Origin of the sequence: Rahnella aquatilis CIP 78.65 = ATCC 33071, assembly GCF_000241955.1 — a bacterium.
Taxonomy (GTDB): Bacteria; Pseudomonadota; Gammaproteobacteria; order Enterobacterales; family Enterobacteriaceae; genus Rahnella; species Rahnella aquatilis.
The window spans coordinates 2,411,951-2,642,636 of the sequence record NC_016818.1; the positions used below are offsets into that span (position 1 = coordinate 2,411,951).

At 53.9% G+C, this 230,686-nt stretch carries 198 protein-coding genes and 1 pseudogene (2 of these 199 cut by a window edge); 109 read left to right on the forward strand and 90 right to left on the reverse strand.

The genetic code is table 11. The features are described 5' to 3' along the window. The 8 genes from RAHAQ2_RS10960 to RAHAQ2_RS10995 form a co-directional block, all read left to right on the forward strand. Positions 1-297: the end of an ABC transporter ATP-binding protein gene (locus RAHAQ2_RS10960; protein ID WP_015697291.1), read on the forward strand. The gene continues 489 nt to the left of window position 1, outside the view; 297 of the gene's 786 nt are visible here — the last part of the coding sequence; its start codon lies beyond the left edge, outside the window; it ends in the stop codon at positions 295-297. 123 nt (positions 298-420) lie between these two features. Then, complete coding sequence (hutH, locus tag RAHAQ2_RS10965; RefSeq protein WP_015697292.1) at positions 421-1,971, forward strand: histidine ammonia-lyase; 1,551 nt, start codon at positions 421-423, stop codon at positions 1,969-1,971. A 58-nt stretch (positions 1,972-2,029) separates the two neighbouring features. Further along, complete coding sequence (hutU, locus tag RAHAQ2_RS10970) at positions 2,030-3,718, forward strand: urocanate hydratase (RefSeq protein ID WP_015697293.1); 1,689 nt, start codon at positions 2,030-2,032, stop codon at positions 3,716-3,718. Between the two features lie 172 nt (positions 3,719-3,890). After that, positions 3,891-5,057: a histidinol-phosphate transaminase gene (hisC, locus tag RAHAQ2_RS10975; protein WP_015697294.1), complete on the forward strand. Its 1,167-nt coding sequence runs from the start codon at positions 3,891-3,893 to the stop codon at positions 5,055-5,057. Next, positions 5,054-6,202: an alpha-hydroxy acid oxidase gene (locus RAHAQ2_RS10980; protein WP_015697295.1), complete on the forward strand. Its 1,149-nt coding sequence runs from the start codon at positions 5,054-5,056 to the stop codon at positions 6,200-6,202. The genes hisC and RAHAQ2_RS10980 overlap by 4 nt, the downstream gene beginning before the upstream one ends. 81 nt (positions 6,203-6,283) lie before the next feature. Further along, the gene (locus RAHAQ2_RS10985; RefSeq protein WP_015697296.1) at positions 6,284-7,369 is read left to right on the forward strand and encodes an iron-containing alcohol dehydrogenase family protein; all 1,086 of its coding nucleotides are present in this window, start codon (positions 6,284-6,286) and stop codon (positions 7,367-7,369) included. A gap of 204 nt (positions 7,370-7,573) precedes the next feature. Then, positions 7,574-8,080, forward strand: a complete 507-nt coding sequence (locus RAHAQ2_RS10990) for a transposase (protein WP_015696340.1) — start codon at positions 7,574-7,576, stop codon at positions 8,078-8,080. Beyond that, on the forward strand, positions 8,080-8,907 hold the full coding sequence (locus RAHAQ2_RS10995; RefSeq protein WP_238532073.1) for an IS3 family transposase: 828 nt from the start codon (positions 8,080-8,082) through the stop codon (positions 8,905-8,907). Before RAHAQ2_RS10990 ends, RAHAQ2_RS10995 begins: the two co-directional genes overlap by 1 nt. Before the next feature lie 136 nt (positions 8,908-9,043). Here RAHAQ2_RS10995 and RAHAQ2_RS11000 read toward each other — a convergent pair whose 3' ends face one another. The 7 genes from RAHAQ2_RS11000 to RAHAQ2_RS11030 form a co-directional block, all read right to left on the reverse strand. Next, complete coding sequence (locus tag RAHAQ2_RS11000; protein ID WP_015697297.1) at positions 9,044-9,814, reverse strand: SDR family NAD(P)-dependent oxidoreductase; 771 nt, start codon at positions 9,812-9,814, stop codon at positions 9,044-9,046. Beyond that, positions 9,814-11,136: a hypothetical protein gene (locus RAHAQ2_RS11005; RefSeq protein ID WP_015697298.1), complete on the reverse strand. Its 1,323-nt coding sequence runs from the start codon at positions 11,134-11,136 to the stop codon at positions 9,814-9,816. Before RAHAQ2_RS11005 ends, RAHAQ2_RS11000 begins: the two co-directional genes overlap by 1 nt. A 2-nt stretch (positions 11,137-11,138) precedes the next feature. After that, the gene (gene hisD / locus RAHAQ2_RS11010; RefSeq protein ID WP_015697299.1) at positions 11,139-12,479 is read right to left on the reverse strand and encodes a histidinol dehydrogenase; all 1,341 of its coding nucleotides are present in this window, start codon (positions 12,477-12,479) and stop codon (positions 11,139-11,141) included. Positions 12,480-12,495: 16 nt separating this feature from the next. Next, a complete protein-coding gene (locus tag RAHAQ2_RS11015) occupies positions 12,496-13,266 on the reverse strand; it encodes an ABC transporter ATP-binding protein (protein ID WP_015697300.1) in 771 nt (256 codons plus the stop codon). Next, positions 13,266-14,075, reverse strand: a complete 810-nt coding sequence (locus RAHAQ2_RS11020) for an ABC transporter permease (RefSeq protein ID WP_015697301.1) — start codon at positions 14,073-14,075, stop codon at positions 13,266-13,268. The genes RAHAQ2_RS11015 and RAHAQ2_RS11020 overlap by 1 nt, the downstream gene beginning before the upstream one ends. After that, a complete protein-coding gene (locus tag RAHAQ2_RS11025) occupies positions 14,072-15,079 on the reverse strand; it encodes an ABC transporter substrate-binding protein (RefSeq protein ID WP_015697302.1) in 1,008 nt (335 codons plus the stop codon). Before RAHAQ2_RS11025 ends, RAHAQ2_RS11020 begins: the two co-directional genes overlap by 4 nt. 275 nt (positions 15,080-15,354) lie before the next feature. After that, positions 15,355-16,335 carry a LysR family transcriptional regulator gene (locus RAHAQ2_RS11030; RefSeq protein WP_015697303.1) on the reverse strand — a complete coding sequence of 327 codons (981 nt, stop codon included), beginning with the start codon at positions 16,333-16,335 and terminating at the stop codon, positions 15,355-15,357. 189 nt (positions 16,336-16,524) lie between these two features. Between RAHAQ2_RS11030 and argH the strand changes: the two genes are divergently transcribed. From argH to RAHAQ2_RS11075, 9 genes are all read left to right on the forward strand, one after another. Beyond that, positions 16,525-17,952: an argininosuccinate lyase gene (argH, locus tag RAHAQ2_RS11035; RefSeq protein ID WP_015697304.1), complete on the forward strand. Its 1,428-nt coding sequence runs from the start codon at positions 16,525-16,527 to the stop codon at positions 17,950-17,952. 18 nt (positions 17,953-17,970) lie between these two features. Continuing rightward, positions 17,971-18,843, forward strand: coding sequence for an amino acid ABC transporter permease (locus tag RAHAQ2_RS11040; RefSeq protein ID WP_015697305.1), 873 nt, complete (start codon positions 17,971-17,973; stop codon positions 18,841-18,843). A 13-nt stretch (positions 18,844-18,856) separates the two neighbouring features. Further along, positions 18,857-19,621, forward strand: coding sequence for an amino acid ABC transporter ATP-binding protein (locus RAHAQ2_RS11045; protein WP_015697306.1), 765 nt, complete (start codon positions 18,857-18,859; stop codon positions 19,619-19,621). Positions 19,622-19,659: 38 nt separating this feature from the next. Next, positions 19,660-20,481, forward strand: coding sequence for an ABC transporter substrate-binding protein (locus tag RAHAQ2_RS11050; RefSeq protein WP_013575490.1), 822 nt, complete (start codon positions 19,660-19,662; stop codon positions 20,479-20,481). A gap of 21 nt (positions 20,482-20,502) precedes the next feature. Then, positions 20,503-21,357 carry a polysaccharide deacetylase family protein gene (locus tag RAHAQ2_RS11055; protein WP_015697307.1) on the forward strand — a complete coding sequence of 285 codons (855 nt, stop codon included), beginning with the start codon at positions 20,503-20,505 and terminating at the stop codon, positions 21,355-21,357. Further along, the gene (locus RAHAQ2_RS11060; RefSeq protein WP_015697308.1) at positions 21,350-22,252 is read left to right on the forward strand and encodes a polysaccharide deacetylase family protein; all 903 of its coding nucleotides are present in this window, start codon (positions 21,350-21,352) and stop codon (positions 22,250-22,252) included. Before RAHAQ2_RS11055 ends, RAHAQ2_RS11060 begins: the two co-directional genes overlap by 8 nt. Beyond that, positions 22,245-23,606 carry an MmgE/PrpD family protein gene (locus tag RAHAQ2_RS11065; protein ID WP_015697309.1) on the forward strand — a complete coding sequence of 454 codons (1,362 nt, stop codon included), beginning with the start codon at positions 22,245-22,247 and terminating at the stop codon, positions 23,604-23,606. The genes RAHAQ2_RS11060 and RAHAQ2_RS11065 overlap by 8 nt, the downstream gene beginning before the upstream one ends. A 102-nt stretch (positions 23,607-23,708) precedes the next feature. Continuing rightward, on the forward strand, positions 23,709-24,755 hold the full coding sequence (locus RAHAQ2_RS11070; RefSeq protein ID WP_015697310.1) for an oxidoreductase: 1,047 nt from the start codon (positions 23,709-23,711) through the stop codon (positions 24,753-24,755). Between the two features lie 79 nt (positions 24,756-24,834). After that, the gene (locus RAHAQ2_RS11075) at positions 24,835-25,854 is read left to right on the forward strand and encodes a bile acid:sodium symporter family protein (RefSeq protein ID WP_015697311.1); all 1,020 of its coding nucleotides are present in this window, start codon (positions 24,835-24,837) and stop codon (positions 25,852-25,854) included. Between the two features lie 62 nt (positions 25,855-25,916). Here RAHAQ2_RS11075 and add read toward each other — a convergent pair whose 3' ends face one another. The 3 genes from add to malX form a co-directional block, all read right to left on the reverse strand. Further along, on the reverse strand, positions 25,917-26,915 hold the full coding sequence (gene add / locus RAHAQ2_RS11080; RefSeq protein WP_015697312.1) for an adenosine deaminase: 999 nt from the start codon (positions 26,913-26,915) through the stop codon (positions 25,917-25,919). 207 nt (positions 26,916-27,122) lie between these two features. Next, a complete protein-coding gene (locus tag RAHAQ2_RS11085) occupies positions 27,123-28,298 on the reverse strand; it encodes a MalY/PatB family protein (protein WP_015697313.1) in 1,176 nt (391 codons plus the stop codon). 58 nt (positions 28,299-28,356) lie between these two features. After that, positions 28,357-29,970, reverse strand: coding sequence for a maltose/glucose-specific PTS transporter subunit IIBC (gene malX / locus RAHAQ2_RS11090; RefSeq protein WP_015697314.1), 1,614 nt, complete (start codon positions 29,968-29,970; stop codon positions 28,357-28,359). Positions 29,971-30,224: 254 nt separating this feature from the next. On the opposite strand from malX, the gene malI reads away from it, so the two are divergent. Next, positions 30,225-31,256, forward strand: coding sequence for a Mal regulon transcriptional regulator MalI (malI, locus tag RAHAQ2_RS11095; RefSeq protein WP_015697315.1), 1,032 nt, complete (start codon positions 30,225-30,227; stop codon positions 31,254-31,256). A 50-nt stretch (positions 31,257-31,306) separates the two neighbouring features. Here malI and RAHAQ2_RS11100 read toward each other — a convergent pair whose 3' ends face one another. Continuing rightward, positions 31,307-31,600 carry a DUF1161 domain-containing protein gene (locus RAHAQ2_RS11100; RefSeq protein ID WP_015697316.1) on the reverse strand — a complete coding sequence of 98 codons (294 nt, stop codon included), beginning with the start codon at positions 31,598-31,600 and terminating at the stop codon, positions 31,307-31,309. A gap of 52 nt (positions 31,601-31,652) precedes the next feature. Beyond that, on the reverse strand, positions 31,653-32,021 hold the full coding sequence (locus RAHAQ2_RS11105; protein WP_015697317.1) for a DUF1283 family protein: 369 nt from the start codon (positions 32,019-32,021) through the stop codon (positions 31,653-31,655). A gap of 135 nt (positions 32,022-32,156) precedes the next feature. On the opposite strand from RAHAQ2_RS11105, the gene RAHAQ2_RS11110 reads away from it, so the two are divergent. Beyond that, positions 32,157-32,483 (forward strand): YnfA family protein, encoded by a 327-nt coding sequence (locus RAHAQ2_RS11110; protein ID WP_015697318.1) that lies wholly within the window; start codon positions 32,157-32,159, stop codon positions 32,481-32,483. 6 nt (positions 32,484-32,489) lie between these two features. Here RAHAQ2_RS11110 and RAHAQ2_RS11115 read toward each other — a convergent pair whose 3' ends face one another. Beyond that, a complete protein-coding gene (locus RAHAQ2_RS11115) occupies positions 32,490-33,395 on the reverse strand; it encodes a LysR family transcriptional regulator (protein ID WP_015697319.1) in 906 nt (301 codons plus the stop codon). A gap of 311 nt (positions 33,396-33,706) precedes the next feature. Here RAHAQ2_RS11115 and RAHAQ2_RS11120 point away from each other — a divergent pair, with 311 nt between their 5' ends. Next, positions 33,707-35,002, forward strand: a complete 1,296-nt coding sequence (locus tag RAHAQ2_RS11120; RefSeq protein ID WP_015697320.1) for an NCS2 family permease — start codon at positions 33,707-33,709, stop codon at positions 35,000-35,002. A 135-nt stretch (positions 35,003-35,137) separates the two neighbouring features. Here the strand turns inward: RAHAQ2_RS11120 and ydfG are convergent, their stop codons facing one another. The 7 genes from ydfG to RAHAQ2_RS11155 all read right to left on the reverse strand — a co-directional run bounded on the left by ydfG (position 35,138) and on the right by RAHAQ2_RS11155 (position 42,222). Further along, complete coding sequence (gene ydfG / locus RAHAQ2_RS11125) at positions 35,138-35,887, reverse strand: bifunctional NADP-dependent 3-hydroxy acid dehydrogenase/3-hydroxypropionate dehydrogenase YdfG (protein WP_015697322.1); 750 nt, start codon at positions 35,885-35,887, stop codon at positions 35,138-35,140. Between the two features lie 127 nt (positions 35,888-36,014). Then, positions 36,015-37,070 carry an aldo/keto reductase gene (locus RAHAQ2_RS11130; RefSeq protein ID WP_015697323.1) on the reverse strand — a complete coding sequence of 352 codons (1,056 nt, stop codon included), beginning with the start codon at positions 37,068-37,070 and terminating at the stop codon, positions 36,015-36,017. A 25-nt stretch (positions 37,071-37,095) separates the two neighbouring features. Continuing rightward, positions 37,096-38,190 carry an ABC transporter ATP-binding protein gene (locus RAHAQ2_RS11135; RefSeq protein ID WP_015697324.1) on the reverse strand — a complete coding sequence of 365 codons (1,095 nt, stop codon included), beginning with the start codon at positions 38,188-38,190 and terminating at the stop codon, positions 37,096-37,098. Next, a complete protein-coding gene (locus RAHAQ2_RS11140) occupies positions 38,191-39,144 on the reverse strand; it encodes a carbohydrate kinase family protein (RefSeq protein ID WP_015697325.1) in 954 nt (317 codons plus the stop codon). A 26-nt stretch (positions 39,145-39,170) separates the two neighbouring features. Further along, the gene (locus RAHAQ2_RS11145) at positions 39,171-40,010 is read right to left on the reverse strand and encodes a carbohydrate ABC transporter permease (protein WP_015697326.1); all 840 of its coding nucleotides are present in this window, start codon (positions 40,008-40,010) and stop codon (positions 39,171-39,173) included. Beyond that, positions 40,007-40,909, reverse strand: a complete 903-nt coding sequence (locus tag RAHAQ2_RS11150; protein ID WP_015697327.1) for a carbohydrate ABC transporter permease — start codon at positions 40,907-40,909, stop codon at positions 40,007-40,009. Before RAHAQ2_RS11150 ends, RAHAQ2_RS11145 begins: the two co-directional genes overlap by 4 nt. Positions 40,910-40,971: 62 nt before the next feature. Further along, complete coding sequence (locus tag RAHAQ2_RS11155; RefSeq protein ID WP_015697328.1) at positions 40,972-42,222, reverse strand: extracellular solute-binding protein; 1,251 nt, start codon at positions 42,220-42,222, stop codon at positions 40,972-40,974. 421 nt (positions 42,223-42,643) lie between these two features. Between RAHAQ2_RS11155 and RAHAQ2_RS11160 the strand changes: the two genes are divergently transcribed. Next, positions 42,644-43,816 carry an ROK family transcriptional regulator gene (locus tag RAHAQ2_RS11160; protein WP_193785515.1) on the forward strand — a complete coding sequence of 391 codons (1,173 nt, stop codon included), beginning with the start codon at positions 42,644-42,646 and terminating at the stop codon, positions 43,814-43,816. Here the strand turns inward: RAHAQ2_RS11160 and RAHAQ2_RS11165 are convergent. Next, on the reverse strand, positions 43,785-44,369 hold the full coding sequence (locus RAHAQ2_RS11165; RefSeq protein ID WP_015697330.1) for a YopT-type cysteine protease domain-containing protein: 585 nt from the start codon (positions 44,367-44,369) through the stop codon (positions 43,785-43,787). The two genes, RAHAQ2_RS11160 and RAHAQ2_RS11165, sit on opposite strands and share 32 nt — an antisense overlap. Before the next feature lie 229 nt (positions 44,370-44,598). Here RAHAQ2_RS11165 and guaD point away from each other — a divergent pair, with 229 nt between their 5' ends. From guaD to RAHAQ2_RS11205, 8 genes are all read left to right on the forward strand, one after another. Then, positions 44,599-45,951, forward strand: a complete 1,353-nt coding sequence (gene guaD, locus RAHAQ2_RS11170) for a guanine deaminase (protein WP_015697331.1) — start codon at positions 44,599-44,601, stop codon at positions 45,949-45,951. Then, entirely contained in the window at positions 45,948-46,619 is a 672-nt protein-coding gene (locus RAHAQ2_RS11175; RefSeq protein WP_015697332.1) for a TetR family transcriptional regulator C-terminal domain-containing protein, read from the forward strand. The genes guaD and RAHAQ2_RS11175 overlap by 4 nt, the downstream gene beginning before the upstream one ends. A gap of 11 nt (positions 46,620-46,630) precedes the next feature. Continuing rightward, positions 46,631-48,034 (forward strand): xanthine dehydrogenase small subunit, encoded by a 1,404-nt coding sequence (gene xdhA, locus RAHAQ2_RS11180; RefSeq protein ID WP_015697333.1) that lies wholly within the window; start codon positions 46,631-46,633, stop codon positions 48,032-48,034. Beyond that, positions 48,027-50,426, forward strand: a complete 2,400-nt coding sequence (gene xdhB / locus RAHAQ2_RS11185; protein WP_015697334.1) for a xanthine dehydrogenase molybdopterin binding subunit — start codon at positions 48,027-48,029, stop codon at positions 50,424-50,426. Before xdhA ends, xdhB begins: the two co-directional genes overlap by 8 nt. A gap of 10 nt (positions 50,427-50,436) precedes the next feature. After that, on the forward strand, positions 50,437-51,228 hold the full coding sequence (gene xdhC / locus RAHAQ2_RS11190) for a xanthine dehydrogenase accessory protein XdhC (protein ID WP_015697335.1): 792 nt from the start codon (positions 50,437-50,439) through the stop codon (positions 51,226-51,228). Positions 51,229-51,329: 101 nt separating this feature from the next. After that, the gene (locus RAHAQ2_RS11195; protein ID WP_015697336.1) at positions 51,330-52,397 is read left to right on the forward strand and encodes an ABC transporter ATP-binding protein; all 1,068 of its coding nucleotides are present in this window, start codon (positions 51,330-51,332) and stop codon (positions 52,395-52,397) included. Between the two features lie 24 nt (positions 52,398-52,421). Continuing rightward, entirely contained in the window at positions 52,422-53,420 is a 999-nt protein-coding gene (locus RAHAQ2_RS11200; RefSeq protein ID WP_015697337.1) for an ABC transporter substrate-binding protein, read from the forward strand. Positions 53,421-53,439: 19 nt separating this feature from the next. Continuing rightward, a complete protein-coding gene (locus RAHAQ2_RS11205) occupies positions 53,440-55,170 on the forward strand; it encodes an ABC transporter permease (protein WP_015697338.1) in 1,731 nt (576 codons plus the stop codon). A 41-nt stretch (positions 55,171-55,211) separates the two neighbouring features. Here RAHAQ2_RS11205 and RAHAQ2_RS11210 read toward each other — a convergent pair whose 3' ends face one another. After that, positions 55,212-55,820 carry a hypothetical protein gene (locus tag RAHAQ2_RS11210; protein ID WP_015697339.1) on the reverse strand — a complete coding sequence of 203 codons (609 nt, stop codon included), beginning with the start codon at positions 55,818-55,820 and terminating at the stop codon, positions 55,212-55,214. Between the two features lie 264 nt (positions 55,821-56,084). On the opposite strand from RAHAQ2_RS11210, the gene RAHAQ2_RS11215 reads away from it, so the two are divergent. Next, positions 56,085-56,780 carry a GntR family transcriptional regulator gene (locus tag RAHAQ2_RS11215; RefSeq protein WP_015697340.1) on the forward strand — a complete coding sequence of 232 codons (696 nt, stop codon included), beginning with the start codon at positions 56,085-56,087 and terminating at the stop codon, positions 56,778-56,780. Positions 56,781-56,831: 51 nt separating this feature from the next. On the opposite strand, the gene fetB is transcribed toward RAHAQ2_RS11215, so the two are convergent. The 4 genes from fetB to manA form a co-directional block, all read right to left on the reverse strand. Then, on the reverse strand, positions 56,832-57,605 hold the full coding sequence (fetB, locus tag RAHAQ2_RS11220; RefSeq protein ID WP_015697341.1) for an iron efflux ABC transporter permease subunit FetB: 774 nt from the start codon (positions 57,603-57,605) through the stop codon (positions 56,832-56,834). Next, positions 57,592-58,263 carry an iron efflux ABC transporter ATP-binding subunit FetA gene (gene fetA / locus RAHAQ2_RS11225; protein WP_015697342.1) on the reverse strand — a complete coding sequence of 224 codons (672 nt, stop codon included), beginning with the start codon at positions 58,261-58,263 and terminating at the stop codon, positions 57,592-57,594. The genes fetB and fetA overlap by 14 nt, the downstream gene beginning before the upstream one ends. 65 nt (positions 58,264-58,328) lie before the next feature. Continuing rightward, a complete protein-coding gene (locus RAHAQ2_RS11230; protein ID WP_015697343.1) occupies positions 58,329-59,870 on the reverse strand; it encodes a YdgA family protein in 1,542 nt (513 codons plus the stop codon). A 134-nt stretch (positions 59,871-60,004) separates the two neighbouring features. Then, positions 60,005-61,186 (reverse strand): mannose-6-phosphate isomerase, encoded by a 1,182-nt coding sequence (gene manA / locus RAHAQ2_RS11235; RefSeq protein WP_015697344.1) that lies wholly within the window; start codon positions 61,184-61,186, stop codon positions 60,005-60,007. 246 nt (positions 61,187-61,432) lie between these two features. Here manA and fumC point away from each other — a divergent pair, with 246 nt between their 5' ends. After that, positions 61,433-62,830, forward strand: a complete 1,398-nt coding sequence (gene fumC, locus RAHAQ2_RS11240) for a class II fumarate hydratase (protein ID WP_015697345.1) — start codon at positions 61,433-61,435, stop codon at positions 62,828-62,830. Positions 62,831-62,890: 60 nt separating this feature from the next. On the opposite strand, the gene tus is transcribed toward fumC, so the two are convergent. Next, positions 62,891-63,826 carry a DNA replication terminus site-binding protein gene (gene tus, locus RAHAQ2_RS11245; RefSeq protein ID WP_015697346.1) on the reverse strand — a complete coding sequence of 312 codons (936 nt, stop codon included), beginning with the start codon at positions 63,824-63,826 and terminating at the stop codon, positions 62,891-62,893. Positions 63,827-63,991: 165 nt separating this feature from the next. Further along, on the reverse strand, positions 63,992-64,540 hold the full coding sequence (locus tag RAHAQ2_RS11250) for a hypothetical protein (RefSeq protein WP_015697347.1): 549 nt from the start codon (positions 64,538-64,540) through the stop codon (positions 63,992-63,994). A 110-nt stretch (positions 64,541-64,650) separates the two neighbouring features. Between RAHAQ2_RS11250 and RAHAQ2_RS11255 the strand changes: the two genes are divergently transcribed. Then, complete coding sequence (locus RAHAQ2_RS11255; RefSeq protein WP_015697348.1) at positions 64,651-65,217, forward strand: DNA-3-methyladenine glycosylase I; 567 nt, start codon at positions 64,651-64,653, stop codon at positions 65,215-65,217. Between the two features lie 46 nt (positions 65,218-65,263). On the opposite strand, the gene yqfB is transcribed toward RAHAQ2_RS11255, so the two are convergent. The 4 genes and pseudogenes from yqfB to RAHAQ2_RS11270 form a co-directional block, all read right to left on the reverse strand. Continuing rightward, positions 65,264-65,569 (reverse strand): N(4)-acetylcytidine aminohydrolase, encoded by a 306-nt coding sequence (gene yqfB, locus RAHAQ2_RS25885; protein WP_169314504.1) that lies wholly within the window; start codon positions 65,567-65,569, stop codon positions 65,264-65,266. Positions 65,570-65,611: 42 nt separating this feature from the next. Beyond that, a pseudogene (locus RAHAQ2_RS11260) lies at positions 65,612-66,715 on the reverse strand (Fic family protein); the annotation flags it as partial. 92 nt (positions 66,716-66,807) lie between these two features. Continuing rightward, positions 66,808-67,347, reverse strand: a complete 540-nt coding sequence (locus RAHAQ2_RS11265; protein WP_015697350.1) for a metallophosphoesterase — start codon at positions 67,345-67,347, stop codon at positions 66,808-66,810. 280 nt (positions 67,348-67,627) lie between these two features. Continuing rightward, positions 67,628-68,233 (reverse strand): transglycosylase SLT domain-containing protein, encoded by a 606-nt coding sequence (locus RAHAQ2_RS11270; RefSeq protein WP_015697351.1) that lies wholly within the window; start codon positions 68,231-68,233, stop codon positions 67,628-67,630. A 219-nt stretch (positions 68,234-68,452) separates the two neighbouring features. Here RAHAQ2_RS11270 and RAHAQ2_RS11275 point away from each other — a divergent pair, with 219 nt between their 5' ends. Then, on the forward strand, positions 68,453-69,442 hold the full coding sequence (locus RAHAQ2_RS11275; protein WP_015697352.1) for a GlxA family transcriptional regulator: 990 nt from the start codon (positions 68,453-68,455) through the stop codon (positions 69,440-69,442). 78 nt (positions 69,443-69,520) lie between these two features. Continuing rightward, positions 69,521-70,531, forward strand: a complete 1,011-nt coding sequence (gene gap / locus RAHAQ2_RS11280; protein WP_015697353.1) for a type I glyceraldehyde-3-phosphate dehydrogenase — start codon at positions 69,521-69,523, stop codon at positions 70,529-70,531. 137 nt (positions 70,532-70,668) lie between these two features. Here gap and RAHAQ2_RS11285 read toward each other — a convergent pair whose 3' ends face one another. Beyond that, positions 70,669-71,082 (reverse strand): VOC family protein, encoded by a 414-nt coding sequence (locus RAHAQ2_RS11285; protein WP_015697354.1) that lies wholly within the window; start codon positions 71,080-71,082, stop codon positions 70,669-70,671. A gap of 175 nt (positions 71,083-71,257) precedes the next feature. On the opposite strand from RAHAQ2_RS11285, the gene RAHAQ2_RS11290 reads away from it, so the two are divergent. After that, complete coding sequence (locus RAHAQ2_RS11290; RefSeq protein WP_015697355.1) at positions 71,258-71,716, forward strand: MarR family winged helix-turn-helix transcriptional regulator; 459 nt, start codon at positions 71,258-71,260, stop codon at positions 71,714-71,716. A 154-nt stretch (positions 71,717-71,870) separates the two neighbouring features. Here the strand turns inward: RAHAQ2_RS11290 and RAHAQ2_RS11295 are convergent, their stop codons facing one another. Further along, positions 71,871-72,752: an NAD(P)-dependent oxidoreductase gene (locus tag RAHAQ2_RS11295; protein WP_015697356.1), complete on the reverse strand. Its 882-nt coding sequence runs from the start codon at positions 72,750-72,752 to the stop codon at positions 71,871-71,873. A gap of 220 nt (positions 72,753-72,972) precedes the next feature. Here RAHAQ2_RS11295 and RAHAQ2_RS11300 point away from each other — a divergent pair, with 220 nt between their 5' ends. Further along, the gene (locus RAHAQ2_RS11300) at positions 72,973-73,344 is read left to right on the forward strand and encodes a YebF family protein (protein WP_015697357.1); all 372 of its coding nucleotides are present in this window, start codon (positions 72,973-72,975) and stop codon (positions 73,342-73,344) included. 129 nt (positions 73,345-73,473) lie between these two features. Beyond that, on the forward strand, positions 73,474-73,740 hold the full coding sequence (locus RAHAQ2_RS11305) for a YjbD family protein (protein ID WP_015697358.1): 267 nt from the start codon (positions 73,474-73,476) through the stop codon (positions 73,738-73,740). Between the two features lie 44 nt (positions 73,741-73,784). On the opposite strand, the gene RAHAQ2_RS11310 is transcribed toward RAHAQ2_RS11305, so the two are convergent. Then, a complete protein-coding gene (locus RAHAQ2_RS11310) occupies positions 73,785-75,404 on the reverse strand; it encodes a rhodanese-like domain-containing protein (protein WP_015697359.1) in 1,620 nt (539 codons plus the stop codon). Next, a complete protein-coding gene (locus RAHAQ2_RS11315; protein ID WP_037039349.1) occupies positions 75,397-76,002 on the reverse strand; it encodes a cysteine dioxygenase family protein in 606 nt (201 codons plus the stop codon). Before RAHAQ2_RS11315 ends, RAHAQ2_RS11310 begins: the two co-directional genes overlap by 8 nt. 185 nt (positions 76,003-76,187) lie before the next feature. Here RAHAQ2_RS11315 and RAHAQ2_RS11320 point away from each other — a divergent pair, with 185 nt between their 5' ends. The 7 genes from RAHAQ2_RS11320 (at position 76,188) to RAHAQ2_RS11350 (ending at position 82,017) form a co-directional block, all read left to right on the forward strand. Next, positions 76,188-77,105, forward strand: a complete 918-nt coding sequence (locus tag RAHAQ2_RS11320) for a LysR family transcriptional regulator (protein WP_015697361.1) — start codon at positions 76,188-76,190, stop codon at positions 77,103-77,105. 82 nt (positions 77,106-77,187) lie between these two features. Continuing rightward, positions 77,188-77,586 (forward strand): NirD/YgiW/YdeI family stress tolerance protein, encoded by a 399-nt coding sequence (locus RAHAQ2_RS11325; protein WP_015697362.1) that lies wholly within the window; start codon positions 77,188-77,190, stop codon positions 77,584-77,586. A gap of 184 nt (positions 77,587-77,770) precedes the next feature. After that, positions 77,771-78,868 carry an LLM class flavin-dependent oxidoreductase gene (locus RAHAQ2_RS11330; RefSeq protein ID WP_015697363.1) on the forward strand — a complete coding sequence of 366 codons (1,098 nt, stop codon included), beginning with the start codon at positions 77,771-77,773 and terminating at the stop codon, positions 78,866-78,868. 9 nt (positions 78,869-78,877) lie between these two features. Further along, the gene (locus RAHAQ2_RS11335) at positions 78,878-79,816 is read left to right on the forward strand and encodes an ABC transporter substrate-binding protein (RefSeq protein WP_015697364.1); all 939 of its coding nucleotides are present in this window, start codon (positions 78,878-78,880) and stop codon (positions 79,814-79,816) included. A 144-nt stretch (positions 79,817-79,960) separates the two neighbouring features. Further along, complete coding sequence (locus tag RAHAQ2_RS11340) at positions 79,961-80,659, forward strand: DJ-1/PfpI family protein (protein WP_015697365.1); 699 nt, start codon at positions 79,961-79,963, stop codon at positions 80,657-80,659. A 131-nt stretch (positions 80,660-80,790) separates the two neighbouring features. Further along, on the forward strand, positions 80,791-81,018 hold the full coding sequence (locus tag RAHAQ2_RS11345) for a hypothetical protein (protein ID WP_015697366.1): 228 nt from the start codon (positions 80,791-80,793) through the stop codon (positions 81,016-81,018). Positions 81,019-81,153: 135 nt separating this feature from the next. Next, positions 81,154-82,017 (forward strand): pirin family protein, encoded by an 864-nt coding sequence (locus tag RAHAQ2_RS11350; RefSeq protein ID WP_015697367.1) that lies wholly within the window; start codon positions 81,154-81,156, stop codon positions 82,015-82,017. Positions 82,018-82,073: 56 nt separating this feature from the next. Here RAHAQ2_RS11350 and oxlT read toward each other — a convergent pair whose 3' ends face one another. Both oxlT and RAHAQ2_RS11360 read right to left on the reverse strand, forming a co-directional pair. Then, on the reverse strand, positions 82,074-83,336 hold the full coding sequence (gene oxlT / locus RAHAQ2_RS11355; protein WP_015697368.1) for an oxalate/formate MFS antiporter: 1,263 nt from the start codon (positions 83,334-83,336) through the stop codon (positions 82,074-82,076). 254 nt (positions 83,337-83,590) lie between these two features. Next, on the reverse strand, positions 83,591-84,760 hold the full coding sequence (locus RAHAQ2_RS11360) for a serine hydrolase (protein WP_015697369.1): 1,170 nt from the start codon (positions 84,758-84,760) through the stop codon (positions 83,591-83,593). 458 nt (positions 84,761-85,218) lie between these two features. Between RAHAQ2_RS11360 and RAHAQ2_RS11365 the strand changes: the two genes are divergently transcribed. After that, positions 85,219-87,525, forward strand: a complete 2,307-nt coding sequence (locus RAHAQ2_RS11365; RefSeq protein ID WP_015697370.1) for an FdhF/YdeP family oxidoreductase — start codon at positions 85,219-85,221, stop codon at positions 87,523-87,525. A gap of 148 nt (positions 87,526-87,673) precedes the next feature. Beyond that, the gene (locus RAHAQ2_RS11370; RefSeq protein WP_015697371.1) at positions 87,674-89,617 is read left to right on the forward strand and encodes an exoribonuclease II; all 1,944 of its coding nucleotides are present in this window, start codon (positions 87,674-87,676) and stop codon (positions 89,615-89,617) included. A gap of 717 nt (positions 89,618-90,334) precedes the next feature. On the opposite strand, the gene cbl is transcribed toward RAHAQ2_RS11370, so the two are convergent. Together cbl and RAHAQ2_RS11380 are read right to left on the reverse strand one after the other, a co-directional pair. Beyond that, on the reverse strand, positions 90,335-91,288 hold the full coding sequence (cbl, locus tag RAHAQ2_RS11375; protein ID WP_015697372.1) for an HTH-type transcriptional regulator Cbl: 954 nt from the start codon (positions 91,286-91,288) through the stop codon (positions 90,335-90,337). 192 nt (positions 91,289-91,480) lie between these two features. Continuing rightward, entirely contained in the window at positions 91,481-92,425 is a 945-nt protein-coding gene (locus RAHAQ2_RS11380; protein ID WP_015697373.1) for a 2-hydroxyacid dehydrogenase, read from the reverse strand. Positions 92,426-92,637: 212 nt separating this feature from the next. Between RAHAQ2_RS11380 and glgX the strand changes: the two genes are divergently transcribed. Then, positions 92,638-94,920 (forward strand): glycogen debranching protein GlgX, encoded by a 2,283-nt coding sequence (glgX, locus tag RAHAQ2_RS11385; RefSeq protein ID WP_015697374.1) that lies wholly within the window; start codon positions 92,638-92,640, stop codon positions 94,918-94,920. 46 nt (positions 94,921-94,966) lie between these two features. Here the strand turns inward: glgX and apbE are convergent, their stop codons facing one another. After that, entirely contained in the window at positions 94,967-96,007 is a 1,041-nt protein-coding gene (gene apbE / locus RAHAQ2_RS11390; RefSeq protein ID WP_015697375.1) for an FAD:protein FMN transferase ApbE, read from the reverse strand. 112 nt (positions 96,008-96,119) lie between these two features. Then, complete coding sequence (gene smrA, locus RAHAQ2_RS11395) at positions 96,120-96,686, reverse strand: DNA endonuclease SmrA (protein WP_015697376.1); 567 nt, start codon at positions 96,684-96,686, stop codon at positions 96,120-96,122. 214 nt (positions 96,687-96,900) lie between these two features. On the opposite strand from smrA, the gene RAHAQ2_RS11400 reads away from it, so the two are divergent. Continuing rightward, positions 96,901-97,716 (forward strand): mannosyl-3-phosphoglycerate phosphatase-related protein, encoded by an 816-nt coding sequence (locus RAHAQ2_RS11400; RefSeq protein ID WP_015697377.1) that lies wholly within the window; start codon positions 96,901-96,903, stop codon positions 97,714-97,716. Positions 97,717-97,834: 118 nt separating this feature from the next. Beyond that, on the forward strand, positions 97,835-99,055 hold the full coding sequence (locus RAHAQ2_RS11405) for a glycosyltransferase family protein (protein ID WP_015697378.1): 1,221 nt from the start codon (positions 97,835-97,837) through the stop codon (positions 99,053-99,055). Positions 99,056-99,134: 79 nt separating this feature from the next. Here the strand turns inward: RAHAQ2_RS11405 and RAHAQ2_RS11410 are convergent, their stop codons facing one another. Continuing rightward, complete coding sequence (locus tag RAHAQ2_RS11410; protein ID WP_015697379.1) at positions 99,135-100,160, reverse strand: TerC/Alx family metal homeostasis membrane protein; 1,026 nt, start codon at positions 100,158-100,160, stop codon at positions 99,135-99,137. 438 nt (positions 100,161-100,598) lie between these two features. Between RAHAQ2_RS11410 and RAHAQ2_RS11415 the strand changes: the two genes are divergently transcribed. Further along, positions 100,599-101,354, forward strand: a complete 756-nt coding sequence (locus RAHAQ2_RS11415) for an FNR family transcription factor (RefSeq protein WP_013575564.1) — start codon at positions 100,599-100,601, stop codon at positions 101,352-101,354. 135 nt (positions 101,355-101,489) lie between these two features. Next, complete coding sequence (gene uspE, locus RAHAQ2_RS11420) at positions 101,490-102,449, forward strand: universal stress protein UspE (RefSeq protein ID WP_015697380.1); 960 nt, start codon at positions 101,490-101,492, stop codon at positions 102,447-102,449. Positions 102,450-102,577: 128 nt separating this feature from the next. Here the strand turns inward: uspE and tnpA (RAHAQ2_RS11425) are convergent, their stop codons facing one another. From tnpA (RAHAQ2_RS11425) to pntA, 3 genes are all read right to left on the reverse strand, one after another. After that, entirely contained in the window at positions 102,578-103,036 is a 459-nt protein-coding gene (gene tnpA / locus RAHAQ2_RS11425) for an IS200/IS605-like element IS1541D family transposase (RefSeq protein ID WP_014333746.1), read from the reverse strand. Positions 103,037-103,225: 189 nt separating this feature from the next. After that, positions 103,226-104,617, reverse strand: coding sequence for a Re/Si-specific NAD(P)(+) transhydrogenase subunit beta (pntB, locus tag RAHAQ2_RS11430; protein WP_015697381.1), 1,392 nt, complete (start codon positions 104,615-104,617; stop codon positions 103,226-103,228). 9 nt (positions 104,618-104,626) lie between these two features. Continuing rightward, positions 104,627-106,156: a Re/Si-specific NAD(P)(+) transhydrogenase subunit alpha gene (pntA, locus tag RAHAQ2_RS11435; RefSeq protein ID WP_015697382.1), complete on the reverse strand. Its 1,530-nt coding sequence runs from the start codon at positions 106,154-106,156 to the stop codon at positions 104,627-104,629. Positions 106,157-106,693: 537 nt separating this feature from the next. Between pntA and ydgH the strand changes: the two genes are divergently transcribed. Then, complete coding sequence (gene ydgH, locus RAHAQ2_RS11440; RefSeq protein WP_015697383.1) at positions 106,694-107,647, forward strand: DUF1471 family protein YdgH; 954 nt, start codon at positions 106,694-106,696, stop codon at positions 107,645-107,647. Between the two features lie 73 nt (positions 107,648-107,720). Here ydgH and RAHAQ2_RS11445 read toward each other — a convergent pair whose 3' ends face one another. Next, positions 107,721-108,833, reverse strand: coding sequence for a dipeptidase (locus tag RAHAQ2_RS11445; protein ID WP_015697384.1), 1,113 nt, complete (start codon positions 108,831-108,833; stop codon positions 107,721-107,723). A gap of 250 nt (positions 108,834-109,083) precedes the next feature. Here RAHAQ2_RS11445 and RAHAQ2_RS11450 point away from each other — a divergent pair, with 250 nt between their 5' ends. From RAHAQ2_RS11450 to dauA, 7 genes are all read left to right on the forward strand, one after another. After that, positions 109,084-110,679, forward strand: a complete 1,596-nt coding sequence (locus RAHAQ2_RS11450; RefSeq protein ID WP_015697385.1) for an ABC transporter substrate-binding protein — start codon at positions 109,084-109,086, stop codon at positions 110,677-110,679. Then, on the forward strand, positions 110,676-111,689 hold the full coding sequence (locus RAHAQ2_RS11455; protein WP_013575571.1) for an ABC transporter permease: 1,014 nt from the start codon (positions 110,676-110,678) through the stop codon (positions 111,687-111,689). The genes RAHAQ2_RS11450 and RAHAQ2_RS11455 overlap by 4 nt, the downstream gene beginning before the upstream one ends. Beyond that, complete coding sequence (locus RAHAQ2_RS11460; protein WP_015697386.1) at positions 111,686-112,612, forward strand: ABC transporter permease; 927 nt, start codon at positions 111,686-111,688, stop codon at positions 112,610-112,612. Before RAHAQ2_RS11455 ends, RAHAQ2_RS11460 begins: the two co-directional genes overlap by 4 nt. Continuing rightward, positions 112,612-113,442 (forward strand): ABC transporter ATP-binding protein, encoded by an 831-nt coding sequence (locus tag RAHAQ2_RS11465; protein ID WP_015697387.1) that lies wholly within the window; start codon positions 112,612-112,614, stop codon positions 113,440-113,442. Before RAHAQ2_RS11460 ends, RAHAQ2_RS11465 begins: the two co-directional genes overlap by 1 nt. After that, the gene (locus tag RAHAQ2_RS11470; protein ID WP_015697388.1) at positions 113,439-114,212 is read left to right on the forward strand and encodes an ABC transporter ATP-binding protein; all 774 of its coding nucleotides are present in this window, start codon (positions 113,439-113,441) and stop codon (positions 114,210-114,212) included. Before RAHAQ2_RS11465 ends, RAHAQ2_RS11470 begins: the two co-directional genes overlap by 4 nt. An 83-nt stretch (positions 114,213-114,295) precedes the next feature. Continuing rightward, entirely contained in the window at positions 114,296-115,855 is a 1,560-nt protein-coding gene (locus RAHAQ2_RS11475; RefSeq protein WP_015697389.1) for a serine hydrolase domain-containing protein, read from the forward strand. A gap of 172 nt (positions 115,856-116,027) precedes the next feature. Then, positions 116,028-117,695 carry a C4-dicarboxylic acid transporter DauA gene (gene dauA, locus RAHAQ2_RS11480; RefSeq protein WP_015697390.1) on the forward strand — a complete coding sequence of 556 codons (1,668 nt, stop codon included), beginning with the start codon at positions 116,028-116,030 and terminating at the stop codon, positions 117,693-117,695. Between the two features lie 63 nt (positions 117,696-117,758). Here dauA and kdsA read toward each other — a convergent pair whose 3' ends face one another. The 6 genes from kdsA to hemA all read right to left on the reverse strand — a co-directional run bounded on the left by kdsA (position 117,759) and on the right by hemA (position 123,176). Continuing rightward, complete coding sequence (gene kdsA, locus RAHAQ2_RS11485) at positions 117,759-118,613, reverse strand: 3-deoxy-8-phosphooctulonate synthase (RefSeq protein WP_015697391.1); 855 nt, start codon at positions 118,611-118,613, stop codon at positions 117,759-117,761. A gap of 95 nt (positions 118,614-118,708) precedes the next feature. Further along, on the reverse strand, positions 118,709-119,518 hold the full coding sequence (sirB1, locus tag RAHAQ2_RS11490) for an invasion regulator SirB1 (RefSeq protein ID WP_015697392.1): 810 nt from the start codon (positions 119,516-119,518) through the stop codon (positions 118,709-118,711). 2 nt (positions 119,519-119,520) lie between these two features. Next, complete coding sequence (locus RAHAQ2_RS11495) at positions 119,521-119,910, reverse strand: SirB2 family protein (RefSeq protein WP_015697393.1); 390 nt, start codon at positions 119,908-119,910, stop codon at positions 119,521-119,523. Between the two features lie 46 nt (positions 119,911-119,956). After that, a complete protein-coding gene (prmC, locus tag RAHAQ2_RS11500; protein WP_015697394.1) occupies positions 119,957-120,799 on the reverse strand; it encodes a peptide chain release factor N(5)-glutamine methyltransferase in 843 nt (280 codons plus the stop codon). After that, entirely contained in the window at positions 120,799-121,881 is a 1,083-nt protein-coding gene (gene prfA, locus RAHAQ2_RS11505; RefSeq protein ID WP_015697395.1) for a peptide chain release factor 1, read from the reverse strand. The genes prmC and prfA overlap by 1 nt, the downstream gene beginning before the upstream one ends. 32 nt (positions 121,882-121,913) lie before the next feature. Then, positions 121,914-123,176 (reverse strand): glutamyl-tRNA reductase, encoded by a 1,263-nt coding sequence (hemA, locus tag RAHAQ2_RS11510; RefSeq protein WP_015697396.1) that lies wholly within the window; start codon positions 123,174-123,176, stop codon positions 121,914-121,916. 263 nt (positions 123,177-123,439) lie between these two features. On the opposite strand from hemA, the gene lolB reads away from it, so the two are divergent. From lolB to prs, 3 genes are all read left to right on the forward strand, one after another. Then, on the forward strand, positions 123,440-124,063 hold the full coding sequence (lolB, locus tag RAHAQ2_RS11515) for a lipoprotein insertase outer membrane protein LolB (protein ID WP_015697397.1): 624 nt from the start codon (positions 123,440-123,442) through the stop codon (positions 124,061-124,063). 1 nt (position 124,064) lies between these two features. Then, the gene (gene ispE / locus RAHAQ2_RS11520) at positions 124,065-124,928 is read left to right on the forward strand and encodes a 4-(cytidine 5'-diphospho)-2-C-methyl-D-erythritol kinase (RefSeq protein WP_015697398.1); all 864 of its coding nucleotides are present in this window, start codon (positions 124,065-124,067) and stop codon (positions 124,926-124,928) included. Positions 124,929-125,090: 162 nt separating this feature from the next. Beyond that, the gene (gene prs / locus RAHAQ2_RS11525) at positions 125,091-126,038 is read left to right on the forward strand and encodes a ribose-phosphate diphosphokinase (RefSeq protein ID WP_013575591.1); all 948 of its coding nucleotides are present in this window, start codon (positions 125,091-125,093) and stop codon (positions 126,036-126,038) included. A 122-nt stretch (positions 126,039-126,160) separates the two neighbouring features. On the opposite strand, the gene ychH is transcribed toward prs, so the two are convergent. Continuing rightward, positions 126,161-126,439 (reverse strand): stress-induced protein YchH, encoded by a 279-nt coding sequence (gene ychH / locus RAHAQ2_RS11530; RefSeq protein ID WP_015697399.1) that lies wholly within the window; start codon positions 126,437-126,439, stop codon positions 126,161-126,163. A gap of 293 nt (positions 126,440-126,732) precedes the next feature. Between ychH and pth the strand changes: the two genes are divergently transcribed. Then, positions 126,733-127,323 carry an aminoacyl-tRNA hydrolase gene (gene pth, locus RAHAQ2_RS11535; protein ID WP_037039389.1) on the forward strand — a complete coding sequence of 197 codons (591 nt, stop codon included), beginning with the start codon at positions 126,733-126,735 and terminating at the stop codon, positions 127,321-127,323. Between the two features lie 55 nt (positions 127,324-127,378). Here pth and RAHAQ2_RS11540 read toward each other — a convergent pair whose 3' ends face one another. The 6 genes from RAHAQ2_RS11540 to RAHAQ2_RS11565 all read right to left on the reverse strand — a co-directional run bounded on the left by RAHAQ2_RS11540 (position 127,379) and on the right by RAHAQ2_RS11565 (position 135,764). Continuing rightward, the gene (locus RAHAQ2_RS11540; protein WP_015697401.1) at positions 127,379-129,292 is read right to left on the reverse strand and encodes a heavy metal translocating P-type ATPase; all 1,914 of its coding nucleotides are present in this window, start codon (positions 129,290-129,292) and stop codon (positions 127,379-127,381) included. Positions 129,293-129,304: 12 nt separating this feature from the next. Next, positions 129,305-130,348, reverse strand: coding sequence for a protease modulator HflK (hflK, locus tag RAHAQ2_RS11545; protein ID WP_015697402.1), 1,044 nt, complete (start codon positions 130,346-130,348; stop codon positions 129,305-129,307). Continuing rightward, entirely contained in the window at positions 130,345-131,385 is a 1,041-nt protein-coding gene (hflC, locus tag RAHAQ2_RS11550) for a protease modulator HflC (RefSeq protein ID WP_015697403.1), read from the reverse strand. The genes hflK and hflC overlap by 4 nt, the downstream gene beginning before the upstream one ends. After that, positions 131,382-133,352, reverse strand: coding sequence for an SPFH domain-containing protein (locus tag RAHAQ2_RS11555; RefSeq protein ID WP_037039405.1), 1,971 nt, complete (start codon positions 133,350-133,352; stop codon positions 131,382-131,384). Before RAHAQ2_RS11555 ends, hflC begins: the two co-directional genes overlap by 4 nt. A 288-nt stretch (positions 133,353-133,640) precedes the next feature. Beyond that, complete coding sequence (gene tnpA, locus RAHAQ2_RS11560) at positions 133,641-134,099, reverse strand: IS200/IS605-like element IS1541D family transposase (protein WP_014333746.1); 459 nt, start codon at positions 134,097-134,099, stop codon at positions 133,641-133,643. Between the two features lie 183 nt (positions 134,100-134,282). Continuing rightward, positions 134,283-135,764: a SulP family inorganic anion transporter gene (locus RAHAQ2_RS11565; protein WP_015697405.1), complete on the reverse strand. Its 1,482-nt coding sequence runs from the start codon at positions 135,762-135,764 to the stop codon at positions 134,283-134,285. A gap of 218 nt (positions 135,765-135,982) precedes the next feature. Between RAHAQ2_RS11565 and ychF the strand changes: the two genes are divergently transcribed. From ychF to RAHAQ2_RS11595, 6 genes are all read left to right on the forward strand, one after another. Next, on the forward strand, positions 135,983-137,074 hold the full coding sequence (ychF, locus tag RAHAQ2_RS11570) for a redox-regulated ATPase YchF (RefSeq protein WP_015697406.1): 1,092 nt from the start codon (positions 135,983-135,985) through the stop codon (positions 137,072-137,074). A 399-nt stretch (positions 137,075-137,473) separates the two neighbouring features. Beyond that, positions 137,474-137,998: a fimbrial protein gene (locus RAHAQ2_RS11575; RefSeq protein ID WP_015697407.1), complete on the forward strand. Its 525-nt coding sequence runs from the start codon at positions 137,474-137,476 to the stop codon at positions 137,996-137,998. A 78-nt stretch (positions 137,999-138,076) separates the two neighbouring features. Continuing rightward, entirely contained in the window at positions 138,077-138,601 is a 525-nt protein-coding gene (locus RAHAQ2_RS11580; protein ID WP_015697408.1) for a fimbrial protein, read from the forward strand. A gap of 92 nt (positions 138,602-138,693) precedes the next feature. Beyond that, entirely contained in the window at positions 138,694-139,422 is a 729-nt protein-coding gene (locus tag RAHAQ2_RS11585; protein WP_015697409.1) for a fimbrial biogenesis chaperone, read from the forward strand. Positions 139,423-139,578: 156 nt separating this feature from the next. Beyond that, positions 139,579-142,128 carry a fimbria/pilus outer membrane usher protein gene (locus RAHAQ2_RS11590; protein WP_015697410.1) on the forward strand — a complete coding sequence of 850 codons (2,550 nt, stop codon included), beginning with the start codon at positions 139,579-139,581 and terminating at the stop codon, positions 142,126-142,128. A gap of 12 nt (positions 142,129-142,140) precedes the next feature. Beyond that, positions 142,141-143,118 (forward strand): fimbrial protein, encoded by a 978-nt coding sequence (locus tag RAHAQ2_RS11595; RefSeq protein ID WP_015697411.1) that lies wholly within the window; start codon positions 142,141-142,143, stop codon positions 143,116-143,118. Positions 143,119-143,174: 56 nt separating this feature from the next. Here RAHAQ2_RS11595 and RAHAQ2_RS24655 read toward each other — a convergent pair whose 3' ends face one another. After that, on the reverse strand, positions 143,175-143,813 hold the full coding sequence (locus tag RAHAQ2_RS24655) for a helix-turn-helix domain-containing protein (protein WP_015697412.1): 639 nt from the start codon (positions 143,811-143,813) through the stop codon (positions 143,175-143,177). Between the two features lie 374 nt (positions 143,814-144,187). Here RAHAQ2_RS24655 and yajD point away from each other — a divergent pair, with 374 nt between their 5' ends. Together yajD and RAHAQ2_RS11610 are read left to right on the forward strand one after the other, a co-directional pair. After that, on the forward strand, positions 144,188-144,535 hold the full coding sequence (gene yajD / locus RAHAQ2_RS11605) for an HNH nuclease YajD (protein ID WP_015697413.1): 348 nt from the start codon (positions 144,188-144,190) through the stop codon (positions 144,533-144,535). A 206-nt stretch (positions 144,536-144,741) separates the two neighbouring features. Then, a complete protein-coding gene (locus RAHAQ2_RS11610) occupies positions 144,742-146,949 on the forward strand; it encodes a TonB-dependent receptor (RefSeq protein WP_015697414.1) in 2,208 nt (735 codons plus the stop codon). A 71-nt stretch (positions 146,950-147,020) separates the two neighbouring features. On the opposite strand, the gene RAHAQ2_RS11615 is transcribed toward RAHAQ2_RS11610, so the two are convergent. The 3 genes from RAHAQ2_RS11615 to RAHAQ2_RS11625 form a co-directional block, all read right to left on the reverse strand. Then, complete coding sequence (locus RAHAQ2_RS11615) at positions 147,021-148,202, reverse strand: sensor histidine kinase (protein ID WP_015697415.1); 1,182 nt, start codon at positions 148,200-148,202, stop codon at positions 147,021-147,023. Continuing rightward, positions 148,199-148,897: a response regulator gene (locus tag RAHAQ2_RS11620; protein ID WP_015697416.1), complete on the reverse strand. Its 699-nt coding sequence runs from the start codon at positions 148,895-148,897 to the stop codon at positions 148,199-148,201. Before RAHAQ2_RS11620 ends, RAHAQ2_RS11615 begins: the two co-directional genes overlap by 4 nt. Before the next feature lie 140 nt (positions 148,898-149,037). Then, positions 149,038-157,608 carry a GH36-type glycosyl hydrolase domain-containing protein gene (locus tag RAHAQ2_RS11625; RefSeq protein WP_015697417.1) on the reverse strand — a complete coding sequence of 2,857 codons (8,571 nt, stop codon included), beginning with the start codon at positions 157,606-157,608 and terminating at the stop codon, positions 149,038-149,040. A 345-nt stretch (positions 157,609-157,953) separates the two neighbouring features. Here RAHAQ2_RS11625 and RAHAQ2_RS11630 point away from each other — a divergent pair, with 345 nt between their 5' ends. The 9 genes from RAHAQ2_RS11630 to RAHAQ2_RS11670 all read left to right on the forward strand — a co-directional run bounded on the left by RAHAQ2_RS11630 (position 157,954) and on the right by RAHAQ2_RS11670 (position 165,681). Beyond that, positions 157,954-158,592, forward strand: a complete 639-nt coding sequence (locus RAHAQ2_RS11630; protein WP_015697418.1) for an NAD(P)H-dependent oxidoreductase — start codon at positions 157,954-157,956, stop codon at positions 158,590-158,592. Between the two features lie 223 nt (positions 158,593-158,815). Further along, complete coding sequence (locus RAHAQ2_RS11635; protein ID WP_015697419.1) at positions 158,816-160,348, forward strand: putative bifunctional diguanylate cyclase/phosphodiesterase; 1,533 nt, start codon at positions 158,816-158,818, stop codon at positions 160,346-160,348. Positions 160,349-160,465: 117 nt separating this feature from the next. After that, the gene (locus RAHAQ2_RS11640; RefSeq protein ID WP_015697420.1) at positions 160,466-161,317 is read left to right on the forward strand and encodes a MurR/RpiR family transcriptional regulator; all 852 of its coding nucleotides are present in this window, start codon (positions 160,466-160,468) and stop codon (positions 161,315-161,317) included. A 250-nt stretch (positions 161,318-161,567) separates the two neighbouring features. Continuing rightward, positions 161,568-162,404 (forward strand): transporter substrate-binding domain-containing protein, encoded by an 837-nt coding sequence (locus RAHAQ2_RS11645; protein WP_015697421.1) that lies wholly within the window; start codon positions 161,568-161,570, stop codon positions 162,402-162,404. A gap of 3 nt (positions 162,405-162,407) precedes the next feature. Then, positions 162,408-163,037 (forward strand): DUF1989 domain-containing protein, encoded by a 630-nt coding sequence (locus RAHAQ2_RS11650; protein WP_015697422.1) that lies wholly within the window; start codon positions 162,408-162,410, stop codon positions 163,035-163,037. Then, positions 163,021-163,668: an urea carboxylase-associated family protein gene (locus RAHAQ2_RS11655; protein WP_015697423.1), complete on the forward strand. Its 648-nt coding sequence runs from the start codon at positions 163,021-163,023 to the stop codon at positions 163,666-163,668. The genes RAHAQ2_RS11650 and RAHAQ2_RS11655 overlap by 17 nt, the downstream gene beginning before the upstream one ends. Positions 163,669-163,671: 3 nt before the next feature. Further along, complete coding sequence (locus tag RAHAQ2_RS11660) at positions 163,672-164,325, forward strand: amino acid ABC transporter permease (protein WP_015697424.1); 654 nt, start codon at positions 163,672-163,674, stop codon at positions 164,323-164,325. Continuing rightward, the gene (locus tag RAHAQ2_RS11665; RefSeq protein ID WP_015697425.1) at positions 164,325-164,990 is read left to right on the forward strand and encodes an amino acid ABC transporter permease; all 666 of its coding nucleotides are present in this window, start codon (positions 164,325-164,327) and stop codon (positions 164,988-164,990) included. Before RAHAQ2_RS11660 ends, RAHAQ2_RS11665 begins: the two co-directional genes overlap by 1 nt. A 13-nt stretch (positions 164,991-165,003) precedes the next feature. Then, positions 165,004-165,681, forward strand: a complete 678-nt coding sequence (locus RAHAQ2_RS11670; protein WP_015697426.1) for a DUF1989 domain-containing protein — start codon at positions 165,004-165,006, stop codon at positions 165,679-165,681. A gap of 132 nt (positions 165,682-165,813) precedes the next feature. Here the strand turns inward: RAHAQ2_RS11670 and RAHAQ2_RS11675 are convergent, their stop codons facing one another. Next, the gene (locus RAHAQ2_RS11675; protein ID WP_015697427.1) at positions 165,814-166,458 is read right to left on the reverse strand and encodes an NADPH-dependent F420 reductase; all 645 of its coding nucleotides are present in this window, start codon (positions 166,456-166,458) and stop codon (positions 165,814-165,816) included. A gap of 105 nt (positions 166,459-166,563) precedes the next feature. Here RAHAQ2_RS11675 and RAHAQ2_RS11680 point away from each other — a divergent pair, with 105 nt between their 5' ends. Continuing rightward, positions 166,564-167,451 (forward strand): LysR family transcriptional regulator, encoded by an 888-nt coding sequence (locus RAHAQ2_RS11680; RefSeq protein WP_015697428.1) that lies wholly within the window; start codon positions 166,564-166,566, stop codon positions 167,449-167,451. Between the two features lie 76 nt (positions 167,452-167,527). On the opposite strand, the gene RAHAQ2_RS11685 is transcribed toward RAHAQ2_RS11680, so the two are convergent. Continuing rightward, positions 167,528-170,305, reverse strand: coding sequence for a flavocytochrome c (locus tag RAHAQ2_RS11685; protein ID WP_015697429.1), 2,778 nt, complete (start codon positions 170,303-170,305; stop codon positions 167,528-167,530). Between the two features lie 607 nt (positions 170,306-170,912). On the opposite strand from RAHAQ2_RS11685, the gene RAHAQ2_RS11690 reads away from it, so the two are divergent. Further along, positions 170,913-172,424 (forward strand): anion permease, encoded by a 1,512-nt coding sequence (locus tag RAHAQ2_RS11690; protein ID WP_015697430.1) that lies wholly within the window; start codon positions 170,913-170,915, stop codon positions 172,422-172,424. An 85-nt stretch (positions 172,425-172,509) separates the two neighbouring features. On the opposite strand, the gene RAHAQ2_RS11695 is transcribed toward RAHAQ2_RS11690, so the two are convergent. Then, positions 172,510-173,175, reverse strand: a complete 666-nt coding sequence (locus RAHAQ2_RS11695) for a GntR family transcriptional regulator (protein WP_015697431.1) — start codon at positions 173,173-173,175, stop codon at positions 172,510-172,512. A 187-nt stretch (positions 173,176-173,362) separates the two neighbouring features. On the opposite strand from RAHAQ2_RS11695, the gene RAHAQ2_RS11700 reads away from it, so the two are divergent. The 7 genes from RAHAQ2_RS11700 (at position 173,363) to RAHAQ2_RS11730 (ending at position 180,902) form a co-directional block, all read left to right on the forward strand. Then, positions 173,363-174,856 carry an ABC transporter substrate-binding protein gene (locus RAHAQ2_RS11700; RefSeq protein WP_015697432.1) on the forward strand — a complete coding sequence of 498 codons (1,494 nt, stop codon included), beginning with the start codon at positions 173,363-173,365 and terminating at the stop codon, positions 174,854-174,856. Then, a complete protein-coding gene (locus RAHAQ2_RS11705; protein ID WP_015697433.1) occupies positions 174,853-175,698 on the forward strand; it encodes an ABC transporter permease in 846 nt (281 codons plus the stop codon). The genes RAHAQ2_RS11700 and RAHAQ2_RS11705 overlap by 4 nt, the downstream gene beginning before the upstream one ends. 1 nt (position 175,699) lies before the next feature. Further along, on the forward strand, positions 175,700-176,614 hold the full coding sequence (locus RAHAQ2_RS11710; RefSeq protein WP_015697434.1) for an ABC transporter permease: 915 nt from the start codon (positions 175,700-175,702) through the stop codon (positions 176,612-176,614). Next, the gene (locus tag RAHAQ2_RS11715; RefSeq protein WP_015697435.1) at positions 176,611-177,993 is read left to right on the forward strand and encodes a M20 family metallopeptidase; all 1,383 of its coding nucleotides are present in this window, start codon (positions 176,611-176,613) and stop codon (positions 177,991-177,993) included. The genes RAHAQ2_RS11710 and RAHAQ2_RS11715 overlap by 4 nt, the downstream gene beginning before the upstream one ends. A 63-nt stretch (positions 177,994-178,056) precedes the next feature. Then, positions 178,057-179,055, forward strand: a complete 999-nt coding sequence (locus RAHAQ2_RS11720) for a 1-aminocyclopropane-1-carboxylate deaminase/D-cysteine desulfhydrase (protein ID WP_037039437.1) — start codon at positions 178,057-178,059, stop codon at positions 179,053-179,055. 1 nt (position 179,056) lies between these two features. Continuing rightward, entirely contained in the window at positions 179,057-180,055 is a 999-nt protein-coding gene (locus RAHAQ2_RS11725; protein WP_015697437.1) for an ornithine cyclodeaminase, read from the forward strand. Further along, positions 180,048-180,902, forward strand: coding sequence for a sulfurtransferase (locus RAHAQ2_RS11730; RefSeq protein ID WP_015697438.1), 855 nt, complete (start codon positions 180,048-180,050; stop codon positions 180,900-180,902). The genes RAHAQ2_RS11725 and RAHAQ2_RS11730 overlap by 8 nt, the downstream gene beginning before the upstream one ends. Here the strand turns inward: RAHAQ2_RS11730 and RAHAQ2_RS11735 are convergent. The 5 genes from RAHAQ2_RS11735 to RAHAQ2_RS11755 all read right to left on the reverse strand — a co-directional run bounded on the left by RAHAQ2_RS11735 (position 180,899) and on the right by RAHAQ2_RS11755 (position 187,702). Further along, positions 180,899-182,527: a dipeptide ABC transporter ATP-binding protein gene (locus RAHAQ2_RS11735; RefSeq protein WP_015697439.1), complete on the reverse strand. Its 1,629-nt coding sequence runs from the start codon at positions 182,525-182,527 to the stop codon at positions 180,899-180,901. The two genes, RAHAQ2_RS11730 and RAHAQ2_RS11735, sit on opposite strands and share 4 nt — an antisense overlap. 218 nt (positions 182,528-182,745) lie before the next feature. Then, on the reverse strand, positions 182,746-183,681 hold the full coding sequence (gene araC / locus RAHAQ2_RS11740) for an arabinose operon transcriptional regulator AraC (RefSeq protein WP_013575456.1): 936 nt from the start codon (positions 183,679-183,681) through the stop codon (positions 182,746-182,748). Positions 183,682-183,857: 176 nt separating this feature from the next. Further along, positions 183,858-184,862, reverse strand: coding sequence for an L-arabinose ABC transporter permease AraH (gene araH / locus RAHAQ2_RS11745; RefSeq protein WP_013575455.1), 1,005 nt, complete (start codon positions 184,860-184,862; stop codon positions 183,858-183,860). 18 nt (positions 184,863-184,880) lie between these two features. Further along, the gene (gene araG, locus RAHAQ2_RS11750) at positions 184,881-186,467 is read right to left on the reverse strand and encodes an L-arabinose ABC transporter ATP-binding protein AraG (protein WP_015697440.1); all 1,587 of its coding nucleotides are present in this window, start codon (positions 186,465-186,467) and stop codon (positions 184,881-184,883) included. 248 nt (positions 186,468-186,715) lie between these two features. Further along, positions 186,716-187,702, reverse strand: coding sequence for an arabinose ABC transporter substrate-binding protein (locus RAHAQ2_RS11755; protein ID WP_015697441.1), 987 nt, complete (start codon positions 187,700-187,702; stop codon positions 186,716-186,718). Between the two features lie 417 nt (positions 187,703-188,119). On the opposite strand from RAHAQ2_RS11755, the gene RAHAQ2_RS11760 reads away from it, so the two are divergent. Together RAHAQ2_RS11760 and araA are read left to right on the forward strand one after the other, a co-directional pair. After that, positions 188,120-189,799, forward strand: a complete 1,680-nt coding sequence (locus tag RAHAQ2_RS11760; protein ID WP_015697442.1) for a ribulokinase — start codon at positions 188,120-188,122, stop codon at positions 189,797-189,799. 36 nt (positions 189,800-189,835) lie between these two features. Beyond that, positions 189,836-191,341 carry an L-arabinose isomerase gene (gene araA, locus RAHAQ2_RS11765; protein ID WP_015697443.1) on the forward strand — a complete coding sequence of 502 codons (1,506 nt, stop codon included), beginning with the start codon at positions 189,836-189,838 and terminating at the stop codon, positions 191,339-191,341. 94 nt (positions 191,342-191,435) lie between these two features. Here the strand turns inward: araA and RAHAQ2_RS11770 are convergent, their stop codons facing one another. Further along, positions 191,436-192,374, reverse strand: a complete 939-nt coding sequence (locus RAHAQ2_RS11770) for an IS110 family RNA-guided transposase (RefSeq protein WP_014333317.1) — start codon at positions 192,372-192,374, stop codon at positions 191,436-191,438. Between the two features lie 454 nt (positions 192,375-192,828). Here RAHAQ2_RS11770 and RAHAQ2_RS11775 point away from each other — a divergent pair, with 454 nt between their 5' ends. The 3 genes from RAHAQ2_RS11775 to RAHAQ2_RS11785 are packed head-to-tail and all read left to right on the forward strand — an operon-like array spanning position 192,829 to position 196,304. Further along, positions 192,829-193,578, forward strand: a complete 750-nt coding sequence (locus RAHAQ2_RS11775; protein WP_015697444.1) for an ABC transporter ATP-binding protein — start codon at positions 192,829-192,831, stop codon at positions 193,576-193,578. Between the two features lie 17 nt (positions 193,579-193,595). Beyond that, positions 193,596-194,597 (forward strand): ABC transporter substrate-binding protein, encoded by a 1,002-nt coding sequence (locus RAHAQ2_RS11780; protein WP_015697445.1) that lies wholly within the window; start codon positions 193,596-193,598, stop codon positions 194,595-194,597. Between the two features lie 48 nt (positions 194,598-194,645). Continuing rightward, entirely contained in the window at positions 194,646-196,304 is a 1,659-nt protein-coding gene (locus RAHAQ2_RS11785; protein WP_015697446.1) for an ABC transporter permease, read from the forward strand. On the opposite strand, the gene RAHAQ2_RS11790 is transcribed toward RAHAQ2_RS11785, so the two are convergent. The 5 genes from RAHAQ2_RS11790 to RAHAQ2_RS11810 all read right to left on the reverse strand — a co-directional run bounded on the left by RAHAQ2_RS11790 (position 196,301) and on the right by RAHAQ2_RS11810 (position 201,716). Then, the gene (locus RAHAQ2_RS11790) at positions 196,301-197,794 is read right to left on the reverse strand and encodes an MDR family MFS transporter (RefSeq protein ID WP_015697447.1); all 1,494 of its coding nucleotides are present in this window, start codon (positions 197,792-197,794) and stop codon (positions 196,301-196,303) included. The two genes, RAHAQ2_RS11785 and RAHAQ2_RS11790, sit on opposite strands and share 4 nt — an antisense overlap. Positions 197,795-197,963: 169 nt before the next feature. Then, positions 197,964-198,467, reverse strand: a complete 504-nt coding sequence (locus RAHAQ2_RS11795) for a hypothetical protein (RefSeq protein WP_015697448.1) — start codon at positions 198,465-198,467, stop codon at positions 197,964-197,966. A gap of 39 nt (positions 198,468-198,506) precedes the next feature. Further along, complete coding sequence (gene bioD / locus RAHAQ2_RS11800) at positions 198,507-199,193, reverse strand: dethiobiotin synthase (RefSeq protein WP_015697449.1); 687 nt, start codon at positions 199,191-199,193, stop codon at positions 198,507-198,509. A gap of 232 nt (positions 199,194-199,425) precedes the next feature. After that, positions 199,426-200,649 carry a sugar metabolism global transcriptional regulator Mlc gene (gene mlc / locus RAHAQ2_RS11805; RefSeq protein ID WP_015697450.1) on the reverse strand — a complete coding sequence of 408 codons (1,224 nt, stop codon included), beginning with the start codon at positions 200,647-200,649 and terminating at the stop codon, positions 199,426-199,428. Positions 200,650-200,816: 167 nt separating this feature from the next. Beyond that, positions 200,817-201,716, reverse strand: coding sequence for a LysR family transcriptional regulator (locus RAHAQ2_RS11810; RefSeq protein ID WP_015697451.1), 900 nt, complete (start codon positions 201,714-201,716; stop codon positions 200,817-200,819). Positions 201,717-201,903: 187 nt separating this feature from the next. Between RAHAQ2_RS11810 and RAHAQ2_RS11815 the strand changes: the two genes are divergently transcribed. After that, entirely contained in the window at positions 201,904-203,151 is a 1,248-nt protein-coding gene (locus RAHAQ2_RS11815) for an MFS transporter (protein WP_238532083.1), read from the forward strand. Between the two features lie 45 nt (positions 203,152-203,196). Here the strand turns inward: RAHAQ2_RS11815 and RAHAQ2_RS11820 are convergent, their stop codons facing one another. The 6 genes from RAHAQ2_RS11820 to RAHAQ2_RS11845 form a co-directional block, all read right to left on the reverse strand. After that, complete coding sequence (locus RAHAQ2_RS11820; RefSeq protein WP_015697453.1) at positions 203,197-204,291, reverse strand: ABC transporter ATP-binding protein; 1,095 nt, start codon at positions 204,289-204,291, stop codon at positions 203,197-203,199. Between the two features lie 4 nt (positions 204,292-204,295). Then, positions 204,296-205,138 (reverse strand): carbohydrate ABC transporter permease, encoded by an 843-nt coding sequence (locus RAHAQ2_RS11825; protein WP_015697454.1) that lies wholly within the window; start codon positions 205,136-205,138, stop codon positions 204,296-204,298. A 10-nt stretch (positions 205,139-205,148) separates the two neighbouring features. Then, complete coding sequence (locus tag RAHAQ2_RS11830) at positions 205,149-206,072, reverse strand: carbohydrate ABC transporter permease (protein ID WP_015697455.1); 924 nt, start codon at positions 206,070-206,072, stop codon at positions 205,149-205,151. 63 nt (positions 206,073-206,135) lie between these two features. Continuing rightward, positions 206,136-207,416 carry an ABC transporter substrate-binding protein gene (locus tag RAHAQ2_RS11835; RefSeq protein WP_015697456.1) on the reverse strand — a complete coding sequence of 427 codons (1,281 nt, stop codon included), beginning with the start codon at positions 207,414-207,416 and terminating at the stop codon, positions 206,136-206,138. Positions 207,417-207,476: 60 nt separating this feature from the next. Further along, positions 207,477-208,655, reverse strand: a complete 1,179-nt coding sequence (locus RAHAQ2_RS11840; protein ID WP_015697457.1) for an aminotransferase class I/II-fold pyridoxal phosphate-dependent enzyme — start codon at positions 208,653-208,655, stop codon at positions 207,477-207,479. After that, a complete protein-coding gene (locus RAHAQ2_RS11845) occupies positions 208,642-209,355 on the reverse strand; it encodes a FadR/GntR family transcriptional regulator (protein ID WP_015697458.1) in 714 nt (237 codons plus the stop codon). The genes RAHAQ2_RS11840 and RAHAQ2_RS11845 overlap by 14 nt, the downstream gene beginning before the upstream one ends. A gap of 307 nt (positions 209,356-209,662) precedes the next feature. Here RAHAQ2_RS11845 and RAHAQ2_RS11850 point away from each other — a divergent pair, with 307 nt between their 5' ends. From RAHAQ2_RS11850 to nth, 10 genes are all read left to right on the forward strand, one after another. Next, a complete protein-coding gene (locus RAHAQ2_RS11850; protein ID WP_015697459.1) occupies positions 209,663-210,868 on the forward strand; it encodes an FAD-dependent oxidoreductase in 1,206 nt (401 codons plus the stop codon). A gap of 781 nt (positions 210,869-211,649) precedes the next feature. Then, entirely contained in the window at positions 211,650-213,017 is a 1,368-nt protein-coding gene (gene dcuC / locus RAHAQ2_RS11855; protein ID WP_015697460.1) for an anaerobic C4-dicarboxylate transporter DcuC, read from the forward strand. 159 nt (positions 213,018-213,176) lie between these two features. Further along, on the forward strand, positions 213,177-213,617 hold the full coding sequence (locus tag RAHAQ2_RS11860; protein ID WP_015697461.1) for a DUF2569 domain-containing protein: 441 nt from the start codon (positions 213,177-213,179) through the stop codon (positions 213,615-213,617). Positions 213,618-213,657: 40 nt separating this feature from the next. Continuing rightward, positions 213,658-214,239 carry an electron transport complex subunit RsxA gene (rsxA, locus tag RAHAQ2_RS11865; protein ID WP_015697462.1) on the forward strand — a complete coding sequence of 194 codons (582 nt, stop codon included), beginning with the start codon at positions 213,658-213,660 and terminating at the stop codon, positions 214,237-214,239. After that, the gene (gene rsxB, locus RAHAQ2_RS11870; RefSeq protein ID WP_015697463.1) at positions 214,239-214,805 is read left to right on the forward strand and encodes an electron transport complex subunit RsxB; all 567 of its coding nucleotides are present in this window, start codon (positions 214,239-214,241) and stop codon (positions 214,803-214,805) included. Before rsxA ends, rsxB begins: the two co-directional genes overlap by 1 nt. 1 nt (position 214,806) lies before the next feature. Next, on the forward strand, positions 214,807-216,768 hold the full coding sequence (gene rsxC / locus RAHAQ2_RS11875; RefSeq protein WP_015697464.1) for an electron transport complex subunit RsxC: 1,962 nt from the start codon (positions 214,807-214,809) through the stop codon (positions 216,766-216,768). Then, positions 216,769-217,821, forward strand: coding sequence for an electron transport complex subunit RsxD (gene rsxD, locus RAHAQ2_RS11880; RefSeq protein ID WP_015697465.1), 1,053 nt, complete (start codon positions 216,769-216,771; stop codon positions 217,819-217,821). Between the two features lie 9 nt (positions 217,822-217,830). Further along, entirely contained in the window at positions 217,831-218,463 is a 633-nt protein-coding gene (gene rsxG, locus RAHAQ2_RS11885; RefSeq protein ID WP_015697466.1) for an electron transport complex subunit RsxG, read from the forward strand. Then, complete coding sequence (locus RAHAQ2_RS11890) at positions 218,456-219,154, forward strand: electron transport complex subunit E (protein ID WP_015697467.1); 699 nt, start codon at positions 218,456-218,458, stop codon at positions 219,152-219,154. The genes rsxG and RAHAQ2_RS11890 overlap by 8 nt, the downstream gene beginning before the upstream one ends. After that, a complete protein-coding gene (gene nth, locus RAHAQ2_RS11895) occupies positions 219,147-219,785 on the forward strand; it encodes an endonuclease III (protein WP_015697468.1) in 639 nt (212 codons plus the stop codon). The genes RAHAQ2_RS11890 and nth overlap by 8 nt, the downstream gene beginning before the upstream one ends. 254 nt (positions 219,786-220,039) lie before the next feature. Here nth and RAHAQ2_RS11900 read toward each other — a convergent pair whose 3' ends face one another. From RAHAQ2_RS11900 to RAHAQ2_RS11915, 4 genes are all read right to left on the reverse strand, one after another. Beyond that, a complete protein-coding gene (locus RAHAQ2_RS11900; RefSeq protein WP_015697469.1) occupies positions 220,040-220,537 on the reverse strand; it encodes a YjjA family protein in 498 nt (165 codons plus the stop codon). 98 nt (positions 220,538-220,635) lie between these two features. Beyond that, positions 220,636-221,556 (reverse strand): LysR family transcriptional regulator, encoded by a 921-nt coding sequence (locus tag RAHAQ2_RS11905; protein ID WP_015697470.1) that lies wholly within the window; start codon positions 221,554-221,556, stop codon positions 220,636-220,638. 48 nt (positions 221,557-221,604) lie between these two features. After that, positions 221,605-222,585, reverse strand: a complete 981-nt coding sequence (locus tag RAHAQ2_RS11910) for an alpha/beta hydrolase (protein ID WP_015697471.1) — start codon at positions 222,583-222,585, stop codon at positions 221,605-221,607. A gap of 105 nt (positions 222,586-222,690) precedes the next feature. Continuing rightward, the gene (locus tag RAHAQ2_RS11915) at positions 222,691-223,578 is read right to left on the reverse strand and encodes a nickel/cobalt efflux protein RcnA (RefSeq protein WP_037039479.1); all 888 of its coding nucleotides are present in this window, start codon (positions 223,576-223,578) and stop codon (positions 222,691-222,693) included. Between the two features lie 120 nt (positions 223,579-223,698). Between RAHAQ2_RS11915 and rcnR the strand changes: the two genes are divergently transcribed. Further along, on the forward strand, positions 223,699-223,971 hold the full coding sequence (gene rcnR, locus RAHAQ2_RS11920) for a Ni(II)/Co(II)-binding transcriptional repressor RcnR (RefSeq protein ID WP_013575420.1): 273 nt from the start codon (positions 223,699-223,701) through the stop codon (positions 223,969-223,971). 73 nt (positions 223,972-224,044) lie between these two features. Here the strand turns inward: rcnR and RAHAQ2_RS11925 are convergent, their stop codons facing one another. After that, positions 224,045-225,463, reverse strand: a complete 1,419-nt coding sequence (locus RAHAQ2_RS11925) for a NarK family nitrate/nitrite MFS transporter (protein WP_015697473.1) — start codon at positions 225,461-225,463, stop codon at positions 224,045-224,047. 361 nt (positions 225,464-225,824) lie between these two features. Here RAHAQ2_RS11925 and narX point away from each other — a divergent pair, with 361 nt between their 5' ends. Further along, positions 225,825-227,615, forward strand: a complete 1,791-nt coding sequence (gene narX / locus RAHAQ2_RS11930) for a nitrate/nitrite two-component system sensor histidine kinase NarX (RefSeq protein ID WP_015697474.1) — start codon at positions 225,825-225,827, stop codon at positions 227,613-227,615. Beyond that, positions 227,612-228,262 carry a two-component system response regulator NarL gene (narL, locus tag RAHAQ2_RS11935; RefSeq protein WP_015697475.1) on the forward strand — a complete coding sequence of 217 codons (651 nt, stop codon included), beginning with the start codon at positions 227,612-227,614 and terminating at the stop codon, positions 228,260-228,262. Before narX ends, narL begins: the two co-directional genes overlap by 4 nt. A 59-nt stretch (positions 228,263-228,321) precedes the next feature. Here the strand turns inward: narL and RAHAQ2_RS11940 are convergent, their stop codons facing one another. Next, a complete protein-coding gene (locus RAHAQ2_RS11940; protein ID WP_037039494.1) occupies positions 228,322-229,830 on the reverse strand; it encodes a YchO/YchP family invasin in 1,509 nt (502 codons plus the stop codon). Positions 229,831-230,177: 347 nt separating this feature from the next. Between RAHAQ2_RS11940 and RAHAQ2_RS11945 the strand changes: the two genes are divergently transcribed. Then, a protein-coding gene (locus tag RAHAQ2_RS11945; RefSeq protein ID WP_015697477.1) for a gluconate 2-dehydrogenase subunit 3 family protein crosses the window boundary here: on the forward strand, positions 230,178-230,686 show its 5' portion. It continues 241 nt past the right edge of the window; only the first 509 of its 750 coding nucleotides appear in the window; the start codon lies at positions 230,178-230,180; its stop codon lies beyond the right edge, outside the window.

The following is a 230,686-nucleotide window of genomic DNA, read 5'->3' on the forward strand; positions in this document are numbered from 1 at the left end:
CCTTTTGGCGCCCTGGATAATCAGACCCGCGTGATGATGCAGGAACTGCTGTTATCGATTTGGGAATCCTCGCGCAAAACCGTGTTGTTCGTGACGCACGATATTGATGAAGCGATTTTCATGGCCAATAAAGTGGCGATTTTCAGTGCACGGCCGGGGCGGATCAAAACCGAAGTGGCAGTTAATTTCCCGCATCCGCGGGACTATACCCTGAAAACGTCGCCGGAATTTATGGCGCTGAAAGCGCGGGTAACTGAAGAAATTCGTACCGAAACGATGCAGGCAATGGATCACTGATTGCGCCGCAACGTATCTGTACATACCAGATTTTAGATTTGTCATGTCGTGCATAAATACCCGGCGGGCTGAGTCCTTAGCCGGGTTTACTTCCGGTTTCACTTGTCTATACAGGAATAGATTATGGCTTCTTCAACCCATGCGTTAACCCTTTGCCGCCTGCAACCGGGTCATGTTGATCTGCCGATGCTGCGTAAGATTTATCAGGGCAATGTCCGCCTTGAACTGGCTGAGGAGGCGCGCGCGGGCGTGCTGGCGTCGCAGGAAACGGTTACCCGCATTGTTGAGTCGGGGAAAGTGGTCTATGGCATCAATACCGGTTTCGGCAAGCTGGCGCAAACGCGTATTCCGGCAGAGCGTCTGGCAGAACTGCAACGCAATCTGGTGTTGTCGCACAGTGTCGGGATTGGCAAAGATCTGGCGGATAACGTGGTGCGTCTGGTGATGGCGACCAAAGTGCTGAGCCTGTCGCGCGGTCATTCCGGCATCCGCATTGAGGTTATCGATGCGCTGATTACTTTGTTTAATGCCGGTGTTTATCCGTGTATTCCTGAGAAAGGCTCGGTGGGGGCATCCGGTGACTTAGCGCCGCTGGCGCATCTTTCCCTGATGCTGATTGGTGAGGGGCAGGTCACGGCACAAGGCGAAAAAATGTCGGCGACTGAAGGACTGGCAACGGCGGGTCTGAAGCCGTTTGAACTCGGACCGAAAGAAGGGCTGGCACTGCTTAACGGCACACAGGTTTCCACCTCGCTGGCGCTGTCCGGCCTGTTTGAAGCCGAACGCGTATTTTCTGCCGGGCTGGTGGCAGGCGCGTTGTCGCTTGAAGCCATCAAAGGTTCGGTAAAACCGCTGGATGCGCGCATTCACGAAGCCCGTGGGCAGCAGGGGCAGATTGCCGTGGCGGCGGCACTGACCCAGCTCCTGTCCGGCAGTGACATTGTCACGTCGCATGCGGACTGCGGCCGCGTGCAGGATCCGTATTCCATCCGCTGTGTACCGCAGGTGATGGGGGCATGTCTGGATAACCTGCACCACGCTGCACGTATCCTGCGTATCGAAGCTAATGCCGCCTCTGATAACCCGCTGGTGTTTTCCGAAAATGGCGATGTGATTTCCGGCGGTAACTTCCATGCCGAACCGGTGGCTTTTGCTGCGGATATCATTGCACTGGCCGTCGCTGAGATCGGCGCGATTTCCGAGCGCCGTATGGCGTTACTCCTCGATACCGGGCTTTCCGGTTTGCCTGCATTTCTGGTTAATGACGGCGGTGTGAACTCCGGCTTTATGATTGCGCAGGTTACCGCAGCGGCACTGGCGTCGGAAAACAAATCGCTGGCACATCCTGGCAGCGTTGACAGCCTGCCGACCTCTGCGAATCAGGAAGATCACGTATCCATGGCCACCTACGCCGCCCGCCGTCTGGGGGATATGTGCTTTAACACCAGCGTGGTCGTGGGCATTGAAGCGATGGCCGCCGCACAAGGTATTGATTTCCATCGTCCGCTGCAAAGTTCAGCGACGCTGGAAAATGAAATGAAAACTATCCGTGAAAACGTGGCGTTTCTGGAAAAAGACCGCCTGATGGCACCGGACGTTGAAATGATGCGTCTGTGGGCTTCCCGCGAGCATTGGCCTGCGGCGATTGAAGCGCTGTTGCCAAGCTTTGCCTGATGACTTTTGTTCTGTAACGACTGATTCATAACACCCCATTTTAGAGAAGGAAACAACGATGAACGCTCCACAAAAAACGGCCGTTGCCCGCGTTGTTCGTGCACCACAGGGCACAGAACTGAGCTGTCAGAACTGGCTGATTGAAGCGGCATACCGCATGATCCAGAACAACCTCGATCCGGATGTCGCTGAGCGTCCGGAAGATCTGGTGGTTTACGGCGGTATCGGTAAAGCGGCGCGCAACTGGCCGGCGTTTGAAGGCATTCTCGACAGTTTGCGCAAGCTGCGTGAAGACGAAACGCTGCTGGTGCAATCCGGCAAGCCGGTCGGCGTTTTCCGCACCCATACCGATGCGCCGCGCGTGCTGATTGCCAATTCCAACATTGTTCCGCACTGGGCAAACTGGGATCACTTTCACGAACTGGATAAAGCTGGCCTGATGATGTACGGCCAGATGACCGCCGGTTCCTGGATTTATATTGGTGCGCAGGGCATCGTGCAGGGTACTTATGAAACCTTCGCGGAAGCGGGACGCCAGCATTACAACAGCGACCTGCGCGGTAAATGGATCCTGACTGCCGGTCTGGGCGGCATGGGCGGCGCTCAGCCACTGGCGGGCGTGCTGGCTGGTGCCTGCGTGCTGGCCATTGAATGTCAGGAGTCGCGCATCGATTTCCGTCTGCGTACCCGTTATCTCGATTACAAAGCGCACAGTATTGATGAAGCGCTGGCGATGATTGAAAAAGCCTGCGCCGAGAAGAAAGCCATTTCCGTCGGCCTGCTGGGTAACGCCGCCGAGGTAATGCCGCAACTGGTCGCCCGCGCCAAAGAAGGCGGTCTGCGCCCGGATATCGTCACCGATCAGACCTCGGCACATGACCCGCTGAACGGCTATCTGCCGGAAGGCTGGAGCCTGGAAAAATGGCAGGATGCGCGACAGTCAGATCCGCAATCGGTGGTGAAAGCGGCCCGTGCGTCGATGGCCAAACACGTTCAGGCAATGCTCGATTTTCATGCGATGGGCATTCCGACCGTCGACTATGGCAATAACATCCGTCAGGTTGCCAAAGACGAAGGCGTGGAGAATGCCTTTGATTTTCCGGGTTTTGTGCCAGCCTATATCCGTCCGCTGTTCTGCGAAGGCAAAGGGCCGTTCCGCTGGGTGGCGCTTTCCGGTGACCCGGAAGATATCTATAAAACCGACGCCAAACTTAAAGAGCTGTTCCCGGACAACGCAAACCTCATCAACTGGCTGGACATGGCGCGTGAGCGCATTGCCTTCCAGGGATTACCGGCGCGGATCTGCTGGCTGGGGCTGGGCGAGCGTCATATTGCCGGTCTGGCATTCAATGAAATGGTACGTAACGGCGAGCTGAAAGCGCCGGTCGTTATCGGCCGCGATCATCTCGACACCGGTTCTGTGGCCTCACCCAACCGTGAAACTGAAGCCATGAAAGACGGCTCTGATGCCGTTTCCGACTGGCCGCTGCTGAACGCTTTGCTTAATACGGCGGGCGGCGCAACGTGGGTCAGTCTGCATCACGGCGGTGGCGTCGGGATGGGCTTCTCGCAACACGCTGGCATGGTGATTGTGGCTGACGGTACCCGGGAAGCCGATGCCCGCCTTGAACGTGTGCTGTGGAATGACCCGGCGACAGGGGTGATGCGCCATGCAGATGCTGGCTATGAACAGGCAAAAGACTGTGCTGAGCGTCATCACCTGAATTTGCCGATGCTCGCAAAATAACAGGGGTAAGTCATTAATTCATCGCGGAATTAAACTGAACAAACCTCACGGGCAGTGGCGCAGGCCGTTGCCCGTTTTGTTTCTAAAACATGCGGAAATTGCTGCAAAAAGTGGCGTAAAAAGCCGCTGATTTACGGCATACTCGGAGCATATTAACAGCGTGAGGTAAGCAATGGCTTCAGATCTGGCAGTTCCTGATACGGTGTTTGACAACCAGCAACAGCTTCTGAAAAAACTGGCAAGGCCCGGAGCACGGTCACTGAGCGTTTATAACGCCGGACTTTCGGCCGAGGCGGTGCAAAAAAAATACGGCGTGGCCCATATTGCCAAACTGGCCAGTAATGAAAACCCGCTGGGTGCCAGCCCGCAGGTGGTGACGGCGTTAGCAGCGGATGCCTGTTTCAGTGCGATTTATTCTGATGCATCAAGTGCGGCGCTGCGTGACGCGCTGGCGGCGGATACCGGCGTGGCAGCCGAAAATATTGTCATCGGCAACGGTTCCGAAGACATTCTGCATATGCTGGCGCTGGCGTTTCTTAACCCCGGTGACCGTGTTGTGACGCTGATCCCCTCGTTTGGTTTACACGAAATCTTCCCGCGCATGATGGGGGCGGATGTCACCCTGGTCGGCGTCAATGCACGGCAGGAATTTGATGTCGAAGCCTGGGAAAATGCATTGTCCGCACCGGCCAAAATGTTGATTTTCAGCAATCCTTCCAATCCGGTGGGTTGCATGCTCAACCGGGAAGGATTTACCCGTATTGTTAATGCCGCGCCAGCGGATTGCGTGCTGGTGATTGACGAAGCCTATTTCGAATATTGTGAAAACGATCCTGAATACCCTGACAGCCTGCGCGTGCTGGCTGAGCAGCCACGACCGTGGATTGTGCTGCGGACCTTCTCGAAAGCGTACGGACTGGCCGGACTGCGGGTGGGATACGGCTTAGCCAGTCATCCCGAACTGGTTAATTTGCTGGACAGGGTGCGCACACCTTTCAACATCAACCGTTCGGCGCAGGTGGCTGCCGTGGCGGCATTGCAGGATAAACAACATGTCCGCGACAGCATTGCGCTGGTTACCGCACTGCGTGAGGAGATGGCAGCCGAACTTACGGCGCTCGGTTTTAACGTCGCCTCATCCTCTGCCAACTTCCTGTTCTTTGATTGCGGCTGCCCGGCCACAGAACTGGCACAACGCTTGCTTGCTTATGGCGTGATTATCAAGCCCTGGCGTGAAACCGGTTATGAAAACTGGATCCGCGTATCCATCGGTAATGAACAGGATAACCGGCAGTTTATCGACAGCCTGAAACGTATCCTGACGGAGAATGCGGCGTGAAACGTGTGGCGCTGAACATTGATGATTTACGCCAGCAGGCGAAATGCGCCTTGCCCCGTTTTGCGTTTAGCTACGTGGAAGGCGGGGCGGATGATGAACAAACGCTGAAAGATAACCGTGAGGTTTTCAGCCGCTGGCGCTTTATTCCACCGGTGCTGAACGATTCCAGCCAGCGCGATTTGTCCGTTACGGTTTGCGGGCAGCGGCTTTCTGCACCGTTACTGATTGCACCGACCGGCTATAACGGCATGTTGCGTTTCGGCGCGGATACCATGCTGGCCCGTACGGCGAAACACGCCGGTATCGGCTATATCCAGAGCACGGTTTCAACCGCATCGGTTGAAGAAATCGCGGCAGAAAATCTGCCTCAGCACTGGTTTCAGCTGTATGTGCTCAAAGACCGGAGCGTCACCACCAGCCTGCTGGAGCGCGCCAAAGCAGCCGGATGCACCACGCTGGTGGTCTCGGTTGATGCGGTGCATTTCGGTAACCGCGAAAAAGATAAACGTAATTACCGGCGGCCGATGAAATTATCGATGCTGAGCATGATTGATGTCGCGCTGCATCCGGGCTGGGTATGGCGAACCTTAAAACCGGCGGGAATGCCCGGTTTCGGCAATCTCAAACCTTATGTTCCGGCGGATAAACAACGCGGAGCGGGCGGGGCGAGCTACTTCTCGGAGCAGATGGATACCCGTCTGAACTGGGAAATACTGCGCTGGATCCGCAGTCAGTGGCAGGGCGCGTTGTTGATCAAAGGGATCCTCGCGCCGCAAGACGCCCGGCTCGCTTTTGCAAGCGGAGCCAATGGCATTGTGCTGTCAAACCACGGCGGGCGTCAGCTTGATGGTTCAGTGAGTGCGCTGGAAGTGCTGCCGGAAATCCGCCAGTTGTGTGGTTCGCAGGCGACGATCCTCATCGACAGCGGTTTTCGCCGTGGTACTGATGTCGTGAAAGCGCTGGCGCTCGGCGCGGATGCGGTGCTGCTCGGCAGGCCGATGTTATACGGTGTCGCGGCGGCCGGTGAGGCGGGCGCACAACGGGCGCTGGAGATTATTATGCAGGAAGTTGACCGCACGATGGCGCAGCTTGGCTGCACGTCGGTCAGCCAGTTGGGGCCGCATTTGTTGCGTTTTCAGCCATAAGAATTCTGAAGTCATCACAAAAAACATCCTCAGAGAATTTTCATCAGACCCGTCAAACACAAAAATCACGGAGAGGCAGTTATGCAGGCACAGAATATTATCTTCCCGGCGCAAATCCTGCGCGGACCCGGCGTTATCTCTCAGCTAGGCGACATTTGCGCACTGCTGGGTACCCGCGCGCTGGTGATTGGCGGCCATCAGTCACTGGCCGCCGTGGGGGATAAAATCCGCCATCAGCTTGAAGGTTCCGCTGTGGAACTGGTCGGCAGCGAATGGTTTGGCGGGGAAAGCAGCGAGGGCAATATCAGCCGTCTGGCGAAAATCGTTAAAGATAAAAAGGCCGATATCGTGATTGGTGTGGGGGGCGGCAAATCCCTTGATACCTGTAAAGCAGTGGGCGTGGAAACTAACGTGCCAGTGGTGACCATCCCGACGATTGCTGCGACCTGCGCCGCCGTTACGCCGCTGACCATCCGTTATCTCGACGACGGTCATTTCCGGGATTTATTCCCGTTAACGCAGGCACCGGCTGCGGTGATCATCGACAGCGAAATTCTGGCTGCTGCCCCGTTGCGCTGGCTGGCGGCTGGCCTTGGGGACACGCTGGCGAAATGGTATGAATTTCGCGCCATCAGCAGTCATCCCGGTCAGCTGAGCGGCGCCGCACGTTCTTCCAGCGCCAACAGCCGGATCTGCTATGACCTGATCGAATCTTATGGCCCCGCAGCCTGCGACGCTGTCCGTGCCGGTAAACCGAACACCGAACTTGATCAGGTGCTTGACGCTATTTTCATGTTTGCGGGCCTGACATCGCTGATGAGCAGCGGGGCGCACGCCGCCGCTTCCCACGCCATTTATGAAGGTTTCACGGTCTGTGATAAAACCCGTGCATTCGGCCATGGTCTGTTGGTCGGCTTCGGCAACCTGTGCCTGCTGGCGCTGGAAAACCGCAGCGATGAGGAACTGCTGGAAGCCGTCAGCCTTGCGCAAGCCTGCGCGGTGCCGCTGTGTCTGAGTGAGATAGCCGATCTTAATGAGGATGAGCTGGAAAGTATTGTGCAGGCATCACTGCACGCGCCGGATATGGCGAATATGCCGGTGCAGGTGACGGCAGGGGCGCTGTATGCCGCGATTTCGCGGGTGGAGGAAATGGCGGATCGGGTTTAAGGCGTCAGTCTGCTGCGAATAGCGTATGAAACAGAAGCCTGTGGGAACATTAACCCTTTGATTTTCCATTAATACCCCACCCCAACCCTCCCCTTCGCAGGGGAGGGAGCCGACCGAGCCGTTTGCAGGTTTGGGTTTACTCCTCCCCCTGCGATGAACTGAACCCCGAATGTTGGACGTTTTAATCCTCATTCGGAGTTTAGTATGAAGTACGATTTTCAAATCAAAATGATAGCCGTCAGGCACTATCTTGACGGCCACGATGGCTTCAAAATTACCGCCCGCAAATATCACGTTCCGGCATCCTCACTTCGTGCATGGACTGCTGCCTATCAATTTCACGGTGAGCAGGCTTTTCGTAAGGCGACTCGCATCTATTCCGAACAGTTTCGTGCTCATGTCGTCGATGTGACTCTTCGCGAACATCTTTCTATGCGTTCTGCCGCCGCCCGATTTAATATTGCTGATTATCAGACAATCAAACGCTGGATCCTGGCTGCTAAAAACTCAGCTTTTCCAGCTCTGAAAGAGAGGAATAACATGGCGCAGAAAACGCAAAAACCTGAGATAAAGCCTGAAGACATGACGCCTGCCGAGCTTCTGGAAGAGGTGCGCTATCTGCGTGCTGAACGCGCTTACAACGAAAAGCTCGACGCCCTGATGAAGTCAAAAACAGAACGGAAGAAAAAATCCACGCCATCAGGGCATTAATCGGAGAACACCGTCTCCAGGATCTGTTGAAATCTGCGAGGTTGCCACGAAGCACCTGGTACTGGTGGCAATCGCGGGAGCAAGCCGGGGATGACGTGACGTTATGTGACGCCATCGGGCAACTGGCCGTCCGCCACAAGCGGTGCTATGGCTATCGCCGCGTCACGTTAGAACTGCGCAATCAGGGCGTGCGGGTCAATCATAAAAAGGTGTTCCGCCTGATGCGGGAAATGGATGTACAGGCGCGGGTGCGGCCTAAAAAATACCGGAGTTATAAGGACGATATCGGGATGGCGCCAGCGCCCAATCTGCTGAGACGGAAATTTAACGCCTCCGGACCGGGGGTAAAGCTGGTGACGGATGTTACCGAGTTCAATGTGGGCGGGGATAAACTGTATTTATCGCCGGTCATGGATTTATACAATGCAGAAATCATCGCGATGAGTATAGGTACGCGGCCGACTTTCGAGCTGACTGAAAAGATGCTAAATGATTTACTTACATCAGGTTACGTCAGAAAAAAAGCCATTCTACATAGCGATCAGGGCTGGCAATATAGGATGCCTTCGTGGCAAAAAAGGCTCAAAGAGGCAGGGATAAGACAGAGCATGTCGCGAAAAGGCAATTGCTATGACAATGCCGCAATGGAAAGCTTTTTTGCGGTGTTGAAGACGGAGATGTTCCACGGTTATAAGTTCGAGAGCAGGGAAAAACTGGCTGAGTCGATAGAAGCGTATGTCGCTTACTATAACCACGATAGAATAAAGATGAAGTTGGGTGGAATGAGTCCAGCAGATTACCGGACTCAAATGTTCCCCCTGCACTAACCTGGTGTCCAAGTTTAGGGGTTCAGTCCAGCGAAGGGGGAGGTTGGGAGGGGGTATTGCAGACAAAACAGCGGCTTATGTAGGTGCGGGCTAAAATTCACGTTTTCATAAAGCCTGAAACGGTCAGAGCTTGACATCAGATCCCCGCCAGATATCCCCCGTCAACATATAACACCTGCCCGGTGATATACGCCGCCGCGGAACTGCTCAGAAACACCGCTGCGCCGATCAAATCATCCAGTTCACCAAATCTTCCCAGCGGGATCTTTGCCTGCATCTGCTGGCACCAGTCGGCGTTGTCATAAAACTCAGCGGTCAGGGCTGTTTTGAAATATCCCGGCCCGATGCCGTTCACGCGGATATTTTTGGCGGCCCATTCTGTCGCCAGAGTATGCGTCAGGCCGACCATCGCCGATTTCGATGCGCCATAAGCGGCGGCACCGGGCACGCCGACCTGGCTGGTCAGGGAACACAAATTCAGGATGCTGCCGCCGCCGTTTTCAGCCATCAGCCTTGCTGCGGCCTGGGCGCAGAAAAATGCGCCTTTAAGGTTGGTGGTCAGAATGCTGTCCCACAGCGCTTCGTCAACATCCATTGAGGGGCATAACTGTTCGGTACCGGCGTTGTTAACCAGTACATCCGGCGGTGCGGACAACGAGGCGAAAGCGTCGGCAAAGGTGGCGGGTTGCGTGACATCCAGCACCAGCGGGGTGGCATCCCCCCCTTGCTGGCGGATCTGCGCGCAAACGGTATTCAGTGTGGTGATATCACGCCCGCTGACAATCACACCGGCTCCGGCTTGCGCCATGCCCGTCGCCAGTGCCTGACCGATACCGCGTGAACTGCCGGTGATCAGCACCCGCCTGCCTTGCAGCGAGAAACGTTGCAGGGAGAAAGGAGAGGTCATCACGGTTTCCCCGCCGGGCTGATCCCCGCCAGCCAGTCGCTGAACTCATCGGTGTCTTCGACCGGTTCGCTCCCGAGCATGACGGCCATCGCCAGCCCGAGGGCGGAACTGGTCGGCGTATGGCCGCTGAACCCTCCGGCGCGCAAATCAAGGACCAGCGTCGGGCAGCAGAACATGGCGAGGCGGAAGATCCGCTGCCAGTGGGGCGGCAGCCAGCCGCGGCGGGCGAGTTGCGCGAGTAACGGCTGCCAGTATTCCTCACCCTTGTCGCGTAAAAATGCGGCGCGCAGCGGGGTTAACTGCCAGTTGTGATCGACATATAACGTGTCGCCGCGGCGCATCACGGTCACTTTGTAAAGTTCGCCGCAGCGGGAAGGTTCATACAACCACAGCGGATGGGCGAAAATATTGTGGAACGTGGCTTTGATTTCCGCCAGTAACGCCGGAATATTGCGCCCGGCAAACGCCGGATCGAAGCTGACCAGTTGCGCAATTTCCTCCGTGGTGTCGTACCAGACATTGGCATTGTGCGCGTCACCGTGCGCGGTAATCACGCCGTGGTCGGCCAGTGCCGCCGGTGCCAGGCGGATCCCGGCTTCGCTGAATAATTGCCGCAGGCTGTGCTGATAGGTCACGCCGTTGATCACCCAGCGCAGGTTGCTCAGTGTCTGCCATTCCAGTTCTTCATCTTCCAGCCGGAAGGATTTGCCGACATAAAAACGGGCCACGCGGCCACCAAAACCGGCAGTGATTTCCGGGTTTTCCGGTGAGATAAGCCGGTGGTAGAAAAGCTGATGGACAGGTTCAGCCGCCACCGCACTGACCGAGCCGGGTTTCAGCGTCGGCAGGGTGTGAGTCAGAATATCGCGGTCGGCACGGCGCTGCGCTTCTTCGATTTCTGCTTCCTGATCCCACGCCTGTTGTTGTTCGATATCGCGGCAGATGTCTGCCATGCGCCGGTCATGACGCAGGGTGTACATCAGGATCTGCCGCCCCGGTTCGCCGCAGGCATACACCGGTACGTCTACCCGAAAGCCGCTTTCACGCAACAGTTCCGCGTTGTAATACTCCTCAATGGTTTTATCTTCGCCTTCTTCATTGTGATATTTGAAGAACAGGGCGCGGCCATCGTCGAGGGTCACGGTGCCGTTGAGGGAGTTGAGGCTGTACTGATCGCGGTTGATGGTGAGCTGACCGGCCGCCACGCCGGTGACTTCGCCGATAAGCTGGCGCAAAACGTCCGCGGCCTGCTGCCATTCTCCCGCCTGCACTAACTGACGCGCCTGCGCGGCCAGCGGTTCACTGCCCGTCATATTGCTCATCATTACTGGCCTTTTTTGTTGAGGATCTCAGTGCGTAATGCTGATACCGCCAGCGCGTGGCCGGGGAATCCTTCATATAACGCAAAGGCATGCGCTTTATCGGCCAGCGGCTGATAGCCTTCGCGGGTGACATAACCTACGGAGATCCGTTTCATGTAATCGAACACAGACAATGGTCCGACAGTTTTGGCGGCTCCGTTGGTCGGCAGAACCGCATTCGGTCCGAGAACGAAATTCCCCAGCGTGATCGGCGTGTAATTACCGAGCAGGATTTCACCGGCATTGCGGATTTTGCCCATCACGGCCATCGGCTCTTCGGCCAGAATTTCCAGATGCTCCGGCGCGTACTGATTAACAAATTCAATGGCGGCGGCGAAATCTTCTGTCAGCACCACGCCGCCGTGGGTTCCGCATAATACGGCCTGTGAGAATCCGGCCCGTTTATCATCGAGCTGCGCCCAGTAACCGGGCAGTGCGGTGATAGCCTGTTCAGCGACCCGACGGCTGCTGGTGACCAGATACGCCGAAGAGTCCGGGCCATGTTCTGATTCGATGATCAGATCCAGCGCCGCCAGCGCGCCATCCACGGTGTCATCGGCGAGGATCAGGCTTTCGCTTGGACCGGCAGGAATGCCGGGGTCGATCAGATTCGAGAGTTGACGCTTGGCAGCCACTACCCACGGGCTGCCGGGGCCGACAATTTTCAGGCATTTCGGCACGGTTTCAGTGCCGAACGCCACGGCGGCCACGCCCTGTGCGCCGCCGCATTTGTACACTTCGGTGATGCCGACCAGACGTGCGGCCACCAGCGTGGCGTCATCGACTTTACCGTCCGGGCCGGGCGGGGTAATGACAATGGCGCGTTTTACCCCCGCGACCACCGCCGGAATGGTGGTCATCAGTAATACGCTCGGGAATGAGCCTTTACCGCGTGGCACGTAACAGGCCACGGAATCGATAGGTACATGGCGGTCACCGGCAAACGCACCCGGGCGGATTTCTTTCATCCACATGTCTTCCGGTTTTTGCGCTTCATGGAAGGCACGGACGTTTTCGACGGCGAAACGGATCGATTCCACCACCTGCGGATCGAGGCGCTCAAACGCCGTTTCGAATTCCGTATCTTCCGCCAGAATGCTCATATGCGGCGCGGTAACGCCGTCGAAATCGCGGGCAAAACGGCGCAGGGCGGCATCGCCTTCGGTACGCACCGCTTCAATGATCGGCGCAACGCGCTCAGTGAAAAACGACAAATCAGCTTCCGTGCGTTTGAACAGCTCCTCTGGCAGTTCGGAAGAACCACTCAGGTCATGAAAAGTTACGGCTTGAAAAGATGCAGACATGGTTAATCTCCGGTTATCAGGCCAGGGCCGCGCGGGGATGGCCGCTGCGGATGGTGTGCAGAACCTGGCGTTGCAGTTCGGTGAATTCAGGGCTGGCGGTCAGTTCCTCACGGCGCGGACGCGGTAACGGCACGTCGTAAGTCGCCGCAATCGTGCCGGGGCCCATCACCACAATGCGGTCAGACAGATACACCGCTTCTTCAATATCGTGTGTGACGAACATGACGGTCAGCCGGTGCTGTTCCCAGATGCCGGTCAGTAATTCCTGCATCTGGTGGCGGGTCATGGCATCCAGCGCGCCAAAGGGTTCATCCATCAGCAAGATTTTAGGGCGGTAAGACAGCGCACGGGCGATGGCGACGCGCTGTTTCATGCCGCCGGAAAGCTCCGCGGGCCAGGCATCAGCAAACGATGTCAGTTGTACCAGTTCGAGATGCTGACAGGCTTTTTCACGGCATTCTGCCCGGCTGAATCCGGCGGCTTTCAGCGCAAACTCAATGTTCTGGCGCGCCGTCAGCCAGGGCAGCAGGGTGTATGACTGAAACACCACGCCACGGTCAATGCCCGCGCCGCGAATGGTTTTGCCATCCACCTGAACGTCGCCGCTGTCGTAATCTTCAAGCCCGGCCGCAATCGACAATAAGGTGCTTTTGCCGCAACCGGACGTGCCGACCACCGAAACGAATTCGTTGTCTGCCAGCGTCAGGCTGATGTCATGCAGCACTTCGCGTGTTTGTCTGCCAACCTGAAAACTTTTGTGCAGATGGGAAATGGTTAACACCGACATCAGGCGCGCCTCTTGTTGTAGCGGAACAGTACGCGTTCGAGTGCACGCATGATCTGATCGCTGATTAAACCCAGAATGCCCAGCAGCAGGATGTAGCCGATGATGGTGTCAGTCTGGAAGAAACGTTGTGACACCACGATGCGGTAACCGAGCCCGGACGTGGAGGCCACCAGTTCGGCCAGCACCAGCCAGGTCCACGCCCAGCCGAGACTGATGCGCAGTGCGTCCCAGATCCCCGGCAGTGCGCCCGGTAAAACGATGCGGAACAAGATCTTGCGATCCGGCATGCCTAACGTGCGGCCTAAACCGACAAAATCGCCGGGTACCCGTTTCACGGCGTCGATGACCATCAGAACCTGCTGGAAGAACGTGCCAATCCAGATAATCAGGAATTTCTGCACATCGTCGGTGCCGGTCCACAGAATGGTCAGCGGCACGAATGCCACCACCGGCATGTAACGGATGAAATCCACCAGCGGTTCGGTCAGCGCTTTGAAGAAACCGTAACAGCCCGCCAGCACGCCAATCACAATCGACATCACTGAGGAGATCGCGAAGGCAATGCTGATGCGGTACAGGCTGCTTTTAATGTCGCTCCACAGCGTGCCGTCCTGCGCCAGACTGACCATTTTCAGCCAGACATCGGTCAGTTTGGGCAGAAAAATCGGCGGGATCGCGCCGCTGCGGGTTGCCAGTCCCCAGGCAAGAAACAAGATAATGAACAACGCCACGGCGATGCCGACGAACAGTTTGCGCGACGGCAGGCGGCCAATCACCATCAGATTGAGCGGTTTACGACGCGAACTCATGGCAGGCTGTTCACGAAGCTGGCGTCAATCACTTGCGCAGCCGTCACCGGTTTTGGAATAAGTCCGGCGGCAGTGGCGGCTTTTAGCACGTGTGCAAAGGTCTGGTCGGAGAAGGAATGGCTGAGTACCTGTTTGTTTTCCGCCAGCGAGTAATATTTCACGCCGTCAAACGCGGTTTCCAGATCCGCCGGTGTTGCGCCAACCGCTTTGGCGATGATGGCGCGATCCGCCGTGGTATTGGCCTGATAGTGGGTCAGGGCGGCATCCCAGCTTTTAATCAGCGCGGCGATTTGCCCCGGTTTTTCTTTCAGTACCGAATCACGCACCACCAGCACATCGCCAATCAGGCCGGGATCGGAAGAGCCGCTGTAAAGCATTTTCAGCGACGGATCCTGTTTTTTCGCGGCAGAAATATACGGCTCATAAGTTACGGCGGCCGTGACGCGTTTGGCGATCAGCGCACTGCCTGCAGAATCGGCAGGCATCGGCACCGGCGTGATATCGCTCCATTTCAGACCCGCAGCGTTAACGGCACTGTGTAACAGAATGTCGCTGGTAGTGCCTTCTTCAAAGGCTACCTGTTTGCCTTTCAGATCCTTAAGCGTGGTGATGTCTTTGCCCACCAGCAGGGCATCAGCGGTTTCACTTTGATCCAGCAACAGCACGACTTTGATGGGTAAACCGGCGGAGACCATCGCCATCGCGGTATGCGTGGCAATGTTTGCACCGTCGATCTGGCCGCTGGCTAAGGCGGCGTTGATGTCTTTATCTTCGGCGAAGTTAACGATATCGACCTTTTCCAGCCCCTGCTGTTTAAAAATGCCCTGACTTTGTGCGACGTGCCACTGGCCATAACCCAGCCAGGGTTCAATGCCCATTTTGAAGGTGCCCGCTTCAGGTGCAGCAGCTGAGGTGCTCAGGCTGAATGTGCCGAGTGCGCCAAGACAACAGGCCAGTGCCAGTTTGCTTTTGAAGAAGCCCGTAAGGGTCTGAGAAGGTGACATAATTTCCTCGCTTGGTGTGGGAAGAGAAAAAGACGGCTAATAAAAATCCTAATGTGCAACCCTGTATAGACAAGTTGATAAAGCAATTAATACGCCACAGTTGAAATCGCGGAAGGAAATCATGCAGGGCTTTGATGTTATACATTTTTAGATAATTAATGAGAAGAAGGTAAATGAACTTATAATTAAAAGTGATAATCCGCACCACAACATGACTTTCTTTGCACCTTCAGGGTGCAGAAAAAGCGATGATGCACGAAGGGTGATTCAACCGGTCAGCTTGCTCTGGCTTCAGGAACGGGGATTAATGCCTGTTTAAGTGCATTGGAAAATAATGTCATTACCGAATTAAACGGTGCGCCTTTCTTCAGTACAAGGCTGAACGGTGTGGCAATTTCAATATTATCCGGCATCAGCGCACGGAGCTTATTTCCTCCCATAAAGGCACTGGCGTAATGCTCAGGCAGAAAACCGAGATAATTCCCTGTCATCAGCAGCATGGTGACGGCTTCGACCTGAACCGCAATAGCATGCGTGGAAGTGACATCCGAAAAGATATTTTTCTTGCTGTGATTGGCGTAAAAATGATTCACCATTTGTGACGATTTAATCTGCGATTCTTTTATTTCAGCGGCAGGAACGCCGAACAGCGGGTGTTTATCGCCGCAATAAAGATAGGCCATTTCGTGATAAAGAAAGTAATAATCAAACTCGGGTTTTTCCTGATATACCGGCATGATGCCACAGGTAAAACGTCCGTCGATAATCCCGCGTTCAATTTCGTCAAGCTGCGTGGCATGCAGGCGGATACTGACCTTTGGCGCCTGACGGTAAATCTCACCTAATGCACTGACTACGGGCAATTGCGGGTCAGTGATGGTGTTGTCGATGATGCCAATATTCAGCTCGCCGAACAGTTCATGACGGGCGTGATTGAGTTTGTCGCGAAACTGATTGATGGATGAGAATAAATCAAGGCACGCCTGATAAGCCACTTTACCGTGTTCGGTTAAATAAAACCCTTCGCGTCCGCGGGTACAAAGTTTCATACCGAAACGGATTTCGAGATCAGAAATTTGTTTACTGATCGCCGCCAGGCCAATATTCAGTTCGTTACATGCTGCGGTAAATCCACCGGCTTCCACCACGGTTTTAAAAACGCGCAAAAGTTTTAAATCGGCGACACCAAGATTGTGCTGGTTAATATCACTTTTTGCGGATGACGTGTTTCCTGATTTGGAAAGTGGACTTTCCATAATTAATATTTACCCCCGCCTTTAAAATCTACAACATCAAATTCACCCAGCCTTACCCGTTATTACTTTGCAAGCCTCAGATTGTTCAGTGTCATTCGTCATGTTGCCGGAAGGGTTTTATTTTTGCTTACCGTCAGACATGCCGCCGGATCCAGTTTTGCAAAATTTATGCCATACAAGGAAAAAATGATGTCGCAACAGCCAGAACTCCTGTGGGGAGCACGTTTCAGACACGGACCCGCCGCCGCATTAAGCGCGTTATCGCGCAGCCCGGAATATTATTTTTCCCTCGCCGAATATGATCTGGAAGGGTGCCGCGCCCATGCTTATGAATTAAACCGCGCCGGTTTGCTCAACGAAAATGAAACCGTCCTGATGGTCGATGCCATTAAGCAACTGGCCGCGGATTTTCGTGCCGGTACGCTCACCCCTGTTCAGGGCGATGAAGACGTGCATACGTTTATCGAACGCAGCCTGACCGAGCGGCTGGGGGAACTCGGCGGCAAGCTGCGGGCAGGGCGTTCACGTAATGATCAGACTGCTAACGATTTACGCCTCTACCTGCGCGACAACGCCCGCAAAATTGTGGCGGCCTTGCTCGGACTGCAGACCGCGCTGGTGAAGCAGGCAGAACAGCATATTCATACGCTGGCACCGGGTTTTACCCATCTTCAGCAGGCACAGCCGATTGTGTTCGGGCATCAGCTGATGGCGCATGCACAGTCATTTTGCCGTGACGTTGAACGCTTTCAGGACTGGGATAAACGCTGCGCACTGTCGCCGCTGGGGGCGGCGGCGATGGCCGGTTCAGCAATTGCCCTGCATCCGGAAATTTCCGCCAAAGATCTGGGTTATGACGGTGCCTGCGAGAACTCGATTGATGCGGTGGCCAGCCGGGATCACGTCGCAGAATTCCTGTTTGCGGGCAGTATGCTGAGCGTCAATCTTTCCCGCATCAGTGAAGAAGTGTGCCTGTGGGCATCGCGCCAGTTCCGCTGGGTTGAGCTGGACGACGGCTACGCCACCGGCAGTTCCATCATGCCGCAGAAGAAAAACCCGGATATCGCTGAACTCACCCGCGGCAAAAGCGGACGGCTGATTGGCAACGTCACCGCCATGCTGACCACCATGAAAGGCCTGCCGCTTTCCTATAACCGTGACCTTATCGAAGACAAACGTAATGCGCTGGATACCGTCGAACAGTTGCTGTTAGTGCTGCCTGCGATGGCGGGCATGATCGATACCATGACCGTCAATGTTGAGCGTTTGCGCGAACAGGCACCGGAAGGCTTTACGCTGGCGACTGAAGTGGCCGACTGGCTGTCGCGTCGTGGCGTGCCGTTCAGGGAAGCCCACGAAATCACCGGCAGGCTGGTGCAGGTGTGTGAAGAACATCAACTGGCATTGCACGAAGTCAGCGATGCGCAGTTGCTGGCGGTAGACGCCCGTCTGAGTGCCGACGTGCGGGAATGCCTGACGCCGGAAGCGGCGATTAATGCCCGCAGCGGCAAAGGTGGCACGGCGCCGGTGCGGGTGGCGGAACAAATCGCCCGGCTGAAAATCCGTCTGGCAGCGCAGGCGAACTGGGTCACCGGCTACGCTGGCCTGTCTTTATAACCGTGCGGGAGAAGGCTTATGACCCTTTATCAGAAAACCCCGGAAAGGGTGAAAACGGCGGAGATTGACCTCAGCGAATACCACTATGTGCCGCAACGTTACTATGGCCGTATTTTTGCCTCGGTGGTGATTCTGGTGCTGCTGGCCTTGCTGGTGAACGCCTTTGCCCACGGCAAAATCGAATGGCAGTACGTGGCGCAGTTTCTGACCGCCAAAGCCATTTTGTTCGGGCTGGGCAATACCATTGTGATGTCGGTGCTGGCGATGGCGCTGGGGATCGTGTTCGGGGTGATTATCGCCGTGATGCGTATGTCGCAAAACCCGGTACTGCGCAGCGTGGCGATGGGCTATACGTGGATTTTTCGCGGCACGCCGCTGATTTTACAGCTGTTGCTGTGGTTTAACCTGGCGCTGATTTTCCCGGTCATTACCATTCCCGGCCTGTTCAGCATTCAGACCGTTGACATCATGACGCCGTTCACCGCCGCGCTGCTCGGCCTGAGCATTAATCAGGGCGCGTACACCTCGGAAGTGGTGCGTGCCGGGCTGATCTCGGTCGATCTCGGGCAGTACGAGGCAGCTAAATCCATCGGCATGACCCGTCTGCACGCGCTGCGGCGGATTATTTTGCCGCAGGCAATGCGGGTGATTATTCCGCCCATCGGTAACGAATTCATCAGCATGGTGAAAACCACCAGTCTTGCCAGCATGATCCAGTACTCCGAAGTGCTCTATAACGCGCAGACCATTTACTTCGCCAATGCGCGGGTGATGGAACTGCTGTTTGTCGCCGGGATCTGGTACCTGGTGGTGGTGACCGTGCTGTCGCTCGGACAGAACCGTCTGGAACGTTATTTTGGCCGTGGCACCCGCCGCCGCACCCGCCACTGACAGGAGCCTGACCATGAAAAGCATTATCAAAGCCGTCAACGTCAATAAGTACTTTGATCAGTTTCAGGCGCTGAAAAACGTCAATCTTGAGGTTAAACACGGTGAAGTGATGTGCATCATCGGGCCTTCCGGTTCCGGAAAAAGTACCTTTCTGCGCTGCATCAATCAGCTTGAGCGCATCGACAGCGGTGGTGTCTGGGTCGATGACGAACTGGTCGGTTACCGCATGGAGGGTAAAAAGCTGCACCCGCTTAATGACCGGCAGATTGCCCGTCAGCGGCTGAAAACCGGCATGGTGTTCCAGCGTTTCAATCTGTTCCCGGACAAAACCGCGCTGGAAAACATCATCGAAGGGCCGTGTCAGGTACTGCTGCGTCCGGTAAAAGAAGCGACTCAGGAAGCGATGGCACTGCTCGAACGCGTCGGGCTGGCGCATAAGCGCGATGCTTATCCGCTGGAGCTTTCCGGCGGCCAGCAACAGCGCGTGGCGATTGCCCGGGCGCTGGCGATGAAACCCAAAGTGATGCTGTTTGACGAACCGACTTCGGCGCTCGACCCGGAGATGGTGGGTGAAGTGCTGGCGGTGATGCGCGGCCTGGCGGCAGAAGGCATGACCATGATTGTCGTCACGCATGAATTAGGTTTCGCGCGGGAAGTGGCAAACCGTGTGGTCTTCATGGACGAGGGCGGAATTATAGAAAGTGGTAATCCGGAAGACATTTTGCTCAACCCGCAAAATCCACGGACGCAGAACTTTATTTCTGCCGTCCTGATCTGACCCTTTTGACGTTAACTTTTGACTATGGGAATGCCTTCATGAAAAAAACATTGTTGTCCCTTATTACCGCTGGCGTGCTGCTGAACGGCGCTGTTTCTGTCGCCAGTGCGGCGGAGCTGAAGCAAAAAGACGAAATTAAAGTGGCGATGATGCCGAACTATCCGCCGCTGGAATTCAAAGATCCTGCTACCGGTAATCTGACCGGTATGGATTACGATCTGGGCATGGAACTCGGCAAACGCCTGAACCGCAAAATCAGCTGGCAGGAGATCGGCTTCGAACAGATGGTTAACGCCGTCGCCACCCATCGTGTCGATATGATTTTATCCGGCATGACCGACACCAAACCGCGTCAGGACATCGCCACGTTTGTCGATTATTACAACAGCGGACCGCAGTTCTATACCACCGTAGCCCACAAAGAAATCAATACCATGCTGGATTTGTGCGGTAAGAAAGTCGGCACCAGCCGCCGTACTACATTCCCGGCTGAAATCGCTGCCTGGAGTGAAGCCAACTGCGTTCCGGCAGGTAAGCCCGCCATCGTGGTGATTGGCGCGGAAGGCACGGCGGATGCGCGCACCCAGTTGCGTCAGGGGCGCATTGAAGGGGTGGTGCAGGGCAGCGAAACCCTGCCGTACATCATGAATCTGGAGAAAGACACCTATAAACCGCTGGGCAAAGCGTTTGCCTATCAGGTGACCGGCATGGGGATCAGCAAAGACGATCAGCCGCTGATTGACGCGGTAAAAGGTGCGCTGACAGACATGATCGCCGACGGTACCTATCTGAAAATCCTCACTAAATGGGGTTTGCAGGATGGCGCAATCCAGGAAGTGACCATCAACAAAGGCAAATAACCTCAGGTGACGGACTGACTCATGACGATTTCACAACAGGCGGCCAGTTTATGGCCGCAAAACAAACGCGGCTGCATGGCGCTGGCCTTTGACCTCGATGGTCCGACCGGCGATGCGATGCTTAACGGCACAATCTGGCAGAAAGCGGATTACTTTACCTTCGGCGCGTACGGCCCTTACCGCGCGCTGGAGCGTATTCTTGATTTGCTCGACGATCACCAGCTTCCGGCGACATTTTTTATCCCCGCCTGGGTCGTGGAGAACTGGCCCAAACAGTGTCAGGCGATTGTCGGACGCGGCCATGAAGTGGCGTATCACGGTTATCGTCATGAGTCTTTTTACGCCATCAGCGCGGAGGAACAGTTGTGGGTGATGCAGAAATCCCGCGACATTTTCTGGCAGTTTCTGGGCATCCGTGCTGAGGGTTTTCGCACGCCTTCCGGTGACTGGCACGCGGAAACACCCGCCATGTTACTGGAAGCGGGCGTGACCTATTCCAGCAGCATGCGCGGCGATGACCGGCCTTATCTCATCAGCGTTCCCGGTCATGATCGCCCGCTGGTGGAAATCCCCGGCCGCTGGGAGATGGACGATTATGCCTCTATTGCCTATACCCGCGAGCCGAATTTCCCCTCAGGGTTAGACCGCACCGCCAGCTATGAACTGACGCTGGATAACTGGTGCCGTGAATTCGACGGCGCAATGAATGAAGGGCTGAGTCTGACCACGTTGTTCCATCCAAAAATCAGCGGAAAACCCGGACGCATTATGTTACTTGACCTCTTTTTTGCGCACCTGAAAGCGCGGGATGACGTGTGGTTTGCGCGTTGCCGGGAAGTCGCGCACTGGTGGATGCAGGAGCATGCCAATGACTGAACAGAACTGGCCGGCAGGTTACCGCTCCGCCGTGGTGATTACTGTTGATTTCAATGATATTCACGGCATTCTCAGCCAGGTGCCTGCGGTGGCCGGACGCGAAAAAACGCTGTCCGTCTGGCGTTATGGCACGCTGCGCGGCATCGACAGGCTGCTGGCTTTGCTGGAGGAGAAAAAGCTGCGCAGCTCGTGGTGTGTGCCGGGCATTGTGGCGGATGAGAATCCGCAGAAGATCCGTGATATAGACCGCGCCGGTCACGAAATGGCGACCTGTGGCTATGAATTTGTGCATTTTGACGGCCTGTCATTGCCTCAGCAAACTGACAGTCTGCAACGGGGTAGCGCCGCGCTGAAAGCGCTGACGGGCAAAGTGCCGCGCGGCTTTCGTTTGCCCGCCGGTAACTGGGCACCGGGTTTTGCGGATGTGCTGGCGGATGAAGGGTTCAGCTGGACATCCGGCTGGCGCGGTGACGATTTACCGTATTTCCAGCCGATGCAGAACGGTCTGGCGTCGCGACTGGTGGAACTGCCGCTGCATTATGAAATGGAAGACGAGCCGTATTTTGCCTTCAACCTCAGCCCGGCGGTGCCTCCGGCGCAGTCGCGGATTGCCTCTTACCGTCACACCCTTGGCAATATGAAGATGGATTTTGACGGTTTCCACCGCTTTGGTTTGTGCTATGTGCTGCGTCTGCACCCGGAAGTGATCGGCACGGCGGGGCGGATTGGCATGCTGGCGGAACTGCTGGATCACATCACCTCGCACCCGGACGTCTGGGTGGCGACGGCCGGGGAAGTCGCCGACTGGTGGTCGCAGAATCAGCCACAAAACGAGGCGTCGCATCCGGCGCAAATCTGGATGCAACACACCACGCCGGGAGTCAGCCATGAGTAATATTTCACAACAACAGATGCTGGCGGAATTCGTGGTGAATACCCGCTTTGAGGATTTGCCGTCACGGCTTGTTGAACGCACCAAACGGCATATCCTCGACACGCTCGGCGCGGGGCTGGTGGGTTCCACCAGCGACGTCGCAAAAGAGGTGGCGGCGATGATCCTCGGCGAAGGCGCATTCCCGCTTTCGCCGGTCTGGGGCTATCGCGAACTGACGTCGCCGCGCAACGCTGCACTGCTTAACGGCGTGGCGGCGCATGCGCTGGAACTTGATGACACCGGCGGCTGCGACCATTCCGGCGCAGTGGTGATTCCGGCCTTGCTGGCGGTCTTGCCGTTATGCCCGCAGCCGGTCAGCGGAAAAGCGTTTATCACTGCGGTCGTGATCGGCTATGACGTGGCGCGCCGCGTGCTGGAAGCCTGTGGCGGATATTCACCCCACAACGGCGCGGGCTGGCATTCGACTTCTACCTGCGGTGTGTTTGGTGCCGCGGCGGCGGCCGGAAAATTAATGGGGCTGAACGCAGGACAAATCAGCGCGGCGTTAGGCATTTCCGGCAGTTTCAGCGGCGGATTGTGGGCGTTTATCCACGACGGTTCGCAGAGTAAAAAACTGCACGCCGGACGTGCTGCCGAAGGCGGTGTGCTGGCTGCGCTGAGTGCCAGGCAGGGCATCAGCGGCCCGTCGCAGTTATTCGGGGATAAATGGGGCGGATTTCTTTCCACGCTGGCGCCTGCCAGTGCGACGCCGGAAGCGCTGACAGCGAAACTGGGTGAAATCTGGAAGCTGGAACGTTGTTCCATCAAGCCTTACGCCTCCTGTCGTGGTACGCATTCAGCCATTGACGCTACCGGCATTTTGCTGGAAAGGCTGAATGCCAGCGCGGGGGATATCGAAAAAATCGTCGTGCGCCTGTGCCCGTTCCTCAGCGGCATGTGTGGCGACAACGAAATCGCCACGCTGGCCGCCGCGCAGATGAGTATCCGTTACGCCATTGCCGCCCGCGTGGTTTTCGGACACGCAGGGCTGGCGGCATATGACGCAGATAAACGTCAGGATCCGGGATTGCTGGCGATGATCCGCCGGATTGATTTGCATGAAGACGACACCCTGAGTGCCGACGGCGAGCCGGATGTCACGCTGATCACCCGTTCAGGCGCATCGCAAACCGTGCGGGTTGACGTCGCCCTTGGCGCACCGGGGAATCCGGTGTCTGATGAGCAACTGAAAGAAAAATTCGTCTCGCTGGCGACGCGGGTGATTTCGGTGGCAGCGGCAGAGCAGATGTGGAGAAGGGGGATGATGCTTGAGACGTTGCCGGATATTAACCTCATGCAACCTTCGCAGGGGTGAGCAAAAGCCGGGGGCAAATTTTCACTTGTTCATCCTGCGTGGCTGGTGTCAAATCAGAGGATTAGCGTCCTGCGGCTAAGGCCGTAAAATAAAGGAAATCATATGACCCAGACCCTGCGCACAGGCCTTGTCGGCTACGGCTTCGCCAGTAAAACTTTTCATTCACCCCTGATTGACGGCACGCCAGGCCTCGAGCTGGCGGTGGTGTCCAGCAGCGATGCGGGCAAAGTCCATGCGGACTGGCCTGATGTGGAGGTGGTTGATTCGCCGGAAAAGCTGTTTGCCGATGCATCGATTGATCTGGTGGTGATCCCGACTCCGAACACCACCCATTTCCCGCTGGCGAAGCTGGCGCTGGAAGCGGGTAAACACGTTATCGTGGATAAACCCTTTACCGTAACACTCGATGAAGCCCGCGAACTTGACGCCCTGGCGCGCGAAAAAGGCAAAGTCCTGTCTGTGTTCCATAACCGTCGCTGGGACTCGGATTTCCTCACGGTTAAAACGCTGATTGAAGAAGGCGCGCTCGGGGATATTGTCTATTTCGAATCCCACTACGACCGTTACAAACCGCAGGTGCAGCAGCGCTGGCGTGAAAGCGATGCGCCGGGCAGCGGCATCTGGTTCGATTTGGGTTCGCATCTGCTGGATCAGGCACTGCAATTGTTCGGCACGCCGGATGCGTTGCAGGCAGATCTGGCGGTGCTGCGTCCGGGCGGCAAAGCGGTGGATTATTTCAACGCGGTGCTGACCTATCCGCGTCGTCGGGTGGTGTTGCACAGCACGGTGTATGCGGTTGCCGAAACGGCGCGCTTTATTGTGCAGGGCGAAAAGGGCAGCTACGTGAAATTCGGGCTGGATCCGCAGGAAGATCGTTTGAAAGCCGGTGAACGTCTGCCACAGCCGGACTGGGGTTTCGACAAGCGCGACGGTGTGATTACGCTGAGCCATGACGGCGTGCTGGCCGAGAAGTCACTGCTGACCATTCCGGGCGATTACCCGGCTTATTACGCCGGTGTACGTGATGCCATTAACGGACAGGGCGACAATCCGGTACCGGCCGCTGATGCTATCCGTGTGATGGAAATGCTCGAACTGGGGATGAAGTCCTCAGAACAACAGGCGACCCTGAAAGTCATTAAGAACTAATACGTCGTCCGGGTTTCTGAAGTGTCACATGGGTGACACTTCTATTTTTCGTTTGTTATTCACTTTGCAAGGAAGGTTCATGTCCTGGTTACAACGTCTGAAAATCGACAAGTTTTTGCTGATCCTGGTCTGTGTCGTCGTGATTGCGTCATTTTTCCCGTGTGAGGGGATTTATAAAATCTTCTTCGGCTATCTGACCACGGCCGCTATCGCGCTGCTGTTCTTTATGCACGGTGCGAAGCTTTCCCGTGAAGCGATCATGGCGGGTATCAGCCACTGGCGTCTGCATGTTGTGGTGTTCCTCAGCACTTTTGCGTTGTTCCCGCTGCTCGGCCTGGGCATGAAATGGCTGGTGCCGGTGGGCATTCTGACGCCGACGTTGTACTACGGTTTCCTGTATCTCTGTGCACTGCCTGCGACCGTGCAGTCGGCGATCGCTTATACCTCGGTGGCGGGCGGTAACATTCCGGCGGCCATTTGCAGCGCGTCGGCTTCCAGCATTCTTGGCGTGTTTCTCTCGCCGGTGCTGGTCGGCTTGCTGATGCACACACAGGGCGGCACCAGTGACACCCTGCACGCCATCGGTTCTATCGTACTGCAACTGATGGTGCCGTTTATCATCGGGCATCTTTGCCGTCCGCTGATCGGCGCATGGGTTCAGCGGCACAAGAAAATCGTTAACGTCACGGATCGTTCATCGATTCTGCTGGTGGTATATGTCGCGTTCAGCGAGGCGGTGGTGCAGGGGATCTGGCATCAGATCAACGGCTGGTCGCTGCTGGCAATCCTCGGTTGTTCTGTTGTTCTCCTCACCATTGTGCTGATCATCAACACCTGCGTGGCGCGTCTGTTTGGCTTTAACACCAAAGATGAAATCACCATTGTGTTCTGCGGGTCGAAGAAAAGTCTGGCGAACGGTATCCCGATGGCGAACGTACTGTTTCCGGCGGCTGCCGTCGGCGCGATGGTGTTGCCACTGATGATTTTCCATCAGATCCAGCTGATGGTCTGTGCCGTACTGGCCTCGCGTTATGCCAGACGGGTGGCGCGTGAAGAAGCCGCCGAGCTGGTGAAGAAAGAAGAAGTGAAGCCGGTTTAACAGGCTGAATAAAAAACAAAAGGGCGGGATTATATCCCGCCCTTTTTATGCCAGCGAAAGCGTTATACCGCTACTTTGTCGCGAATGGACTGCTTTTCAGCGTCTGACAGGAACGCCATCGTCAGGCCATTTTCCTGCGCCTGGCGGATTTCGTTCTGCGTCAGCCCGGCAGCCGGTGCGGCGACGTTATATTCGTGGGCGATCTCTATGCCCTGTACCGCCGGGTCATCGGTATTGATAGATGCCAGCACGCCGTGGCGCAGGAAAATCGCCAGCGGATGCTGCTCAAAAGACGCGACGGTGCTGGTCTGAATGTTGGAGGTCAGGCAGGATTCGATACCAATCTGATGCTTCGCCAGGAAATCCATCAGTTGCGGATCTTGTGCGGCTTTCACGCCATGGCCGATACGCTCTGCGCCCAGCTCGCGGATCGCCTGCCAGATGCTTTCCGGACCGGCGGCTTCACCGGCATGCACGGTTATGCGCCAGCCTGCGTCCCGCGCGCGGTTAAAGTGGCTGAGGAACAGACTGCCGGGGAAACCCAGCTCATCACCGGCCAGATCCAGCGCGGTAATGCCGTCTCTGTGCGCCAGCAAACCTTCCAGCTCTTGCAGACAGGCATCTTCACCAAAGGTACGGCTCAGAATACCGATCAGACGCACATCAATATCATGCTGCTGCTGACCTTCGCGGATCCCTTCAATGACCGCTTCCACCACGCCTGCGACCGGCAGTTTGTGGTTCATCGCCATGTAATACGGCGAGAAACGCAGTTCGGTGTAATGCAGACCGGCACGTGCCGCATCTTCAACGTTTTCTTTGGCGATTCGGCGGCAGGCATCCAGGTCACCCAGCACCTTAACGCCCCAGTCGAGTTTCTGCAGAAAACTCACCAGATCCGGCTCGGTATGCATCACCTGCACATGCGGGCGCAGGGCTTCAAGTTCACTGGCAGGCAAGGTCAGGTTAAACTGACGGCCTAAATCGAGAATAGTCTGAGCGCGGATGTTGCCATCAAGGTGGCGGTGAATGTCGGTCAGGGGAAGGCGTGTGTCGATCATGGTGTGCACTCATTATTATTGAAATGTGCGGGGCATTATAACTGTATTTAGTTGCGCAACAAGAAGGGTTTTGAATTTGCTCCCTCCCCTGCGAAGGGGAGGGTTGGGGTGGGGTATTAAAGAAATATCAGGAGGTTGAAGTGTGAATCGACCAGGTGTTTGCCCTTAAAACCCCCTCCCAGCCTCCCTCTTCGCAGGGGGAGAAGCTTAGACCAACTCTCTAATGCCATTGATTAATTTTTCAACACCTGCTTCAACTTTCGATCTCGGGCAGCCGACGTTCAGGCGCAGGAAGCCGTTGCCTTCTTCGCCGTAGGCATAACCCGGCATGATGGCGACTTTTTGATGTTCGATCAGCGCTTTTTGCAGTTGATTATCATCAAGTCCGAGCGGGCGCAAATCAATCCAGGCCAGATAGGTGGATTGTGGCGGCTGCCAGTTCAGTTGCGGGAAAGCGGCATTCAGCTGGTCTGCGACGTAACGGAGATTGCCCTGCAAATAGTCGCGCAGCGCATCCAGCCAGGGTTCGCCGTGGTGATAGGCGGCAACATGCGCATGAACGGCCAGTACCGCCGGGGAGGATAAGCCGTCACAGGCTTTCAGCTGATGCAGATACGCATCGCGCGGGGCCTGATGGCTGATCAACCCGTAAGCCCCGGTCAGCGCCGGAATGTTGAAGCTTTTCGAACCGGAGGTCAGTAATGCCCATTCGCCGCCTGCCACTTCATTCCACGGCGTGTGGCGGTGACCGCCCCAGACCATATCCATGTGGATTTCATCGCTGATCACCCGCACGTTGTGGCGTTCACAAAGTTCAGCGATGAGCGTCAGTTCTTCGTGCGTCCAGACTTTACCGGTGGGATTGTGCGGACTGCACAGCAACAGTACCGAGCAGGCCGGTTGTGCCAGCAGGCTTTCCAGATGCTCTGCATTTATTGACCAGTCATTGCCCATTTTTATCAGCGGGCAGGCCAGCACGTTGCGCTGATTGCCATTCACCACCTTGAAAAACGCGTCGTAGGCCGGGGTAAAAGTTACCACGCCGTCGCCCGGCTGGCTCCACTGGCGGATCAGTTGCGCAACCATGTAAATCACTGACGGACCGTACACCACCATGTCGCGGTCAATCTGGCTGTTAAAACGCTGCTGATACCAGTGCGCCACCGCGCCGAGGAAATCATCGTGATGCCAGCGGCTGTAACCGAGCACGCCGTGTTGCAGACGTTTTTGCAGCGCATCGAGAATGCACGGCGCGGCGGGGAAATCCATGTCGGAGATGGTAAATGGCAGTAAGTCTGCACTGCCGAAACGGTCAGCGACATAATCCCATTGTGTGCACCAGGTGCCGTGACGGTCGGTAACGGTGGAGAAATCAAAAGTCATTCTTTTCACTCCCTGAATAAAGCAGAAAAGGGCGACCGGAGTCGCCCTGTTAATCATATTACGCGATAGCCGGTTCCGGCGCGGGCTGACTCGCCGCGGTGCGGATCAGGTAATCAAGTTCATCTTTCACTGATTGCACCTGCGGACCAATCACCACCTGCAGGTTGTGTTCGTTAAGATGCACAACACCGATGGCGCGGTTGGCTTTCAGCGTGGCATCGTCAACCAGCGACATATCTGCCACGGAAAGACGCAGGCGGGTGATGCAGTTATCCAGTGAAACAATATTACCGGCACCGCCCAGTGCGCTCAGAATAACCGGAACGTTGTAGCCAGATTTACTGGAAGACGGCACCGCAGCGGCGGCAGGCATGTTCTCAGATTCACGGCCCGGCGTTTTAATGTTAAAGCGCGTGATGGAGAAGCGGAAGATGGTGTAGTAAGCCGCGAACCAGATAGCCGCCACAACCGGCACCAGATACCACTTGGTGGCAGTGCCGTGCAGGATACCGAAGACCACGAAGTCGATGATGTTGCCATCAGTATTGCCGATGATCACACCCAGCACGGACATCATGGTGAAGCCCAAACCGGTCAGGATGGCGTGGATCACGTACAGAACCGGCGCAACAAACAGGAACAGGAATTCGATCGGTTCAGTGGTGCCGCCAACCACACAGGCAACCACGCCGGAAATCAGCAGGCCTTTAATTTTATGACGGTTTTCAGGTTTCGCGCAGTGGTACATCGCCAGTGCCGCACCCGGCAGGCCGCCGAGGAAGGCAGGCATTTTGCCCTGAGAAAGGAACTGCGTCGCGCTTTCAGAAAAACCGTGCGTGGTCGGGCAGGAAAGCTGCGCCTGGAAGATGGTCAGCGCGCCGCTGACTTCGCGACCACAGACATCCAGCGTACCGCCAGCTTCGGTGAAGCGGATCAGTGCAACCAGAATGTGATGCAGACCAAAAGGTAACAGCAGACGCTCGCCGGAACCGAAAATCATCGGGCCAAACACGCCAGCGCCCTGAATCAGACGGCCCAGACCGTTAATGCCCGCAGCAAAGAAAGGCCAGATAAGGGGGATCAGTAAACCGACCAGACCGAGCACCACCGTGGTGACAATCGGCACGAAACGGGTACCGCCGAAGAAGGCCAGTGCATCCGGCAAACGGATCGTGTTGTAGCGCTCATGCAGAATGTACACGATGATACCGACAATCACCGCGCCCAGAATACCGGTGTCGATGGACTGGATACCGAGGATCATCTGGATGTTATTGGCTTTCAGCACCAGCGGATCGACGGTCGGCAATGTGCCGTTGGCGGTCAGGAAAAAGTTAATCGCCAGATTCAGCACGGCGAAACCGACGAAGCCGGAGAACGCCGCCACACCTTTGTTTTCACGCGCCATACCCAGCGGGATGGCGATAGCAAACATCACCGGCAGGAAGCTGAAGGCAAACGATCCGACTTTGCTCATCCAGACGAAAATCAGCTGAAGAACCGGATTACCTAATGTGGGGATCAGCGTCACGACGTCGTGGCTGCTTAATGAACTGCCGATGCCCAGCATGATGCCGCAGAACGACAGCAAGGCGACCGGCAGCATGAAAGTTTTCCCTAAGCTCTGGAAGAATTCCCAAAGTGTGACACGTTGTTTTTTATTTGCAGGCATACCCGCTCCCTGAGTTGTTTTATTAAGCTGCTTTTGATGGTGGCTAAGATAAAACGTTTTACCTGATTAATACGTGTTGTAACTCACAATATTAAGCAATGCCTGTCCTGCATGGCTTAAATCAAGGTTAAACGTTTTACTCAATGTCGAAAATTAGGTATAACTGTTTGACCACGCTAAGTATTCCAACGAGCGGATACCGCGGGCGGGAAAGGATCCCGTTTTATGCAGTCTGATACGAACGACAACCTCTGATGAACCCTAAAAAAATCACCATTATTGATGTGGCACAGCACGCCGGTGTTTCGGTGACCACCGTCTCGCTGGTGCTCAGCGGAAAAGGGCGTATTTCCCAGACGACGGCTGAACGGGTTAACCGCGCCGTGGATGAACTGGGCTTTGTGCGTAACCGTCAGGCCAGTACGCTGCGCGGCGGTGAGTCCGGCGTGGTCGGGCTGATTGTGCGTGATATCTGCGAACCCTTTTATGCCGAAATGACCGCCGGTCTCAGCGAGATGTTTGAAGCGCAGGGCAAAGTGTTATTTCTGCTGCAAAGTGGCCCGTCCGGTAAAGGGCTGATGCGCTGTTTCGATACCTTGCTGACCCACGGCGTGGACGGCATTGTGATCGCCGGTGGCGTGAATACCCTCGGCGGGCTGAGAGAAAAAGCCGAAGAACATGGCGTCCCGTTGATTTGCGCCGCGCGCTCCGGCGGCATTGAAGGGGTGGACGTTGTCCGTCCCGATAATATGCTCGCGGCGAAAATGGCCACGGAATATCTGATCAAACAGGGTCACAAACAAATCGCCTATCTTGGCGGATTGAGCAATTCATTAACCCGTGCTGAACGCCTCGGCGGTTTCTGCGCCACACTGCTGCAATACGGTCTGCCATTTCGCACGGAATGGATTATCGAATGTGACTATCAGCAAAAATGCGCCGCCGATGCTGCCGAAACCTTATTATCCCGCTATCCGAAAATCAGCGCGATTGTCTGCCATAAATCCTCTGTCGCACTGGGGGCCTATTTCGGCGTCATGCGCACCGGCGCACAAGTCGGCGGCGGGGCGGTAGACAGTTTCTTCCAGCAAAAAATCGCCCTGATAGGCATGGAAGATGCCCCGGAATCGGAACTGACGGAACCCCCGCTGACCTCCATTGCGAACTCCGCACGGGAAATCGGCCATGCAACGGCCAGGCGCTTGTTGCTGAGGATTGGCGGGCAGAATCTGGAAGCGCAGAATATTATTGTGCCGCCGGGGCTGGTGGAGAGGGAATCGGCTTAGAGGATGTTGATTTGCTCCTCCCCCTTCGCAGGGGGAGGAGAAAGGCATTATCACTGAGAATCCTGGCTCGTCCCGGTCTTAGGACTTGCCGCTGAATTATCACCCGCGTCAGCGGTTTTGGTATAAACAATCTTCTGACTGTCATTACCGCAATGACCAACGACTTGCCCGCCCGCCTGATCGGCCTGGTCATTTGGCACGATATCCAGTTTAAACCCTGATTCAGGCAAACCGTTTGCCACGATTTTCTGGGTAATGTCAGCTTTTACGCTTTCACAGGAAGCCTGTGCCAGTAGCGGTGCGAACATCACGACAGCAAGACCTGCCATAAGTGTCTTTTTCATCATTCATTCCTTTTATGAAAACCAGTGTACTTACGAGTCTAGCAGACAGGATTTACGGAGCCAGTAACTGACGGCCGGTACGGCGATCAAGGCAGCGCTCGGTGTTCGGTTCCCAGTACGCATTGATGTTCTGGCTGGCTTCACACTTGTCGCGCAGATCAATTGAATTATCGTATTTGGAGAAGTCTTTCTCGTTACGCTGATTTTTCATGGCACGCAGGCGCTGGGTTTCATTCCATTGCTCTTTGCTCTGGCGGGCTTCTTCGTTGGTCATGGCATCATTGCCGGTACCGCCAAAGACACAGGTTCCCCCCGCACAATTGGTGGCCGCGAGTGCAGGCGCCTGCCATGCTGCGGTCATGACCAGCAAAACCACCGGTAGCACACTGCGGGTCAGTCGGGTTATAAACGTTGTATTCATTAGCTCATCCTTTTTTTGATATACACATCGCTCAGGCGAATCCATGAATTATAACATCCGGCTGAATGACGTCATCCTTTGCCTGTAAACTGGTTGATATCTTATTGAACTACGGACTGTAAACCTGGCCCCATTATGCTCAAAACGTCTTTACTGTTCTTTGCGACCGCCCTGGCAGAAATTATCGGCTGCTTTTTACCTTATCTCTGGCTGCGCAAAGGGGGAAGTGTGCTGCTGTTATTGCCTGCGGCGCTCAGCCTGGCAGCATTCGTCTGGTTGCTGACACTGCATCCGGCGGCCAGCGGCAGGGTGTATGCGGCTTACGGCGGGGTTTATGTCATGACCGCCATGCTGTGGCTGCGGTTTGTCGATGGCGTGAAACTCAGCACCACCGACTGGCTGGGGGCATGCGTGGCGCTGGCAGGGATGCTGATCATCATTTCTGGCTGGAAAACCTCCTGAACGTGCTTATTGCGACAATCTTTCCATCAGCACGATCACTCTCTGAATCACAATCTGTGCCGCGCGGGATAACTGACGGCGCGGGGCAACACACAGCGCCAGCGTCAGCGGTTTGGCGCTGCGCCCCTGTAGTGGCACAAACGCCAGGCGCTTTTCCTGTAAATCCGGCAATACATCTAACAAACTCAGTACGCCGACACCGGCACCTTTGCGGATAAGTTCGCGCATCATGCGCACGTCATTGCAGACAATTGAGGGCGTTTCCAGTAACTGATAGCGGTTATACAGCAGCCTGGCGCGGGCATTGACCATCAGCGGTTCGGAGGGAATGATCTGGCGGTAGGCGGCGATATCGCTGAACGACAGCGATTCCTGCTGCGACAGTTTATGCCCGACTGGCATGGCAATCCCGATAGGGAGTTCCGCAAAAGCGCGCACTTCCAGCCCGGTATGTTCGACTGGATCGAGTAACAATCCAAAATCCACTTCCGCTGAACTGACCTGTTCGCTGATATTGCGGCTGTCTTCGATGCGGATATCAAACGTCAGGTAAGGGTGTTCTGCGCCCACTTCGGCAATCAGCTCCGCCACCATGCCTTCGCTGAGTGCGGCAATCATGGATATGGTGACATGCCCGCGCCGCAACCCCTGAATTTCATCGAAACGTTCGCGGGTGCGGGAAAATTCTTTCCGCCAGCGGCGGATGTCATCGAATAAAATTTCGCCCGCCGACGTCAGTTTCAGGCCCGTGGGCAGGCGTTCAAACAGCGGGGTTTCCAGCGTTTGTTCAGCCTGCAGGATCTGCCGGTTTATGGCCGACGCCGAGACGTGCAGCACTTCTGCCGCTTTGCGCAAACTTCCTGTTCGGGCGACTTCGGTAAAATATTGCGAAAAACGGGAGAATGGCGACATGGGTGTACTAATTTATGCAGTGAATAAGTGAGATAACTATTATGGACTGCATCACTCATTTTTCCTAGATTGTCCGATGCCCCTTTGTAAAACAATCACCTCAGGTTGTTTTGCAGGCAAAACGGGCAATGACAGGGTTCGTCAAAACACGGTTAAGCTCGCGTACTGTTTTCCACCGGAAAAATAGCCGGACGAATTGTGGCGTTCGTTCTGCTGTCGCGCGTGCGTGTTTTGAAAAACAACACTAATAACAAGCGTGCATTTTTGATCACCCGACTGAAAGTGATCACGCGACCAAGAGATTCCTTCTCATGTTAGAAAAACTATTTAAGTTAAAAGCTCACCGTACTAACGTGCGGACTGAGATTGTGGCCGGACTCACTACATTTTTAGCAATGGCCTACATTCTGTTTGTTAACCCGTCTATTTTGGGCGCGACGGGGATGGATAAAGGCTCGGTTTTTGTGGCAACGTGTCTTGCTGCCGCAATCGGTTCCGCACTGATGGGCTTTATCGCCAACTACCCGATCGCACTGGCACCGGGCATGGGGTTAAACGCCTTCTTCACCTACACCGTGGTTCTGCATATGGGTTACACCTGGCAGATCGCATTAGGTGCCGTTTTCCTCTCAGCCTGTATTTTCTTCGCGTTATCGATTTTTAAAATCCGCGAATGGATTATCCGCAGTATTCCGCTGCCGCTGCGTTCGGCGATTGCTGCCGGTATCGGGTTATTCCTCGCACTGATTGCGCTGGAAAACGCCGGTATTGTGGTGGCTAACCCGGCCACGCTGGTAGGGCTGGGCGATCTGACCAAACCGGGTCCGCTGTTTGCCATGCTGGGCTTCATTGTGATTGTGGTGCTGGAAGCACGCAAAGTGACAGGCGCGGTACTGATCGGCGTGCTGGGCGTGACGATTCTGGCGATTGCGCTGGGTTACTCACCGTTTGGCGGCGTGATGTCGATGCCGCCATCCATTGCACCGACCTTTATGCAACTGGACATCAAAGGCGCATTCAACGTCTCGCTGATTAGCGTGATCTTCGCGTTCCTGTTTGTGGATGTGTTCGACAACTCCGGTACCCTGATTGGCGTGACTAAACGCGCCGGTCTGGCCGACGAAGATGGCAATATCCCGAAAATGGGCCGTGCGCTGGTCGCTGACAGTGCGGCGGCGTTGTTCGGTTCCCTGCTCGGCACCTCAACCACCACCAGTTACATCGAATCGGCGGCAGGCGTGAGCGCCGGTGGCCGTACCGGTCTGACGGCGATTGTGGTGGCGATTCTGTTCCTGCTGAGCCTGTTCTTCGCTCCGCTGGCAGGCAGCGTTCCGGCCTTTGCCACCGCACCGGCGCTGCTGTTCATCGCGGTGCTGATGACGTCTGGCCTGGCGGAAATCGACTGGAAAGACATCACCGTGGCAGCGCCTGTCACCGTGACTGCGCTGACCATGCCGTTCACGTACTCCATCGCCAACGGTATCGCATTTGGTTTCATCACCTGGACGCTGGCAAAACTGCTGACCGGCCGCTGGCGTGAGCTGAATTCGGCACTGGTCGTGCTGTCGGTTCTGTTCGTGATCAAACTGGGCTGGCTGAGCGCATAACCGTTACGTCAGTCATCGTTAGAAAAGAGGGCGCGGGCAGGGTTGCCGCGCCTTTTTTTGCGGGTACTGATTGATAAAATGCAGATAACAAAAAAGCAGCCGGAGCTGCTTTCTCTTTCAAATCAGGAACCAACATCACCCTTCGCGATGGACCTGCAAACCGGCGAGAGACTGGCTGACCGGCATCATTTCGATGCTGTTGATGTTGACGTGCGCTGGCAGGGTGGATGCCCAGAATACCGATTCGGCCACATCGGCTGCGGTGAGCGGATTCGTGTTGTCATAGGTTTTACTGACTTTCTCATCGTCGCCTTTGAAACGCACGTTAGAGAATTCGGTGCCGCCACACAGACCCGGTTCGATATTGGTGACGCGAACGTGGGTGCCGTGCAGGTCGGTGCGCAGGTTCAGGCTGAACTGACGCACAAAGGCTTTGGTCGCGCCATACACATTGCCGCCTGCGTAAGGCCAGTTACCTGCGGTGGAACCGATGTTGATCACATGGCCGGTGTTGCGTTCAACCATGCCCGGCAGCACGGCGCGGGTCATGTACACCAGCCCTTTGGTGTTGGTGTCGATCATTTTATCCCAGTCTTCCAGCGAGGCTTTATCCGCTTTTTCCAGACCGAGTGCCAGACCGGCGTTATTGACCAGCACGTCGATGTTCTGCCAGTCAGCAGGCAGGCTGGCGATAGCTTCTTCAATAGAAGCCCGGTTAGTGACGTCCAGCTCAACAGCGTAAAGCGCGTCTCCCAGTTCGGCTTTCAGGTCATCCAGACGCTCTTTACGGCGGCCGGTGGCAATCACTTTATGACCTTCTTTAACAAATTTACGTGCGATTTCAGCACCAAATCCGGCAGTTGCGCCGGTAACAAAAATAATCATCCCGGTATTCCTCTGTTTTTAAGCAAGGTGTGCACAAGGCCCACTAAAGAAACTCTTTAAGTATTAACACAAAAACAACGAGACCGGCCATAGTCAACCGGTCTCAGTGCGTATCATTTTGTTGCAGTTACTTCTTCAGATAGGGCGCGATCAGCGATAAATCCGCCGCAGACAAGCGATCCGGTGCGGTCTGCGCCTGATGCCAGTAAGGATACAACAAAGGCAACTGACTGACCTGATTAAGTCGTTCAATTTCTTGATTATTGAGGGTCACATCAGCGGCGAGCAGATTGTCCTGTAACTGGGTGTCGTTACGCGCACCGACAATCACCGAGGTCACCTGCGGACGGGCAATCAGCCAGGCCAGCGCAATCTGCGCCGCAGAAACGCCGCGTGCTTCGGCGATGTCCACCAGCACGTCAACGACGTCATACAGCGCACTTTCATCACGCACCGGCGGTTCGCCCCAGTCGGCCAGATGGCGGGTGCCTTCCGGTGCCGCCTGATTGCGGCGATATTTCCCGGAAAGCAGGCCGCCGGCCAGCGGACTCCACACCAGTACGCCCAGCCCCTGATCCTGCGCGGCGGGCAGCAACTCATATTCCGCTTCGCGCGCCTGCAGGGTGTAATGGATTTGCTGGCTGACCGGACGGATGTAGTGATTCGCCTCCGCCACGCCGAGCGTTTTCATTACATGCCAGGCGGAGAAGTTAGAGACACCGACATAGCGCACTTTGCCACTGCTGACCAGATCGTCGAGCGCGCGCAGGGTTTCTTCCAGCGGCGTCAGTCCGTCCCATTCATGCAACTGATACAAATCCAGATAATCCGTGCCAAGACGCTTCAGGCTGGCTTCGCAGGCGCGCAGGATATGATGGCGTGATGAGCCGCGGTCATTCGGGCCATCCCCCATCGGGAAGCGGGCTTTACTGGCGACCAGCACCTCGTGACGTTTGCTGCCCAGCGCTTTACCGAGGATCACTTCCGATTCACCGCCTGAATAGACATCAGCGGTATCGAACAAATTAATCCCGGCATCAAGACATAATCCTATCTGGCGTTGTGCGGCCTCAACGTCAGTTTGCCCGGTTTTGGCAAATTTCCCCTGACCACCAAAGGTCATGGTACCGAGGCTCAGAACTGAAACTTTCAGGCCAGACCGGCCTAACAGACGGTATTCCATAGTTTATCTCCATTGAGAGTCATTTTTAGCGCAGATCCTCCGCCAGCCGTTCACCGGTCTGCGCATCAAACAGATGGATCGCCTCACGGTTAGCATCGAGATACAGCGGCTGACTGGCACTGACACGGGCGCGTCCGGCGAACTGAACGTGCAGCGGGAAACCGCTCCAGTCGATATGCAGCAGGCTGCTTTCGCCGGTCACTTCCAGCAATCGTAATATGGCGCCGGGTTGGGCGTTGTGCTCCACCGGTTTTAAATCATGTGGACGCAGGCCGAGCGTGACGGGTTCGCCTTCAGAATGCCGCGCCTGCAACGCCCACTTCTCCGGCAGTGCGAACCACAACTGATTACAGTTCACACCCGGCTGACCGTCAATATTGCAGAAGACGCCGCTGAGCAGATTCATGGGCGGTGAACCGATAAAACGCGCCACAAAGGTATTCACCGGTTTATCGTAAATCGACAACGGGTCGCCCTGTTGCACGATAAAACCGTCTTTCATCACCACGATATTATCAGCCAGTGTCATGGCTTCGATTTGATCATGGGTCACATACACCGTCGTGGTGCGGAACTGCTGATGCAGCGATTTGATTTCTGCACGCAGTTCCATACGCAGTTGTGCATCGAGGTTAGACAGCGGTTCGTCAAACAGAAACACTTTCGGATTACGTACCAGCGCGCGTCCCATGGCGACACGCTGGCGCTGGCCACCGGACAAATCTTTCGGCAGACGTTTCAGTAAGTGATCAATCCCCAGCACTTTGGCGGCCTGTTGTACTTTGGCATGCTGTTCGGCTTTCGGCACCTTCTTTACCTGCATATGGAACGCCATGTTTTCGGCCACGGTCAGGTGTGGATAGAGCGCGTAACTCTGGAATACCATCGCGATATCCCGATCGGCGGGGTCAAAATTATTGATCTGCTGTTTATCGAGCAGAATATCGCCGTCAGACAGGGATTCCAGCCCGGCCAGCAGGCGCAGTAAAGTGGATTTTCCGCAGCCCGAGGGGCCGACCAGCACGGTGAAACTGCCGTCAGGGATGGTCAGATCCAGCGGTTTCAGCACCTGCACTTTGCCATAATGTTTGGCGACTTTTACCAGTTCTACCAGAGCCATTTAGATTTTCTCCACAAGGCCAAAAAGTGATTGCCAGTCAGGATAACGGCGCGGGGAACTGCTGATGGCACAACCGGCAACGCGAACCCCCCATTGCAGTGCCGTGGCAGGCGACAGGCCATAAATCAGCGCGGATAAAAATCCGGCGTTAAAACTGTCTCCGGCACCGATGGTATCCACCACGTCTACCGGTTCGGCGCGCTGATGCAGCGTCAGGTTTTTTGCCCATAAACGTGCGCCATCAGCGCCGCATTTCGCCACGCAAAAGGCGTTTTCTGCCATCTGTTCCAGCAATATCAGCGCGGCGACATCCAGCGTGGCGGCGTCCGCCAGCCCGAGGGTTTCCACTTCATTGAGCAGCAGTGCATCGCAGAACGGCAGCCATTTTGCCGCCTGTTCCCGCAACGCATCGCTCCAGTCTTCCGGCGGCCAGCCACTGTCGACAGCCACCTGATAACCGCGCTGTTTCAGTGCTGCCAGCAGTTGCGGATAGTCGGCGTAAAGCGCGGTACACAGCCAGGTGCCGCACAGTAATACCCAGTCTCCGGCCTGCGCCGTTTCAGGGATTTGCCCCAGAACGTCCTGCATGGACAGGCGCACGATATGCCCCTGATTACTGAAAAACGTTCTTTCGTGATCAGGATGCGTCACGCCAAAGGTCAGTGAGGTTTCGCAATCACAGGTCGGCCAGCGCGAGGCGCTTTCCGGAAACAGACCCGCCAGCCAGCCGCTGAACTGGTCATTGCCCTGATTTGCCACCAGCCTGAAAGGGGAGCCGAGCGCAGAGAGTGCCAGCGCGCAGTTTCCCGCCGACCCGCCGGGGCGTAATGCACTGCTTTCGAGCATCGCTTCCGTGCCTTTTTTCGGCCATTCGTGCAACGTACTCATGATCAAATCCACGTTGATATTGCCCGTCACATACAGCGTGGCGCGGGTCAGAGGTTTTGTTGTCATTGATGAGGTTTCCCTGATGTTCATTTTCAGCCCTTGCTGCCGCCGGCGGTTAATCCGCTGACCATGGTTTTTTGCAGCCAGAGCGCAATAAAGAGCGGCGGAATGGCCGCAAGGATCCCGACAGCGGCAATCAGACCGTCATCAGTGGCGCGCCCGGCGGTGAATCCGGCAATGGTGACCGGCAACGTCTGGGCATCGATATTGTTGGTAAACAACAGGGCGTAGAAAAATTCATCCCAGGCCAGCAGCCAGCCAAACATGGCCGACGCGCCCAGCGCCGGTTTTGCCAGTGGCAGCGTGATGCGCAGCAATACCTGCCAGTAGCGCAGCCCGTCGAGGCGCGAGGCCTGTTCGATATCTACCGGCAACGCGTCAAACTGATTTTTCAGCATCCAGGTGAGGAACGGCAGGATCATCGAGCAGTACACCAGAATCAGCCCGAGATGCGTATTCAGAAGCGTCAGCTGTTGCAGGATGAAATACAGCGGCAACACAAATGCCACCGGCGGCACCATGTAAATCGCCAGACTGCCAAACAGCCAGCCGTCGCGGCCGGGATAGCGCGAGAAGCTGTAGGCCGCCGGTATCGCCAGCAACAACGACACCAGCGTGGCACCGCAGGCAACCAGCACACTGTTGCCGAGCGCATGCAGGAACAGTGCGCCGGGCGTGCCGGCCTGCAAGGTCAGCAGGCGGGTATAACGGCTGAAATCCCAGTGACGCGGCAGCCATTCCAGCGGAATACGGGTCAGATCTTCCGCCGAGCTGACGCTCATCAGGAACATCCATAGCAGCGGGGCAAGAATCGAGACGGCCAGGATCAGCGCCGCGACGTAACGTAAAACGAGCCGGATTTTCTGTTTCATTCGCTGCTCCCGGAACGGCGCTGGCGCAGTAACATCACCATGTAAATCATGATCAGCAGGGCGCAGATCAGCGTCATCAGTATCGCGTAGGCGGCTCCGCTGCCAGCGCGCAGATAACTGAACGATTCCTGATAGACAAAGAAGCTGACGGTTTTGGTGCTGTCGAGCGGGCCGCCACGGGTCATGACATAAATAATGTCGAAGATTTTAAAGGCATCGATGGTGCGCAGAACAAGCGCCACGGCCAGCGGTGCGGCAATCGCCGGTAAGGTGATTTTGCGAAAACGCCGGAAAGCCGATGCGCCGTCAAGCCGTGCGGCTTCGAATAAATCCTCCGGGATGGTTTGCAGCGCCGCCAGCACCAGCAGGGTGATCAGCGGATAATTTTTCCAGATATCCGCAAACATCACGGCATTGATCGCCGAAGACGGATCGCCAAGCCAGCTGCGGTAGGCGTCAATCAGCCCGAGCTGAGAAAGCAGGGCGTTAATGCTGCCGTAATCCGGGTTGAAGTTCAGCCGCCACATGGTTGCGTTGACGATAGTCGGCAATGCCCACGGCAAAATCACCAGCACGCGCAGGGCGCTGCGTCCCCGGAACGGCTGGTTCAGCAACAGCGCCACCAGCACGCCGATAATGCCTTCAATCACCACCGAGACGACAGTGAAATAGAGCGTCCGCCACAGAGCGGCACGAAAATCCGGATCCGTCAGCGCATAGATGAAATTCTCGCTGCCCACCCAGTTGGGCGCAGAACCGTCGCCGATTAACCCGGCATCGGTAAAGCTGAGCCACAACGTGCGGGCGAGCGGCCAGGCGGTGAGTAAAAACATCATCACAAGCATGGGTGCCAGAAGCAGCCAGGCTTGTCGTTTCTCGCGTTGGGGTAATGTCAGCATATCTTTTCCCAGCCCGTCCGGCTGAAACCGGGCGGGCTTAATTGTCGTGTTGGCTTTAAAACTTAACGTAAACGGTCAGCGGCTTGGGTCGCGGCTTCCATACCATCCTGTGCCGGGGTTTTACCCTGTAATACCGCCTGAATATTTTGCTGCAAAATGTTGGACAAACGGGAGTAATCCGCGGTCACCGGGCGCGATAACATCACGTTGAGCGAGGTTTTCGCTGCGGCAATAAGCTGCTCCTGATCTTTCTGCACCGCCGGATCTTCATAAGACGATTTCCAGATTGGCAGGCTCAGTTTGGCGTATTTGTTCTGCACCGGTTGTGATGTCATGTAGCTGATGTATTCCCACGCCTGATCCGCATGTGCGCTGGCTTTGGCGATGCCCAGCCCCATCGACCCGTTAACGCCGGATGCACCCCCTGCGGTTTCACCCGGTGCCGGAATGACCCCCACGTCGCCCGCGACTTTGCTCTGTTTCGGGTCGTTCGCCATGTTGTACATGTAGGTCCAGTTCAGTGCGAAAGCCGCATCGCCGTTGGAGAACGATTTACGCACGTCTTCTTCCAGATATTCACGCGAGTTCGGGTTAGTCAGCCCTTTATCCAGCGTCTCTTTCATGTAGCTGATGGCTTTCATCGCACCGGAATTGGTGAAGTTCAGCTTACCGTCTTTATAGAAATCCCCTTTGAATGCTGACACCAGCGTGGTGTAGTCGCACAACAGCGCTTCGGATTGTGACCAGCTCCAGACCAGCGGGTATTTCACAATGCCTTTTGCTTTCAGAATTTCAGATTGCTTTTCCACGTCAGCCCAGGTGGCTGGCGGGGTGGTGATCCCGGCTTTGGCCAGCATGGCTTTGTTGTAATACAGATATTTGGTGTCGAGGATCCACGGCATGCCCCAGCGTTTGTCTTTATAGGTCACGGTGGAAATCGCGCCGTCAAAAATCTTGTTGCTTTCTTCAGCCGGAATACGCGCCGTGACATCCTGCAACAGGCCGTATTTGTTAAATTCAGCCGGCCAGATGGCATCGAACAGCACCACGTCATAACCTTTGTCACCGGCACCGCGCGCGGCAACGATTTTGTCGTGCAGCGCTTCATACGGCACAAATTCCAGATTCACTTTGATGTCGGGATGCTGTTTGGTGAAATCAGCGGTCATTGCGCGGATATCCGCTTCGCTGTACGCCGCCTGAGTCATAAATAAGGCACTGATCGTAGTATCAGCCAGCGCGCTGGCGGAATAGCCCAGGGTGAGGGCAGAGAGGGCGCACAGGGTGGCCGCAGGGGTAAATCGTAGGCTCATCGTCATTCTCCGAAACAGGGTTAGGTTTATTAAATCAATTTGATTGCTTTAATCGGCTAAAAAAAAATGGGAAGGCATAACTCTGCCAGTCCCTGCGTCCCTGCCGGATTTACCCTTCATACTTCGGGCTGCTGATGCGTTGGCTATGCTCCGTCACCCGAATCACTGACTTATGTCAGCTCATCGGGATCCACTCGCTTGCCGCCTTCCTGCAACCCGAATTATCTTGGGTATAAAACGTGTGCTACACGGATGATTCAAATCTCAATAGTGACTGGCGGTTATTATTAACATGCCAATAACATTCAAAGCTGTGATGCCACCGTCATATTCATCTTCTGTAATTTATAAAATCAATTTGATTGCTGTATTCACTGGCCACATACTTGCCCGCAAGGTCTTCACCGTGGAGAGGGATGTGATAACAACGTCTGGTACCAATCTTGAGCACGCCCGTGCTCACAATCGTCGGGTGGTGATCGAAGCCATTCGCCTTAACGGTGAACTCACCCGCGCTGAGATCGCCCGGCTGACGTCGCTCACCCCCCAAACCGTCTCCAACATTGCCACCGAACTCGAGCAGGCGGGTATCCTGTCTTCCCACCTGCCGCGCCGTGCGGGAGGGCGTGGTCAGCCAGCAACGCCACTGACACTCAACCCTGACAGCGCCTATTCAATAGGCATCCATCTTGATCATCAGTCGCTGCTGACTGTGCTGGTGGATCTGACCGGAACCGTTCGTTTTCGCAAACTGATCCATGTGCAGAAACCGCAGCCAGAGCCCACGCTGGCTCTTATCGATCAGGTTCTGCAAGAAATGCGCCAACAGGTGAAAATTGACTGGCGAAAAATTTTAGGCGTGGGTGTGGTGATGCCGGGGCCGTTTGGCGTGGAAGGGATTTCATCACAAGGGCCGACCACACTGCATGGCTGGGATAACGTTGATATTGAAGCACGTTTAAGCGCCGCGACCGGCTGGCCGGTGACACTGGAAAACGATGCCACAGTCGCCGCCATCGGTGAACGTTTTCACGGTGTCGCCAAACAATTATCGTCGTTTGTGTATCTTTATATTGGCACCGGACTGGGTGCAGGCATCTTTACCGATGGCCGGATTTACACCGGTCATGCACACAATGCGGGCGAAGTCGGCCACATTGTGGTGCAACCGGGCGGCCGTGAATGCTATTGCGGTAACAAAGGCTGCCTGGAGCGCTATGTTTCGTTACAGGCGGCGTACGAAGCCTGCGGGCTGGATCCGATGACGGCCATGCCCGAAGATCTGCTGAACGTTGATGAGAAAGTGTTTGATAAATGGCTGGATACCGCCGTCGAACCGGCGCTGCAGGCCATCAATATTATGGAATGCGTGTTCGATGCACAAAGCGTGATTATCGGCGGAACTATGCCGAAACCGCTGGTGGAAAAGCTGATTAAACGCCTGACGCCGCTGTATAATTCGGTGCGCAGCCGCTATACGCAGAGCGCACGCATTCGCCTTGGCATGTCCGGCAGCGACACCCCTGCGCTCGGTGCCGCTGCGCTGCCCATATTTGACGAATTCAATCCGCAATATGAAGTGCTTTTGAAATAGCGATATTCGGAAGCTTTGATTTATATTGGGTTATCTGCAAATACGGTGTACGCGAAGGGGGATATTTTTGGGAGATCCAGTCCTGACAAACAAAAGAAGAAAAATTCCGGCTTTTTGTTATCTGAAACTCACCGAGGTTGGGGTCAAATATTTTATAATTCTCGTTATGCACGCTCATACCAATGCAGTGTGAATAACCATTCCCTGCATAAATAACGATACTGAAAACGCCCCGGGTATGGGAGGTAAAAAAGGACTGGAAATTATTTGTTTTTAAATTTACTTGTTTGACCGGGTAAAAAGTATCACTTTTAAAAGAGAGGTTTAATTCTTTAGATATCATGTAGTTACATGTAATTGCGCGCTGGCGGGAAATAAAATTATAAGTATTTTTATAGAATAAAAAGGATTGCGGTTTTTCAGAGAGTTCATGCTGGATCCATGAACTTACCATCCCCGCACAAACGCCATAACCCGAAACTGATATATCCCGGGTTTGTGTCTTTAAAAATGTCATCTGGTTAAGATGAAAATTGCATGTCATATTTTTCATTGTTATAGATTAAGCTGTTAATTAATGATTTCTGATGATTGTGAATATTATCACACCCTCGCTCAGACGACCTCCGGGATAGCTACATGAATTATTTCTGATCTGGTATTGAAGTTTCTGACCAACCGGTCTGACTGTTTAATCTGACCAGTTGGTCAGATTTGGCATAAGCTTTGCAGATGTTCTGTTATCAGTCTTGAAAGATAATGTTGCAGAGAAGGACAATGCCATGAGTCAGATCATCACCCGCGCCATTCGCGGAAATTTCTTCGATATCCGTGAGCCGGTATTACGCCCGGAAGATGTTGAAGCGCAGGTGCGTTATATCGAAGACGGCCTGATGTTGCTCAGTGGCGGCACTGTCATCTGGCTGGGAAGCTGGCAGGAAGGTGAGGGCAAGCTGGCGCAGGCACGTAAAACCGCTGTTCTGGATATTGATGATTATCGCGACAAGCTGATTGTCCCGGGCTTTGTCGATACGCATATTCACTATCCGCAAACCGAAATGATCGGCGCGTACGGCGAGCAGTTGCTCGAATGGCTGACGCGTTACACCTTTCCGACCGAACAACAATATCACTGCGCGGATTACGCCAGGCGCATGTCGAAATTCTTCATCAGCCAGTTACTGCTTAACGGCACGACCACCGCGCTGGTGTTTGGCACCGTCCATCCGCAATCTGTCGACGCCCTGTTTAAGGAAGCGGCCGACATCAATATGCGGCTGGTGGCGGGCAAAGTGATGATGGACAAAAACGCCCCGGACGCCCTGCTGGAAACCCCTGAAGAAAGTGAACGCGACACACGCGGGCTGATTGCGCGCTGGCATAATCGTCAGCGCCTGAGCTATGCGCTGACGCCGCGTTTTGCACCGACATCATCGCCGGAACTGCTGCAAAAAGTACGGCTGCTGAAGCAGGAATTCCCCGACGTGTACATGCATACCCATCTGAGCGAAAACGTCGCCGAACTGTCGTGGGTGAAAGAAATGCACCCTGAACACCAGCATTATCTCGACGTTTATCATCAGTACGGCCTGACCGGCGAGCGCTGTGTGTTTGCACACTGTCTGCATCTGGATGACAGCGAATGGGATTGCCTGCACGACACGGATTCGGCTATCGCTTTTTGCCCGACGTCCAATCTGTTTCTGGGCAGCGGTTTGTTTAATTTGCAGAAATCCTGGCAGAAACAAATCCGCGTCGGCATGGGCACGGACGTCGGTGCGGGCACGACATTCAACATGCTGGAAACGCTGTCAGAAGCCTACAAAGTCGGGCAGCTTCAGCGTTACCGTTTATCCGCATTCGAAGCCTTCTATCACGCCACACTCGGCGGCGCACGGGCGCTGCATCTCGACGATAAAATTGGCAATTTTAACGCCGGTAAAGAGGCGGATTTTGTGGTGCTTGAGCCGGGTGTCAGTGCACTGCAAAAATTACGTGCCACCAACAGTAAAACGCTGGCTGACAAGCTGTTTGTGCTGATGACGCTGGGTGATGACCGCAATGTGTATTGCACCTACGTTGACGGCGAACCGGTTTATGTGCGGGACGCTCAGCAGGAGGAACTCTCAGCATGATGAACAGTGATACCGGCGGCAAAGTCCGCCTTGCCCGTGAACGCACGCTGGAAAATATCCATGCCGCAGCGATTGCAGAGTTCAGCGAAAAGGGTTTTCAGGGCGCGACCACGCAGGCCATTGCCCGGCGTGCGGGGATCAAAAAAGCCCAACTGCATTATTACATCGCCGGGAAAGAGGAGCTTTACGAAGAACTCTTACAGAAAGTGCTGAAAGTCTGGGGCGATATTATTCAGTTTGATCCGTCGCTCAGCGAACCCGAAGCGGTGCTCAGCCGTTATATCCGCAATAAGCTGAATTTCTCGTTTGATCAGCCGGAACTGTCGCGCATTTTTACCAGCGAAGTGCTCGGTGGAGGGCACTATTTGCATAAATACTGGCCGCAGGCGACGCAGAACATTGTTGGCAAAGAGCAACTGATCCATCAGTGGATAGCGCAGGGCAAAATCCGTGCGCTGGATGCCCGCCTGTTCATCATGCATATCTGGGCGGTGACGCAGTATTACGCTGATTTCGCGGTGCAGGTGAAACATATGTACGGCAATTTCGAAGGTGATATGCAGGCGCGTGAACACATCATTGGTGAGGTCACGACACTGATTCTGAATGGCTGTAAAGCCTTTGCTCCCTCCCCTTCGCAGGGGAGGGAGCAAACCAGTAATTTTTGAAGGATATGATCATGATCCAATTTCTGATGAACGGCAGGATCCACTCGGAAAATCTGCCCGCTGACACGACGGTTTTACACTATCTGCGCCGCGATGCAGGGCGTTGCGGCACCAAAGAAGGCTGTGCCTCCGGTGACTGTGGCGCCTGTACGGTGGTGCTGGCAGAAAAGCAGGGTGACCGGTTGCAATACCGCACGGTTAACGCCTGCCTGACGTTTATGTCCGCAGTGCATGGCAAGCAACTGATCACCGTGGAGGATCTCAGACATCGCGGCGAGCTGCATCACGTGCAGCAGGCGATGGTGGATAATCACGCCTCGCAATGCGGCTTCTGCACACCGGGTTTTGTGATGTCACTGTTCGCGATGGAGAAAAACAAGCCTGTTTTTACAGTTGAAAGCGTGCAGGAAACCCTGTCGGGCAATCTTTGCCGCTGCACGGGCTACCGGCCCATCATGGATGCAGCGAAGGCTATTATGGCTGCGCCGCAGGCCGATCAGTTTGATGCTGATGCCCGGCAAACGCTGGAGACACTCGCCGCGATTTGCGCGACGGAACAACCGGTGAGTGTTGATGAACTGGCCGCACGCTATCTTGCCCACCCGGATTCCCGTCTGGTGGCGGGCGGCACCGATCTGGCGCTGGACGTCACGCAGCGTTATCAGCGCCTGCCTGAGCTGATTTCGCTAAGCCATATCCCTGAACTCAAAGCCATTACGCTGACCGGTCAGGCTATTCATATTGGCGCGGCGGCACCGCTCAGCGACTGCATGCCGGTGTTACATGAAGAGTTCCCGGAGTTTGGCGAACTGCTTGAGCGGTTTGCATCACAACAAATTCGTAATCAGGGAACCTTTGGCGGCAATATCGCCAACGCTTCGCCAATCGGTGACGGCGGGCCGGTGTTGCTGGCGCTCGGCGCTTCGCTGTTGCTGCGGCGCGGCGCTGAGCAGCGGGAACTCCCGCTCGATCAGTTCTTCCTGGGGTACCGCAAAACCGCGTTGCAGCCGGGAGAGTTTATCGAGCAAATTCGCATTCCCCGCAACACCCCGGCGGCACGCCAGTTGCGGATTTATAAAGTGTCGAAACGGCTGGAAGACGATATTTCTGCGGTCTGCGCGGCGTTGCATATCGACGTGCAAAACGGTGTGGTGGTGCATGCCCGTGTTGCGTTTGGCGGTATGGCGGAAGTGGCGAAACGGGCCAGCGCCTGTGAAGCGCAGTTACTCGGCCAGCCGTGGCAGACGGCGACCATCGAACGGGCCTGTCAGGCGCTGGAGCAGGACTTCACACCCATCAGCGATTTCCGTGCCAGCCGGGAATACCGCATGCAGGTGGCGAAAAATCTGCTGCGCCGATGCTATATCGAAATGACCTCTCCTGAAACACTGATGCGGGTAACTCATTATGTCTGAATCCAAACCATCACTTTCTCAGGCTGAGATGGAAACCTTGTTTTGTACAGGGTTGCAGAGCGGCGTGGGCAAAAGCCAGAAACACGAAAGCGCGGAAAAACACGTCAGCGGGGAAGCGGTGTATATCGATGACCGGCTGGAGTTCCCTCATCAGTTGCATCTGGTGCCGCTGCTCAGTCCGCACGCGCATGCGGATATTTTGCATATTGATACCGCACCTTGTTACACCGTACCGGGCGTGGTGCGGGTAATGACCGCACAAGATGTGCCCGGCAACCCGGATATTGCACCGCTTACTCATGGCGATCCGCTGATGGCGCAGGGCAGCGTGCAGTATGTCGGCCAGATTGTCCTGGTGGTGGTGGCAACCTCAATGGAAGCCGCCCGTGCCGCGGTGACGCTGGCAAACGTGGAGTATCAGCCGCGTGAGGCGGTGCTGACGGTGAAACAGGCGCTGGCGCTGGAACATTATGTCGAGGAACCGCACCAGCATAAGCGTGGCGATGCTGAGATGGCGCTGGCGTGTGCGCCGCACCGTCTACAGGGTGAACTGGAAATTGGCGGTCAGGAGCACTTTTATCTTGAGACGCAGATTGCCTCAGTAATGCCCGGCGAAGACGGCGCGATGCTGGTGTACAGCTCGACGCAACATCCGACTGAAGTGCAAAAACTGGTGGCCTCGGTGCTGGATTTGCCGATGCATAAAGTTGTGGTTGATATGCGCCGGATGGGCGGCGGTTTTGGCGGTAAAGAGACACAGGCGGCGGGCGCGGCCTGCCTGGCGGCACTGGCGGCACATCTGACCGGACGCCCGGCAAAAATGCGGCTGTCACGTCAGGATGACATGCTGATCACCGGTAAGCGTCATCCGTTTCATGTCAGTTATGACGTGGGCTTTACCGATGACGGGGTGATTCAGGGTATCGACATCAAACTGGCGGCCAACTGCGGTTATTCACTGGATCTCTCCGGCTCTATCGTCGATCGCGCCATGTTCCATTCTGATAACGCGTATTACCTCGGTGACGCGCTGATCACAGGTTATCGCTGTAAAACCAATATGGCGTCGAATACGGCTTATCGCGGATTCGGCGGCCCGCAGGGCATTGTGGCGATTGAGCATATTGTCGATCACATCGCCCGCGAACTGGGGATGGATCCGCTGACGGTGCGTAAAAATAATTACTACGGTCAGGAAACCCGCAACGTGACGCATTATCACCAGCCGGTCGGGCAAAACCTGTTGCAGGAGATGACGCAGCAACTGGAAGAGAGCGCAGAATATGCCGCAAGACGTGACGCTGTCACGCAATTTAACCGCAGTAATCCTTATCTCAAGAAGGGACTGGCACTGACACCAGTGAAATTCGGCATCTCCTTCACTGCCAGTTTTCTCAATCAGGCAGGCGCACTGGTGCTGGTGTATACCGACGGCAGTATTCAGCTTAATCACGGTGGCACCGAGATGGGGCAAGGTCTGAACACCAAGGTTGCGCAGGTGGTTGCTGAGGTATTTCAGGTAGATATCAGTCGTATTCAGATCACCGCGACCGATACCGGCAAAGTGCCCAACACCTCGCCGACGGCCGCTTCATCCGGCGCGGACCTCAACGGTAAAGCGGCGCAAAATGCGGCGGAAATCATTAAAGGTCGCATGGTTGAGATGCTGATGCGTGTTCATGGTGCGCAGGAAACTGACATCACTTTCAGCAACGGTCAGGTACGGGTTAAAAATCAGTATCTTAGTTTTGAACAGGTCGCGACTCAGTGCTGGCTGAATCAGGTGCCGCTGTCCAGTACCGGCTATTACAAAACACCGAAGATTTTTTACGATCGCAGTAAAGCAGCCGGGCATCCGTTCTATTATTTCTCCTACGGCGCGGCCTGTGCAGAGGTGCTGGTCGATACGTTAACCGGTGAATATAAGTTGTTGCGGGCAGACATTCTGCATGACGTCGGCGACTCACTGAATCCGGCGATTGATATAGGTCAGGTGGAAGGCGGATTCGTGCAGGGCATGGGCTGGCTGACCACGGAGGAGCTGGTGTGGAACGACAAAGGGCGCTTAATGACCAGCGGTCCGGCGGCATATAAAATTCCGGCAATTGGCGACATTCCGCAGGATCTGCGCGTGAAACTGGTGGAGAACCGCAAAAATCCGGAAGACACCGTTTTCCATTCCAAAGCCGTAGGGGAACCGCCGTTTATGCTCGGGATTTCCGTCTGGTGTGCCATTAAAGATGCCGTGGCCAGCCTGGCTGATTACCGTGTGCATCCGCACCTCAATGCACCCGCCACCCCGGAAAGAGTGCTTAATGCGATAAATCAGTTGCATTTTAAGAGTGACGTTGTCACTTGTGCTGATAATCCTATCGCAAAAGTTGCCAGCTGAGGAGGTTCTCATGCGTACTGATGACTGGGTCACCCGTTTACATGATCTGCAACGTCGCGGGGAACCGTGCGTGGTGGCGACATTAGTGGAGAATCAGGGCTCCACACCACGTGATGCAGGCAGCAAAATGCTGATCACCGCTGACCAGCAATTTTATACGCTGGGTGGCGGCAATCTTGAGTTTCAGGTGACGGCCATTGCCCGCGAGATGTTGCAGGAGGGCGTGAAAACCAGCCGCTTCGAGCGTTTTTCATTAGGGGCCCGGCTCGGACAATGTTGCGGAGGCATGGCGTCAGTGTTGCTTGAACCGCTGGGGCAACCTCAGCCGCACGTTGTAGTTTACGGTGCAGGTCATGTCGGGCGGGCACTGGTGAATATTCTCACCACCTTACCGTGTCGCATTACCTGGGTAGATGCCCGTGCCAGTGAGTTTCCGGCACGGGTAGACCCGCACGTCACCTGCCTTGTGGATGAGGAACCCGAAAGCACGGTGGCGCAGATGCCCGCTGACAGTTATTTCATGGTGCTGACGCACGATCACCAGCTGGATTTTGCCCTGAGTGAGCGCATCCTGAAGCGCGGCGATTTTCGCTATTTCGGGCTGATTGGCTCGGATACCAAGCGTAAACGCTTTGATTACCGCTTATCGGGGAAAGGGATTTCGGCGGAGCAACTGGCGAGAATGCGTTGTCCGGTGGGGCTGCCCGATGTGCGCGGCAAACTCCCGGCAGAAATTGCCGTGGCGATTGCCGGGGAATTTATCGCCGCATATGGTGCGCACGCGAAGATTTTGCAAACCTGAATGGTTTCACTTCTCAGCCAGTTCATAAAACAGTCACAAAACCGCAGTAATTTGTTTCCTCATTGAACGGGCCAGTGCCGCCTTGAGGAAACATCCGACGCATGTCTGCCATCCAGATTTCCCACCTGAGTAAATCCTTTACCACGCAACCGGTGCTCAATGACGTCTCGCTGCATATTCACCACGGTGAATTTGTGGCGGTGCTCGGCCCTTCAGGCTGTGGCAAAACCACGTTGCTGCGCACCGTTGCCGGTTTCGAACCGGTGAACAGTGGCACCATCACTGTCGGTGAACGTTTGTTTTCATCCACAGAAGTACATGTGCCACCGGAAAAGCGCGAGCTGGGCATTGTGTTTCAGAACTACGCGTTGTGGCCGCATATGTCGGTGGAAGAAAACGTTGCTTACAGCCTGAAAGTGACAGGGATGGATCGCAATGAGCGGCGGACGCGAACGCAGGATGCACTGGCGCTGGTGGGGCTGAGCGATTATGCCCTACGCCGTCCTTCAGATTTGTCCGGTGGGCAGCGACAACGTGTGGCGCTGGCACGTTGTCTGGTCACACGCCCCGGCGTGGTGCTGCTGGATGAGCCGCTGGCGAATCTGGATGTGCATTTACGTGCGGCGATGGAAGAAGAGTTCCGGCGTTTTCATCAGCATACCGGCGCAACGCTTTTGTATATCACCCACGATCAGCAGGAAGCGATGGCGATGGCTGACCGTGTAGTGGTGATGAACGAGGGCAAAGTGATGCAGTTTGCCACGCCGCAAACGCTGTACCGGGAGCCGGCTAACGAGATGGTGGCGACGTTTATCGACGACGGCCGACTTATCCCGGCACAAAATATTCAGCCCGCCGGCAACGGCACTGCCTGGGCTGATGTGTTCGGTATGCGTATCCGCTTACGGGCTTCGGCAGATCAGATAATGGTGAGTGAGGCGCAGGTGTGTGTCCATGCTGCTGATTTACGTTTTGCTCAGAACGGTGAGCCGGGTATCGCTGCACGGGTTACACGGGAGATTTACCGCGGCGGCTATCACCAGATTGACCTCGCGCCAGTCAGTGAGCCTGCACTGAAGCTTTCCCTTCATTCCTCTGTTTCGCTTAACAGTTATTCGGGTGACATTGTCACGTTTGTCATTACCGACGGCTGGATCCTTCCCCAATAATTTTCCCATTCTAAGGACAGGGCTATGCATATTTTAAAAACCATCACGTTATCTTTGAGCGCATTGCTGATTTGCGCCGCGCAGGGACAGGCATATGCTGCCGAAACCGCTTCCGGAAAGCTGGTGGTCTATACCTCCCAGGCGCCGGAAATTGCCCAGCAAACGATTGATGCCTTCAAGGCGGCTTACCCGAACGTGCAGGTGGAATGGACGCGCAACGGCACCACGCAACTGATGAATATTTTGCAAACCGAAATGATGGCCGGAGACGTGAAAGCTGATGTGCTGCTGGTGGCGGACTCCATCAATCTGGGCGCTTTGAAAAAAGACGGCAAACTGATGGCCTATACCGATGCGCTGGTGGGAGATATCAGCCCGGATTTTTACGACAAAGATAAAACCTGGTTTGGGACTAAAATTATCGCCACGGTTATTGCCTATAACACGAAAAACGCCGTACCGGTTGACAGCTGGATGGCGCTGACCGAACCGCAAAACAAAGGTCAGGTGGCGGTGCCAAGCCCGCTGTATTCCGGGGCGGCGTTGTATCACCTGCATACGGCCATTAATACGCCGGATATCGGCTGGGCGTTTTATCAGAAACTGGCGCAGAACGGTATTACCCCTGAAGGCGGCAACGGCCCGGCGCTGAAAGCGGTGGCGAGCGGTATGGCGAAGTACGGCGTGATTACCGATGCTGATATCATCCGCGCTAAAAAGCAGGGCTCGCCGATTGATCTGGTATATCCGAAAGAAGGCGTTTCATTTGTGACTGAGCCGGTAGCCATTCTTGCCGGGGCACATAACGTGCCTGCGGCGAAGGCGTTTGTTGATTTCATGCTGTCACCTCAGGGCCAGCAATGGGTCGCGAAACAAGGTAACCGGCCGATTGATACCCGCGTTGCGGCACCTGAAGGCTTCGCTCCGCTGGATTCGATTAAGCTGCTGACGCTGGATTCGGACAAAGCGGTGGCGGATGATAAAGAAGTTCGCGCCAAATTCACTGAAATCTTCGGCGGCTGACAGCCCAAAGGACAGGCAGATGAGCGTGATGAGTGAAATTCAGCGCCGCGTCACCCCCTCGCGCCGGTTCTGGCCGGGCAGTGAGAAGGGGGTACTTTGGGCTCTGACGCTGTTGATCGGGTTATTGTCGATAGCGCCCCTGATGCGGCTGGTCTGGGCGGCCATTGCCCCGGAAGGTGTGCCGGACATCGCCCGGTTCAGCCATTTACTGGGTACCCGAAAAGTTCTGACCGCCACGCTGAATACGCTGTCGATTGCCGTCATCTCAACCCTTCTGGCGATGGTGCTGGGCACGGTGGCGGCGCTGCTTATCGCACTGACCAATCTGCGCGGTAAGCAGGCCTGGGTATTTACTTTTATTCTGCCACTGATGATCCCGCCGCAGGTGACTGCACTGGCGTGGGTTCAGGCACTTTCGCCATCCAGTCCGGTATTGCAATGGCTGGGGTTAACGCTGCCCGCCGGTTCGCCTTCACCGCTGTATTCGCTGACCGGCATTATTGTCCTGCTGGGATTGCACAATGCACCGCTGGTTTTCCTGATGGTGCGGGCCGGGTTGCGCAGGTTACCGGCCGAGCTGGTGGAAGCCGCGCGCTGTGGCGGGGCACAGCCGTGGCGGGTGTTGTTTACCGTGATTTTACCGCTGGTGCGTCCGGCTATTTTTGCCGGTGCGGCGCTGTCGTTTGTTACCGCAGCGGGTAACTTTGGTATTCAGGCTATGCTTGGTATTCCCGGTCGTATCCCGACGCTGATCACGCTGGTTTACCAGCAACTTAACAGCGCGGGGGCGTCGGCGCTGACGGATATGGCGGTGCTTTCGCTGCTGATTGCCGCGATTACGCTTGCCGGGCTGATGTTCAGCCGCTGGCTGGGCGGGCGGCAGGATGTGCGTGTGACAGGGACGCCGCGTGCGCTGCATCAGTCTCTGGGGCGCTGGCGTTTACCGGTAGAAATGACGGCCTGGTTGTGGATGTTGATGACGCTGTTGCTGCCGCTTTCCGCGCTGATGACCACCTCCCTGACCACGGGTTTTGGTCAGGCGCTGACCCTGCAGAGTCTGACGCTGAGCAACTATGCCAATGCGCTGTTCGGGTATCCGGCAATCCGCCATGCCTTTATGACCAGCCTCGGGCTGACCGTGATAACCGCGCTGATCCTGACACTTTCCTCGTTGTTTCTGGCGTATTTCCTGAGCTGGCAGCGAACGCGGCTGGTGCGTATTTTGCAGCTGTCGACAGAGCTGGCTTACGCGTTGCCGGGGATTGTGACCGGGATTGCGGCGATCCTGTTTTTCCTCAAACCTTTGCCACTGGTGCATATCAGCCTTTACGGCACGGTATGGATTATCCTTGCGGCTTATCTTTCCAGTTTTATGGCTCTGGTGCTTCGTCCGACACTGGCTGGTTTTGCGCAAATCGAGCGTTCGCTGGATGAGGCCGCACAAATATTCGGTGCCGGTTTCCTGCAACGGATGCGCGACATAGTGATGCCACTGGCGGCGCCGTCGGCCATGGCAGGAACGATTCTGGTGTTCCTCACCGCGCTGAATGAAATTCAGGTGTCGATTCTGCTGGTAACCTCCGGCACGCAAACGCTCGGACCGATGATTGTGTTTCTTGATGAGGGCGGTTCTTCCACGCTGGCCGCAGCCGTGGGGTGCCTGATGATTGGTGTGGTGCTGGTCTTTATGCTGCTGGCTTCGCTGTTTGCACGTCGTCTGCCGGAAGGCGTATTGCCGTGGCGCGTCTGAAACGAAAAAGCCTGCTGCACAAACCCGCAGCAGGCAGAATTTTACAGGGTTTTCAGTGGTTCACTGCGCTGCCAGAAGGCAACTGCAGAACCCAGACACAACAGATAACCCATCAGTTCGGTGCCTTCTTCGACAATATTTTTCACTGTCCGCACATATTCGCCCTGCATCACCACTCGCCAGATCATGTTCATCCCAAAGACCCGTGAGAACACCAGGATCAGTACCAGACCGCAAACCATATAATGACAGGCCGGATGAACCAGAAAAGCTGACAATCCGCGCAGGCTGGTTTTCGGCGTGATGCAGGCCCAGGCGATACAATAGGCCGCGAACAGGCTGGCGAAATACACCCATGAGCCATAGTGAATCAGGTCAAACAAAGCATCGAGCTCACGGATCAACATGCAGCTGAAGAATCCGCCAATCAGGATCATGCCTCCGCGCAATGCCGGATGATTTCTGGCCTGTAAGAAAAACAATGCGCTGATGGTCAGCAGTGAAAGTTCCTGAAGAAATTCTGTGGCGGAAATTTCCTGTATGCCGTCTTTAAATACGGCCACATCCAGCCAGATCACCAGCGCGGTACACACGGCTCCCAGTGCTAATAAGATAAAATTGAGTAAGTGCTTCAAAAGAACGTGTTTCATTATTGTCCTGTTTTCAATACGTTGGCATGCATACTTACATGCTCTGAAAATTTGTCTGCGTAGCGTGAGGTATTGCAAGGATACGGAAGGCAATAACAGGGATATTGTGAATGCGTGCGGGAATGATAATTACAATGAATCTTATGTGCTATTTATTGAGATTTGTTACATGATTTGAAAGTGCATATCATTTACTAATGACGAACGCGGGCAGATGGTGATAGGTTGCACGGAAACTGCCAGAAAGAGGCCATTTAGTCATCCATGAGTAATCCAACTACAACCGCCAAGCAGCTGGAAGTTCAGCGCATTGTCGATGTTCTGTCTAAAGCTATCGCGCAGCAACGCCTGCGTCCGGGTACCCGTCTGGTGGAATCACAGCTTGTTGACGCACTCAGTGCCAACCGTAACCACGTTCAGGTGGCGTTACAGCGTCTGGCAATGCAACGCATTGTGACCATCGAACCTAACCGTGGTGCCATGGTGGCGCAACCGACCGCCAAAGAAGCGCGTGAAGTGTTTATTGCCCGTCGTGCTATCGAACGGGCGATTGTTGAGTGCATCGGGCCGGATGTGATCCGGCGTCACCGTCACCGTATTACCGGTCATTTACGCGGAGAACGTGAAGCTGTCCAGTCCGAAGACCGGCGCGCCATTGTGCGGGAGTTGAGTGAATTTCATCTGATTCTCGGGGAAATTTCGGGCAATGATGTCCTGAGTGAAATTCTGTCGAACCTGATGGTGCGCAGTTCCCTGATTGTGGCGCTGTACCAGCGTAACGAAGTGCCGTCGTGCCAGTGTGATGAACATCAGGCGATTATCGATGCGCTCGAAGCGGGGGACAATACGCAGGCGGCGGAAATTATGCAGGAACATCTGGATGACCTGGAAGGGGTGTTGGATCTTGATGACGAGGCCGCCGGAGAGGTCAATCTGCGTCAGGTGCTGTCTGATTTATAACGCCTGAAAAGTCTGCCCGCCGGTTTATTTGCCTGCGGGCAAAGACACGTTTTACGATGATTTCAAATCGCGCAATTGTGCACGGTTATTGTAGAAACGTTTGTAGGCGAGATAGCCGGCAATGATCGTTGATAAACTCGCGGTCGCCAGCAGCATAAACGTCACCATAATCTGATATTTAATGGCTTTCACCGGGTCGATACCCGCAAAAATCAGCCCGGACATCATGCCCGGCAGGCTGACGATGCCGACGGTTTTCGCCGCATCCACGGTCGGGATCATCGCGGCACGAATGCTGTCGCGGATAATCCGGCCGGAGGCCATTTTTACCGGCGCGCCGAGGCTCAGCATCTCGAGGATCTTTTGCTGATTATCCAGAAAACGCTGGTTAAGATTGCTGTAACACAGCCCGACCGCCACCATCGCATTCCCGGCAATCATCCCCGAAATGGGGATCACCTGCATTGGCAGGAATTCGATTGAACCGCTGAGGATCAGAATCATTAATGTCAGTGCGGTACCCGCCGTAATGGCGATAAACGAAATGACAAATCCGTTATCGATATTACGGCTGCGTTTTTTAGCATTCAGCGCGGCATTCACGCAGATAAACAGCACCATCAGTACGGTTAACAGGCTGTTATTAATATCAAAAATGTATTTGAGGACATAGCCGACAATCACCAGTTGTACGATAGCGCGGGCAACGCTCCAGATGATGTCTTTTTCCAGCCCAAGCTTTTCTTTCTTGCTGACGAGCAGGGCGACGACGACCAGGATCAGCGCGAGAGCCAGTGACTGGTTGGTAATATTATGCTGATTCATGCGCCGCGTTTCCTGGTAAATGACGGGACAGGGTAATGACGTTTTTGGCGTGGCGGATTTCGTTCAGGTCATGGCTCACCCATAACACGGCGATCTGCTCTTTCTCAACCAGCCCGGCAATAATGTCGTTGATGTTGATTTTATTCTCTTCATCCAGCGCGCTGGTGATTTCATCAAGCAGTAAAACATCCGGCATAAATTGCAGATTGCGCAGCAACGCGACGCGCTGCTTTTCGCCGCCGGAAAGCTCCTGTGTGCGTTTGGTCAGCATATCTTCGGATAAATTTACCCGTTTCAGCCAGTCGCGAAGCTGCCCGTCATCCGGCTTTTTATTACGGATCTGATAAGGCAGGGCGAGGTTATCGTATACCGTTTCGCCAAACAGCGACGGCGTCTGGAAGCAGTAGGACACGCGCTGACGATACACTTCAGGTTTAATCTGCGTAATGTCTTCGCCTTTGAAATAAAGGATCCCGTCGGTCGGATTTTGCAATGAGGCAATAATCTTTAGCAACGTACTTTTCCCGCTCCCCGAAGGACCGGTCAGTAAGGTAAATTCCCCTGGATTCAGGGTGAGGGAAACAGGTTCAAGCAGCGGGATATGGTTAAGCGTAAAAGAAACGTCTTGCAGACGAAGGAGATCGGTAGGAGTGGTCACGCCTGAAAAATCCTTAGGTAACTGAGGTTTTACTCCTCCCCTTAGCCGGGGAGGAGTAAAGAGGATTACTGAGCCGGTACCGGCGCTGGCGTCGGAGCCACCGGTGCTTCCTGCTCTGGGGTTGGTGCTGGCGCTGCCGGCCCGCCCAGGATCCCGAACAGACCTGCAAATTCCTGCAACGTCATTTTCTGGCCATTCAGGTCAACCTGATTATCAGCGTAATGGAAGTTACTGGAGAGGGTGTCATCTTTCACCGTGGTCAGTTTGAACATCTGACCCATTGCGGCCAGGCCCTGAACTTGCTGCTGAGCCAGTTTAGCAGCATCATCTGCGCTGTAGCCTTCCAGCTGAGCGACCTGCGTGGTGACCTGTGTCGCCATCGGCAGAGGGATCGTCAGTCTGGCATCAATCTTGTTTACCATCTGAGACAACATCTGATCCTGCGTCTGGGCAGGCGTCGCGGTCGGATCTTTCAGATCCAGTTGCAGGTTGAAGCTGCTTTCGCCTTTGCTGTTTTTCCAGCTCAATGGTGCAATGCTGATGCTCGGATTGCCTTTGAGCAGCAGTGGCAGATTCGCCAGCAGTAAATCGGCGGCCTGTTGCTGATAAACAGCTGGATCAATCTGACCCTGTTGCATCAGAAGTGCGCGGGATTGCTGGTTATAATTGTCGGCGAACTGTTTCATCGCCGCGCCATCCAGTTTATCCAGTTTCACTGTCAGTTTGGCTGAACCGAAATCTGCACCCTGAATTTTCAGTGCGTCGAGAGTGTAATCCTGCTGACCGCCGATGTTATTGCCATTTTCAGAGAATTTGCTCACCAGTTTGAAGTTATCCAGCGAAGCGGCATCTTTGCCGTCAACGTTCACCAGGATTTGCTTCACAGTCAGATTCTGATCACCCACACCGACCTGGAACTTACCTTGTTTGGTGTCGCTGTCCATGCTGAAACCGGCCAGGGTCACTTTTTCAAGCTGACCCCACTGATTTTTAGAGGTCAGGGCGATGCTGTCGGTACTGGCGTCCAGCTTCATCGCCGTCAGATCTTTGTCGACATCGACATTAATTTTACCGCCGGAGAAGGCCAGCAGGCTTTCATCTTTCTGATAGGTCACAGGAATGATGTCAGCTGCCGAAGAACTTGCCCCGCTGTAGGAAACACGGGTGTCAATGGTGACCAGAGACTTGCCTTTGGTGACATCAAACAGACCTTTCACCGTTGGCGTGTTTTGCAGTTCTGAATGAACGGAAGCCATGCTTGGGATCAGGTTGAATTTTTTCAGCTGAGCAGCGGGGAAAGGGCCATGATCGATAGTTTCGATAAAGGCAATTTCGTCACCGGTTTTCAGCAGGCTGGTGCCCGCCGTTGCGGCAGCAGGCTCCGGTTGCAGCACAATGCGCATTTTGCTGCTGAACAGCCCGCGCTGGTAATCCTGATAGCTGACTTTCAGTCCGGCTTTCGGATAAGCACTTTGCAGCTGGCTGTTGGCCGCCGCAACCTGCTCATCCATATGTTGTTCGATTAGCTTGCCCGTATACCACGAGACGCCTGTCCAGGCCGCGCCAAGGACGACAATGACGCTTACAGCGACTAACGACTTCTTCATATCTCTGTTTATCCTTATGAAATATCCCGAAAATAAAAAACGCCTTCCGGCGTTATTTGTCTACAGAGTGTAGCTGAATCAGCAAAAAAATCACCAAAATGGGGCAGTTAGCCCCATTTTGTTTAATCAGCTGTTCATTTATCGAGTGTATTGAACACGCGTGCTATACGGCCGTTGCCGCTGACAGTCACCGGTGACTCAGTGGCTGACAGGAAACACGATTCACCCGGACTGAGAACCAGAGTTTGATTGTTCTTAACCAGAACGCTCTGACCTTCAATACAGAAGACGATCGCCGCACTGTCCTGTTCCAGCGTTTGCGGTTCAGCAGCCAGGCTGTGAATCGAAAACGCAAAATCTTCGACCGGGATCGGGAAGTTGAGTTCTGCACCTTTGACAACCGGCGCGGTCAGCAATTCAGAAGCGGGCCTGGCGTTGAATTTCAGATTCGCCAGCAGCTCAGGGATATCAATGTATTTCGGCGTCAGGCCCGCGCGCAGCACGTTATCGGAGTTCGCCATCACTTCCAGCGAGACGCCTTTAAGATAAGCATGGGGCGTTTCGGCATACAGGAACATCCCTTCGCCCGGTTGCAGGGTGATCACGTTGAGCAGCAGCGGGGAGAACAGGCCGCTGTCATCAGGATAAAATTCAGAAATGCTGCGGATAGTGTCCCACGGTTCACCGTGTTGTTCATCCAGAACGGATTTCAGTACGTCCAGTGCACGGGATTTATCTTCACCTTCCAGACTCAGCAGGCCCGCAAACAGCGTCCGCAGGTGGTCAACGTCCGGAGACATCAGATAACTGGCGATTAACGGATGCGCACCGGACACGGGTTGCAGTAATGAAACAATTTCGCGCAATTCACGGAAACCGTTCATGGCCTGGAAAGGCGTCAGGGCATAGACCAGTTCAGGTTTGTGGTTCGGATCTTTATAGTTACGCTCGGCGGCATCCAGCGGAATACCGGCGGCATTTTCTTTGGCGTAGCCTATTTCAGCGGCACTTTTGCTCGGGTGCACCTGAATCGACAGAGGCTGATCGGCACACAACACTTTAAACAGGAAAGGCAATTCCCCAAAGCGCTTGGCCACTTTGTCGCCCAGTTGCGCCGTCAGATCGGCACTGATTTGGTCGCGCAGGGAGATGTCCTCGCCATGGGAATTCTCAACCCGGGAGCTACTTTTCGGATGGGCCCCCATCCACAGTTCAGCCATCGGACGGCCTTCTGCGTCTTTAATTCCGTAGAGTTTAGTCAGCGCGTCTTTACTGCCCCAGGCGTAATTTTGTACACCGTTATGCATCTTTTGCATTGCTTCATCCTGAATAGAAAATATTGCCGACTAGTAAACAATGACGAGGGCGGCTTTACAACTGCGAAGGCCCAAAAAATGCGGCTGACATACATTTTCAGATTGGGGATCGAATCGAATTATACGCCAGGCTTATATGTCACTATAATCAACAGGCCGCCAACGGATGCGTGGGAGCGCGTGCGGCAAATAAAACCCTGCAAAAAAACTGATTTATCATCGCAATAAGCATCTAAGGAGACAGTAATGGCATCTACACGCGTTGAGAAAGACTCAATGGGGCCAATTGATGTTCCGGCAGATAAGCTTTGGGGCGCACAGACGCAACGTTCCCTCGAGCACTTTCGTATTTCCTCTGAAAAAATGCCCACGGCGCTGATCCACGCGCTGGCACTGACGAAACGTGCGGCAGCCAGCGTCAATATGGATCTCGGACTACTGCCTGCTGAGCGGGCAAACGCCATTATTGCCGCTGCCGATGAAGTGCTGGCGGACAAGCATTCTGCCGAATTTCCGCTGTCCATCTGGCAGACCGGATCTGGCACCCAGACCAACATGAATATGAATGAAGTGCTGGCTAACCGGGCAAGTGAAATTCTCGGTGGCGTGCGCGGCGAAGAACGTAAAGTTCACCCGAACGATGATGTGAACAAGAGCCAAAGTTCTAACGATGTTTTCCCGACGGCCATGCACGTGGCGGCGGTGATTGAGTTGCGCGAAACCCTGATCCCGCAACTGAAAGTGCTGCATAAAACGCTGTCCGATAAAGCTACGGCCTACCGCGACATTGTGAAAATTGGTCGTACGCATTTACAGGATGCCACGCCGCTGACGCTGGGACAGGAAATTTCCGGCTGGATGGCCATGCTGGGGCATAGCCTCACGCACATTGAAAACAGCATCCCGCATATTGCCGAACTGGCGCTTGGCGGAACGGCAGTCGGTACCGGCCTGAATACACATCCTGAATACGCCGTGCGCGTGGCGAAAGCGCTGGCAGAACTGACCAGACAGCCGTTTGTGACGTCGCCGAATAAGTTCGAAGCGCTGGCCACTTGCGATGCACTGGTCCATGGCCACGGTGCGCTGAAAGGGCTGGCTGCTTCGCTGATGAAAATCGCCAACGACGTGCGCTGGTTATCTTCCGGCCCGCGTTGCGGCATTGGCGAGATCTCGATTCCGGAGAACGAACCGGGGAGTTCGATTATGCCGGGCAAAGTGAACCCGACGCAGTGCGAAGCCATGACTATGTTGTGCGCGCAGGTGCTGGGAAATGACGTTGCAGTGAACATTGGCGGCGCATCCGGTAACTTTGAGCTGAACGTGTTCCGCCCGCTGGTCATCCATAACTTCCTGCAATCCGTTCGTTTGCTGGCGGATGGTATCAGCGGTTTTAACGAGCATTGTGCGGTCGGCATTGAACCTAACCGTGATCGTATTACCCAGTTGCTGAATGAATCGCTGATGCTGGTCACCGCGCTGAATACGCATATCGGCTATGACAAAGCTGCTGAAATTGCCAAGAAAGCCCATAAAGAGGGGCTGACTCTCAAGGCGTCGGCGCTGAAACTCGGTTATCTGACCGAAGAACAGTTCGACGAGTGGGTGCGTCCTGAAGCGATGGTGGGCAGCATGAAGGCCTGAAGGACCACATTGCTGATGATGAAATGAGGTCCGGGAAACCGGACCTTTTTTCTGGCTGATTTATAAAGGATGATCGGTATAAAGGTGCAGGCGTTTAATCAGCAGACTCAGCGGCTGCGACTGCGGTTTGTATTTGTGTTTGATCATCGTGACATCATAATCCGGTAATACTCCCAGCTTCGGCATCTGCATCATCGGTGACCGAAGACACAACGCAATCAGCGGCAGCGGGCAGGGATGTTGCACCTGCTTCTGATTGTCGCGGTACCAGACGCGGGCAATGGGCTGAACTTTCACCGGGCGTTTGAATTTGAGCGCCGCATGTTCAGGCAGACGCTTCACGTCCATCATCTCGCGGTTAATATTTTCCATCCATTGCTCACGGGTATAAGGCGAGACAGCGCGCCCGGAATTCAGGCTTTTTTCCAGCTGTGCCAGGACTTCGTCGCGGGTCACATTCTTAATAATGTGTTTGTTCGCCCAACCAAAGCGCACGGAATCCGGGTCATTGAGATATGTCACCGAACGGTAAGCGTTGAGCGTTATCAGGCCGCGAAGGTGGGTATGCACAAACTCAAAACGCTGTTCACGGGCGAGACCGGATTCAACGGTCACGATGTGTTCCAGCTCAGCTTTCAGCTTATTCACTTCTTCAATCAGCAGCAGGGCAGACTGATGCTCCGCCGCGTCCACGGCATAACACAACACACCGGGTAAACGGACGGCGGATTTACTGCTGACATTCTCGTTATTATGATGAATAAACAGACGTTGAAAATGCTGTAACGCCAGATGCTGTGCAGCTTCGCCGGTGTGAGGCGTGACCGTAATTTTGTCCGCCGGATTATGTTCTTCGCCTTTCGCCACTTCAGGCAAGGCAAAGACCCGCGCCTGCAATAATTCCAGTCGCCCCAGGAAATTCCCCAGATCGTGCAATGCCATTTCCAGCTCGTTAAAACAACCGTTCATCCGGGCAATTAAATCATAATCCGCCATAAACCCTCCAGTTAGTTACAACATACAGTTTAGGTCATAACCACAATATGTGCACACATCAATAACGGGGAAATTATAAGCTTTAAGTATCAATGGATTCGGGCAGGCAGAAACTCACTGCTTATTGGATATCAATGAGTTACTGCAAGGCTAATTTTTAAATAATCACACCAGGGTGGTAGCAATATGATTGATTCTTTGCGAAGAGATTGGTGCTTCGATTTGAATTTCATCAACGCTGTTGAAATCGCGGATGAGCGCAGTATGTGCCAGCGATCTTGCCTCAGCAACTGACATACCTGCCAGTAATTCAGCCGGTAAAGAGTTTAATATCGCCTCGATGAGCGCATTTTGATCACGTTGGTAATTTTCAACAAATGAAAAACTGCGTTTCCCTATGATATTGATTTCATAAAGATACTGAAAATTTTTTTTTCCCGTAAATGTTCTTGTTTTCAGGAATTCCTTAGCACCTTTTTTGGTTCTGGATGCAAAAACCGTATTATCCCCGAATACCCGAAACTCTGCTTCATCCCGGCTTGTTGTTCCGATAAACCCCTGCGCCTTTATCATGTCCGGCTCTCGTGAATCGTATCGATAAGCACAAGAATTTCCTATGGAAATAAAGAATTTAGGAAAGGTATCATTCGTCACCGTTCCTTTTCCGTGAGCGGGGGTTGATGGGCTAAATATACGACTTAAACGACTAAACATGGTTCCATCCTGTTTATAAAGACGCGCAATATAATTCCTGTGCTTAAAAAATATGATGACACAAATCAATCTCGTTAGAATAAAGGACTTTTTGATTTCAGGAGTTCGCCATGACTGACCTGATCCGTTGCCTGTGGGGCACAAATGACCCGATGATGATTGATTATCACGATCATGAATGGGGAAAGCCGGTGCGTGACAGCCGGGCACTGTGGGAAAAACTGATGCTGGATGGTTTTCAGGCGGGGTTATCCTGGCGGATTGTGCTGAAAAAACGTGATGCATTGCGGCTGGCTTTTTGTCAATTTGAACCCGAAAAAGTCGCCGGATTTACCGAAGAAGACATCGAACGGCTGATGAACAACGCCGATATTATCCGCTCCCGCAGCAAAATCACGGCGGTGATCGGGAATGCCCGTGCATATCTCGCCATGCAGCAGGCGGGAGAAGATTTCGGTAAGTGGATCTGGTCACAAATCGGCGGAAAAGCGATTCAGCATACCGGGCCGGTACCCACCCAGAATGCGATGTCAGAACGTATTTCGAAAGATTTAAAAAAACGCGGCTTTAAGTTCGTCGGGCCGACAATTGTCTACGCTTGGCTGGAAGCAACCGGCCTGATTAATACCCATCATCCGGATTGTTTCCGCCGGGCACAGGTGGCGAAAGAAGCCTGAATTATCGAAGGGCGCGCAGGGAAGGGTTCCCGGCGCGTTTGTGCTATTAACGCAGGCAAAACTCGATCATAAATAATTCTTTCAGCCCCGGATAAATCTCGCTGATGATTTGTTTCAGTTCATCCAGCGTCATATTTTCCTGCATGGCGTGCTGATCGTTGAGATCATCGAACTGTACGGGAGTCACCGCGATAATCTCAATATTGCAGAAAAACACGTCATCTTCATAACGGCTGACGCGAACCTGATCGCCTGCAGTAAAATCCGCGTCGCTGGCTTCACGCAGGGTGATCGTTTTACGGCCAGCAAGAATATCAGCCTCAAAACGACCGTAAAAAGTGATATTTTTCATGGAGTTTTCTGCCTTAAAAATATTGAGTGCTCGGTTAATGTTATAACGCGTGCTCCGACCGCCAGAGGCAGATTTAATCAGGCAACCTCGCGAGATAAGATCGGCCAGGTGTCGGGTGGCAGTGGCTTTACTGACTTTGGCCACTTTCTGATACTGACTGGCGTTTATGCCTTCAGCGAAACCTTTTTCGCCGCCATCGAGCAACCGGTTAAGCACTTTTATCTGTCCCGCAGACAGATTGCTGGCGTGGTAAATCTGCCAGAAACGCGATTTATCCAGCGTCAGGTCAATGCGCTGAATTGCCGTATCCACAGTAGATTCAAGCATTTGCAAAAACCAGCTTAACCAGGGTGTCAGATCCATGTCTCCGCGCTGAGTTTTCTCAAGCACATCATAATATCTGTTACGGTGAGTAAGAATCGCCTCCGACATGGCATACAACCGCACGCTGTCGTGATCCGCCTGGAAGAGTGCCATATCGGTCAGTGCCCGGGTAATACGACCGTTACCATCTTCAAACGGATGAAGTGTGATGAACCAGAAATGAGCAAGTGCAGCACGAAGCAGGGGATCCAATGCAGGGCGGAACAACGACAGGTTGTACCATTCAATAAACTGGAGAAGTTCACTCGTTAACTGCTCACGCGGAGGTGCCTGATAATGCACTTTTTCATGACCCACACGTCCGGAAACAACGCGCATGGTGTCATCGCCACGCCATTGTCCCCGCCTCAGATAAGAAGGTGCAGGCTCGGCAAATAACCAGCAATGCCATTGAAAAAGACGGGCTTCTGACAACAAAACGTCTTCAGGATTAAAGACATCCATCATCATTTTCGCGAGACCTTCAGAGCGTTCCGTCATGCTGGCCGCGGGCTGAACGGCAATGCCCAAACGTTTAGCCAGAGACGAACGGACAGAATGGGCATCGAGTCGTTCGTTTTCAATCTCTGAAGATGCAAGAATGTTGTTCACCATGGCTTCAAGGGAATATCCGGTGGCTTCATCCCCAGGGCGAGATTCTACTTTACCCACCAGTTTACCCATTTTTAGCCGCGTTTGTCGCAACAGCGGTTGTACAACATCATCATCCCAGTTGAACTGAGGCCAGTCTGGTTTTTGCCAGATCCATTGCTTGTTATCCATAACGGGAACCTGTGAGCCGAATGAAAGAGTTATTCGGCTCATTATACGAGCCGAATAGGGTTTGTAAACGGCTCATAAAAATTTGCAACATATTAAAGAAGAACAGGGTGGCTAACCAGTTGGCTTTCGGTATACCGGTGGATCATAAATGACGGAGAATCGTTCACGGGAGGAACAATTTCTGTGCCAAACCATAAAGGGTTTTCCGGACAGATAGATCCGCAAATATAAGCCGGTATTCCTGCCAGTTGGCCGACCACTGAGCGGTGAACATGGCCTGCTGAGATAGCGATGGGTTTTCGCGGATGCTCACTTAAAAACTCAGCCAGTTTTGCCACATCGCCACACATTATCTGATCTAAAGGCGGAATGCCGCTGCGGATAACCGGATGATGCATGAAAACAATGGAATCCGCAGGACCGTCGCTGGTCAGATTTTCTGCCAGCCACGGCAGATGTGCGCCCACGGTGCCTGAGGGATTTCCCGGTATCCAGTTGTCGTCAATCAAATCACCGGTCAGCACAAGGGCGTCAGGCGCAATGAAATCAATCCACGACAGTGCGCGTTCAAAACGTGCGAGGTTATCATTATTTTCTGCTGCATGAATGTCAGACACCTGAGCGATAATCACCAAAGACCTCCGGGGGAGAATTTTCCGTTATCGGGAATAAGAACACTGTGAATGTAGACGATACAGGATGGATAATCAAAGTGCGTATAATGTATATTATGTTAAATGCGATAATAAACCCCGCACTCACTGAGTACCTGTCCTTTATCCTGCCTCACCTGCTCCGTTAAACGTCTCCTGACGATAATGATTTGATCGCGCTACGTGAATTCTGAGATTCATTCAATACCAATGTGCTGCAGAATTTATGTAGCGAATCCATTTATTCATCCCTCCGGCGCTATAAACCGGCATAGGCTTTTTCAACTTTGGCCATATATCTCGGTGCCTGCGGTGCCGGATGATACTGACGGACATGCCAGTTAAAAGCTTCCGGCGTAAGCTGATTAATCATCCTGATTGCCGTCTGCCGGTTACTGGAAAACGTCCGCAACAATGCGCCTGCACCATTAGCATAGGCCACTTCTGTAGCATAACGGCGTGTCAGCGGATCATTGATCCAGTTGAGTTGCTGGCGTTGTAACGCACTGATATAGGCGGTGCCCAAATCAATGTTGGTTTCGGGATCCAGTAAATCATCATTGTCAGGACAACCCCGTTTTCCTTTATAACGGTATGCGTCACAACCGCTGGTCGAGGCTTTCAGTTGCATCAAACCGATGGCATTTGAGGGACTGACGGCCTCGGGATTAAATCCGGATTCCACCTGAATAATAGCTTTAACAAGTTTACGGTCGACTTTATATTCATCGGCCGCATCTTCAATCTCATCATCCCAGGCATGGGTGTCGTATTTTTTATAATGAGGTTTACTGGAACAGCCCGCCAGAATCATTAGCATAACTAACACACTGAATTTTTTATGTTTATTGAATGATGAGATCATAATCTTCCCGGATTGAAATAAGTAATTCTCCACGTTGATAAGATACCGTTATCGTCACTCAGGGTCATGTATTAATGAGGGTTTTACAGAGACTCAGCGGTGCCAAAAGTGCGAAATCCTGTCTGTACGCCCTGCTCTCACTTTAATACGCTTTCTTGAAGACTTCATAAAAGCACTCCCGGGTTTGACTTATATAATACAGATTGTATTTTTAATGCCATGAACACATTCCTGATTATCGTCCCCGACGGGGGCATGTTATTCGAAGCAGCAGGCATTGCTGACATCCTCACGCAGGCAAACCGACTGCTGCCTTCCGACGTCAATCCTGACGCCAGAAACGCCCCCTATCGGGTAACGGTGGCGACCACGCAGCCGCATCGTGTCGTTCACGGTATCTCAGGGCTTAATTTGCTCGCGGATCACCGATTGTGCGATCTTGATCCGACATTGCCCCGTGACACTGTCTTAGTGACCGGAAAAGGGTTGTCTGAGGCAGAAGGTTCCGACGTTGTCCGCTGGCTGCAACAGGCTGCGCCGCATGCCCGCCGCGTGGTGTCTATCTGTGGCGGCGCGGTTTTGCTCGCCCAGGCGGGATTACTCAACGGACGCCACGCCACCACACACTGGCGTCTGATCGACAGCCTGCAGGCACAATATCCGCAAGTGAAGGTTGAACGCGGCCCGATGTATGTTCAGGATGGGCCGGTCTGGACTTCTGGCGGCGTCAGCTCAGGCTTTGACCTCACGCTGGCATTGGTTGAAGAAGATCATGGTTTCAGCATCGCCAAAAATGTTGCTCAGGATTTAGTGATGTTTCTCCGGCGTCCAGGTGGACAGTCGCAATTTAGTCGCTATCTTTTGAATCAGGCCAGCAGTGGCCCCATCCGCGAACTTCAGGCCTGGTTGCCTGAAAATCTCACCGGCGATTTATCTGTCGAAAACCTTGCTGAACGTGTTGCGATGAGTCCGCGAAATTTTACGCGCGTTTTCACCCGCGAAACCGGCGTAACCCCGGCAAAATATGTTGAGGAAGTGAGGCTGAGCGTCGCGCGGCAGCTTCTGGAACAAACGACACAAAGCATGGAGCGCATCGCCCTCACCACCGGCTTCGGCGGCGGGCTGAACCTGCGTCGCGTTTTTGAACGAAATTTACAACTGACACCGACAGAATACAGAGAACGCTTTTGCTCCAGAATGTTGGCGTAAATTGATTCTTTATTGTCATTTACGCCATTCCTCCTGCGTACTAGATTAACTGTAAAGCAGATAACTAAGGAGTTCATCATGGTCAAAGTAGGTATCAATGGTTTCGGCAGGATTGGACGGAATGTTTTGCGCGCCGCACTCGGGCGTGACGACTTCCAGGTAGTGGCAATTAACGATCTTACGGACAGTAAGACCCTCGCTCATCTTCTGAAATATGACTCACTCTCAGGCACGTTAAAAGCGGACGTCGAAGCTGGCGAAGGCGAATTGCGGGTTGACGGGAAACCGGTGCGCGTCTTCTCAGAAAGAGATCCCGCAGCAATTCCATGGAGCACTATGGGTGTTGATATCGTTATCGAAGCTACCGGTTTCTTTACTGAAAAAGCGAAAGCTGAAGTTCACATCACCCACGGCGGAGCAAAACGCGTCATTATTTCTGCACCGGCTAAAAATGATGACATCACTATTGTGATGGGTGTTAATGACGGCGAATACGACCCGGCAAAACACAAAGTAGTCAGCAACGGCAGTTGCACCACCAACGGTCTGGCCCCTGCGGCTCAGGTTCTGCATCAGACCTTCGGCATTGAACACGGTCTGATGAACACCACGCACGCCTACACCAATAGTCAGGCATTGCATGATCAGCCTGAAAAAGATTTACGGGGTGCGCGTGCGGCGGCGGTTTCTATTGTTCCGTATTCCAGCGGCGCAGCGAAAGCGATCGGGAAAGTTATCCCTGAACTGGACGGACGCATGACCGGTTATTCCCTGCGTGTTCCGGTGCCGGTGGTTTCCATCGTCGATTTAACCGTTAACCTGAAACGTGAAGCGACAGTTGAAGAAATTAACGCCGCGTTCCGCAAAGCGGCTGAATCCGGCCCGCTTAAAGGCATTCTCGGTTACAGCGAAGAGCCACTGGTGTCGAGTGATTATCGCGGTGACCCGCGTTCATCTATTATTGACGGGCTTTCGACGCTGGTGATCGGCGGCAAGCTGGTGAAAATTCTGGCCTGGTATGATAACGAATGGGGCTTTTCAAACCGCCTGGTCGATCTTGCACTGTTAATGGAAAAACGCGGTTTATAACCTCCTCTTTTCCTGCCAGAATAATGACAGACACCGCCCCGGGCGGTGTTTTTTTATGGCTCACAGACTGTCACCGTTATTAAAGAGATATACTGTATGTTGTAACTAATTAGCCGCTCACCGCAGGTGAACGAAAGTCATTCTTCCTGCGGACCGATTTTCATAAACGGGTTATATGCGATTTCCCACAGATGTCCGTCCGGATCGGCGAAGTAACCTGAATATCCGCCCCAGAACACTTTTTGTCCGGGTTTGATCAGTTTACCTCCTGCTTTCACCGCCTGAGCGAGAATGGCATCAACTTTGGCTTCACTGGCCACGGTTTGCGCCAGTGCAATACCGCGAAAACCATTCCCTGCCGGGCTCACCTGGGCATCTTTTGCCAGTTCTTCCCAGGGAAATAACGATAACCAGGCGCCAGCCAGTTCAAAAAAACTGACCCCTTCAGAATCGATAACGACTTTAGGAAAGCCGAGTCCATGCTGATAAAATTCGGTGGCAACGGCCAGGTCTTTAACACCCAGCGTGATCATGTTGATGACAGGTTGCATCGTTATTTCTCCTGAGTTTTCAAAAATTCGATCCGATACCCGGATAAGTCATCAGGGTATCACTTCCACTTGTCTCAAAATGTTAACAGCTCCTGACCTTTTCTGGTAAATGTTGCACATCGTGCTAATCTGACGCCTCAAAAACCTGCTTAAGCTCCGACAGTGAGGATCTCTTGTGACCATATTACGCCGCCGCCCGGAAGCGACCTCTCCTGCCGTCCGTTTCCTGCCTGAAACCATTCATATTGGCCGCCAGTTACGAACTTACTGTGATGCCCGTTTCAAAACTATCGGCCTGACGCTGGCACGCGGACAGGTGTTATTGCATCTGGAAGCCGCCAGCGGACGCCTGCCGCAGGGAGAACTGACGGCGTTGCTGGAAGTTGAACACCCTACCGCCATTCGCCTGTTTGACAGTCTTGCCGAGCTGGGCCTGCTGGAACGCTGCCCCGGAGAAACCGATCGTCGCTCGAAAGATATCAAACTGACCGAAACCGGAACTGAGCTGGCAAATCAGGTACGCATCATGACAGATGACATTCTGATCCGCGTCATGGAAGGTATTGCGCAAAATGATGTGGATATCGCCCGGGGTGTTCTCGCCAGTATTACTGCCAATATCGCCGCGCTTTAACTAGCGCTTTTTCTCTCATTTTATGCATTTCCCCGCCAGCAATAATCACTTTTGTTACTGATTTGTGTATCGTTATTTTCACCTGTAAATCTCACCCACGGCACAGCCGCCCGCTATCCCGCAGTATCCGCCACGAGAAGATCGGAGTAATAATTTAAGACTTATTGCCAAGATAGTGATACACCACCGCCAGATCCTTCCCGCCATAACCCCCGTCGACCGCACTCTGCCAGGTCTGGCTGATTCGTTTCATGACCGGCAGTTGAAGATTGCTGCCCGCTTCCAGCGCCAGATTGATATCCTTCAGCGCCCAGGTCAGTTGCATCTGCGGGGTGTAATCACCGCTTTTGAACATCTCCATCTTGCCCTTGATATACGGTGCGGCAAGCGGACCGCCTTCCAGCACATTCCACAGATCGTCGGGGGTGAAGCCCAGTGCTTCGGCAAGTTGCGTAGTTTCTGCGATACCTTCCATCATGGCAATCAGCCAGGCATTGACCACCAGTTTCATTTTGGAGGCACGCCCGGCGTCACCCAGCCATTTTGTCGCTTTGGAGATAGCGGCAAACACCGGCTCAATGGCCGCTCCTGCCTCGCGATCCCCGCTGGCCAGCACCACTATTTGCCCCTGCTCGGCCGGTGCTTTGGTGCCGGAAACGGGTGCATCAAAGAAGACGACATCAGGACGCTGCGCATTAATCAGTGCGATCAGTGATTCTGTTGCCTCAACCCCGAGCGTCCCCATCTGAGCAATAATGCCGCCCTGTTTCAGACCGGCAAGCAAACCGTAGTCACCCTGATAAACATCAAGCGTCGTTTTTCCATCGGACAACATAGTTATTACCACATCCGCCCCTTCAGCGGTTTCACACGGTGTCCGGCCGCGTATCGCACCGGCTTTCACCAAATCATCACCGCGCGAAGCCGTACGGTTCCAGACGCGGGTAGTGAACCCTTTTTTGATCAGGTTAGCGGCGAACGCGTGCCCCATTGCGCCCAGGCCCAGTACTGCGACCGTGGGTTGTTGCTGACTCATGTCTGACTCCTTGCGTCACAATGTATGTTGTAAAAAGGCTAACACTCAGGGCCTCTTCCGGGACATGGGCTTCTGTAAGCGAATGCAACAGAAAGGCTGATATTACTTAACCTCTCCAGACTAAGTGGCGTAACATACGCGCTTTCGTGCCTGGCGTATGATATTAATTTATTCAGGCAGCTTATGATTTGACTGATAATTTTTCAGGAGTGGCGGCATTATGAGTAAAGTTATTTTGATCGGGATCGTTTCGGTCATTTTCGTTTTGATGGTGCTGATGTTGGGCTCAGTGTATGTCTACCCGTGGTGGATGCAACGCTCCACAGAAGGTGCGTGCGCAGAGATCAGCAAGAACAATGCCATCGACACGGTCACCCGTGACTACATGGAAAACCGCATCCCAAACTGGGGTAACGATAAAGACAATATGGGCACGTCGGTGCCGGTTCTGAATTTCATCAGCGATGATACCAAAGAAGACAAAGGGACTTACAACATCCCGTTCAGCGCAAAAGGCCCGAATGGCACGCTGAGTTATGTCGCGCACTTTAACTGCTCCAATCACTATGTGAAATATTCGACGGTGGAATAAATCCATACGAACACCTTGGGCTGGCGCCCGGGGTTTTGTCCTTTTTGATTTTAAAGTCGCCCGTTGCAGCGACTCCTGCCACCATTTCGACTACACTGGTAGCCACTTTCCTCACAGGATGCAGTAAAAATGAAAAGACTGACCCAACAAGATATGACGGAAAGCGAACAGCGTGAGCTGAAAACTCTGCTGGATAAAGCCCGTAAAGCACAGGGCCGTGAGCTGACGAATTCGGAAAATAACCGGATTAAAGATGACTACATCGATACGTTGATGGCAGAAAAAGAAAAAGTCGCTGCGAAAGCGCGTGCCGAAAAGCGCCGTAATAAAGCCGTTCCAAGCACCTCTGCAACATACGACTGGACAGCCCGCACCCATCCGCGTGGCCGTCGTTAAAAGTTAACTGAACCTCTGCGTTTTTCACGCAGAGGCCTCAGCCCTCAGGCTTTCAGTAATCGGAAACCGTGCGTTCCGTCTTTTTCCAGTTGCCCGACCAGTCCGTATTCCCAGTCCAGATAATCCTGCATCGCCTGCGGGCTGACATCCGTGCCTTCGTAAGGACGACGATATCTGTCCTGCGCATTGTCCAGATAAACAGAATCACCGCGCTCGAGCAACAGCCCCTGATCGATCCAACCCACCGTGCCTTTCTCCAGCAAATAAACCGGTTTGCCGGTTAATTCAGCCAACTCCGTGACAGCGTAACGTGCCAGTAAACCGCTGGTGCAGGTGACAACCCAACGTTCTTTCTCCGTCTGTGAGGCGATAACCTGCGGGATATTCCCCCGCGTGGTCCAGACTGCCCCCGGAATGCGGCGGTGACGGAAATTCGCGCTGGTAGTGAGATCGACAATGCCGGTATTGCCCTCACTCAGCCAGTTCAGCAGCTGTTCCGGTTTGACAGATTCCACCGCCGGTGCGGGCGCCACGCGGGCTTTCCAGTCGCCCTGTTCAGTCAGATCGGCAGCCTCCACTTCAGCGATATATACTTCCCAGTTCATTTGTGCCAGCCATGACGCCGCCATGCGTGCGCGCACACCATCATTATCCACCAGCACGATCCGCGCACCGCGAACGCTGGCATAGTGATCGGTTTCCTGAACCAGCTGACCGCCGGGAACGTGACGCGTACCAGCCAGATGCCCTGCACGAAATTCTTCCACCGTACGTACGTCAAACACATATAGCGTGCGCGAATCATCTCGCTGCCACGCGCCTATTTGTGACGTTGTCACTGAGCGTACGCCAGCGCGTAAAGCCAGAGCCTGTGCACCCTGCAATGCGGTTCTGTGCGAAGTTTCACTGAGCGCAGGAAACTGTTTGTGTTGCAGATGTGACAGTTCCTGCCCCGCCAGCGTCCAGCCAATCGTCCCGTTGCGCAGCGCGGAAACCGGCTGTGTAAATCCGGCATTAATCAGAGACTGCGTGCCGATAATACTGCGGGTACGCCCGGCACAATTGATAATCACCTGCGTGTTTTCATCAGGCACCACATCTTTCAGGCGCAGTACAAGTTCGCCTCCCGGCACGCTCACGCCGCCCGGAATACTCATCACCTGAAATTCATCAAAACGGCGCACATCCAGCACGGCTATGTTTGCGCCCTGCTGTTGCAGCGCCAGCACCTGTTCCGCACTCAGGGACGGCGTATCATAGTGATGTTCAACCCATTCGCCGAAGGCTTTACTGGGCGCATTGACATCAGTAAATATCTCACCGCCCGCCTCTTTCCAGCCCGCCAGATCACCGGCCAGTAACGCAATGTCCTGATACCCCAGCGATTTCAGCAATTGTGCCGCACGGGTTGTTTTTCGCTCGCCGCGCTGCACATCATAAAATTCACCATTGTCATACAGCGTGACCGGCGTACTGCGGTTGGGAATGCGATCCAGCACATCGAGTTCAAGCTTCGACAGGGCCAGATTAGCGGCAAACAACGGATGTCCGGTGGCAAATGCCGCTTCTTCGCGCAAATCAACCAGCGCCACATCCTTCCCTTCAAGCAACGCCTCGCGGAGTTCTGAAAAATGACGTAAAGGCAGCGAATATGAATCAGTCATGATTTTTCTCTTTTGACAGGTCCCAGATATTGGGAAGGTGCGGGCTGGAGTAGCCGGAAATAAAGGATTTCTCTGTGCCGTCTGGCAGGTATACCGCCCGTGATATCGCACCGATATTACCGCCATAAACGTGAATACTGACCGATACCTGATCCTTGAAAAAATTGCTGACCTGGTGGATATCCAGCTGATCGGGGGAGATTTTCTCGACGTCGCCAACGTGCAGCGTAAGGGGATTTCCTTCCGGTTGCAGTGTTCTGTCGGGGTGGCGGGTATAATTCTGGCTGACTTCCGCGCCGCGCAGCATACCGATCAATCCCCAGACGCGATGGTCATGTACCGGCGTTTTCTGCCCAGGCCCCCAGACAAAACTCACCACGGAAAAACGCGACAACGGATCGGCATACAGCAGATATTGCTGATAATGCTCAGGATGCGGCTGCGCAAATTCATCCGGCAGCCAGTTATCCTCGCGGATAAGGCTGGCCAGCAGTTCGCTTCCCTGCGCGAGTATTTGCGTCTGCCCGTGCGGTTCCTGCACCAGCCGGGTGAAATCCGCCAGAAAGGCTCTCAGCGGCGCGAGCTGTAAAGTCATCATCGCTTTCCTCATATCTCATCACTGTTAATGACAGGCTAGCACCGGGCTGATGCAACCAAAATTCATTTTATGGATAAGCTAATATGCAAATTACACATAAAAATGTGCATCAGGATCCAGCTTCCCGCTGAAAATTGTTTTATTCTGCCGGGATACTTTATGACTAATCCTGACACTGAGTGCCCATGAAAATTGAAGACCTGACGGCTTTTGTTGCCGTTATCCGCCTGCAATCGACCCGGCTTGCTGCCGATGAACTGGGGCTGACACAGCCGGCAATTACCCGTCGGGTACAAAATTTTGAAGAATCGCTGGGTATTCCACTGCTGAACCGCCAGACCAAACCCCTGAAACCGACGCTGATGGGCAACCGCGTTTATCAGCAATGCCGCCATATTTTGCGTGAAGTGGATGCGCTCAGTGATTTGGTTGCCGCCGACAGCCCGCCCTCCGGCCTTTTGCGCCTTGCCGTACCACAAAGCCTGAGCGAAAGCAGTCTGTTGCCTGCCCTGAAAACGCTCTCTGCGCAGTTTCCGGAAATCCAGCCGCGACTTTCCAGCGGCTGGGGCGAAGAGTTGTTATTACGGGTACAACAGCAGGAGCTGGAAGCGGCAGTCGTGCTGTTCCCCGCCAGTAAGCAATTTCCGGAGGGTGTCGAAAACCAGCCGCTCGGTCCGGTCGATTTAGTGGTTGTCGGCCCGAAAGCCACACAGGCTTTGCCACAACGTCTGGAAGAGTGTTATCAGCACGGGTGGATCCTCAATCCGCACGGCTGCGGTTTCCGCGCCGCCCTGCAACGCGCGCTGACTGAACAGGGTTTACCTTTGCTCATCAATCTCGAGGCGTTTGGCACGACCTTGCAATTATCCCTGATCGCCGAAGGACGCGGCCTGGGACTGATGCCACGCGCGCTGGTAGAAAAACATGCGCTGCGTCCGGAACTGGCGCTGTATGCGCTGAAAGACTTCGCCCCCCGCAGCCAGTTGTGGCTGATTTATCCCAACGTTCCTGCGAGTCAGGTTCCGGCGATAGATGCATTTGCGGCGGCCATTGCTAACGGACTGGATTTACCGATACACAGCGCGAACAGCCTTCGGGAATAATCTGGAACAGCCCTGTTTGTGAGCAAAATAGTTATTTTCTGCCATGCTTTTTATGACTGGAAATAAGCAGAGGAAACTGACGATGAAACCATGGATCATTATTTTACTGACCGCATTTGCTGTTAATACGCAGGCTATGGCCGATACCGGTGGCGGGTTTAAAAATGACGACACTCCGCCACCTCAGCACAAACAGGACAGCGGCAAGCGTGGCACGCAGGATTCCCATGAGAATAACGTGGCCAATATTAAGAAAACGCAATCACTCAACTGGGTAACGATCGAAGGGAACTTAATTAAAAAAACCGGTGAGGACACTTATATTTTCCGCGATAAGACTGGCACGATGGAGGTGTTTATTAAAAAATCGGCCTGGGATGGTCAGGAAATTACCCCGGCGGATTTGGTGAGTTTAAGCGGACGCACCGAAAAGAAAGGACAGGATATTGTGCTCAATGCTGAGCATTTACGGAAACAGTAATACATCCCCCCTGACACAGAGTCATTCCCTCCCCCACGCGGGTGGAGGGAAAATCTTCATGCACATTTTTCATATTAGCTTATGAAGATAATGAATTTCTCACATAGTAAATTGCCGTTTATGGTGATAACTCCTGCCAGCGCAGACTTTCATCCGCTGGCCTCATCCCGAGGAGTGACAGCCTATGAGCGTGCAATTTATGGGTATGATCGGACACCGTCTGGCTTCCGAAATCATCCCCCCGACCGGCCCGATTTTCGATAAAAAATACATTTCCGATTTTGCCAAAGCCCATGAAGATGCCGGTTTTGATCGCATTCTGGTGGCCTATGCCTCTGACCAGCCCGATGCTTTTCTGGTCACAGCACACGCCGGTGCCAGCACATCCCGTATTCATTTTCTTCTGGCCCATCGCCCGGGCTTTGTTGCGCCGACCCTCGCCGCCCGTAAGCTGGCGACCCTCGATCATCTGCTGGATGGTCGCGTGGCGGTGCATATCATCAGCGGTGGCAGCGATGCGGAACAACGTCGTGACGGCGATTTTGTGGCGAAGTCCGGCCGCTATCAGCGCACGGATGAATATATCGATGTGCTGAAACAGAGCTGGTATTCAGAAACCGGTTTTGATCATCAGGGCGAATTCTACCAGGCGGAAAACGCGTTCTCCGCCATTAAGCCTTATCAGAAAAACCTGCCGGTATATTTCGGCGGATCTTCCGATGACGCCATCCGCGTTGCGGGTAAACAGGCAGATGTGTTTGCATTATGGGGCGAGCCGCTGACCAGCGCCGCAGAAACGGTGGACGCGGTAAAAGCCTCTGCGGCAAAGCACAACCGGGATATTAACTTCAGTATTTCCTTCCGCCCGATCCTCGGCAAAACAGAAGAAGAAGCTTGGGCGAAAGCCGATGAAATTCTCGCCAAGGCGACAGCCCAGCAGGCTGAAAAAGGTCAGACGCTGGCGGCAAAACCCCAAAGCGTGGGCGCTCAGCGGTTACTGAATGCCGTCGCGCAAGGCGACCGTCTGGATTCCTGCCTGTGGACCGGCATCGCAGGGCTGATTGGTGGTGGTTCAAACTCTACGGCCCTGGTCGGCACGCCGGAACAGGTCTCCGATGCCTTGTTGAAATATTACGATCTGGGCATCACCACTTTCCTGATCCGCGGCTTTGATCCGCTTAACGACGCCGTCGAATACGGCCAAAGTCTGATCCCACTGACAAAGCAAAAAATCGCCGCGCGGGAAGCCCGAAAACACACTTCTGCGACTGCACTGAGTTAAGGACCCCCGATGCAACTGAATGTGAGAAATCTTCTGCTGCTGGTCACGCTGACCGGTGCGGTATTCGCCACAAATGCCGGACAAATTACCCTGCGGGTCGCCGATCAGAAGGGCAATATGCGGGCACAACTGGAAGCGGCGAATAAGCTGGATAAACTGCCGTACAAAATTGAATGGTCAGAGTTCCCGGCCGCTGCGCCGCTGGCAGAAGCGCTGAATGCGCAGGCGGTGGATGTGGGTATTATCGGCGATGCGCCGCTGTTATTTGCGCAAGCAGCAGGCGCACAGGTGAAAGCCATCGCCGTGGATAAGTCAGACGCCTACGGCACCGCGCTTTTGGTGAAACCGGACAGTCCGGTCAAAAGCGCGGCGGATCTGAAAGGCAAAAGTATCGCCACCAACCGCGGTTCTATCGGACATTTTGTTGCGCTGAAAGCCCTTGCCTCTGCCGGGCTGAGCGCCAAAGACGTCACGTTCCGCTTCCTGCCGCCGAGCGATGCAAAACTGGCGCTGACGCAAGGTTCGGTGGATGTCTGGGCGACGTGGGAACCCTACACCGCATTCGCTGAGACTCAGGATCATCTGCGTGTGGTGGTCAATGGCCGCGGTTTGTGGTCGGGTAACAGCTTCCTTGCCGCGACGGATACGGCGCTGAAAGATAAGGCTAAACGCGAGGCCATCGCTGACTATCTTCAACGCCTGAGCGATGCACAGATATGGGCGTATCAAAATCTGGATGCGTACAGCGAAAAACTGGCGAAAATTATCGGTTTCCCGCTGGAGGCCGCAAAGCTTGGGTTCGAGCGCCGTAAATCCTACTGGCAACCGATAGATGCCGCGACCGGGACGCAGCAACAGCAAACGGCGGATTTCTATCATGCGCAGGGATTATTGCCCGTCGCGCTGAACGTCACCGGCACCTTTGATCATTCGTTCCTGCTGAAATAATCGCGAAGAAGCGTGACGACTGCCTGTTGCATCACTCCCCGAAAAATCGGGGAGTGATATGTAGTCATCCGGATGTTAATTGACTACTCTGCTTAATCAATTTCTTTGTCAATCCTCAGATGTCCGGCAAACAGGGAGCAGTAAATGAGCGACTTTCCGGCTTTATCAATCGGCATGCTTTTGTTTCCGCAACTTACACAATTGGATCTGACGGGGCCATTTGAAGTCTTCGCCAGAGCACCGGGGGCCAAAATCCATCTTATCTGGAAAACGTCGGATCCCGTGACGTCTGACCGGGGCATGCGTATTTTACCCACCCATACATTTGAAAATTGCCCTGAACTGGATGTCATCTGCATCCCCGGTGGACCCGGCCAGATAAAACTGATGTCCGATGATGAGACGCTCACTTTTATTCGCCATAAAAGTGAAAATGCCCGGCTGGTGACTTCAGTATGCACAGGTTCTCTTGTGCTTGGCGCAGCGGGCCTGTTACAGGGTTACAAAGCCACGTCCCACTGGGCTTCGCTTGACCAACTTACCTTACTCGGTGCCGAGCCCGTGAATGAACGCGTGGTCAGGGATCGCAACAGGATTACCGGTGCGGGGGTAACATCAGGCATAGATTTCGCTTTAAATGTCATTGCCGATATTTATGGCAACGACATAGCGCAAGGTATTCAGTTGCAAATGGAATACGACCCTGAACCGCCCTTTTTATCAGGTTCTCCCCGTGTGGCATCCGCGAAACACGTTGAGCAGGCCCAAAAAAACATGGCCTCCTTTATTGAGACAAGGCGCCTCGCGACAGCCGCCGCAGGGCTTAAATTACGCAAAGGCTAGTTTATTAATACACAGATACGCTAAGTTTTCAGCGAGTTGGATAAACTGTGAACTGTCGCCCTGCAAGTAAAGCCCGGACGTGGTTAATAGAGGATGTCGCCCGAAATCAGGCTTAGCTAACAGGATGCAGCATGGAAAATTACGCCAACAAAAGCGGTGATTCACAGGTTGTCAGCTTCCAGATTGATGCCAACTCGATTAAAGTCCGCTTCAAAAATAATCACGTTTATCTTTATGACATCCGTCATCCCGGCCCTGAACATCTTGAAAAGATGAAGGAACTGGCGCGTGCTGGCTGGGGATTAAATACTTATATTGAAAGCGAAGTGAAAACGGATTTTTCTTCGAAAGTGTTTTAGGCCGTTCGGGGCGTCCGTGAGCCGGTCGCCCCGCTGCTTTTACCTGAATTACAGCTTGTTAACATTCCTCTGTGACAACGTCTCCAAACCCCGCTAGTCTTCGTAAAAAGCCCAATGTTTTCCCGGAGCATGACCATGACCCGTAAAATTGTTCAGCAATACAAAGCGTATCGCGATGATATTCGTGATTTGCAAACCCGCCGTCCGCTGCCCGGACCGCAGCTCGAACAACTCGAACAACTCGATCCTTTCCTGTTTCTCAATCATCACGGTCCGCAGGTGTACGCGCCGGATAATCTCGGACTTCCGTTTGGTCCGCATCCGCACCGCGGGTTTGAAACCGTGACATTTATTCTGCGTGGCGAGCTGGCGCACAGCGATACCGGCGGTCATGAAAGCATTATCGGTCCCGGCGGTGTGCAATGGATGACCGCGGGTTCAGGCCTGATCCATTCGGAGCTGTCGCCGGAATCGTTTAAACGTAACGGTGGCGAACTGGAAATTCTGCAACTCTGGGTTAACCTGCCTTCCCGCCTGAAAATGACCGCTCCGGGCTATGTCGGTTTGCAGGCATACGAGATCCCTCAGATCTCACTGAGCAAAGGTCAGGGCACCATCAACCTGATTTCCGGCAGCATCGCGGGCGTCACCGGCCCGATCGATTCCCTCACCGGCGTGACCATGATGACTGTACAGATGACAGCGGGCAGCGAAGTGACCTTACCGGCACCTGTCGCGCGTCAGGTGTTTCTGTATACCGTTAAAGGTCGTCTCATGATTGATAATACTGAGGCACTGGCGTGGCATCTGATTGAGATGGATAACAGCGAAGACCGCGTAACCCTGACGGCAAAAGATGACGCAACTTTCCTGTTCGGCCATGCCGATAAAATCAATGAACCGGTGGTCTCACACGGGCCGTTTGTGATGAATACGACACAGGAAATCAATCAGGCCATTCTCGACTATCAGGCCGGGAAATTTGACGTGAAGTTATGACAGGACAGTATAAACATGAAAAAGGCGCCGAAAAGGTGCCTTTTTGCTGTTTAAGGTTATTCAGCACGGGCTGCCTGCATAAAACGGGCACGCCAGGGTTTCAGTACCCAGAGCGCCAGAATGGCGGTGACAAAATCCAGCGTGATGGCGCAGGTGAATACAACGTTCCATCCGCCCGTGTGCTGGTAAATCAGTGCCGCAAGCGGGCCGCCAAAAATGGAGCCTATGCCCTGCGACATATACAACCAGCCATAATTAGCAGTGGCATTCTGACTGCCAAAAGTGTCGGTCAGCGTTGACGGGAACAAGGAAAAAATTTCTCCCCAGCCAAAAAACACCACGCCGGAGAGCAGAACAAACAACACAGCATTGTCTCGGCACATCAGCCACAAAATCATCGCACAGCCTTCCAGCGCAAATGCGATAAACATCGTCTGCTCACGACCAAATTTATCCGATATAAAACCGAACAGCGGGCGTGTCAGCCCGTTGGTAAAACGGTCAATGGTCAGTGCCAGCGGCAACGCGGCCATGCCAAACACCACCGCTTCCGTGATACCAAAATCATGGGCAAACACCGCCATTTGCGATGTGACCATCAGCCCTGAAGTCGACATCATCGCCATCATGAAAAACATCAGCCAGAACAGAGGCTGCCTGAGCATTTGTTTCGGACGGTACTGTTTGCCTTCCGTCACCATGACCGGCACATCCTGACGCTCGCTGAGCGACGGCGGCAGCCGTAATCCCTGGCTGGCCAGAAAACCAATGACGGCGAAAATAACGCCAAAGATAATCAACGTACTTTCCAGCCCGCGACTGGTCAGGGACGTCGAAACAGGGAACGTGGTCAGAATTGCGCCCATTCCGTACCCGGCGGCCACCATTCCCGCCGCAAAGCCACGTTTATGCGGGAACCAGCGCACCATCAACCCGACGACACCGACATAAACAATGCCGGTACCCAGTCCGCCGATGCAGCCATAAACCAGATAAAGACCAGCAATGCTGCTGACTTGTGACGCCAGTACCCAACTGAACCCTGATAACAGCGTGCCGATTGAAATCAGTTTCCGCGGGCCAAAACGTTCAATCAGGCTGCCCTGAAAAGGAGAAAAGAAGGTTTGCAGAATTATCAGTAGCGAGAACGTAACCTGTAACTCTGCCAGCGGAACCCCCAGTTTAAGCGCGAGCGGCTTAGTCAGCAGAGTCCAGACATATTGCGGACTGGAAATCGCCGCCATGCAAATCAGCCCCAAAACTAACTGCCGCCACCGTGCGCTGGCCGCGATTGTCATGGGCATATTCAATGTTGTCATTCGTCGTCTCCCTTATTTCCTGTCAACGCCAGCCAAAGATTTTTAACATTGCTAGCAAGAAATAAGTTCTCAGCAACAAACATGCCACATTGATTCGATGGGATTTTCAGGTAATTACACCTGCCCTGTCCGACGGGGAGGAATAAAGATGTCGCCCCGGTGCCGCAGAATGTTCAACTGTGGTGCAGCAGGTGCAAAAAAAGAGCCTGCTTTTCGGGCAGGCTCTTTTTGCGTTTTGACAAGCGGAGCAGAACTCAGATTTTCAGTTTCACATAATCAATCGCACGGCTGATGATCCCGCCCTGGGCAACATCTTCCAGTGCAACCAGCGGCACGGTTTTGATGACTTTGCCGTTATCCACGATATTGATACTGCCAAGCTCCTGACCTTTCTTCAGCGGTGCGTCAATTTGCGGACTGGTCAGCACATACTGCGCTTTCAGCTTATCGGCATCGGCCTGCGGCACGCTGATGAACACATCACTCAGGGAACCGACTTTCACCTGAGGATGAGCACCAAACCAGACGTGTTCGCTGGAAACGGTCTGATCGGCTTTGAAAATCTGTTTACTGGTGTATTCGCGGAAACCCCAGGTCAGCAGTTTGCGCGCCTGTTCTTCGCGGCCTTTTGAGCTTTTACCGCCCATCACGACGGCGATCAGACGGCGGTCACCCTGCGTGGCAGAGGCAATAATGTTGAAACCGGCGCTTTCAGTGTGACCCGTTTTCAGGCCATCAACCTGCAGGTTTTTATCCCACAACAGCCCGTTACGGTTTTGCTGAGTGATGTTGTCATACGTCAGCGATTTCTCGGCATACATATGATATTCCTCAGGTTCTCCGCCGATAATGGCGCGGGAAAGTTTCGCCAGATCGTAAGAAGTGGTGTATTGCCCCGGCGCGTCCAGACCATGAACGGTCTCGAAATGCGTATTGGTCAGCCCCATACTCACCACGTACTGATTCATCATTCCAACGAATGAATCCTGGCTGCCCGCCACATAATCGGCCATGGCCACGCAGGCGTCGTTACCGGAAGTTATGATGATGCCGCGGATCAGGTCACGCACGGTGACATGGTCGCCCGGTTTGAGGAACATCAGTGAAGAACCGGCCAGACTTTTATTACCGGCGACCCAGGCTTCCTGCGGCACCGTTACCACGTCATCCATGGTGATTTTTTTATGATCTAACGCGCGGTCAATGACATAACCTGTCATCAGTTTGGTCAGGCTGGCCGGGTTACGGCGCTCATCCGGGTTGCCCGCGGCCAGCACATCACCGCTGGCATAATCCATCAGCACAAAAGAAGCAGCGTCAATGCTTGGCGGCACGACAGGGAAATCAAGTGGCGCGATAGCTTTCGCACTGCCTGCAGAGAACATTAATACACAAGATAAAACACTCATTACACTACGTTTCACTGAATCTTCCTTAAACACACCATATTGCCGGGTTGTTATTAAACCCGGCAATATATCAAAAACCTGGGGGATAAAATCTGCGGCATAGGTTGCACTAAAACCTCTTGCAGAAAAACCCTTAGTCTTTTGCTAACCATTTCATAATGAAACGGTTTTGTTACAACTTGTGTTAATTTCCACCCATAACCTCATCTGAGACTGCAATCAGGTTTTGTTATCACAACCCGCTGTTTTCCAAACGGATGAAATGCCATCAGGAACCCCTTTCCTCACGGGGAATTTCCGTTATTTCCTGATATTACCCTGCGATAGAGGATTTCTATCGCTCCATCACAGCATTCGATTAGACGTTCTTGTTACCCCCTCCTAAACTTGTGACATAAAATTAACAATCCGGTTAACAATTCACTATCCGGTTTGTTCACAGACAAGACAAAAACCACCTGCGAAGCATAATTATGAAATTCAAAACTGAGATCAAACCCTACCACGGCGCTGCCGGCGGCTGGGGTGCACTGGAATCAACCACCCGTTTCGTCTTTGACAGTAAAAAAGTTCTTTCCAACTTACGTAACCTGATGCGTGTTAACAAAGGTCGCGGTTTTGACTGTCCGGGCTGTGCCTGGGGAGACGATAATCACAGCACGTTCAGCTTCTGCGAAAACGGTGCAAAAGCCGTCAGTTGGGAAGCGACCCGTAAAGCCGTCGAACCTGAATTCTTCGCGCAACACAGTGTGAGTAAACTGCGCGCACAGAGCGATTATTTCCTCGAATATCAGGGGCGCCTTACCCACCCGATGCGTTATAACCGCACCACTGACCATTACGAACCTATCAGCTGGGACGCCGCATTCTCGCTGATCGCCAGCCATCTGAAAGGACTGGAAAGCCCCGATCAGGCAGATTTCTACACCTCCGGCCGGGCCAGTAACGAAGCCTCTTATCTGTATCAGGTGTTTGGCCGTATGTTCGGCACCAACAACTTCCCTGACTGCTCGAACATGTGTCACGAAGCCAGCGGTGTGGGCCTCAAACAAAGCATCGGCGTCGGTAAAGGCACCATCCGTCTGGATGACTTTGAGAAAGCAGACGCCATTTTCGTCTTTGGCCAGAATCCGGGCACTAACCACCCGCGTATGCTGCACAGCCTGCGTCATGCGTCTGACCGGGGTGCAAAAGTGGTCAGCTTTAACACCCTGCGCGAACGGGGCCTTGAGCGTTTCGCCGATCCGCAAAAACCGCTGGAAGTGGTCACACCGAAAGCCGGTCGCATCAGCGCCGCCTATTACCAGCCAAATCTTGGCGGCGACATGGCGGCCGTGCGCGGTATCGTGAAAGCGTTGTTGCAGACGCACCGCGAACGTATTGCTTCCGGTCAGCCTTCCCTGTTTGATGAAGAATTCATCGCGGCAAACTGTGCCGGTGTCGATGAGTATCTGGCCGTGGTCGATGCCACCCGTTGGGAAAAAATCACTGAACAGTCCGGTCTGAGTGAACAGGATCTGCGAGAAGCAGCGGCGATTTATATGAACGCCGAACGCGTGATTTGTACCTGGGCGATGGGCGTGACACAACATAAACACTCGGTGCCGACCGTGCGTGAAATCACCAACCTGCAACTGCTGTTTGGTCAGCTTGGCAAACCGGGTGCCGGGTTGTGTCCGGTTCGCGGTCATAGCAATGTGCAGGGTAACCGCACCATGGGTATTGATGAGAAAGCGCCAAAAGCGTTGCTGGATGCGATGGAAAGCCACTTCAAATTCACACCGCCGCGCGTACCGGGTCACAACACTGTTGAAGCGCTGGAAGCCATGCTGCGCAAGGAAGCCAAAGTTCTGATTTGTCTCGGCGGGAATCTGGCGGCTGCGGCACCGGATACGCCACGTACCGAACAGGCGCTGAGCAATCTGGATTTGTCAGTGCAGATCAGTACCAAACTGAACCGTACGCACCTGACGCCGGGAGCAGAAGCGCTGATCCTGCCAACGCTGGGCCGTACAGAGCTGGATATGCAGGCGACCGGTTCACAGTTCATCACGGTTGAAGACTCTTTCAGCATGGTGCATGCCTCCGAAGGTGTGGGGATCCCGTTATCAAAAGAACAACGTTCCGAAACTGCAATTGTCTGTGGTATCGCCAATGCCGTTCTGGGAGATAAATACCTCGACTGGATGGCGCTGGCTGACGATTACAATCTGATCCGCGACCATATTGAAGCCACCATTCCGGGCTTCCAGGATTTTAATGCGCGCTGCGATATCAAAGGCGGTTTCTATCTCGGCAACGCGGCAGCAGAACTGAAATTTAATACCCTGAGCGGCAAAGCGAATTTCAGTGCATCACCATTACCTGAAGTGCTGATCCCGATGGGCGACCGGAACGCACCGTTCACCCTGCAAACCTTACGTTCTCATGACCAGTACAACACCACCATTTACGGCCTCGATGACCGTTACCGTGGCGTTTATGGCCAGCGTGAAGTGCTGTTTATTCACCCGCAGGATCTGGCGGATTTAGGCCTGGAAGACGGCGAACTGGTAGAAATCGAAACGCTGTGGAATGACGGTATTGAGCGTAAAGTCACGGGCTTCAAACTGGTCAGCTACGATATTCCGCGCGGTAACCTGGCAGCGTATTATCCGGAAACCAACCCGCTGGTACCGATGTCCAGTTTTGGCGACCAGACCCATACCCCGACCTCCAAAGCCGTGCCGGTGACTATCCGTCGCTGCCAGCCAAAAGTTGACCTGCAACGTATCGCATAAGCCGGTCTTGCGCGACATCGCGCAAATCTCCCTTTCGCTTCAGGGTTAAGAGGCGAAAGGGGCAGATGCCGCTTGCCCGAAGGGGCCAGATCGCGTAAAACTGTCTGCCGCTAATCGAGCCACATTAACCCCCAATTCTCTGGACGATATGTTTCAAGATAACCCGCTGCTCGCGCAGCTAAAACAGCAACTTCACTCTCAGACTCCACGTGTCGAAGGCATCGTGAAAGGCACTGAGAAAGGCTTTGGCTTTCTTGAAGTAGATGGTCAAAAAAGCTATTTCATTCCCCCTCCGTACATGAAAAAAGTCATGCACGGCGATCGTGTTATCGCTTCCCTGCAAACCGAAAAAGAGCGTGAAGTCGTCCAGCCGGAAACCTTGGTTGAACCTTTTCTCAGCCGTTTTGTTGGCCGCGTAACGAAGAAAGACGATCGTCTTTCTATCATTCCTGATCACCCTTTATTACGTGATGCTATTCAGTGCCGCGTTGCCCGAAACATCAATCATGAAGTGAGCGACGGCGACTGGTGTGTGGCCGAAATGCGCCGCCACCCGCTGAAAGAAGGCGATCACAGCTTCCAGGCTGAAATCACCGAATGGATCACCACCGGCGCCGACGATCTTGCGCCGTGGTGGGTCACGCTGGCACGTCATAATCTTGAACGTGAAGCGCCGAAATCGGATATTGCCGAACTGCGTGATGAAGGCCTGACCCGCGAAGATCTGACTGCCCTGCCATTTGTCACTATCGACAGTGGCAGTACCCAGGACATGGATGACGCGCTGTATGTGAAAGACAACGGCGACGGCACCCTGCAAATGACGGTCGCAATTGCGGACCCGACGGCTTACGTCAGCGAAGGCAGCGAACTCGACAACATTGCGAAAAAACGCGCATTCACCAACTATCTGCCGGGCTTCAATATCCCGATGCTGCCGCGTGAATTGTCCGATGATATCTGTTCCCTGTGGCCGGACGTCAGCCGTCCGGTTCTGGCGTGTTCTGTCACAGTGGGCACTGATGGCGCACTGGGCAACGATATTCGTTTCTTCGCCGCAACCATTGAATCGAAAGCCAAACTGGCTTACGACGATGTGTCTGACTGGCTGGAAGCGGATGAGCAAAGCGAATGGCAACCGGCCAGCGAGGTGATCGCCTCCCAGATCCGTCTGCTCAAACGCGTTTGCGACCTGCGCAGCGCATGGCGTACCGAACATGCGCTGGTGTTTAAAGACCGTCCTGATTACCGCTTCGTGCTGGGTGAGAAAGGCAACGTGCTGGAAATCGTCGCGGAACACCGCCGCATTGCCAACCGCATCGTTGAAGAATCGATGATTGCCGCCAACGTCTGTGCCGCTATCGCCCTGCGCGACAGCCTCGGTTTCGGCGTTTACAACGTACATACCGGTTTTGATCCGTTACTGGTTGAAAACGCGGTCACCGTGCTGCAGGCCAATGATGTTGAAGCCAACGCTGAAGAACTGCTGACCCTGCCAGGTTTCTGCGCACTGCGCCGTAAGCTTGATGCATTGCCAACACAGTTCCTCGACAGCCGCATCCGTCGTTTCCAGACCTTTGCAGAAATCAGCACCACACCGGGCCCGCACTTCGGTCTGGGTCTGGAAGCTTACGCGACCTGGACATCGCCTATCCGTAAATACGGTGACATGGTGAACCACCGTCTGCTGAAAGCGATGATCCTGCAACAGTCTGCTGGAAAACCTCAGGACGATATGACCCTTCAGCTGGCAGAACGCCGTCGTGCCAACCGCATGGCCGAGCGCGATGTTGGTGACTGGTTATATGCCCGTTATCTGGAAGATAAAGTCGGTACTGACGTTAAATTCAGCGCTGAAATCATCGATGTCACCCGCGGCGGTCTTCGTGTACGTCTGCAAGATATCGGCGCCGTAGCATTCATCCCGGCTTCGTTCCTGCACAGCGTGCGTGATGAACTGGTCTGCAGCGCCGAGACGGGCACTGTGCTGATCAAAGGCGAAGTGGCTTATCGTCAGAGCGACATGATTGAGGTGAACATTGCGGAAGTTCGCATGGAAAACCGGAATGTGATCGCCAAACCGGCGGTGTAAATTTCGCGTTTAGCGAAGGTTAAAAACCGGTCATTTGACCGGTTTTTTTATAGGTGAAATTTGCCTTACCAGGCAGGTTACGTCTTGCCAGAGCCTATTTCGGTTTCTCAATTACAGCGATCACTTATCGCGCTGCGCCGAAACCGCCCAAAAGGGGCCAGGACGGGCCCCTCTTGGATCTCCCCCGTCTTTCAAATGCGCGCTCCGCTCGCTGGCTATGTTTCAGGCATCACAGCGATAGCCGCAAAATCCCGCCGCTGCGCGGTTCCCTCCCTTCGGGTTACAACCCGCGTAGAAAGACACGCGGTTTTCCACCTCTCGTCCGGCGGTATTTTGAAACCGGCCTCAGGCCTTTACTTCACAACCTTACTTGTTCTGTTTTGTTTTTTTAAAAGCCAGGGGCGGTTCAGAAAGCTTGCTGAATGGAGCGGCTTCGAGACCTGCGGCTCGAAGACCGAGAGAAGGCACCGCGCAGCGGCAAGATTTCCAGCCTGTCGCCGCGGCAACTGAAACATAGCCAGCGAGCGGAGCGCGCAGTTAAAAAAACGCAGGATTCCAAAGGGTTTCGTTTAAAACCCTTTGGGCCCGTGTGGGCGGCGAGCCCACGGTGTTGACCTTAAGGCCAGTTTGGGTGGCAACCCAAGGTTTTGTCGGTGTGGGCCGACGCCCACGAACTTGAACTTGAACCGGACCTAAGGGTACGCCCCCTCTGGCCGCCTAGATCTGATAGTCAATCACCGGTTCGCCGCCCGTGGCGAACACCTTCTCTTTAATTTCATTGACCGACAGCCCCGGATTACACAACTCGATAAACCGCCATACGTAGTTTCTCTGTAATTGCGCTTTCTTCAGCCCCAGCCAGACGGTATTGGCTTCGAATAAATGTTCCGCGTTGATCAACTGAAGGCCGGTATCACGGGTGGCTTCAAACGCCTTATCGGCCAGAATACCCACGCCCAGCCCCAGCTCAACGTAGGTTTTAATCACATCAGAATCCTGCGCACTCAGCACGATATCGGCGGTCAGCGCGGCGCGGCTGAAGGCCTCATCGAGACGGGAACGGCCAGTAATACCCTGACGATAGGTGATCAGCGGCTGTTCACTCAGATGCTGTAACGTCAGCGGGTGTTGCAACGTCAGCGGATGTCCCTGGGGCACTACAATCGCGTGATGCCAGCGGTAATAAGGAAACGCGGCGACTGACGGATCATTCATCAGCTTTTCGCTGGCGATGGCGACGTCCGCCTGCCCGCTCAGCAGCATTGCCAGCACTTCCTGTGGCGAACCCTGATGTAACTCGAGTCGTACACCGGGATAAATGGCGCGGAAGGCTTTGATGACTTTAGGCAAGCTGTAACGCGCCTGGGTGTGAGTCGTGGCGATGGTCAGCACGCCCGCATCTTCTTTGGAGAAAACATCCGCCAGACGGCGGATATTCTGCGCCTCATTGAGAATTCTCTCGGCCACTGCCAGCAACTCTTTACCCGGCTCAGTCAGCCCCAGTAAGCGCTTTCCACGACGGATAAATATTTCAACGCCCAGCTCATCTTCCAGCTCGCGGATATGACGACTGACACCTGACTGCGACGTGAACAGCATGTTCGATACTTCGGTCAGGTTGTAATTGCATCGCGCTGATTCCCGTATAATTTTGAGTTGTTGAAAGTTCACCGCTGTCTGCCTCTTTGCTTGCCGAAAACCCTATTGTTACGATCTGTTGCTATGCCAGACAAATAAGAAAAAGCGGTTACTTATGCTTTTTACGACTATAGAAGCCAGGCACCTGCTTTTCGGCTGTCATAAAAAAACGCCGGCAAGCGGCGTTTTTAAAGCATTCTCAGCAAAACACTTATAATCAGCGGGTTACTCCGGCACTGGCGTCATGACCGGCCTTCCGCCAAAATGCGCCTCAAGATTTGATAACACCAGCGTCAGCATATTTTCTACTGATTCCGGCGAGCGACCCGCGACGTGCGGCGTGATCACCAGATTATCCAGCGTGAGCATTTCTGCGGGCACCTGCGGCTCACCGTCCACCACATCCAGCGCGGCACCGGCGATGTCGTTATTGCGCAGGCTGGCAATCAGCGCGGCACTGTCCACCACACTTCCCCGCGCGATATTAATCAAAAAACCCTCCGGCCCCAGTGCACGAAGCACCGCAGCGTCCACCAGCCTGACGGTATTTTTGCCTCCCGGCGTCGCCACCACCAGATAATCAGCCCACTCAGCCAGCTCAGTAACAGTGAGGAAATAGCGGTACGGGCTGTCTTCCTGTGCACGCCGGTTGTGATATCCGATCTTCATATCAAATCCGCCCGCGGCACGACGGGCGATCAACGCACCGATATTGCCCAGACCGATCACCCCAAGACGTTTGCCCGCCATTCCCGGCGTGTTCCAGCGCGTCTTTTTCCATTCTCCCGTACGTACGGCGGCATCAAACTGCGGGATTTTCCGCGTGACTGCCAGCATCAGCGCCAGCGTATGGTCAGCAACGGAAGCGTTATTGGTACCGGGGCCATTCGTGACATGAATGCCCCGCTGTTTTGCTGCGGCGACATCAATATGTTCAAAACCCACACCCTGCGCACAAATGATTTCCAGCGCCGGTAACGCATCCATTTCAGTTGCGCTTAATCCGATGCTACCAATGGTCAATACCGCACGAATTTTCTGAGCAATCTGCGGATCAAGGTGGGTTCGCTTTTCGGGTGAAGTGGCAAAATAAAGGGAAAAACCGGCGGCTTCAAAACGGTCAGGATAGCCAGCATCAAGTTCAACATGGCTGAGCAACGCGATGGTCATGGAGATTCCTCTGGGTAAAGTCAGTCAATAACTAGCAGGCTAGCTTTTTCGCTTTCACTATCGACGATGCTCTTTCCCTTGTACAGCTTTTCGGCGGTTTACGGGAGAAGTTACGAAGTCCGGTCTACACTCGTTGTTATCGTCCGCGTGTACGCAGACGATCCTCTTCGGCAATTTTTGTCAGATTTCCCTGAAACGGAGTGACGTCAAGTATGGCAAAGGCCCGATCCAGCAAGATAAGTAAACCGGTTGTCACGACGGAAAAAACCCGCACTATTCCGTCGCATTTGCAGGTTGATATTGCAGTAGATGAGTTTGGCGTGCGGATTATTGAGCCTTACAGCGACGGTGAAATTGTCCGCAGTTTCGATTCCGGACACACCACGCGGGTACGCGAAGGATTGCCGGTGCCGTTAGGTGCGACCTGGGACGGCCTGGGTGTAAATTTCGCGTTGTTTTCAGCCAACGCCACCAAGGTAGAACTGTGCCTTTTTAACGAAGACGGCGAACAATATGACGTCATCGAACTGCCGGAATATACCGATGAAGTCTGGCATGGCTATCTGCCGGACGCCCGCCCCGGCCTGTTGTATGCCTATCGCGTGCATGGCCCCTATGCGCCGCACGATGGTCACCGGTTTAATCCCGCCAAGTTACTGCTCGACCCTTACGCCAAACAGATTGTCGGCGAACTGAAATGGGACGATGCCCTGTTCGCTTATGACATGCAAAGTCCGAAGAAAGATTTGCACATCGATAACAGTGACAGCGCACCGTTTTTGCCTAAATGCCGGGTGATTGATCCCGCTTTCTCGTGGGCCCGTTCACGTAAAAGACATATTCCGTGGGAAAAAGCCCTGATTTATGAGACGCATGTCCGCGGCTATACCATGCGCCATCCGGCAGTGCCTGAACATTTACGCGGCACGTTTTCCGGCATGAGCACCCCGCATATCGTGGACTATATCCGTTCTCTCGGGGTCACGTCTGTCGAGCTGATGCCTGTTCATGCTTTCACCGATGACCGGCATTTACAGGATAAAGGCCTGCATAATTTCTGGGGCTATAACACGCTGAGTTTTTTTGCGCCGCATCCGCAATATATGGCGACGCATACCGTCAACGAATTCAAACAGATGATTGCCACCCTGCACGCCGCAGGTATTGAGGTCATTCTGGATGTCGTTTACAACCACACCGCAGAAGGTAACGAGCTTGGACCAACGCTGTCTTTTAAAGGTATCGACAACGCCAGCTATTACCGGCTGATGCCGGACAATAAGCGTTATTACATTAACGATACCGGCACCGGCAATACGCTCAATCTCAGCCATCCGCGCGTATTACAGATGGTCACAGACTCGCTGCGATACTGGGCAACCGAGATGCAGGTGGATGGTTTCCGCTTTGATCTGGCGACCATCCTCGGACGTGAAAGCTATGGCTTTGATGAGGGCTGCGGTTTTCTCGACACCTGCCGTCAGGATCCGATCCTCAGTCAGTGCAAACTGATCGCCGAACCCTGGGATTGCGGTCCCGGTGGTTATCAGGTTGGCGGCTTCCCACCGGGCTGGATGGAATGGAACGACCGGTTCCGCGACACGGTGCGTAAATTCTGGCGTGGTGATGAAGGTCAGCTGGCACAGTTTGTCACCCGGCTTTCCGGTTCAGCAGACCTGTTTAATCACCGGGGCCGCAAACCTTATGCTTCCGTGAATTTTATTACTGCCCACGACGGTTTCACGCTCAATGACTGGGTGTCGTATGCCAGTAAACACAACGAAGCGAACGGTGAAGACGGCAAGGATGGCAGCGATAACAACATTTCGGCGAACTATGGCGTGGAAGGCCCGACTGACGATCCGGCCATCAATGAACTGCGGCTGCGACAAATGCGCAACATGCTGGCGACGTTGTTGCTCTCTCAGGGAACACCAATGCTGCTTGCCGGTGATGAATTTGGCCGCTCGCAAAACGGCAATAACAACGCCTATTGTCAGGACACAGAAATTGCCTGGGTGAACTGGGATATTGGAGATAAAGGCCAGTCGCTGTTGTTGTTCACCTACCGGCTTATTGCGCTGCGTAAGCGCTTCCCGATATTGCATCGCGGACGTTTTCTGACTGGCGCACTGCATGAAAAACTGGGAGTGAAAGATGTCAGCTGGTTCCAGCCACAGGGGCCGGAAATGACGGATACGGCATGGAAAGATCCGCATGCCAAATGCATTGCGATGCTGCTTGATGGTCGCGCCCAGCCAACCGGTCTGGTGCGACAGGGGTCGTTAAGTACGGTGCTGTTGTTGTTCAACGCATCACACGAAGACGTGGTGTTCACATTGCCTTCGGTGGCGCACGGTGAAAGCTGGCGACATATTTTCGATACCTTCCAGCCGGACGACATCAACGAGCACAACTTTGAGTTTGGCCGCGAGTACATCTGCACGTCCCGCACTGTGGTATTGTTCGAGCTGATCAGCACCGCGAAACACTGACGCTTTATCGCTGCTTCAGATATTGAAAATCTGAAGCAGCGAAAGCCTACTGCGGATCTTTCAGATAGGCTTTGAACTGTGGAGACATGTAGCTTTTAAACGTGTCACCTTCTTTAGCGATGAGATACACCGCCAGATGTTGTTTCCCGGCCAGCGCCAGCGCTTTTTGGGTGCCCAGCACCATCAGGCCAGTGTCCCAACCGTCTGCTTCCAGCGCCGTTGGCGCAATCACCGTTGCCGACACCAGTTTGTGCGTAATCGGCGAACCGGTTGCCGGATCAATGATGTGCGAAAGCCGTTTGCCGTTCAGTTCGTAATAATTACGATAACTGCCGGAAGTGCTGATCCCCATGCCCTGCAAATCAACAATTGCCTGCACCGCGGTTTCTTTGTCCGTCGGTTTCTGAATGGCCACCTGCCAGGGATTGCCCTGCGCATTATGTCCGCGGGATACCACCGCGCCACCGACTGACACCAGATAATTGCTGATGCCGTTGCCTTCCATTAAACGTGCCAGATGATCAGTCGCGTAGCCTTCGCCCACGGTCGAGAGATCAACATACATACCGGCTAAATCTTTTTGCAGGTACTGTCCGTCACTTTGCTGGATCACTTTCAGATGCTGTAAGCCAATGCGCGAACGTGCAGTGTCGATTTGTTCCGGCGTCGGGATTTTTACCGGCTGTTTGTCCGGCCCGAATCCCCACAGATTAACCAGCGGACCGACGGTGATATCCATCGCGCCACCGGTGAGCCGGCCAATCCGGAGAGAGGTGACAATCGCATCGGCCATGCCTTCGCTGACGGGCTGCGGCGCGTTGCCCTGATACTGATTAAAACGCGACAACACGGAATCTTCTTTGTAAGTCGACAACTGATGATCATCCTCCGCGAGCTGCGCTTGAATTTGTTGACGCAGCACCGGCTCCCGGTTTTTATCCACGCCTGCCAGACTGACACGATAAAAAGTGCCCATCGTTTTGCCCTCAATCACCAGCGGCTCAGGAGTATTACGATCACAGGCAGATAAAAGGCTGACGCCGCACAACATCAGTGTGCAGCGCAGATAAACCGGTTTTGAGAACATGGAAATAACTCGATTAAGCGCCCGTCGCCGGGCATGAAAAGTATCAGGACAGTAAAGGGTAACGCTTAAACCATGACGCAACGGACCTGCCGTTGAGTGGCTGTCCGAAAAATTACCGGCTGCGTTTGGCGTGACGCTCCCAGTTTTCCTGTTTTGCCTGCGCGGTTTTCTTCAACGCCACATAACAGGCACCGGCACCGCCGTCCTTCTGAACAGCGATGCAAAACGCCTGCACGTCATCCAGTTGCTGCAGCCATTTGGCAATATAACTGCGCACAATATTCGCATGACTTTCGTCTTCGCGGCCACGCCCGTGAATAATCAGCAAGGTGCGTAAATTTTCAGCCTGAGCCTGACAGAAAAAGGCGAAAAGCGCCTGACGGCACTTTTCAACGGGTTGGCGCAGCAGATTCAGGCTGGCTTGCGGCGGGTATTTCCCCTGCCGGAGTTTATCCAGCACGCCCTGCTGTACACCATCATGTTTGTATCCCAGAGGCTCATCGCACGGCAAAATATTCAGAAAGCCGGTAGTCAGCGGATTCTCGCGTACTTCTGACGCAGAGTCTGCACTCACCTTATGCACCGCGGCTGAGTTTTTGAGGTAGACCACCTGTTTATCCGACGCCAGTGGCTGTACGCCTGCCATCTCCTGGCTGAATAAATCATCATCTTCGCTCATCTGCTTACCTCTTTTTCTGCGGTGGAACTGCACCAAATTATCGCCATAAATCCGCTGCGGGTAAAGCCGCGCGCCAGCCGGACTGCGCCGGTAAAAATTCCGGAAATGCCCCGCCCGCCTTTAAAACTCATTTTTATATCTATACTTAGCTGCTGGGGAAGATGTAAACCGGTGAGCCTGCGCCTGCATTTCCCGACCCAATTGAGGAGAAAAGATGCCTTACCTTGATGATCCCTTGATTATTTTTACTGACCTTGATGGCTCACTGCTGGACCATCATGATTACAGTTGGCAACCCGCGCAGCCCTGGCTGGATAAACTCTCGGCAGCGCAGGTTCCGTTAATTTTAACCACCAGCAAAACGTCAGCCGAAGTGGCTGAACTGCAATCGGCCCTGAACCTGACACAACAGCCTTTTATTGCAGAAAATGGCGCAATCATTCATCTGCCGTCTGACTGGCGGGATCAGGACGCCGTGCCATTTCACATTTCCGGCGCGGATTATCGTGAGATCCGCCAGACGCTGGTGGAACTGCGCCAGCGTTATGATTTTGAGTTTCGCGGCTTTGGTGATGTCACCGCGAAGCAGGTCGCAGTCTGGACCGGACTGACAGAAAAGGACGCGGCACGGGCAATGCAACGTGATGCGTCTGAACCGCTGATCTGGTTTGGTAATGATCTGGATTTTGCGCACCTGAAAAAGTGTCTGGCACGCGAAGGTCTGGCGCTGACACGCGGCGGGCGTTTCTGGCATGTGATGGGAGCCGGTGCCGGTAAAGGTCAGGCAGTGCAATGGTTATCGGAGCGCTTTCAGCAAAAACGCGGTCAGCCGGTGTTAAGCATTGGACTGGGCGATGGCCCGAATGATTTATCGATGCTGGAAGCGGTGAATTATGCCGTGGTGATCAAAGGCCATCATGAGCATGAGATGTTGCTGCACCGGGACGATGAGGCCCATGTTTTTCGCACCGATGAATTTGGCCCGCGCGGCTGGAGTCAGGGACTGAATCATTTTATTACCCTTCTTTGAAGGGAAAATCGAAAAGGAAAATATTTTATTAACAGATTGCTTCCACATTGTTAATGGTTTTGTTTTTGCAGAGAAGACTTCCAATAATTTTATCTATTCTAAAATTGGAGAATACCGTATGAGCGATTTTTATCAGGATGGTGTCATTACTAATTTTCATAACCTGACGAACCGCAAAGTCGAAGAACTGGAATACGATTTGCAGGTGTTCTCGGGCCGCCGTTCAATGGGATTAATATTACCGTCATTATTTTCAGAACTGGAAGGTCCGGCGCTGACCCGCATCGTTGATGAGCTGACGAAAGTCCCGTATCTGGAAGAAATCGTTATTGGTTTAGATCGTGCTGACCGTGATCAGTTTTTGTTTGCCCGCGAATTTTTCTCCCGCCTGCCACAACGTCACCGCATTTTATGGAATGACGGGCCGCGCCTGACTGCGCTGGATGAGGAACTCAAGAAAGAAAATCTTTCGCCGAATGAGCCGGGCAAAGGCCGCAATGTCTGGTTTTGTGTCGGCTATACGCTGGCCTCACGACGGACCTCAGTCGTCGGTCTGCATGATTGTGACATTGTCACGTACAGCCGCGATATGCTGGCACGCCTGATGTATCCTGTGGCTAATCCGAATTTCCATTACGATTTCTGCAAAGGCTATTACGCCCGAGTGGCAGACGGGAAATTCAACGGGCGCGTCGGCCGTCTGCTGGTGTTCCCTCTGCTGAAATCTCTGCAAATTGTTTACGGCCACTCTGATTTTCTGGAGTATCTGCGCACCTTCCGTTACCCGCTTTCCGGTGAATTTGCCATGCGCACGCATGTACTGAACGATTTGCGCATTCCGAGTGACTGGGGGCTGGAAATTGGTGTGCTGTCAGAGTTGCACCGGAATACGGCGACCAAGCGTATTTGTCAGGTGGATATCGCTGACAATTACGATCATAAACACCAGCCGATGTCAGAAGAAGATGCGTCGAATGGTTTACAGCGCATGAGTATTGATATCACCAAAGCGCTGTACCGTAAGATGGCCATTCTGGGTGTGAATATTACCAGTGAGTCTTTCCGTATTCTGAAAGCGACCTATTATCGTAATGCGCTGGATATGATCGACGGGTTTGAAAATGACGCAAAAATGAACGGGTTAACTTTTGATCGCCACAGCGAGGAATCAGCGGTGGAATTGTTCTCAGGCGCGATCATGGAAGCCGGTCAGGCTTTTGTGGATACGCCGAGCGAAAAGCCGTTTATCCCAAGCTGGAGCCGTGTGCAGTCCGCCTTCCCGGATATGCTGGACCGCATTCATGAAGCGGTGGAAAAAGATAATGAAGGCGATGTGTAATACCGTTTAAAAACGATTGCCACAGAAAGTAAAAACGCTGCGATCGCAGCGTTTTTTTATGGATAAATTTCAGGTTACCTTACGCGGCGGCTTTTTTTCCGGGGAAAAGTAAGCTGGCAATAATGCCTAAGGCCAGAACACCCAACACAACATAAAGACTGGCCAGTGCACTGATTTCAATCCCGTGATGCCACAGATGATTACTGGAATTCAGTGCCAGTTTTGCGGCGACAAAGAACAGCAGGAAGATGACTGATTTCTCCAGATGAACCAGATACTTACGCAGGGCCTCAAGCACGAAATACATCGTGCGTAAACCGAGCACAGCAAACATCATGGCGGAATAGACGATCAGGGGTTCACGACTGACGGCGATAACGGCGGGTACGCTGTCAAATGCAAACATGAGGTCTGAAATCTCAACCACGGCAATACATAACAGCAACGGCGTTGCATAACGCACGCCCTTCTTCACCGTAAAACTAAAACCCTGATTCTCCGGCTTCGCCAGTTCAGCGTCGACCTGCTCACTGCTGACCAGGAAATGTGGCCCCACCAGTTTCGGAAACACCGGGAAGAAACGGCGTACCAGTCGGTTAGCAATATGATCAGAGTAATCATCATTTTCTTCGTCATTGTTGCCAGCGCGCATCATCAGAATAGCGGTCCAGAGAATGACGACAGCAAACACCATTTCGACCCATGGCCCCAGCGCCAGCAGGCTGGTACCAATCACCACGAAAATACCCCGGAAGACAATCGCGCCAATCACGCCCCAGTAAAGAATGCGGTGACGATAGCCATCCGGCACTTTAAACCAGGCGAAAATGGCCATAATCACAAACAGGTTATCAATGGAAAGCACCTGTTCCAGCGCATAACCGGTCAGGAACAAACTGGCAACTTCTTTGCCATGGTGGATATATAAAAATCCGGCAAAACCCAGAGAAACGGCGATCCAGAATACGGTCCAGAGAGAAGCACTTTTCAGGCCGATAGGCTTATGACTGCGGTGAGCAAAGATGTCAGTCAGCAGCGCCGCAACGGCTACAACAACAAAAACAAGCGTGGTTTCAAACGGAAAACCCAGAGAATCAGACTGCATTACACCTTTCCTAACGTAAACGAAAGCTAAACGAATTCGGTCATTGTAAGCGGTTGTGAGGTGAATGGGTATCAAAGTCGATCCGGCATGGCGTTTTATGCCATAATCCGACGCGTGTTTTGCTGGCAGCATTGAAAAAACCATCATACATAACGAACCAAAACGGATAATGAAATACACATTTCCTGTTCTAAATTGATTCATTCGACTTATTTTCTTAAATTTCAATATCCGTTTGCTTAATAAATTGATCCCGCTTTTAATCTCATTGATTCTCAATTCGGCTTAATTCACCGTGCAGATCAAAATAATTAGAAAAAAACCCGTTAAAAAACGGGGTTTTTTAACATTTCGCCCTTTTAGCACCTTATCGCTACTTATCACTCGCTGCAAAAGATGTTAAAATTGACCCATATCAATATTGCCAGAGTGACTCTTATGATCCCGGAAAAGCGTATTATTCGACGTATCCAATCTGGTGGCTGTGCAATCCATTGTCAGGACTGTAGCATCAGCCAGCTTTGTATTCCTTTCACCCTGAACGAACATGAACTCGATCAGTTAGACAACATTATCGAAAGGAAAAAGCCGATCCAAAAAGGTCAGGCATTGTTTAAAGCCGGTGATGAACTGAAGTCTTTATATGCGATTCGTTCCGGCACCATCAAAAGTTATACCATCACTGAGCAAGGCGACGAGCAAATCACGGGCTTTCATCTCGCCGGCGATTTAGTGGGTTTTGATGCCATTGGTGGTTTACAGCATCCAAGTTTTGCACAAGCGTTGGAAACGTCTATGGTTTGTGAAATTCCGTTTGAGACGCTCGACGATCTCTCCGGAAAAATGCCAAATCTGCGCCAGCAAATGATGCGCCTGATGAGCGGTGAGATAAAAGGCGACCAGGATATGATCCTGCTATTGTCGAAGAAAAATGCTGAAGAAAGACTGGCTGCATTTATCTATAACCTCTCCCGCCGCTTTGCACAACGTGGTTTCTCTCAGCGCGAATTTCGCCTGACCATGACCCGTGGCGACATCGGGAATTACCTCGGCCTGACGGTGGAAACCATCAGTCGTTTACTCGGCCGTTTCCAGAAATCGGAAATGCTGAGCGTAAAAGGTAAATACATCACCATTGAGAATCATGAAATGCTTTCTCAATTAGCCGGTCAGTCTGCTCCGGTTTCTGCCTGATAAATATTGAGTCGGATCTGCAAAGAATAATTTGTTGATCCGACTCAATTTCTCCTCTGTCCGATTGCTTAATCTTGGTTTACTCTGTACTTAATACACTGACTGCCGTTCTTCTACAGGTGTTAAGGAGTCCCCATGGCTAAGTATCAGAATTTACTGGTTGCTATAGACCCCAATCAGGATGACCAACCCGCGCTACGTCGTGCCGTTTATCTGGTGCAACGTAATGGCGGCCGCATCAAAGCCTTCCTGTCGATTTATGACTTCTCCTATGAGATGACCACCATGCTGTCCCCCGACGAACGGACCAGTATGCGACAAAGTGTGATCAGCGAACGGGAAGAATGGATTAAAGAACAGTGCCGGTATTATGTCGAAGCGGGCATTCCCATTGATGTCAAAGTTGTCTGGCATAACAAACCTTTCGAAGCCATTATTCAGGAAGTCGTTTCCAATAATCACGATTTGTTGTTGAAAATGGCTCATCAGCACGATCGCCTTGAGTCTGTTATTTTCACCCCGACTGACTGGAACTTACTGCGTAAATGTCCGTGTCCGGTATGGATGGTGAAAGACCAGCCATGGCCGGAGGGCGGCAAAGCGGTTGTTGCCGTTAACCTTTCCAGCGAAGAACCTTATCATGACCCGCTCAACATTAAACTGGTGAAAGAAACCATTGAGCTGGCGTCTCACGTTAACCAGACGGAAGTCCATCTGGTAGGCGCCTATCCGGTTACCCCGATCAACATTGCTATCGAACTGCCGGACTTCGACCCAAGCGTATATAACGACGCCATCCGCGGTCAGCACCTGATCGCGATGAAAGCGTTGCGCCAGAAATTCCAGCTTGATGAGAAATTCACACATGTGGAAAAAGGTCTGCCGGAAGAAGTCATTCCTGACCTTGCAGAGCATTTGCAGGCGGGCGTCGTTGTTCTCGGCGCTATTGGTCGCACCGGCCTTTCTGCCGCATTTTTAGGGAATACTACCGAACAGGTGATCGACCATCTGAAATGTGATCTGCTGGCGATCAAACCGGATGATTTTGAATGCCCGATTACATCAGATGACGAAGAAGAAGATGAAGACGAGTAAAGTCTGATTCATACATAAAATAAATATCCTCCGGCATAGCCGGAGGTTTTTCATATGCGCCTGTAAGGCTCTGTTACCAGCCGCGCCCTAACAGGCGCATAGCAATCTGACATTTGCATCCAAATTCGTTACTTACCGCCCGTAAACGGGCTCCCTGGATACGGGATTGATAACTGTTCCCCTAGTTTATCCTGCTCCAGTTGGTGCTTTATGTATTCCTGGATCTTCGATGTATTTTTACCCACTGTATCTACATAATACCCTCGGCACCAAAACTCCCTGTTCCTGTATTTGAATTTAAGATCACCAAATTGTTCATATAGCATCAGACTACTTTTGCCCTTCAGATACCCCATGAAGCTCGATACACTCATCTTCGGCGGGATTTCCACAAGCATATGGATGTGATCTGCACAGCATTCTGCTTCCAGAATGTGCACATTTTTCCATTCACACAGTTTTCTTAAAATACTCCCTACTGCACGGCGTTTCTCGCCGTAGAAGACCTGCCTTCGGTATTTAGGCGCGAAAACTATGTGATATTTACAGTTCCATCGGGTGTGCGCTAAGCTCTTTTCGTCCCCCATTGGGACCCCCTTTTGATTTCTTGTTTGACCAATGCAGTTGCCAGACCGCAAGGTGTTTTAACAAATCAAAAGGGGTTTTTATATCCGGCTCAAAGCTGGAAGCTTTACGGAACCCCCAGCCTAGCTGGGGGTTTTCTATAGACAATAAAGGCCAGTCAACTGACTGGCCTTTTTCATTACGGGTTGCAATTACAGCGCGCGCAGGATTTTCTCTACGCTTTCTTTAGCATCGCCAAACAGCATTTGGGTATTTTCTTTGAAGAACAGCGGGTTCTGCACACCGGCATAACCGGTATTCATCGAACGTTTAAATACAATCACGTTCTGCGCTTTCCAGACTTCAAGCACCGGCATACCGGCGATCGGGCTGCGCGGATCTTCCTGCGCGGCCGGGTTTACGGTGTCATTGGCACCGATAACCAGCACCACGTCGGTATCGCTGAAATCATCATTGATTTCATCCATTTCCAGCACGATGTCATACGGCACTTTTGCTTCAGCCAGTAATACGTTCATGTGGCCCGGCAGACGCCCTGCGACAGGGTGAATACCGAAACGTACCTTGATGCCTTTCGCACGTAATTTCGCCGTGATGTCATGCACGGGATATTGCGCCTGAGCAACCGCCATGCCGTAGCCTGGGGTGATGATCACAGAACTGGCGTTTTTGAGCATGTCAGCCACGTCTTCCGCGCTGGCTTCGTGATATTCCCCCATCTCTTCAGCATTACCGGTAGAAGAACCGTCAGTACCGAAACCGCCTGCAATCACGCTGATGAACGACCGGTTCATGGCTTTACACATGATGTAGGACAGAATCGCACCGGAAGAACCGACCAGCGCACCGGTGACGATAAGCAGGTCGTTGCTGAGCATAAAGCCCGCCGCAGCGGCAGCCCAACCGGAATAGGAGTTCAGCATGGAAACCACAACCGGCATGTCCGCACCACCGATGGATGACACCAGATGCCAGCCAAACGCCAGAGCGATCACGGTCATGATCAGTAAGGCGAGAACCTGCAGCCCTACGCTTTCGGTGCGAACGAACATCACCATCAGCAGGAAAGAAACAACCAGCGCAGCCAGATTCAGTTTATGACGATGCGGTAATGCCAGCGGTTTGGACGAAATAATCCCGCGCAGTTTGCCGAACGCCACAATCGAACCGGTAAAGGTCACTGCACCGATGAAGATACCGAGGAATACTTCGGTCAGATGGATATTTTCCATCACGCCTTCCATCGGCACTGCACCATGATCCAGATAACTGTTAAAGCCCACCAGAACCGCTGCCAGACCCACGAAGCTGTGCAGAATCGCCACCAGTTCAGGCATTTCGGTCATTTCGACTTTCCGTGCCAGATAAACACCGATCGCACCGCCGATCACCATCGCAACGATGATCCAGCCAACATTCCCGGAGTCAGGCCCGAGAATGGTCGCGATTAACGCGATAGCCATCCCGGTAACGCCGAAAATATTACCCTGCTTGGATGTTTCATGTTTTGACAGCCCCGCAAGGCTGCAAATGAACAAAATTGCGGCAACAATATATGCTGCTGTAACTAAACCCCCAGACATATATTCCCCTTAGTTCTTACGAAACATCTTCAGCATGCGCTGAGTGACGGTGAATCCGCCGAAAATATTGATACTGGCAATCAGAACCGCGACGAAGGACAGGAAACTCACCCAGCCGCCGTGACCAATTTGCAGTACGGCACCGACGACGATAATCCCTGAGATGGCGTTAGTCACCGACATCAGCGGGGTATGCAGCGCATGACTGACATTCCATACCACGTAATAACCGACCACGCAGGACAGCGCGAACACGGTAAAGTGAGAAAGGAACTCTTTCGGAGCCACATTCGCCAGCCAGCCAAACAGCACAATAGCCACTGCCATAATGATGAATTTGGTCCACGGCGAGGCCGGTTTGGCTTCCACTTTGGCAACCGGTTCTGCGGCTTTCGCAGCCTGAGGCTGGGCAGATACCTGAATCGGCGGTGCGGGCCAGGTCACTTCACCGGATTTTACGACTGTCACACCGCGCACCACGGTATCTTCGAAATCAACCTCGATTTCTCCGTTCTTCTCTTTGCACAGCAGCTTCAGCAGGTTAACCAGATTGGTGCCGTAAAGCTGGGAAGACTGTGTTGGCAGACGGCTTGGCAAATCGGTATAACCGATAATCTTCACGCCGTTTTCAGTGGTGGTGATTTTATCTGCGACAGTCAGCTCACAGTTACCGCCTGTCTGGGCTGCCAGATCGACGATCACACTGCCCGGTTTCATGGACGCGACCATCTCTTTGGTGATGAGCTTCGGTGCAGGACGGCCAGGGATCAGCGCGGTCGTGACGATAATGTCCACTTCTTCGGCCTGCGCCGCAAACAGCGCCATTTCCGCTTTAATAAACGCTTCGGACATCACTTTGGCGTAACCGTCGCCGTTGCCTGCTTCTTCCTCAAAATCCAGCTCGAGGAATTCAGCCCCCATACTTTTGACCTGCTCTTTTACTTCAGGGCGGGTATCAAACGCGCGGACGATAGCACCGAGGCTGCCAGCTGCACCGATAGCAGCCAGACCAGCCACACCGGCACCGATAATCATCACTTTTGCCGGCGGCACTTTACCTGCGGCAGTGATTTGCCCGGTAAAGAAACGACCGAATTCATGCGCCGCTTCAACAATCGCACGGTAACCGGCGATGTTAGCCATTGAACTCAGGGCGTCGAGGGACTGCGCGCGGGAAATACGCGGCACAGAATCCATAGCCATTGCGGTTACCTGACGGTCGGCCAGTTTTTGGATCAGCTCAGGGTTTTGCGCAGGCCAGATAAAGCTGACTAACGTGGTTCCTGCCTGTAATTTATCGATTTCATCGTTTTCAGGCGCATTAACCTTCAAAACGATATCTGATTGCCATACATCATCGCCGCTGACGATCGTCGCCCCCGCTTGCTCATAAGCAGAGTCTTCAAAGCTGGCTAACTTACCGGCACCCTGTTCGATAGCAACCGTAAAGCCGAGTTTCAGCAACTGTTCCACCGTTTTCGGCGTGGCTGCAACCCTGGCTTCATTGGTCAACCGCTCTCTTGGTACACCAATACGCATAGTATTCCCTTCACCCTTTTCATTGATGATTTTTGTCATCGACATAACAATTCAAGTACAGGCCTGTCGGTTAATAGTCGTCACCGAATTATATTTTTTCAGGCTGGTTATAACCTACTGAATATCTAATCAATAATCTACGTATCACAGCGATAGACAGGCAATTAATAATAAAAAAATTGATATAGTCCGCAAACCTGCTGCAAACCCTAAGAAACAAGCCTTTAATCTACCTTATAACTCGCATAACACCGGATCAATCACTCAGACTTCCCCTACCATAACCCGCTCAGGCTGGGCATAAAAGTTAGAAAATAGTGAATAATTAACATTTATTTCACTACCTGGATTATTCAACAAACTTATATACGTTATGTGCAGTGAAAAAAGTAATGTGATATGTCGTTCGTGCCCGCATTATTGCCATAAATTGCTGAGACACTCGGCATTGTTACATGCAATAATCGGCCGCTAACCTGTTACACATCAAGAATTCAGCACGTTTCAACATTACTGCGCAAGGTGAAAGGATTTTTTATGAAGCTGACAAAAACGATCATCGCATCGGCCCTGTTTTCTGTTTCTGCGCTGTCTGCTGCACATGCCGCGCAGGAAATTAGCCCGCAGAAAGCAGCAGCCATTAAGCCTTTTGATCGCATTGTTATTACCGGGCGATTCAACACGCTGGGCGACGCCGCTGACGCCGTTTCCCGCCGTGCCGATACGCTGGGTGCAGATTATTTTTATATTCAGGATACCAACAGCACTAACAATAGCGGCAACTGGCGCGTAGTTGCAGACATCTATAAAAAAGATGCGCCAGAAATCAGCAACGAACCTCACTATCGTGTTATCAACGGGGTGGTTGAATTGCCTAAAGACGTTGCTTACGGCCTCGAACCTTTCGATACCGTCACAGTTAACGGTTTCTACCGCAGCCAGCCAGACGTCAACGATGCCATTACGAAAGCAGCGAAAGAAAAAGGGGCATATTCCTTCTTCATCGTTCGCCAGGTTGACGCCAACAGCGGCGGCAACCAGTACATCACGGCCTTCATTTATAAGAAAGATGCACAAAAACGCGTTGTCCAGTCTCCGGATGCTATCCCTGCTGATTCTGAAGCCGGTAAAGCAGCACTGGCAGCGGGCGGCGCAGCGGCAGCCAGGGTTGAAATCCCGGGTGTGGCTTCCTCTGGCAGCCCAAGCCGTGATGTCGGTCGTTTCTTTGAAACACAGTCATCAACCGGCAAACGTTACACTGTCACTGCAACAAACGGTGCCAAGATTCAGGAGGTGAATGACGTGACCGCCGCACAGATGGTTCCGTTTGATTCCACCACTTTCACCGGCCACTTCAACAGCACCACGGATGTTTCGCAGGAAGTGGCGAACCGTGCGGCTGCCAAAGGTGCCAAGTTCTACCACATTACCCGTCAGTGGCAGAACAAGAGCGGTGGTAACCTGACTGTAAGCGCAGACTTCTTCAAATAAGTCTGCGCAGCACACAGCAAAAAGGCAGCCCGTAGTTGTGGCTGCCTTTTCTTTTACTGCCCTGCCTGCTGACTCAGTTTCCCCAGGTACGCTCCAGCACGTTCACCCAGTTTTTGTAGCAGATTTTTTCCAGCAGTTCCTTGCCATAACCCGCTTTGCGCAACGCTTCAACCAGCACCGGTAACCCGCGCACATCTTTTAAGAACGGTGCCATTGAGGCTCCGTCAAAGTCTGACCCCAATCCGACACCCTCCTCACCCAGATGCTCAATCAGATAATCCACATGACGCACCATAATATCGGTGCCGGTATCGTCACTGCGTCTGCCGTCTTCGCGCAGGAATGGCACCGCAAAGTTCAGCCCGACGAAGCCGTGGCTTTCCCTGATGGCACCCAGTTGTTTATCGGTCAGGTTACGTGACTGCGGGCAGATGCTGAACGCATTGGAATGGCTGGCCACCAGCGGCGCATCACTTAATTCGGCCACCTGCCAGAAGCCTTTTTCATTCAGATGCGAGAGATCAATCATGATGCGTTTCTGGTTACAGGCTTTCACCAGACGCACACCCGCCCCGGTCAGCCCCGGCCCGGTATCCGGTGAGGTCTGATATTTAAACGGCACGCCCTCACCGAAAATGTTCGGACGACTCCATACCGGCCCCAGAGAACGCAGCCCCATGCTGTACAGCACCTCGAGATTATACAAATCCTCATCAATCGCCTCGGCGCCTTCGATATGCATAACCACAGCTAATGCATGGTTATGCATTGACTGCCTGATGTCCTGCGCGGTGCGGCAAATCTTCACCTTCCCCTGCGATTGCGCTTCGATTCTCAGCAGGAATGCCATCATGCCAAATGTGACATCACGCGCAAAATCGAAAGAAGGTGTCGGGGAAAAATCAGGATGTTTTTGAGTACCTTCCGGCAGGAAACGCGTATCCACTGAACGATCCGGCACGCTATTTGCTAGATCAACATCAGGAGTCGGCACCCAGGCGGCGAAAAGCCCGCCAGCAAAGCCTGCTTCACGACAGCGCGGCAGGTCCAGTTGTCCGCTGGCGGGTCCCTGAAGGAATGCGCGTTCAGGATCCTGACGATGTTCTGTCCAAAGTTGCAGCAAAACATCGTTATGTCCATCAAAAACCGGCATTAATTCTTCAGTTCCGTGCGCTACGTTATTCATAAAAAAGGTCTACCTTTGATTGAGCATGGCTAAGACAACGGAGATTTGTTCATGCGGGGTGCAGTCATGGCGTCATGCTGCACCAGCGTTGAACACAGACAGTACGCTTCACATTAGTTTTTTCGATATGAAACGTCGACGAGTGCAAAGCAACGGTTTTTCATTTAAGCCAGTTGCCCGGTGTTAAGTCAAGGGTTTGCCACTGTAATTTTTAATTTTACTTTTATATATCAACACGATGGGAGTAGTTATGGTTACCAGGCGTCAATTTGTTACCGGTTTTTCCGCAATACCTGTGCTGTCGTATCTGAAGTTTGATGCCGTCTTTGCTGCCACCCCGGCATCGATACTGGTCATGGCCATTCAGCTCGACATTGTTACCAGCCTTGATCCGCATGAAAGCTTCGAATCCGTGGGCAGTGAAATTACCGGCAATATGTATCAGCAACTGGTGAAACCTAAACTGGCGTCCCCTGATGAAATCGAGGGTGATCTGGCTGTTTCATGGACCGCTTCTGATGACAAAAAAACCTTTACCTTCACACTGGATCCGAAAGCCAAATGGGCCGATGGCAAACCGGTCACCGCAGAAGATGCCGCTTTCTCCCTGCAACGTGTGGTCAAACTCGATAAGAGCCCGGCCTATATCATTAACCAGTTTGGTTACACCAAAGATAACGTCGACAGCCTGATCACCGCCCCTGACGCCGAAACGCTGGTGATTAAAACCGCTGAACCGGCATCTGAATCCTTCCTGCTCTATTGCCTGACCGCCAACGTCGGCAGCATCGTGCAAAAATCTGCCTGTCTTGCGAATCAGGTCGGAGATGATCTGGGTAACGCATGGCTGAAGAAAAACAGTGCCGGTTCGGGGGCGTTCAAACTGCGCGACTGGAAAGTCAGTGAATCTGTGATTCTGGAAAGCAACAAAAACAACCCGCATGCAGGCAAGATCCAGCGCATCATTATGCGCCACATCATCGACCCTTCCGCGCAGTTGCTGATGCTGCAAAAAGGCGATGTGGATATCGCCCGTAACCTGACCACCGAACAGTTACGTCCGCTGATTAACGACAAAAACTTCACGCTGGTACAAAAAGGCATCGCCGGTACCTTTATGCTGTCTGCCAATACCGCACATCCGAATCTGGCTAAACCGCAGGTCTGGCAGGCGATCAAATGGGCCATCGATTACGAGAACATCCAGCAGCATATCGTGCCGCTGACCCACAAAATCCATCAGAGCTTCCTGCCGGAAGGTTTCCCGGCGGCAGTGAATACCATCATGTACAAACGTGATGTGGCTAAAGCCAAAGCGCTGCTGGCCGAAGCCGGTTTCCCTGACGGTTTTGAAATTACATTAGATCACTACTCCGCCTCACCCTCTTCTGACATCGTGCAGGCATTGCAGTCAAACCTCGCGGAAGTCGGGATTAAAGTCACGCTGCTGGCGGCGGAAAGCCGTCAGGTCCTGACTAAAATGCGTGCGCGTCAGCAACAACTGGCGATGACCCAATGGGGCGCGGACTACTTTGACCCTAACTCTAACGCCGAAGCCTTCTGCAGCAATCCGGATAACACCGACAAAGCCAAGAGCCGCACACTGGCATGGCGCTGCAGTTGGCAGGATAAAGAAATTTCAGATCTCAGCACCAAAGCGCTGAAAGAATCGGATCCGGCCACCCGCATCAAACTGTATGAACAATTGCAGACCAGACATATGGAAAACAGCCCGTTTGCCATCATGCTGCAACCGACCATGACCGCCGCCTGCCGCAGCGTGATTTCCGGTGTGGTATTAACTGTAATGAGCACCAGCCCCTACGAGAAGGTTGTTAAAGCGTGAGCAAGAGACTCAAAGGTTTTCTGAGTACCTGCATCAGCGTTTGTCTTACTTTGTTTGGTCTGTCGGTAGTGACTTTTTTTATTGGTCGCGTAATGCCGACGGACCCGGTTCTGGCTGCGGTTGGCGATAACGCCCCGCAGGCAGTCGTCGAACGGGTTCGTCATGAAATGGGGCTGGATCAGCCCCTCTGGTTGCAGTTTTTCCATTATCTCAGTCAGGTATTCCACGGTGATTTAGGGCGTTCGGCCCTGACCTCCAATCTGGTCACTACGGACATCGCCCGGTTTTTCCCGGCAACCCTGGAACTGGCCACGGCGGCCATAATTATTGCGGCCATTGTCGGCATTCCGCTGGGCGTCTGGGCCGCTACCCGTCAGGGAAGCTGGATTGATCAGACTATCCGCGTGGTCTGTCTGGCCGGTCACTCGCTGCCGGTGTTTGTACTGGCCCTGCTCAGCCTGCTGATTTTCTACTCCGCTCTGGGTATTGCGCCGGGGCCGGGACGTCAGGACATCATCTATCAGGATATGATCCCGCAGGTGACCGGTTTACTGACGGTCGATTCCCTGCTGGCCGGTGACATGGGCGCATTTTGGGATGCCCTCGCCCATATGGTGCAGCCGGTGCTGATCCTCGCGTATTTCAGCATGGCCTATATCACCCGCATGACCCGTACTTTTATGCTCAACGCACTGGGCGGAGAATACGTGATCACCGCCCGCGCCAAGGGGCTTTCGGCTCAGCGTGTGATCTGGAAACATGCGTTCCCGACCGTCGGCGTACAGCTAATCACCGTGCTGGCACTGACGTACGCGGGTTTGCTCGAAGGCGCCGTGGTCACAGAAAACGTCTTCTCCTGGCCGGGTCTCGGACAATATCTCACCGTGTCGCTGATGAACGCAGATATGAACCCGGTGATCGGCTCAACGCTGCTGATTGGCGCGATTTATGTGCTGCTCAACCTGCTGGCTGACCTTCTCTACCGACTATTGGATCCCCGCGTAAAATGAGCACTCTTCCTGTCACACCTCAACCCCGCGCAGGCAGCCGTGCCTGGCTGCTGGCTGATACGCCACAGACCCGTACGCAAGCCGTCTGGGGGCGTCGTTACCGTATCTGGCTTGGCCTGCGCAAAAATCCGCTGGCGGTAACCGGCCTGTTTACCGTGCTGATTGTGTTGCTGATTTCCCTCTGCGCGCCATGGCTGACCAGTTATGACCCGGGCACACAGGATCTGGCGCACCGGCTGGCGAAACCGTCCTCCCTGCACTGGCTGGGTACCGATGAACTGGGCCGCGACACCCTGAGCCGTATTCTTTACGGTGGCCGGATCACGCTCGGCATGGTGATCATCGTCGTGGCGATTGTTGCCCCGCTTGGCTTGCTGATTGGCTGCGTAGCGGGTTATGCCGGTGGTTTGCTCGATCGCATTCTGATGCGCATCACCGACATCTTCCTGGCCTTCCCGCGCCTGATTCTGGCACTGGCCTTTGTTGCTGCGCTGAAACCCGGTATCGAGAGCGCCATTCTGGCCATTGCCCTCACCGCCTGGCCGCCGTATGCCCGGCTGGCGCGCGCAGAAACCATGCAGGTGCGCGGCACCGATTATATTGCTGCCTGCCGTCTGACCGGAGCAACGCCTGCCCGCATCGTGCTGCGCCATGTCATGCCGCTGTGTGTGCCGAGCCTGGTCGTGCGTATCACGCTCGACATGAGTTCGATCATTATCACCGCCGCGAGTCTGGGCTTTTTAGGCATGGGCGCTCAACCGCCATCGCCGGAATGGGGCGCGATGATTGCCACTGCCCGCCGGTTCCTGTTCAGCGAATGGTGGGTACCCTTGATTCCGTCCATGGCCATTTTTATCACCTCACTGGCGTTTAACTTCCTCGGCGACGGGCTGCGCGACGTTCTCGATCCTAAGGAGCAATGATGCTGGTTGACATCAAAGATCTGCATATTACGTTTCAGACCAACAGCGGCAGTTTCGATGCCGTTCGTGGCGTATCGCTGTCATTGGGCAAGGAGAAATTTGGGATCGTAGGCGAAAGTGGTTCAGGTAAATCTCTGACAGCACGTTGTCTGATGAACCTTCTGCCCTCCGGCGCCCGATGCCGCGCCGAAACGCTGTCTTTCGACGGTATCGATCTGCGCAATGCCAGCGAAAAGCAAATGCGTCAGATCCGCGGCAAACGCGTGGGTTTCATTTTACAGGATCCGAAGTACTCGCTGAATCCGGTGATGCCGATCGGTAAACAGGTCGCCGAAGCCTGGCAAACACACAAAGGCGGCTCGAAAAAACAGGCCATGAACGCGGCGATTGAATTGCTGGATCAGGTGCGTATCCGTGAGCCGCATAAAGTGGCGGGACGTTATGCACACGAGGTTTCCGGTGGCATGGGCCAGCGCGTGATGATTGCCATGATGCTGGCACCGGATCCGGAACTGATGATTGCCGATGAACCGACCAGCGCCCTGGATGCCACCGTGCAGGCTGAGATTTTGCGCCTGCTTGATGACCTTGTATCCAGCCGTGGTATGGGGCTGATTCTGATCAGCCACGATTTACCACTGGTATCGAAATTCTGCGACCGCGTGGCCGTCATGTACGCCGGGCGTATCGTCGAAACCTTGCGGGCCGGTGATTTACTCAAAGCTCAACATCCTTACACGCGCGGGCTGCTGGAATGTCTGCCGTCGCTGAAACATCCGCGGGACAGACTGCCGGTGCTGGTGCGTGACGAAGCCTGGAAAACCTCATGACAGTAGAATCTTCTCCTTTAGATAACAGCAAAATCATCCTCCATAACCTGCGCATCGCGTTCGGCGATACCGAAGTGGTGAAAGGCGTGAGCTTCAGTGTCGCGCCCGGTGAATGTTTCGGCATTGTGGGAGAAAGCGGCTCAGGCAAATCCACTATTTTGCGTGCGCTGGCCGGGCTGAATCAGTCCTGGTCCGGCGAGATGGTAATAGGTGGCGAAGACCAGATGCCGGTACGCCAGAAACGCTTTTTCCGCCGCGTACAGATGGTATTTCAGGATCCCTACGGCTCGCTGCATCCGCGCCAGACCATTGATCGCATTCTCAGCGAACCGCTGATCGTGCACGGCTTTCTGAATATCGAAAAACGCATTACTGATGCGCTGGCCGAAGTCGGCCTGCCGCAGACGGTGCGTTTCCGCTTTCCGCATCAGCTTTCCGGGGGACAACGCCAGCGGGTTGCTATCGCGCGGGCAATGATTTCAGAACCGGAAATTTTACTGCTCGATGAACCGACCTCGGCGCTGGATGTCTCGGTGCAGGCGGAGATCCTCAACCTGCTGAGCGACCTGCGTGAGCGCCGTAAACTGACTTATATTCTGGTCAGTCACAATCTGGCCGTGGTAACGCATCTTTGCACCAGCATTGGCGTGATGATTGGTGGTGAAATGGTCGAACTTCTGAGCGCAGGCGATTTAAGGATGGGCAACGTCAGCCATCCGCACACAGCAGAGCTACGATCGTTAAGTCTCAGTTTAGAGGAGCCCGAATAACCGTTACTGCACGGCGCATATTGGGGTTTCACGGGCGGCGCAGGCGGCCCACTTTTTCACTGAAAGACAGTCAGGAGACGTTAATGACATCCACCGCACAGTCTGCATTACAGTGGCAGGCGGCTGAAGATACAGCAAAACGCATTACCCAAAACTGGGATAAACCCGGCGAGCCGGGCGGCGCAATCACCCTTTTCGACAGTAAAACCCTCCGCGGTTTCGCCACCGGCGGCCTGGCAAATCTCAGCACCTCAACACCTTTCAGCATGGATTCCGTTGTCCGCTATGCCTCCGTCACGAAACATATTTTCGCCACACTGGCATTGCTGAAAAGTGATGCCGGTCTTTCGGTGAGTGACACCCTTGGCCAGCATTTACCGCAACTGAAAGCGCCGATGTCACAGGTCACTATCGGGCAGGCGCTGGACATGACCGGCGGTCTGCCCGACGTGCGGGAGACCCTCTCGCTGCTGGGTATTTCGGTTTACAACGTCAGCGAAGCCGGTGCCATTATGCAATTCCTGGCGCAGGACGGCGCGCTGAACTTCCCGGCGGGGACTGAGATTTCCTACAGCAATACCGGCTACCGGCTGGTGGAAGAGATCCTCAGACAAAAAGGCATATTGTTTGAGGATCTGCTGCAAAATCATATCGCTCAGCCGCTGGATATCGCCTTCCATGCACCGGAAACCTGGTTCGATATTGTGCCGGATTTGGTACCCGGTTACTGGCAGGATGCGACAGGCTGGAAAACAGCCGTTGCCGGTTTGCATTTGTCGGCGTCCGGCAGCCTGACCGGCAGCATACGTTCGCTTTCCGTCTGGCTGCAAAGCCTGCTTGCACAAACCGGACCCGGCGCTGGCGTACTGAAAACGCTGACCGCACAACGATATCTGCAGGGCGACATTCCTTCCGCTTACGGGCTGGGCACCACCTCGACGCAAATCGGTGAACATACGGTTTACGGCCACGGCGGGTCCCACGCCGGTTATAAAACCTATTTCCTGCTCCATCCTGCGCGCGATGCAGGCATTGCACTGGTCTCCAACCGCGAAGACACCACGGCGTTTACCCACGCGCTGGAAGTCATGTCGTCACTGTTAGCTACGCCGCTGCCTGTCCGAAGCCATGCGCTGCCGGATGGCGTATACGCCAGCACCGCCGAGCCATACTGGCTAAAAGTCAGCAACGGCACGGCCAGTTATCTCGGTTCCGCCGATAACCTGTATCAGGGCGCAGACGCCGGTGAAGCCATTACACTTTCCGCGCATATGCCGATGCGCCTGCGCTGGAACGGCACCGCCATTCAGGGCGAAATCGGCCATGCATCGCGTTATTTCACCCCTGTAGAACCTAACGATTGTCTGAAAATGGTTCAGGGCCGCTGGTATCATCCTCAGTCGAAAGCCGCCTTTGATATTGAGGGCGATCAGTTTCGCATGGGTGTCGGCACGCTGCGCACCAGCGGCCAGTTAACGTCGCTGGGTGCGGGGCGTTTGCTGGTGGAGCTCCCTGACGGTCCGTGGAAGAAAAACTTCTGTCTCTACTTCCAGGGCTACACGGTAAAACTCATCTCCAACCGTAGCCGTGTATTGAATTTCCGCCGTGATGAGTGTCGCAGCACCTGGCACCCGGGAACATAACTTCTGTACAATCGTCCTGCAGAACGCCCCCGGAGCACGTCTGGTGGCGTTTTTTTCATGCCAAGCTTGATTTATGTCTGCGCGATGCAGGCCTGAAAGGCGTAGGCTACTCTTTTTCCGGTGAAGGAGTACCGGGTTCATATCCATTCTTCTGTCAGGTGATTTACATCCTATGAATACTTCAGGAAGACGCCATATCAGGCCTTTCAGCGCACTGATAGACGCCTGTTTTCGTGAAAAATATACGCTTCAACGTTTACTCAAAGATGCCATTGCTGGCGTCACCGTGGGGATCATCGCCATCCCGCTGGCGATGGCGCTGGCGATTGGCAGCGGTGTACCGCCGCAATACGGACTGTATACGTCTGCCATTGCCGGGATTGTCATCGCTGTTTTCGGTGGATCGCGCTTCAGTGTTTCCGGACCAACGGCGGCGTTTGTTGTTATCCTCTATCCCGTCTCGCAACAGTTCGGCTTGTCCGGTTTGTTACTGGCTACGCTGATGTCCGGTTTTATGCTCCTCCTCATGGGGCTGGCGCGTTTTGGCCGGCTGATTGAATACATACCGCTGCCTGTTACGCTCGGCTTTACGTCCGGTATTGCCATCACCATCGGCACGATGCAGTTCAAAGATTTCTTTGGTCTGACGATGGCGACGGTGCCGGAACATTATCTGAGTAAAGTGGCGGCACTGGTCATGGCGCTGCCAACGCTGGATATCGGCGATGCGGCGATAGGGATTGTAACGCTCGGTATATTAATCCTCTGGCCAAAACTGGGATTGCGTGTGCCCGGTCACCTTCCGGCTCTGCTGGCGGGTTGCGCGGTGATGGCGATTTTCATGCAGGCAGGACACCCAGTCGCCACCATAGGTTCACGCTTTCATTTTCTGCTGCCTGACGGCTCGCAGGGTAACGGCATTCCGCCAATTCTGCCGCAGTTCACCCTGCCCTGGGCGCAAAACGGCGGTGAAGGTCTGAGCTGGACGCTTGTTCAGGCGCTGTTACCGGCGGCGTTCTCGATGGCGATGCTGGGCGCGATTGAATCCCTGTTGTGCGCTGTCGTTCTGGACGGCATGACCGGCAAAAAACACCATTCTGACAATGAACTGATCGGCCAGGGTATCGGCAACATGATCAGCCCTTTCTTTGGCGGTATCACCGCGACAGCAGCGATCGCGCGTTCTGCGGCTAATGTTCGTGCCGGTGCAACATCTCCGGTTTCTGCCATTATTCACTCGCTGCTGGTGATCCTCGCCCTGCTTATTCTCGCGCCACTGCTTTCATGGCTGCCGCTGGCGGCGATGGCGGCCCTGTTGCTGATGGTGGCGTGGAATATGAGCGAAGCGCATAAAGTGGTGGATTTACTGCGCCGCGCACCGAAAGACGACATTCTGGTGATGCTGACCTGCATGAGCCTGACGGTGCTGTTCGACATGGTGATTGCGATTACCGCGGGTATTGTGATGGCATCGCTGCTGTTTATGCGCCGTATCGCCAAACTCACCCGTCTGACAGAAGTGCTGGCCGAGACTCCCGAAGATACACTGGTGCTGCGTATCAATGGCCCGCTGTTCTTTGCTGCGGCGGAACGTATTTTCAGTGAATTGCAGATGCGCAGCGCAGGCAAGAAAGTGATCATTCTGGTGTGGGATCGCGTGGCCGTGCTCGATGCCGGTGGCGTCAGTGCATTACGCAGCTTCATCAATAACTTGCCGCAGGGTACGGAACTGCGCATCGCTGAGATCCCTTTCCAGCCGCTGAAAACGCTGGCCCGCGCCAGAATGCAGCCGGTGGAGGGCAAACTGAGTTTCCACAGTTCTTTGCATGACGCGTTATAAACACATGATATATAAGAAAAAGGCGACCCGGAGGTCGCCTTGATTTTATCTGAATACGTCCGGTTATTTGCTGGTGTCAAGCGCCGGGAAGCTTTTCACCAGATCGTCGATGGCTTTCATCTGAACCAGGAAAGGCTCCAGTTTATCCAGCGGCAGCGCTGAGGGGCCGTCACATTTCGCGTGAGCCGGATCTTCATGGGCCTCGATAAACAGACCGGCGATGCCGACTGCCATACCCGCGCGCGCCAGTTCAGCGACCTGAGCACGACGACCACCCGAAGCGGCGCCAAACGGATCACGGGTTTGCAACGCGTGAGTCACGTCAAAGATCACCGGATGACCGCCAGTAGCGTTGATCATCACATTCATGCCCAGCATGTCGACAACCAGGTTGTCATAACCGAAGTTGCTGCCGCGATCACACAAAATCACCTGATCGTTGCCACCTTCTTTGAATTTGTCGACGATGTTGCCCATCTGACCAGGGCTGACGAACTGGGGTTTTTTCACGTTAATCACCGCGCCGGTTTTCGCCATGGCTTCAACCAGATCGGTCTGACGCGCCAGGAAGGCAGGTAACTGAATGACATCAACCACTTCAGATACAGGCTGCGCCTGCCAGGATTCATGCACATCGGTGATGATTTTCACGCCGAATGCTTTTTTCAGCTCCTGGAAAATTTTCATACCTTCATCCAGACCCGGACCACGGTAGGAATGAATAGATGAGCGGTTGGCTTTATCGAAAGACGCCTTGAACACGTAAGGAATGCCGAGTTTCTGCGTTACAGTCACGTAATGCTCACACACCCGCATCGCCATATCGCGCGATTCCAGTACATTCATCCCGCCGAACAATACAAACGGCAGATCGTTGGCGACGTTGATGTCCTGAATGCTAACCACTTTATGTTTCATGCTTTGGCCTTTTTAGTGATAAATCTTTCACCCAAAAATAAGATAACTTATTGTTATTCCATAAATTTCCGGATGTGACGTAAGGTAAGTATAATTTAATGCAACGTGACTTGCTTGTGCTCAATTGAATGGATCTGCACTTTAATCACTTCTGAAATCGGGTCTTCCGGGCACTGCTCAACAAAGTAGTTGAGATCAGAAATCGCCACATGATCGCATTCCAGCTGGGCATAAATCAGCCCGCGGTCGCGGATTTCATACGGATCTTCCGGGTCGAACTGCAATACCGTTTCACTGGCACGCAGGGCCAGTTCAAACTGTTTTTCTTCCATCAGCGCCGCTTTCAGCGTATCGAGCATTTTACGGACGATCAGCGTGTTTTCCGCTTCTTCCAGATCGTCATCTTCTATTTCCGCCAGCACGCCCAGATTGCCTTTCAGCCATACGCTGAGCATATGTTCGTTGAGCGTATCGCCGTTGATCGGATTCAGCAGCCACATTTCTTCGTCGAGCCAGTCTGCACGTAAGATAAGCTGAGTGGGGAAAATCACCGGCATCAGCGGCAAACTCAGTTCATGCGCGATATGCAGAAAAATCACCCCCAATGAAACCGGTGTGCCCTGACGCGAGGCCAGCACTTTGTCGATCCAGATAGCATCAGACAGACGATAAACGCCGCCAGCGCCACCAAAACCCCAGGTGCGGTAAAACAATTCAATCAACACTTCGAGCTGCTGATCCTGATCAAGCTCTTCAGGAACGACGCGGCGAGCTTCGTCGACCAGAGCCTGTAACTGGTGGCGAACGTCGTCCGCATTGAAATCGAAACGCACGGCTTCCGTTACTTTGATCACGCCGGTACTGAGCCGGGCGGTGTTAAATTCAAAATCAGCAAGGGTACTCATAGTTATCCCATTAGCAGCGGTATTTTCGTCAGCGCCAGTTTAAGAATCAGATACAGGCAAGCGAGCGCCAGAATAAAGGCCAGCCAGCGGGTGTTCTGACTGACTGGTCGCTTGCTCAGGGCTACAAAACCCAGCGCGATATAGATAATAACGCCAAAAATCTTTTCGGTCAGCCAGGTTCCCTGAGGGCTGAACGGATAAAAGTGTGTGATGAAGATAAGCGAAATACCACTTAATAACAGTAAAGTATCCACAATATGGGGAACCGTCTTCACCCAGCGTTTCTGCATCATAGCAGAACCCGCCCATTTCCAAAAAAATCGTAAAACAAACAACGCAATACTCAGGGTTATAGTGACCAGATGCAGATTCTTGATCCAGACATATGCCATTGCCCGTTTCCTTTGAAATTTAAGCGTTTACGAATTGATTTTCTTATCATCCCGCTAACGGATTCCACTGCCCGAGGCTGACGCGATCGTTATCGCCATAATCTTTTACCGTCGCGATCTGCTGATAACCGGCATCGCGCAATAACGCCTGAACGTCGGCCGCCTGCTGCCAGCCATGTTCGAGCAGTAACCAGCCGCCTTTGTGAAGATACGCGGGTGCAGCCTGAATAATATGCGCCAGATCAGCCAGACCGGTATTTTCTGCCACCAGCGCGCTGGCGGGCTCAAAACGCACATCGCCCTGCGCCAGATGCGGATCGGCCGCATCGATGTATGGCGGATTACTGGCTATCAGCGCAAAACGTTCACCGGCTACCGGTGAAAACCAACTGCCCGGCAAAAAATGCGCATTCAGGATATTGAGTTTTTGCGCGTTGTGTTGCGCAAGTATGACGGCATCAGGTTGCAGATCGACACCGGTGACTTTGCAGTCCGGGCGTTCACTGGCCAGCGCCAGTGCAATCGCGCCGGTTCCTGTGCCGAGATCCAATATGCTGACGGGTACAGAAGGCAGACGGGCCAGCGCCTGTTCCACCAGGCATTCGGTATCAGGACGGGGAATTAATGTCGCAGGAGATACTGACAGTGGCAGCGACCAGAATTCTCGCTCGCCGGTCAGATAGGCAACTGGTTCGCCCTGCTCACGTCGCGCAAGCAGAATTTCCAGTTGTTGAAGTTGTTCGGCTGTCAGCGGCGTTTCGCCAAAAGCCATAATAAAAGTTCTTGCCCGGCCGGTCACAAAGCCGAGCAAAATTTCAGCATCCCGCTTCGGGCTTTCACCCCCGGCAAGACGGCGGGCAGCATCACGCAGCCAGGACTGAAAATCCATCAGTCCTGCTCAGATAATGCGGCGAGTTGATCGGCCTGATATTCCTGCACGATCGGCTGGATCAGACTGTCCAGTTTGCCTTCCATCACTTCATCCAGACGGTAAATTGTCAGATTGATACGGTGATCGGTGACACGCCCCTGAGGGAAGTTATAGGTACGGTTACGGTCTGAACGGTCGCCGCTGCCGAGCAGATTGCGGCGCGTCGAAGCCTCTTCAGCCTGACGTTTAGCCACTTCGGCCGCCCGGATACGCGCGCCCAGCACGGACATCGCTTTGGCTTTGTTTTTGTGCTGTGAACGTTCGTCCTGACATTCCACCACAATACCCGTTGGAATGTGGGTAATACGGATCGCGGAATCGGTGGTGTTAACGTGCTGACCGCCAGCGCCGGATGAGCGGAAAGTATCAATACGCAAATCACCGGCGTTGATCTCCGGCAGTTCGGCCTCTGGGATTTCCGGCATGACCGCAACGGTACAGGCCGACGTATGAATGCGTCCCTGAGATTCCGTTTCCGGCACGCGCTGGACCCGGTGACCGCCTGACTCAAATTTGAACTGGCCGTAGACGCCATCACCACTGATTTTGGCGATCACTTCCTTATAGCCACCGTGCTCGCCTTCGCTGGCGCTCACAATTTCCACACGCCAGCGACGCGCTTCGGCGTAACGGCTGTACATACGGAATAAATCCCCGGCAAAAATAGCCGCTTCATCACCGCCGGTTCCGGCACGAATTTCCAGAAAACAGCCGCGTTCATCATCGGGATCTTTTGGTAATAACAGAAGCTGTAATTTTTGTTCGAGTTCTTCAATAGCCGTTTTGCAGTCTTTGATTTCATCCTGCGCCATTTCGCGCATCTCAGGATCGTCGAGCATCATTTCAGCGGTTTCTAAATCATCCTGCGCCTGACGCCAGGCAAGGAAACATTCGGAGACAGACGTTAACTGAGAATACTCGCGGGAAAGACTGCGGAATTTATCCTGATCGGCGATGATGCTGGCATCGCCAAGCATCGCCTGCACTTCTTCATGGCGCTCTTGTAACGCTTCCAGTTTGGCAACAATAGAAGGCTTCATGCGTGGTGTATAACCCTGTGAGAAAAGGAGAACTATTGCTGACCCAGCCCGAGGCTGTCGCGTAAAATTTGCAAACGCTCCACGTCACCCTCGCTGGCTGCCTGTTGCAGTGAACGGGTTGGCGCGTGAATAAGACGGTTTGTCAATTTGTGGGCTAATTCATGGATCACCGCTTCGACGTCAGCGCCCTGTGCAATGGCGGCAAGAGCTTTTGCTTGTGCGTCGGCGCGAATAATATCAGCACGCGAGCGATAATCACGAATAATTTCAACGGCTCCCTGCGAACGCAGCCAGGCCATAAAGTTGGAGCTCTCCTGCTCAACGATGGTTTCCGCCTGAACAGCCGCGGCTTTACGTTGTGCAAGATTGTTTTGAATGATGCCGTGCAGATCGTCGACGCTGTACAGATAGGCGTTAGCCAGCTTGCCCACTTCCGGTTCGATATCACGCGGAACGGCAATATCCACCATCAGCATCGGCTGATTACGGCGGGCTTTTAACGCGCGTTCCACCATGCCTTTACCGATAATCGGCAGCGGACTGGCGGTAGAACTGATGATAATGTCCGCTTCGGCCAGACGGGAATCGATATCCTGCAGGCTGATCACTTCCGCGTTCACTTCTGTCGCCAGCGCCTGTGCACGTTCACGGGTGCGGTTGGCAATCATCATATGGCGGACATTATGCTGATGCAGATGACGCGCCACCAGTTCGATGGTTTCACCCGCACCGACCAGCAACACAGTTAAATCAGAAAGGGATTCAAAAATCTGGCGTGCCAGCGTACAGGCCGCAAACGCAACAGAAACGGCACTGGCCCCGATATCGGTTTCAGTACGTACGCGCTTGGCCACGGAGAAGGATTTCTGGAAAAGACGCTCCAGTTCGCCCGACACTGCCCGCCCGTTTTGCGATTCCGCGAAAGCCTTTTTGACCTGACCGAGAATTTGCGGCTCACCCAATACCAGTGAATCCAGACCGCTGGCGACGCGCATCAGGTGGCTGACGGCTTCATTATCATGATGCCAGTACAGGCTTTTGCGAACTTCATCTTCACTCAGATGATGATAATCACATAACCACTTCACCAGCTGTTCCTGCAGGTTTTCCTGCTGCTCAACACTCAGATACAGCTCAGTGCGGTTGCAGGTAGACAACACGACACCGCCCTGCACCAGCGGTTGCTGGAGCAGACTGGAGAGCGCCTGATCGAGGGTCTCGGGTGAAAATGTTACCCGTTCACGCAGAGACACCGGGGCGGTTTTGTGATTGATACCTAATGCAAGCAGGGTCATATGGGGAGCGATTTTCGACTTATACTTTATAATAGTATGGGTTTACGTCTGCTGCGCATTCTACAAGATGCGCGAGATCAATAAAAGGCGAACAGCACCTTCGGTTAAATCCTTTTACACATCAGCATTGTCCCAAAACCTTTCAATCGCCGATCATCTGCACAGGGTTGAGATTACCCGTCGCGCGGGCTGTGCTAAACTGACGCACGCCACATTTTGCCCTGGCATCCCATTTCGCCAAAGCACAAAGGATTAAATCTGTTATGCCAATGCGTAAAGCACACTTTGTTCGCCTTCTTCCTCTTGCAAGCTTAGTCCTTGCCGCCTGTTCAATTAATGCCCCCAAAGGCCCGGCGACCAGCCCGACATCTCCGCAATGGCGTGAGCATGAAGCTCAGGTGAAACAACTTGAGCATTATCAGACCCGTGGCTCTTTCGCTTATCTTTCCGATAAACAGAAAGTCTATGCCCGCTTCTTCTGGCAACAATATTCCCCGGACAGTTACCGTTTACTGCTGACCAATCCGCTGGGCAGCACGGAGATGGAATTAAAAGTGCAAAGTGGTATTGCGCAGCTGACCAATAATCAAGGCAAGCATTACACCAGTGATAACCCGGATGACATGATCCAGAAGCTGACCGGTATGTCGATTCCGCTGGCCAATCTGCGTCTGTGGATGCTTGGCCTGCCGGGTGACGGCACCGATTTCACCCTCGACAGCCAGTACCGACTCTCTCAGGTGAAGTTCACGCAGAACGGTAAACCGGGCACCGTGGTGTATCAGAGCTATGACGAGGATGCCAAACCCTCCCTCCCGCAGCGTCTGGAAATGACCCAGGGCGAACAGCGTATCAAACTGAAAATGGATAACTGGACGCTCAACTGAGATGACGCAGCAATGGTGGCCTTCTCCGGCTAAACTCAATTTGTTCCTTTATATCACCGGCCAGCGCCCGAATGGCTACCATGATCTGCAGACACTATTTCAGTTTGTTGATTACGGTGACAGCCTGAGTTTTAACGTCCGGGACGACGGCGATATCGTGCTGACTACGCCCGTTGAAGGCGTGGCGGATGACGAGAATCTGGTGGTACGCGCCGCCCGTCTTCTGCAACAGCATACGGGCACGTCTCAGGGCGCAGACATTGCCTTGCAAAAACGTATTCCGATGGGTGGCGGTCTTGGCGGCGGTTCATCCAACGCCGCCACCGTGCTGGTGGCACTGAATGCGCTATGGAATTGCGGCCTTTCGGATACCCAACTGGCGCAACTGGGCATAACGCTGGGCGCGGATGTACCGGTCTTTGTGATGGGCCATGCTGCCTTTGCTGAAGGCATTGGCGAGATCCTGCTGCCGGTCGAACCGGCGGAAAAATGGTATCTGATCGCACATCCGGGCGTCAGCATTCCAACGCCGGTGATTTTTGGCGATCCGGAACTGACCAGAAATACACCAAAACGCACTGTTAATGTGCTATTAGACACGCCTTACGCAAATGATTGCGAACCGATTGCGAGAAAACGTTTTTACGAGGTTGAACAGCTACTTTCTTGGCTGTTAGAATACGCGCCGTCGCGACTCACCGGAACGGGTGCCTGTGTGTTTGCAGAATTCGACACCGAATCTGACGCCTGTCAGATTTTAGACATAACACCCTCGTGGAGTCGGAGTTTTGTCGCACAAGGTGTTAATATCTCGCCGTTGCACCGTTTTCGTGATGTCTGGTTGAGAACTGCGGGCAAAGCGTAGAGAGTCACAGTGGTTTTGTGTCTGTTCTTTGCCAGCCAATTATTCAACAGATTTAAGTAGTAAGATTTAGAAGTATCGTGAGCATAATGCTTTGGTACCGCTCACCGCCCGGTGGTGCCAAAAGCCAATGTCTTCCCTGGACGCAAGCCTGAGGTTCTTCTCGTGCCTGATATGAAGCTTTTTGCTGGTAACGCCACCCCGGAACTAGCACAACGTATTGCCAACCGTTTATACACCAGCCTTGGTGACGCCGCCGTCAGTCGTTTCAGCGACGGTGAAGTAAGCGTGCAAATTAACGAAAATGTACGTGGCGGAGATATTTTTATTATCCAGTCCACCTGCGCGCCTACTAACGATAACCTGATGGAACTGGTCGTCATGGTTGATGCCTTACGCCGCGCCTCCGCCGGTCGTATCACCGCCGTTATTCCTTACTTCGGCTATGCACGTCAGGACCGGCGGGTGCGTTCTGCCCGTGTGCCCATCACCGCGAAAGTTGTGGCTGATTTTCTGTCCAGCGTTGGCGTTGACCGCGTTCTGACCGTAGACCTGCATGCAGAGCAAATTCAGGGCTTCTTCGATGTACCTGTAGACAACGTTTTCGGCAGCCCTATTCTGCTCGAAGATATGCTGCAACAGAACCTGGAAAACCCGATTGTCGTTTCTCCGGACATCGGCGGTGTTGTCCGCGCCCGTGCCGTAGCAAAACTGCTGAACGACACTGATATGGCTATCATTGATAAACGTCGTCCACGCGCAAACGTTTCTCAGGTGATGCACATTATCGGTGACGTAGCGGGTCGTGACTGCGTACTGGTTGATGACATGATCGATACCGGTGGCACGCTGTGTAAAGCTGCCGAAGCACTGAAAGAACGCGGTGCTAAACGCGTATTTGCGTATGCCACTCACCCGATTTTCTCCGGCAATGCCGTGGAAAACATCAAAAACTCCGTCATTGACGAAGTCATTGTTTGTGACACCATCCCGTTATCCGCAGAAATCCGTGCACTGAAAAAAGTGCGCACCCTGACTCTGTCAGGCATGCTCGCTGAGGCTATCCGCCGCATCAGCAATGAAGAATCCATTTCAGCGATGTTCGAGCATTAATCATTATGCCCCTGTTTTCAGGGGCATTTTGTTTTGGCAGAACCTGAAATGCAAAAACCGTTATCGCAAAAGCGACAACGGTTTTTTTCTGATCAACAAAACCCCATTACAGCCTGATAAACTCAGGAATGCCGGTGTGACTTACCGTTCGTACAGCGGGAATCAAAATGACGAACCCACCAGTACCGGTCTGCAACACGTTCTTGTCCGCCGACCCTGGCACCCGCCAGCCATAAAATGGCGCCGATGAAGATGCTACCAATTGCGCCATGCGCTAAAAATTGGGGTAACCCCAGTTCAGGCATCTGATTCAGGATGGAATAACCAACACCACCGACCATTGTGAGCAAACCGAGTCCCATCAGGCCATTGCCGATTATTCTTGCGGTTTTACGTTTCATAAGTCACCTCCAGTTGTCGATAGTCTTAGCATCATTGCTGTCTTGTCTTTTCCTGCCTTTAACTATAGACGTCCCATCCGGTTCACTTTGCGGTCATGATCACAGACAGAGAACGTCGAATGACAAATCTTTACGTTTTCCAGTCATATACATTCAAAAGGTGAATAGTCAGCAACATAAACTATTCAAAATCTCGACCATCCGCAGAGATTTACCCTGTCTGATATTTGGCACAGCCACACGCGACAGGTAAACTAGCCCGCTAAACCTCACCGGATAAAGAAGCGAACATCGTGAGCAGCATTAAATTGATCGTTGGACTGGCCAATCCCGGCGCAGAATACGCCCAGACCCGCCATAACGCCGGCGCCTGGTACGTCGATCTTCTCGCCCGCCAGCACAACCAGCAACTGAAAGAAGAAAGTAAGTTTTTTGGTTATACCGCCCGCCTGTCACTGGCGGGTCAGGACGTCCGTCTGCTGGTGCCGACCACCTTTATGAATCTCAGCGGCAAAGCGGTTCTGGCGATGGCACAGTTTTATCGCATTGAGCCGGATGAAATTCTGGTGGCGCATGACGAACTGGATATCCCGCCGGGTATGGCGAAAATCAAACTGGGCGGTGGTAACGGTGGCCATAACGGTCTGAAAGACATTCAGAGTAAATTCGGCAATAACCCGAACTTCTACCGTCTGCGTATCGGCATCGGCCATCCGGGCGATAAAAGTAAAGTGGTGGGATTTGTGCTGGGCAAGCCGCCAGCCAGTGAACAAAAGCTGATTGACGATGCGATTGATGAGTCGCTGCGCTGTACTGAATTGCTGATGAAGGACGGTTTAGAAAAAACCATGCGTCGTCTGCATACCTTCAAAGCTGAGCTTTAATACTTCCCCGACCCATCGTTTTTTAGGGCGCAATATATTGCGCCCTTTTGCTTTCCTAAAGCGGCTCGTCAAAGCGCAGCAAACGCCCGGCATTCCCCAGCACCAGCAAGGTGCTGAGATTATGCAGCAATGCCGCGATCAATACGCCACCTGCGCCGAGTAACCCCAGTGCGGCCGCCGCCATCACCACCAGCGTCCAGCCCAGACCAATGAATACATTGATTTTCAGCGTCCTGCGGCACGCACGGCTCAGACGAACGCAGGTGCCGAGACGACGCAAATCGCTGCCGATCAGCACCACATCGGCGGAGGCCAGCGCAATATCGCTGCCCCCCGCGCCCATTGCAATGCCTACAACGCCCGCTTTTAATGCCAGCGAATCATTAATGCCGTCACCGACCACCATCGGGCGGAACCCGTGCGCAATTTCGGCTGATACCTGAAGCAGTTTATCCTCCGGTAAAGCCTGCGCGATCACGTCGCCGATGCCCAGCTCACCGGCAATACGATGCGCCACGCTGGCACGGTCGCCGGTCAGCAGAAGCTGTCGTTGCAGGCCCAGCAGGCGGAGTTCGGCTAACGCAACTGACGCTTCAGGCCGCAAAGAATCCGCCAGCAGCAACCAGCCGAGAAAGTGCCCGTTCAGCGCCAGACCGACCAGCGGTCCGTCATGTTCAGGTTCAGCACTCGCCGCGATTGTGTTCTGGCTGAAAAATGCCGGTCGCCCTAACAGAGCCTCGCCCTGTGCGGTTCGCGCACGCACGCCCATCCCCTGCTGTTCTGATACGTCTTCCAGCGATAAGTATTGTTCGCGCGGCAGTAACTTCGCCAGCGCACGGCTTACCGGATGGCTGCTCGCCGCGCCCAGACTGGCCGCCAGACGGAGCACGACATCAGAAGATGCATTTTCTGCCAGTACGGCGCGATGCAGATGCAACTCACCGTGCGTCAGTGTGCCGGTCTTATCGACCACAATGGCATTCAGATCTGCCAGTTCCTCAAGAAATGCAGAGCTGCGGATCAGGATCCCATGACGCGCCGCCACCGCGATACCGGCAATTGCCGTGGCCGGTGCGGAAAGCACCAGCGCACACGGACACGCCGCCACCAGTACCGCCAGCATGGCGTGGGCATCACGCGTAACAAACCAGGTCGCAGCGGCAATCAGCAGGATAAGCACCAGATATTGCCCGGCATAGCGTTCGAGCAGACGGGTGATCGGCGGTTTGGCATGCTCGGCTTTTTGTATCAGCGCAATCACTTTACCTAATGTGGCATCCGCACCGGTGCGCGTAACTTCGACGGACAACAATCCGTCGAGACTGATGGTCCCCCCGAAGACCTCGTCGCCCGGGCGGGCTTCCTGCGGCACGGATTCCCCGGTGATCGGCGCGGTATCAAGACTGGCGCTGCCCGATAACACCCGGCCATCGGCAGGTACCCGGTCACCGGCGCGCACTTCAACCCGGTCACCGGTTCGCAACCTGTGGTTATCGATTTCCTCAATCTCACCGCCGGGCAAAATACGGCGCGCGCGGCTGCGGGTCAGAGGGCTCAGTGCATCAATGGCTTCCTGCGAACCGATAACGCTTCGCTCTTCCAGAATATGGCCAAAAATCATGATCCCCGGCAGCAACGCGGCGGTCATCAGGTCACCCGTGGCCCATGCACCCAGCATTGCCAGCGCAATCAGCTGATCGGTAACGCCATGCAGGCTGGGGCTGCGCAAACTATGGATCGCCGAACGCAGCACCGGTACCGCTACCAGCAATGACGCCACGCCAAACAAAATTTGCCCGACATCGCTTTGCTGTGGAAACCACCACTGCCAGATCCAGCCGCACAGCAACAGACCAAACGCGGCCATCGCCAGAAGCAACTGCACTGCCATGTTTCGCTGCTCATGACGCGTTAACAGCACGCTTTTTGCTGGCGACGCTGGCGGTTCTTCAGAGGAAAAAGAAGTCACAGGGGCAATACCTCAGGGTTGAGATGATGGGCGGTCTGGCCCGGGCAGGATCAGATGTGCGTCGTCCTGGGGATCAACAGCAGTGACGCTGCCTGCATGGGCGAGGATCGCCGGTATCCGCTCACGCCACAAACGCCACAGCAATTCAGGCGAATGGTCGTTAGCCAGTTGTACAATAGTTGCGGTATCCGTTGAGGCGCGCGCAATCTGCTCGCTGGCTTTGGCATGGGAAACCTGTAAGGCGCGATCTGCCGACTGAACGGCCTCCTGATGTACGCGGGCAGCCTCGTTACTGGCCGTGGCGATGTTCTGTTCCGCTTGCTGACTGGCCGTCAGTACGGCATTAAACGCATCGACCGCCGCCGGAGGCAGAGAAGACTGCACATCAACGCGACGGACTTCTATACCGGAGGGGCTACCCGCCGCCGTCAGCGCGGCGAGTTGCTGATTAATTGCCTGACGTAAATCACCGCGCAGCCGCTCACGACGTTCTGCGATATGATTGCCGTTACCCACCATTTCCGGCCGGGCGACCAGAATGGTATCCAGATCGCGTGAGGCGCAAATCGCCACCGCAGCGTGCTCGGTTAAGCGGTCAAGCGCCGGTAATACGTGCTCTCCCTGCAACACAAACGCCACAGGATCGGTTATCACGTAATACACCTGCACATCCAGCTGAACCACGCCGGAATCACCGGTCAGTAAATACCCCGCACCTGCAACAGCATCACTTTTCTCGCCGCCGCTATTGGTCCAGGCAGGCACGCTATTCTCTCTCAGCAAGGCGGTAACGTGATGTTCGATCACCCGGTCGGCAGCGGGCAGGATTTCTACCTGTTCCAGCGGTTCCGGCCACGCCAGCAATAATCCGGCTCCCGCCGTGCGCGAAACCGCACCAAAGCGCATCACCACCGCACGCTTATCGGGCTCTATCTGCCGGACATTAGAGAAAAGCCAGTTCGCGGCGGCAATCAGCGTCATGGCAAACAGCGCCAGATACGCCATGCGCCCTGCCTGAAACCACGCATTGCCCTGAAAACGGGACAGCGGATTCATGGCCGCGTCCCGTTACCGGCGGCGGGTAATACTGGCGGACCTTCAATCAGTTGCCGGAACGGTGCGGCATCAGTGCGCAATATCAGCTGAGTACCCGGTGTGATCACGTTGTTGAGCGTGTCCAGCGAGCGCAGCAGATCGTACAGTTCCGGGTTACCGGCCCGGGCCCTGGCGTATATCGCTGTGCTCTCCACCTGTGCCTGCGCTTCAATATTGGCCGCGTTGACTGACGCATCAGCCTTAATCACGCGGGCATCCCGTTCGGCGGAGGATCGGATTTCAGCCGCCTGACGCTTGCCTTCCGCAGACCGCTCGGTGGCAATAGTTTCGCGCTCTGCCCGCATGCGATCCACAGTGGCATCCAACGTCACCGACGGTAATGTCAGGCGTTCAACGCCGACCTGCACCAGTTCGATGCCGTAGCTGTCGAGCAACTGGCGGGCAATCTGGTCATGCAAATGCTGTTCAAAGCCGGAAAGGCGGATTTTGCCGGCGTCAGTGTTCACCAGTTCAGCCAGCGCAAAACCGCTGGTGGTCGTTTCCAGCGCCGAACCGATAAACGTCCTTATCTGTGCGGCAGCCATATCCGGCTGATTTTGTACCGCGCGGATAAAACGCTGCACATGTTGAGGATCGTTTTTCACCTGCCAGACGGTATAAGCCTGCACAATGATCCGCAGTCCGTCGCGCGTACCGACATCCTGCAAACCACTGGACGTCGTGCGGATACGTAAATCCACCGGGATCGCCGTCTCCAGCGGCACCGGCAGATGCCACGCCAGACCGGGTTGCAGCAGCACACGCACCGGATTGCCGAAGCGTGTGATCACCATCGCTTCACCGGATCGCACCTGTACCAGACAGGCCGTGGCGGCAATCAGCGCCACCAGGACAACGGCAATTATGACCCGCCGCCAGAGTTTGGGAGCTGCTGGCCCGGAATGATGATGGTGATGATGATGTCCGGCACCGTGATGATGTCCGCCATGTGCGTCATGATCATGTCCGTGGCCTTCAGGTTGTTGGGTATCACTCACCGGGTAGTCTCCGCTTTAACAGAATGCGCCGCTTTATCCGCTCCGGGCGTAAATGGCAGGGTAAAATTTCTCAGATCCAGCACCGGCGGTGTCCCGCTACCGATCCGGTGATCGACAATCAACACCTTCGGATGCTGCTGCATTGCCAGCGTCAGCTGACTGAAATAACGCCCGGTCAGGAACGATTGCCCGCCAGTCTGATACGCCTGATTTTCTGCATTAAAGCGCAGCGCCATGACCTGCGCCTGATCGCGGTTTTCATGGTTTTTTGCGCTGGCGGCATCCAGCGCCAGACGGGCAAATTGCTGCGCAGCATTCAGTTGCTGCGCGGCCTGGCCTTTCTCACCGGCAATTGCACTTTGCGCCAGAATTTGTGCCGCCTGTACGCTGTGATAAGCATCCGCTGCACCCGCTGGCGGATGTATCGATTCAATCACTGTGGCCAGCAGTTCCACGCCGCTGTTGAGATGATCAAGCTGGCTCTGCACTTTGCGGCCAATATCTGCGGCGAGACGTGTCTGTTCGCTGCCGAGCAGGCTGTCGAGCGTGCGTGAGGAAAAATCATGCACCAGCACCTGATTGGCGATACTGCGGATCAGCACCGGCATATTTTCGGTGTGATAGAGGCTCGCCATCGCCGCGTCATCGTTCATGGCGATGCGGTATACAAAGCGGACGTCCATATCCATGATTTGAAAACTTTGCCGGTCATTCGCGGCACTGGCAATGATTTGTGATTTGTCGCTGCTGTGGCCTGAGTCCCATAAACGGTTCGCACTTTCCGGTGCCGGGCCTTCGGCGGTGTCAGCCACCGCGACAGCCCCGACGGTCGCCGCTTCTTCTGAACCCGTGGTAAGTTCATGCACTTCGCCGTTATCGACCCTCAGCGTGCGGCCAAAAGGCCACGGCAGCCCTGCATGTAAACCAGGTTGCCTGACCGCCACCGGTTTACCAAAAGATTCATAAATGCCGCGCTGGGTCAGCGGCACCTCGCTGATGCCCGTCAGCAGCCAGCCGGTCAGCAATAAGAGTGCGCCCAGCGGCAACAGCGCGCGGCGCATAAAATGGAATGCCCAGATCTGGCGAAGATCGATACCAAAATGCTGATGCAGTTCATTTTGCACAAACTGTAGCGGACGCGGCGGCCAGCAAATCTGCGCGGCCAGCAGGCTGCCCGCAATAAACTCAGGCTCTTTATCTTCACGCGGCGGCGAAAACATCGCCATCAGCGCCCGCAGGAAAAGCTCCAGCGCCACCAGCCCCGGTAACAAGCCGGTGAGCATCAGCAGGTGCGCTGGCCACCCCGAAGCACCACGGGCAAACATCAGGGCTAACGCGCTCAGCAAAAAGACACCAATCATCATGCGCATTATTGCTGCGAGCTTAGCCGCTTCCGGCCATTCCAGCGGATTTTTTAACGTCCAGTGGCGCTCCAGAACCAGCACAGCAAAGGCACAAAGAATGAATATTACACCTGCGATAATCCCCGCTTCACCGGCATCACTGGCCGGTAACGGCAATTGCCACAACAGCGCAATGAGCAATAGTGCGGCTAACGCGGGAAATGCCTGGAAGAACACATGCGCGTCGACATAACGCAAAACCGGACGCATCCATGGCCGGGATAGCAGGCGCTGAGAAAATCCGGCAGGGTTTTGCTGTGCGGCGGTTTCAGCAACGGTAGCAATAGCGGGCGCCAACTGTTGCTCGCGCCAGCGGGAGATGCGCCGGGCGCATTGCAGGGAGGCCGCGCAAACCCACATCGCCGCCATGAAATTGCCGGTCACCCACGGCCAGACCGATTCCGGAGAGACCAGATACAGCATCAGCAGGATCAGATACATCACGCTGCTGATCACCAAAATAGTGTTGATCAGCCCGCTCAGCCCGCGCGTATGGGAGGCGGCTGCCTGAAAGCGCAGCTGCTTGCTGGCGTCATCAGCCCCGGATGCTTTGTTTATGCTCATATCCGCTCCGGCAGAGGAGAAAAATAACCCGCCACGCTGGCTGTGCGCCAGTGCATGCGAAATCAACCGAGCGTAACGGTATAACATTACAGAATTCCCGGCGATATGAATTTAGCTACTTTTTTGCCACGAATTGTAAGCGTTTATCAGCGCAGGCAATGGCATGAGAGCATAATGAAAAAAATATCCTCCGGCATAGCCGGAGGTTTTTCATATGCGCCTGTAAGGCTCTGTTACCAGCCGCGCCCTAACAGGCGCATAGCAATCTGACATTTGCATCCAAATTCGTTACTTACCGCCCGTAAACGGGCTCCCTGGATACGGGATTGATAACTGTTCCCCTAGTTTATCCTGCTCCAGTTGGTGCTTTATGTATTCCTGGATCTTCGATGTATTTTTACCCACTGTATCTACATAATACCCTCGGCACCAAAACTCCCTGTTCCTGTATTTGAATTTAAGATCACCAAATTGTTCATATAGCATCAGACTACTTTTGCCCTTCAGATACCCCATGAAGCTCGATACACTCATCTTCGGCGGGATTTCCACAAGCATATGGATGTGATCTGCACAGCATTCTGCTTCCAGAATGTGCACATTTTTCCATTCACACAGTTTTCTTAAAATACTCCCTACTGCACGGCGTTTCTCGCCGTAGAAGACCTGCCTTCGGTATTTAGGCGCGAAAACTATGTGATATTTACAGTTCCATCGGGTGTGCGCTAAGCTCTTTTCGTCCCCCATTGGGACCCCCTTTTGATTTCTTGTTTGACCAATGCAGTTGCCAGACCGCAAGGTGTTTTAACAAATCAAAAGGGGTTTTTATATCCGGCTCAAAGCTGGAAGCTTTACGGAACCCCCAGCCTAGCTGGGGGTTTTCTATAGACAAAAAAGGTGCCGTTTTAAGCGGCACCTTTAGATAGAAGGTCAGAGGTTATCTTCTGCAACGTAATATTGCGGATCGTCGAGTTCATGAGAACAGAATGGCCCGGCTTTTTTGAGCAAACCCACGCAATCATTGCTGAGATGACGCAGGCGAATGGTTTTACCGGCATCAAGATAACGCGCAGTCAGCTTATCAATCGCCTCCACCCCGCTGGAATCCATGACCCGCGTACCGGCAAAATCCAGCACCACGTTTTGCGGATCGTTTTCAGGATTAAACAGCTCGGCAAAGGTCGCGGCAGATCCGAAGAACAGCGGGCCATCCAGCTTATACACTGCCAGGTCGCCTTTAGTTTTATGCTCGCGCACACGGATACGCGCCTGCTGCCAGGCAAACACCAGCGCCGAGATAATCACGCCACTGATCACCGCCACGGCAAGATCGGTGAAAATCGTGATGACGGTGACAATCAGCATCACCAGCATATCGGCTTTCGGCATACGGCGAAGACGGCGCAGCGAACTCCACTCAAACGTGTTGTAGCACACCACCAGCATAATCCCCGCCAGCGCCGCAACCGGCAACAGGCCGATATACCCGGAGAGACTGACCACAAACAGGATCAGCAAAATTGCCCCCACTGTCCCGGAAATCCGCCCGCGACCGCCGGAAGTGAAATTAATGATTGATTGTCCAATCATTGCGCAACCGGCAAAGCAACCAAACAGCCCGCAAATCGTATTGCCTGCGCCCTGCGCGATACTTTCGCGGTTGCCGTTGCCCTTCTTATTCCCCATTTCATCCAGCACCGTCATAGTCAGCAGCGATTCAATCAGGCCGACCAGCGCGATCACCACCGCGTAAGGCAGCACGACTTTCAGCATCTCAATATTGAAAGGCGCGACCGGCAGGCTAAAGTGCGGTAATGCCCCTGAGATATCCGCGAGATCCCCCACCCGCAAGGTAGGCAGGTTAAAACCAATCGCTACGGCCGAAACGACGATCAGCGCCGCCAGCGAAGCGGGAATGATTTTGGTCAGTTTCGGGAACAGTACCACCACCAGAATCGCCAGCAGCACCAGCCCGTACATCAGCGGCCCCTGCCCGGCGATCATATGCAACTGCGCCAGCATAATGACAATCGCCAGACCATTCACAAAGCCGTGAACCGCAGGCAACGGCACCAGCCGGATAAATTTACCGAGGCGGAAAACACCTATCAGGATCTGGATCACCCCGGCAAAAATGGTTGCCCACAGCACATATCCCATACCGTGTTGCGCCGCCAGACTCATCAGCACCACCACAATGGAACCCGCTGCGCCGGACACCATGCCCGGTTTACCGCCGAACAACGCCGTCACCAGCCCGATAATAAACGCCGTGTGCAAACCGACAATTGGCGACAATCCGGCAACCAGTGAAAACCCGACCGCTTCGGGGATCATTGATACCGCCACCACAAATCCGGCCAGCGTTTCGTTCTTCACTTCAGACAACTTCAGACCACGCGGATTAAACATAAAACATCCGGTACATTTCCCGATCAGTTAAAAAATTGTGACAAGTATCTAAAAATGAACCAGGTGAGGCAAGGTTTATCCTGTGTACTGACAACAGGGGCGGCCACAAGCGGATCGAGATAAATGTGGTTCTCGTGTATAATGCGGGGAATTGTGGTCATTACATCGTGCGGTTATATTTAATCGTTTGATAATTAAGATATTAAGGTGAGAAAAACATGGGATTCAAATGCGGTATCGTCGGCTTGCCGAACGTCGGTAAATCTACTCTGTTCAATGCGCTGACCAAAGCGGGTATCGAAGCAGCAAACTTCCCGTTCTGCACCATCGAACCGAATACCGGTGTGGTACCAATGCCCGATCCGCGTCTCGACCAGTTGGCCGAGATTGTAAAACCGCAGCGTATCCTGCCAACGACCATGGAGTTCGTGGACATCGCTGGTCTGGTAAAAGGCGCATCTAAAGGTGAAGGCCTGGGTAACCAGTTCCTGACCAACATCCGTGAAACCGAAGCGATCGGCCACGTGGTGCGTTGCTTCGAGAACGACAATATTATTCACGTGAACAACAAAGTGGATCCGGCTGATGACATCGACGTTATCAACACCGAACTGGCGTTATCTGATCTCGATACCTGCGAACGTGCCATTCACCGTGTGCAGAAACGTGCCAAAGGCGGCGACAAAGATGCGAAAGCAGAACTGGCTGCACTGGAAAAATGTCTGCCACAACTGGAAAACGCCGGCATGCTGCGTGCGCTGGATCTGACCGAAGAAGACAAAGCGGCCATCCGTTACCTGAGCTTCCTGACGCTGAAGCCTACCATGTACATCGCTAACGTTAACGAAGACGGTTTCGAGAACAACCCTTACCTCGACGTTGTGCGCAAAATCGCAGACGCAGAAGGCTCTGTGGTCGTTGCTGTTTGTGCTGCGGTTGAATCTGACATCGCAGAACTCGACGACGCTGACCGTGAAGAATTCATGGCTGAACTGGGCATCGAAGAACCGGGCCTGAACCGAGTGATCCGCGCAGGTTACGAACTGCTGAATCTGCAAACTTACTTCACCGCTGGCGTGAAAGAAGTCCGCGCATGGACCATTCCTGTCGGCGCTACCGCGCCACAAGCTGCCGGTAAAATCCACACCGACTTCGAGAAAGGTTTTATCCGCGCACAAACCATCGCGTTCGAAGATTTCATCACCTACAAAGGTGAGCAAGGCGCGAAAGAAGCCGGAAAAATGCGTTCAGAAGGCAAAGACTACATCGTTAAAGATGGCGACGTGATGAACTTCCTGTTTAACGTCTAAACCGCACTTCAGTTTCTGCATTTACTTAAAACCCACGCATTGACGTGGGTTTTTTATTGCCTGAATAATTTAAACTATGCAAGCACACCGGGAATAATTAATTTCTGATACGCTTTGTTTTGTAAATAACACTCCCTTCCTCATGATATTTATAAACACGTCTGTTTTAAAACCAACGGGGAAGTAACAATAAATATCATCAAAACTGAATTAATCATTAATTTGACGAGTCATAAGATGGACTTCAAAATCCATATTCGGACAATTTAATAAATTGAAATAGTTACGCGCAGGATTCATAATTAGTCTGCTTATAGATGGTGTTCTATATGCATTTAAATATCTATTCATTTTATTTATAGATACACCGCATGCAACACTCAAATTAATGGACTAAATATGAAAAAGAATCTACTCACTCTTTCTTTGACCACAATAATGTTGTCAGGAATGATTAATACGGCTTCAGCCGCCTCAGTCACATTCACCGGAAAAGTTTCGGGTAATACCTGTAATGTGGATATCAATGGCACGGGTTCTGATACGGGTGATGTTGATATGGGTGCAATCCCTGTTAACGTATTAGCGGCAGACGGTATGTACGGTGGCACATCAGCCCCCGTCGCTTTTACTCTGGCTCTGACACACTGTGCGCACAGAACAAATGGCTATTCTATTAACTTTGGCGGCATTGCCAGCGGCGATCGCTTCGCGGCACCTGCGGCCATGGGCGGGGGGGTATTCTACGAGATTAAGGATGCCGCGGGTAATAACATTAAAGCTAATGAAAATATCTCTACAGGGATGTCGGCAACAGACTCGTCTAAAGCAATGGACTTCACTGTAAATCTGACTGCTGTCAACCAGTTCATTAATCAAGGTAGTTTTAATATGCCAACGGTTGTGAATATTGTTTACAACTGATGACCTGAACCAAATTTACCTTTCACATTTAGAACGATGAAGTTCACATTAATGAATAAAACTGTATATGGATATATTATGAACAAGAAATTTATTTCCCTCGCTCTCGGCATGTTATTTTCAGCTGCCGCTATCAGCAATGCTTCTGCAGCAACAGTTAATTTTAAAGGTTCACTCACTAGCAGCGTTTGCGTTATTGATATTAATAATACCGGTGCAGAAACGGGTAATGTCGATCTCGGCACCGTAAATGCAGATGAAATGAGCACCATTGGTGCCACTTCTGATGCTGTTTCATTTAACGTTGCGATGAAGAGTTGTCCTACAGGGTACTCCAACTACCGGATCCAGTTTGACGGTGTCGAAGATGCCTCCAGTGGTGATTTCGCTATCGTTGGCTCCAAAGACGATGGCTTGGTTATTCAGTTAAAAGATGCTAACGGCTCTAAAGTTTCCCCAAATACGCCGGTAGACATAGCGACACCATCTGGCAGGAACGGTGAACTGAGCGTGCCATTCACTGCCAGTATTGTTTCAACACGTGGCACAGCCGGAAGTGGCTCCTTTAGCATGACCTCAAACATCTCCGTAAAATATGACTAAATTTTATTCGTTTTAAGAAATAGTCCGAGAAACTTCCAGGGATGGAAGTTTTTTTACCCGCTTTCACGCCCTTTTAAGTTTCGGAGCACAGCATGTCATTGTTTAAAAAGATCATACTACCTCTTCTATTAACCACTTTTACTTCATGTTCTTTTGCCGGAATTCAGATCGGTGCAACACGCGTCATCTATGAAGAACAAAAACAGGATGCCGTTCTAAAAATATCAAATCCAGATAAAATGAGTAATTACCTCATCCAGTCCTGGGTTGGTGCTTTTACAGAAACTGAGCCTGCAGTAAATGAAGTCCAAAAAAAACCTGCAGAGAAATTTAAAAGTCCTTTTGTTGTCACCCCACCTCTGTTTAACATTTCTGCCGGCGAAGAGAACATTATCCGTATTATTCATAACGGAAAAGCATTACCCGCAGACCATGAGTCTATTTTTTGGCTGAATATTAAATCAATACCAGAAACAGAAAAAAAAGACACCAACATGGTGATTTTTTCAGTGAAATCTTCCCTGAAACTCATTTATCGACCGGAAGCGCTGTCAGGAGAAAAAGCTACCAATGCCTATCGAAATATCACTTTCAAAAAAGATGGGAACCAATTAATTGCAGAAAACCCTACTCCGTACTATCTGACACTATCTTCATTGAAAGCAGATGATCATGAATTAACAATTAAAGATAAGGTAATGCTTTCTCCGCATTCATCGCAACGATACGACTTAGGGAAATATTCAAACACAAAGACTGTCAGTTGGGAAACACTGGGTGATTTGGGGCAAATAACTGACGCCATGTCAGCCAAATTATAATCTGCTCAAATAATTTTGATTGTAATCATCAATTTAACGGTAGTTAACGTAAAATAAGAATATTTTATTTTATAAAACAACAATAGCTTCCAGACAGTCTTGGTGTACTTCGTTTCACTGGTATTGAAAGATAGAGTTAGGGATCAGGGATTAATAATGCAAAAGTTGGCTACGCCGAAGGTTGAAACGTTTACCTTCAGATATCGGAGAAAGTTAGTTTGCCTTGCCAGCGCAGAATTACTGATGCTTTTGTATTCCCCATTAGCCCTGGGTACAGAGAAATATTTTGATGCCAGTGCGCTGGAGTTAGAAGGTCCAGATGGTATACAGCCAGTTGATCTTTCACGTTTCACAACTCCGGGGAAGCAGTTACCGGGGATTTACCATGTTGATATATTCATCAATAATAAACACACAGGTAAACACGACGTCAATTTTGTTGAGGACGAAGAAAAAAACTTAACACCAGAAATTTTGCTAAAAGAGTATAGAAATGCAGGATTAAAAATCAACGACATTAAAGAATTAAAAAACAAACAGGATACTGATGTCGTCACCGGTCTGGATAAAATAATCGACGGTGCCTATACAAATTTTAATTTCAAAAAACAAAGCCTGAATATCAACATTCCGCAGGCGTTAATGAATAACAGCCCTATAGATTATATTGATCCTTCCCAATGGGATAATGGACTTTTAGCCATGTTCTCAAGTTACGATCTCAGTGGTGCGCAGAGCCTGAATAAAAAACAAGACTCGACTGAACAGGACCAATATCTGGGTTTACGTAATGGGGTCAATCTGGGTGCGTGGCGACTCAGAAATTATACTACCTACAGTCATAACTCTTCGGGCAATACCCAATGGGACAATATTAATACTTATCTTCAACGCGATATCTCTCAAATCAAAGGCAAGTTAACTCTGGGTGACGATTCAACTCAGGACGATGTTTTCGACAGCTTCGCTTTTAGTGGCATACGCATCGCTTCTGAGGATCGCATGCTATCAAATAGGGAAAGCGGTTTCGCCCCTGTTATCCGCGGTATAGCGAAAATGGCTAATGCACAGATCACTGTTCGTCAGGGAGGTTACATCGTATACCAGTCGTATGTACCGGCTGGCCCCTTTGAACTTACAGATTTATTCCCCAGCACGGGCGGTGGCGACCTTCAAGTCACTATAAAAGAGTCTGACGGCAGCGAGCGTATTTTCACACAAAGTTTTGGTTCTGTACCAATAATGCAACGCGAAGGTCATCTGAAATATGAATTGATGGCCGGTAAGTATAATAATGAGAGCAATACTTCAGCAGATCCCAATGTTTTACTGGTGACGGGCCTCTATGGTTTACCTCATGATACAACTCTCTATGGCGGCATAACAAAAAGTGAAAAATATTCTTCAGGTCAGGCTGGTTATGGTATGGGGTTGGGAATATTTGGCTCAGTGTCAATAGATGCTACGCAGGCAATAACCAGGTATCAGGAAAAAGAATTGCGTGGGAAAGCCTATCGTCTTAAGTATTCAAAGTCAGTTTCAATGACGGGTACAGAGATCAATGCATCCGTATTTCATTTTCCTGATGAAAATTATTATACTTTTGAAGACTCATTAAATATTTCAGAGAGTGATCCACAAACGAGCTCTTTTTATACTGATAAAAAGCGAAACCGATATGAAGTGAGTTTGAGTCAACCGCTAAGTGAGTATGGTTCGATTTCATTATACGCCAGCCGTGAGAATTACTGGATTAATGATCCTGAAAATTATTTTTCCCTCTCGTACAATGGGAATTACAATGGCATGAACCTGAGTCTTAGCTACAGCTACACGCACAGCGATACCGGTGAACCTGACCGGCAACTTGCTTTAAATGTGCAAATCCCACTGGAAAGCCTTTTGCCACAAACCTGGGCTAATTACTCTATGACATCTGACAGCTCACATCACATTACTCAAACCGTCGGAATAAACGGAACCCTTCTTGAAGAGAGAAATCTTAATTATGGAATAAATGGTAGCAAAGGAAGTGAAAGTGATGGTGGCAGTATTACCGCGAACTATAAAGGATCACAGGCTGAATTCAATGGTAATTATAGTGAAACACTGTCAACCCGGCGTTTAAGTTATGGAATGCGTGGCGCTATTGTAACACATCCCTATGGTGTTACACTTTCTCAATATTTATCCGATGACACATCTCTGGCTTTAGTTCGTATTCCCGATCAGGGTGGCATTCCCATTAATAATGGAGCAGGAATTAAAACAGATTCACGTGGATATGCCGTGATTCCTAACTTACAACCTTACAGAATCAATGACATTAGCATCAATACTGAAAGACTTAATAATAAACTCGATATCACCTCAACAATTAATCATGTTACGCCTTCTGACGGAGCGATGATATTAGCTAATTTCAGTGTACGTTCAGGTGAGCGTGTTTTAATGACACTGTCTCGCCCCGCAAATAAAACTATTCCTTTTGGTGCGATGGCGACGGCGGGACAAGACACGGGCAGCAGTATCGTTGCTGATGATGGATTAGTGTATTTAATTGGTATGCCACATAAAGGGATCGTAAAAGTAACTTGGGGTGAAGAAAACAGCGAGCAATGTGAAGCGCCCTTTGAGTTGCCCGCAGAAGATGCTACAGCAGAACACAAAATATCATTAGTAGAAATCGATGCCCTTTGCATTTAGAGGATAATAATCATGTCACAGCAACAGATTAAAAACGTAATGAAGAAAATGTTTATCTTTTTACCGGTTTCAGCAGCGATATTATTTTTATTTTGTACTCCATCGCAAGTTTATGCACAATGCACTGCCCAATCTGAGACTCGCGATGTTTTTTTCACACCCGGGGATATTGTTATTTCGCATAATCTTCCAGCCGGGTATGTTCTTTATGAGCAGACACTTTCGGACCCGCACGGTAGTGGTCCCGGCCAAACGCTTAACTGTCAGGGTGAAGGGAAACTTTATGCCAGAAACATTCCGGGTACTTTATTAAAAAATAATATCTTTTCTACTAATATCCCGGGAGTCGGATATCGGTTTTCTGTGAACGGAAATCCATTCCCCTATGGCATGGTTCTAAAATGTAACAGCGCGCAATGCATGCACGATTTCCCTACGGATACGCAATATAAACTTGAGTTAATTAAAACAAATGATCGCAACACCACTGCCGGCACATTAATTGCCGGGCGTTATGCAGCAGTTAAAACAGATGATGGCAAAGAAATTACCGTGCTTCATATTAATGGCACAAAAATCACACCTGCTACCTGTAGTATTCAGGATGAAAATATCCAGGTTGATCTTGGTAAATTTGATGTGAAAAATTTCACCGGGCCGGGAACAACGCTGGGTGAAAAAACCTTCAATATTGAGCTCAACTGTGATGCTCATATGCAATACAACGTAGTTTTTGATGGGCAAGAACCCAGCATTAAACCATCAACTGGATTAGTAGCGTTAGATAATACAGCCGGAAGTGCACAGGGGATTTCGATAAGAATTAAGTATAAAAACCAACCCATCATTTTAAAAAATAAAATTCCTTTTTTTAGCGGCCCATCAGGAAGAACATCACTGCCATTTAGCGTAGAGTATTATCAGACCAGTCAGATTGTCACTGCCGGTAAAGCTAACGCTAAAGCAACCTTTAACATCCTTTATGATTGACCTCATACAGAAATAGTGATTATTAAGGGCCCATACCCTGGGCTCTTGATGATTAACTAATATCTTTCAGGTAATTTAACTATCTTCACCAACTTACCTCTGTTTATTTCTATGTATCCCCCTTTTCGCAAATCAGAAAGAATTTTCATAATGACGCTCCTCCCCAGATGGCATCGCTCAGAAATATATTTCTCCACACTCACATTTTTAAGCATTTTTTCTGGCTCCTGACTCATTTCAAGAAGTAAGGTCTTTATCAAGATATAACTGTTTTTATTTAATAAATGGCATTGCCTGTTTGTCATAAACCCTAACTGATAGGATAGAATATAAACAACCGAACGCCAGCAATGATTGGAATCAATAACTTCAAATGCCTTCTGACTATCAATTCTAAAAATAACGCCATTTGATATGTGTTCGATAGAAAAACCTTTTATCCATCCTGGGTACATACACTGACCAATACCCAACATTGCCGGTGGCGAGATAGTTTTGGTATTAAATCCTGTGATTACGTCTCTGATGAGAAAGCACCCAGATTTGATCAGGTATATAAAACAATTCTCATGACTTTCAGTAAATAGAATATGGCCAGAGTCACAAATATCAATTTTTTCAGAGTAAGGAATCAGTAACGCAAAGAGTACTTCAAGATGTTCGTCGAGAACTTCCCTTCCTGGGCGACATTCCATTATATTTTCCAATATCTTAAAAAGTTTTATTTGCTTAATGAATGAGATTTGTAAAACGCATTGACAACTCGTCCATTCCCCCTAATTTTTAGTAATATTATGCAATAAAAAAAAAGACCAATCCATGAATTTATAACATGCATGAAATAATGCCTGTTACCGCCGGATGATTAAAAACACTTTACAATTCAGTATAAAGTTTCCTGGACATGGCGCTATGCACTCAGGAAGTTAGATACTGGCAAAACGCTCAGGCAAAAATGCTCTGTGTAAAAGCGACCATCCGGCAACGCTTTCATTTTTCCTGGTGCCCCGTTACAGGATATAATGGCGACATACTTTAAAATTTTCTCTTCTAAACGGGTAACATCTCAATGGCACTGATCCCCAAAAACTACCAGCGGCTGGAAAGCGGCTATCGTGAGAAAGCACTCAAAATCTATCCGTGGGTATGCGGGCGCTGTTCGCGGGAGTTTGTGTATTCAAACCTGCGCGAACTGACGGTTCACCATATCGATCACGACCACACTAATAACCCGGAAGATGGCAGCAACTGGGAATTGTTGTGTCTGTATTGTCATGATCATGAGCACTCGAAGTACACCGAAGCCGACCAGTACGGTACTCGCGTAGTGGCAGGTGAAGATGCGCAAAAAGATGTCGGTGCTGCCACCTACAACCCTTTTGCCGATTTACAGGCGATGCTGAATAAAAAGAAATAGGATCGATTCCGCTCCTCAGGCAAAATTTAAAACCTCTTCTTTAACCAAAATCCACGCCATGCCGTGGATTTTTTTATGCTCCGCCAGGTGGTTCCCGCCAAATAAGTGAGTCCCCTAAGATTTTCCTTGCATCCCGGATCGTCATAAGCATAATCGCAAATCCAAATAATAATGATTCTCAGTCCTTTTTACACCAGGGTTACATTATGCGCGATTCAGTTACATTTACAGGGTTTAAACCGAGCCTGCTGGCACTCTTTGTCAGCGTCAGCTGCACGTCTGCGATGGCGGCCACCTCCCCTGCTCCGGCGACCGGTTCAACGGCTGCGGCGGGCGATACCATGACTATCGTCAGTACGCCGGATAATGAATTCAAACCGGGCGGCAATGAGCTGGTGCCGGCCTATCTGGACGGCCAGGTGGCACATGGTGGCCGTCTCGGCATGCTTGGCGAACAGAAGGCCATGGATGTGCCGTTTAACGTCATCGGCTTCACGTCAAAACTGATTCAGGATCAGCAGGCGCGGACCATTGCTGACGTCGTGCGCAATGATGCCACCGTCCAGAACGTGCAGGGATACGGCAACTTCGCCGAAACCTACCGCATTCGTGGCTTCCAGCTCGATGGTGACGACATGACGTATGGCGGATTGCCCGGCGTAGTGCCCCGTCAGGTGATCGATACGTCATTAATCGACCGGGTAGAAATCTTTAAGGGTGCGAACGGATTACTGAACGGTGCGGCGACAAGCGGCGTTGGTGGCATGATTAACCTTGAGCCAAAACATGCCGATGACCTGCCTCTGACCCGCGTGGGTGTGGATTATACCTCCTCCTCGCAGGTCGGCGGCACGCTGGATCTGGGCCGTCGTTTTGGTGATGACAACCAGTTCGGTGTCCGTCTCAATGCCGTTAACCGCGAAGGTGAAACCGGTATTGATGGTGAGAAAAAACGCACCACCGCAGCCTCGCTGGGCCTCGATTATCGCGGTGATCGTCTTCGTACCTCAGTGGATATGGGCTACCAGAAGAAAACCTTCCACGACGCCCGTCTTGGCGTGAATATCACGGGTGTGGATTTCATCCCGAAAGTGCCGTCCAACAGTCACAATTACAGTCAGGACTGGATATACAGCAACATTGAGTCCGAATTTGGTATGGCCAAAGCGGAATATGATGTGACTGATGACTGGACAGTGTATGGCGGCGTGGGCGCACAGCATTCGCATGAAACCGGCGACTATGCCTCCCCTGCGCTGAAAGATGCTGACGGAACGGCAACAATAGGCCGTCTGGATACCAACCGCATCATCAATAATTTCAGCGGAATGGCCGGCATTCGCGGCAATTTCGATACCGCATTTATTACCCACAAGGTCAATTTCGGTTATTCCGCCCTGACTTCACGCAATAATACGGCGTGGCGTATGGCCTACGGTGCCAATGCCGAAAACACCAATATTTATCACACCACGAATGTCCCGAACCCGACACCTAATCTGTCTGGCGGTAATTATGACGACCCGCTGACCACCGGGCGTAACCGGACTCAGGGCTATCTGTTAACTGACACGCTGGGCATTCTGGATGACACCCTGTTGTTCACCGTCGGTGCCCGTCATCAGAAAGTGATCGTGCGTAACTACAGCAATGCGACCGGCGCTGAAGACGTGTCATCACGTTACAGCGACAGCCGCTGGATGCCGACTTACGGGGTTGTGTACAAACCGTGGCAGGTGATTTCCCTGTACGCCAACCACACCGAATCTTTACAGCCGGGTGATGTGGCACCGAAAAACGCGAAAAACTACGGTACAACCACCGGCATTGCCCATTCAAAACAAAACGAAGTGGGTGTAAAAGCGGACTTCGGGCGTATTGGCGGTTCACTTGCATTATTTGAAATCAAAAAACCTTCAGGCATCCTCAACAGTCAGGATTTCTACGGCATGGACGGTGAACAACGTAACCGGGGCATGGAACTAAACGTCTTTGGTGAGCCGGTACTGGGCCTGCGCCTGAACGGCAGTGCCACCTGGATTGATCCGGAAATGACCAAAACAGAAGACAATACTTACAACGGTAAAGATGCGATTGGTGTGCCGCGTTACAACCTGGTTCTGGGGGTGGAATATGACATTAAACCGGTTGACGGCCTGACAGCCACCGCGCTGGTGAATCATTCCGGCTCGCAGTGGGCAGACTCGGCTAATACGAAGAAAATTGACGCTTATACCGTTCTGGATCTTGGCGTGCGTTACCGCACCAAAATCAACCAGAATGATATGGTCTGGCGTGCCGGTGTTGATAACGTGACCAACGAAAAATACTGGTCAAATATCGACAGCACCGGAACCTATATCTATCAGGGAGAACCGCGTTCGCTCAAAGTCTCAATGACGTACGACTTCTGATCCTGATGTGAAAAACCCGATGTAAAAAAGGGGATGCATTCAGCATCCCCTTTTTTTGCAGTGCGGATTTTTTATTGGCTGTTTTCCGGCGGCGGTAAAATGACCGTGATCTTCAGCCCGCCCTGTGTTTTCTTCGCTGCACTGATCTGCCCGCCATGAGCTTCACAAATCGCACGGGCGATGGATAAACCTAATCCGCTGCCCCCGGAATGCCGTGCACGGGAAGATTCTGCCCGGCTGAAGCGTTCAAACATAACAGGCAGAAAACTGTCATCCACACCCGGCCCCTTATCCTGAAACGTTATCTCATAACCGCCATTGCGGGGAGCGATCGCGATGTCCAGACGCTGTCCTTCCAGGGCATAACGCAGTGCATTTTCCATCAGAATGGTAAATACCTGCCCGAGCCGGAACGGATCACCGACATAACGGCACGGGGCACCCGGCGTCAGGGCGATATCAAAACCGGCTTTCGCCGACTGAGGTTTCAGCCATGTAATCCGCTCGCGCAGCAGGTCTGCCAGATCCAGCTCTGTCTTACTGAGGTTCAGCTGACCGGCATCCGCCAGCGACAGCAGATGCAGTTCGTCGATCAGACGGTTCAGATGCAAAAGTTGTGTCATTACCATCTGCAACTGCTGCGGCTCCGGGCGGAACACACCGTCCAGCATGCCCTGTAAACGCCCGACCGCCGCCGTGAGCGGTGAGCGCAGTTCATGCGCCATCGCCACATGGGAGGCCCGCAGTTCCCGCTCATAGCGTGAAAGTTGCAGCATCATGGCGTTAAAATCATCGGTGAACTGTATCAGCTCCGCCGGGGCATTTTTCACCGGTTCTGCCCGCGTATTGAAATCCCCCTGCGTGACCGCACGCGCCACCTGCGCCAGACGGCTGAATTGCGACGAAAGCGGACGCGCGGCTTTTAATCCCAAAATAGCGATAAACGGCGTTACCACTAATACCATGATGCCAACCAGGAGCCAGTCGGCCGAAGCGATGGAAGGATCGGAGTACCGCGGCCCCCAGCCCTGATCGACAATCTCATGAAAGCGTGTGAGGTTAAGATCCGGATTATCCCGCAGCAGGTTAAATTCTGCCCTGAGCGCAGGAGACATATGATGCAATACCCAGAGATTCTGAATGGCAAAACGCAGCCACATGCACACTGCGATCACGACCACACTGCCGATGGCCAGCGTCAGGATCCGCACACAAATCCAGCGCCACAGGGACTGATAATGTGAGTGATTCATGGCTGTCTGAACCGGTAACCGACGCCGCGCACGTTAACTAACACGTTAACGATGCCTGCGGATTCGAGTTTTTTGCGCAAGTTATAGACATGCGTATCGACCACCCTTTCCAGCGCCTCGCTTTCCGGCAGGCAATGTTCCAGCAAATACTGGCGCGAAAACGGGCGTGTCGGCGCCCGCATCAATGTGCTCAGCACGCCAAACTCTGTCGGTGTTAAATCCAGATAATGCGGTTCACCCGAGGCCGAACTCACCGCCGCCGTCAGCGCCTCGACATCCACATCGAGCCCCTGCCAGCGCAACACCGCAGGCGTGCTGTTTTCGTCTGCCGCAATACGGCGCAGCACCGCCTGCACCCGCGCCACCACCTCGCCGGGGTTGTAAGGTTTGACCACATAATCATCCGCGCCGAAGCGCAGCGCGCCAATTTTATCGGGCACATCGCCCATCGCCGTCACCATAATCACCGGCGTGCTGCTTTCACGCCGCAGCGCCGCCAGCACATCGGTGCCACGCATCCCCGGCAGCATTACATCCAGCAGAATGAGATCCGGCTTCCAGCGCAGCGCGTGCTCCAGCCCGGAAACACCGTCACCGGCAATCTGTACGTCATACCCTTCACGTTTTAAATAAGCATCGAGAACGTCTGCCGCATCGGCATCATCTTCAATAATCAGGATCCGCTTTGTCTGCATAGGGTCGCCTTGACTGTTTCATCATAAATTCCCGGCAGTTTACTGACACTGCCTGTTCATACTTCCGGTTTCCGACGCGGCTGCAATCCGCTACGAAACATACGTTTGGGTGATGAGGGATTATAATGATATCCAGAAAACTAATGCTGCACATTATCTGTTTCAGCGTTTTCTGCCCGGCTGCCCAGTTCAACCTCCACCTGATGCGCATTGCCGTCATCCGTCAGCGGGATCAGATCACCGTCCAGCGCATTGCCGTCCAGCGTGACACGATAATCCCCTGTGCTGCGCCGCACCGTGATCAGGTAACGGCTGCTGCCTTGTTGATATGTCACCGCGATTTCCGGCCACAGCGCAGGCAGTTTGCTGTGAATGGCGATAGCATCGCCGTGGCGTGTAATGCCCAGCAGTGATTCGGTGATTAACCGGTATGTCCAGCCCGCAGAACCGGTATACCAGCTCCAGCCCGCGCGGCCACTGTGCGGGTCTACCGAATAGATATCGGCGGAAATCACATACGGCTCACCTTTATAGCGGCTGACCGCTTCAGGTGTGAGGCTGTGATTGATCGGGTTGATCATCGACATCAGTTCCCAGGCGCGTTCGGTGTTGCCCTGTCTGGCAAACGCCATCACCGCCCAGATGGCCCCGTGGGTGTACTGTCCGCCGTTTTCACGTACGCCAGGCAAATACCCGCGGATATATCCCGGATTCGGCCCGTTGCCGTCAAATGGCGGTGTCAGTAATCGGATCAGCCCCGCATCGTTATCGACCAGACGCTTGTCGACCGATCGCATGGCGCTGGCAGTGCGTTCAGGCGTACCGGCTCCGGAAAGCACCGACCAGCTTTGCGCGATCGCATCTATCTGACACTCATCGTTCGCATGCGAACCCAGCGTTTCACCGCTGTCGAAGTAACCGCGCAGATACCACTCACCATCCCATGCATGGTCGTTGAGATTTTGTTTCAGCAACGCCGACTGCTCGCGGCAGAGGGTAGCGACAGCGATGTCCTGGCGGCTTTCTGCCAGCGCACCATAGCGTTGCAGCACGTCGTAGAGGAAAAAGCCCAGCCAGACACTTTCCCCACGCCCGCCCAGTCCCACCAGATTCATGCCGTCATTCCAGTCTCCCGCGCCCATCAGCGGCAGCCCGTGGTCGCCTATTTTCAGGCCATGCCTGAGCGCACGCACGCCGTGCTGCCAGAGGCTTTCCTGCGTTGCGCTGACCTGCGGTTGCTCGTAGAACGACTCTTCGCCTGCGTCCAGCAGACGTGCCTCAAGATAAGGCACGGACTCTTCCGCAATACCGTCATCGCCGGTAACGGAGATGTAATGGCTGATGGCCAGCGGCAGCCAGAGATAATCGTCAGAGCAGCGGGTACGCACGCCATTGCCGGTTGGCGGATGCCACCAGTGCTGGACGTCGCCTTCAATGAACTGCCGCGACGCACATAACAGGATCTGTTCACGCATCCGTTCCGGCGCCGCGTGGCTCAGCGCCAGCGTGTCCTGCAACTGGTCGCGGAAACCGAACGCCCCGCCGGACTGATAATAACCGCTGCGTGCAAGGATGCGGCTGGCTAAGGTCTGGTAAATCAGCCAGCCATTGGTTAGCAAATCGACCGATTTATCCGGCGTAGTGATCTGAATTTTGTCCAGCACCTGATGCCAGTGATGATGAATGCGATCCAGCTCAGCCTGCGCCTCTCCCTCCTGAAAATACTGATGAATGAGCGCTTCGGCATCTGCGGCATTCTGCCCCAGGCCCAGCGCGAAAACAAAGATGCGCTGGTCGCCGTCGATAAGCGTTGTCGCCGACTGCACTGCACCGCAAGGATCCAGCGCCGCGCCGGTTTTATCGGAAAGACGCTGATTTTTCATGGCAGCAGGCATGGCTGCGGAACCGGTGCGCCCGAAGAACTCGCGACGGTCACCGCTGACCGAGCAATGCGCGCCGGTCACCGCGAAGAAGGCCGTGCGTTCAGAGCCGTTGCCGGTGTAATGATTGGTCGCCAGTACGCCGCAACCCTTTACCACGTGGGCTGCCGAGGTGACGATATGCATGGCTGATTTGGCACGTAAATCCGCCATCACCCATTCGGCATAACCGGTCACCGACAATCTGCGCGGCCTGCCGGAGAGGTTAGTCAGGGTCAGAATAATCAGTTTGACCGGCGCGTGTTCAGCGACTAATACCGTCATTTCGCTGGAAATACCCCGTTCGGTATGTTCGAAGCAACTGTAACCAAAACCGTGGCGGGTGACGTAACCGCCGACGCCGCGCACCGGTAGCGGTGCCGGTGACCAGACGCTGCCGCTTTCCTCATCGCGCAGATAAAAGGCTTCGCCGGAACTGTCGCTGACCGGGTCATTTTCCCACGGCGTTAAGCGGTATTCGTGGGCATTTTCATACCAGGTATACGCCTGCGCGCTTTCTGAAATCACCGTACCGAAGCGGGCATTTGCCAGTACGTTCGACCACGGGGCTGGCGTGGTTTGCCCTTCGTTGAGCACAATCTGATATTCCCGGCCATCCGGCGAGAAGCCGCCCAGTCCGTTGAAACAGGCCAGTTCACGTGGTGGCGCAATCACCGGCTGGCTGTCGTTGACCGTACGCACCGGCAGCAACGCAGGCAGGGAAACGAGCGGCGTTTGCGTCCGCTGATTCAGCTGATCGGCCAGACTGCCACGGCGGTCGTCGATCATCACATGCGCCACGCTCATCAGCAGCGTGCGATCCTCCGGGGTCATCTGCTCGCCGTTACGCACGAAAATGCCACCCGGAATATCGGTCTGGCTGGATCCCGCACCGGAGGCCACCAGGCTGAGGATCTGGTTTTGCAGCGCCTGCTGATAACCGCCGGAATCATTACACAACAGCACCAGATCGACTTTCAGTCCTTTCAGACGCCAGTAGTGATGCGCACGGATCAGCAACGTCACCAGCCCGATATTTTCGTTGCTGGTCATGGTCAGCAGTACAATGGGCAGATCGCCGGAAAGCGACTGTCCCCACAGGCCGGATTGCCCGCGGCGGTTGGCGGCGACGGACTGCGCATCGCCGCGCATTTCCTGGCTGGCAAAAATCAGCGCCCCTGCCAGACGGTTAAACAGCCCCGCATCATCTTCCGTTGCATTAAGCTGACGCAGCACGACCTGACTGTGCGACCAGGCGATTTCGAACACCCGGTCAGCAATATGATGGTCGCGATATTTTTCCATCAACATCAGGCTTTGCAGGCGCGTGTCGCTGATGCCGTAAACCATGTCGATAATCACCGGCACACCGGGTTTAAGCCGGATGCGCTGACGAATCACCATCACCGGATCCAGCACTGCACCGGCACTATTACCGAGTGTTCCGCCCTTCTGCATTGCCTGCGGACTGGCGGCAGTATTACCGCGTCCGATAAAGGCCGCGCGGTCAGTCTCAAACGAGGTTTCCCGTTCCACCGCACCGTGGATCGCCATCATGTGAAACATCCACGGACAGGCTTCATCCGGTTCGCGTGGTCGCCGGTGGCACAAAATCCCCTCCTGAGCGGGCACCAGTTCGGTCTGCACAAACAAATTACTGAACGCCGGGTGAGCCGCGTCGTTGGCGGCGGGTGCCAGCACCACTTCGGCATAAGTGGTGATATCCAGCGTGCGCGGATGACGGCCATTATGCGTAACCGTCATGCGGCGGATTTCGACGTCATCTTCCGGTGATACCACGATATGCGTTTGCAGGGTCAGCGCGCCGCGGGTGCGTGTAAATTCTGCGCCAAAATCGGTCAGTACGGCGTGATAGCTTCCCTTCTGTTTACCGGCGGGTTGCCAGGTATTACTGGTCACTGCGCCCGATTCAGGATCGCTGACGTAGCAGAAAATGCCACGGTTATCACGGGTGGCATCTTCGCGCCAGCGGGTCAGGGTCAGGTCTTTCCAGCGACTGACACTGCCGCCCGCCTGCGTGACCATCAGATGGTAATGGGTATTGGAAAGCAGTTGAATTTCCGGCGACGGACTGTCAACGTCGGTGAATTCACGCAGTTCTACATTCACTTTTTGCAGCGTATTGTCGTGCGATTCAAAGTGACGACGCGGACTGTAAAGCTCGACAGCATCCGGCACACGCTCCTGTAACAGCAAACGGGCGGACTGGAACGCGGCGTTGGCTGCAAAGCGTGCGACCATCGGCGCGCCGAGCAGCACATTAGCCAGCGCCAGAAATCCCATGCCCTGGTGATGCGCCATGTAAGAGCGCACCACGATGTAAATCTGCCCGCGCACCAGACGTGACGGGCTGTAATCCAGAGCATCATAGAAACCGTATTCACCGCGTGCGCCGCAATCCTCCAGCTCCGCCAGATTCAGACAGGCTTCCTGCGGGCGGATCATCAGCGCCATCATCGTCGCGTAAGGCGCAACGACCATATCTTCACCCAGGCCGCGCTTAAGACCGAGGCCCGGCACACCGAAGGCGTGATACTGGTAGTTCTGGCTGAGATCAAATGCCGCATACGCCGATTCAGAAATCCCCCACGGCACGCTATTTTCCTTACCCCAGGCGATTTGCCGGTCAACGGCGGTCTGGCACATCTGCACCAGCAACGTATCGGGATAGGCCGGCATTACCAGCTGTGGCATCAGGTATTCAAACATCGAGCCGCTCCACGACATCAGCGACGGCTGTTTGTCGATCACGGTGAACAGACGTCCGAGGGCGAACCAGCTTTTTTGCGGCAACTGATTGGTGGCAATGGTGACGTAATTCGTCAGGCGGATTTCAGAGGGCAGCAGATCGTACTTTCCGCTGTCCATCTTATGGGCGTCACAATTGTAGCCAACGGTCAGCAGATGGGTATTTTTGTCATACAGGAAGCGGAAATCCATGTGCGCATGCTCGTTCAGGCGCTGTTCGAGTTCACCGATAATGTCCAGTCGCTGACGCGCCAGCCCGATAGCGCGGGATAACAGCGGCGACGTCCGGGCATCCTGTTGCGCCAGCCAGTGCAGCGTTGGAAGCGGTTCATTTTGAGCCTCCGGCGACAGCGCACCATAGAAATCTGACCACTCTTTAATGCCCGCTCCGAGCTGTTCTGCCAGCCGTTGTTGCCAGCCCTGCGCCGAAACGGCGATCAGACTGCGCATATCCTGCAAATGCGTAATACTCTCAGCGGCTTTGGCGGCGGTAGCCTGTTTCAGGCTTTCCCGCAGTTTTGCCATCAGCGGTTCATCGGTCTGGCTGTCTGCCATGTTCAGCGTATCGCCCAGCCCCGCCAGCCATGCCGCCCTATTCAGCGCGGGCTGCGTGCGCCATAACCGTAATCCGCTGCTGAGGGTCAGCAGATGCCCGGCCAGATTGCCGCTGTCAACGCTGGAAATATAGCGCGGGTTCAGCGGTGCCAGCGTGCGCGTGTCGTACCAGTTATAAAGATGACCGCGAAAATGCTCGAGTCTATCCAGCGTATCGAGCGTCTGGCTGGTGCGTTCCAGCACCTCACCCTGCGTGATATAGCCAAAATCCCAGGCGGTGATATTCGCCAGCAACGACAGACCGATATTGGTCGGCGACGTGCGGTGCGCAATCACCGGCTGCGGAATTTCCTGGAAGTTGTCCGGCGGCAGCCAGTTTTCCTCAGCATTCACGAACGTTTCGAAGAAATACCAGGTTTCACGCGCGGTCTGACGCAAGAAGCGGTGCTGCTGCGCATCAATGTCCGGCTTCTGCCTGACCGCCGGCCAACTCAGCCAGCACATCACCTGGGGTGCGGCAAGCCACAGCAGACCGAGCGGCAAACCAAACCACAGCAACGGCGGATGCGCACCGGCGGCCAGCACAATCACGGCCACACCGGCCAGCAGATTCGGCCACATCCGCCGATAGAAATAGGCCAGGGAGCGCGCACGGGATTTCTCACCAATATTCACACTCGCCCATTCATGCAACTTCCGGTGGCTGATATTCAGCCGCCACAGGGTCAGCAAAATGGCGTGTATCGAATACACGGCTTCGTGCGGCAGTGTCATCAGCTGGAGCAAAATCCGCGAACAACGGCTGAGGGTGGCAGATGCCACACTTTTCAGATGAGGCATCACCTTGCGGCGGGAGCCTTTGTTGAAGAGATCCAGCACCAGCGCGACGACCACCGGAAACAGCAGCATGGTGGCGATGAAACCCAGCCAGTAAAGCTTGTTCGGCACCAGCAACAGTGTGCAAAAAATGAGGGTCAGCAGCGCGGGGGCGATCAGGCTGCGGCGCAGGTTATCGAATAATTTCCAGCGTGAAAGCGTGGTCAGCGGGTTGCGGGTCCGCGTGCCATCTTCCTGCGTGACACGAAAACCCAGCCAGTTCAGCAATTGCCAGTCGCCACGGATCCAGCGGGTCTTACGCGCCACATCCGCCAGATAATGCTCCGGATACTGCTCGTATAACACCACATCGCTGAGCATGCCCGAGCGGGCATAACAACCTTCCAGCAGATCATGGCTGAGCACTAAGTTTTCCGGGCAGGTATTTTCTGTTGCCCGGATGAACATATCGACGTCGTAAATCCCTTTGCCGACAAATGAGCCTTCGCCGAATAAGTCCTGATAGATATCGGAGGACATCGACGAATACGGATCATTACCCGGCACGCTGCTGCATAATGCGGCGTAACGTCCCTGCCCGTTTTCAGGAATTTCTTCGGCCAGACGGGGCTGAAGAATGGCGTAACCCGAAATCACCCGCTGACGTTGTGCATCATAAACCGGATGATTAAGCGGATGCGCCATGGCAGCAACCAGCTGGTGTGCCGTCGCGCGCGGCAGCACGGTGTCACTGTCTAGGGTGATGACATATTTAACCTGACGCAGTTGCGCCTGCGTGCTGCCTTCCACCCGTGAAAACGGCTCGCCTTCGCCGCGTAACCAGCGGTTCAGCGCATTGAGTTTGCCGCGCTTGCGCTCATACCCCATCCACACGCCCTGCGCCGCATTCATTTCACTGTCGCGATGCAACAATGTGAATAACGGCCCTTGTGTGGTGGGATAGCGACGGTTGAGGGTCTGGATCTGCTGCGTGGCATAGTTGAGCAACGCTTCGTTGTCTTCATGGTGCTGTTCGTGGCTGTCGTGAAAATCGGTGAGCAGCGCGAAATTCAGGTGCGGCAGAACATTGCCGAGATAACAGACTTCGAGACTGCTGATCAGTGCTTCAATGCTTTTCCGACTGCCCAGCAGACAGGGGATCACCACCAGGGTACTGGCGTGTTCCGGAATGCCGCCGACGAATTCCAGTCGGGGCAGCGGCTGCGGCGTGCGGCTGCGGGTGGTGATTTCACTGAGCAGATTCAGCGCAAACTGGCTGGCGACCAGCACTACCGGCCCCAGTAATAACCACCATGCCCAGTGCATGGCGGGATGCACGGTGCGGTAAAGCACATCGGCAGTGATGGCGGTGGTCAGCAGTAACAGGCTGCCAAGCCACGAAAGCAACGGCGTCTGACTGAGGCGGCGGCGGATGCGGGTTTGCAGCGAGAATTTCACCTGCAAATCTTTCTCCAGCGCTTTGCGCCCGGCATCAATCAGATAGTAACCGACATGTTGTTGCTGAAAGGAATCCGTTGCCTGTTGTGCCAGTGCCACCGCGCGACTGGCCACAAAGGCTTCGTCATGGCGGGAATGGCGCGACAACCGTTCAATCTGATGGCGGTAATTATCGCGGGTATCAAAATGCATGGCGGCATAAATACCGGCCGGATCCTCACGCAGGACTTTCTCCACCACGCTGAGGTTTTCGGCAAATTCTGCCCAGTCCATCTCGGTAAGCTGTCGCAGCCCCATAATGCTGTTGCTGACAGAAAGCTGGCTGGCAGCAAGCTGCTGGTTAAATTTATCGATCACTTCACGCTGAGTCAGCCCGACTTCACTCAGCCGCTGCTCCACCCAGGTCAGTGGCAGCGCCAGCATCGAGCCGTGCCCCTGCAACCGGCGCACCAGTTCGGCCACGAAAGCGCTGGTGCGCGGCGGATTGGTGCGCGCCATATCAGCGATCACGATGATCTGGCTGGCGGGATCATTTTCCGCGCTGTCCTGCAATTTATTGACCCAGAAATCGGCCAGATTGCGTTCCTGCTGTGCGTTCGCCACTTCAATACTGACACGGCGTAAATTCTCGATCAGCGCCAGACGCAGCATGCCCGGAAACGCCCACAACTCGCCGAGCGTCAGCGGGCGCACACTCTGATAAGTCGAGAGAAAACGGGTCAGGGTTTTAATGTCCCACAGGCCGTCGCTGTGGCTGACCACTTCGGTCGCAATATCGTAAATGCGCGGGCAAAAATGCGGTGCCCCCAGTGAAGGCAGGCCCTTGCCAAAGTTTTTCGGCAACAGCTGGCGCACCAGACGGATTTGTTCTTCGATCAGATAGAAATTATCGAGCAGCCATTCACCGGCCGGGGTAATGCCCGCTTTCTCTCCACTGCTGAGGATCAGGCAACTGCGCGTTAAAACCTTTTCGTTATCGTCGAGGCGCTTTAGCAGGTAATAAGGAAGTTTTTTGCCGGAGAGCTTGTGGGAGAGTGCGAGTTTTCCGCCGAAGCGTTCCATCTGATCCGCTGAGAAAAGCTCAGCGCTGATCGGTACGGGGTGGGACAGCGCGCTGGCGCGATGACGCCGTGTATGGGCAAGAACGGGTGGTGCTCTTTTACTTTTAAACCAGTTAATCACAGCATTTTTCATGTCGGCATACCTTACGCGGACCCGAGAAGGCAGTTGCCTGAGCTGCGATAAGAGTTCACATGATAAGAAAATGGGTAAGAGACAGGGAGGCACAAAAGATGAGTCACCCGCGGCGGGCAATTAGTTTTATACTAGCCTGTTTGCAGGCGCAACGTTGAGTTTATTTTTTCGCCAGCACCCAATATCCGTGTGTAAACCCCTGCCGGTTTTCGCTGTCGGTGGTCTATATCAGGGCTCAAAAGCATAAACTCCCGGATCCGGTTCATGCGATTATCGGGCGGTTATTGTGGGAATCATTGTCACAGGCAATGCCCCGCGTCCAAATTTACCCTTCAGGAAAAAAAGATGACGACCTTAAACGAAAAACTGGCATGGCGCTACGCCACCAAGAAGTTTGATGCGACTAAAACGGTTCCGGCTGAAAAGATTGAAAATATTATTGAGGCCGTGCGTCTGGCCCCCACCTCAAGCGGCCTGCAACCCTTCGAACTGTTGGTGGTCACCAATCCTGATATCCGCGCAAAAATCCGCACCGTTGCCTGGGATCAGGCGCAGGTCACCGACTGTTCTCACCTGCTGGTGTTCGCCGCATGGGACGACATCACGCCAGAACGGGTAAACATGATGTTCGACCTGACCAACGAGGTTCGTGGTTTTAAAAACGAAGGCTGGGAAAACTATCGCCAGATGCTGCTGGGCATTGTGGCTGAACGCGGTACCGAAGCGAATTATCAGGCTGCCGCCCGTCAGGCTTACATCGGTTTGGGTGCCGCACTGATCGCCGCCGCATTTGAAGAAGTTGATGCGACGCCAATGGAAGGATTTGATCCTGCTGCCGTGGATGAAATCCTCGGCCTGAAAGACAAAAACCTGCGCAGCGTCGTGATCCTGCCGCTGGGCTATCGCGCCCACGAAGGCGACTGGCTGGTGAACCTGAAGAAAGTTCGCCGCAGCCGTGAAAACTTCGTCATCGAAATCAAGTAATATCAGGCCACCGGCCCTGTCCGACCGGTGGTCTTCATCCTCTAAACGCCTGCGTACTTTACTGATCCCCCCTGCCGGGAGTGATCAACCCCGCAAAAAATCGCAATAAACAGACCCATTCCGGGAAAAAACCGTCTCCGGGCTAAATACCTGCCTAAAAATGCCGATAACTCACACAGGTAAATTATTTTCACTGACTCTGTTACTTATTATGAGGTTGTATATGTTAAGAAAGCTTCGCAATAAGGCTAAGGTCGAGCTGTATGTTTGGACAGGGTTATTCATAGCAACCTATTTATTTTGTCTGTATTTTAATATGAATGAGGTTTTCTATACTTTTTTTACGTCCTATGAAATTTATAATTTAGATGAAATTTTCATCGCACTTAATGTGACTGGTTTTCTCGGCCTGATTTTTTCCTTTATGAGAATAAAAACAATGGAAAAGGAAATAAACAGACGCATGGAGGCTGAAAAGAATTTTCAGTGGGTCGAATGTCATGATCTGGTGACAGGATTACCCAATATAACCATATTAAACGCTGCTATCGCTCAATATAGCTATGAAAACAAAACCCGCTGTGGAATATTCACCATTGAAATAAACAGGCTAAAAGATATTAATAACATTTTCGGGCATGACCATCACAATGAAATATTAAAAATCGTCGCAGAAAGACTGCTGAATATATTTCCGGGTTGCGTTTATAAATTAGCAGCAGACAGTTTCCTTGTCCTGAAAACCAATATTGACAAAACGAACCTGAGCTCACTGTCCGCGCGGGTTATGCGCAGCCTGTGTTCACCGGTTAATCTGGACGGGTTTACCTTCAATATTTCTGCCAATATGGGCATTTCACGGTTTCCGGAAGATTCATCCGATCTTAAAAAAGTCATTCAGCAGTCCGACTGTGCTATGCATGTTGCTAAAAAAGCGGGCAGAGAGCAGATCAGAGCATTCTCTGCAGACATGGAAGATTCTCTGTTAGCCATGGCTCAACTGGAAAGTGATTTTAAATCGGCCTTGCAAAACAAAGTTTTTGTCAGTCATTACCAGCCCTTAGTGGATCTGAAATCAGAAAAAATCATAGGTTTTGAAGCCCTTGCCCGATGGGAAATCTCGGAGGGGAAATTCATCCCGCCTTCGAAGTTCATTGCTCTTGCGGAAGACACGGGGGCAATAACAGAACTGACAGAATATCTCTTACGGGAGGCATGCCTTGATGCGCTAAAATGGCCATCCGATAAATTCTTGTCCTTCAATCTTTCACCGTTCCTTTTATGCAACAAGGATCTTAAATCAAGGATCATCGCTATCCTTGATGATGTGGGTTTTCCGCCAGAGCGGCTGGAAGTGGAAGTCACGGAAAGCGCGTTATTTAGCGATAAACACCTTGCCCGATATACCCTTAAAAGACTCCGTGACGCAGGCGTTAAAATCGCTCTCGATGATTTTGGTACAGGATATTCAAGCCTTTCTCAGCTCTGTAACTTCCCTTTTGATACTTTGAAAATTGATAAGAGTTTTATTGATACATTTCAGACGAATGAGAAACAGAATAAAATCGTTTGTTCTATCCTTTCCCTTGCCAACGCACTCAACGTGAAAGTCGTTGCGGAAGGCATTGAATATAAAAGTCAGCTTATTATATTACAGGAACTCGGATGTGACATTGGTCAGGGATATTATCTCGGGAAACCGGCCCCTGTCGCCACTATTCGTCAATCAATCAAATCACCTTTAACGGAAGCTTAAAAGGTCACACAGGAATGAGACAGTGACCGGCGGGTGAACCCGTGGCCATCGCAAGATTGTGCATGACAATCCGGCACGTTATGTGCAGGATGAATTTTTTCTTTCCGGGGATCATTCATGAGCGTAAAAACGGCATCGCTGGAAAGCCGTATCCGGCAGCAATGGGATCAGCTTTCGTTGCACGAACAACGTTTAGCCGATGTCCTGTTAGCCGCGCCGGGCCAGCTGGCGATGAATACCGCGACGGAACTGGCACAAAGCGCGGGCGTATCCAAAGCGACCGCCACGCGATTCTTCCGCCATATTGGTTATGAAAGCTACGATGCTGCCCGCCGTCAGGCGCGTGAAATGCAAAACAGCGGCTCGCCTCTGTATCTTCAGGCCGCACCCAGCGCATCGCCCCTGGGCACGCTGATCCAAAATCATCTGGAAAAAGAGGTGTCCAGCCTGGTGAACACCTTCCGTTCACTGGAGGACGACCAGCTTGAAGCTTGCGTGGAGGCCATCGCGAAAGCAAAGCGCGTGGTGGTGATGGGCTGGCGTCACAGTCAGAGTATCGCCATGCTGATTTACCGCGACCTGATCCACGTTCACCCTGACGTGCGTCTGCTGCCGCGTGCCGGTGATTCACTGGCGGAACATCTGGCAGCGCTTGGCCCGCAGGATGTGGTGATCTGTGTCGGGCTGCGTCGCCGAATGCCTGCACTGGAAACCGCCATGAGTGCCCTGTCTGAAATGCAGGTGCCGATGCTGTATATCTCCGATGTGCTGGCCGGTAAACCCGCGAAATATGCCCACTGGGTATTGCGTTGCCATACTGACAACAATCTGATTTTCGACAGCACCGTGGCACTTTCCGGCGTCTGTAACCTGCTCTGTTCACTGGTCGCCCGTAGCATGGGTAAAACCGGCAGCTACCATCTCGCCACCATCGAAACCCTGCACCAGAGTCTCGAAGAACTGGAGTAATGCGCCGCACTGGCGCAACGGTTGAACACTTATCCCCAAATCAGTGCAGCGGCGGATCTTTGCGCCGCTTTTTCATTCCCCCTGATGAAACCTGAGAAATAAAAATATGAAAATAAGAAACATTTGTTTCTCTTTGATTATGGAAGAAAAAAATGTTTCCCGTCATATTCAGGCTGTGACTGTTTAAAAAAGTGGCATGGAAACTGCTCGGTGGTCAGTGACATTTCACCAACACCAGGGAATCACCATAATGAAAAAAATAGCATTGCTGATCGCCGCTTTAATCACTGCTGGCGCGGCTGGCACCACACAAGCTGACACGCTGTCAGACATCAAAAGCAGCGGTAAAATCACCGTCGGCATCGACCCGACCTTCCCGCCTTATGAGTTCACCAATGATAAAGGCGAGATCACCGGTTACAGCGTGGCGATCATGCAATCTTTCGCCAAAGATCTCGGCGTGAAACTGGAGTTTCAGAAAACCGCGTTCAGCGGCATTCTGCCGGGCCTGATCTCCGGCTCATTTAATGCCGAAGGTTCTTCCCTTAACGTCACTGCCGAACGCGCCAAAAAAGTGCTGTTCACGGTGCCTTACAGCAAAACCGTCAATGGTGTACTGGTGCGCGAGGCCGATGTGAAAAAATTCAGCGGCAAAACGTTGTCGCCGGAACAGTTGTCTGGCCTGAGCGGAGCCGTGAAAAGTGCCAGTGTGCCGGAACAGTTGCTTAAGGGCTTTAACGAAACACTGACCAAAGAAGGCAAGAAGCCGATCACCATCATCAGCGTGGATACGCTGGATCAGACCGTCAGTACGCTGATGACTAAACGCGCCGATTTCGTGTTTGACGACATTTCGGTGCTCGCGCCGATCGTTAAAAAATACCCGAACAAAGTCGCTCAGGTTGGCGAAGCCGGTCCGTCGCAGTGGATGGCGTGGGCAACACGTAAAGACGACACCCGCCTGAACAAAGCCATCAGCGATCATATTTTGGCGATGCAGAAAGACGGCGAACTCACCACGCTGCAAAAACAGTATCTCGGCACCACCTTCACCGTGCCCGCCAGCGATTTCATTCCCCAGGAGTAAGTTATGTGCCACCCCCTGCTGACGGTGCCCGCCGGTCATGGCAAAACCTTTACCGTGAACAAAGGGCAATTTATTACCGTCATTGATGCCAAAGGTCAGCAAGCCGCCGATTTTGTGGCCGTGAATGCCGCAAACCTGAGCGAAAAACTGTCTCCGGTGCATACGCGTCAGTATCTGCGCTCGCTGTTCTTCAAACCCGGAGATGCGCTCTGGTCGAGTGAAAATCGCCCGATGCTGCGTATCGTCGCCGACACTATCGGTATTCATGACGCCAATGTTCCGGCCTGTGACCGCACACGTTTCAGTATCGATTTCGGTGTTGAAGGCCATCGCAACTGCGTCGATAACCTGCTTGAAGGCATGAAGGCATACGGCGTGACCTATTTCAGCCTGCCGGAGCCGTTCAACCTGTTCCAGAACGGGCCGGTCACTGCCGACGGCCGCATGGAGGTCACCGATCCGAACAGTAAAGCCGGTGACTGTATTGTCTTTGAAGCGCTGTGTGACCTGATTTGCGCGGTGTCGTCCTGCCCGCAGGACATTATTCCCGGCAACGGTTTGCAGGTCACGCCGATTGATATTCAGGTCAGCAATCATTACCACGGGGAGATTCAGCATGCTGTTAATGCGTGAGGCCTGGGCCGAAAGTGAAGTCCGTCCGCTGGCCGGGCCGGTGGCTATCAAAGCGGGTGAAACAGGCTCCATCCGCGTGTTGCGCGGGCAGTTATTGCGCATCACGGCAGCGGGCGAAGGCGCGGTGGCCTCACTGTTTGGCTTCAGCCTGAGCGACCCTGCCGTCTGGCTGTCAGTCCATCATACCCGCGTATTCAGCAACAGCTATCTGCTGGGTTCAGGAATGCGTCTGGTGAATAACCGCCGTCGTCCGGTAATGGTGCTGGGCAAAGACAGTGTAAAACGTCATGACCTGCTGCTGCCGGCATCGACCAGTGCATGGCTGGCAGAACGCGGTTATCAGGGTGAAGGCTGCATCGAATCAGTAAAAAGTGAACTGGCACGGCTGGACATGAACGTGCCGAAACTGCCGGATCCCATCAATCTGTTCATGCATGTCCGGCTGACACGCGAAGGTGATATTTTGCCGGAAACCAACCGCACACGGCCGGGCGACAGCATTACCTGTCGCGTGGTGGCTGACACGCTATTTATCGTTTCCGCCTGCTGCACCGGCATTGAAGGCAATGATAAACCCGCGCCGCTGAAGCTTTCGGTTGCGGAAAATCTGTCAGCATTTGGCGAGGAATAACGCATGTTGGGGCTGGATGAGCAGGTGATTGCAGCACTTCCCGAATTAGGCCATGGCCTGCTGATGACGCTGACGCTTACCGTACTGGCAGCGCTGCTGAGCCTGGGGTGCGGGCAAATCATCTGCTTTCTCCAGTTGCGCAAACTCGGGGTATGGCGCGTCACCGGGCGGTTATATGTCAGCCTGATGCGTGGCACACCGGCCATCGTGCAGCTCTTTGTCGTGTTCTTCACCCTGCCAAGGCTGGGGCTGGGTGGACAGCCAATGCTGGCGGCCGTGCTGGCGATTGGCCTGAACAGCGGCGCGTACGTCGCGGAAATCTTGCGGGTCAATCAGAGTCTGGTGACCCGCGGACAACGTGAAGCGGCGCGCACGCTGGGGCTGAACCGCTGGCTGACGTGGTGGTATGTGATCAACCCGCAGGTGATCCGCGCCAGCCTGCCGATGCTGGTGAACGAATTTACGATTTTACTGAAAACTACGCCGCTGGCATCCGTGGTGGCGCTGACCGAACTGACCTATGCCGGACAAATCGTTATTGCCCGCACCTACGACGCCACTCAGGTGCTGTTGCTGGTGTCAGCCGGGTATCTGCTGATCGCCCTGCCGCTGATCAGCGCGGTACGGCATCTGGAAGCCAAACGGAGGATGGCGTAATGGACTGGCAGGCAATTATTACCGCATTACCGTCGCTCGGCGCAGGCATGATTGCCACGTTAAAACTCTGTGCCATTGCGGCGATCTGCTCGCTGTTATGGGGCACGCTGATGGCAGTCGCGCTGATGCGTGCGCCGCCATTCTGGCAACGGATGCTGTATCTTTACACCAGCCTGACGCTGGCGCTTCCGCTGCTGATCGTCATTTATCTGCTCTATTTCGTGCTGCCGGAATACGACATCACTTTTACCTCGCCGCAGGTCGGCGTGCTGGCACTGACGTTGTATTACGCGCCGTATATCGCGCAGGTTGTACGCTCGGCGATTGAGATGTTGCCGCGCGGCCAGTGGGAAGCCTGTCGTGTGTTAGGGCTGAGCCGTACGGAACAGTTGCGCGATGTGGTGTTACCGCAAACGCTGCCGCAGATGCTGTCGCCGCTGGTCGGGCTGATGATCGGCCTGATTAAAGACTCCGCCCTGCTGTCGATTGTGTCGGTGCAGGAGTTTATGTACGCCGCCAGACAGGCGATTTCTGAGACTTACGCGCCGCTGGAGATTTATCTCACGGTCGCGCTGTGTTACTGGGTGCTGAACAGTTTGATTGACTGGCTGGCGCGCCATATTGAATTTCGCATGACGCGCTATCGTCGTGGCATGCAACATTAACCAGGAGAAAAAAATGTCGGCTGAATTTGAGCATCGTGACATCCGGTTGATCCCCGCCCGCCACGGTAAAGCCGTGCGTCTGGCGAAAGGCGAAGCCGTGCAGGTCGTGAATTTGTACGGCACACAAGTGGTGGATTGCTGGGCGTATAACGCCGAAGACGTCAGTGAATATATGTGTATGGAAGCCACCCGTGTCTGGAACCAGCGGCTGAATCCGCAGGTTGGCGACAGCTTTATCACCAGCCAGCGCCATCCGATTCTGACGCTGGTCGCCGACACCTCACCGGGCGTGCACGACACCTTTATGGCCGCCTGCGATGCGCGGCGTTATGAACTGCTCGGCTGCACCGAACCGCACCGCAACTGCCATGACAACCTGTTTGAAGGCATGGCAGAACTGGGCGTAACACTGCCGCACGGCAATCTGGCCTCGTTCAACATCTTCATGAACATTCAGGTACAACCGGACGGCCGTACCCTGAAAACCCTGCCCGTGGTCACGCGTCCTGGCGACTACATTATCCTGCGCGCCGAAATGGACTGCTACGTCGCCTTCTCCGCCTGCCCGCAGGACATCGTCAGCATTCAGGGTCAGGGCGACAACACCCCGCGCGATGCCGAGTTGCGCATTCTGACCGCAGGCTTCCCGCAGGTGAAATTGCAGGGAGCCTGGGTGCCGGAGGGGGTTTAAAGGCAGAAAAAAGCCAAACCCGCTGATGGCTTGATCAACGCTTCCCCCTGTGAAGGGGGAAGTTGGGTGGGGGTTTCAAAAGTTATCTCAGTCTAAGCACATTTAAAATTTCTGAGGGATAAACCCACCCATTTATCTTCCCGCAGGTTCCGGCCTTACTGCGCCTTCCAGCACCTCCAGTAATTCACTTTCGGTCATCCGCACACAATAAGACGGCATACCACGCTGGAAGCGCCAGCCTTCGGAAAGTGCGCCGACATCGACGGCGTCGAAACCAAAGGCGTCATACAGCGCAATGACCGTTTTTTTCGTTTCTGCATCATCGCCAGCGACAGGCAGTGCCCGGCGTTGCGGATCGCCGGCAGGCAAACCGTCTTTTTCGAGATCCGTCATCTGAATCGCATTGAATGCTTTGGTGATTTTTGAATGAGGCAGGAAGCCCGCAAGATATTCACTGGTAGTGGTCGTCTGGTTATCCAGTTCAGCTACCTGACCGTCGCGTTCAGGATAATAATTCACTGCATCAATGACCGGTTTTCCGGCGATCTCCCCGACCGGCAATTGCCCGATAGCCGTCAGTGGTACAGCAATCACCAGGATATCGCCAAAAACAGCCGCTTCAGTGGCCGTACCGATTTCACAACCGATCATCGGCTTCAGGCTGAACAGCGTCTGAGGACCGCGCGAATTGCTGAGCATGACCTGATGTCCGGCTTTGATCGCCAGTTTAGCCACTGCCCTGCCCACAAATCCCGCACCAATAATGCCTATTTTCATGATTCTTACCTTTCATTTTGTTGTCGATGGGTTAACAATAATTCCCTACCCAACATTGATAAATCGCCATCATTAACACAGACAAACAACAAATAAGAGGGAATCATGGATCGCTTAACCAGCATGAATGTGTTCATCAGAACCGCGGATCTGGGTTCTTTCGCGGCAGCAGCAGAAGCGTTGCGCATTTCTCCTCAGATGGTGGCGAAACATATCGCGCGGCTGGAATCGCGGCTGGGGACGGCGCTGATCAACCGCACAACGCGGCGTCAGCACCTGACGGATATCGGGCGCAGTTATTATGAGCGCTGTAAAATCGTGCTTTCAGAGGCCGAGGCAGCGGATGCTATCGCCCTCGAAATGAAAGTCACGCCTTCCGGCACGCTGCGTGTTAATGCGCCCGTCACCTTCGGCACCTCCTCGCTGGCACCGTTCATTACACATTATCTGGCGCAATATCCGGATACGCAGATTGAGCTGACCCTGAGCGACCGCATGGTCGATCCGGTTGAAGAAGGTTATGAGGTGATCCTGCGGATTGGCGAACTGACTGACAGCCAGATGATTGCTTATCCGCTGCGACCGTACCGGCTGATTGCCTGTGCCTCGGCGGGCTATCTTGCACAAAACGGCATCCCTGAAACACCTGCGGAACTGGCCACTCATTCATGCCTGGTTTACGGTATCTGGTCACCTCAGGCTCCCTGCCGCTGGCAATTTTACAAAGAAGGTAAAATGCTGGAAATCCACCCCCAGGGGCGGCTGCGCTCGAATGACTGGCGCGCGCTGCTACATGCCGCCGTCAGCGGATACGGCGTGACGCTGGGGCCGGAAGATGTACTGCGCGAAGAGATCAATGCCGGACGGCTGGTACAGGTATTGCCTGATTACGACGGGCCGTCAAGACCGATGCATATCCTCACCCCCGCTGGTCTGCGGCAGACCGTGAAGATCCGCAGTTTTATACAGGCAGTGCGGGAAGCGTTTGGCTGAGGCATCCGTTACCCATAAAAAAAACCCACGCTCACACATGGGTTTTCATTTTTACAGCCTTTCACGTCCTGACATTTTACCGTTTCGCCAGCGCCGCGGCATTCTTACCGGCCAGAATGCCGAAGATAATAATATCGGCCACGGCGTTACCGCCGATGCGGTTTGCGCCATGGATGCCGCCGACCACTTCACCTGCGGCCCAGGCACCGGTGATCACCTGTTTCTGCGCATCAAGCACGGCGGTATCCGGATTGATGGTCACACCGCCCATGGTGTGATGCACACCCGGCGCGATGCGGATGGCAAAGAACGGCCCCTGATTAAGCGGGTGACGCAGCGCGGTGGTACGGCCAAAGTCTTCGTCCTTTTTCTCCACCACAAACAGATTGTAGCGCAGCAGGGTTTCCGACAACGTGTGAGGATCCATATTGAGTTTTACTGCCAGCTTCTCCGGCGTGGGTGCACTTATCACAAACCCCTTGGCGATATACTCGTCAGCCGCTTTGTTACTCGCCCGCACCTGTTCATCGAAGATTACCCACGCACTTTTCTCGGGTAATGCGATGATTTCTGCCGAGACTTTGTCGCGGGTTTCCATTTCGTTATAGAAACGCTTCCCGGCCTGACTGATCAGGATCGCGCCGCCGCCACGGATAGCCTCTGAAATCAGATAAGACGTGGTCTGTTCCACTGTCGGGTGGATCTGAATTTCGCCCATATCCACGGTATCCGCGCCCAGTTTCTGCAGCAGGGCAATCCCGCTGCCGGTCGCCCCCGCATGGTTGGTGGTCACGAAACCGTCCAGTTCCGGGCGGTACTTCACCACCATCTCGCGGTTGGCACTGAAACCGCCGGTGGCGACAATCACACTTTTGGCATTAAGAATGCGGCTGTCGTTATATTCGTCCACCACTTTCACGCCGGTCACCACGCCATTTTCAGACAGGATTTCAGCCACCGAGGTTTCGAGCAGCACTTCGATGTCGCGCTTGTTGATATTTTTCACCAGTCCGCTGATCAGGAAACCGCCGACTGCGGAACGATCCGCCGGACGGTGCGTGCGGTCAATGCTCATTCCGCCGGTGATGGTGATGTCGTTCAGTTCGATCTCTTTCGCCGCCAGCCATTCGACAGCTTCCGGGGCCAGTTCCACAAACTCTCTCAGCAGCACCGGATTGTTTTTGAACTTGCCGCCCTTCAGCGTTTCTTCATAGAACAGGTCTTTGCTGTCTTCGATGCCTTTCAGTTTCTGGAAACGCGTTTCTGCGGCGTTCATCCCCACTGAGGCTTTGATGGTATTACCGCCGATGGTGGGCATCTTCTCGATAATCACCACGTGCGCGCCTTCGTCGTGCGCCTGAATCGCTGCGGCCAGCCCGGCGCCACCGCTGCCGACAACCACAACGTCGTAGTTTTGCGGCGCCTGCGGGTTGCCACCTTCTTCAATCACATGCTCTTTGCTGGACGTCGCCAGCGCGCGCGATACGGCTTTCTTCAGCGCCTCACTCTGGGTGGTCGCGCCGGTAATAGCATCGACATGCGGACTGTTGGCGACCAGCATCCGGGTACGCAGGCTTTCGAATGTGGTGGTGAAATCGACGTCCAGCGAGTCATCTTTCACCAGTGCGATATCGGTAATACGGTCGGTGTCGAGCGTGACGCTGATTTTCAGCTTCAGCGCTTCGGCCTCGACTTTTTCCTGATAGACCCCGGCTTTGTATTTACGGCCAGTGACGCTGGTGTCGCGGATCATGGCGTCAACCAGTGAGAAGCGCCACAGCGGTTCAGGGATGTTCAGCTCTTCACGTTTGTGGCTGTCGATAAACAGTTCGAGGTGATCATTATTGATAATGCGGTCGGCCCAGTCCGGATAAGCAATGCAGGCTTTACCGACGGCGATCAGATCAAAGCCGTATTCCAGTCCCTTTTCGGCATCAGCTTTATTGATCACCCCGCCGACGCCAATCACCGGCACTTTGGCAAGTGTTTCAGAGCGCATGGCACGGTATTTCGTGATGAGTGGCGTCGGATCCTGGGTATCGACAATGGAAGGACGCAGCAGTTGTCCGACCGAGAAATGCACATAGTCCAGCCCGCGCGCGGCGAGTTTTTCCAGCAGATACAGGGTGTCGTCAAAACGGATGCCGGGCACTTCCAGCTCTTCCGGCGAGAAACGGTAGCCGATAATAAAAGACGCATCCGCGAGGCGTTCCGCCATTTTGTGGGTGATCTCGAGCACTTCCAGCGGGAAACGTGCGCGTTTGTCGCGGTCTCCGCCCCATTTGTCGGTGCGCTGGTTGGAGTTCGGCGAGTAAAATTGCTGGATCAGGTAGGTGTTCGCGCCATGGATTTCTACGCCGTCGAAACCGGCTTTAATGGCGCGGTTAACCGCATCACCAAATTTGGTGATCATGGTGTCCACTTCTTCGCCGGTCAGTTCTTTTGGCCGGGTCGCGCCTTCGCGCGGTGCAGCGATAGCGCTTGGCGCGACAGGTGTACGGCCACCGATCAGTTCCGGCTCCACCATTCTGCCGCCGTGATAAATCTGCAAAATCGCTTTTGAGCCTTTGGATTTAATGGCATCAGCAATTTTCTTCAGACCGGAAATTTTGTTGTCGCTGTCGATAGCGATCGCGCCCGGAAACGCCGGGCCCATACGGTCAATGAAACAACATTCGACGATGATTGTGCCGATGCTACCGGCACGGTCACGGTAATACTCCACCAGTTCACTGGTTACGGTACCGTCATAGAAGCCGGTACAGGTGGTCATGGGGGCCATCAGCAGACGGTTTTTCAGTACCGCACCGTTTGGCAGCGTGAGCGGATTCAGTACCGGTGTCAGCTTATTCATTATGATCAACTCCGAAATGTGTAAGTCTTGAATTTTTTCGTGGCCGCATTGCTTATCCTTGCTTACCGTAAATAAAAACTACTGTTTAATTAAGCAATCTGCAGCAGGTGATGAAGAGAGAAATCTGTGAGCTAATGTATTTATATCAGACGATGAAATTGGCGTTATAAACGTTGTTTAAGCAGGAGTTGTTTATTTATCCGACATGAAAACCCATACCACCATCAATTGTTAATGATGAGTTGACAAAAATCAACTTTAGAATAACATAAAAAATCTCACCTTGAAAATCAGCAAGTTGGTAGCAAAACTGGCGTTTACTCAAATTTACTCTACAGTCATTTAAACAGATTATCTTCAGAAAAAAATTAACCACAAACTTTGTAATGTCATGCGTTAATAAATGAATACATTGTGTCATTTAGCGTAAGAATATTTTCCTAAGAATAATAGTAACGTATTAATTTCGTCCCAAAGGATCCACCATCATTACGTACCGCTTAACACATTTCAGATCGAAAGAATAATTAATGGTTTTCCGAATCAGAACACCATCACTGATAACCCTGGCGTAACGCTCACTCTCAATTACGGGCAGACAAAATTTATGAAACCCACATCCACATTGAATGCTCCCGGCCAGGCCGAACCGGCCGCCGGGGGACTCAAAAAACGTCTGATTATGCTGTTCCTGCCGGTACTGGTGGCGGTGCTTTTACTGCTGACCCCGGTCCCTGCCGGGCTTGAACCCTATGCATGGCATTTCTTCGCCATCTTTGTCGGCGTGATTGTCGGCCTGATTTTCGAACCCTTACCCGGCGCCGTGATTGGCCTGACCGGCGTGGTGGTGATCGCCGTGTTCAGCCAGTGGCTGTTATTCAGCCCGGCTGAAATCGCCAACCCGAAATTTAAAATGCCCGCCGAGGCGTTCAAATGGGCGGTGAGCGGCTTCGGCAACTCGACAGTCTGGCTTATTTTTGGCGCGTTTATGTTTGCCGCCGGATATGACAAAACGCAGTTTGGTCGCCGTCTGGCGCTGATCCTGGTGAAATATCTCGGTCGCCGCAGCCTGACGTTAGGGTACGCCATTACCTTTGCGGATCTGCTGCTCGCACCTTTTACGCCGTCCAACACCGCACGCAGCGGCGGAACCATTTATCCGATTATCGCCAACCTGCCGCCGTTATACGGCTCCAAACCGAATGACCCGAGTGCGCGCAAAATCGGTTCTTACCTGATGTGGGTGGCGATCACCGCAGCCTGTATCACCAGTTCGATGTTCCTGTCGGCACTGGCGCCGAATCTGCTGGCGCTGGCGTTAGTCAAAAGTATCACCGGCTTTACGATTTCCTGGGGCATGTGGTTCCTGGCGTTCCTGCCACTGGGGGTGCTGCTGATCCTGACCATGCCGCTGCTGGCATACTGGTTCTATCCGCCGGAAGTGAAGATTAATGATGAGGTGCCGCGCTGGGCGACCAACGAACTCGAGAAGTTGGGCAAGCTGTCGCGTAACGAAATCCTGCTGCTGATATTTGTGTGTTCTGCGCTGCTGATGTGGATTTTTGCCGCTGCGTGGATTGAACCCGCGCTGGCGGCGTTGCTGGTCGTGGTGCTGATGCTGTGGACCGGCGTACTGAACTGGAACGATATCACCAGTAATAAACCGGCCTGGAACACCTTTGCGTGGTTTGCCACTCTGGTGGCGCTGGCGGACGGCCTTGCCCGCGTCGGTTTTATTGCCTGGCTGGGTAAAGAAGGCGGTCAGTTACTCAACGGATTCGACCCGCAGGTCGCCGCCGTGATGCTGCTGATTGCGTTCTTTCTGCTGCACTATCTTTTCGCCAGTACCACGGCGCACACCACCGCGTTGTTACCGGCGATGCTGACGATTGCGGCGGCCATTCCGGGCATCAACATGCCGGTTTACTGCCTGATGATGGTGACCTCGCTGGGTGTGATGGGGATTATCACCCCGTACGGCACCGGCCCCAGCCCGATTTATTACGGCAGCGGCTATCTGCCGACCAAAGATTACTGGCGTCTGGGCACTATCTTTGGGGCGATTTTCCTCGGCAGCATGATGCTGATTGCCTATCCGTGGATGGTGCTGATGTTCTGATGCCTTACCCTGCCAGACTGCGCCTTGCAGTCTGGCAACCCTTGCTTAATCTCTGCAACTGCCCGTCATTTCTGAAGAAAGCCCGTCATTCCTGAAGAAAATAGTGCTTACCGAGAATGGCCGCGCCGTCATCAATCGATTTGTGGATAAGCTTCACACAGCGTTTTGCGTCGCCCGCTTCCAGCGCCAGTAACAGCTGATCATAATTGTGCTGGCCCTGCGCCATATGCGGCGACTGCGGATAAAGGTAGTTAAAGCACGGGCCAATCTGCACCCACAACTGCTCAATCAGCGCAGTCAGCGTGGGCATCGCGGCCATTTCATACAGCGTGAAACGAAACTCCCGGTTAGCCTCTAACGCGTCCTCAACGTTATTTTCCACTTTTGCCGCCATAAATCTGGCATTCAGCGTTTTCAGCAAGGCGAGGTGTTGCGCCGTGATCTGCCCGCAGGCTTGCGACACGGCCAGGCCTTCAAGATTTTTGCGGATAAGCGTGATTTCCTGATACCGCGCCAGCGCAATTTTAGGCACCAGAAAAGCCTGTGCCGGGGTGGCATCAAGCGCACCCGCCGACACCAGACGCAGCAACGCTTCGCGCACCGGCGTCACACTGGTACCCAGTTTTTCAGCAATTTCCTTGGTTACCAGCCGCGCGCCCGGTTTGAGTCCGCCGACAATTAATGCCCCTTTCAGTCTGGCTTCCACCTGCATGGTGAGGCTGACACGCTGCGCTTTTTCCATCTCGAACATGTGACGTTTTCCTTTAGCAAAATAATGGCTTTTCTTTTGCGGTTTAATCCGTAGCTTGCCAAAAATACATTATATAGGATATATCATGTATTGAGGAATTGAATAATGATTGACCGTTTTTGTGACGCACCACCTTCACGTTAATTCCGTCAACGCTTCTGGCGGCTTCACTTTGGGAATGACCGTAATGAGAATATCTGCCTTCAAACTGGCTTCACTTGCCCTGCTTATCAGCCTGACCACACCGGCTGTTTTCGCCTCTGAACTGGTGATCGCCCAACCGGCTTCCGCCACGGCAATGGATCCGGGCTTCCTGAAAGAGTCTGCCACGCTGGTGGATAACCTCTTCGATACGCTGGTGCTGCGCGATGCCAATATGCAGTTGCAACCGGGGCTGGCGACAAGCTGGAAATCACTGGATGATACCACCTGGGAGTTCACCCTGCGTCAGGGTGTGAAGTTCAGCGATGGTGAACCGGTCAATGCGCAGGCGGTGAAATTCTCTATCGACCGGATCCTGGATCCTGCCAGTCACGCGCCGACCATTTCGTATATCCGCACCATCAAATCCGTGGAAGTTACCGGCGATTATCAGGTGAAAATCCACACCACCGGCCCCGACCCGCTGCTGCCCACCCGCATGAGCCGCTACCCGACCTATATTGTGCCACCGGCGTATGTCACCAAAGTCGGTGCCGCTGAATTTGCCCGCAAACCGGTGGGTTCCGGTGCCTATATCCTCACCGCCTTTATTCCCGATGAAAAAGTGGTGATGCAGGCCAATCCGGATTACTGGCGCGGAAAACCCGCTATCGATACCGTGACCTGGCGTCCGGTCCCGGAAGCCACCGGGCGCATAACCGCCCTGCTGACCGGCGAAGTACAACTGGTTGACGGCGTACCGGCCGATCTGGTTCCGGCACTGAAAAACAAACCGGGGGTGCATCTTGAGCAGGTAAAAAATGGCGGACTGACTATTTATCTCGGACTGAAGAACGACCAGAAACCGCTGAACGATGTGCGCGTCCGTCAGGCGCTATCGCTGGCGCTGAACCGCGCGGCCTATACCCGCGATTTACTGCACGGTTTTGGCACGCCGACCGGCACCATGGCCGGACCGAAAGATTTTGGCTATGAGGCGATCCCCGCACCGGCGCAGGACATCGCCAAAGCCAAAGCGCTACTGGCAGAAGCGGGCTATCCGCAAGGCTTCACCCTGCGCTTTCAGGCACCCCGCCGTTATATTGCCAGCGCAGACGTCGCCCAGGCGATTGTGCAGGATCTGGCGGCTATCGGCGTGAAAGCGCAACTCGAAGTACCGGAATGGTCGGTCTATACCCAGCAGGTGGCGGCGCAGAAACAGGCACCGATGTACATGCTGGCGTGGGGATCAACGCAGACGCTGGATGCCGATGCCGCGCTTTATCCGATACTGCACTCCGGCGAACCGTATTCCACGGTGAATTCGCCTGAACTGGATGCCCTGCTCAACAGCAGTCGCACCACGGTCGACCCGGCCAGACGGGAGAAAATTTTGCAGCAAATACAGCAGGTTGTTGCACAGCAGCAGCCGCTTATTCCGCTTTACAAAGAAGATTCCCTGTATGCCAGCGTCGATAACGTGGCCTTCACCGGCCGTGCCGATTCGCGCATTCCGCTGTTTGACCTGAGGATGAAATGATTTCACTGCGTACAACCCTGCAAAGGAAACCCCGCCGCCGGTTTTATGGTGACGGGATCCTTGGCGGACTGTTGCTGTTGCTGGTGATTGTCCCGGCGCTCCTGGCGCCGTGGCTGCCCCTGCCGGATCCGCTGACCAACGATCTGGCAGCGGCCTTTTCGCCACCGGGCGGTCATCATCTGCTGGGCACCGATCAGCTGGGGCGTGATTTGCTGTCACGGATTTTATCAGGTACGCGGCTTTCGCTGATGGTGGTATTGCTGGCGGCAGTGATTGCGGCGGTCATGGGCTCGGCACTGGGCATGATTGCCGGTTATACCGGCGGCTGGCTCGACGCGCTGATTATGCGCCTGATGGACATTCAGCTGGCGGTGCCGTTTATCCTGCTGATCCTGCTGGTGATGGCGCTGTTCGGCGCGTCGATGACCAATATCATTGTGATCATGGGCGTGACCAGTTGGGCGATTTATGCCCGTGTCGCCCGCGCTAAAACGCTGGAAATCCGCGAGCTGGAATTTATCGAGTCGGTCAAAGCCATGGGATTTTCCACCCCGCGCATTTTGCTGCGCCATATCTTGCCTAATCTGATGACCCCGCTGATCGTGCTGCTGACGCTGGATATTCCGCGTCTGATCGTGCTGGAAGCCTCGATTGGTTTTCTCGGCATGGGCATTCAGCCGCCAACGCCGACGCTCGGCAATCTGATCGGCGAAGGCCGTTCTTACATGCTCCTTGCACAATGGCTGGTGCTGTATCCGGGGCTGGTGATTGCGGCGCTGGTGATTGGCTGCAACCTGCTCGGCGACAGCCTGTTGCGTAAAACCCACACGAGGCTCGACTGATATGCTGCGTTATATTTTGCAACGCCTCGGGCAGTCAGTGCTGGTGATGTTTGGCGTATCGCTGCTGATTTTTTACAGCCTGCACCTGACCGGTGACCCGGCGGCGGTAATGATGCCGCCGGGTTCCAGCCAGCAGGAAATTGACAATTTCCGCCACAGCATGGGCTTTGACCGCTCGCTGACGTGGCAGTACTGGCATTATCTGACCGGTGTTTTACAGGGCGATCTCGGCGAATCGCTGCGCTACAGTCAGCCGGTCACTGAACTGATTGGTCAGCGCGTTCCCGCCACCCTGCTGCTGGCTATTACCGCGTTACTCTGGAGCACTGTCGCCGGTTTGCTGCTCGGCATCGTCAGTGCGTTATATCAGAACTCGCTGTGGGATCTGGTCTCGCGCCTGCTGGCCTTCAGCGGTCAGGCGGTGCCGGTTTTCTGGCTTGGCCTGCTGCTGATTATCGCCTTCAGCCTGAACCTGCGCTGGCTGCCGTCCGGCGGTTATGGCAGCGCCGCTCAGCTGGTGATGCCTGCCATCAGCCTCGGTGCGTATTACATGAGCGCCATTGCGCGACTGATCCGCGCCAGCCTGATTGACGTGCTGCAACAAGATTACATTCGCACCGCCCGCGCCAAGGGGCTGAGCCGCTGGCGGATTGTGGTTCGCCACGGTTTACGCAATGCGCTGATCCCGGTGATTACGGTGCAGGGCATGTATTTTGCCTCGCTGCTTGGCGGGGCGCTGGTGACGGAAATCATTTTTGCCTGGCCGGGTATTGGCCGCCTCGCCGTTCAGGCGATCCAGAACCGCGATTTCCCGCTGGTACAGGCCATTGTGCTGCTCGCCGCGCTGGTGTTTGTCGGCATCAACCTGATTATCGATTTGCTCTATGTGGTACTCAATCCGAGGATCCGCCTGTGACACGTTCCATTTCCCCCTCACTGCAAGCGACGCTCGATTTACTCAAGGCGATGACGCCGTTTGCCAGTGTGTCCGGCCAGCTCAGCCAGCAGCGCGAACTGGCGCAATGGCTGGAAGACTGGATCCGCCAGCAACTGAACGGCGTGCCGGTGTTGCCGGTCAGCCTGCAAAACGACGAAAACACCCCGCCGCTGGTACATATGCGCATTGAGCGTCAGGCGGCGAAAACGCTGGTGCTGTACAACATGTACGACGTGATGCCTGCCGTGGATGAAGGCTGGGAATTCCCGCCCTTCACCGGCGGCATTAGCGAATGGCCAGGTACCGGCGCGGTGTATATCGCACGCGGCGCGGAGAATAACAAAGGGCCGCTGGCAGGTATGCTGATGGCAGTGAAAGCGCTATGCGACGCGGGCGGGCCGGACGTTAATCTCGAGATCATTCTCGAAGGCGAAGAAGAAACGGGCAGCGGCCGCCTGCGCCGTTATCTGGCGCAGGAACCTTGTCCGGTGCCGTCCGCCGGTGCGGTGTTTTTCCCTTCGCTGTGTGAATACGGCGGCGGCGAACCGCGCGTATATCTCGGTTTCAGCGGGCTGAGCGGCGGCCGTTTACGGGTCAGCGGCGGCGCATGGGGCGGCCCTCACACGGCAATCCACGCCAGTAACGCCAACTGGATTGCCAGCCCCGTCTGGCGGCTGGTTCATGCCCTTCATGCCATTGCACCCGCTGAAAACAGCGGCGTCATCACCCGTCAGCCCGTCGATGAACCGGCAAATCAGCTGCTGCATACGCTGGCGGAACAGTTCAGCATCCGTGATGAACTGCGTTTTCGCCGCAGCGAAACCCTGTCGGTCAGCGGCGATACGCTGGAATGCCTGCAACAACTGATTAACGGCGCGGTGCTTAACATTTCAGAAATCCGCAGTGACCCGCAGCAGGCGCGGGGCGTGATCCCGCACAGCGCCAGCGCGGAACTTGCGCTGCGCGTGCCGCCGGGCATTGACGGTGAAAACCTGCTGGCGGCGATGCGTCAGACGCTCAGCCGACCGGAATTCGGCGGCGTGGAACTTGAACTGGACGACAGTTACCCCGGCCACCGCTTTCCGCGCAACAGCCCCGGTGTCGATGCCCTGCTTGCCAGCTATCAGGCACAGGGCGCGCAACCGCAGGTCTGGCCGTGGGCACCCGGCTGCGCACCGGCGTATACCTTTGCCCGCATCGCACCGGCTTTTCTGATTGGCGGCCTCGGCCACGGCGGCAATGCCCACGGCGTGAATGAATTTGTCACCCTGCGCGGGCTGGAACGCTTTCAGCAATCTGTCACCGACTGGATCCGTTTTTACACCCGCGACACCCCTTTTTCTGCCTTGCCGGCATAATCCGGCGGGGCTTTGCGTCAACATCCGGGAATGTTTTAAAAGATAATCACCAGGAAAATTATGATGAAACAAGCAGATGATTTTGAACGTGTTTCACTGGGATTCTTCCCCACGCCGCTCGAACGCCTGACCACACTTGGCGATTCACTGGGCATCACGCTGGATATCAAACGTGATGATTACACCGGTTTTGGCGGAGGCGGAAACAAAGTCCGCAAGCTGGAATATCTGATGGCCGACGCCTGCCGCAAACAGGTCAATGTGGTGATTACCACCGGCGGACATCAGTCAAACCATGCGCGGATGGTGGCGGCGGCGGCGCGTAAGTTCGGCATGAAACCGGTGCTGGTGCTGCGCGGCCATCAGCCGGAAACCTATCAGGGCAATCTTCTGCTCGATAAGCTGTTCGGCGCGGAACTGGAGTTTCTCGACCCCGACGGCTATTTCACCCAGATTGAAGGGGCGATGAACGCCCATGCAGACGCCGCACAGGCGCGCGGTGAAAAGGCGCTGATTATCCCGCTCGGCGGTGCCACCCCGCTCGGTGCGCTGGGTTATGTGCGCGCCATCGAAGAAATGGACGCCCAGCTTAAAGCACGTCATCAGTTGCCGCCGGAGGTGATTGTCGCCCCGACCGGTTCCGGCGGCACGCTGGCCGGGCTGTACGTGGGTGCGCGTAAATACTGGCCGGACACCAAAATCGTTGGCATCAGCGTCAGTGCCAAAGCGCAATGGTTCCAGGCACGTATTTCCGCCATGGCGCAGGATTGCGCCGACTTGCTGGAATGGCCGCAAAACTGGACGCCGGAAGATATCTGGATTGAAGACGACTTCGTCGGCACCGCGTATGGCGTGCCGTCTGACGGCGGCATTGACGCCATCTACCGTGTCGCACAGGCCGAAGGTTTGCTGCTGGATCCGGTCTACACCGGCAAAGCCATGCACGGGCTGATCAGTCTGGTGGAGCAAGGAAAAATCAGTGCCGGTTCCCGGGTGATTTTCGTCCACTGCGGCGGCTCACCGGCGCTGTATCCTTTTGCGCAGACTTTGCTGGAGCACTGAGATGACGCAGGGTTTCCGCTATCTGAATCAGCAGGATGTCATGGCGCTCGGCGGTACGCAGGCGCAGGCCGCGCTGGATGATGTGCGTGACGTTGTCACATTAATGCGCCAGCAACAGGCGCAAATGCCGCCGGAAACCCACATCAGTCTCGCCGGTGCGCGGGGAAAAGCCTACGCGCTGCCCGCCTGCGTGGGGGGCCGTTTTAATGCCGCCGGGGTGAAATGGACGGCACATCGACCCGATGCGCACGACGGCCTGCCGCAGGCGATGGCGATGACGCTGATTAACCGCGCAGACAGCGGTCTGCCGCTCGGGCTGGTGGAAAGCGCCGCCCTGACCGCCACCCGCACCGCTGCCGTCTCGGCGCTGGCGTTACGTCATGCCGCACCGCGTCCGGTACGGCGCGTTCTGCTGCTCGGCACCGGCGTGCAGGCCACGGCGCATCTCGACATGCTGCGCCAGCTTTTTCCGGATCTGCAACAGGTTAGCTGGTGGAGCCGCAGTACATCTGCTTTTGCCCCAGACAGCGAAAACCTGCCATGGCCGCTGGTCAGGATCACCGGTTTACAGCACGCCTGCGCACAAGATATTGACGCCATCATCACCTGCACCAGCGCCGCAGAACCGCTGCTGGGCACGGAGGCAATCCGTCCCGGAAGGCTGATTATTCAGGTGGGTTATCACGAAGTCACGTTCGAAGCGATTGCCCGCGCCACGCGGGTGGTGGTCGATTTGTGGGGAGATTTCTGCGAAACCAGCGCCAAAAGTCTTTTTCAGATGTACCGCGCCGGACAGTTTTCGCCGGACCGCGTGGATGCCGATTTAAGCCATCTGCTGCTCGATGGCTGGCGGCCTGCACCGGATGACAGCGTGTATTTCTCCTCGTTTGGCCTCAACGTTTTCGACATCGCCCTGGCGGCACGCGTGCTGGCACTCGCACAGCAACAGAACACCGGCACGTTGTTACCGCTTTTTCCGGAGTCATTTTATCTTGACTGATTATTCTGCTTTATCCCTGCCGCACATTATTATCAGCGCCGCCGAACTGCCTGAACGCCACAAAAATGGCGAACAGTTTGCGCTGATTGATGTCCGTGAAATCGCTCAGTGGCGGGCCGCAACCCTGCCGGGCGCGCATCATCTGAATGTTTATGATTACTTTATTCCCGACAGCACGGAAGCCGGGATCAACAGCCTGCTCAATGCCTTTCAGCGTGCCTGGGCGTCGCTGAATATCAGTGACAACGTCACGCCGGTTTTCTTTGAACAACAGGTCGGTATGCGCTCCCCGCGCGGTGCATGGTTTGCGCTGTGCGGCGGTATCCGTCAGCCGCTGGTGCTCGATGGCGGGCTGGATGCCTGGCAACGCGCAGGCGGCGAGCTCATGCCGGGAACCGGCCACAGCGCGGTAATAAGCGCAGAAAATCCGGATTACCGTGCGGCCAACCCACAAGGCAACACCCTGACGGCTACGCGGGCGGAAGTGCTGGCGGCGCAGGCGTCGGGCGCACAGATTCTGGATGCCCGGCGTCCGACCGAATTCAGCGGTGAATTTGCGCATGAATGCTGCCACCGGGCAGGAAGAATTCCCGGTGCAAGTTTGCTGTTCTGGGAGGATGTGGTGCATAACGGCGCGTTTCGGGATGCCACAGAAATCCGCCATCGCGCGGAAAAAGCCGGACTGCACCCCGACCGGCGGGTGATTATTTATTGTCACCGCGGCGCACGCGCCGCCACGGTATTCACCGCCTTACAGCTGGCAGGTTACCGGCAACTGGCCATTTATGTCGGTTCCTGGCATGAATGGGCAGAGCATTCTGAACTGCCCCTGCTGACGGGTTTTTAACTGACATTGCGCAGTTGCAGCGCCTGCCTGATATCCGGCGCTGCCGCCAGTAAGGTTTGCGTATACGTGTGCTGCGGCGCGCCCAGCACCTGTGCGGTAAGCCCGCTTTCCACAATATTGCCGTGATAAAGCACCACAACCCGGTCACACACCTGTTTTACCGCAGCGAGATCATGGCTGATAAACAGCACGGTCAGGCCGAGTCGCTGACGGAGTTCATCCAGCAACGTCAGGATCTGCCCGCGCACCGAGAGATCTAACGCCGACACCGCTTCATCCGCCACCAGCAGTTCCGGTTCTAACGCCAGCGCACGGGCAATCGCCACGCGCTGACGCTGACCGCCGGAAAATGCGCCGGGCAACCGGCTGGCGTGGTGAGCTTCCAGCCCTACCAGTTTCAGTAATTCCTCTACCCGCGCCTGAATCTGTCCGGCAGGACGCAATTTCCAGACACGAAGCGGCTCAGCAATTTGCTCACCGATGGTCATTTTAGGGTTCAGACTGGCGTAAGGATCCTGAAAGATTATCTGCGCCCGGCGGCGCATTTTCTGCCGCGTGGCATGACTGGCGCGGGTCAGGGAAACGCCGTCAAACTCAATATCACCGCTGTCAGTTTCCGTCAGGCCAATGATCGCCCGCCCCAGCGTGGTTTTCCCCGAACCGGATTCGCCGATAAGCCCCAGAATTTCGCCGCGGCGGATCTCCAGCGACGTCGGGTAAAGCACCGTTTGCCGCTTTGCCGGTACGAACGGCAGGCGCTGCGCCTGCGGGTAGCTTTTGGTCAGTTCATGCAAACGCACCAGCGGCGATATCGCGCTGATTTCTGCGCTGACCGGACGCGGTTCAGGCTGGGAAGCGGCAATCAGTTTGCGGGTGTAAGGCTCCTGCGGATCGGTCAGCAGTGTTGCCACCGGCCCTTCTTCCACCAGGCTCCCCTGATGCATCACGTAAGCACGGTCAGCGTAACGCGCCACCACGCTCAGGTCATGGGTGATCAGCAGCACGCCCATCTGCATTTCCTGCTGTAATTCCAGCAACAACGCCAGAATCTGCGCCTGAATGGTGACATCCAGCGCGGTGGTCGGCTCATCGGCAATCAGCAACGAAGGCTTACAACTGATGGCGCTGGCGATCATGACCCGCTGGCGCATGCCGCCGGAAAGCTGATGGATATACTGGTTCGCCCGTTGCTGCGGATTCTGGATACCGACGCGATCCAGCAAAGCGATGGCCTCACGGTGCGCCTGTTTCCAGCCCGATCCCTGATGACGCACCAGCACTTCGGCTATCTGTTCACCGACTTTCAGCACCGGATTCATACTGGTCATCGGTTCCTGAAAAATCATCGCCAGCCGTTGACCCCGCGCAGAGGCATCAAACGCCCCCTGCGGGCTGGCAATGGATTTACCGGTCAGCCAGATTTCCCCGCCCGTCATACTCACACCCGGCGGCAGCAATCCCATCAGCGCCAGCGAACTCAGCGTTTTACCGGAACCGGACTCCCCCACCAGCGCCACCATTTCGCGGCGATTCACCTGCAGGGAAAGTGATTTCACCAGCGGTAATCCGGCATCGGTATGAATGGCGAGGTGGCGAACGTCGAGCAAAGGTCTGGCAGTCGTCATGGCGGTGATCCGGCGAAGAATTAAGCATTGAGAATATATCGTATATTCTCAGGCGACAACCGTAAAGACAGCCCGCCGATAGATTAATTTCTGCTAATTAAACCGGTAATAAATACATGCGCACACTGTTCTGCCCGCTTTTGGCGCGGAGTATTACTTTCTCTGCATGAAAAATTTAACCTTAACGCCGCCCTTTTGCAGCGGCCAACTCTGCAAACTCAAAAATGATACGCCACCGCATTTTCATGCTCCGGCCACGGATGTGATTTATACGGCTTGGCCGGATAGTTAATCTCGACACTCCGGCGGCGGAAATCACTCGGGCTTACCCCAACCCGCTTGCGGAATACCCGCGAGAAATACAACTGATCGTCATATCCCACCACGCGGCCAATCGTCGCGATGGATTCCTGCGTGGTCTGTAATAACAGTTTGGCACGGATCACCCGCTGATCTTCGCGCCAGCGCAGGATATTGATCCCGACCTGTTCGCGGAATAAATGCGCCAGCCGCGATGGGGAAAGGCAAACATGACGGGCGACTTCATCGATACGCAGTTCACCCGCCAGATTGCCGGTGATAAACTGGCAGGCTTCGATGACACGCGGATCCATAATTTTTTGCGGACTTTGCGGATCTTCTTCCATGGCGCGCAGCAAGAGACGCTCCAGCAGATTCATCCCCAGCTCTTCGCAAAAACGTCGCCCCGATTTTTGTGTTTGTTCGATGTTGGCAAACAGACGGTCAAACTCCAGCAACAAGGTGTTATTCGGCAAAGAAAGACGACCGACATCGCGGGTTTTGGTGTGCCATTCCAGCCAGTCTGCCCAGTAGGCACGCGGGCGGAAATACACCCAGCGGTGATACCAGGAATCGGCGTTGGCAGAACGGCTGTAAAGATGACGGGCTTTCGGCGGGAATAACAGCAAATCGCCGGGATTGCAGTAGAACGTGTCTTCGCCGTCGAAGACTTTACCCTGCCCCTTCACTGTCAGATTAAGAATGTAGCCTTTCATCCCGCCCGGCCGGTCGATGGCGAAATCCAGTGGCCCGTCAGCAAGGATAGGTGTCATACCGGCGACCAGATAGGCATTGAAACTGTAACCCGGTAACAGCGGATTTTGCTGTTGATCCTGAATCATACGGTGATACATCGAACCTCCTGAAACTTCACGTGGCTATGGACTTTTCATCTATTCTAATCGGCAGTGAAAACGCTGCCAGTAAAGGTTGCTAAATTGTGAACAACCACGCGTTTTTACGGCATTTAACCCGTAATAGCGTTAAATGCCGCGCGAGGATTGTGTGAAAGCGTTATCACAAAACCGGATTAAACGGTCTTTTTAGCTTTCTGTTTGTAACGGTCGAAGATCACCGCCGCCAGCAGGATCAAACCACGTACCACATACTGCGAGAACGGAGAAATGTTCAGCAGGTTCATGGCATTTTCCACGGTACCCAGAATGAGGATCCCGGACACCACATAGGAAATTTTGCCGATGCCGCCTTTCAGGGAAACGCCACCCAGTACACAGGCAGAAATAACGATCAGCTCAAAGCCCAGTGAGGTCATCGGCTGACCGCTGGTCATACGTGACGCCAGAATGATGCCCGCCGCCGCTGACACCAGCCCGGACAGCACGAAGATGATAATTTTCGTACGCACCACCGGCACACCCGCCAGACGCGCCGCATCTTCATTACCCCCAATCGCCAGCGTGTTACGCCCGAAGGTGGTTTTGTTCAGCAACAGACCGAAGATGATCAGACAGCCGACCGTCAGCCAGATTGGCGCAGGCAGCCCCAGCCAGTTGGCGTAACCGAGGGTGAAGAAACGTTCGTCTTCGATGCCCACCGCTTTACCGTCAGAAATGATATACGCCAGACCGCGCACAATCTGCATGGTGGCAAGCGTGGTGATCAGCGCATTGATTTTCAGGCGGGCGATAACAAAACCGTTGAGCAAACCGGTCAGCATCCCGAGCAGTAAACCGGCAGCAACGCCAATCCACAGGCTTTCGGTCATATTGATAACCACGGCGGTGGTGACACCCGCACAGGCAATCACCGACGCAACTGACAGGTCGAAGTCACCGGAAGCCAGACAGAACAGCATCCCGCAGGCCACCATGCCGGACATCGAAATCGCCAGCCCCAGCCCTTTCATGTTGATGAAAGAACTGAAGTTTGGCACGAAAATGGTACAGGCGATAAACAGCACGGCGAACACCACTAACATGCCGTAACTGTCCCAGATACGCATCAGACCCTGGCCGCCGCGTGAGGCTGCTGAAGGTTGATCCGGTTTGGCTGAATTGGTTGTCATACTCGACATAATATTTTTGCTCCTCAGTCAGGCAGCGTCATGGGCAGAATCAAGAACAGGTGTTCGCAACATAGCGAGCCCCAGCGCTTTTTCTTCGGTGGCGTCGTCATGCAACAGTTCGCCGGAGATTGCGCCTTCGCGCATCACCACCACTCTGTCGGCCAGACCCAGCACTTCCGGTAAATCACTGGACGCAAACAGCACCGCAATACCCTGTTTTGCCAGTGAATAAATCACATTGTAGATTTCATGCTTGGCGCCAACGTCAATACCGCGCGTCGGTTCATCCAGCAAAATGACTTTCATGTCTTCCGACAACCAGCGGCCCAGAATGGCTTTTTGCTGATTGCCCCCCGAAAGGTTCATGATCAGCTGCTGGTCGCTGGGGGTTTTGATATTCAGCGCATCGATATGTTTACGCGCATTTTTCGCTTCCCAGGCATTGTTGATCAGGCACCCTGCTTTCACCGTTTTGCGACGGGCGCTGATGTTGATGTTGTCGCGCACCGAGTGCACAGGAATAATGCCGTCAGCTTTGCGGTCTTCCGGGCACAACATGATGCCCTGGCGGATCGCGTCTGCCGGTTTACGGATATTCAGTGCCACGCCGTCCAGCCGGACGGTGCCGCCGGTAATACGCGTGCCGCCGAATAATCCTTTCATCAGCTCACTGCGCCCTGCACCCACCAGCCCGAACAGGCCGACGATTTCGCCCTGACGCACCGTCAGGCTCACCGGGGTTCTCACGCCCGGTGCTTTTACCTCATCCAGTTCAAGGCGGATTTCGCCGTGCGGACGTGGCGCGTACCCGTAAATGTCATCAAGATTACGGCCAACCATCGCCTGTACCAGTTTGCTGTTATCCACCTGCGTCATGTCGTCGAAGGTACTAACGTAACGTCCGTCTTTGAAAACGGTGACAGCGTCACTTAATGCAAAAATTTCTTCCATACGGTGCGAGACATACAAAATTACGCGACCTTCAGCCCGTAACTCACGGATAACACGGAACAACTGTTCAATTTCGCGCGCAGAAAGCGAACTGGTAGGCTCGTCGAATGCAATGATTTTGGCATTGCGCGCCAGCGCCTTGGCAATTTCCACCATCTGCCACTGGCCGATGGAGAGATATTTCAGCGGCGTATCCGGGTCGATATCCAGGCCGAGATGTTCAAGCTGAAGTTTGGCTTCGTAGCGCAGCAATTTGCGGTTCACAAAACCGTGTTTGCTCGGCAACTGTCCGAGATAAATGTTCTCTGCCACCGTCATTTCCGGCACCAGATGTAATTCCTGATAAATGATCGCCACACCGGCATCGAGCGCATCCGTGGTATGGCTGAACGCGACCGGCTGGCCTTTGATGTGAATATGGCCCTGGGAAGGCTGATAATTCCCGCTGAGGATCTTCAGCAGCGTGGATTTCCCCGCCCCGTTTTCTCCCATCAGCGCATGAATTTGTCCGGCGTAACAATTGAATGAAATACCGTCCAGCGCTTTCACGCCCGGAAAAGTTTTGCCAATGTCATGGAATTCCAGATACGGCCTGGCCGCATCAAACTCCGTCAGTGACGGTGTCAGCAAAGGCGTCTTATTATCGAAAGATTGCTGAGTCATAGTGGCTACCTGGAAGTTGATTAAGTATGGATGCACGCCGCTGCACAGCAGAAAACAGTTCGTAAAACTTCCTGTCGTCCGCCATGCAGCAGCGTCTCTCCCCTTCATACTTCAAGTCGCAGATGCGTTGGCTACGCTTACTCACCCGAATCACTTACTTATGTAAGCTCATCGGGACTCGCTCACTTGCCGCCTTCCTGCAACTCGAATTATTTAGGGGTATTGCTTGTTTCAACCACATCTGAAGATCACATAAGACCTTTCTTCTTCAACTCTTCTTTGAAGTTATCGCGGGTAATCAGAACAACATCAGTCACTTCAGTAAATTTCGGTGGTTCAACGCCTTTGGTAACCCATTCATTCAGCATCTGGATACTTTTATAACCATGGATATCCGGGCTAGGTAACAGGGAACCGTAGAAACCGGTCTGGGCACTTTTTGACAACTCATTCACCGCATCCACACCGTTGATGCCGATACCGATGACGTTTGCCGCTTTAAAGCCCTGACCTTCTGTTGCACGTACGCCACCCAATACGGTGTTGTCGTTCATGCCGATGATCAGCCAGTTTTTCACTTCAGGATGTTGCACCAGCAGGGAGTTACCGGCATCGAGCGCACCCGGAATGTCGTTGGATTTGGTCGGGACTTTATAGATTTGTTTTTCCGGGAATCCGGCGGCTTTCAGCGCGTCCATTGAACCGGATGTGCGGCGGCGCGCGGTATCCAGCTCATCTGCGGTAATGGCCATGACGCCGGTATCAGCGACTTTCCAGCCACGCTTTTGCATTTCTTTGTACAGTTCCTGCCCCTGACGTTCGCCGATTTTGGTCGCGGCCATCATGACTAACGGCACTTCTTCCATCGGCTTGCCTTTGGCATTCACAAACTGGTCATCTACCTGGATGACTTTCATGTCATAGCTGCGCGCTTTCGCCATGATGGCAGGTCCGAGACGCGGATCCGGCGTACAGATGACAAAACCTTTCGCCCCGTTGGCCGCCAGGCTGTCGATTGCATTCAACGTTTTTTCACCATCCGGCACGGCGATTTTAATGACGTCGAAGTGGAGATCCTTACCGGCTTTATCTGCGAACCGCCATTCAGTCTGGAACCACGGCTCTTCCGGCTGTTTAACCAGGAATCCCAGCTTCGGATTCTCGGCTGCCATAGCTGAATGTGACATAAGGGCAGCTAACCCGACCGCCGCTAATGCCTTAGTGAATTTATGCATGATGTTCTCCGACTTTTATTGTTGTTTTTCACAATCGCAGTCTTACATCGGGTGGTTTACCGCAATCGTGAAAACGTTATCAGTAGCGTAAAGAAACAAAGTGAAAGTGCGGCGAAGTCCGGTTTTATAGAGGATTTACGTCACACTCTCTTGTAAGACGGGTTAAGTTTTAGCGGTAATTTTGCAACGGAATGTAGAGCGCTATCACACGGCGGGAAAACAGCAGGTTTGTGCATAGATATAGCGATTTTAGCCAAACGCTAACATTTGACCAACCTCACAGAAACATCATTGGGAGCAGATTTGTGCATACTTCCAGCTAACGCCTCCTCACTCACTTTTTTGCATCCTCCTACTGTTGTAGCAATTCGATTCGCCGCCGTAATGACTACGGCAAACCTGAAGGAGTGAGAAAGAATGACGCAAGGTGCGATTGCTCTTGGTCTTGATTTTGGCAGCGATTCCGTCCGTGCCCTGGCTGTGGATTGTCAGACCGGTGCCGAGATGGAAACCGATGTGGTTTATTATCCGCGCTGGAACGAAGGTCGCTATTGTGATGCGGCAAAAAATCAGTTCCGCCACCACCCGCTCGACTATATAGAGGCAATGGAACAGGCGATTAAAAATGTTGTGCAACGTCTGGGCAGCGAACGTGCTGCCCGCGTGGTGGGTATCGGTGTTGATTCTACCGGCTCAACCCCCGCTCCTGTCGATCAGGAAGGCAACATTCTGGCACTGAAAGCGGAATTTGCCGAAAACCCGAACGCCATGTTTGTGCTCTGGAAAGATCACACAGCCATAGAAGAAGCCGAGGAGATCAACCGTCTGTGTCGCAGCGGTGATTTCCCCGACTATTCCCGCTATATCGGCGGTGTTTACTCCTCAGAATGGTTCTGGGCAAAAATCCTGCACGTCTCCCGTGAAGATGCTGCGGTTAAACATGCGGCCGCGTCATGGGTCGAATTATGCGACTGGGTGCCCGCCCTGCTTTCCGGTACCACCGCGCCGGACAAAGTGGTGCGCGGTCGTTGCAGCGCCGGACACAAAATGCTCTGGCATCCCTCATGGGGCGGCCTGCCACCAAAAGAGTTCTTTGCCGCTCTCGATCCGCTGCTGGTTGAACACCTGCCGTATCCGTTGTTTACCGACACAGTCACTGCCGAACAGGCTGTTGGCACACTGACACCTGAATGGGCAGAACGCCTTGGCTTACCGGCCAGCGTGGTGCTGTCGGGCGGCGCATTCGACTGCCACATGGGCGCAGTCGGCGCGGGCGCACAACCTTATACACTGGTCAAAGTGATCGGCACCTCCACCTGCGACATTCTGATCGCCGATAAAGAACGCGTCAATGACCGCGCCATTGCCGGGATCTGCGGCCAGGTCGAAGGCAGCGTGGTACCGGGAATGATCGGGATGGAAGCCGGACAATCCGCTTTCGGCGACATGTATGCCTGGTTCAGTCGCCTGCTGAGCTGGCCGCTGATTCAGGCAGCCAAAGCGCATCCGGAAATGGCACCGCAACTGACCAGCCTGCAAAAAAATCTGCTGACCGATCTCACTGCGGCCTGGGCCGCTCATCCGAAACTGGATCACCTGCCGCTGGTGCTCGACTGGTTTAACGGCCGCCGTACACCGTTTGCCAACCAGCGTCTGAAAGGTGTCATTACCGATATCAATCTGGGCACAGAAGCGCCGGAACTGTTCGGCGGCTTTATCGCGGCAACCGCTTTTGGTGCCCGCGCCATCATGGAATGTTTCGAACAACAGGATATTCCGGTGGAAAACGTGCTGACCCTCGGCGGTATCGCGCGTAAATCGCCGGTCATCATGCAGGTTTGCGCCGATGTGATGAACCGTCCGCTGCAAATTGTCGCCTCGGATCAGTGCTGCGCGCTGGGTGCTGCAATTTTTGCCGCCGTCGCGGCCGGGGAGTTCAACGATGTCCCTGCCGCACAGGAAAAAATGGCCTGCAGCATCGAACGTACGCTGACGCCGGATCCGCAACGCGTTGAGCAATATCAGCGCCTGTACGAACGTTATCAGCAATGGTGTGCCACGACTGAACCGCTGTTTGCAGCGAAACCGGCGCATTAACTCGTATTTCATCTATCCGATATTCAGGAGTAATAAATGGACGCGTTTAAACATCTCGAAGTGTGGTTCGCCATTGGCAGTCAGCATCTGTACGGTCCGCAGGCATTACGTCAGGTAAAAGAGAACGCCGAGAAGGTTGTCAATAGCCTGAACAGCGAAGCCGGTTTGCCGATCAAACTGGTGCTCAAACCGCTGGTGACCACGCCGGACGAAATCACCGCGTTGTGCCGCGAAGCCAACTATGACAATGCCTGCGTGGGCATCATCACCTGGCTGCACACCTTCTCGCCGGCCAAAATGTGGATCGCCGGGCTGAGCATTCTGCATAAGCCGCTGATGCAGTTCCATACGCAATTCAACGCCGAAATTCCATGGGAAACCATGGACATGGACTTCATGAACCTGAACCAGACCGCGCACGGTGGCCGTGAATTCGGTTTCATCGGTGCCCGTATGCGCCAGCAACACAGCGTGGTGGCCGGTCACTGGCAGGACGGCGAATCTCACCGCCGTATCGCCCAGTGGATGCGCGTTGCCGCCGCGAAGAACGAAAGCCAGCACCTGAAAGTGGCACGCTTTGGCGATAACATGCGTGAAGTCGCGGTCACTGAAGGCGATAAAGTGGCTGCACAAATCCAGTTCGGTTACAGCATCAGCGCCTACGGCATTGGCGATCTGGTCAGCGTCATCAATGAAGTCAGCAAAGGCGACATCGATACGCTGGTGGAAGAATACGAAGCCACGTATCGCCTGACGGATGCGGTAAAACTCAACGGCGAACGTCGTGAAAACCTGCTGGATGCCGCCAAAATTGAACTCGGCATGACCCGTTTCCTCGAACAGGGTAAATTCGGCGCGTTCACCACTAACTTTGAAGATTTGCACGGCATGAAACAACTGCCGGGGCTGGCCGTTCAGCGTCTGATGCAGAAAGGCTACGGTTTCGGTGGCGAAGGCGACTGGAAAACGTCTGCCCTGCTGCGCATCATGAAAGTGATGGCCAGCGGCCTGAAAGGTGGCACATCGTTCATGGAGGATTACACCTACCACTTCAAACCGGGCAACGATCTGGTGGTCGGCTCGCACATGCTGGAAGTGTGTCCGTCGATTGCCAAAGAAGAAAAACCGCTGCTTGATGCGCAGTACCTCGGCATAGGCGGCAAGGCGGATCCGGCGCGTCTGATCTTCTCCACCCCGGCAGGCCCGGCGGTCAACGCCAGCGTCATCGACATGGGTGACCGTTTCCGTCTGCTGGTCAATCTGGTGGATACCGTTGAACAGCCACACCCGTTGCCAAAACTGCCTGTTGCCCGCGCTATCTGGAAAGCCCAGCCATCACTGGCCACGGCGGCAGAAGCCTGGATCCTCGGCGGCGGCGCGCACCATACCGTGTTCTCACAGGCACTGGATATCGACGCGCTGCGGTTATATGCGGAACTTACCGGGATTGAATTGCTGGTGATTGATAACGAGACGACGTTGCCGGACTTCAAGAATCAGATCCGCTGGAATGAGGTGTATTACAAACTCTGCAGTCGCTGATTTGTTTGCTCCTCCCACTTCAAAGAGCAGTTTTTTCTTTGCTCCTCCCCCTGCGAAGGGGGAGCAGCTGTGTCGAATGTCAATCCGGCAGCGATTAATTTGCTGCCCATTCACGGCCATCTCGCACCATCGCATTCAGGATTGTCACCAGTTTCCGGATGCATGCTGTTAGCGCAACTTTCTTTAACTTTCCCCGAGCGATGAGACCGTCGTAAAACCTCTTGATTTCCTTATTATTCTTTTTTGCCACCAGCGCAGCCATATACAATGCAGCCCGCACCGCTGAACGCCCTCCCCAGATAGCTCGCTTCCCTTTGAGCTTTCCGCTGTCATGTGAATAAGGGCACACTCCCACCAGAGCACTAATTTTCCTCCGACTCAGTGTTCCTAATTCAGGCAAAAGTGCTAATAACGTCGCCGTCGTTGTTGGGCCTACGCCTTTGACACTGCTCAGGATTTTTGCTTTCTCCTGCCACAGTGGCATCACACGCAACTGTCGTCCAATGTCATCATCGAGATCTTTTATCTGGCTGTTCAGCCACTCGATGTGATGGTGAATGAGTTCCGCAACATCAAGATGGACACCATCAAGGCGGTTTTTTTCCATCGTCCGCATATCGATCAACTGACGCCGTCTTGTCACCATTTGCGCAAGCCGCTGGGTCTGCTCATCACTTGCTACTGTCAGCGGCGGCAACACGACTTGTGCAAAGCGACTCAGCACCATGGCATCAAGTTTGTCCGTTTTCGCGAGATTCCCGAGCGATAAGGAAAAATGCTTAACCTGCCGTGGGTTTACGACCGATACGGGATAGTTTTCCACAGATAAATTTGCGGCTAACACACAGTGATAACGACCCGTAGCCTCCATGACTATCTGTGCAACCTCATAATTTTTAAGCAAATTAATGAAGTCGACATGGCCAGTTTGGTTGTTAGTAAACTTCTGATAGAAATTGCCAACGTTAATAAAAACATCGAAGGTTTCTTTAGAAATATCGACGCCGACAAATGCTTTTGGGGACTGATTCATTATTTCCCGTCCTTGTAGATACGGGCTGGTGCAGGCACCGCCCAGGCAGCTGTTCGGGTTAAAAATGAGCTGACGTAACGCAGGAATGCTCCCCCACGGGCTTGATGTCCCAGAGGCCGGACTTGCTGCTACATCAGTTTAGAACTCGTTAAAATAATAGATGCTTGAAAGAGATTTCAATGATCAACGACGTAAATCAATCATTGAAATGAACATACAAGGCCGGGAGGGGGTTTTAAAGCCAAGCACGCTGTCAAAGTACACTTTAAGTCTTTGAATTTTCATTAATACCCCACCCCAACCCTCCCCTTCGCAGGGGAGGGAGTCGCCCCCAGCCAGTCTTCACATTTCTTAAGCATCCTCGACAAGAACGAACAGAAACTGTCATCCGTCCGTCACATTCCCCCTTTACGCTCACCTGCACTAATAAGTCCCAAAGAGGATAGTACCAACCATGATCATTCCAGCTCATACCAGCGGGAATGCGCCTGCGCGCATGTCTTCTCCCCCCGCGATCGCTATCCATCAGGTGTCCCATTTCTTTGGGAGCAACCAGGTACTCAATCACGTCAATTTATCCGTGCCCGAAGGCACTATCCTCGCCCTGCTTGGCCCTTCCGGCTGCGGGAAAAGTACGCTGCTGAAAATGCTGGCCGGGCTGCTGCATCCGGTGTCGGGGCAGATCAGTTTCGATGGCGAAATCGTCGCCAGCGGGAAACTCAGCGTGCCGCCGGAAAAACGCAATCTCGGCATGGCGTTTCAGGATTACGCTTTGTGGCCACACATGACCGTGCGCCAGAACGTCGCGTTCCCGTTGCAGATGCGCGGTATCCGTGGCGCGGCGCAGCAGGAGAAAGTGATGGCCGCGCTGGAACGTGTCGGGCTGGCAGATTTTGCCTCAAGACGCCCTTCTGAACTTTCCGGAGGGCAGCAACAGCGTGTGGCGCTGGCACGGGCGATCGTGGCCGAGCCGCGCATTTTGCTGTTCGACGAGCCGCTGTCGAATCTTGATCGTGATTTACGCGAAAGCCTGTGTGATGAAATGGCGACATTATTGCGCCAGCTCGGCACCACGGCGGTGTATGTCACCCACGATCAGCATGAAGCCCGCACACTTGCACACCGCATTGCGCGCATGGACAAAGGCACGATCCTCAGCATTGACCAGACTGATCCTTCCGTTGTTTCACCTTTTGTTGCTTAACCTTTGATGGAATGAAAATGATGACCCGCATACACAATAAAAGCACCCACAGCTTTTCCCGTACCAAAACAGGCGTAATGACCGCAATGACTCTTTCTCTCACAATGGCAGCTGGCAGCGCTCAGGCGCTGACGCTCTATACCGCCGGGCCGGGTTCTCTGGCAAAAAAACTGGCAGCAGGCTATGAAAAACAAACCGGCGTAAAAGTCGATGTGTTCCAGGCAACAACCGGCAAAGTGATGGCTCGCCTGGAAGCCGAACAGGCCAATCCGCGCGCCGACGTGCTTATCTCAGCATCCTGGGATACCGCCACCGATCTTGAACAGCGCGGCTGGTTGCTCGGATACCAAAGCCCGAATGCGGCACAGGTTCCTGCGCAATTCAAAACGCCGTATTACGTCGCACAGGGGATTTCCGCACTGGGTATCGTATGGAATACCAAAAGTGGGACTACCGAGCCTAAAGACTGGGGCGATTTAGCCAAACCGGAATTCAAAGACAAAGTGACCACGCCGGATCCGTCTCTTTCGGGTGCGTCTTTAGATTTGCTGATCGGGTTACAAAATGCCCACGCACAGCAGGCCTGGGCACTATTTGAGGATCTGAAAGCCAACGGCATGATCATCGCCGGACCCAACGCACAGGCGCTGACGCCGGTCTTACAGGGCGCTAAAGCCGCGGTATTTGGTGCGGTTGATTATGTGTCTTACGCCAGTATGCAGGACGGTGAATCGGTCAAAGTGATTTTCCCGGACAGTGGTACGGTCATCGCCCCGCGCCCGATGATGATCCTCAAATCCAGTCAGCAGCAAAAAGAAGCCAAAGCCTTTATCGATTACGCGCTGTCGCCTGAAGGCCAGAAACTGGTGGCCGATGCCTGGCTGATGCCAGCCCGTACGGATATCGATGCCAAACGTCCGTTGTTCAAGTCGTTGAAATTGCTGCCGGAGGCTTCTCAGGCTTCTGCATCACGTAAAGATGTTCTCGACCGCTTTGCGAAGCTGTTCAGCCAGCAATAATCTTTTCACGGGCTGTTGCTGACACAGCCCGCTTCTGAGATTTAATCAATGAACAGAAACGCTTTTTTACCGGGCGTGACAGGCGTTGCATTACTGTTGCTGGTCGCACTACCCGTCACGTTTGTCGTTTTGCAGGCCGTCTTCCCGCATCTGGACACCGGCAGTTATTCCGCACCATTCAGCGCCTTTTCACGTGTTTTCGAAGAACCTCAGTTATATGAACTGTTCGCCACTACCTTAAAAGTCGGACTGGGCGTGGCGCTATGCAGCGGCCTGATTGGCGTTCCACTGGGTGCCTTACGCGGCCTGTTTGCACTGCCCGCCGCCGCGCTGTGGGACATCCTGTTTCTGGTGCCCTTCCTTTTGCCGCCGTATATTGCCGCGCTGTCGTGGATGCTGGCGTTACAGACCCACGGCTATGTTCAGCAACTGCTGCCCTGGCTGCATCTGAATAATTTTTTATTTTCGCTGCCCGGCATGGTGGTGGTCATGACACTGAATGTTTTTCCGGTGGTGTATTTTGCGGTGTCACGCAGCATGGCGGCCAGCGGCAGCCGTCTGGCGGATATCGCGCGCATTCACGGCGCGGGTCCGTGGCGGGCATTTGTGCGCATCACGCTGCCCATGGCGTTACCGGCGATGGCATCCAGTTTATTGCTGGCGTTTACGCTGTCGGTTGAAGAATACGGCGTGCCCGGCGCGCTGGGTTCGCGCAGCGCCATTCTGATGCTCACCACCGGCATCGAACAACGTCTCGCAGACTGGCCGATCGATTTGCCCGGCGCAGCAGTGCTTTCCCTGATGCTGGTGGCGATTGCGCTCTGTGCGTACAGCGTTCAGCGCGCGGTGCTGGCAGGCAAAAATGTTGAAAGCATGACCGGCAAACCGGCTGACGTGACGCCAAAACCCCTGGCAGGCTGGACGATCCCGGTGCTGGTTTTGTTTACGGTGGTGGCGCTGATTGCTGTCGCTCTGCCGGTTGCCTCCATGCTGACCACGGCGTTTTCCCGCACGCTTTCCGGCGGGCTGTCGGTGTCCAACCTGACCCTGCGGCATTTTGGCAATCTGTTTGCCGCCCACGGCGACGCGCTTGGTGCGTTGTCCACCAGCCTCAGTCTGGCGCTGGGCACGGCGCTGATCGCCGGGGCAACCGGTTTTCTGGCCTCGTGGCTGGTGGTAGCGCGCAAAATTCGCGGTGCGGCGATGATCGACGGGTTGTCGCTGTTACCGGCCGCGCTGCCAGGGATTGTGGTGGGTGTCGGTCTGATTCTGGCCTGGAACCGCAGTTTCTGGCCGGTGACGCCGTACAACACCTGGGGAATTCTGCTGCTGGCGTACTGCTGCCTGTTGCTGCCTTATCCGGTGCGTTATGTCAGCGCCGCACTGAAGCAGATTGGCGGAAATCTGGATGCCGCCGCACGCGTGCACGGTGCCACGGCGGCGCAGACGCTGCGTCTGATCCTGCTGCCGCTGGTATTCCCGAGCCTGCTGGCGTCAATGATGATGGTGTTTGCGGTGGCGTCGCGCGAGCTGGTGACGTCCCTGCTGCTGTCACCGGCAGGCGTGCAGACCGTGTCGGTGTATGTCTGGCGTCAGTTTGAACAGGGATCGGCAGGAGATGGCATGGCGATGGCGTCGGTTGCAGTGCTGCTGAGCCTGACGCTGATGTTAATTGCGGTCAGGCTGCAACAACGGCCTGTGGCTTAACTTTCCCGCTGCGGTTCAGTGTGCGGACGGTCGCCGGAGGGGATCAGTAAACCGGCGGCGACAGCCAGCACCGAAATCACCGCAGACACGACAAATACCCAGTGCAGCGACGCCGCCACACTGTCGGTCAGCATCGTGAGCTGGTTGCTTTCCATCGTACTGCGAGTCGCTTTATCCATCAGTTGCTGCACCGGGTCACTCACCTGCGGCAGGCGGTATTGAAGATTAAGATTCAGTGTCGCGCCGAGCAATGCGGTGCCCATGGCTGAACCGAGCATGCGGGTAAAGAGTGTGGAAGCAGTAGCAATACCGCGAATGGCAGGCTCTACGCTGTTTTGCACCGATACAATAAACGTGGTGTTACACAGCCCCATGCCCGCGCCAATGGAAAATGCCGCAAGACGCGCCATCCACAAGCCGGACGATGGCGAGAGCAGTAACAGCGCCAGACTGCCGCCTGCCAGCAATAATCCGCCAATGACCGCCGTCATGCGATAGGAGGTTGCCTGCATCAGGCGGCTGCTGACCATGCTCGCCAGCGGCCAGCCAATGGACATCAGTGCCAGCGTAGTGCCCGCCTGTAACGGCGTGCCGCCAAGAACGCCCTGCACATAGGTGGGTAAAAATGCGCTGATGCCCATCATAGTGGCGCCAATGATCAACCCGCCGACGTTTGCGGCAATAATCACTTTATTTTGCCACAGCGCCAGCGGGAACAGCGGCTCCGGCGTTTTACGCTCCTGACGGACCAGCAGCCATGCACTGCAAACAGACAACACCAACAGCACCAGCGCCCCGTATCCCAGCACTTCAGCCTGCAACAACGCCAGCAGTAAGGCCGCCACAGACAGTGTCAGATAACCGGTACCGGCAAGGTCTAACTTGTGCGGTTTACGCTGACCATCCGGCGGCAGGTATTTCACCAGAATCATCATTGCCACCAGACCGATGGGCACATTCACCCAAAACACCACCGCCCACGGGAAATGGGAAACAATAAACGCCCCCATCAGCGGGCCGACAATAGCCGATACACCCCAGACGCTGGACAAGTATCCCTGCGCTTTTGCCCTTTCCTGCGGGCCGTAGACATTGGCAATCAATGTGGTAGCAATGGGCGTGATGGCTCCGGCACCCAGCCCCTGTAAGGCACGAAAGCCAATCATCCAGCCAAGCGAAGGCGCAAATCCGCATAAAACGGAACCGAGCAGAAACAGCGTAGTGCCGATAAAGAACATTTTGCGGCAACCGTATAAATCTGCCAGACGCCCGTAAATGGGCACGCTGATCGCCTGTGTCAGCAGATAGACCGCAAACACCCAACCGAGCAGCGAGAACCCACCCAGATCGCCAATGATGGTTGGCATCGCGGTCGCGACAATAGTCACTTCTACGGCCGCCATAAACATCGACAACATGCAGGCGGCAAGGATTAGAGGTCGGTGAGAAGATTTAACAGCAGACTTTACTTCAGGGTGATTGACGGCCATGTTCTTTGTTTTCTTTAGCATTGTTTTGATGAGTGCACGCAGGCAGATACCAGATTATAGACAAAAAAGAGGCGCCGGGTTTGCACACAGCGCCTGTTAAGGACAGTTTAATGATGACAACATTAGTTATAAGTGTTGATTAAAAAAAGATGATTTATTGAGAAAGCGATTATGCGTCCTCTGGCCTGAATAAATGGATGGGTAAAGTGAGGCGTACGGGGGCTAATAAGTTGGAAAAAGCCAATGACCGGGAGGGAGCAAAATGTCCACTACCATTAGTCCAGCGCGTCAGTCGCCCGGCACTAAATACGAGCTCACCAGCGAAATAAACTCCGCGTTCCCTTTCTATTATCACTCCCCCTTTTTTATGTTCACAGATACCCGTAAGAGAAGTATGTCCATGGACATGTTGATAATCTGCCTTGCCGCAAATAACAGCACCCGGAGCATCATCCATGATAGCAAACACCCAACCACCTCCATTTGGCACAAGGGTGCGTTGAGGATCCATTATATTAACAAGTTTATAATTTCCCGCCGCCTGACGGATAACTTCATAAACATATAACGGATTAGCGGGTTCCTGATCGACACATTTAGGGTCGATCACTTTCATCATTTTGCGTTTAAGCAACATGCTGGTCAATTTTGAATATTGCTGGTTTTCAAGCATTTTATTCCATCCATGATAAATTTTAAAAAACCGTCAGCCTCATACTTTAATCACCGTTTCCAGATTAAAGCTGGACAGGTCGAGAAACTTCGCCATATCGCGACTCTCCGCGCGAGGTAAATACGGAATTTCACCCAGCAGCGGCGCTGAAATATTGGCGCTGATAACGTCAATCGTTTCCTGGTAGTGAGCCAGACAGGGATTAATGCGGTTCGCCACCCAGCCGATCAACGGTAATCCATCAGCGATAATCGCCTGCGCGGTTAATAACGCATGACTGACACAACCTTCCTGAATCCCTACCACTAATACTACCGGCATATTTTGCTGGCGTACCCAGTCAGAATATAAAAGCTGAGACGTGATCAATGTTCTCCACCCGTCGCATCCTTCAACCACCACCGTGTCGGCCTCTTCACGCATGAAATTAAGACCATCAGTCATTATTTCAAAAACATTTTCAGGGAGCTGGCTGACATAAATATCTTCGTCAGCTAATGCCAGCGGGGTTATTTTATTAAAAGGATAAGAAATAGAAGATGACTGCTGGAGTGTTACCGCATCTTTATTTCGAACCCCGTCGGCCAGCTCCTGGCTGCCTGTTGCAATAGGTTTATAGCCTAAAACGCAGCGATCCTGCGCGGCTAAGGCCTGAAGCAAGGCACGTGTGACAATGGTTTTACCTACACGAGCGTCTGTCCCCGTGACGAAAAAGTGCGTTAACATGGAATTCAGGCTCCGGGATCTCTCCGTCTTATTGAAAGATAGTCTCCGGTAAGAAAACACCGCCAGAGACAAAGTAACGACAGAAAGTCTAGGCGATGCGCGATGAGAGCGGTTTGCGTTAGCGCAATGTTTTGTTGACTGTACGTGCGGTTAATGTGCAGGTCTTATATTTTTTTTATTTATCAACAGATGTTAATGGTATATCCAACGTTGATTTCAAATATGCAGGTTATTAGCCTTGTAGCAATTTAATTAAGAGGGATCCGCTATACAACGCGTCTTTCACTAATGCCGCGCCGGGCATCGTTCCCTGATTATAAAATTGTGTCGATTCAAGTTTGATATTTTCGCTATAAGCAGGAAGAGATTGCTGCTGAATACAGGACATTATCGCGGGATGAAGAATATCCTGAGATAAATTAAGCGGTGAGCCGATCAGCACTTTTTCCGGATTAAACAGATTGACCATGATCGCCAGAATGCGCCCGACGCTTTGTCCGACGCTGATGATCACATCACGCGCAAGCTGATCGCCACGGTTTGCTGCATCACACACGGCTTCGATGGTCAGCGATACACCATGCAGTAAGCTGGCCGGAATCGGTACCGCTAATCGCTGACGAACCAGATCCAGAATGCTGTCAGTGCTGGCAACGGTTTCAAGGCAACCATGATTACCGCAATAACAGCGTTTGCCGTAAGGATCCACCTGCGTATGACCAATTTCCGCCACACTGCTGCTGCCGGCATGCAACACGCGCCCGCCAGTGATCACCCCCGCCCCGACGTTGTGATCAATCACCACCTGTACCACATTTTTACAGCCCCGCGAGGCACCGTATAACGACTCGGCCAGCGTCCAGGCACCAATATCATGTTGCACATACACCGGCAAACCGGTGTGTTCCGACAGCGTGTCGCCCAGCGGCATATCAAACACATCATGATAAAACGGCATGCGGTGCACAATGCCGCGGCGTGCGTCAATCATGCCCGGTAAGGTAATGGCGATGGCGGTCAGGCGTTCGAGTTTGCGCTGATGACGGATAAAAAACTGGTCGATTTCGGAAATAATACGTTTCAGCAGCGGTTGCGATGCCTGTTCCGGCAGCGGGAGGACTTCTTCCACCACCAGTTTACTGCTGAGATCACGCAGACCCAGCGTAATGGAACCCAGGCTGATACGTGCTGAAAGATAATGCCAGGCCTGCGTATCGAGCGCTAAACCAATGGCAGGACGTCCGCGGCTGCCGGGATCCTGAAATTCAGTTTCCAGCACCAGATGTGCCTGTATTAACTCACGAACTATCTTGGTGATACTGGCAGGAGCCAGTTGTGCTTTCTTCGACAATTCAATACGCGAAATAGGACCAAACAGATCTATCAGGCGGTATACAGCACCGACATTAGTTTGTTTTATCTGATCGATATGTCCTGGTTGCCCGTCGGGGATCACTCAAGGAACTCCTGTTATTTTCGCGCTTCAAAATAAAGATTAGGGCTATGTTGGGGTTTTTGTCATATGTCGTCAACTATTTGATTCGTTATGTGATTTGGTGCACAAATTGCGTGAAAAGACGCTCAGAATTGACTGGAAATACAGCACCTTCTGACTTTGCGTCCTCATTCTTCGTGTAACAACAAATCCATAAATGCGCGGGCTGCAGCGGTGACAGGTCGCCGGGCGTGATTCACCAGCCAGAGTTCTGTCGTGCCCTGCAGGCTGCCAAATCGTAAATACCGCACGCCCTCGACCTGAATACGCAAATAGGAAGCGGGCAGAATCGACACGCCAAGACCGGCCGCGACCAGCCCGATAATGGTCAGCGGTTCGCCGACTTCCTGGGTGATGTACGGCGTAATCCCCTGTGCTTTGAGCTGGCCGAGAATATCGTCGTAAAGTGACGTGCCGACATCTTTAGAGAAAAACACAAACGGCTGATCGGCAAGGTGTTGAAAAGTCAGTTCCCCTTCTTTAAGCGCATTCAGCGGATGGTCTCTGTGCACCACGGCAATCAGCGGTTCGGAAAGTACGAGATGGTGTTCCAGTTCCTCCGGCAACTCGCCATTGCGCATAATGCCCAGATCCAGTTTTCCCTCCAGCAAGGGGTCGATCTGCTGTTTGCTGTTGAGCTGCTCGATGCGGATATTGACGTCCGGATAGGTCAGCCGAAAACGGTGTAAGGTGCGCGAAACCCGCCGTAAAAACGGCGCTGAAGAAGTCAGACCGAGTGTCAGATTGCCTGATTCACCGCGATGAATGCGTGCCGCCTGAGCTGACGCCTCATCGACCCGCTGCAAAATCTGCCGGGCTTCCTGCAAAAAAGCCTGTCCCGCCTGTGTCAGCCGTACACTGCGGTTGTTGCGATAAAACAGCGTGGCCCCCAGATGGATTTCCAGCGCCTGAATTTGCTGGCTCAGCGGCGGCTGGGAAATGTGCAGACGTTCCGCTGCCCGGCCAAAATGCAGTTCCTCGGCAACGGTGATGAAATAACGCAAATGACGCAGTTCGATGTGGTTCATGATGTGGATCAGTTCACCCTGATTGATACTTTAAACATATCGTTCTTCACTGATTAATATATTAGACAATAACTGTCTCAGCGTTAAAATTCTCACACATTTTAAAATTAAGTTTTACCGCACCCCGTATTAAGGACTTACCGTGAAAACCTTCCGGCGGATTCCCGCTGCACCAGCCAGTGATTCAGTGAATGACGACGAGTTAAATCCGCAAACCCCCGTCGTGCGCTCAGGCCTTAAAACCCCTTTTATCAAACGTGGTACACCGCAATTTATCCGCGTCACACTCGCTCTGTTTTCAGCAGGTCTGGCGACGTTTGCCTTGCTGTATTGCGTTCAGCCAATCCTGCCGGTGTTGTCGCATGATTTCGGCGTTTCACCGGCCACCAGCAGCCTGTCGTTGTCATTGTCCACCGGTTTAATGGCGATTGGCCTGCTGTTTACCGGGCCGGTTTCTGACGCCGTCGGGCGTAAATCCGTGATGGTAGTGGCGTTATTCCTTGCTGCGGGCTGCACGCTGGTCTGTTCCTTTATGCAAAGCTGGGATGGCATTCTCATCATGCGCGCGCTGATCGGCCTGTCGCTGAGCGGTGTGGCGGCCGTCGCCATGACTTACCTCAGTGAGGAAATCCACCCCAGCGTGGTCGCTTTCTCGATGGGTTTATACATCAGCGGAAATTCCATCGGCGGCATGAGCGGACGTTTAGTCAGCGGCGTGCTGACGGACTTCTTCTCCTGGCGTATTGCCGTTGCCGTTGTGGGTTTCTTCGCCCTCGCGGCGGCAATCATGTTCTGGCGCATTCTGCCGCCGTCGAAACATTTCCGCGCCAGCTCGCTGAAACCGCGCAAGATGCTGATTAACTTCAAACTGCACTGGCGTGACAGCGGTTTACCGCTACTTTTCGCCGAAGGTTTCCTGCTGATGGGCAGTTTCGTGACCATGTTTAACTACATCGGTTACCGTCTGCTGTCATCGCCCTACAATCTGAGCCAGGCGATTGTCGGCATTATCTCTGTCGTCTATCTGATGGGTACCTACAGCTCGCCCAAAGCCGGGGCGCTGACCGGCGTTTATGGCCGCGGCCCGGTGTTGATTGGCGCGACAGCGCTCATGCTGCTGGGGATTTTGATCACCGCCTTCTCACCCGTCTGGCTGATTTTCATCGGCATGATCCTGGTCACCGGCGGATTCTTCGCCGCCCACTCCGTCGCCAGCGGTTGGATCGGCAGGCGTGCCCGCCGTGCGAAAGGTCAGGCATCATCTTTATATCTGTTCAGCTACTACGCGGGGTCCAGCGTCGCCGGGACGTTAGGCGGATTCTTCTGGCACGCATTTGGCTGGTACGGGATTACGGGATTTATCAGTTTGATGCTGATTATCGCTGTCGGCGTTGGCTTTAAGCTGATGAGCTTATCCGAGGCGAAAGCGGTTTAACTTGTTTGCTCCTCCCCTGCGAAGGGGAAGGAGCAAACCCAAAAACTACTCGCCTAATTTCCCCATCCGCCTCTGGCTATCCCCCTCAAACAACTGCATCCGCGCGGTATCAATCTGTACCCACACACGGTCCCCTGGTGCAGCATTTGATCTCACCATGCTATAAACACTCAGTTTTTCAGTGCCAAATTTGCCGTGAATAAGTTCGCTCAGGCCGGTCGGTTCAATCAGTGTGATGTCCAGTGGCACCGCGCCCGGTGTGCCCTCTTCGCACAACACAATGGCTTCGGGGCGGACGCCATAAATTACCTCTGTACCACTTTGCAGGTCCATGATTAAAGGATCCACCGGCAACGTCAGTTGCGAATTGATGCGCAATTGCGGAGCCGAATCACCCAGATCCAGCGTGCCGTTGATGAAGTTCATTGACGGCGAACCTATAAAGCTGGCGACGAATTTATTGGCCGGTGTGTCGTACAGTTCCAGCGGTGTGCCGACCTGCTGGATCAGACCGTGGTTGAGCACCACAATGCGGTCCGCGAGGGTCATCGCTTCAACCTGATCGTGCGTCACGTAAACAATGGTGTTTTTCATTCTCTGATGCAGACTTTTGATTTCTATGCGCATCTGCCCGCGTAACTGCGCATCCAGATTGGAAAGCGGCTCGTCGAACAAAAACACCTGCGGTTCGCGCACGATCGCCCTGCCCATTGCCACGCGCTGACGCTGCCCGCCGGAAAGCTCCTTCGGACGACGATGCAGCAACGCGGTCAGGCCGAGGATATCGGCGGCTTTATTCACCGCTTCATCAATCTCGGCTTTCGGGCGTTTTTGTACTTCGAGGCTGAACCCCATGTTGCGTGCCACGGTCATGTGCGGATACAGCGCATAACTCTGGAATACCATCGAGATATCACGGTCTTTGGGTGCCACCTGATTCATCAGACGCGAACCAATGCGAATATCCCCCGCCGTTGCCAGTTCAAGTCCGGCAATCGTGCGCAACAGGGTCGATTTACCGCAACCGGACGGCCCGACCAGCACCACAAACTCACCGTCTTGAATGGTCAGGTTAATGTGTCGCAACACTTCGACATTTTCGTAACGTTTTTGAAGATCGGAAATCGTAATCTGAGCCATAAAATTATCCTTTTACCGCACCGGCAGTCAGCCCCTGAACCAGGTAACGCTGAATAAACGCAAAGAACAGACAGGCAGGAATAAGCGCCAGCACAGCCGCTGCCATCATGTCGCCCCATGAAACCGCGAATTTCGACACAAAACTGAGTAAGCCAACCGGGAAGGTCATCACCTCGTTTTTGTTGATGAGCATCAGCGAAAACAGCAGTTCGCTCCACGCGGCAGTGAACACAAAACCTAAGGTTGCCGCCATACCCGGCAAGGTTAGCGGGATGATGACTTTGCGCAGCGCCATAAAACGGCTGCACCCTTCCAGCATCGCGGATTCTTCCAGATCCTTAGGAATGCTGTCGAAAAATGACTGCATCAGGAACGTGGCAAACGGCACGTTAAAGGCGGTGTAAATCAGGATCAGTCCGGTCAGGCTGTTGGTCAGCCCGAGCGGTGCCATCACTTTGTAAATGGGCGCGAGGATCATCACCAGCGGGAACATCTGGGTAAACAGCAGCAGCGCGGCCATCACCGTTTTGCCACGAAAACTGAAGCGGGAAAATGCAAAGCCCGCACCGGCAGCAATGATTGTGGTCAGAAATGCCGTGCCGAAGGACACAATCAGGCTATTGAAGAAATACAGCGGAAACTGGCTTTCAGTAAACACGCGCTGAAAATGCGTCAGCGTCATCTCACCCGGCCACATCCGCACGCCTTCGCTGTAGAGCAGTTTGTCCGGCGTGACTGAGATTTTGATCAGCCAGTAAATCGGGAACAACGCGAACACCAGGTAAAACAAAATCCCCAGCCGGTGGCCGCCCTTGCGCAGCCAGGTGTGGAATGACAATGCGTTCATGTGGGCCTCCTTATTTCAGCAACTGATGGCGGATGCGCAGTAAAACCAGCGCGTAAAACGTCATCAACACCAGCAGGAACACCGCCATCGCCGACGCATAACCAAAGTCGAGTTTGCGGTATGCAGTGGTGAAGATGAAACTCGACAGAATCGAGGTGGAATTCGCCGGACCGCCGTCAGTCATCACCACAATCAGGTCGGCGAAATTCGCAATCCAGATGGTGCGCAGCATCACCGTGATGGCAATCATCGGTGCCAGAAACGGCAGTGTGACTTTGCAAAACTGCTGCCAGCCGGTCGCCCCGTCCATCGCCGCCGCTTCGTACAAATCTTTCGGAATCGACTGCAACGCTGCCAGCAAAGTAATGGCGAAGAACGGAATGCCGAACCAGACGTTCGCCACCACCGGGCCGTACAGCGCCAGTTGCGGATCAGACAGAATATTGTACGGCTCGGAGATGATATGCAGATCAGTCAGCCAGTAAGGCAGTACGCCGATCACCGGATTGAGCAACCATGCCCAGGTCAGGCCGGAGAGAAACGCCGGAACCGCCCACGGCAGAAACACCAGCGCCTGCACCCAGCGGCGACCGGGGAATTCGCGGTTGAGCAATAAGGCTAATCCCAGCCCCAGCGCAAACTGCAACACCAGCGAAGTCAGTGTCCAGTTGAAGGTATGGCGCAGTGCGGCATAAAAATGCCGGTCATCGAACATAGTACGAAAGTTATCCAGCCCCACCCAGCCGGTATCGAAAGGATTAAGCAACTGTATGTTCTGAAAAGCATAGGAAATGCCGATAGCCATCGGAACAAAGATAAACAGGCCAATCAGCACCAGCGTCGGGCTGAGATAAACCCAGGGTTCCAGCAGCGCCCGCAAACGTGGGAAGCGCGGCGCGGCAACGGTGTCTGGCGGTGAAACTTCCAACATCATGACGCGTCTCCGTTGAGAGGAATGGGGAACTCCGGCCGCAGATTTGCGCCGGAGGCATCCGGTTTACTTTTGTGCAGCCAGCCAGGCTTTCTGTTCTTTGGTCAGGTATTTCGCCCAGTCTTTCACCATGCTTTCAGTGTCGTTCTGGCCGAGCAGCGTTTCCTGCGAACTGTCTTTCACAATCACCGAGTTGAAATAGCCCCAGCCTTTGAGGTGCGTCGGCATGGTCAGCGGGATGTAATCCGGGCTGTTCAGCTCGGCAAACCAGCCTGCAAACTGCGGCGCGTGGTAATACGCATCCTGCTCTGCGCCCTTATAAATCGGTAAGGTGCCAACGAATTTCGACCAGGTAAGGTTGTTTTCTTTATTACTGAGGAAGGAAATCAGATCCCAGCTTTGATCCTGATGTTTGCCCTGTTTGAACATCGACCAGCCGGTATAACCGATGGTCGGATAGGCTTTACCGTTCGGCCCGAGCGGCATCGGCGCAACGGAGAAATCGTCCGGGTTCATGCTGTTTTTGATGGCGATCAGCGCGTCCGGATCCTGATCGAGCATGGCGCATTTACCGGAGTAGAAACCGGAGACGATTTCGTTAAAGCCCCAGTTAACACTGTCTTTTGGTGCATAACCCTTCTGGTACATGTCCACCAGGAACTGCGCGCCTTTGACCGCGCCCGGTTTGGTCAGCGTGCTGTTGCCGTCTTTGTCGAAGAACTCCGGCGAACCGTTCATTGCCGCCATAAACATCATCCAGGCATTCGTGCCGCCGACGCCGCCGCGCATGCAATAGCCGCTGATACCGTTGCCCAGCGCGCTGATTTTCTTTGCATCCGCCATAAACTCATCCATGGTTTTCGGCGCGTCGGTCAGGCCTGCCTGCTGAAAGAGTTTTTTATTCCAGAACATCGCCCGCAGATAAAAACCGTACGGGATCATGGTGGCGGTGCCGCCGGAAGACCGCGCCATGGTCAGTGTTTTGTCGGTCAGATCCGGCGTGCCCGTCCAGCCTTTCAGGCGCGGTTCGAGATCAGCCAGCATGCCGTTACTGGCATACAGCCCCTGCCAGGTATCCGGCATTTCCACCACGTCCGGGTATTGTCCGCTCTGGATCATGGTGCCAAGCTTTTCAAACGCCTGTCCCCACGGCAGCGACACCACCTCGATCTCGACATCCGGATGCTGCGTTTTGTAATCGGTTAACATTTTTTGCAGCATTTCGGTACGCGCCGGGCTGGTGATCACTTCCACCAGCGTCAGTTTGGTGGCGGCAAAACTGGCACAGGAAAACAGGCTGACGCTGAGCGCCAGCAGGCTGAGCACATGACGTTTCGGGTGTCGCATAATCTTGATTCTCCACGGTGAAAAAAGTCGGAACACAGGAACGGTCTTTGAAAAAAGGCCTCAGGAACAGGCGCTTTCGATGGCGTTTTTCAGGTCACGCCATAAATCTTCGGTCTCTTCCAGCCCGATAGAAATGCGGATCACGCGGGGCGATACACCGAAATCGATCGCCGAGTTGAATTCACCCGCCTGGTTCAGCACAGAAATGGCCGGCATCACCAGGCTTTCGAAACCGCCCCAGCTCACCCCCATACGGAACAAGGTCAGCGCATTGCAGAACGTCGGAATGTCGATGCCTTCGCTGAGCTCAAACGAGAACAGTCCGCTGTAGCCGGTCAGCGTGGAAGTCGGCAACGGGTCAAGCCCCGGATGATTCACCTGCGTGATGCGTGAATAGCCCTGCAACCGGCGCGCCAGTTCCAGCGCACTTTCGTGATGCTGGCGCATACGCAGCGGCAACGTGCGCAGGCCGCGCAGCAGCAGCCAGGCTTCATTGGCAGAAAGTTTGCCGCCTAAAAACGGGCTGATATAACGGCTGATGGCGCTGATGCGTTCTGTACTTGAAATCACCAGCCCGGCGACCACGTCGCTGTGCCCGCTGATGTATTTCGACGCGGAATGAATGACCAGATCGATACCTGCCGCCAGCGGTTTCTGGAAGACCGGCGACGCCCAGCTGTTATCGATCATCGTTATTACGCCGTATTTTTTGGCCAGCGCGGCAATGGCTGGCAGATTTTGCTCGCCCATCACCCAGCTGTTCGGGCTTTCGAGATATAACAGTTTCGCCCCCTGAATCGCCGCCTCCAGCGCGGGCAATGAACCGCCATCGACAAACTGTGTTTCGATCTGAAAGCGGGTGCAGAACCCGCGCAGGAAACGGTAGGTGTCCGGGTAGACGTGATCCACGCACACCACCTTATCGCCGGGACCGGCCACGCTGAGAATGGCGTTACTGATCGCCGCCATGCCGCTGCCGAAGGCCAGACAGGCTTCGCCGCGTTCCAGTTGCGCCACTTTTTTCTGCAATTCCACCACGGTCGGATTATCCACGCGGGAATACAACGCGTGGTCGCTGTCACCGCGAAAACGGGCGATCATGCTGTCATAATCAGTGAAACTGAATAACGACGACTGATAAATTGGCGGCGAAATTGCGCCGCGATCGTGGCGGACGTCGTGCACTAAATGCGTGTTTTCACTTAACTCAACAGGCTGGCTCTTATCATCTTGCTGCATTGATCACTTCCTTCATGTCACGTTCGGTTATGTTCAGAATGTCATTGCTCAGCCTGCGCGCGTTTTCCGGTTCGCGGCGCGCAATGGCTTCAAATAATGTGCGGTGCAGCGGAAAGGAGTCGCTGAACAGCGCCTGCTCAGGCGGCGATTCGAAAAAGGCATGCAGCAGGTCGTAAATGCCGCCTACCATTTGCAGCAACAGCGGGTTATGTGCGGCGCTGTAGATCGCCGCGTGAAACTGCCAGTCTTCAGCCCCGGCGGAACCGACGCGCAGATGTACTTTTTCCATCACATCAAGTTTTTGTTCGATGAACAGCAAATCGCCCGGCGTGGCACGCACCGCCGCCAGCGCCGAAGCCTCGCATTCGATGATCCGGCGCACTTCCAGTGCATGCAGCATGGTGGCGGAGTCATTTTTAAAGCGCAGGGACAGAAAGCTGTCGTTTGCGGTAATTTCAGACTGCAAGAACGTGCCGCTGCCTTTTTTGCGCACGATAATCCCCAGCGCCTCCCAGCGTTTCAGCGCCTCGCGCACCGTGTTGCGACTCACCGCCAGCCCTTCGGCCAGCACGCGCTCGGGTGGCAATTTCTCGCCGATACGGGTACCGGACTGCGCCACATAACGGGTCAGCGCATCGAGCACCAGCGTGTCGCTTTGTTGTGGCGCGATCGGATGCAATAAATGTATTTCGCCGCTCATTGGCTTCTCCGCACATTGTTTTCAACGGACACCGGTCCAAATTGGCCCAACAACTCAACCTGTGGACCCCTTTGCAATTTATCTGCCAGTTTGCAGAATCGCCGTTAAGTGAATGATTAACAGGCAATACGGGTGAATAATGTTCCAAACGGGAAGATGACGGGCAGATCGCGGTGGTGCAAAAAAAGCCGGATGTGTTGTACCGCTGTGCAGGAAATGTTCAGTGATGTAGCACGGGATGGATTGACGTGCAGGAGTGCAAATGATAACTGTTATCATATAAATTCATTCGGCCAGGCAGGTGGTTATGACACCGGATACAAAGTCTTCAGCAGCATCCTGCTGCATTGTCGGGGGCGGTCCTGCAGGATTAATGCTGGGATATCTTCTGGCGCGTAAGGGAATTAACGTCACCGTGCTGGAAAAACACCGTGACTTTTTGCGTGATTTTCGCGGCGATACCATTCACCCTTCGACACTGGATATCATCTGGCAACTGGGTTTTCTCGACGAGTTTCTCGCCCTGCCGCATCAGCGCGCTGAAAAGCTGTATGGCGAGATCAACGGTCAGGAAACCACGCTGGCGGATTTCAGCCACTTACCGACGCAGTGCAAATTTATCGCGTTTATGCCGCAGTGGGATTTCCTCAATTTTATCGCCGTCAAGGCAGCACAACTGCCCAATTTCCGGCTGATCCATAACGCGCAGGTGCTGTCGTTGCTGGAGGATAAATGCCAGGTATCCGGCGTTCTTGCTGAAGTGGATGGCGAAACGCAACATTTTGATGCAGATCTGGTCGTCGGTTGTGACGGGCGTAATTCCATCGTGCGCGAACAGGCCGGGATGGAAATCCGCCGTTATGGCGCGCCGCGTGACGTGTTATGGCTGAAAATCCCCAAACGTCCGGACGATCCGCAGTGGTCAATGGGCCATCGCGGCCCGAAGAAAAACTTCATCATGATCGACCGGGGTGATTACTGGCAGTGTGGGTATTCGATCCCGAAAGACAGCCTGGATGCGCTCAAAGCACAGGGCATCGCGCCTTTTCTCGACCTGCTGGCGGAAGTATCACCGTTCGAACGCGCCAGGCTTCAGGAAGACATCACCGGCTGGGAAGGCGTCCGCCTGCTGGTGATCCGCATTGACCGCCTGAAAGAGTGGGCAAAGCCGGGTCTGTTGTGCATCGGCGACGCGGCACATGCGATGTCACCCATCGGCGGTGTCGGTGTGAATCTGGCGATCCAGGATGCGGTGGCGACGGCGAATATCATCACTGAACCCCTGAAGGCCGGACGCCTGACGCTGCGGCATTTAAAACGCATCCAGCGCCGCCGCGCGTTCCCGACGTGGGCGACGCAGGCGTTGCAGATAATGATCAGTAAAGCAGGACAGAAACAAAGGAAGCGCGCCCCTTCACGGCTGGAAGCGTGGCTGCGCGGGCGGAAATTCATTCCGTTTCTGTTTGGACGCCTCATTGGCGTGGGATTTTATCGGGAAATCCCGAAGCTTTGATTTTGGGTTTGCCATCCGAACCGCCTTTAGGTCAACACCTTGGGTTGCCACCCAAACTGGCCTTAAGGTCAAGGTCGTGGGCTCGCCGCCCACACTGGCCTTAAGGTCAACACCTTGGGTTGCCACCCAAACTGGCCTTAAGAGGCGCCTATCGCCGCGCCTCTTAAGAATCTCCGGCTCTTTCACTGCGCGCTCCGCTCGCTGGCTATGTTTCAGGTATCACGGCGACAGGCTGGAAATCTTGCCGCTGCGCGGTGCCTTCATTTCGGGATTGCAGCCTCAGGTCTGCAACCTCTCATTCAGCAAGCTTTCTGAACCGCCCGCACGATCTTAAAATCAAAACAGGACTCATCTGTTTTAGAGAGTGCAATGGCGTGCTCAAAATCCAGCTGAACGGAGCGGCTTCGAGACCCGTGGCTCGAAGACCGAGAGAAGGCAGTGCGAAGCACCTGGATTTGCGCCACTCACGAATGCTACGGAACATGTCCGTCATACCCGCGGTAGCGCGCAGTGAAAGAGCCCGGGGGGTCTTGGGGGGTGGCGGCGATAGGCCGCCCCCCAAGTCGGTGTGGGCCGACGCCCACGGTTTTGAACTTGAACTTGAAGTTGTAGTTGAAGTTTTTTAAACGCCCCCCGTGATCCCCCGTTAAGCATCACAAATTTAAATATTCCCCGCTTTTTCATCACTCATAATTGATAAGCGTCATAACGCCCGGTGAGCTATTTCGGCAAAGTGCCCGCCTTTCACTTGGATCCAAATTTAATCTCGGGGAATACAATCATGCTGGAATTACTGATCGGACTGGTAGTCGCCGTCTTTGTCGGGCGCTATATCATTAAAGGCTATTCACCCACCGGCGTGCTGTTGGTGGGCGGCTTGTTGCTGTTGATTATCAGCGCAATGATGGGCCACAGTATTCTGCCGGAAGGCACCAAAAGTACCGGCTGGAAGACCACGGATATCGTTGAGTACGTCAAAATCCTGCTGATGAGCCGCGGTGGCGATCTCGGCATGATGATTATGATGTTATGCGGATTCGCCGCCTATATGACGCATATTGGTGCCAACGATGTGGTCGTCAAACTGGCGTCGCGCCCGTTACAGATGATCAATTCGCCGTATATTCTGATGGTCGCGGCGTATATTCTGGCGTGTCTGATGTCACTGGCTGTCTCATCAGCGACCGGTCTGGGCGTGTTGCTGATGGCAACGCTGTTCCCGATTATGGTTAACGTCGGCATCAGCCGCGGCGCGGCGGCAGCGATTTGTGCGTCCCCTGCGGCCATCATTCTTTCTCCGACGTCCGGTGACGTGGTGCTGGCCGCGCAGGCGGCGAACATGCCACTGGTGGACTTCGCCTTTAAAGTCACCCTGCCAATTTCGATTGCCGCCATCGCTGCGATGGCTGTTGCACATTTCTTCTGGCAACGCTATCTGGATAAACGCGAAACCGCCGCGCAGGTGGATGCCGTCGATTCGAATGCTGACGATGTGGTTGAAACCAATGCTCCGGCTTTCTACGCCATTTTGCCTTTCACGCCGATTATCGGTGTGCTGATTTTTGACGGAAAATGGGGGCCGAATCTGCATATCATCACCATTCTGGTGATCTGCATGCTGCTGACCGCCCTGATTGAAACCGTGCGTAACCGTAACGGCAAGGCGGTATTCGCCGGTCTGGACGTGGCTTATCGCGGCATGGCGGATGCTTTTGCTAACGTGGTGATGCTGCTGGTCGCGGCAGGCGTATTCGCACAGGGTTTAAGCACCGTCGGCTTCATCAGCAGCCTGATCGGGCTGGCGCAAAACTTCGGTTCAGGCAGTATTGTGATGATGCTGGTTCTGGTGGTGATCACCGTGCTCGCCGCCATGACCACTGGCTCCGGTAATGCCTCGTTTTATGCCTTCGTCGAGCTGATCCCGAAACTGGCGACGAAAATGGGCATCAACCCGGAATATCTGGTCATTCCGATGTTGCAGGCATCCAACCTGGGCCGCACCATTTCCCCGGTTTCCGGCGTCATCGTGGCCGTGGCCGGTATGGCAAAAATTTCGCCTTTCGAAGTTGTCAAACGTACGTCAGTTCCGGTGCTGGTGGGCCTGATTGTGGTGATCGTCGCCACCGAAATTCTGGTGCCGGTGCATTAAAGCCTTTCTATATAAATCCCCTTCCTGGCCGAAGGGGATCATTGATCACATAAATACGATAACGAGAATGCCTCTCACAGGTTAAGCTACTGCGCCTTGAAGGTCGGGGAACTTTCCCTGTGCTGATTTGATGGCGAAACCAGCGTGAGAAAAGCTTTTATGTCGAATAATCCGGGCTATAAACGTATTGGCGGGTGGTTACTGGCCCCGATGGCGTATCTGATTGTGACGCTGCTGAGCGTGGTATTAATGCTGTTTCTGTTTTCAATGGCATTATTTGTGCCGGAATCGCGTGAATACTTATTCACCAACTCGCAGGCGTTTACCCTGCAATGGTATTTCTCTGTGGTGACCACGTTAGCGATGGGGGTATTTACCGTCGCGGTATTGTGGCAATTCTGTAAGCGCGCCAGAGCGTTACCCAAAATGTATATTATCTGGTTATTATGCACCGTGCTTCTGGCAGTAAAAGCCTTTGCATTCTCGCCGGTTACTGATGATCTGGCCGTGCGTAACTTATTGTTACCTTTATTGGCCGCCGCAGTCTTTGTGCCTTATTTCAAGCGTTCACTGCGGGTAAAAGAAACCTTCACGGAATAACCCTGAGGTTTTTAATGTTTATTATGTCCGGGCAATTGTCATGACTTCTTATTTATTACTCTTTGTCGGCACCGTGCTGGTAAATAATTTTGTGCTGGTCAAATTTCTTGGTCTGTGCCCGTTTATGGGCGTGTCCAGGAAACTGGAATCCGCTATTGGTATGGGTCTCGCCACCACATTTGTGATCACCCTGTCGAATATCTGCTCGTGGATCGTTAACACCTTCGTTCTGATGCCGCTGGGGCTGGTGTATCTGCGCACCATGGCCTTTATTCTGGTGATCGCCGTTGTCGTGCAGTTCACCGAAATGGTGGTGCGCAAAACCAGCCCGTCGTTGTATCGCCTGCTGGGTATTTTCCTGCCGCTTATCACCACCAACTGCGCCGTGCTCGGCGTGGCGCTGCTGAACATCAATCAGCAGTTCAACTTTATGCAATCCGCGTTGTACGGTTTTGCCGCGTCGCTGGGTTTCTCGCTGGTGATGGTGCTGTTCGCTGCCATTCGGGAACGTCTGGTAGTCGCTGACGTCCCGGCACCGTTCAAAGGTTCTTCGATTGCGCTGGTCACGGCGGGCCTGATGTCATTAGCCTTTATGGGCTTCACAGGTCTGGTGAAATTCTAATGTTTGAATTATGGGTAGCGATTGGCGCGCTGACCGCACTGGCGCTGGTTTTTGGCCTGCTGCTGGGTTATGCCTCGCGTCGTTTTGCCGTGGAAGGCAACCCGGTTGTCGATCAGATTGACGATATCCTGCCGCAAAGCCAGTGTGCGCAATGCGGCTATCCCGGCTGCAAACCTTACGCCGAAGCGGTCGCCAATGGCGACAACATCAATAAATGCGTACCGGGCGGCGAAGCTGTGATGCTCAAGCTGGCCACCCTGCTTAACGTTGAACCGCAGCCGATGGGCGAAGACGCCGCTGCGGCCGTTCCGGTGCGTAAAGTGGCGTATATCGACGAAAGCAACTGCATCGGCTGCACCAAGTGCATTCAGGCCTGTCCGGTGGATGCCATCGTGGGTGCCACCCGTGCCGTACACACCGTGATTACCGATTTATGTACCGGTTGTGACCTGTGCGTCGCGCCGTGCCCGACGGACTGCATCGAAATGCTGCCAGTAAAAACCACCACCGCAAACTGGAAATGGGATTTGCAATCCATTCCGGTTCAGATCATCCATGCGGAGTAACATGTTTAATCTTTTTGCAGGACTCAAAAAAGACAAAATCTGGGACTTCGATGGCGGTATTCATCCGCCGGAAATGAAGACTCAGTCGAGCCACGTTCCGCTGCGCAACGTGCCGCTGCCTGAGCGTTTTATCATCCCTCTTCAGCAACACCTTGGTCCTGAAGGCGAGCTGTGTGTGAAACCCGGCGACCGCGTGTTAAAAGGTCAGCCGCTGACCACCGGCCGTGGCCGCACCGTGCCGGTTCATGCGCCGACCTCGGGCGTGATTACCGCCATCGGGCCGCACATTACCGCGCACCCTTCCGGTCTGAAAGAGCTTTGTGTGTTAATCGACGCCGACGGCCAGGACACCTGGTGTGACCGTGAATTCGTGGCTGATTACCGTCAGCTTACTGCTGACGAACTGAATCAGCGCATCAGTCAGGCCGGTATTGCCGGGCTGGGCGGTGCCGGTTTCCCGACCGCCAGCAAACTGGCTGGCGGCCTGACCTCAACCCGCACACTGATCCTCAACGCTGCCGAATGTGAGCCTTACATCACTGCCGATGACCGGCTGATGCAGGAACATGCCATGGAAATCCTCCAGGGCACGCGTATCCTCTGCCATATGTTGCATCCTGAACGTGTGCTGATCGGCATCGAAGATAACAAACCTGAAGCGATTGCCGCGCTTAAAGCCGCGATCAGCGCTGAAATCTCCGACGGAGTACGTTTCGAGCTGCGGGTGATCCCGACCAAATACCCGTCCGGCGGTGCCAAACAGCTGACCAAAATCCTCACCGGCCTCGAAGTGCCGAAAGGCCATCACTCGTCGTCCATCGGCGTGCTGATGCAAAACGTTGGCACGGTCTACGCCATCAAACGCGCGATCATTGACGGCGAGCCGCTGATTGAACGCGTGGTCACGCTGACCGGTGAAGCCATGGCAAAACCGGGCAACGTCTGGGCGCGCCTCGGCACATCGATTGAACACCTGATGCAGGAAGGTCAGTTACAACCGCAGGGCGATAAAAAGATGGTGATCATGGGCGGCCCGCTGATGGGCTTTACCCTGCCGTCGCTGAATGTGCCTGTGGTCAAAATTTCCAACTGCCTGCTGGCTCCGTCGGAATCCGAGCTGGGACAACAGGAGCAGGAAGAAGCCTGTATCCGTTGCAGCCTGTGCGCCGAATCCTGCCCGGCCGGTTTACTGCCGCAGCAACTTTACTGGTTCAGTAAAGGCGAAGAACACGAAAAAGCGCGTAAGCATAATCTGTTCGACTGCATCGAATGCGGTGCCTGTGCGTATGTCTGCCCGAGCAATATTCCGCTGGTGCAGTATTACCGTCAGGAAAAGGCTGAAATCCGCGCTATCGATACAGAGACCGCCCGTGCTACGCAAGCCAAAGCGCGTTTCGAAGCCAAACAGGCGCGTATGGAACGCGAGAAATTAGCGCGGGAAGAAAAACATCAGAAAGCGGCAGTGAAACTCAGCGAGACGCCAGTAGCAGAAGCGCCAGCCGAAGAAAAAGCCGTGGCGGAAACACCGGCAGCCGATCCGCGTCAGGCCGCCCTGGCCGCCGCCATCGCCCGTGCTAAAGCTAAAAAAGCCGCCGCACAGCAGGATATTCCTGTGGCCTCAGAACCGGTGGCTGAACCGGCACCTGTGGCAGAAGAAGACCGCAAAGCCGCTGTCGCCGCCGCTATTGCGCGTGTCAAAGCCAAAAAAGCCGCCGCCGCACAGCCGGTGAATGAAGCAGAAAAGGTGACAACGTCACCTGCTGAACCTTCCGCAGACGACAAACGCAAGGCGGCAGTGGCCGCTGCTATCGCCCGTGCTAAAGCTAAAAAAGCTGCCGCACAGGAGGCAGAAGATACAGAGCCAAAACAACAAGAAAGCGATCCACGCAAAGCCGCTGTGGCTGCTGCGATCGCCCGGGTTAAGGCCCGTAAAGCCGCTCAAACAATGTTGAACGAGGAATAGATGGCCTTCAGGATCGCAAGTTCACCTTTTACGCATAATCGCCAGAACACCAGCACCATCATGATGATGGTGATCCTGGCGTGTATTCCCGGCCTGCTCGCTCAGGTCTGGTTCTTCGGTTACGGCACGCTGATTCAGCTGACGCTGGCTATCATCATTGCCCTGCTGGCAGAAGGCGCGGTGTTACAGCTGCGAAAACAGCCGGTGACAAAACGTCTGGGGGATAACAGCGCCCTGCTGACAGCGGTTTTGCTGGGTATCAGCCTGCCGCCGCTGGGTCCGTGGTGGATGGTGGTGCTCGGCACGATTTTCGCCATCATTATCGCCAAACAACTTTACGGCGGTCTGGGTCAGAATCCGTTTAACCCGGCCATGGTAGGTTATGTGGTGCTGCTGATTTCTTTCCCGGTTCAGATGACCACCTGGCTGCCGCCGGATGTTTTACAGCATCATCACGTCGGATTCACCGATACGCTGCTGACCATTTTCACCGGCCATAACAGTCAGGATCTGACCGCCTATCAGCTGAACATGAACGTCGATGGTGTAACGCAGGCGACACCGCTGGATGCGTTTAAAACCGGTCTGCGCTCCGGTCATACCGCCGATCAGATCCTCGGGACGCCACTGTTTAGCGGCACACTGGCCGGTCTCGGCTGGCAGTGGATTAACCTCGGATTCCTGGCCGGTGGCCTGTTCCTGATGTGGCGAAAAATCATCAGCTGGCATATTCCGGTCGCCATGTTAGGTATGCTGGTCATTTGCGCGGGTATCGCGTGGGGTCTGGCCCCTGAACACTATTCATCACCGCTGGTCGGGCTGTTCTCCGGCGCGACCATGCTCGGCGCGTTCTTTATCGCCACCGATCCGGTGACGGCGTCCACCACGCCAAGAGGCCGCCTGATTTTTGGTGCGCTGATTGGTTTGCTGGTGTGGCTGATCCGCAGTTACGGCGGTTATCCGGATGGCGTGGCCTTTGCGGTTTTACTGGCCAATATCACCGTGCCACTGATTGATCACTACACGCAACCACGCGTTTACGGGCATCGCTGAGGAAGAATTATGTTAGCTACAATGCGGCGCCACGGCCTGATTTTGGCTTTCTTTGGCGCACTGATGACCGGCATGACCGCGCTGGTCAACCTGATGACCAAGCCGACCATTGAACATCAGGCACTGTTACAACAAAAAACGCTGTTCGATCAGGTGATCCCGGCCAGCGTGTATGACAACGACATGCAAAATGAATGTTACAACGTCACCGATGCCTCACTCGGTACTGCCACGCCGCACCGTATGTATCTGGCGCGCAAAAACGGTCAGCCGGTGGCGGCTGTGGTGGAAACTACCGCGCCTGACGGCTATTCCGGTGCGATCCAGTTGCTGGTGGCGGCGGATTTTCATGGCAAAGTTTACGGTTCCCGTGTGCTGGAACAGCATGAAACGCCGGGGCTGGGTGACAAAATTGAAGTGCGCATTTCCGACTGGATCAAGCATTTTGCCAATCAGACCGTTAACGGTGTAAGCGATGAGCGCTGGGCGGTGAAGAAAGACGGCGGTATGTTTGATCAGTTTACCGGTGCGACCATTACACCGCGCGCTGTCGTTCGCTCTGTAAAACGCACGGCGCTGTTTATCGGGACGGTACCGTCTCAGCTTTCCCACCTCACCCCTTGTGGAGCACGTGATGAGTGAAGCCAGAAAGATAATCGTTCAGGGTTTGTGGACTAATAACTCCTCGCTGGTGCAGTTGCTGGGGCTTTGCCCGCTGCTGGCCGTGACGTCTACGGCGACCAATGCCCTCGGTTTAGGGCTGGCGACCACGCTGGTGCTGACCTGCACTAACGCCATGATTTCCGCGTTCCGTAAGTGGATCCCGGATGAAATCCGCATCCCGATTTACGTGCTGATTATCGCCTCGGTGGTCAGTACCGTGCAGATGCTGATCAACGCCTACGCATTCGGTCTGTATCAGGCGCTGGGCATTTTTATTCCGCTGATTGTGACCAACTGTATTGTGGTCGGACGCGCTGAAGCCTGCGCGGCCAGCAGCCCCATCCATCTGGCCGCGCTTGACGGTGCGATGACCGGCCTCGGTGCCACCTGCGCGATGTTCGTGCTGGGTTCAATGCGTGAAATTCTCGGCAGCGGCGTGCTGTTCAACGGTGCTGATTTGTTGCTCGGCAGTTGGGCGAAAGTACTGCGCGTCGAAGTGCTGCATCTGGATAACCCGTTCCTGCTGGCCATGTTGCCGCCGGGCGCGTTTATCGGCCTCGGTCTGTTGCTGGCCGCTAAATACCTTATCGATCAGCGCATGAAAGCGCGGAAAGCGGCACAGCACGTTGTCGCTGAAGAAAGTCTGCCAAAGGGAAGTGTTCATGAATAAGGAAAAGCGCATCGAAATCCTCAGTCGTTTGCGTGATAACAATCCGCATCCCACAACCGAACTGGTGTACACCACCCCGTTCGAACTGCTGATTTCGGTATTGCTTTCCGCACAGGCCACGGATGTCAGCGTGAACAAGGCGACGGCCAGGCTGTATCCGGTCGCCAACACGCCGGCCTCTGTTCTGGCGCTTGGCGTGGACGGCGTAAAGGAATACATCAAAACCATTGGCCTGTTTAATGCCAAAGCCGAGAACGTGATTAAAACCTGCCGTATTTTGCTGGAAAAACACAACGGCGAAGTGCCGGAAGACCGCGCCGCGCTTGAAGCCCTGCCGGGTGTCGGCCGCAAAACCGCCAACGTCGTGCTCAATACCGCCTTCGGCTGGCCGACCATTGCCGTGGATACGCATATTTTCCGCGTCTGTAACCGCACGAAATTCGCGCCGGGTAAGACTGTCGATGATGTCGAAGAGAAATTGCTGAAAGTGGTTCCGGCCGAATTCAAACTTGACTGCCATCACTGGTTGATCCTGCATGGCCGCTATACCTGTATTGCGCGCAAGCCACGGTGCGGCTCGTGTCTGATCGAGGATTTGTGTGAGAGTAAAGAGAAGGTTTATGCGGAGTGAAAGGGGTTCCCTTTGGATCTCTTTAAAATTTTCTCAGTTGCACTGAAGGCTCGACCGAGACAATTTCGGTTTTTCAATAACGGTTATCACATGGCAAGGTAAGGATGGCTCGGTGTGCTCCCTCCCCTGCGAAGGGGAGGGTTGGGGTGGGGTATTAAAGAAAAATCAAAAAGTTAAAGTATTCTTTGACAAGGTGTTAGCCCTTAAAACCCCCTCCCGACCTCCCCCTTCGCAGGGGGAGGAGAAAGTCAAAATCAAATAAACGATTTCGCCTGCTTGAGCACCACATCACAGGCTTTGGTTTTCACTTTCTCCTTCACCTGCGTCAGCCCGTTCCCCAGATTATTCAGATCCACACTCTGGTCTTTACCGGTTTTCAGCAATCCCCCCAGGCCCTGCTGATAATCCTGGCTTTCCGCACCCTCTGCCGTCTGGATGCCCAGCTTGCTCAGCAACTGATCTTTCACATTCTCAGTGCTGGCTTTGGAAAGTACGTTGTTCTTCACGCAGTACTGCAACACACCGGCGACGTTGTTTGCGCTGGTCGAAGTTAATGCGCTGTCGCCGCCGCTGAGCAGTGAGGTCAGCGAAGACGTGGTGCCCGCAGAACCGGATTTATTGCTGGTGCCATTCAGTCCTTCGTTAGCAGCCTGCTGCAGTTGTCCCAGAAGATTATTCGAAGCCTGTGCGCCTGCTGAAAGCAAAATACCCGCAGAGGCCATCGCCAGAACAACAGCTTTCAATGTTTTCATGTATTACTCCATGCATTTCACTCAGTATTGCGGCAAAGCTTGAGCTTAAATATTCATTACATCAATAGGAATACCGGAGATAAACCGTCGGGAAATGTTTATCCGGCGGGCTGTTCTGTCTGCTGTTGTGACAGCCAAAGCCCGGCGGCGGTGAAGAAATGCTGCGCCAGCGGCGTTGCCCTTCCCGCTTCGGCAACCACCAGTGCGGCGTGGCGGCTCATCGGTGTGATATCCAGCGGGCAACGTTTCAGTACAGGATGCATTTCATCAATCAGATGGCCGCGCGGAACCAGCGCACAGCCAATGCCGACAAACACCCCCTGCATCAGCTGGAAAATAGACGTGCTTTCAAGCCGCGGATGCAGCTCAAGCCCGGCCTGACGGAAAAAATTATCCAGATAACGACGGAAATAGCGGCTCGGCTCAGACAAACATAACGGCAGCGCGGCTGCCTGTTCGGCGGTCATCAGTCCGATGCCCTGCAACTGCGGGAAATGATCCGGGTGATACACCACATCAACACCGCCATCATCAAGCGGCACCAGCTGAAAGCGCAGTTCATTGAGCGTCGAAAATTCAAAGAAACCGATACCGACATCCACCGAATGGCTGCTCAGCGCTTCGATCAGTTGATCGGCACTGACTTCTGCGACGCGGTAATCCAGGCCCGGGTGCGCCTCGCTGACCGCCTTAATCAGTTGCGCCAGCGACACGCTGCATTGCGGCATTACACCGATACGCAATGTTCCGCTCATGCCCTGTTTCAGCGATTCGACTTCCAGTTTCAGACCTTCATAGACGGCGACGATTTCACGTGCCCAGCTCAGTACACGCAGCCCTTCGGCGGTAAAACCTTCAAAGTTATTACCGCGGTTGATCAGATTAAGGTCGAGTTCTTTTTCAAGGTTCTTGAGGCGCATCGACAACGTCGGCTGGCTGACAAAACTGGCTTCTGCTGCCCTGCCGAAATGCCGCTCGCGTTCGAGATTACACAGATAGATAAGTTGTTTGATATCCAATTTATTTTCTAATTCAGCCGGTTGTTATGCCTGATTGATTGCTGCTTATTATAAGCCAAAGTCATGATAATGACGCAGCGGATTGAAACCGGCTAAGGCATCCTGACGCTGTTTGCGGGCGCGGCGGGCCAGCGCATAGGCCGGATCGCCATTGAAACCATGGAATCCCCCCGGATAGATACTGAATTCCACCGGCACGCCTGCGCGGATTAACCGGCGGGCATAGTCGATGTTTTCATCGAGAAATAAATCGATCGAACCGACACCAATCCAGGCTGGCGGTAATCCGCTCAGATCCTCTGCGCGGGCAGCAGCAGCGTAGCAGGAAACATCCGGCAAACCCGCTTCGTGACCGAGATAGGCATGCCAGCCGAAAAGGTTGTCCGCGCGCGTCCAGGAAAATTCGCCGGTCACCGGATTCGGGTTGGGATCGGTCACGGTGCGGTCGTCGAGCATCGGATACATCAGGTTTTGAAACGCCAGTTTCGGCCCACTCCGGTCACGGGTCAGCAGCGCCAGAGAGGCCGCCAGCCCTGCACCGGCGCTGTCGCCCATCACACCGATATGGGCGGAGTCGATACCCAGCGCTTCTGCCTGCGCGGTCATCCAGACCAGCGCCGCATAGCAATCTTCCAGCGGGCCGGGGAACGGTGTTTCCGGCGCGAGGCGATAATCCACCGAAACAATGACGCAGTCGTGTTGCGCCGCCGTCGGGCGGGTCAGCGGCATCGACTGTTCAGGGCTGCCCAGCACATAGCCACCACCGTGAATATGCAGAATACCCATCCGCCCTTTGCGTTCGTGTTGCGGCGAAATCACCACAACTCGCACCACCGGCGCATTTTCGCCGCCTGAAATGTGATGCTGACTAACCGTTACCGGCAACCCGTCATCCTGTAACAGACTTTCCAGCGCCGCCGTCTGACGCTGCTCACGCATGACAGGCAGAACAGAGGCTTCGAGCACACGTTCTGGCATAAGATCCAGTAACGGGCGCAGTTCAGGGTCAACCAGGTGGGCAGTTTTCATCACGGGATCCATTTTTTCAGTTATCGTCCCGTTATTTATAACGCCTTAAGCCGGTTTTAAAAAGTCTGAATTGTTATTGCTTATGACTGATTACGTTCACATTTTTCATGACGTTAAGCCTATAACGCCGTGAATGCCCATATAAATCCCCACCAGCGCAATCAGTACACTGGAAAAATAAGGTGCCCGGCGCGCCAGCGAGTTTAAACCGCTCCAGCGTTTAGCTGCCTGACGGATACTGACAGCGGCCGCGACGCCGACGGTCACCAGCGTCAGCGCCAGTCCGATACTGAAACACACCACCATCGTCGCCCCCAGCGCCAGTTGTTTAAGCTGGATGCAGATCAACAGCACGGTAATGGCGGCCGGGCACGGGATCAGCCCGCCGGTCAGACCGAAAAATAAAATCTGCCCGTTCGTCACTTCCGTGCTGGCAAAACGTCGCTGAATATCGCTGGCGTGCGCCAGTTCATGAGCATCCTGATATTCCTGCGGTGACAGGCTGATGCGCGTTATGCCACGCAGGTTATTAAGTCCCCGGGGCTGAACGTGACGCTGAACGTTCGCATGCGCGTGGGAATGTCCGTGATGGTGGTCATGATGGTGGTCATGATCAGCGTGATGCCCGTGCGTGTGTTCTCTCTTCCACAGCTGTTCGCCGCGAAATGTACGCCAGAACATCCATGCTGCCGTGCCCAGGATGATGATCGCAGACACCAGTTGCAACCACGGCTCGACTGCCTCTGCGGTGAACCGGTTGCTGAGATACATACCGCCAAATGCAATGATCCAGACAATTGCCGTATGCGAAACCGTGGCCGCCAGCCCCAGTAAAATGGCCTGCCGGACGGTGCCTTTAATCGCAATGATAAAGGCGGCCATCATGGTTTTCGAATGGCCGGGCTCAAGCCCGTGTAAAATCCCCAACAAGATGGCGCTGGGTATAAAAATCCACGCATTTCCCTGTTGTAAAAGTGTAGAAAAGTCATTCATGGTAGTGATTCCCGATAAGGTAGGCGCCGGGATTGTACTCCCCCCCAGTATTAAATACACCCCCCCAGTATCCACAAAATGATATGATCGCACCGTCATTAGTGTCATGGAGGAAGTGATATGTCCCATACCATTCGCGATAAACAGAAACTGAAAGCCCGTACCAGCAAGATTCAGGGTCAGGTGGCGGCGTTAAATAAAATGCTGGATGAGCCCCATGAATGCGCGGCGGTTCTGCAACAAATTGCCGCGATCCGCGGCGCGGTGAATGGACTGATGCGGGAAGTGATTAAAGGACATCTGACTGAGCATATTGTTCATGAGGAAGATGTCGTGAAACGTGAGGCCGACCTGGACGTCGTTCTGAGCGTGCTGAATTCTTACGTGAAATAACCTCCCGTGGCGGAAGTCTGATCACGCAAAAAGGGGCCGGGGCCCCTTTCATTCTCTTCACTGCCTGTTGCGATTACTTTTTGACTTGTTTGGTCGCAAAACCTTTGTTCAGTTTACGCCAGTACACCAGCCAGGTGATCAGCGCACAAACCACGTAAAACACCAGGAAGACTTTCATCGCGCCAGCCGGTGAGCCGGTCATGGCCAGTGACGTCCCGAACGCTTTAGGAATAAAGAAGCCGCCAATCGCGCCGATGGAAGAGATAAAACCGAGCGCAGCCGCCGTATCGGTAACCGCCTCACGCAGCGCTTCATCATCGCTGGCACCACGAGCTTTAGCCTGATCAGTGGTCAGTTTACGGAAAATCACCGCAATCATCTGATAGGTGGAGCCACTGCCCAGACCCGCCGTCAGGAACAGCACCATAAAGACCGCGAAGAACGCCGGGAAATTGCCGCCCACGCCACCGACCGGCAAGGTCAGGAACAGTAAACCTGCAAAAATCGCCATGACGATGTAATTCACCAGGGTGACGCGAATACCACCCAGGCGGTCGGACAACATGCCCCCTGCAGAACGGGCCAGCGCGCCAAAGAACGGGCCGAAGAAGGCGAATTGCAGAATATTGACGTCAGGGAACTGGGTTTTGGTCAGCATGGCAAAACCGGCGGAAAAGCCGATGAATGAGCCAAAGGTCGCCAGATACAGCACGCTCATGATCCACAGATGACCGCGTTTCAGCACCGGCAACTGCTGGCGGATTGAGGCTTTAGAAGAGGCCAGATCGTTCATGCCAAACCAGGCGGCAAGGGTACCGATGATCAAAAATGGCACCCAGATCCACGCTGCATTTTGCAGCCACATGTCAGCGCCGTTCGCCAGCGTTTGTTTATCGCTGAAAGCCGCAAACACCCCCAGGGAGATGACCAGTGGCGCAACCAGCTGCATCACGCTCACACCCAGATTACCCAGACCGCCATTGATTCCCAGTGCGCCGCCCTGCTTCGCTTTCGGGAAGAAGAAACTGATATTGGACATGCTCGATGCGAAGTTTGCGCCACCGAAACCGCACAACAACGCAATGATCAGGAAAATGTTATAAGACGTGGTGGTATCCTGCACCGCAAAACCCAGCCACAGGCATGGCAGCACCAGAAATACAGTACTGATGGCCGTCCAGCGGCGGCCGCCAAACAGCGGGATCATAAAGGAGTAAGGCACGCGCAGCAGTGCGCCGGAAACGGACGGAATGGCAGTCAGCATAAACAGCTGATCTGTCGTAAAGTTAAAACCAACTTTATTGAGGTTAACGGAAACCAGGCTGAACAGCATCCAGACGCAGAATCCCAGCAAAAGACAAGGCACGGAAATCCATAAATTGCGGCTGGCCACTTTATGCCCGGTCTGTTCCCAAAAGGCCGGATCTTCCGGACGCCAGTCCTGCAACAGGCGTGACGGTTTTTCCGTCGGTGAAGCTGATGTATGTGACATGTGTACCTCGGGTGGCAACGCATTGTTGTAATGATTAAGTTATGTCGCACACACTAGGTAGAGCCCTGCTTCAGGATGTTGATACAAATCAACGCAACCGCAGGTGGATAATGCAGGAAAAATGACCACGGATCCTTTATGAGTATCCGGCGAGAAAGCAATAAACTGCTAGTATTCATAAAGTTGATGAAGAGATATTCTTTCCACGAATGAAGGTATGAATCAGGCGGAAATAAAGGAGTAATCACAAAGAGGTATAGGGAAACTCCCTCTGATCATAAAAAATGCCCACTCTGTACAGGTTTGTGTCAGTCCGGCACGGTATCCGCAGCATCCGATATAGATTCAGGAAACACGATTCATGCTTAAACGCGCACTGCCTTCTTTGTCGCTCATCAGTCAGATCAGCTTGCTGATGCTGCTGCTCGGCCTGCTGGGTATTGGCGGAATGAGCATGGCGGCGTGGATGGCGGGCAGTATCGAAGGCAATGCCCATGCGATCAATAAAGCGGGTTCGCTGCGTATGCAAAGTTACCGGCTGTTGTCTCAGGTACCGCTGAGCGAAACCAGTGCCCGCTATATCAGCCAGATGGAAGCTGATGAAAACAGCGCCGATTTATTACAGGCGGTAGAGCGCGAAAATCTGCAACCACAGTTTCTGGCGTTACGTCAGTACTGGCAATCCACCCTGCGCGACCAGCTTCTGGCGGCAAAGCATCCGCAGGATGTCTCGGCCAATATCGCCGTCTTTGTCGGCCAGCTTGATGTGCTGGTCGCCGCACTTGAGTACAAAACCGAATACCATTTACAACAGATTTCGCTGATCCAGCGCGGGCTGGTGGCAGTGACTCTTTTACTGATGGCGCTGACCATCTGGTTCCTGCGCCGCCATCTGCTGACGCCCTGGAAAAGTCTGCTCGCACAGGCCAGCGCAATTACCGCCGGAGATTTCAGCCGCCGCTATCAGCGCAACCGTGTGGCGAATGGCGATGCACATAATGAAATGGATATTCTCGGCGATTCGCTCAACAGCATGTCGCTGGCGCTGGCGGAAATGGTCGATAATCTGGCGCAGCGCGTGGCAGAGAAAACCGCCGACCTGCAGAAAAAAAATCAAATGCTGGACTATCTGTACCGTGTCAGCCGTCAGCTTCATACCAGCGAACCGCTTGAGGCGCGCATGGAGCCGGTGCTGAAAGAGTTGCAGTCACTGACCCCGCTGAGTGGCATTCAGTTGCGGCAATACGAAAATAACAGTGCGGAAGTGTTCAATGAATTCAGCCACGCCTCGCCGCGCCAGCCCGTCAGCCCGAAGGTCGGTGAACATGCGGATGACGGCGGGGAATCCCTGAGCTGGAGCCTGCGCGACGAGCGCGAAAATTACGGTGTGCTGCTGGCGCAGTTACCCCCCGGTCAGTATCTGGATGACGATCAGCAGCAACTGGTGCATACCCTGCTGGAACAGCTCACCAGTACCCTGATGCTGGCGCGTCAGGCAGAACATCAGCAGCAGCTCATGCTGATGGAGGAACGCTCGGCCATCGCCCGCGAACTGCACGACTCGCTGGCGCAGTCGCTGTCGTGCCTGAAGATTCAGGTGGCCTGCCTGCAAATGCATGCTGACACGTTCTCTGAAGAAGACAAAAATCTGTTGCTGCAAATGCGTGAGGAACTGAGTACCGCTTATCGTCAGTTGCGTGAACTGCTGACCACGTTCCGTCTGACGCTGAACACGCCCGGCCTGCGCGCCGCGCTGCAACATACCGTCGATGAATTCTCACGCCGCATGGGACTGCCCGTCGATTTCGATTATCAGATCCCGCCACGTTCCGTTCCGGCCAATCAGGGCATACACCTGTTGCACATCGCCCGTGAAGCCCTGAACAATGCATATAAACACGCTAACGCCACGCAGGTATCGCTCTCACTGCATTGTCATGACGGTGAAATCAGTATGAGTATTTGCGACAACGGCGAAGGCATTTCGCCGGACGTCGAGCGGCAAAATCATTATGGCCTGATCATCATGCAGGATCGTGCCAGTACCTTACATGGCAAATGTCGGGTCGCCCGACGCCCGGACGGCGGCACAGAAGTCACAGTGTGTTTCCGGCCCGAAGCCCTGCCAATCAATCCCCAGGAGCAAGTATGAACGACATCACCCCTTCCACTATTTTGCTGATTGACGATCATCCTATGCTGCGTAACGGCGTGAAACAGCTGATCGCGCTGGACTCGCGTCTTAAAGTTATTGGTGAAGCCAGCAATGGCGAACAAGGTGTCGAACTGGCGAAACAGCTCGATCCGGATCTGATCCTGCTGGATCTGAATATGCCGGGTATGAACGGGCTGGATACCCTCGACAGCATGCGCCAGACCGCCCTTTCAGGCCGTATCGTGGTGTTCAGCGTGTCCAATCACGAAGATGACGTCGTCACAGCTCTGAAACGTGGCGCAGATGGTTATTTACTGAAAGATATGGAGCCGGAGGATTTGCTGGCCGCGCTGCATAACGCCGCCGCCGGAAAAATGGTGCTGAGCGAAGCGCTGACGCCGGTTCTTGCCGCCAGCCTGCGGGAAAGCCGCCCGAGCGGTGACCGTGATATTCAGTCCCTGACGCCGCGCGAGCGCGACATCATCAAACTGATCGCCGAAGGTTTGCCGAACAAAATGATCGCCCGCCGTCTGAATATCACCGAAAGCACGGTGAAAGTGCACGTCAAACATCTGCTGAAGAAAATGAAACTCAAATCCCGCGTAGAAGCAGCGGTTTGGGTGTTGCAGAGTAATGTGCTTTAACCAGGCGTGAGCCCTTAAAACCCATCCTCCCCTGCAAAGGGGAGGCGAGAAAACCGCGATCAGAAATTCAGCCCGGGATCATTACCATATTGTGGTTGCGCAGTCAGTGGCGGGGACACATTCAGCGTGATCCAGTTGGAGGTGACTTTTTGCGATTTGCTGTCTTCCACGGTCACCGACAAACGATAAATGTTGGTGGCGTCCGGGGAGTCATCCCACGGGGGCACAATTACGCTCCAGCCATCGGGATTACGGTTATTGGCGGGTGGCGTCAGGCTCAGCGCCTGTGTATCACCCTGCCAGCTCAGCGCCACCACGGAATTCAGTGCGCGCAATTGCAGTTTCAGCGGCACCGTTTCGCCCGGCTGTAATGACCACGGCGGCGTGGCCAGATATACCGATAAGGTTTTGCGCTGTTTGAATTCCATCACCGGCATATTATTGCGATCGACCATGTCCATCCGGCTTCCGCGCAGCGAGCGCGCTGCCGCGACATTCCGTGAAGACAGTTGCTGATCCAGTGGCACACCCAGCCGGTAATTCAGCGTCAGTTTCACCACATCCTGATTATCACCATCCTGCCCGGCCTGGTGTTCGGCCATCACCGTTACTAACGGTACCGGCGTGTAATTGACGCCAAATGACACAGCCGACGGATTACTCTGCCGTGTGCCGTTGCCGAACAAATCCACCTGATTACCGAAATACTGCTCATAACTCAGTGAAGCGCCCAACTGGCGGTAGAAAGGTAAATAGCCTTTGGTGGTGATGTCGTAGCCACGCGCCTGACGGCGCAGTTGTGCAGACGTACTGTTGTCGGCTTTATAGGACGAAAAGGGATGATAATAATTGGTTGAGAAACGCAGGTAATCTGTCCAGGCTTCCGCGCCCAGACTGCCGCGTGTCAGCTGATGATCGAAATCGTTATCCACAAAAGCGTTATATCCCAGCATCCACGCGCCGGTGTTAAAACGCTGCCCCAGGCCGAAATTACCGACCGTAGCATCCGTCTCGCTTTGCAGGCCAATCTGGCTGTAAACCAGATTGGTTTGAGAATTGTATAGCGGGCTGAAAAGCCGCCCGGAGCTGCCGTCAAGATTACGGCCGCTCATATCCAGCGAGGTGCTGACGGTACCCAGCGGCGAAAGCAAACTGCTGGTTTCTTTTTGCACCAGTTTCGCCGCCTGACTGAGTGCCAGCGTCTCCGCCTGCACACGTAAGGGATCATCGCTGTCTGTGGTGGTGGTGCCCAGCTCTTTCAGCGTGGTTGCGAGCTGTTTTTCCGTGGCCGTCGGTCCGGTATTGGTTTGTATATACTGGCTGCCGAGGCTGGGTAACATCCGGGAAGGTTGGGCCGGGGCTCCGTTATTAAAAACGGAACTTTCGTCACTGGCAGGCAGAAAACCGCTGAGGTGATAACCGGAAACGCCATATTCGGTGGGTTCTGCCGTCAGCGCACTGGCGCTGACAGCATAGAAGGCAGCTCCCCCGGCAATAAGCAAAGAGGCGCAGGGATTTCCTGCAAATCGCTTCAATAAATCAGAAAAAAAATCTGTGACTTCAGTCATACCTTGCACATTTTATGAGTAAGGTTTGATCTTAACGTACAGACAGCATAATTCAACCTGCATGCCACGAACGGCCACATACATCGTTGTATTAGGTGAAATCATGAAAATTCATTTCCATGATGAATACATGGATAACATGTCACCACATCACAAAAATATCACCTAAAATTACATCAAAGATATCAATTGCACACATTTAATAACATTTTTAACAAACGAACCATTTATCTTTACAGTCTGTTTTCATTTATCCTTAGCAGGTTAACGATTATCCCGACGCCACCCGACTGCCTTTGCAGAGCGCGTCCGGACCTTAAAGTGATGTATACAAACAGGGAACATAAATGAGCAAAAAAACCTTGCCCGGCGTGACCCGCAGACAGATTCTCTCGTTCACGGCCGCCTCCGCAGTACTGGGTGCCGCCAAAGCCGCCAACGCGGTGACGCTCAAAGGCACGCCCGTGTGGAGCCCCTTTGACGCCAGCCCGCCGCCGCAGATTGAGACCGATGGCTGGGTGTTTTTCACCGAAGCCGAAGCCGCTGCCATGGAAGCCATTGTTGACCGTCTGGTCCCTGCCGATGATCTGAGCGTGGGCGGTAAAGACGCCGGATGCGCGGTGTTTATCGACCGTCAGCTGGCCGGATTCTACGGCACCTATTCCCGCCTTTATATGCAAGGCCCTTTCCAGGAGGGCACTCCGGAGCAAGGCGATCAGTCGCCGCTGGTGCCGCAACAACGCTACCGTCTTGGCCTGGCCGCATTGGATAAATATGCCCGGTCACAGCATCAGAAATTATTCAAAGATCTGCCCGGCGACCAGCAGGATCAAATCCTGTCAGGTCTTGAGAGCGG

Bases quoted from the DNA above. Each gene is read 5' to 3' on its own strand.
- hisC (WP_015697294.1), top strand. From the start codon at position 3,891: ATGGCTTCAGATCTGGCAGTTCCTGATACGGTGTTTGACAACCAGCAA.
- RAHAQ2_RS11055 (WP_015697307.1), top strand. From the start codon at position 20,503: ATGACGATTTCACAACAGGCGGCCAGTTTATGGCCGCAAAACAAACGC.
- RAHAQ2_RS11900 (WP_015697469.1), bottom strand. From the start codon at position 220,537: ATGAAAACATTGAAAGCTGTTGTTCTGGCGATGGCCTCTGCGGGTATT.
- gap (WP_015697353.1), top strand. From the start codon at position 69,521: ATGGTCAAAGTAGGTATCAATGGTTTCGGCAGGATTGGACGGAATGTT.
- RAHAQ2_RS11325 (WP_015697362.1), top strand. From the start codon at position 77,188: ATGAAACCATGGATCATTATTTTACTGACCGCATTTGCTGTTAATACG.
- RAHAQ2_RS11330 (WP_015697363.1), top strand. From the start codon at position 77,771: ATGAGCGTGCAATTTATGGGTATGATCGGACACCGTCTGGCTTCCGAA.
- RAHAQ2_RS11205 (WP_015697338.1), top strand. From the start codon at position 53,440: ATGAGCGTGATGAGTGAAATTCAGCGCCGCGTCACCCCCTCGCGCCGG.
- RAHAQ2_RS11405 (WP_015697378.1), top strand. From the start codon at position 97,835: ATGAGCGATTTTTATCAGGATGGTGTCATTACTAATTTTCATAACCTG.
- RAHAQ2_RS11370 (WP_015697371.1), top strand. From the start codon at position 87,674: ATGTTTCAAGATAACCCGCTGCTCGCGCAGCTAAAACAGCAACTTCAC.
- rsxG (WP_015697466.1), top strand. From the start codon at position 217,831: ATGTTAGCTACAATGCGGCGCCACGGCCTGATTTTGGCTTTCTTTGGC.
- xdhC (WP_015697335.1), top strand. From the start codon at position 50,437: ATGCGTACTGATGACTGGGTCACCCGTTTACATGATCTGCAACGTCGC.
- araG (WP_015697440.1), bottom strand. From the start codon at position 186,467: ATGACTCAGCAATCTTTCGATAATAAGACGCCTTTGCTGACACCGTCA.
- RAHAQ2_RS11450 (WP_015697385.1), top strand. From the start codon at position 109,084: ATGGTTACCAGGCGTCAATTTGTTACCGGTTTTTCCGCAATACCTGTG.
- RAHAQ2_RS11910 (WP_015697471.1), bottom strand. From the start codon at position 222,585: ATGAAAACTGCCCACCTGGTTGACCCTGAACTGCGCCCGTTACTGGAT.
- RAHAQ2_RS11270 (WP_015697351.1), bottom strand. From the start codon at position 68,233: ATGATCTCATCATTCAATAAACATAAAAAATTCAGTGTGTTAGTTATG.
- xdhA (WP_015697333.1), top strand. From the start codon at position 46,631: ATGATCCAATTTCTGATGAACGGCAGGATCCACTCGGAAAATCTGCCC.
- RAHAQ2_RS11150 (WP_015697327.1), bottom strand. From the start codon at position 40,909: ATGCTGACATTACCCCAACGCGAGAAACGACAAGCCTGGCTGCTTCTG.
- RAHAQ2_RS11460 (WP_015697386.1), top strand. From the start codon at position 111,686: ATGAGCACTCTTCCTGTCACACCTCAACCCCGCGCAGGCAGCCGTGCC.
- ychH (WP_015697399.1), bottom strand. From the start codon at position 126,439: ATGAAACGTAAAACCGCAAGAATAATCGGCAATGGCCTGATGGGACTC.
- hisD (WP_015697299.1), bottom strand. From the start codon at position 12,479: ATGTCTGCATCTTTTCAAGCCGTAACTTTTCATGACCTGAGTGGTTCT.
- nth (WP_015697468.1), top strand. From the start codon at position 219,147: ATGAATAAGGAAAAGCGCATCGAAATCCTCAGTCGTTTGCGTGATAAC.
- RAHAQ2_RS11720 (WP_037039437.1), top strand. From the start codon at position 178,057: ATGAAACAAGCAGATGATTTTGAACGTGTTTCACTGGGATTCTTCCCC.
- RAHAQ2_RS11660 (WP_015697424.1), top strand. From the start codon at position 163,672: ATGTTGGGGCTGGATGAGCAGGTGATTGCAGCACTTCCCGAATTAGGC.
- RAHAQ2_RS11320 (WP_015697361.1), top strand. From the start codon at position 76,188: ATGAAAATTGAAGACCTGACGGCTTTTGTTGCCGTTATCCGCCTGCAA.
- rcnR (WP_013575420.1), top strand. From the start codon at position 223,699: ATGTCCCATACCATTCGCGATAAACAGAAACTGAAAGCCCGTACCAGC.
- RAHAQ2_RS11495 (WP_015697393.1), bottom strand. From the start codon at position 119,910: ATGGCATATGTCTGGATCAAGAATCTGCATCTGGTCACTATAACCCTG.
- RAHAQ2_RS11670 (WP_015697426.1), top strand. From the start codon at position 165,004: ATGTCGGCTGAATTTGAGCATCGTGACATCCGGTTGATCCCCGCCCGC.
- fetB (WP_015697341.1), bottom strand. From the start codon at position 57,605: ATGAATCAGCATAATATTACCAACCAGTCACTGGCTCTCGCGCTGATC.
- guaD (WP_015697331.1), top strand. From the start codon at position 44,599: ATGAGTCAGATCATCACCCGCGCCATTCGCGGAAATTTCTTCGATATC.
- RAHAQ2_RS11640 (WP_015697420.1), top strand. From the start codon at position 160,466: ATGAGCGTAAAAACGGCATCGCTGGAAAGCCGTATCCGGCAGCAATGG.
- oxlT (WP_015697368.1), bottom strand. From the start codon at position 83,336: ATGACAACATTGAATATGCCCATGACAATCGCGGCCAGCGCACGGTGG.
- RAHAQ2_RS11020 (WP_015697301.1), bottom strand. From the start codon at position 14,075: ATGAGTTCGCGTCGTAAACCGCTCAATCTGATGGTGATTGGCCGCCTG.
- RAHAQ2_RS11100 (WP_015697316.1), bottom strand. From the start codon at position 31,600: ATGAAAAAGACACTTATGGCAGGTCTTGCTGTCGTGATGTTCGCACCG.
- RAHAQ2_RS11565 (WP_015697405.1), bottom strand. From the start codon at position 135,764: ATGTTTAATCCGCGTGGTCTGAAGTTGTCTGAAGTGAAGAACGAAACG.
- RAHAQ2_RS11075 (WP_015697311.1), top strand. From the start codon at position 24,835: ATGTCCTGGTTACAACGTCTGAAAATCGACAAGTTTTTGCTGATCCTG.
- ydgH (WP_015697383.1), top strand. From the start codon at position 106,694: ATGAAGCTGACAAAAACGATCATCGCATCGGCCCTGTTTTCTGTTTCT.
- RAHAQ2_RS11400 (WP_015697377.1), top strand. From the start codon at position 96,901: ATGCCTTACCTTGATGATCCCTTGATTATTTTTACTGACCTTGATGGC.
- RAHAQ2_RS11785 (WP_015697446.1), top strand. From the start codon at position 194,646: ATGAACAGAAACGCTTTTTTACCGGGCGTGACAGGCGTTGCATTACTG.
- RAHAQ2_RS10985 (WP_015697296.1), top strand. From the start codon at position 6,284: ATGCAGGCACAGAATATTATCTTCCCGGCGCAAATCCTGCGCGGACCC.
- RAHAQ2_RS11625 (WP_015697417.1), bottom strand. From the start codon at position 157,608: ATGAAAAATGCTGTGATTAACTGGTTTAAAAGTAAAAGAGCACCACCC.
- araC (WP_013575456.1), bottom strand. From the start codon at position 183,681: ATGTATCACCGTATGATTCAGGATCAACAGCAAAATCCGCTGTTACCG.
- RAHAQ2_RS11825 (WP_015697454.1), bottom strand. From the start codon at position 205,138: ATGAACGCATTGTCATTCCACACCTGGCTGCGCAAGGGCGGCCACCGG.
- RAHAQ2_RS11315 (WP_037039349.1), bottom strand. From the start codon at position 76,002: ATGATGACTTTACAGCTCGCGCCGCTGAGAGCCTTTCTGGCGGATTTC.
- RAHAQ2_RS11820 (WP_015697453.1), bottom strand. From the start codon at position 204,291: ATGGCTCAGATTACGATTTCCGATCTTCAAAAACGTTACGAAAATGTC.
- RAHAQ2_RS11580 (WP_015697408.1), top strand. From the start codon at position 138,077: ATGAACAAGAAATTTATTTCCCTCGCTCTCGGCATGTTATTTTCAGCT.
- RAHAQ2_RS11155 (WP_015697328.1), bottom strand. From the start codon at position 42,222: ATGAGCCTACGATTTACCCCTGCGGCCACCCTGTGCGCCCTCTCTGCC.
- RAHAQ2_RS11350 (WP_015697367.1), top strand. From the start codon at position 81,154: ATGACCCGTAAAATTGTTCAGCAATACAAAGCGTATCGCGATGATATT.
- RAHAQ2_RS11695 (WP_015697431.1), bottom strand. From the start codon at position 173,175: ATGTTCGAGATGGAAAAAGCGCAGCGTGTCAGCCTCACCATGCAGGTG.
- RAHAQ2_RS11915 (WP_037039479.1), bottom strand. From the start codon at position 223,578: ATGAATGACTTTTCTACACTTTTACAACAGGGAAATGCGTGGATTTTT.
- narL (WP_015697475.1), top strand. From the start codon at position 227,612: ATGAACGACATCACCCCTTCCACTATTTTGCTGATTGACGATCATCCT.
- RAHAQ2_RS11015 (WP_015697300.1), bottom strand. From the start codon at position 13,266: ATGTCGGTGTTAACCATTTCCCATCTGCACAAAAGTTTTCAGGTTGGC.
- RAHAQ2_RS11135 (WP_015697324.1), bottom strand. From the start codon at position 38,190: ATGGCTCTGGTAGAACTGGTAAAAGTCGCCAAACATTATGGCAAAGTG.
- RAHAQ2_RS11615 (WP_015697415.1), bottom strand. From the start codon at position 148,202: ATGAATCACTCACATTATCAGTCCCTGTGGCGCTGGATTTGTGTGCGG.
- RAHAQ2_RS11045 (WP_015697306.1), top strand. From the start codon at position 18,857: ATGAAAAGCATTATCAAAGCCGTCAACGTCAATAAGTACTTTGATCAG.
- dauA (WP_015697390.1), top strand. From the start codon at position 116,028: ATGAATACTTCAGGAAGACGCCATATCAGGCCTTTCAGCGCACTGATA.
- RAHAQ2_RS11630 (WP_015697418.1), top strand. From the start codon at position 157,954: ATGACGACCTTAAACGAAAAACTGGCATGGCGCTACGCCACCAAGAAG.
- RAHAQ2_RS11620 (WP_015697416.1), bottom strand. From the start codon at position 148,897: ATGCAGACAAAGCGGATCCTGATTATTGAAGATGATGCCGATGCGGCA.
- add (WP_015697312.1), bottom strand. From the start codon at position 26,915: ATGATCGACACACGCCTTCCCCTGACCGACATTCACCGCCACCTTGAT.
- RAHAQ2_RS11065 (WP_015697309.1), top strand. From the start codon at position 22,245: ATGAGTAATATTTCACAACAACAGATGCTGGCGGAATTCGTGGTGAAT.
- uspE (WP_015697380.1), top strand. From the start codon at position 101,490: ATGGCTAAGTATCAGAATTTACTGGTTGCTATAGACCCCAATCAGGAT.
- xdhB (WP_015697334.1), top strand. From the start codon at position 48,027: ATGTCTGAATCCAAACCATCACTTTCTCAGGCTGAGATGGAAACCTTG.
- RAHAQ2_RS11735 (WP_015697439.1), bottom strand. From the start codon at position 182,527: ATGACGACTGCCAGACCTTTGCTCGACGTTCGCCACCTCGCCATTCAT.
- RAHAQ2_RS11835 (WP_015697456.1), bottom strand. From the start codon at position 207,416: ATGCGACACCCGAAACGTCATGTGCTCAGCCTGCTGGCGCTCAGCGTC.
- yqfB (WP_169314504.1), bottom strand. From the start codon at position 65,569: ATGAAAAATATCACTTTTTACGGTCGTTTTGAGGCTGATATTCTTGCT.
- RAHAQ2_RS11025 (WP_015697302.1), bottom strand. From the start codon at position 15,079: ATGTCACCTTCTCAGACCCTTACGGGCTTCTTCAAAAGCAAACTGGCA.
- RAHAQ2_RS11795 (WP_015697448.1), bottom strand. From the start codon at position 198,467: ATGCTTGAAAACCAGCAATATTCAAAATTGACCAGCATGTTGCTTAAA.
- pntA (WP_015697382.1), bottom strand. From the start codon at position 106,156: ATGCGTATTGGTGTACCAAGAGAGCGGTTGACCAATGAAGCCAGGGTT.
- RAHAQ2_RS11845 (WP_015697458.1), bottom strand. From the start codon at position 209,355: ATGAGCGGCGAAATACATTTATTGCATCCGATCGCGCCACAACAAAGC.
- RAHAQ2_RS11940 (WP_037039494.1), bottom strand. From the start codon at position 229,830: ATGACTGAAGTCACAGATTTTTTTTCTGATTTATTGAAGCGATTTGCA.
- RAHAQ2_RS11105 (WP_015697317.1), bottom strand. From the start codon at position 32,021: ATGAATACAACGTTTATAACCCGACTGACCCGCAGTGTGCTACCGGTG.
- araH (WP_013575455.1), bottom strand. From the start codon at position 184,862: ATGTCGAGTATGACAACCAATTCAGCCAAACCGGATCAACCTTCAGCA.
- hutH (WP_015697292.1), top strand. From the start codon at position 421: ATGGCTTCTTCAACCCATGCGTTAACCCTTTGCCGCCTGCAACCGGGT.
- RAHAQ2_RS11130 (WP_015697323.1), bottom strand. From the start codon at position 37,070: ATGGAATACCGTCTGTTAGGCCGGTCTGGCCTGAAAGTTTCAGTTCTG.
- argH (WP_015697304.1), top strand. From the start codon at position 16,525: ATGTCGCAACAGCCAGAACTCCTGTGGGGAGCACGTTTCAGACACGGA.
- RAHAQ2_RS11365 (WP_015697370.1), top strand. From the start codon at position 85,219: ATGAAATTCAAAACTGAGATCAAACCCTACCACGGCGCTGCCGGCGGC.
- RAHAQ2_RS11110 (WP_015697318.1), top strand. From the start codon at position 32,157: ATGCTCAAAACGTCTTTACTGTTCTTTGCGACCGCCCTGGCAGAAATT.
- prfA (WP_015697395.1), bottom strand. From the start codon at position 121,881: ATGAAGCCTTCTATTGTTGCCAAACTGGAAGCGTTACAAGAGCGCCAT.
- ychF (WP_015697406.1), top strand. From the start codon at position 135,983: ATGGGATTCAAATGCGGTATCGTCGGCTTGCCGAACGTCGGTAAATCT.
- RAHAQ2_RS11295 (WP_015697356.1), bottom strand. From the start codon at position 72,752: ATGAGTCAGCAACAACCCACGGTCGCAGTACTGGGCCTGGGCGCAATG.
- RAHAQ2_RS11890 (WP_015697467.1), top strand. From the start codon at position 218,456: ATGAGTGAAGCCAGAAAGATAATCGTTCAGGGTTTGTGGACTAATAAC.
- RAHAQ2_RS11680 (WP_015697428.1), top strand. From the start codon at position 166,564: ATGGATCGCTTAACCAGCATGAATGTGTTCATCAGAACCGCGGATCTG.
- RAHAQ2_RS11635 (WP_015697419.1), top strand. From the start codon at position 158,816: ATGTTAAGAAAGCTTCGCAATAAGGCTAAGGTCGAGCTGTATGTTTGG.
- ydfG (WP_015697322.1), bottom strand. From the start codon at position 35,887: ATGATTATTTTTGTTACCGGCGCAACTGCCGGATTTGGTGCTGAAATC.
- RAHAQ2_RS11345 (WP_015697366.1), top strand. From the start codon at position 80,791: ATGGAAAATTACGCCAACAAAAGCGGTGATTCACAGGTTGTCAGCTTC.
- RAHAQ2_RS11145 (WP_015697326.1), bottom strand. From the start codon at position 40,010: ATGAAACAGAAAATCCGGCTCGTTTTACGTTACGTCGCGGCGCTGATC.
- RAHAQ2_RS11655 (WP_015697423.1), top strand. From the start codon at position 163,021: ATGCTGTTAATGCGTGAGGCCTGGGCCGAAAGTGAAGTCCGTCCGCTG.
- RAHAQ2_RS11610 (WP_015697414.1), top strand. From the start codon at position 144,742: ATGCGCGATTCAGTTACATTTACAGGGTTTAAACCGAGCCTGCTGGCA.
- RAHAQ2_RS11810 (WP_015697451.1), bottom strand. From the start codon at position 201,716: ATGAACCACATCGAACTGCGTCATTTGCGTTATTTCATCACCGTTGCC.
- RAHAQ2_RS11710 (WP_015697434.1), top strand. From the start codon at position 175,700: ATGCTGCGTTATATTTTGCAACGCCTCGGGCAGTCAGTGCTGGTGATG.
- RAHAQ2_RS11665 (WP_015697425.1), top strand. From the start codon at position 164,325: ATGGACTGGCAGGCAATTATTACCGCATTACCGTCGCTCGGCGCAGGC.
- lolB (WP_015697397.1), top strand. From the start codon at position 123,440: ATGCCAATGCGTAAAGCACACTTTGTTCGCCTTCTTCCTCTTGCAAGC.
- RAHAQ2_RS11285 (WP_015697354.1), bottom strand. From the start codon at position 71,082: ATGCAACCTGTCATCAACATGATCACGCTGGGTGTTAAAGACCTGGCC.
- hflK (WP_015697402.1), bottom strand. From the start codon at position 130,348: ATGAATCCGCTGTCCCGTTTTCAGGGCAATGCGTGGTTTCAGGCAGGG.
- RAHAQ2_RS11830 (WP_015697455.1), bottom strand. From the start codon at position 206,072: ATGATGTTGGAAGTTTCACCGCCAGACACCGTTGCCGCGCCGCGCTTC.
- RAHAQ2_RS11410 (WP_015697379.1), bottom strand. From the start codon at position 100,160: ATGCAGTCTGATTCTCTGGGTTTTCCGTTTGAAACCACGCTTGTTTTT.
- RAHAQ2_RS11120 (WP_015697320.1), top strand. From the start codon at position 33,707: ATGTTAGAAAAACTATTTAAGTTAAAAGCTCACCGTACTAACGTGCGG.
- RAHAQ2_RS11040 (WP_015697305.1), top strand. From the start codon at position 17,971: ATGACCCTTTATCAGAAAACCCCGGAAAGGGTGAAAACGGCGGAGATT.
- RAHAQ2_RS11585 (WP_015697409.1), top strand. From the start codon at position 138,694: ATGTCATTGTTTAAAAAGATCATACTACCTCTTCTATTAACCACTTTT.
- RAHAQ2_RS11755 (WP_015697441.1), bottom strand. From the start codon at position 187,702: ATGCATAAATTCACTAAGGCATTAGCGGCGGTCGGGTTAGCTGCCCTT.
- RAHAQ2_RS11085 (WP_015697313.1), bottom strand. From the start codon at position 28,298: ATGACTTTTGATTTCTCCACCGTTACCGACCGTCACGGCACCTGGTGC.
- RAHAQ2_RS11200 (WP_015697337.1), top strand. From the start codon at position 52,422: ATGCATATTTTAAAAACCATCACGTTATCTTTGAGCGCATTGCTGATT.
- tnpA (WP_014333746.1), bottom strand. From the start codon at position 134,099: ATGGGGGACGAAAAGAGCTTAGCGCACACCCGATGGAACTGTAAATAT.
- RAHAQ2_RS11595 (WP_015697411.1), top strand. From the start codon at position 142,141: ATGTCACAGCAACAGATTAAAAACGTAATGAAGAAAATGTTTATCTTT.
- glgX (WP_015697374.1), top strand. From the start codon at position 92,638: ATGGCAAAGGCCCGATCCAGCAAGATAAGTAAACCGGTTGTCACGACG.
- RAHAQ2_RS11030 (WP_015697303.1), bottom strand. From the start codon at position 16,335: ATGGAAAGTCCACTTTCCAAATCAGGAAACACGTCATCCGCAAAAAGT.
- RAHAQ2_RS11760 (WP_015697442.1), top strand. From the start codon at position 188,120: ATGACGCAAGGTGCGATTGCTCTTGGTCTTGATTTTGGCAGCGATTCC.
- RAHAQ2_RS11650 (WP_015697422.1), top strand. From the start codon at position 162,408: ATGTGCCACCCCCTGCTGACGGTGCCCGCCGGTCATGGCAAAACCTTT.
- hutU (WP_015697293.1), top strand. From the start codon at position 2,030: ATGAACGCTCCACAAAAAACGGCCGTTGCCCGCGTTGTTCGTGCACCA.
- sirB1 (WP_015697392.1), bottom strand. From the start codon at position 119,518: ATGAGTACCCTTGCTGATTTTGAATTTAACACCGCCCGGCTCAGTACC.
- RAHAQ2_RS11000 (WP_015697297.1), bottom strand. From the start codon at position 9,814: ATGACCTCTCCTTTCTCCCTGCAACGTTTCTCGCTGCAAGGCAGGCGG.
- RAHAQ2_RS11780 (WP_015697445.1), top strand. From the start codon at position 193,596: ATGATGACCCGCATACACAATAAAAGCACCCACAGCTTTTCCCGTACC.
- RAHAQ2_RS11005 (WP_015697298.1), bottom strand. From the start codon at position 11,136: ATGAGCAATATGACGGGCAGTGAACCGCTGGCCGCGCAGGCGCGTCAG.
- RAHAQ2_RS11725 (WP_015697437.1), top strand. From the start codon at position 179,057: ATGACGCAGGGTTTCCGCTATCTGAATCAGCAGGATGTCATGGCGCTC.
- tus (WP_015697346.1), bottom strand. From the start codon at position 63,826: ATGGCGGATTATGATTTAATTGCCCGGATGAACGGTTGTTTTAACGAG.
- yajD (WP_015697413.1), top strand. From the start codon at position 144,188: ATGGCACTGATCCCCAAAAACTACCAGCGGCTGGAAAGCGGCTATCGT.
- RAHAQ2_RS11555 (WP_037039405.1), bottom strand. From the start codon at position 133,352: ATGAGCATAAACAAAGCATCCGGGGCTGATGACGCCAGCAAGCAGCTG.
- apbE (WP_015697375.1), bottom strand. From the start codon at position 96,007: ATGTTCTCAAAACCGGTTTATCTGCGCTGCACACTGATGTTGTGCGGC.
- tnpA (WP_014333746.1), bottom strand. From the start codon at position 103,036: ATGGGGGACGAAAAGAGCTTAGCGCACACCCGATGGAACTGTAAATAT.
- RAHAQ2_RS11335 (WP_015697364.1), top strand. From the start codon at position 78,878: ATGCAACTGAATGTGAGAAATCTTCTGCTGCTGGTCACGCTGACCGGT.
- RAHAQ2_RS11060 (WP_015697308.1), top strand. From the start codon at position 21,350: ATGACTGAACAGAACTGGCCGGCAGGTTACCGCTCCGCCGTGGTGATT.
- RAHAQ2_RS11850 (WP_015697459.1), top strand. From the start codon at position 209,663: ATGACACCGGATACAAAGTCTTCAGCAGCATCCTGCTGCATTGTCGGG.
- RAHAQ2_RS11465 (WP_015697387.1), top strand. From the start codon at position 112,612: ATGCTGGTTGACATCAAAGATCTGCATATTACGTTTCAGACCAACAGC.
- rsxD (WP_015697465.1), top strand. From the start codon at position 216,769: ATGGCCTTCAGGATCGCAAGTTCACCTTTTACGCATAATCGCCAGAAC.
- RAHAQ2_RS11255 (WP_015697348.1), top strand. From the start codon at position 64,651: ATGACTGACCTGATCCGTTGCCTGTGGGGCACAAATGACCCGATGATG.
- kdsA (WP_015697391.1), bottom strand. From the start codon at position 118,613: ATGAAACATAAAGTGGTTAGCATTCAGGACATCAACGTCGCCAACGAT.
- RAHAQ2_RS11675 (WP_015697427.1), bottom strand. From the start codon at position 166,458: ATGAAAATAGGCATTATTGGTGCGGGATTTGTGGGCAGGGCAGTGGCT.
- RAHAQ2_RS11275 (WP_015697352.1), top strand. From the start codon at position 68,453: ATGAACACATTCCTGATTATCGTCCCCGACGGGGGCATGTTATTCGAA.
- RAHAQ2_RS11775 (WP_015697444.1), top strand. From the start codon at position 192,829: ATGATCATTCCAGCTCATACCAGCGGGAATGCGCCTGCGCGCATGTCT.
- RAHAQ2_RS11690 (WP_015697430.1), top strand. From the start codon at position 170,913: ATGAAACCCACATCCACATTGAATGCTCCCGGCCAGGCCGAACCGGCC.
- RAHAQ2_RS11590 (WP_015697410.1), top strand. From the start codon at position 139,579: ATGCAAAAGTTGGCTACGCCGAAGGTTGAAACGTTTACCTTCAGATAT.
- RAHAQ2_RS11700 (WP_015697432.1), top strand. From the start codon at position 173,363: ATGAGAATATCTGCCTTCAAACTGGCTTCACTTGCCCTGCTTATCAGC.
- RAHAQ2_RS11860 (WP_015697461.1), top strand. From the start codon at position 213,177: ATGTCGAATAATCCGGGCTATAAACGTATTGGCGGGTGGTTACTGGCC.
- RAHAQ2_RS11140 (WP_015697325.1), bottom strand. From the start codon at position 39,144: ATGACAACAAAACCTCTGACCCGCGCCACGCTGTATGTGACGGGCAAT.
- prmC (WP_015697394.1), bottom strand. From the start codon at position 120,799: ATGGATTTTCAGTCCTGGCTGCGTGATGCTGCCCGCCGTCTTGCCGGG.
- malX (WP_015697314.1), bottom strand. From the start codon at position 29,970: ATGCCTGCAAATAAAAAACAACGTGTCACACTTTGGGAATTCTTCCAG.
- smrA (WP_015697376.1), bottom strand. From the start codon at position 96,686: ATGAGCGAAGATGATGATTTATTCAGCCAGGAGATGGCAGGCGTACAG.
- RAHAQ2_RS11195 (WP_015697336.1), top strand. From the start codon at position 51,330: ATGTCTGCCATCCAGATTTCCCACCTGAGTAAATCCTTTACCACGCAA.
- rsxB (WP_015697463.1), top strand. From the start codon at position 214,239: ATGTTTGAATTATGGGTAGCGATTGGCGCGCTGACCGCACTGGCGCTG.
- RAHAQ2_RS24655 (WP_015697412.1), bottom strand. From the start codon at position 143,813: ATGGAATGTCGCCCAGGAAGGGAAGTTCTCGACGAACATCTTGAAGTA.
- RAHAQ2_RS11165 (WP_015697330.1), bottom strand. From the start codon at position 44,369: ATGAAAAATATGACATGCAATTTTCATCTTAACCAGATGACATTTTTA.
- ispE (WP_015697398.1), top strand. From the start codon at position 124,065: ATGACGCAGCAATGGTGGCCTTCTCCGGCTAAACTCAATTTGTTCCTT.
- RAHAQ2_RS11380 (WP_015697373.1), bottom strand. From the start codon at position 92,425: ATGACCATCGCGTTGCTCAGCCATGTTGAACTTGATGCTGGCTATCCT.
- RAHAQ2_RS11770 (WP_014333317.1), bottom strand. From the start codon at position 192,374: ATGAATCAGTCCCCAAAAGCATTTGTCGGCGTCGATATTTCTAAAGAA.
- RAHAQ2_RS11705 (WP_015697433.1), top strand. From the start codon at position 174,853: ATGATTTCACTGCGTACAACCCTGCAAAGGAAACCCCGCCGCCGGTTT.
- dcuC (WP_015697460.1), top strand. From the start codon at position 211,650: ATGCTGGAATTACTGATCGGACTGGTAGTCGCCGTCTTTGTCGGGCGC.
- pntB (WP_015697381.1), bottom strand. From the start codon at position 104,617: ATGTCTGGGGGTTTAGTTACAGCAGCATATATTGTTGCCGCAATTTTG.
- rsxC (WP_015697464.1), top strand. From the start codon at position 214,807: ATGTTTAATCTTTTTGCAGGACTCAAAAAAGACAAAATCTGGGACTTC.
- araA (WP_015697443.1), top strand. From the start codon at position 189,836: ATGGACGCGTTTAAACATCTCGAAGTGTGGTTCGCCATTGGCAGTCAG.
- RAHAQ2_RS11790 (WP_015697447.1), bottom strand. From the start codon at position 197,794: ATGGCCGTCAATCACCCTGAAGTAAAGTCTGCTGTTAAATCTTCTCAC.
- RAHAQ2_RS11685 (WP_015697429.1), bottom strand. From the start codon at position 170,305: ATGAATAAGCTGACACCGGTACTGAATCCGCTCACGCTGCCAAACGGT.
- RAHAQ2_RS11575 (WP_015697407.1), top strand. From the start codon at position 137,474: ATGAAAAAGAATCTACTCACTCTTTCTTTGACCACAATAATGTTGTCA.
- RAHAQ2_RS11210 (WP_015697339.1), bottom strand. From the start codon at position 55,820: ATGAAACACGTTCTTTTGAAGCACTTACTCAATTTTATCTTATTAGCA.
- malI (WP_015697315.1), top strand. From the start codon at position 30,225: ATGAACCCTAAAAAAATCACCATTATTGATGTGGCACAGCACGCCGGT.
- RAHAQ2_RS10990 (WP_015696340.1), top strand. From the start codon at position 7,574: ATGAAGTACGATTTTCAAATCAAAATGATAGCCGTCAGGCACTATCTT.
- RAHAQ2_RS11305 (WP_015697358.1), top strand. From the start codon at position 73,474: ATGAAAAGACTGACCCAACAAGATATGACGGAAAGCGAACAGCGTGAG.
- RAHAQ2_RS11445 (WP_015697384.1), bottom strand. From the start codon at position 108,833: ATGAATAACGTAGCGCACGGAACTGAAGAATTAATGCCGGTTTTTGAT.
- narX (WP_015697474.1), top strand. From the start codon at position 225,825: ATGCTTAAACGCGCACTGCCTTCTTTGTCGCTCATCAGTCAGATCAGC.
- rsxA (WP_015697462.1), top strand. From the start codon at position 213,658: ATGACTTCTTATTTATTACTCTTTGTCGGCACCGTGCTGGTAAATAAT.
- RAHAQ2_RS11415 (WP_013575564.1), top strand. From the start codon at position 100,599: ATGATCCCGGAAAAGCGTATTATTCGACGTATCCAATCTGGTGGCTGT.
- RAHAQ2_RS11300 (WP_015697357.1), top strand. From the start codon at position 72,973: ATGAGTAAAGTTATTTTGATCGGGATCGTTTCGGTCATTTTCGTTTTG.
- RAHAQ2_RS11115 (WP_015697319.1), bottom strand. From the start codon at position 33,395: ATGTCGCCATTCTCCCGTTTTTCGCAATATTTTACCGAAGTCGCCCGA.
- RAHAQ2_RS11475 (WP_015697389.1), top strand. From the start codon at position 114,296: ATGACATCCACCGCACAGTCTGCATTACAGTGGCAGGCGGCTGAAGAT.
- RAHAQ2_RS11050 (WP_013575490.1), top strand. From the start codon at position 19,660: ATGAAAAAAACATTGTTGTCCCTTATTACCGCTGGCGTGCTGCTGAAC.
- RAHAQ2_RS11230 (WP_015697343.1), bottom strand. From the start codon at position 59,870: ATGAAGAAGTCGTTAGTCGCTGTAAGCGTCATTGTCGTCCTTGGCGCG.
- RAHAQ2_RS11310 (WP_015697359.1), bottom strand. From the start codon at position 75,404: ATGACTGATTCATATTCGCTGCCTTTACGTCATTTTTCAGAACTCCGC.
- manA (WP_015697344.1), bottom strand. From the start codon at position 61,186: ATGCAAAAGATGCATAACGGTGTACAAAATTACGCCTGGGGCAGTAAA.
- hemA (WP_015697396.1), bottom strand. From the start codon at position 123,176: ATGACCCTGCTTGCATTAGGTATCAATCACAAAACCGCCCCGGTGTCT.
- bioD (WP_015697449.1), bottom strand. From the start codon at position 199,193: ATGTTAACGCACTTTTTCGTCACGGGGACAGACGCTCGTGTAGGTAAA.
- RAHAQ2_RS11925 (WP_015697473.1), bottom strand. From the start codon at position 225,463: ATGTCACATACATCAGCTTCACCGACGGAAAAACCGTCACGCCTGTTG.
- RAHAQ2_RS11645 (WP_015697421.1), top strand. From the start codon at position 161,568: ATGAAAAAAATAGCATTGCTGATCGCCGCTTTAATCACTGCTGGCGCG.
- RAHAQ2_RS11250 (WP_015697347.1), bottom strand. From the start codon at position 64,540: ATGTTTAGTCGTTTAAGTCGTATATTTAGCCCATCAACCCCCGCTCAC.
- RAHAQ2_RS11470 (WP_015697388.1), top strand. From the start codon at position 113,439: ATGACAGTAGAATCTTCTCCTTTAGATAACAGCAAAATCATCCTCCAT.
- RAHAQ2_RS11340 (WP_015697365.1), top strand. From the start codon at position 79,961: ATGAGCGACTTTCCGGCTTTATCAATCGGCATGCTTTTGTTTCCGCAA.
- fumC (WP_015697345.1), top strand. From the start codon at position 61,433: ATGGCATCTACACGCGTTGAGAAAGACTCAATGGGGCCAATTGATGTT.
- RAHAQ2_RS11840 (WP_015697457.1), bottom strand. From the start codon at position 208,655: ATGCAGCAAGATGATAAGAGCCAGCCTGTTGAGTTAAGTGAAAACACG.
- RAHAQ2_RS11070 (WP_015697310.1), top strand. From the start codon at position 23,709: ATGACCCAGACCCTGCGCACAGGCCTTGTCGGCTACGGCTTCGCCAGT.
- RAHAQ2_RS11215 (WP_015697340.1), top strand. From the start codon at position 56,085: ATGAGTAATCCAACTACAACCGCCAAGCAGCTGGAAGTTCAGCGCATT.
- RAHAQ2_RS11175 (WP_015697332.1), top strand. From the start codon at position 45,948: ATGATGAACAGTGATACCGGCGGCAAAGTCCGCCTTGCCCGTGAACGC.